Origin of the sequence: Enterobacter sp. MGH 37 (assembly GCF_000534515.1) — a bacterium.
GTDB classification, from domain to species: Bacteria; Pseudomonadota; Gammaproteobacteria; order Enterobacterales; family Enterobacteriaceae; genus Enterobacter; species Enterobacter kobei.
Genome location: NZ_KI973206.1, coordinates 1,638,812 through 1,866,495 on the forward strand (window position 1 = coordinate 1,638,812; position 227,684 = coordinate 1,866,495).

General features: G+C 55.6%; 223 protein-coding genes, 5 tRNA genes and 5 pseudogenes (1 of these 233 cut by a window edge). 112 read left to right on the plus strand and 121 right to left on the minus strand.

The window, feature by feature from the left end; translation table 11 throughout:
* Window positions 1–5 precede the first annotated feature (5 nt).
* Window positions 6–81, plus strand: a tRNA-Gly gene (locus L383_RS03555).
* Window positions 82–351: 270 nt separating this feature from the next.
* Here L383_RS03555 and queG read toward each other — a convergent pair.
* A complete protein-coding gene (gene queG / locus L383_RS03550; RefSeq protein WP_023331846.1) occupies window positions 352–1,491 on the minus strand; it encodes a tRNA epoxyqueuosine(34) reductase QueG in 1,140 nt (379 codons plus the stop codon).
* On the opposite strand from queG, the gene nnr reads away from it, so the two are divergent.
* The 14 genes from nnr (at window position 1,490) to rlmB (ending at window position 17,267) form a co-directional block, all read left to right on the plus strand.
* On the plus strand, window positions 1,490–3,013 hold the full coding sequence (gene nnr / locus L383_RS03545) for a bifunctional ADP-dependent NAD(P)H-hydrate dehydratase/NAD(P)H-hydrate epimerase (RefSeq protein WP_032629678.1): 1,524 nt from the start codon (window positions 1,490–1,492) through the stop codon (window positions 3,011–3,013). The genes queG and nnr overlap by 2 nt on opposite strands.
* On the plus strand, window positions 3,006–3,467 hold the full coding sequence (gene tsaE / locus L383_RS03540; protein ID WP_014882224.1) for a tRNA (adenosine(37)-N6)-threonylcarbamoyltransferase complex ATPase subunit type 1 TsaE: 462 nt from the start codon (window positions 3,006–3,008) through the stop codon (window positions 3,465–3,467). Before nnr ends, tsaE begins: the two co-directional genes overlap by 8 nt.
* A 16-nt stretch (window positions 3,468–3,483) precedes the next feature.
* Window positions 3,484–4,821 (plus strand): N-acetylmuramoyl-L-alanine amidase AmiB, encoded by a 1,338-nt coding sequence (amiB, locus tag L383_RS03535; protein ID WP_032629680.1) that lies wholly within the window; start codon window positions 3,484–3,486, stop codon window positions 4,819–4,821.
* Between the two features lie 9 nt (window positions 4,822–4,830).
* Complete coding sequence (gene mutL, locus L383_RS03530) at window positions 4,831–6,675, plus strand: DNA mismatch repair endonuclease MutL (protein WP_023331849.1); 1,845 nt, start codon at window positions 4,831–4,833, stop codon at window positions 6,673–6,675.
* Entirely contained in the window at window positions 6,668–7,618 is a 951-nt protein-coding gene (gene miaA / locus L383_RS03525; RefSeq protein ID WP_032629682.1) for a tRNA (adenosine(37)-N6)-dimethylallyltransferase MiaA, read from the plus strand. Before mutL ends, miaA begins: the two co-directional genes overlap by 8 nt.
* Before the next feature lie 85 nt (window positions 7,619–7,703).
* On the plus strand, window positions 7,704–8,015 hold the full coding sequence (gene hfq / locus L383_RS03520) for an RNA chaperone Hfq (protein WP_008502919.1): 312 nt from the start codon (window positions 7,704–7,706) through the stop codon (window positions 8,013–8,015).
* Window positions 8,016–8,088: 73 nt separating this feature from the next.
* On the plus strand, window positions 8,089–9,369 hold the full coding sequence (gene hflX, locus L383_RS03515) for a ribosome rescue GTPase HflX (RefSeq protein ID WP_023331851.1): 1,281 nt from the start codon (window positions 8,089–8,091) through the stop codon (window positions 9,367–9,369).
* Window positions 9,370–9,425: 56 nt separating this feature from the next.
* The gene (gene hflK, locus L383_RS03510) at window positions 9,426–10,685 is read left to right on the plus strand and encodes an FtsH protease activity modulator HflK (RefSeq protein ID WP_023331852.1); all 1,260 of its coding nucleotides are present in this window, start codon (window positions 9,426–9,428) and stop codon (window positions 10,683–10,685) included.
* 2 nt (window positions 10,686–10,687) lie between these two features.
* The gene (gene hflC / locus L383_RS03505; protein WP_013095290.1) at window positions 10,688–11,692 is read left to right on the plus strand and encodes a protease modulator HflC; all 1,005 of its coding nucleotides are present in this window, start codon (window positions 10,688–10,690) and stop codon (window positions 11,690–11,692) included.
* Window positions 11,693–11,763: 71 nt separating this feature from the next.
* Window positions 11,764–11,961: a DUF2065 domain-containing protein gene (locus L383_RS03500; protein WP_003855996.1), complete on the plus strand. Its 198-nt coding sequence runs from the start codon at window positions 11,764–11,766 to the stop codon at window positions 11,959–11,961.
* A gap of 104 nt (window positions 11,962–12,065) precedes the next feature.
* Window positions 12,066–13,364 carry an adenylosuccinate synthase gene (locus L383_RS03495; protein WP_006178975.1) on the plus strand — a complete coding sequence of 433 codons (1,299 nt, stop codon included), beginning with the start codon at window positions 12,066–12,068 and terminating at the stop codon, window positions 13,362–13,364.
* A gap of 192 nt (window positions 13,365–13,556) precedes the next feature.
* On the plus strand, window positions 13,557–13,982 hold the full coding sequence (nsrR, locus tag L383_RS03490) for a nitric oxide-sensing transcriptional repressor NsrR (protein WP_014882230.1): 426 nt from the start codon (window positions 13,557–13,559) through the stop codon (window positions 13,980–13,982).
* Window positions 13,983–14,020: 38 nt separating this feature from the next.
* A complete protein-coding gene (gene rnr, locus L383_RS03485; protein ID WP_014882231.1) occupies window positions 14,021–16,465 on the plus strand; it encodes a ribonuclease R in 2,445 nt (814 codons plus the stop codon).
* A 70-nt stretch (window positions 16,466–16,535) separates the two neighbouring features.
* A complete protein-coding gene (rlmB, locus tag L383_RS03480) occupies window positions 16,536–17,267 on the plus strand; it encodes a 23S rRNA (guanosine(2251)-2'-O)-methyltransferase RlmB (RefSeq protein WP_023331853.1) in 732 nt (243 codons plus the stop codon).
* Window positions 17,268–17,349: 82 nt separating this feature from the next.
* Here the strand turns inward: rlmB and L383_RS03475 are convergent, their stop codons facing one another.
* Window positions 17,350–18,624: an MFS transporter gene (locus L383_RS03475; protein ID WP_023331854.1), complete on the minus strand. Its 1,275-nt coding sequence runs from the start codon at window positions 18,622–18,624 to the stop codon at window positions 17,350–17,352.
* Between the two features lie 193 nt (window positions 18,625–18,817).
* Here L383_RS03475 and L383_RS03470 point away from each other — a divergent pair, with 193 nt between their 5' ends.
* A complete protein-coding gene (locus L383_RS03470; protein ID WP_023331855.1) occupies window positions 18,818–20,440 on the plus strand; it encodes an isovaleryl-CoA dehydrogenase in 1,623 nt (540 codons plus the stop codon).
* Here L383_RS03470 and L383_RS03465 read toward each other — a convergent pair.
* The 3 genes from L383_RS03465 to bsmA form a co-directional block, all read right to left on the minus strand.
* Window positions 20,437–22,368: a methyl-accepting chemotaxis protein gene (locus tag L383_RS03465; protein WP_023331856.1), complete on the minus strand. Its 1,932-nt coding sequence runs from the start codon at window positions 22,366–22,368 to the stop codon at window positions 20,437–20,439. The two genes, L383_RS03470 and L383_RS03465, sit on opposite strands and share 4 nt — an antisense overlap.
* 172 nt (window positions 22,369–22,540) lie before the next feature.
* Window positions 22,541–22,828, minus strand: a complete 288-nt coding sequence (gene yjfN, locus L383_RS03460) for a DUF1471 family protease activator YjfN (protein ID WP_023331857.1) — start codon at window positions 22,826–22,828, stop codon at window positions 22,541–22,543.
* A gap of 136 nt (window positions 22,829–22,964) precedes the next feature.
* On the minus strand, window positions 22,965–23,294 hold the full coding sequence (bsmA, locus tag L383_RS03455) for a biofilm peroxide resistance protein BsmA (protein WP_014882237.1): 330 nt from the start codon (window positions 23,292–23,294) through the stop codon (window positions 22,965–22,967).
* 137 nt (window positions 23,295–23,431) lie between these two features.
* Here bsmA and yjfP point away from each other — a divergent pair, with 137 nt between their 5' ends.
* Window positions 23,432–24,154, plus strand: coding sequence for an esterase (gene yjfP, locus L383_RS03450; protein ID WP_023331859.1), 723 nt, complete (start codon window positions 23,432–23,434; stop codon window positions 24,152–24,154).
* On the opposite strand, the gene ulaR is transcribed toward yjfP, so the two are convergent.
* Window positions 24,151–24,906, minus strand: coding sequence for an HTH-type transcriptional regulator UlaR (ulaR, locus tag L383_RS03445; protein WP_014882239.1), 756 nt, complete (start codon window positions 24,904–24,906; stop codon window positions 24,151–24,153). The two genes, yjfP and ulaR, sit on opposite strands and share 4 nt — an antisense overlap.
* A gap of 110 nt (window positions 24,907–25,016) precedes the next feature.
* Window positions 25,017–26,081 (minus strand): L-ascorbate 6-phosphate lactonase, encoded by a 1,065-nt coding sequence (gene ulaG, locus L383_RS03440; protein ID WP_010427455.1) that lies wholly within the window; start codon window positions 26,079–26,081, stop codon window positions 25,017–25,019.
* A gap of 359 nt (window positions 26,082–26,440) precedes the next feature.
* Between ulaG and ulaA the strand changes: the two genes are divergently transcribed.
* Genes ulaA through L383_RS03410 form a run of 6 tightly spaced genes read left to right on the plus strand, consistent with a single transcriptional unit; the run spans window position 26,441 to window position 30,848 of the window.
* Window positions 26,441–27,841 carry a PTS ascorbate transporter subunit IIC gene (gene ulaA, locus L383_RS03435; RefSeq protein ID WP_014882240.1) on the plus strand — a complete coding sequence of 467 codons (1,401 nt, stop codon included), beginning with the start codon at window positions 26,441–26,443 and terminating at the stop codon, window positions 27,839–27,841.
* A gap of 12 nt (window positions 27,842–27,853) precedes the next feature.
* A complete protein-coding gene (gene ulaB, locus L383_RS03430) occupies window positions 27,854–28,159 on the plus strand; it encodes a PTS ascorbate transporter subunit IIB (protein WP_003856022.1) in 306 nt (101 codons plus the stop codon).
* Between the two features lie 9 nt (window positions 28,160–28,168).
* The gene (ulaC, locus tag L383_RS03425; RefSeq protein ID WP_014882241.1) at window positions 28,169–28,636 is read left to right on the plus strand and encodes a PTS ascorbate transporter subunit IIA; all 468 of its coding nucleotides are present in this window, start codon (window positions 28,169–28,171) and stop codon (window positions 28,634–28,636) included.
* 12 nt (window positions 28,637–28,648) lie between these two features.
* Entirely contained in the window at window positions 28,649–29,299 is a 651-nt protein-coding gene (gene ulaD, locus L383_RS03420; RefSeq protein WP_014882242.1) for a 3-keto-L-gulonate-6-phosphate decarboxylase UlaD, read from the plus strand.
* A 9-nt stretch (window positions 29,300–29,308) separates the two neighbouring features.
* Window positions 29,309–30,169, plus strand: coding sequence for an L-ribulose-5-phosphate 3-epimerase (locus L383_RS03415; RefSeq protein ID WP_023331860.1), 861 nt, complete (start codon window positions 29,309–29,311; stop codon window positions 30,167–30,169).
* A complete protein-coding gene (locus tag L383_RS03410; RefSeq protein ID WP_023331861.1) occupies window positions 30,162–30,848 on the plus strand; it encodes an L-ribulose-5-phosphate 4-epimerase in 687 nt (228 codons plus the stop codon). Before L383_RS03415 ends, L383_RS03410 begins: the two co-directional genes overlap by 8 nt.
* 142 nt (window positions 30,849–30,990) lie before the next feature.
* Here L383_RS03410 and yjfY read toward each other — a convergent pair whose 3' ends face one another.
* Window positions 30,991–31,266: a DUF1471 family protein YjfY gene (gene yjfY / locus L383_RS03405; protein ID WP_023331862.1), complete on the minus strand. Its 276-nt coding sequence runs from the start codon at window positions 31,264–31,266 to the stop codon at window positions 30,991–30,993.
* A 341-nt stretch (window positions 31,267–31,607) separates the two neighbouring features.
* Between yjfY and rpsF the strand changes: the two genes are divergently transcribed.
* Genes rpsF through rplI form a run of 4 tightly spaced genes read left to right on the plus strand, consistent with a single transcriptional unit; the run spans window position 31,608 to window position 33,047 of the window.
* Window positions 31,608–32,003 (plus strand): 30S ribosomal protein S6, encoded by a 396-nt coding sequence (gene rpsF / locus L383_RS03400; protein ID WP_014068637.1) that lies wholly within the window; start codon window positions 31,608–31,610, stop codon window positions 32,001–32,003.
* Window positions 32,004–32,009: 6 nt separating this feature from the next.
* Window positions 32,010–32,324, plus strand: a complete 315-nt coding sequence (priB, locus tag L383_RS03395) for a primosomal replication protein N (protein WP_008502895.1) — start codon at window positions 32,010–32,012, stop codon at window positions 32,322–32,324.
* Between the two features lie 4 nt (window positions 32,325–32,328).
* Window positions 32,329–32,556, plus strand: coding sequence for a 30S ribosomal protein S18 (gene rpsR, locus L383_RS03390; protein ID WP_000135199.1), 228 nt, complete (start codon window positions 32,329–32,331; stop codon window positions 32,554–32,556).
* Window positions 32,557–32,597: 41 nt separating this feature from the next.
* A complete protein-coding gene (gene rplI / locus L383_RS03385) occupies window positions 32,598–33,047 on the plus strand; it encodes a 50S ribosomal protein L9 (RefSeq protein ID WP_006810372.1) in 450 nt (149 codons plus the stop codon).
* A 68-nt stretch (window positions 33,048–33,115) separates the two neighbouring features.
* Here the strand turns inward: rplI and L383_RS03380 are convergent, their stop codons facing one another.
* A complete protein-coding gene (locus L383_RS03380) occupies window positions 33,116–33,754 on the minus strand; it encodes an OapA family protein (protein ID WP_023331863.1) in 639 nt (212 codons plus the stop codon).
* A gap of 233 nt (window positions 33,755–33,987) precedes the next feature.
* Here L383_RS03380 and fklB point away from each other — a divergent pair, with 233 nt between their 5' ends.
* Both fklB and cycA read left to right on the plus strand, forming a co-directional pair.
* Window positions 33,988–34,608: an FKBP-type peptidyl-prolyl cis-trans isomerase gene (gene fklB / locus L383_RS03375; RefSeq protein ID WP_008502892.1), complete on the plus strand. Its 621-nt coding sequence runs from the start codon at window positions 33,988–33,990 to the stop codon at window positions 34,606–34,608.
* Between the two features lie 311 nt (window positions 34,609–34,919).
* Window positions 34,920–36,329: a D-serine/D-alanine/glycine transporter gene (cycA, locus tag L383_RS03370; protein WP_023331864.1), complete on the plus strand. Its 1,410-nt coding sequence runs from the start codon at window positions 34,920–34,922 to the stop codon at window positions 36,327–36,329.
* An 86-nt stretch (window positions 36,330–36,415) separates the two neighbouring features.
* On the opposite strand, the gene ytfE is transcribed toward cycA, so the two are convergent.
* Entirely contained in the window at window positions 36,416–37,078 is a 663-nt protein-coding gene (gene ytfE, locus L383_RS03365; protein ID WP_023331865.1) for an iron-sulfur cluster repair protein YtfE, read from the minus strand.
* A 244-nt stretch (window positions 37,079–37,322) separates the two neighbouring features.
* Here ytfE and L383_RS03360 point away from each other — a divergent pair, with 244 nt between their 5' ends.
* Window positions 37,323–38,972, plus strand: coding sequence for a methyl-accepting chemotaxis protein (locus L383_RS03360; RefSeq protein WP_023331866.1), 1,650 nt, complete (start codon window positions 37,323–37,325; stop codon window positions 38,970–38,972).
* A gap of 87 nt (window positions 38,973–39,059) precedes the next feature.
* Here the strand turns inward: L383_RS03360 and L383_RS03355 are convergent, their stop codons facing one another.
* The 3 genes from L383_RS03355 to L383_RS03345 all read right to left on the minus strand — a co-directional run bounded on the left by L383_RS03355 (window position 39,060) and on the right by L383_RS03345 (window position 41,854).
* Window positions 39,060–40,025 carry a DMT family transporter gene (locus L383_RS03355; protein ID WP_014882250.1) on the minus strand — a complete coding sequence of 322 codons (966 nt, stop codon included), beginning with the start codon at window positions 40,023–40,025 and terminating at the stop codon, window positions 39,060–39,062.
* A 75-nt stretch (window positions 40,026–40,100) separates the two neighbouring features.
* Window positions 40,101–40,925 carry an AraC family transcriptional regulator gene (locus tag L383_RS03350; RefSeq protein WP_023331867.1) on the minus strand — a complete coding sequence of 275 codons (825 nt, stop codon included), beginning with the start codon at window positions 40,923–40,925 and terminating at the stop codon, window positions 40,101–40,103.
* Window positions 40,926–41,005: 80 nt separating this feature from the next.
* Window positions 41,006–41,854: an SDR family oxidoreductase gene (locus L383_RS03345; protein WP_023331868.1), complete on the minus strand. Its 849-nt coding sequence runs from the start codon at window positions 41,852–41,854 to the stop codon at window positions 41,006–41,008.
* A gap of 84 nt (window positions 41,855–41,938) precedes the next feature.
* On the opposite strand from L383_RS03345, the gene L383_RS03340 reads away from it, so the two are divergent.
* Window positions 41,939–42,325, plus strand: a complete 387-nt coding sequence (locus L383_RS03340; protein ID WP_023331869.1) for a winged helix-turn-helix transcriptional regulator — start codon at window positions 41,939–41,941, stop codon at window positions 42,323–42,325.
* Window positions 42,326–42,402: 77 nt separating this feature from the next.
* Here L383_RS03340 and L383_RS03335 read toward each other — a convergent pair whose 3' ends face one another.
* On the minus strand, window positions 42,403–44,352 hold the full coding sequence (locus L383_RS03335) for a bifunctional 2',3'-cyclic-nucleotide 2'-phosphodiesterase/3'-nucleotidase (RefSeq protein ID WP_023331870.1): 1,950 nt from the start codon (window positions 44,350–44,352) through the stop codon (window positions 42,403–42,405).
* A gap of 190 nt (window positions 44,353–44,542) precedes the next feature.
* Between L383_RS03335 and cysQ the strand changes: the two genes are divergently transcribed.
* Window positions 44,543–45,283: a 3'(2'),5'-bisphosphate nucleotidase CysQ gene (gene cysQ / locus L383_RS03330; RefSeq protein ID WP_014882255.1), complete on the plus strand. Its 741-nt coding sequence runs from the start codon at window positions 44,543–44,545 to the stop codon at window positions 45,281–45,283.
* On the opposite strand, the gene L383_RS03325 is transcribed toward cysQ, so the two are convergent.
* Window positions 45,277–45,834, minus strand: a complete 558-nt coding sequence (locus tag L383_RS03325; RefSeq protein ID WP_014882256.1) for a YtfJ family protein — start codon at window positions 45,832–45,834, stop codon at window positions 45,277–45,279. The genes cysQ and L383_RS03325 overlap by 7 nt on opposite strands.
* A gap of 324 nt (window positions 45,835–46,158) precedes the next feature.
* Here L383_RS03325 and L383_RS03320 point away from each other — a divergent pair, with 324 nt between their 5' ends.
* On the plus strand, window positions 46,159–46,365 hold the full coding sequence (locus L383_RS03320) for a DUF1107 domain-containing protein (protein ID WP_003856054.1): 207 nt from the start codon (window positions 46,159–46,161) through the stop codon (window positions 46,363–46,365).
* Between the two features lie 63 nt (window positions 46,366–46,428).
* Here L383_RS03320 and L383_RS03315 read toward each other — a convergent pair whose 3' ends face one another.
* The 6 genes from L383_RS03315 to L383_RS03290 form a co-directional block, all read right to left on the minus strand.
* Window positions 46,429–47,766, minus strand: a complete 1,338-nt coding sequence (locus tag L383_RS03315) for a polyamine export protein PaeA (protein ID WP_014882257.1) — start codon at window positions 47,764–47,766, stop codon at window positions 46,429–46,431.
* 195 nt (window positions 47,767–47,961) lie between these two features.
* On the minus strand, window positions 47,962–49,509 hold the full coding sequence (locus L383_RS03310) for an MFS transporter (protein ID WP_014882258.1): 1,548 nt from the start codon (window positions 49,507–49,509) through the stop codon (window positions 47,962–47,964).
* A gap of 79 nt (window positions 49,510–49,588) precedes the next feature.
* Entirely contained in the window at window positions 49,589–50,608 is a 1,020-nt protein-coding gene (locus tag L383_RS03305) for a Gfo/Idh/MocA family protein (RefSeq protein ID WP_023331871.1), read from the minus strand.
* A gap of 12 nt (window positions 50,609–50,620) precedes the next feature.
* A complete protein-coding gene (locus L383_RS03300) occupies window positions 50,621–51,688 on the minus strand; it encodes a Gfo/Idh/MocA family protein (protein ID WP_014882260.1) in 1,068 nt (355 codons plus the stop codon).
* The gene (locus L383_RS03295) at window positions 51,685–52,869 is read right to left on the minus strand and encodes a Gfo/Idh/MocA family protein (protein ID WP_014882261.1); all 1,185 of its coding nucleotides are present in this window, start codon (window positions 52,867–52,869) and stop codon (window positions 51,685–51,687) included. Before L383_RS03295 ends, L383_RS03300 begins: the two co-directional genes overlap by 4 nt.
* Before the next feature lie 15 nt (window positions 52,870–52,884).
* Window positions 52,885–54,036, minus strand: a complete 1,152-nt coding sequence (locus L383_RS03290; RefSeq protein ID WP_023331872.1) for a Gfo/Idh/MocA family protein — start codon at window positions 54,034–54,036, stop codon at window positions 52,885–52,887.
* Window positions 54,037–54,229: 193 nt separating this feature from the next.
* On the opposite strand from L383_RS03290, the gene L383_RS03285 reads away from it, so the two are divergent.
* Window positions 54,230–55,288, plus strand: coding sequence for a LacI family DNA-binding transcriptional regulator (locus tag L383_RS03285; protein WP_023331873.1), 1,059 nt, complete (start codon window positions 54,230–54,232; stop codon window positions 55,286–55,288).
* Here L383_RS03285 and msrA read toward each other — a convergent pair whose 3' ends face one another.
* On the minus strand, window positions 55,289–55,930 hold the full coding sequence (gene msrA / locus L383_RS03280) for a peptide-methionine (S)-S-oxide reductase MsrA (protein ID WP_023331874.1): 642 nt from the start codon (window positions 55,928–55,930) through the stop codon (window positions 55,289–55,291).
* Window positions 55,931–56,154: 224 nt separating this feature from the next.
* Here msrA and tamA point away from each other — a divergent pair, with 224 nt between their 5' ends.
* The 5 genes from tamA (at window position 56,155) to L383_RS03255 (ending at window position 62,813) form a co-directional block, all read left to right on the plus strand.
* Window positions 56,155–57,888, plus strand: coding sequence for an autotransporter assembly complex protein TamA (gene tamA / locus L383_RS03275; protein ID WP_014882265.1), 1,734 nt, complete (start codon window positions 56,155–56,157; stop codon window positions 57,886–57,888).
* Entirely contained in the window at window positions 57,885–61,661 is a 3,777-nt protein-coding gene (gene tamB, locus L383_RS03270) for an autotransporter assembly complex protein TamB (RefSeq protein ID WP_023331875.1), read from the plus strand. The genes tamA and tamB overlap by 4 nt, the downstream gene beginning before the upstream one ends.
* 2 nt (window positions 61,662–61,663) lie before the next feature.
* Complete coding sequence (locus L383_RS03265; protein WP_014882267.1) at window positions 61,664–62,008, plus strand: gamma-glutamylcyclotransferase family protein; 345 nt, start codon at window positions 61,664–61,666, stop codon at window positions 62,006–62,008.
* 209 nt (window positions 62,009–62,217) lie between these two features.
* Window positions 62,218–62,469, plus strand: a complete 252-nt coding sequence (locus L383_RS03260; protein WP_023331876.1) for an AbrB/MazE/SpoVT family DNA-binding domain-containing protein — start codon at window positions 62,218–62,220, stop codon at window positions 62,467–62,469.
* On the plus strand, window positions 62,463–62,813 hold the full coding sequence (locus L383_RS03255) for a type II toxin-antitoxin system ChpB family toxin (RefSeq protein ID WP_023331877.1): 351 nt from the start codon (window positions 62,463–62,465) through the stop codon (window positions 62,811–62,813). The genes L383_RS03260 and L383_RS03255 overlap by 7 nt, the downstream gene beginning before the upstream one ends.
* A gap of 77 nt (window positions 62,814–62,890) precedes the next feature.
* Here the strand turns inward: L383_RS03255 and ppa are convergent, their stop codons facing one another.
* Window positions 62,891–63,421 carry an inorganic diphosphatase gene (gene ppa / locus L383_RS03250; protein ID WP_008501423.1) on the minus strand — a complete coding sequence of 177 codons (531 nt, stop codon included), beginning with the start codon at window positions 63,419–63,421 and terminating at the stop codon, window positions 62,891–62,893.
* A gap of 309 nt (window positions 63,422–63,730) precedes the next feature.
* Here ppa and ytfQ point away from each other — a divergent pair, with 309 nt between their 5' ends.
* From ytfQ to L383_RS03225, 5 genes are all read left to right on the plus strand, one after another.
* The gene (ytfQ, locus tag L383_RS03245; RefSeq protein WP_014882271.1) at window positions 63,731–64,687 is read left to right on the plus strand and encodes a galactofuranose ABC transporter substrate-binding protein YtfQ; all 957 of its coding nucleotides are present in this window, start codon (window positions 63,731–63,733) and stop codon (window positions 64,685–64,687) included.
* Window positions 64,688–64,818: 131 nt separating this feature from the next.
* Window positions 64,819–66,321: a galactofuranose ABC transporter, ATP-binding protein YtfR gene (gene ytfR, locus L383_RS03240; protein ID WP_023331878.1), complete on the plus strand. Its 1,503-nt coding sequence runs from the start codon at window positions 64,819–64,821 to the stop codon at window positions 66,319–66,321.
* Window positions 66,322–66,331: 10 nt separating this feature from the next.
* Complete coding sequence (gene ytfT / locus L383_RS03235; RefSeq protein ID WP_014882273.1) at window positions 66,332–67,357, plus strand: galactofuranose ABC transporter, ATP-binding protein YtfT; 1,026 nt, start codon at window positions 66,332–66,334, stop codon at window positions 67,355–67,357.
* Window positions 67,344–68,345: a galactofuranose ABC transporter, permease protein YjfF gene (gene yjfF / locus L383_RS03230; protein WP_023331880.1), complete on the plus strand. Its 1,002-nt coding sequence runs from the start codon at window positions 67,344–67,346 to the stop codon at window positions 68,343–68,345. The genes ytfT and yjfF overlap by 14 nt, the downstream gene beginning before the upstream one ends.
* 93 nt (window positions 68,346–68,438) lie before the next feature.
* Window positions 68,439–70,010, plus strand: a complete 1,572-nt coding sequence (locus tag L383_RS03225; protein ID WP_014882275.1) for a methyl-accepting chemotaxis protein — start codon at window positions 68,439–68,441, stop codon at window positions 70,008–70,010.
* On the opposite strand, the gene L383_RS03220 is transcribed toward L383_RS03225, so the two are convergent.
* Together L383_RS03220 and fbp are read right to left on the minus strand one after the other, a co-directional pair.
* Window positions 69,982–70,338, minus strand: a complete 357-nt coding sequence (locus L383_RS03220; protein ID WP_023331881.1) for a helix-turn-helix domain-containing protein — start codon at window positions 70,336–70,338, stop codon at window positions 69,982–69,984. The two genes, L383_RS03225 and L383_RS03220, sit on opposite strands and share 29 nt — an antisense overlap.
* A 150-nt stretch (window positions 70,339–70,488) precedes the next feature.
* Window positions 70,489–71,487: a class 1 fructose-bisphosphatase gene (gene fbp / locus L383_RS03215; protein ID WP_014882277.1), complete on the minus strand. Its 999-nt coding sequence runs from the start codon at window positions 71,485–71,487 to the stop codon at window positions 70,489–70,491.
* A 197-nt stretch (window positions 71,488–71,684) separates the two neighbouring features.
* Here fbp and mpl point away from each other — a divergent pair, with 197 nt between their 5' ends.
* Window positions 71,685–73,058: a UDP-N-acetylmuramate:L-alanyl-gamma-D-glutamyl-meso-diaminopimelate ligase gene (gene mpl, locus L383_RS03210; protein ID WP_023331882.1), complete on the plus strand. Its 1,374-nt coding sequence runs from the start codon at window positions 71,685–71,687 to the stop codon at window positions 73,056–73,058.
* 102 nt (window positions 73,059–73,160) lie between these two features.
* On the opposite strand, the gene yjgA is transcribed toward mpl, so the two are convergent.
* Entirely contained in the window at window positions 73,161–73,712 is a 552-nt protein-coding gene (yjgA, locus tag L383_RS03205) for a ribosome biogenesis factor YjgA (protein WP_014882279.1), read from the minus strand.
* 95 nt (window positions 73,713–73,807) lie between these two features.
* Between yjgA and pmbA the strand changes: the two genes are divergently transcribed.
* The 14 genes and pseudogenes from pmbA to L383_RS25995 form a co-directional block, all read left to right on the plus strand.
* The gene (pmbA, locus tag L383_RS03200; RefSeq protein WP_023331883.1) at window positions 73,808–75,160 is read left to right on the plus strand and encodes a metalloprotease PmbA; all 1,353 of its coding nucleotides are present in this window, start codon (window positions 73,808–73,810) and stop codon (window positions 75,158–75,160) included.
* Between the two features lie 38 nt (window positions 75,161–75,198).
* Complete coding sequence (cybC, locus tag L383_RS03195) at window positions 75,199–75,585, plus strand: cytochrome b562 (RefSeq protein ID WP_023331884.1); 387 nt, start codon at window positions 75,199–75,201, stop codon at window positions 75,583–75,585.
* Between the two features lie 316 nt (window positions 75,586–75,901).
* Complete coding sequence (locus tag L383_RS03190; RefSeq protein ID WP_086527803.1) at window positions 75,902–76,240, plus strand: glycine dehydrogenase; 339 nt, start codon at window positions 75,902–75,904, stop codon at window positions 76,238–76,240.
* Between the two features lie 10 nt (window positions 76,241–76,250).
* Entirely contained in the window at window positions 76,251–76,613 is a 363-nt protein-coding gene (locus L383_RS03185) for an SFCGS family glycine-rich protein (RefSeq protein ID WP_006179053.1), read from the plus strand.
* 2 nt (window positions 76,614–76,615) lie between these two features.
* Entirely contained in the window at window positions 76,616–76,915 is a 300-nt protein-coding gene (locus tag L383_RS03180; RefSeq protein ID WP_008501409.1) for a DUF4312 family protein, read from the plus strand.
* A gap of 22 nt (window positions 76,916–76,937) precedes the next feature.
* Window positions 76,938–77,714, plus strand: coding sequence for a DUF4311 domain-containing protein (locus tag L383_RS03175; protein WP_008501408.1), 777 nt, complete (start codon window positions 76,938–76,940; stop codon window positions 77,712–77,714).
* Window positions 77,715–77,727: 13 nt separating this feature from the next.
* Window positions 77,728–78,369, plus strand: a complete 642-nt coding sequence (locus tag L383_RS03170; RefSeq protein WP_003856081.1) for a DUF4310 family protein — start codon at window positions 77,728–77,730, stop codon at window positions 78,367–78,369.
* 42 nt (window positions 78,370–78,411) lie between these two features.
* Entirely contained in the window at window positions 78,412–79,545 is a 1,134-nt protein-coding gene (locus L383_RS03165; RefSeq protein ID WP_014882286.1) for an amidohydrolase/deacetylase family metallohydrolase, read from the plus strand.
* On the plus strand, window positions 79,529–80,647 hold the full coding sequence (locus tag L383_RS03160) for a DgaE family pyridoxal phosphate-dependent ammonia lyase (RefSeq protein ID WP_023331885.1): 1,119 nt from the start codon (window positions 79,529–79,531) through the stop codon (window positions 80,645–80,647). The genes L383_RS03165 and L383_RS03160 overlap by 17 nt, the downstream gene beginning before the upstream one ends.
* Complete coding sequence (locus L383_RS03155) at window positions 80,644–81,387, plus strand: 2-dehydro-3-deoxy-phosphogluconate aldolase (RefSeq protein ID WP_023331886.1); 744 nt, start codon at window positions 80,644–80,646, stop codon at window positions 81,385–81,387. The genes L383_RS03160 and L383_RS03155 overlap by 4 nt, the downstream gene beginning before the upstream one ends.
* A gap of 17 nt (window positions 81,388–81,404) precedes the next feature.
* Window positions 81,405–82,541 carry a lactonase family protein gene (locus tag L383_RS03150; protein WP_023331887.1) on the plus strand — a complete coding sequence of 379 codons (1,137 nt, stop codon included), beginning with the start codon at window positions 81,405–81,407 and terminating at the stop codon, window positions 82,539–82,541.
* A gap of 19 nt (window positions 82,542–82,560) precedes the next feature.
* Window positions 82,561–84,471, plus strand: coding sequence for a BglG family transcription antiterminator (locus L383_RS03145; RefSeq protein WP_023331888.1), 1,911 nt, complete (start codon window positions 82,561–82,563; stop codon window positions 84,469–84,471).
* Window positions 84,472–84,548: 77 nt separating this feature from the next.
* Window positions 84,549–84,791, plus strand: a complete 243-nt coding sequence (locus L383_RS03140) for a type II toxin-antitoxin system RelB/DinJ family antitoxin (protein ID WP_023331889.1) — start codon at window positions 84,549–84,551, stop codon at window positions 84,789–84,791.
* Window positions 84,751–84,858, plus strand: a pseudogene (locus tag L383_RS25995) (hypothetical protein); the annotation flags it as partial. The gene L383_RS03140 and the pseudogene L383_RS25995, both read left to right, overlap by 41 nt.
* Before the next feature lie 28 nt (window positions 84,859–84,886).
* Here the strand turns inward: L383_RS25995 and nrdG are convergent.
* The 5 genes from nrdG to L383_RS03115 form a co-directional block, all read right to left on the minus strand.
* Window positions 84,887–85,351 (minus strand): anaerobic ribonucleoside-triphosphate reductase-activating protein, encoded by a 465-nt coding sequence (gene nrdG / locus L383_RS03135; RefSeq protein WP_023331890.1) that lies wholly within the window; start codon window positions 85,349–85,351, stop codon window positions 84,887–84,889.
* A 141-nt stretch (window positions 85,352–85,492) separates the two neighbouring features.
* Window positions 85,493–87,631, minus strand: coding sequence for an anaerobic ribonucleoside-triphosphate reductase (gene nrdD / locus L383_RS03130; RefSeq protein ID WP_014882293.1), 2,139 nt, complete (start codon window positions 87,629–87,631; stop codon window positions 85,493–85,495).
* 369 nt (window positions 87,632–88,000) lie between these two features.
* On the minus strand, window positions 88,001–88,573 hold the full coding sequence (locus L383_RS03125; RefSeq protein ID WP_023331891.1) for a PTS sugar transporter subunit IIA: 573 nt from the start codon (window positions 88,571–88,573) through the stop codon (window positions 88,001–88,003).
* A 1-nt stretch (window position 88,574) separates the two neighbouring features.
* Window positions 88,575–91,172: a glycoside hydrolase family 38 N-terminal domain-containing protein gene (locus L383_RS03120; protein ID WP_023331892.1), complete on the minus strand. Its 2,598-nt coding sequence runs from the start codon at window positions 91,170–91,172 to the stop codon at window positions 88,575–88,577.
* A gap of 10 nt (window positions 91,173–91,182) precedes the next feature.
* Entirely contained in the window at window positions 91,183–92,586 is a 1,404-nt protein-coding gene (locus L383_RS03115; RefSeq protein WP_071847093.1) for a PTS fructose transporter subunit IIC, read from the minus strand.
* Between the two features lie 179 nt (window positions 92,587–92,765).
* Here L383_RS03115 and L383_RS03110 point away from each other — a divergent pair, with 179 nt between their 5' ends.
* Window positions 92,766–93,425, plus strand: a complete 660-nt coding sequence (locus L383_RS03110) for a MurR/RpiR family transcriptional regulator (RefSeq protein WP_014882297.1) — start codon at window positions 92,766–92,768, stop codon at window positions 93,423–93,425.
* 8 nt (window positions 93,426–93,433) lie between these two features.
* On the opposite strand, the gene L383_RS03105 is transcribed toward L383_RS03110, so the two are convergent.
* The 4 genes from L383_RS03105 to treR form a co-directional block, all read right to left on the minus strand.
* Window positions 93,434–94,180: an oligogalacturonate-specific porin KdgM family protein gene (locus L383_RS03105; protein ID WP_023331894.1), complete on the minus strand. Its 747-nt coding sequence runs from the start codon at window positions 94,178–94,180 to the stop codon at window positions 93,434–93,436.
* Window positions 94,181–94,318: 138 nt separating this feature from the next.
* Window positions 94,319–95,974, minus strand: a complete 1,656-nt coding sequence (treC, locus tag L383_RS03100; protein WP_023331895.1) for an alpha,alpha-phosphotrehalase — start codon at window positions 95,972–95,974, stop codon at window positions 94,319–94,321.
* A gap of 51 nt (window positions 95,975–96,025) precedes the next feature.
* Entirely contained in the window at window positions 96,026–97,444 is a 1,419-nt protein-coding gene (gene treB / locus L383_RS03095; RefSeq protein WP_014882300.1) for a PTS trehalose transporter subunit IIBC, read from the minus strand.
* Between the two features lie 127 nt (window positions 97,445–97,571).
* Window positions 97,572–98,519 (minus strand): trehalose operon repressor TreR, encoded by a 948-nt coding sequence (gene treR, locus L383_RS03090; RefSeq protein ID WP_023331896.1) that lies wholly within the window; start codon window positions 98,517–98,519, stop codon window positions 97,572–97,574.
* A gap of 389 nt (window positions 98,520–98,908) precedes the next feature.
* Between treR and mgtA the strand changes: the two genes are divergently transcribed.
* Together mgtA and L383_RS03080 are read left to right on the plus strand one after the other, a co-directional pair.
* Window positions 98,909–101,617, plus strand: a complete 2,709-nt coding sequence (gene mgtA / locus L383_RS03085) for a magnesium-translocating P-type ATPase (RefSeq protein WP_023331897.1) — start codon at window positions 98,909–98,911, stop codon at window positions 101,615–101,617.
* Window positions 101,618–101,816: 199 nt separating this feature from the next.
* Entirely contained in the window at window positions 101,817–104,201 is a 2,385-nt protein-coding gene (locus L383_RS03080) for a beta-N-acetylhexosaminidase (RefSeq protein ID WP_023331898.1), read from the plus strand.
* 85 nt (window positions 104,202–104,286) lie between these two features.
* Here the strand turns inward: L383_RS03080 and gbpA are convergent, their stop codons facing one another.
* From gbpA to L383_RS25405, 5 genes are all read right to left on the minus strand, one after another.
* Complete coding sequence (gene gbpA / locus L383_RS03075) at window positions 104,287–105,738, minus strand: N-acetylglucosamine-binding protein GbpA (protein ID WP_023331899.1); 1,452 nt, start codon at window positions 105,736–105,738, stop codon at window positions 104,287–104,289.
* A gap of 133 nt (window positions 105,739–105,871) precedes the next feature.
* Window positions 105,872–106,258 carry a 2-iminobutanoate/2-iminopropanoate deaminase gene (gene ridA / locus L383_RS03070; RefSeq protein WP_014882305.1) on the minus strand — a complete coding sequence of 129 codons (387 nt, stop codon included), beginning with the start codon at window positions 106,256–106,258 and terminating at the stop codon, window positions 105,872–105,874.
* A gap of 74 nt (window positions 106,259–106,332) precedes the next feature.
* Window positions 106,333–106,794 carry an aspartate carbamoyltransferase regulatory subunit gene (pyrI, locus tag L383_RS03065; RefSeq protein ID WP_014882306.1) on the minus strand — a complete coding sequence of 154 codons (462 nt, stop codon included), beginning with the start codon at window positions 106,792–106,794 and terminating at the stop codon, window positions 106,333–106,335.
* A 12-nt stretch (window positions 106,795–106,806) separates the two neighbouring features.
* A complete protein-coding gene (pyrB, locus tag L383_RS03060; RefSeq protein WP_014882307.1) occupies window positions 106,807–107,739 on the minus strand; it encodes an aspartate carbamoyltransferase in 933 nt (310 codons plus the stop codon).
* 34 nt (window positions 107,740–107,773) lie between these two features.
* Window positions 107,774–107,878 carry a pyrBI operon leader peptide gene (locus L383_RS25405; protein ID WP_022646880.1) on the minus strand — a complete coding sequence of 35 codons (105 nt, stop codon included), beginning with the start codon at window positions 107,876–107,878 and terminating at the stop codon, window positions 107,774–107,776.
* Between L383_RS25405 and L383_RS26000 the strand changes: the two are divergent.
* A pseudogene (locus tag L383_RS26000) lies at window positions 107,858–107,975 on the plus strand (hypothetical protein). The gene L383_RS25405 and the pseudogene L383_RS26000 sit on opposite strands and share 21 nt — an antisense overlap.
* A gap of 3 nt (window positions 107,976–107,978) precedes the next feature.
* Here L383_RS26000 and L383_RS03055 read toward each other — a convergent pair.
* The 5 genes from L383_RS03055 to arcA form a co-directional block, all read right to left on the minus strand.
* Window positions 107,979–108,455, minus strand: coding sequence for an arginine repressor (locus L383_RS03055; RefSeq protein ID WP_023336701.1), 477 nt, complete (start codon window positions 108,453–108,455; stop codon window positions 107,979–107,981).
* An 83-nt stretch (window positions 108,456–108,538) separates the two neighbouring features.
* Window positions 108,539–109,942, minus strand: coding sequence for a YfcC family protein (locus L383_RS03050; RefSeq protein ID WP_023331901.1), 1,404 nt, complete (start codon window positions 109,940–109,942; stop codon window positions 108,539–108,541).
* Window positions 109,943–109,989: 47 nt separating this feature from the next.
* A complete protein-coding gene (gene argF / locus L383_RS03045) occupies window positions 109,990–110,994 on the minus strand; it encodes an ornithine carbamoyltransferase (protein ID WP_023331902.1) in 1,005 nt (334 codons plus the stop codon).
* A gap of 26 nt (window positions 110,995–111,020) precedes the next feature.
* On the minus strand, window positions 111,021–111,932 hold the full coding sequence (gene arcC, locus L383_RS03040) for a carbamate kinase (protein ID WP_023331903.1): 912 nt from the start codon (window positions 111,930–111,932) through the stop codon (window positions 111,021–111,023).
* Window positions 111,933–111,942: 10 nt separating this feature from the next.
* Window positions 111,943–113,163, minus strand: coding sequence for an arginine deiminase (arcA, locus tag L383_RS03035; RefSeq protein ID WP_014882312.1), 1,221 nt, complete (start codon window positions 113,161–113,163; stop codon window positions 111,943–111,945).
* A 675-nt stretch (window positions 113,164–113,838) separates the two neighbouring features.
* Between arcA and L383_RS03030 the strand changes: the two genes are divergently transcribed.
* The 5 genes and pseudogenes from L383_RS03030 to L383_RS0124320 all read left to right on the plus strand — a co-directional run bounded on the left by L383_RS03030 (window position 113,839) and on the right by L383_RS0124320 (window position 120,632).
* On the plus strand, window positions 113,839–114,291 hold the full coding sequence (locus tag L383_RS03030) for a YhcH/YjgK/YiaL family protein (protein WP_023331904.1): 453 nt from the start codon (window positions 113,839–113,841) through the stop codon (window positions 114,289–114,291).
* A gap of 221 nt (window positions 114,292–114,512) precedes the next feature.
* Window positions 114,513–115,421: a 2-keto-3-deoxygluconate aldolase gene (gene yagE, locus L383_RS03025; protein WP_023331905.1), complete on the plus strand. Its 909-nt coding sequence runs from the start codon at window positions 114,513–114,515 to the stop codon at window positions 115,419–115,421.
* Between the two features lie 14 nt (window positions 115,422–115,435).
* Complete coding sequence (gene yagF, locus L383_RS03020; RefSeq protein ID WP_014882315.1) at window positions 115,436–117,403, plus strand: xylonate dehydratase YagF; 1,968 nt, start codon at window positions 115,436–115,438, stop codon at window positions 117,401–117,403.
* Window positions 117,404–117,627: 224 nt separating this feature from the next.
* Window positions 117,628–119,010, plus strand: coding sequence for an MFS transporter (locus tag L383_RS03015; RefSeq protein ID WP_023331906.1), 1,383 nt, complete (start codon window positions 117,628–117,630; stop codon window positions 119,008–119,010).
* 11 nt (window positions 119,011–119,021) lie between these two features.
* Window positions 119,022–120,632, plus strand: a pseudogene (locus tag L383_RS0124320) (glycoside hydrolase family 43 protein).
* A gap of 4 nt (window positions 120,633–120,636) precedes the next feature.
* Here L383_RS0124320 and xynR read toward each other — a convergent pair.
* The 3 genes from xynR to L383_RS26220 form a co-directional block, all read right to left on the minus strand.
* A complete protein-coding gene (xynR, locus tag L383_RS03010) occupies window positions 120,637–121,395 on the minus strand; it encodes a DNA-binding transcriptional repressor XynR (protein WP_023331909.1) in 759 nt (252 codons plus the stop codon).
* Window positions 121,396–121,580: 185 nt separating this feature from the next.
* Window positions 121,581–122,585 (minus strand): ornithine carbamoyltransferase, encoded by a 1,005-nt coding sequence (gene argF / locus L383_RS03005; RefSeq protein WP_023331910.1) that lies wholly within the window; start codon window positions 122,583–122,585, stop codon window positions 121,581–121,583.
* Window positions 122,555–122,650 (minus strand): putative translational regulatory protein ArgL, encoded by a 96-nt coding sequence (locus tag L383_RS26220; protein WP_213014371.1) that lies wholly within the window; start codon window positions 122,648–122,650, stop codon window positions 122,555–122,557. Before L383_RS26220 ends, argF (L383_RS03005) begins: the two co-directional genes overlap by 31 nt.
* 99 nt (window positions 122,651–122,749) lie before the next feature.
* Between L383_RS26220 and rraB the strand changes: the two genes are divergently transcribed.
* From rraB to L383_RS02985, 4 genes are all read left to right on the plus strand, one after another.
* Window positions 122,750–123,175, plus strand: coding sequence for a ribonuclease E inhibitor RraB (gene rraB, locus L383_RS03000; RefSeq protein WP_014882320.1), 426 nt, complete (start codon window positions 122,750–122,752; stop codon window positions 123,173–123,175).
* A gap of 46 nt (window positions 123,176–123,221) precedes the next feature.
* Window positions 123,222–123,980: a tRNA isopentenyl-2-thiomethyl-A-37 hydroxylase MiaE gene (gene miaE, locus L383_RS02995; RefSeq protein WP_023331911.1), complete on the plus strand. Its 759-nt coding sequence runs from the start codon at window positions 123,222–123,224 to the stop codon at window positions 123,978–123,980.
* 30 nt (window positions 123,981–124,010) lie between these two features.
* Window positions 124,011–124,733, plus strand: coding sequence for a hypothetical protein (locus L383_RS02990; protein WP_023331912.1), 723 nt, complete (start codon window positions 124,011–124,013; stop codon window positions 124,731–124,733).
* 106 nt (window positions 124,734–124,839) lie between these two features.
* Window positions 124,840–124,924: transfer RNA gene (locus L383_RS02985), tRNA-Leu, on the plus strand.
* Between the two features lie 683 nt (window positions 124,925–125,607).
* Here L383_RS02985 and L383_RS02980 read toward each other — a convergent pair.
* The 6 genes from L383_RS02980 to L383_RS02955 all read right to left on the minus strand — a co-directional run bounded on the left by L383_RS02980 (window position 125,608) and on the right by L383_RS02955 (window position 135,583).
* Window positions 125,608–127,290 carry a DNA cytosine methyltransferase gene (locus tag L383_RS02980; RefSeq protein WP_023331913.1) on the minus strand — a complete coding sequence of 561 codons (1,683 nt, stop codon included), beginning with the start codon at window positions 127,288–127,290 and terminating at the stop codon, window positions 125,608–125,610.
* Window positions 127,291–127,462: 172 nt separating this feature from the next.
* Window positions 127,463–129,289, minus strand: a complete 1,827-nt coding sequence (locus tag L383_RS02975) for an AIPR family protein (RefSeq protein WP_023331914.1) — start codon at window positions 129,287–129,289, stop codon at window positions 127,463–127,465.
* Between the two features lie 3 nt (window positions 129,290–129,292).
* Entirely contained in the window at window positions 129,293–130,234 is a 942-nt protein-coding gene (locus L383_RS02970; RefSeq protein ID WP_023331915.1) for a PD-(D/E)XK motif protein, read from the minus strand.
* A complete protein-coding gene (locus L383_RS02965) occupies window positions 130,231–132,990 on the minus strand; it encodes a Z1 domain-containing protein (RefSeq protein ID WP_023331916.1) in 2,760 nt (919 codons plus the stop codon). Before L383_RS02965 ends, L383_RS02970 begins: the two co-directional genes overlap by 4 nt.
* A 1-nt stretch (window position 132,991) precedes the next feature.
* Window positions 132,992–134,449: an ATP-binding protein gene (locus L383_RS02960; RefSeq protein ID WP_023331917.1), complete on the minus strand. Its 1,458-nt coding sequence runs from the start codon at window positions 134,447–134,449 to the stop codon at window positions 132,992–132,994.
* Between the two features lie 264 nt (window positions 134,450–134,713).
* A complete protein-coding gene (locus tag L383_RS02955) occupies window positions 134,714–135,583 on the minus strand; it encodes a phosphorothioated DNA-binding restriction endonuclease (RefSeq protein ID WP_023331918.1) in 870 nt (289 codons plus the stop codon).
* Window positions 135,584–135,884: 301 nt separating this feature from the next.
* Here L383_RS02955 and L383_RS25735 point away from each other — a divergent pair, with 301 nt between their 5' ends.
* Entirely contained in the window at window positions 135,885–136,340 is a 456-nt protein-coding gene (locus L383_RS25735) for a SymE family type I addiction module toxin (protein WP_023331919.1), read from the plus strand.
* A 43-nt stretch (window positions 136,341–136,383) separates the two neighbouring features.
* Here L383_RS25735 and trpS read toward each other — a convergent pair whose 3' ends face one another.
* On the minus strand, window positions 136,384–137,385 hold the full coding sequence (gene trpS / locus L383_RS02950; protein WP_023331920.1) for a tryptophan--tRNA ligase: 1,002 nt from the start codon (window positions 137,383–137,385) through the stop codon (window positions 136,384–136,386).
* Window positions 137,386–137,584: 199 nt separating this feature from the next.
* Here trpS and fosA point away from each other — a divergent pair, with 199 nt between their 5' ends.
* Window positions 137,585–138,010: a FosA/FosA2 family fosfomycin resistance glutathione transferase gene (gene fosA, locus L383_RS02945; protein WP_023331921.1), complete on the plus strand. Its 426-nt coding sequence runs from the start codon at window positions 137,585–137,587 to the stop codon at window positions 138,008–138,010.
* Here the strand turns inward: fosA and L383_RS02940 are convergent.
* Window positions 137,996–139,003, minus strand: coding sequence for a LacI family DNA-binding transcriptional regulator (locus tag L383_RS02940; protein ID WP_023331922.1), 1,008 nt, complete (start codon window positions 139,001–139,003; stop codon window positions 137,996–137,998). The genes fosA and L383_RS02940 overlap by 15 nt on opposite strands.
* 185 nt (window positions 139,004–139,188) lie before the next feature.
* Here L383_RS02940 and L383_RS02935 point away from each other — a divergent pair, with 185 nt between their 5' ends.
* Together L383_RS02935 and L383_RS02930 are read left to right on the plus strand one after the other, a co-directional pair.
* On the plus strand, window positions 139,189–140,277 hold the full coding sequence (locus L383_RS02935; protein WP_023331923.1) for a cellulase family glycosylhydrolase: 1,089 nt from the start codon (window positions 139,189–139,191) through the stop codon (window positions 140,275–140,277).
* 50 nt (window positions 140,278–140,327) lie between these two features.
* A complete protein-coding gene (locus tag L383_RS02930) occupies window positions 140,328–141,749 on the plus strand; it encodes an MFS transporter (protein ID WP_023331924.1) in 1,422 nt (473 codons plus the stop codon).
* On the opposite strand, the gene L383_RS02925 is transcribed toward L383_RS02930, so the two are convergent.
* The 4 genes from L383_RS02925 to L383_RS02910 are packed head-to-tail and all read right to left on the minus strand — an operon-like array spanning window position 141,712 to window position 146,458.
* Complete coding sequence (locus L383_RS02925; RefSeq protein WP_023331925.1) at window positions 141,712–142,533, minus strand: alpha/beta fold hydrolase; 822 nt, start codon at window positions 142,531–142,533, stop codon at window positions 141,712–141,714. The genes L383_RS02930 and L383_RS02925 overlap by 38 nt on opposite strands.
* Before the next feature lie 30 nt (window positions 142,534–142,563).
* Window positions 142,564–144,183: an MFS transporter gene (locus tag L383_RS02920; RefSeq protein ID WP_023331926.1), complete on the minus strand. Its 1,620-nt coding sequence runs from the start codon at window positions 144,181–144,183 to the stop codon at window positions 142,564–142,566.
* The gene (locus L383_RS02915) at window positions 144,180–144,587 is read right to left on the minus strand and encodes a DoxX family protein (RefSeq protein ID WP_014882379.1); all 408 of its coding nucleotides are present in this window, start codon (window positions 144,585–144,587) and stop codon (window positions 144,180–144,182) included. The genes L383_RS02920 and L383_RS02915 overlap by 4 nt, the downstream gene beginning before the upstream one ends.
* Window positions 144,587–146,458, minus strand: a complete 1,872-nt coding sequence (locus L383_RS02910) for an amidohydrolase (RefSeq protein WP_023331927.1) — start codon at window positions 146,456–146,458, stop codon at window positions 144,587–144,589. Before L383_RS02910 ends, L383_RS02915 begins: the two co-directional genes overlap by 1 nt.
* A 216-nt stretch (window positions 146,459–146,674) precedes the next feature.
* Here L383_RS02910 and L383_RS02905 point away from each other — a divergent pair, with 216 nt between their 5' ends.
* The 5 genes from L383_RS02905 to L383_RS02885 all read left to right on the plus strand — a co-directional run bounded on the left by L383_RS02905 (window position 146,675) and on the right by L383_RS02885 (window position 153,894).
* Window positions 146,675–147,361, plus strand: coding sequence for a hydrolase (locus L383_RS02905; protein WP_023331928.1), 687 nt, complete (start codon window positions 146,675–146,677; stop codon window positions 147,359–147,361).
* 61 nt (window positions 147,362–147,422) lie between these two features.
* A complete protein-coding gene (locus tag L383_RS02900; RefSeq protein WP_014882382.1) occupies window positions 147,423–147,638 on the plus strand; it encodes a DUF1427 family protein in 216 nt (71 codons plus the stop codon).
* A complete protein-coding gene (locus L383_RS02895; RefSeq protein WP_014882383.1) occupies window positions 147,635–147,895 on the plus strand; it encodes a XapX domain-containing protein in 261 nt (86 codons plus the stop codon). The genes L383_RS02900 and L383_RS02895 overlap by 4 nt, the downstream gene beginning before the upstream one ends.
* Window positions 147,896–147,918: 23 nt before the next feature.
* Window positions 147,919–148,299 (plus strand): response regulator transcription factor, encoded by a 381-nt coding sequence (locus L383_RS02890; protein ID WP_014882384.1) that lies wholly within the window; start codon window positions 147,919–147,921, stop codon window positions 148,297–148,299.
* A 9-nt stretch (window positions 148,300–148,308) separates the two neighbouring features.
* Window positions 148,309–153,894 (plus strand): trifunctional serine/threonine-protein kinase/ATP-binding protein/sensor histidine kinase, encoded by a 5,586-nt coding sequence (locus L383_RS02885; RefSeq protein ID WP_023331929.1) that lies wholly within the window; start codon window positions 148,309–148,311, stop codon window positions 153,892–153,894.
* Here L383_RS02885 and L383_RS02880 read toward each other — a convergent pair whose 3' ends face one another.
* Window positions 153,895–154,512: a response regulator transcription factor gene (locus tag L383_RS02880; RefSeq protein WP_014882386.1), complete on the minus strand. Its 618-nt coding sequence runs from the start codon at window positions 154,510–154,512 to the stop codon at window positions 153,895–153,897. It lies immediately after the preceding gene.
* Between the two features lie 275 nt (window positions 154,513–154,787).
* Between L383_RS02880 and L383_RS02875 the strand changes: the two genes are divergently transcribed.
* Together L383_RS02875 and L383_RS02870 are read left to right on the plus strand one after the other, a co-directional pair.
* Window positions 154,788–155,390 (plus strand): ATP-dependent Clp protease proteolytic subunit, encoded by a 603-nt coding sequence (locus tag L383_RS02875; protein WP_014882387.1) that lies wholly within the window; start codon window positions 154,788–154,790, stop codon window positions 155,388–155,390.
* Between the two features lie 134 nt (window positions 155,391–155,524).
* A complete protein-coding gene (locus tag L383_RS02870) occupies window positions 155,525–156,646 on the plus strand; it encodes a ribosomal protein uL16 3-hydroxylase (protein ID WP_023331930.1) in 1,122 nt (373 codons plus the stop codon).
* Between the two features lie 61 nt (window positions 156,647–156,707).
* Here the strand turns inward: L383_RS02870 and L383_RS02865 are convergent, their stop codons facing one another.
* On the minus strand, window positions 156,708–158,126 hold the full coding sequence (locus L383_RS02865; protein WP_014882389.1) for an aminotransferase-like domain-containing protein: 1,419 nt from the start codon (window positions 158,124–158,126) through the stop codon (window positions 156,708–156,710).
* A 176-nt stretch (window positions 158,127–158,302) separates the two neighbouring features.
* Between L383_RS02865 and L383_RS02860 the strand changes: the two genes are divergently transcribed.
* Window positions 158,303–158,464, plus strand: a complete 162-nt coding sequence (locus tag L383_RS02860) for a DUF1127 domain-containing protein (RefSeq protein ID WP_014882390.1) — start codon at window positions 158,303–158,305, stop codon at window positions 158,462–158,464.
* A gap of 40 nt (window positions 158,465–158,504) precedes the next feature.
* On the opposite strand, the gene L383_RS02855 is transcribed toward L383_RS02860, so the two are convergent.
* A complete protein-coding gene (locus tag L383_RS02855) occupies window positions 158,505–159,893 on the minus strand; it encodes a MocR-like pyridoxine biosynthesis transcription factor PdxR (RefSeq protein WP_023331931.1) in 1,389 nt (462 codons plus the stop codon).
* A gap of 103 nt (window positions 159,894–159,996) precedes the next feature.
* On the opposite strand from L383_RS02855, the gene L383_RS02850 reads away from it, so the two are divergent.
* Window positions 159,997–160,476 (plus strand): carboxymuconolactone decarboxylase family protein, encoded by a 480-nt coding sequence (locus tag L383_RS02850; protein ID WP_014882392.1) that lies wholly within the window; start codon window positions 159,997–159,999, stop codon window positions 160,474–160,476.
* Here L383_RS02850 and L383_RS02845 read toward each other — a convergent pair.
* The gene (locus L383_RS02845; protein ID WP_023331932.1) at window positions 160,463–161,365 is read right to left on the minus strand and encodes a LysR family transcriptional regulator; all 903 of its coding nucleotides are present in this window, start codon (window positions 161,363–161,365) and stop codon (window positions 160,463–160,465) included. The two genes, L383_RS02850 and L383_RS02845, sit on opposite strands and share 14 nt — an antisense overlap.
* Before the next feature lie 100 nt (window positions 161,366–161,465).
* Between L383_RS02845 and L383_RS02840 the strand changes: the two genes are divergently transcribed.
* From L383_RS02840 to L383_RS02810, 7 genes are all read left to right on the plus strand, one after another.
* Window positions 161,466–162,881 (plus strand): aldehyde dehydrogenase family protein, encoded by a 1,416-nt coding sequence (locus tag L383_RS02840; protein WP_023331933.1) that lies wholly within the window; start codon window positions 161,466–161,468, stop codon window positions 162,879–162,881.
* 153 nt (window positions 162,882–163,034) lie between these two features.
* Window positions 163,035–163,358, plus strand: coding sequence for an antibiotic biosynthesis monooxygenase family protein (locus tag L383_RS02835; protein WP_023331934.1), 324 nt, complete (start codon window positions 163,035–163,037; stop codon window positions 163,356–163,358).
* A complete protein-coding gene (locus tag L383_RS02830; protein WP_023331935.1) occupies window positions 163,351–163,746 on the plus strand; it encodes an amino acid-binding ACT protein in 396 nt (131 codons plus the stop codon). The genes L383_RS02835 and L383_RS02830 overlap by 8 nt, the downstream gene beginning before the upstream one ends.
* Window positions 163,721–164,422 (plus strand): ArsR/SmtB family transcription factor, encoded by a 702-nt coding sequence (locus tag L383_RS02825; RefSeq protein WP_023331936.1) that lies wholly within the window; start codon window positions 163,721–163,723, stop codon window positions 164,420–164,422. The genes L383_RS02830 and L383_RS02825 overlap by 26 nt, the downstream gene beginning before the upstream one ends.
* A 151-nt stretch (window positions 164,423–164,573) precedes the next feature.
* On the plus strand, window positions 164,574–165,044 hold the full coding sequence (locus tag L383_RS02820; RefSeq protein WP_014882398.1) for a MarR family winged helix-turn-helix transcriptional regulator: 471 nt from the start codon (window positions 164,574–164,576) through the stop codon (window positions 165,042–165,044).
* The gene (locus L383_RS02815) at window positions 165,041–166,108 is read left to right on the plus strand and encodes an HlyD family secretion protein (RefSeq protein WP_087529102.1); all 1,068 of its coding nucleotides are present in this window, start codon (window positions 165,041–165,043) and stop codon (window positions 166,106–166,108) included. Before L383_RS02820 ends, L383_RS02815 begins: the two co-directional genes overlap by 4 nt.
* Entirely contained in the window at window positions 166,098–167,174 is a 1,077-nt protein-coding gene (locus tag L383_RS02810) for a DUF2955 domain-containing protein (protein ID WP_014882400.1), read from the plus strand. Before L383_RS02815 ends, L383_RS02810 begins: the two co-directional genes overlap by 11 nt.
* On the opposite strand, the gene L383_RS02805 is transcribed toward L383_RS02810, so the two are convergent.
* Genes L383_RS02805 through L383_RS02795 form a run of 3 tightly spaced genes read right to left on the minus strand, consistent with a single transcriptional unit; the run spans window position 167,171 to window position 169,890 of the window.
* Window positions 167,171–168,442, minus strand: a complete 1,272-nt coding sequence (locus L383_RS02805; RefSeq protein ID WP_023331938.1) for a DUF445 domain-containing protein — start codon at window positions 168,440–168,442, stop codon at window positions 167,171–167,173. The two genes, L383_RS02810 and L383_RS02805, sit on opposite strands and share 4 nt — an antisense overlap.
* A gap of 3 nt (window positions 168,443–168,445) precedes the next feature.
* Window positions 168,446–169,099, minus strand: coding sequence for a LysE family translocator (locus L383_RS02800; protein WP_023331939.1), 654 nt, complete (start codon window positions 169,097–169,099; stop codon window positions 168,446–168,448).
* A 38-nt stretch (window positions 169,100–169,137) separates the two neighbouring features.
* The gene (locus L383_RS02795) at window positions 169,138–169,890 is read right to left on the minus strand and encodes an AraC family transcriptional regulator (RefSeq protein WP_023331940.1); all 753 of its coding nucleotides are present in this window, start codon (window positions 169,888–169,890) and stop codon (window positions 169,138–169,140) included.
* 151 nt (window positions 169,891–170,041) lie between these two features.
* Here L383_RS02795 and L383_RS02790 point away from each other — a divergent pair, with 151 nt between their 5' ends.
* Window positions 170,042–171,412, plus strand: a complete 1,371-nt coding sequence (locus L383_RS02790; protein WP_023331941.1) for an NAD-dependent succinate-semialdehyde dehydrogenase — start codon at window positions 170,042–170,044, stop codon at window positions 171,410–171,412.
* A gap of 102 nt (window positions 171,413–171,514) precedes the next feature.
* Here L383_RS02790 and L383_RS02785 read toward each other — a convergent pair whose 3' ends face one another.
* Window positions 171,515–172,060 carry a YfaZ family outer membrane protein gene (locus L383_RS02785; RefSeq protein WP_023331942.1) on the minus strand — a complete coding sequence of 182 codons (546 nt, stop codon included), beginning with the start codon at window positions 172,058–172,060 and terminating at the stop codon, window positions 171,515–171,517.
* Between the two features lie 410 nt (window positions 172,061–172,470).
* On the opposite strand from L383_RS02785, the gene L383_RS02780 reads away from it, so the two are divergent.
* Window positions 172,471–173,829 (plus strand): esterase-like activity of phytase family protein, encoded by a 1,359-nt coding sequence (locus L383_RS02780; protein WP_023331943.1) that lies wholly within the window; start codon window positions 172,471–172,473, stop codon window positions 173,827–173,829.
* A 57-nt stretch (window positions 173,830–173,886) separates the two neighbouring features.
* Here the strand turns inward: L383_RS02780 and yjiA are convergent, their stop codons facing one another.
* The 14 genes from yjiA to hpaG form a co-directional block, all read right to left on the minus strand.
* Window positions 173,887–174,840, minus strand: coding sequence for a GTPase (gene yjiA / locus L383_RS02775; RefSeq protein ID WP_023331944.1), 954 nt, complete (start codon window positions 174,838–174,840; stop codon window positions 173,887–173,889).
* A gap of 10 nt (window positions 174,841–174,850) precedes the next feature.
* Entirely contained in the window at window positions 174,851–175,054 is a 204-nt protein-coding gene (locus tag L383_RS02770; protein ID WP_003856610.1) for a YbdD/YjiX family protein, read from the minus strand.
* A 96-nt stretch (window positions 175,055–175,150) separates the two neighbouring features.
* Window positions 175,151–177,304: a carbon starvation CstA family protein gene (locus tag L383_RS02765; RefSeq protein ID WP_014882408.1), complete on the minus strand. Its 2,154-nt coding sequence runs from the start codon at window positions 177,302–177,304 to the stop codon at window positions 175,151–175,153.
* A gap of 191 nt (window positions 177,305–177,495) precedes the next feature.
* On the minus strand, window positions 177,496–178,413 hold the full coding sequence (locus L383_RS02760; RefSeq protein ID WP_023331945.1) for a helix-turn-helix transcriptional regulator: 918 nt from the start codon (window positions 178,411–178,413) through the stop codon (window positions 177,496–177,498).
* 178 nt (window positions 178,414–178,591) lie between these two features.
* Window positions 178,592–179,101: a 4-hydroxyphenylacetate 3-monooxygenase reductase subunit gene (locus tag L383_RS02755; protein ID WP_014882409.1), complete on the minus strand. Its 510-nt coding sequence runs from the start codon at window positions 179,099–179,101 to the stop codon at window positions 178,592–178,594.
* Between the two features lie 17 nt (window positions 179,102–179,118).
* Entirely contained in the window at window positions 179,119–180,681 is a 1,563-nt protein-coding gene (gene hpaB / locus L383_RS02750) for a 4-hydroxyphenylacetate 3-monooxygenase, oxygenase component (protein ID WP_023331946.1), read from the minus strand.
* A gap of 195 nt (window positions 180,682–180,876) precedes the next feature.
* Window positions 180,877–181,767: a 4-hydroxyphenylacetate catabolism regulatory protein HpaA gene (gene hpaA / locus L383_RS02745; protein ID WP_014882411.1), complete on the minus strand. Its 891-nt coding sequence runs from the start codon at window positions 181,765–181,767 to the stop codon at window positions 180,877–180,879.
* Window positions 181,739–183,091, minus strand: coding sequence for a 4-hydroxyphenylacetate permease (gene hpaX / locus L383_RS02740; RefSeq protein ID WP_023331947.1), 1,353 nt, complete (start codon window positions 183,089–183,091; stop codon window positions 181,739–181,741). The genes hpaA and hpaX overlap by 29 nt, the downstream gene beginning before the upstream one ends.
* A 21-nt stretch (window positions 183,092–183,112) precedes the next feature.
* Entirely contained in the window at window positions 183,113–183,910 is a 798-nt protein-coding gene (gene hpaI, locus L383_RS02735) for a 4-hydroxy-2-oxoheptanedioate aldolase (RefSeq protein ID WP_014882413.1), read from the minus strand.
* Between the two features lie 10 nt (window positions 183,911–183,920).
* Window positions 183,921–184,724 carry a 2-oxo-hept-4-ene-1,7-dioate hydratase gene (gene hpaH, locus L383_RS02730; RefSeq protein WP_023331948.1) on the minus strand — a complete coding sequence of 268 codons (804 nt, stop codon included), beginning with the start codon at window positions 184,722–184,724 and terminating at the stop codon, window positions 183,921–183,923.
* Window positions 184,725–184,851: 127 nt separating this feature from the next.
* On the minus strand, window positions 184,852–185,232 hold the full coding sequence (locus L383_RS02725; protein ID WP_014882415.1) for a 5-carboxymethyl-2-hydroxymuconate Delta-isomerase: 381 nt from the start codon (window positions 185,230–185,232) through the stop codon (window positions 184,852–184,854).
* A 9-nt stretch (window positions 185,233–185,241) separates the two neighbouring features.
* Window positions 185,242–186,093: a 3,4-dihydroxyphenylacetate 2,3-dioxygenase gene (gene hpaD / locus L383_RS02720; protein ID WP_014882416.1), complete on the minus strand. Its 852-nt coding sequence runs from the start codon at window positions 186,091–186,093 to the stop codon at window positions 185,242–185,244.
* Between the two features lie 2 nt (window positions 186,094–186,095).
* The gene (gene hpaE / locus L383_RS02715; protein WP_014882417.1) at window positions 186,096–187,562 is read right to left on the minus strand and encodes a 5-carboxymethyl-2-hydroxymuconate semialdehyde dehydrogenase; all 1,467 of its coding nucleotides are present in this window, start codon (window positions 187,560–187,562) and stop codon (window positions 186,096–186,098) included.
* Entirely contained in the window at window positions 187,559–188,836 is a 1,278-nt protein-coding gene (gene hpaG / locus L383_RS02710) for a 4-hydroxyphenylacetate degradation bifunctional isomerase/decarboxylase (RefSeq protein ID WP_023331949.1), read from the minus strand. The genes hpaE and hpaG overlap by 4 nt, the downstream gene beginning before the upstream one ends.
* 270 nt (window positions 188,837–189,106) lie before the next feature.
* Here hpaG and hpaR point away from each other — a divergent pair, with 270 nt between their 5' ends.
* Both hpaR and tsr read left to right on the plus strand, forming a co-directional pair.
* The gene (gene hpaR, locus L383_RS02705; protein ID WP_023331950.1) at window positions 189,107–189,547 is read left to right on the plus strand and encodes a homoprotocatechuate degradation operon regulator HpaR; all 441 of its coding nucleotides are present in this window, start codon (window positions 189,107–189,109) and stop codon (window positions 189,545–189,547) included.
* A gap of 83 nt (window positions 189,548–189,630) precedes the next feature.
* On the plus strand, window positions 189,631–191,295 hold the full coding sequence (gene tsr, locus L383_RS02700; protein ID WP_014882420.1) for a methyl-accepting chemotaxis protein: 1,665 nt from the start codon (window positions 189,631–189,633) through the stop codon (window positions 191,293–191,295).
* 92 nt (window positions 191,296–191,387) lie between these two features.
* On the opposite strand, the gene L383_RS02695 is transcribed toward tsr, so the two are convergent.
* From L383_RS02695 to L383_RS02610, 18 genes are all read right to left on the minus strand, one after another.
* Complete coding sequence (locus L383_RS02695) at window positions 191,388–191,894, minus strand: GNAT family N-acetyltransferase (protein WP_023331951.1); 507 nt, start codon at window positions 191,892–191,894, stop codon at window positions 191,388–191,390.
* A 29-nt stretch (window positions 191,895–191,923) separates the two neighbouring features.
* Window positions 191,924–192,397: a hypothetical protein gene (locus tag L383_RS02690; protein ID WP_023331952.1), complete on the minus strand. Its 474-nt coding sequence runs from the start codon at window positions 192,395–192,397 to the stop codon at window positions 191,924–191,926.
* Between the two features lies 1 nt (window position 192,398).
* Window positions 192,399–193,139, minus strand: coding sequence for a winged helix-turn-helix domain-containing protein (locus tag L383_RS02685; protein ID WP_023331953.1), 741 nt, complete (start codon window positions 193,137–193,139; stop codon window positions 192,399–192,401).
* A gap of 127 nt (window positions 193,140–193,266) precedes the next feature.
* Window positions 193,267–194,223: a Csu type fimbrial protein gene (locus L383_RS02680; RefSeq protein ID WP_023331954.1), complete on the minus strand. Its 957-nt coding sequence runs from the start codon at window positions 194,221–194,223 to the stop codon at window positions 193,267–193,269.
* Complete coding sequence (locus L383_RS02675; protein WP_226882674.1) at window positions 194,214–196,493, minus strand: fimbria/pilus outer membrane usher protein; 2,280 nt, start codon at window positions 196,491–196,493, stop codon at window positions 194,214–194,216. Before L383_RS02675 ends, L383_RS02680 begins: the two co-directional genes overlap by 10 nt.
* Window positions 196,414–197,190 (minus strand): fimbrial biogenesis chaperone, encoded by a 777-nt coding sequence (locus tag L383_RS02670; RefSeq protein WP_023331956.1) that lies wholly within the window; start codon window positions 197,188–197,190, stop codon window positions 196,414–196,416. The genes L383_RS02675 and L383_RS02670 overlap by 80 nt, the downstream gene beginning before the upstream one ends.
* 2 nt (window positions 197,191–197,192) lie before the next feature.
* Window positions 197,193–197,690, minus strand: a complete 498-nt coding sequence (locus tag L383_RS02665) for a Csu type fimbrial protein (RefSeq protein ID WP_023331957.1) — start codon at window positions 197,688–197,690, stop codon at window positions 197,193–197,195.
* Between the two features lie 32 nt (window positions 197,691–197,722).
* Window positions 197,723–198,265 carry a helix-turn-helix transcriptional regulator gene (locus tag L383_RS02660; RefSeq protein WP_023331958.1) on the minus strand — a complete coding sequence of 181 codons (543 nt, stop codon included), beginning with the start codon at window positions 198,263–198,265 and terminating at the stop codon, window positions 197,723–197,725.
* Entirely contained in the window at window positions 198,262–198,900 is a 639-nt protein-coding gene (locus tag L383_RS02655; RefSeq protein ID WP_023331959.1) for an EAL domain-containing protein, read from the minus strand. The genes L383_RS02660 and L383_RS02655 overlap by 4 nt, the downstream gene beginning before the upstream one ends.
* A 180-nt stretch (window positions 198,901–199,080) precedes the next feature.
* Window positions 199,081–201,372: a phosphatidylglycerol--membrane-oligosaccharide glycerophosphotransferase gene (gene opgB / locus L383_RS02650; RefSeq protein WP_014882430.1), complete on the minus strand. Its 2,292-nt coding sequence runs from the start codon at window positions 201,370–201,372 to the stop codon at window positions 199,081–199,083.
* A gap of 270 nt (window positions 201,373–201,642) precedes the next feature.
* Window positions 201,643–202,125, minus strand: a complete 483-nt coding sequence (locus L383_RS02645; protein ID WP_014882431.1) for a YjjA family protein — start codon at window positions 202,123–202,125, stop codon at window positions 201,643–201,645.
* 84 nt (window positions 202,126–202,209) lie between these two features.
* Window positions 202,210–202,947 carry a DNA replication protein DnaC gene (gene dnaC, locus L383_RS02640; protein WP_014882432.1) on the minus strand — a complete coding sequence of 246 codons (738 nt, stop codon included), beginning with the start codon at window positions 202,945–202,947 and terminating at the stop codon, window positions 202,210–202,212.
* Window positions 202,944–203,489: a primosomal protein DnaT gene (dnaT, locus tag L383_RS02635; RefSeq protein ID WP_023331960.1), complete on the minus strand. Its 546-nt coding sequence runs from the start codon at window positions 203,487–203,489 to the stop codon at window positions 202,944–202,946. Before dnaT ends, dnaC begins: the two co-directional genes overlap by 4 nt.
* A 148-nt stretch (window positions 203,490–203,637) precedes the next feature.
* Window positions 203,638–204,066 carry an organic hydroperoxide resistance protein gene (locus L383_RS02630; protein WP_023331961.1) on the minus strand — a complete coding sequence of 143 codons (429 nt, stop codon included), beginning with the start codon at window positions 204,064–204,066 and terminating at the stop codon, window positions 203,638–203,640.
* 84 nt (window positions 204,067–204,150) lie between these two features.
* Window positions 204,151–204,603: a MarR family winged helix-turn-helix transcriptional regulator gene (locus tag L383_RS02625; RefSeq protein WP_023331962.1), complete on the minus strand. Its 453-nt coding sequence runs from the start codon at window positions 204,601–204,603 to the stop codon at window positions 204,151–204,153.
* Between the two features lie 41 nt (window positions 204,604–204,644).
* On the minus strand, window positions 204,645–205,286 hold the full coding sequence (locus L383_RS02620) for a TetR/AcrR family transcriptional regulator (RefSeq protein ID WP_023331963.1): 642 nt from the start codon (window positions 205,284–205,286) through the stop codon (window positions 204,645–204,647).
* Between the two features lie 67 nt (window positions 205,287–205,353).
* On the minus strand, window positions 205,354–205,827 hold the full coding sequence (locus tag L383_RS02615; RefSeq protein WP_014882436.1) for a threonine/serine exporter: 474 nt from the start codon (window positions 205,825–205,827) through the stop codon (window positions 205,354–205,356).
* Window positions 205,818–206,594: a threonine/serine exporter family protein gene (locus tag L383_RS02610; RefSeq protein ID WP_023331964.1), complete on the minus strand. Its 777-nt coding sequence runs from the start codon at window positions 206,592–206,594 to the stop codon at window positions 205,818–205,820. Before L383_RS02610 ends, L383_RS02615 begins: the two co-directional genes overlap by 10 nt.
* A gap of 410 nt (window positions 206,595–207,004) precedes the next feature.
* Between L383_RS02610 and L383_RS02605 the strand changes: the two genes are divergently transcribed.
* Together L383_RS02605 and bglJ are read left to right on the plus strand one after the other, a co-directional pair.
* Entirely contained in the window at window positions 207,005–207,742 is a 738-nt protein-coding gene (locus tag L383_RS02605) for a helix-turn-helix transcriptional regulator (RefSeq protein ID WP_023331965.1), read from the plus strand.
* The gene (gene bglJ, locus L383_RS02600) at window positions 207,739–208,374 is read left to right on the plus strand and encodes a DNA-binding transcriptional activator BglJ (RefSeq protein WP_014882439.1); all 636 of its coding nucleotides are present in this window, start codon (window positions 207,739–207,741) and stop codon (window positions 208,372–208,374) included. Before L383_RS02605 ends, bglJ begins: the two co-directional genes overlap by 4 nt.
* 36 nt (window positions 208,375–208,410) lie before the next feature.
* Here bglJ and L383_RS02595 read toward each other — a convergent pair whose 3' ends face one another.
* The gene (locus L383_RS02595) at window positions 208,411–208,869 is read right to left on the minus strand and encodes a YbaK/EbsC family protein (RefSeq protein WP_023331967.1); all 459 of its coding nucleotides are present in this window, start codon (window positions 208,867–208,869) and stop codon (window positions 208,411–208,413) included.
* Window positions 208,870–209,197: 328 nt separating this feature from the next.
* On the opposite strand from L383_RS02595, the gene L383_RS02590 reads away from it, so the two are divergent.
* Window positions 209,198–210,544 (plus strand): PTS sugar transporter subunit IIC, encoded by a 1,347-nt coding sequence (locus L383_RS02590; protein ID WP_023331968.1) that lies wholly within the window; start codon window positions 209,198–209,200, stop codon window positions 210,542–210,544.
* A gap of 97 nt (window positions 210,545–210,641) precedes the next feature.
* Here L383_RS02590 and fhuF read toward each other — a convergent pair whose 3' ends face one another.
* Together fhuF and L383_RS02580 are read right to left on the minus strand one after the other, a co-directional pair.
* Window positions 210,642–211,430, minus strand: coding sequence for a siderophore-iron reductase FhuF (gene fhuF / locus L383_RS02585; RefSeq protein ID WP_023331969.1), 789 nt, complete (start codon window positions 211,428–211,430; stop codon window positions 210,642–210,644).
* A 94-nt stretch (window positions 211,431–211,524) separates the two neighbouring features.
* Window positions 211,525–212,589, minus strand: a complete 1,065-nt coding sequence (locus L383_RS02580; RefSeq protein ID WP_023331970.1) for a GGDEF domain-containing protein — start codon at window positions 212,587–212,589, stop codon at window positions 211,525–211,527.
* Between the two features lie 216 nt (window positions 212,590–212,805).
* On the opposite strand from L383_RS02580, the gene L383_RS02575 reads away from it, so the two are divergent.
* The gene (locus L383_RS02575) at window positions 212,806–213,075 is read left to right on the plus strand and encodes a DUF1435 domain-containing protein (RefSeq protein WP_032637555.1); all 270 of its coding nucleotides are present in this window, start codon (window positions 212,806–212,808) and stop codon (window positions 213,073–213,075) included.
* A gap of 42 nt (window positions 213,076–213,117) precedes the next feature.
* Here L383_RS02575 and L383_RS02570 read toward each other — a convergent pair.
* The 4 genes from L383_RS02570 to rsmC form a co-directional block, all read right to left on the minus strand.
* A tRNA-Leu gene (locus L383_RS02570) sits at window positions 213,118–213,204 on the minus strand.
* 32 nt (window positions 213,205–213,236) lie between these two features.
* Window positions 213,237–213,322 (minus strand) — tRNA-Leu (locus tag L383_RS02565).
* Between the two features lie 28 nt (window positions 213,323–213,350).
* A tRNA-Leu gene (locus L383_RS02560) sits at window positions 213,351–213,437 on the minus strand.
* A gap of 172 nt (window positions 213,438–213,609) precedes the next feature.
* Entirely contained in the window at window positions 213,610–214,638 is a 1,029-nt protein-coding gene (gene rsmC / locus L383_RS02555; protein WP_014882445.1) for a 16S rRNA (guanine(1207)-N(2))-methyltransferase RsmC, read from the minus strand.
* A 102-nt stretch (window positions 214,639–214,740) separates the two neighbouring features.
* Between rsmC and L383_RS02550 the strand changes: the two genes are divergently transcribed.
* The 5 genes and pseudogenes from L383_RS02550 (at window position 214,741) to L383_RS02535 (ending at window position 217,853) form a co-directional block, all read left to right on the plus strand.
* Window positions 214,741–215,154: a DNA polymerase III subunit psi gene (locus L383_RS02550; protein ID WP_014882446.1), complete on the plus strand. Its 414-nt coding sequence runs from the start codon at window positions 214,741–214,743 to the stop codon at window positions 215,152–215,154.
* Window positions 215,123–215,566 (plus strand): ribosomal protein S18-alanine N-acetyltransferase, encoded by a 444-nt coding sequence (rimI, locus tag L383_RS02545; RefSeq protein WP_023331971.1) that lies wholly within the window; start codon window positions 215,123–215,125, stop codon window positions 215,564–215,566. The genes L383_RS02550 and rimI overlap by 32 nt, the downstream gene beginning before the upstream one ends.
* 19 nt (window positions 215,567–215,585) lie before the next feature.
* Entirely contained in the window at window positions 215,586–216,263 is a 678-nt protein-coding gene (gene yjjG / locus L383_RS02540; protein ID WP_023331972.1) for a pyrimidine 5'-nucleotidase, read from the plus strand.
* 91 nt (window positions 216,264–216,354) lie between these two features.
* Window positions 216,355–216,420, plus strand: a pseudogene (locus L383_RS26590) (hypothetical protein); the annotation flags it as partial.
* A gap of 227 nt (window positions 216,421–216,647) precedes the next feature.
* A complete protein-coding gene (locus tag L383_RS02535) occupies window positions 216,648–217,853 on the plus strand; it encodes a tyrosine-type recombinase/integrase (RefSeq protein WP_023331973.1) in 1,206 nt (401 codons plus the stop codon).
* On the opposite strand, the gene L383_RS02530 is transcribed toward L383_RS02535, so the two are convergent.
* The 14 genes and pseudogenes from L383_RS02530 to L383_RS02485 all read right to left on the minus strand — a co-directional run bounded on the left by L383_RS02530 (window position 217,843) and on the right by L383_RS02485 (window position 222,340).
* Entirely contained in the window at window positions 217,843–218,037 is a 195-nt protein-coding gene (locus L383_RS02530; protein WP_023331974.1) for a helix-turn-helix domain-containing protein, read from the minus strand. The two genes, L383_RS02535 and L383_RS02530, sit on opposite strands and share 11 nt — an antisense overlap.
* Window positions 218,038–218,044: 7 nt before the next feature.
* Window positions 218,045–218,191, minus strand: a complete 147-nt coding sequence (locus L383_RS26140; protein WP_023331975.1) for a hypothetical protein — start codon at window positions 218,189–218,191, stop codon at window positions 218,045–218,047.
* 2 nt (window positions 218,192–218,193) lie between these two features.
* Window positions 218,194–218,460 carry a hypothetical protein gene (locus L383_RS0124330; protein WP_023331976.1) on the minus strand — a complete coding sequence of 89 codons (267 nt, stop codon included), beginning with the start codon at window positions 218,458–218,460 and terminating at the stop codon, window positions 218,194–218,196.
* Window positions 218,457–218,627, minus strand: a pseudogene (locus L383_RS26440) (ATPase); the annotation flags it as partial. The gene L383_RS0124330 and the pseudogene L383_RS26440, both read right to left, overlap by 4 nt.
* Window positions 218,628–218,917: 290 nt before the next feature.
* Entirely contained in the window at window positions 218,918–219,130 is a 213-nt protein-coding gene (locus L383_RS02520; protein WP_023331978.1) for a hypothetical protein, read from the minus strand.
* A complete protein-coding gene (locus L383_RS02515; RefSeq protein ID WP_023331979.1) occupies window positions 219,127–219,351 on the minus strand; it encodes a hypothetical protein in 225 nt (74 codons plus the stop codon). The genes L383_RS02520 and L383_RS02515 overlap by 4 nt, the downstream gene beginning before the upstream one ends.
* Window positions 219,351–219,773: a hypothetical protein gene (locus L383_RS02510; protein ID WP_023331980.1), complete on the minus strand. Its 423-nt coding sequence runs from the start codon at window positions 219,771–219,773 to the stop codon at window positions 219,351–219,353. Before L383_RS02510 ends, L383_RS02515 begins: the two co-directional genes overlap by 1 nt.
* Window positions 219,770–219,988 (minus strand): ParE family toxin-like protein, encoded by a 219-nt coding sequence (locus L383_RS26445; protein WP_252081293.1) that lies wholly within the window; start codon window positions 219,986–219,988, stop codon window positions 219,770–219,772. Before L383_RS26445 ends, L383_RS02510 begins: the two co-directional genes overlap by 4 nt.
* Window positions 219,960–220,238: a hypothetical protein gene (locus L383_RS02505; protein ID WP_023331981.1), complete on the minus strand. Its 279-nt coding sequence runs from the start codon at window positions 220,236–220,238 to the stop codon at window positions 219,960–219,962. Before L383_RS02505 ends, L383_RS26445 begins: the two co-directional genes overlap by 29 nt.
* Window positions 220,228–220,575, minus strand: a complete 348-nt coding sequence (locus L383_RS02500) for a hypothetical protein (RefSeq protein WP_023331982.1) — start codon at window positions 220,573–220,575, stop codon at window positions 220,228–220,230. Before L383_RS02500 ends, L383_RS02505 begins: the two co-directional genes overlap by 11 nt.
* Complete coding sequence (locus L383_RS02495; RefSeq protein ID WP_023331983.1) at window positions 220,559–220,759, minus strand: hypothetical protein; 201 nt, start codon at window positions 220,757–220,759, stop codon at window positions 220,559–220,561. Before L383_RS02495 ends, L383_RS02500 begins: the two co-directional genes overlap by 17 nt.
* Window positions 220,760–220,950: 191 nt before the next feature.
* The gene (locus L383_RS0124335; protein ID WP_023331985.1) at window positions 220,951–221,289 is read right to left on the minus strand and encodes a hypothetical protein; all 339 of its coding nucleotides are present in this window, start codon (window positions 221,287–221,289) and stop codon (window positions 220,951–220,953) included.
* On the minus strand, window positions 221,286–221,567 hold the full coding sequence (locus L383_RS02490; protein ID WP_023331986.1) for a hypothetical protein: 282 nt from the start codon (window positions 221,565–221,567) through the stop codon (window positions 221,286–221,288). The genes L383_RS0124335 and L383_RS02490 overlap by 4 nt, the downstream gene beginning before the upstream one ends.
* A gap of 98 nt (window positions 221,568–221,665) precedes the next feature.
* Window positions 221,666–222,340 (minus strand): LexA family protein, encoded by a 675-nt coding sequence (locus L383_RS02485; RefSeq protein WP_023331987.1) that lies wholly within the window; start codon window positions 222,338–222,340, stop codon window positions 221,666–221,668.
* Between the two features lie 89 nt (window positions 222,341–222,429).
* On the opposite strand from L383_RS02485, the gene L383_RS02480 reads away from it, so the two are divergent.
* The 7 genes from L383_RS02480 to L383_RS02445 all read left to right on the plus strand — a co-directional run.
* Window positions 222,430–222,648, plus strand: coding sequence for a YdaS family helix-turn-helix protein (locus tag L383_RS02480; RefSeq protein ID WP_023331988.1), 219 nt, complete (start codon window positions 222,430–222,432; stop codon window positions 222,646–222,648).
* Window positions 222,649–222,919: 271 nt separating this feature from the next.
* A complete protein-coding gene (locus tag L383_RS26450; protein WP_023331990.1) occupies window positions 222,920–223,216 on the plus strand; it encodes a hypothetical protein in 297 nt (98 codons plus the stop codon).
* A 324-nt stretch (window positions 223,217–223,540) separates the two neighbouring features.
* Window positions 223,541–225,163 carry a DEAD/DEAH box helicase gene (locus L383_RS02470; protein WP_023331991.1) on the plus strand — a complete coding sequence of 541 codons (1,623 nt, stop codon included), beginning with the start codon at window positions 223,541–223,543 and terminating at the stop codon, window positions 225,161–225,163.
* Window positions 225,160–226,131 carry a DUF7146 domain-containing protein gene (locus L383_RS02465; protein ID WP_023331992.1) on the plus strand — a complete coding sequence of 324 codons (972 nt, stop codon included), beginning with the start codon at window positions 225,160–225,162 and terminating at the stop codon, window positions 226,129–226,131. The genes L383_RS02470 and L383_RS02465 overlap by 4 nt, the downstream gene beginning before the upstream one ends.
* A gap of 205 nt (window positions 226,132–226,336) precedes the next feature.
* Window positions 226,337–226,750 carry an antiterminator Q family protein gene (locus L383_RS02455; RefSeq protein WP_023331994.1) on the plus strand — a complete coding sequence of 138 codons (414 nt, stop codon included), beginning with the start codon at window positions 226,337–226,339 and terminating at the stop codon, window positions 226,748–226,750.
* Between the two features lie 103 nt (window positions 226,751–226,853).
* Window positions 226,854–227,177, plus strand: a complete 324-nt coding sequence (locus L383_RS02450) for a hypothetical protein (protein ID WP_023331995.1) — start codon at window positions 226,854–226,856, stop codon at window positions 227,175–227,177.
* A gap of 7 nt (window positions 227,178–227,184) precedes the next feature.
* Window positions 227,185–227,684, plus strand: the 5' portion of a protein-coding gene (locus L383_RS02445) for a motility associated factor glycosyltransferase family protein (protein ID WP_023331996.1). It continues 52 nt past the right edge of the window; 500 of the gene's 552 nt are visible here — the first part of the coding sequence; its start codon is at window positions 227,185–227,187; its stop codon lies off the right edge, out of view.

Sequence of the window (227,684 nt, forward strand, 5' to 3'; positions counted from 1 at the left end):
CCCAAGCGGGAATAGCTCAGTTGGTAGAGCACGACCTTGCCAAGGTCGGGGTCGCGAGTTCGAGTCTCGTTTCCCGCTCCAAATTCTTCTTCATATTTAAAGTATCCACAGCGAAAAGAGTCGTTGGGGACGTTTTCTATTTCTTCTGAAATACTCTTGTGAACAGAGTTATCCACAGATTCCGTCTTTAATCCTGACTGTGCAGAAAGTTAGCAGGGTGAATAATATCCTTCCAAGTGATTGTATAAATTGAAGAAAATTTGATTTCAAAATGTTATTGAGATCACTTGACCTCTTCTCAAGCCCAGATGGCGCTTGAGTTTTTATTTTTATACACAGGCTGTGAATAGTTCACGCATCCCGCGTAAGTCCTTTTTCGATGACCCTGACCAGCCGCTGTTTTTTCGGAAGCTGCACCTCAACCACACAGGCATTACGCTTCTCAATCTGCTGCGCAATCGCCCATTCTATGTGTTCATCAAGAAGTGGGTGCTCACCTCTACGGCTTTCAAGAGCCTGAATGTTCGCTTCATCCCACGGGGCATTACCCAGCGCGACGGCGACATTACGCAGCCAGCGCAGATGACCGATACGACGAATGGCCGAGCCTTCCGTCACTTTCAGGAACCAGGCTTCGCTCCAGGCGAACAGTTCGATGAGTTGTGGCGCATGCAGCGCCTTACGCGGGCTGAAATCCTCTTCATCCGTAAGCTGCGAATAACGGTTCCACGGGCAGATCAGCTGGCAGTCATCGCAGCCGTATATGCGGTTGCCGATAAGTGGTCGAAACTCCTCCGGAATGGCCCCTTCCAGTTCGATAGTGAGATAGGAGATGCAGCGACGGGCATCAACGGTATAAGGCTCAACGATAGCCCCCGTCGGGCAGATGGTCATGCAGGCCACGCACCGGCCACAGCCTTCCTCCACCGGGCCGTCTATCGGTAACGGTAAATCAATCAGCAATTCGCCAAGGAAGAAGAACGATCCGGCGTCACGGCTAAGGATAAGTGAGTGCTTACCTGTCCAGCCAAGCCCGGCTTTTTCAGCGATCGGGCGCTCAAGAATAGGCGCGGAATCAACAAAGGGTCTAAAATTCAGCGAAACACAGTGCTGCTGAATAGTTTCCCCGAGTTTTTTTAAACGGTTACGCAGAAGCTTATGGTAATCACGCCCCAGGGCGTACCGGCTAACGTAACCCAGAGAGGGATTTTTTAGCGTGCGCGCAAAAGCCGCGTTGGCAGGCAGATAGTTCATGCGTACGCTGATGACGCGCAAGGTACCCGGTAAAAGCTCGTGTGGGCGGGCACGCATCATGCCGTGACGCGCCATCCACTCCATTTCGCCGTGGTATTGTTTGTCCAGCCAGGCCTGCAGTTTTGGCTCGCTGGCGGAGAGGTCGGTGTCGGTAATACCCACCTTCTGGAAGCCAAGCTCAGTACCCCACTGTTTTATTTTTTGCGCTAACTCATTGAGATCGAGGGGCTGTGACATGACGGACCATACAGTGAAGAAAAACCCCGCAAGTATACCACATTCCATCTGGCATGCGGATGACCTCCGGCGTGCCGAAAAAGAGGCTGCAGACAGCCTCGGGATCACCCTTAATGAACTGATGCAGCGTGCGGGAGAAGCAGCATTTACCGTTGCCCGCAGCGCCTGGCCGCAATCCACCCACTGGCTGATTTTGTGCGGACACGGCAATAACGGCGGGGACGGCTACGTCATTGCCCGTCTTGCGGTAGCTGCCGGTATTCGCGTTACGCTGCTGGCGCTGGAAAGTGATAAGCCCCTGCCAGAAGAGGCCAGCGCAGCGCGGGAGGCATGGCTGAATGCCGGCGGTGTGATTCATGCGCCTGATATCGTCTGGCCGGAGGATGTCGATCTGATTATTGATGGTCTGCTGGGTACCGGGCTGCGCAGTGCTCCCCGCGAGAATATTGCCGCGCTGATTGAACACGCCAACAGACATTGCGCCCCGGTAGTGGCGCTGGATATCCCTTCAGGCCTGAACGCGCAAACCGGCGCGACGCCTGGCGCCGTCATCCAGGCTGCGCACACCGTGACCTTCATTGCTTTGAAGCCGGGTCTGTTAACCGGTAAAGCACGGGATGTGGTCGGCGTATTACACCATAACGCGCTCGGGCTGGAGGGCTGGCTAGCCGGGCAGGAAATGCGCATCGCCCGTTTTGATGCATCGCAGCTGACTGAGTGGTTTCCGCCGCGCCGTCCGACATCCCATAAGGGCGACCACGGCAGGCTGGTGATTATTGGTGGCGATCGCGGTACGGCAGGGGCGATTCGCATGACCGGCGAGGCAGCATTACGCAGCGGTGCTGGTTTAGTGCGAATTCTCACTCGTATTGAGAACATTGCACCGATAATCACAGCCCGACCGGAGCTGATGGTGCATGAGCTTACGCCCCAGACGCTTGAGGAAAGCCTCGAATGGGCGGATGTCGTGGTCATTGGCCCAGGGCTTGGGCAACAGGGATGGGGTAAACAGGCCCTGCAAAAAGTCGAGAATTTTCGTAAACCGATGCTGTGGGATGCCGACGCGCTTAACCTTCTGGCAATAAACCCGGATAAGCGTCACAATCGCATCCTGACGCCACACCCCGGCGAAGCCGCGCGCCTGCTTAACTGCAGCGTCGCAGAAATTGAAAGCGATCGCTTACTTTCTGCTCAGCGTCTGGTAAAACGTTACGGAGGTGTTGCCGTTTTGAAAGGGGCAGGAACCGTCGTTGCCAGTGACGAGGCGCTGGGCATTATTGATGCCGGAAATGCGGGCATGGCGAGCGGCGGTATGGGCGACGTGCTTTCCGGTATCATCGGCGCATTGCTTGGACAGAAACTTCCCCTTTATGATGCAGCCTGTGCGGGCTGCGTGGCCCACGGTGTCGCGGCAGATAAACTGGCGGCGCGATATGGGACACGCGGTATGCTGGCCACCGATCTTTTTTGCACGCTACGGCGTGTTGTTAACCCGGATGTGATTGACGTAGAAAATGACTAATCGAGCGATTCCTTTACCTGATGAACAAGCCACTTTAGATCTCGGCAAGCGCGTGGCGCAGGCCTGTCAGGGGGCAACCGTCATTTATCTGTATGGTGATTTGGGGGCGGGTAAAACCACTTTCAGCCGGGGTTTTTTGCAGGCGTTAGGGCATAACGGGAATGTGAAAAGCCCAACCTACACGCTCGTCGAGCCGTACACCCTCGACAATCTCATGGTGTACCACTTTGATTTATATCGCCTTGCGGATCCTGAGGAGCTGGAATTTATGGGGATCCGTGATTATTTTGCCAATGATGCCATCTGCTTGGTGGAGTGGCCGCAACAAGGTGCGGGTGTGTTACCTGACCCGGATGTCGAAATTCACATAGATTACCAGGCACAAGGGCGTGAGGCTCGCATCAGTGCGGTTTCCTCATCAGGGTGTTCCTTACTGGCGCGTCTCGCCGGTTAAGCGTAGGGATGACGGGATGAAAAATCGCGTTAAAAGTTGGCTGTTGGCTGCTTCGGTGCTGCTGTGCGCGCAGGCCGGGGCGGCAAGCCTTTCGGATATTCAGGTGTCGAACGGCGAAAGCCAGGCCCGGATCACGTTTAGCTTTATGGGTGACCCTGAATACGCTTTTTCACAGCCAGACAGCCACAGCGTGGCGCTGGATATCAAACAGACCGGGGTGATTCAGGGGCTCCCGCTTCGGTTCAGCGGTAACAACCTGGTGAAAAGTATCCGCTCGGGTAACCCGCAGGACAGCCAGTCATTGCGCCTGGTGGTGGATCTCACCGAAAAGGGCAAAACGAAAGCGGTTAAGCAGCAAAACGGCGCGAACTATACGGTAGTTTTTACCATCAATGCCGACGTTCCGCCGCCGCCTCCGCCGCCACCGGTTGTCGCGAAACGCGTAGAGGAGCCTGTGTATACTCCGCGTCCATCGGAACCCGCGCGTAATCCGTTTAAATCGCAGAACGATCGCATTACCGCAGCAACCAGCAGCAATACGGTAACGCGTCCGGCGGCCAGTGCGCGCCGCGCGGTCAGCGGTGATAAAGTGATTATCGCCATTGATGCCGGACACGGTGGTCAGGATCCTGGTGCGATTGGCCCGGGCGGCACGCGGGAGAAAAACGTCACAATTGCCATTGCCCGCAAGCTGCGCGCGCTGCTGAATGACGATCCTATGTTTAAAGGCGTGTTGACCCGCGACGGCGACTATTTTATTTCCGTTATGGGGCGCTCGGACGTGGCGCGTAAGCAAAATGCCAATTTCCTGGTCTCTATTCATGCGGATGCTGCGCCAAACCGCAGTGCCACGGGCGCGTCTGTGTGGGTGCTGTCAAACCGCCGGGCAAACAGCGAGATGGCAAACTGGCTGGAAGAGCATGAGAAACAGTCAGAACTGCTGGGCGGTGCGGGTGATGTGCTGGCAAACAGTCAGTCAGACCCGTACCTCAGCCAGGCGGTACTGGATTTACAGTTCGGTCATTCCCAGCGCGTCGGGTATGATGTCGCCACTAACGTGTTGAATCAGCTGCAGGGCATCGGGGCATTGCACAAGCGTCGCCCGGAACATGCGAGCCTGGGCGTGCTGCGTTCGCCGGATATTCCGTCAATTCTGGTGGAGACCGGCTTTATCAGCAACAACGCCGAAGAGCGCCTGCTGGGAAGCGACAGCTATCAGCAGCAAATTGCCGAAGCGATTTATAACGGTCTGCGTAAATACTTTGACGCGCACCCGCTGCAGTCCGCGCCGTCGGGCGGAGCAGGCCTGGTGGCCAACGCTTCACTGCCGGGTGGGATGACCGCGACCAACTAAGGAGACATCATGCCGATTCAGGTTCTACCGCCGCAGCTTGCGAACCAAATCGCCGCCGGTGAGGTGGTGGAACGACCTGCATCGGTGGTGAAGGAACTGGTGGAAAACAGCCTCGATGCGGGAGCTACCCGCATTGATATTGATATCGAACGCGGCGGGGCGAAACTTATCCGCATTCGCGATAACGGCTGTGGGATAAAAAAAGACGAGCTGGCGCTGGCGCTGGCGCGTCATGCCACCAGTAAAATTGCCTCTCTGGACGATCTTGAAGCAATAATCAGCCTCGGCTTTCGCGGCGAGGCGCTCGCCAGTATTAGTTCGGTTTCCCGCCTGACGTTGACCTCTCGTACCGCTGAACAGCAGGAAGCCTGGCAGGCATACGCCGAAGGACGCGACATGGATGTGACGGTTAAACCCGCGGCGCATCCTGTCGGTACCACGCTGGAAGTGCTGGATCTGTTCTACAACACCCCCGCCCGACGCAAGTTTATGCGTACCGAAAAAACCGAATTCGGCCATATCGACGAGATCATTCGTCGTATCGCGCTGGCGCGTTTTGACGTCACCATTAATCTCAGCCATAACGGCAAGGTGATGCGCCAGTATCGCGCGGTGGCGGAAGGCGGGCAGAAAGAGCGCCGTTTAGGGGCTATCTGCGGAACGCTATTTCTGGAACAGGCGCTGGCGATAGAGTGGCAGCATGGCGATCTCGCTTTACGTGGCTGGGTGGCCGACCCGAACGCCAGCAGTGCGGCTTTCTCTGAAATTCAGTATTGCTACGTGAATGGCCGCATGATGCGCGACCGCCTCATTAACCACGCCATTCGTCAGGCCTGTGAAGACAAGCTTGGGGCCGATCAGCAACCGGCTTTTGTGCTTTATCTGGAGATCGACCCGCATCAGGTCGATGTTAACGTCCACCCCGCCAAGCATGAGGTGCGCTTCCATCAGTCACGTCTGGTGCATGATTTTATCTATCAGGGCGTGCTGAGCGTATTGCAACAGCAGGTTGAGCCTGCATTGCCGCTGGAAAAAGACGATTCCTCACCGCGTCCCATCCCGGAAAACCGTGTCGCTGCGGGCCGCAACCATTTTGCGCAGCCCGCTGTCGCGCGAGAGCCGGAAACGCCTCGATTCTCAACCGGTGCGAGCACGACGCGTCCGACGGGAGCAAACTATCCGAACGCTCAACCCGGCTATCAAAAGCAGCAGGGGGCGTTGTACCGTAAGTTGCTGGAAACGCCTGCTGTTGAGCGCAAAGATCACGTTGCAGTGGCGACACCGTCCCTTGAAGGACACAGCCAGAGTTTCGGGCGAGTGCTGACGATTATCGCACCGGATATGGCATTGCTAGAACGCGACGGCAAATTGCAGCTTCTGGCGTTACCGGTTGCCGAACGCTGGCTCAAACAGGCGCAACTGACGCCTGGGGAAAATGCGGCCTGTGCGCAGCCGTTATTGATCCCGGTTCGTCTGAAAATATCCGCTGAAGAAACACGGGTATTGCAGCGTACAGAGGCCCTACTGGCGCAAATGGGCATTGAAATGGTGCTCGAACCACAACATGTGACAATTCGCGCAGTGCCTTTACCCTTACGCCAACAAAATTTACAAAACTTGATTCCTGAACTGATAGGCTACCTGGCGCAGCAAACATCGTTTGAGGCCGCCAACACCGCGCAGTGGATCGCTCGCCATCTGGCCAGCGAACATACACCGTGGAGTATGGCGCAGGCGATTACCGTGCTGGCGGAGGTCGAACGCCTCTGCCCACAGCTGGTGAAAGCGCCGCCGGGTGGGTTATTACAACCTGTTGATTTGAAAACGGCGATGACTGCCCTCAAACATGACTGACGTAAGTAAGGCGAGCCTGCCAAAGGCAATTTTTTTAATGGGCCCAACGGCCTCCGGCAAAACGGCGTTAGCCATTGAGTTACGCAAAGTTTTGCCTGTAGAGTTGATTAGCGTTGATTCCGCCCTCATCTATCGGGGGATGGACATTGGTACGGCGAAGCCTGGCGCAGAAGAACTGCGTGCGGCACCGCACCGTTTGCTGGATATTCTCGACCCGGCAGAGGCTTACTCCGCAGCGGATTTCCGCCGGGATGCCTTAGCCGAGATGGCCGAGATTACGGCGGCGGGACGTATACCGCTGTTGGTTGGCGGCACCATGCTCTACTTTAAGGCGCTGCTGGAAGGATTATCACCTTTACCTTCCGCAGATCCTGACGTGAGAGCAAAGATTGAGCAACAGGCGGCAGAGCAGGGATGGGACGTGTTGCATAAGCAACTGGCAGAGATTGACCCGGTTGCGGCAGCGCGAATCCATCCAAATGATCCGCAAAGGCTTTCCCGGGCACTGGAAGTTTTTTTCATTTCGGGTAAAACTTTAACGGAACTGACGCAAACGTCAGGAGACGCTCTGCCGTATCAGGTGCATCAGTTCGCCATCGCCCCGGCGAGCCGTGAACTGCTCCATCAACGAATTGAGCAGCGTTTTCATCAGATGTTAGCTTCAGATTTTGAAGCAGAAGTGCGGGCGCTATTTGCCCGTGGAGATTTGCATACGGATATGCCTTCCGTTCGTTGTGTGGGATACCGCCAGATGTGGTCGTATCTTGAAGGTGAGATTTCATACGATGAAATGGTTTATCGAGGTGTTTGCGCCACGAGACAGTTAGCGAAGCGCCAGATCACCTGGTTGCGCGGTTGGGAGGGAGTTCACTGGTTAGACAGTGAAAAACCGCAACAGGCGTTAAACGAGGTGATTGAGGTTGTTGGTGATATCGCCCACTGAATGTGTACAATTGAGACGTATCGTGCGCAATTTTTCAGAATCGCAAGGTTCTAAGTACAAAACAAGCATATAAGGAAAAGATAGAATGGCTAAGGGGCAATCTTTACAAGATCCGTTCCTGAACGCATTGCGTCGGGAACGTGTTCCAGTTTCTATTTATTTGGTGAATGGTATTAAGCTGCAAGGTCAGATTGAGTCTTTCGATCAGTTTGTGATCCTGTTGAAAAACACGGTCAGTCAGATGGTCTACAAGCACGCTATCTCTACTGTTGTTCCGTCCCGTCCAGTCTCTCATCACAGCAATAACGCTGGCGGCGGCACTGGCAGTAACTACCATCATGGCAGCAACGCGCAGGGTTCTTCAACGCCAGCGCAGGACAGCGACGAAACCGAATAAGGTTTCAGCTGTTATCCACACGGGGAGCCAGGGATCCTGCGTTCCCCGCTGATCTTTTTAGAGAGGTTTACGCTTGTTTGACCGTTATGATGCCGGTGAGCAGGCGGTGCTGGTACACATCTATTTTTCGCAAGACAAAGATATGGAAGATCTCCAGGAGTTTGAATCTCTGGTCTCTTCCGCCGGTGTCGAAGCAATGCAGGTGATTACCGGTAGCCGTAAAGCGCCGCACCCAAAGTATTTTGTTGGTGAAGGTAAAGCAGTAGAAATTGCGGATGCCGTAAAAGCAACCGGCGCGTCAGTCGTGTTGTTTGATCATGCGCTGTCTCCAGCCCAGGAGCGCAACCTGGAAGCTCTCTGCGAATGCCGTGTGATCGACCGCACGGGATTGATTTTAGACATTTTTGCTCAGCGTGCACGTACCCATGAAGGGAAATTGCAGGTTGAGCTTGCACAGCTGCGCCATCTGGCGACGCGTCTGGTGCGTGGCTGGACCCACCTTGAAAGACAAAAAGGCGGGATCGGTTTGCGCGGTCCGGGTGAAACCCAGCTCGAAACCGACCGTCGTTTACTGCGTGGCCGTATTACCCAGATCCTCTCGCGTCTGGAACGTGTAGAGAAACAGCGTGAACAGGGGCGTCGGGCGCGAACCAAAGCTGACATCCCGACCGTGTCGCTGGTGGGTTATACCAACGCCGGTAAATCCACCCTGTTTAACCAGATAACCGAGGCCCAGGTTTATGCCGCAGACCAGCTGTTTGCGACCCTGGACCCTACGCTGCGTCGTATTGACGTAGCAGACGTGGGTGAAACGGTGCTGGCGGATACCGTAGGGTTTATCCGCCATTTGCCACACGATCTGGTGGCGGCGTTTAAAGCGACGTTGCAGGAGACGCGACAGGCGACCCTGCTGCTGCACGTGATTGATGCGGCTGACGTACGCGTGCAGGAGAACATCGACGCGGTGAACGTGGTGCTGGAAGAGATTGATGCCCACGAAATTCCCACGCTGTTGGTGATGAACAAGATCGATATGCTGGAGGATTTCGAACCGCGTATCGACCGAGATGAAGAGAACAAACCGATTCGGGTCTGGCTTTCTGCTCAGGCCGGTATTGGTGTGCCACTGCTTTTCCAGGCTTTGACAGAACGTCTTTCCGGTGAGGTAGCGCAGCACACGCTGCGCCTGCCGCCACAGGAAGGCAGGCTGCGCAGCCGGTTTTATCAGCTTCAGGCGATAGAAAAAGAGTGGATGGAGGATGACGGCAGCGTGGGGATGCAGGTGCGTATGCCGATCGTTGACTGGCGTCGCCTCTGTAAACAAGAACCTGCGCTGGCGGACTATATCGTCTGATCAGAAAGGGGAAGCCTGAAAAATTCGCCCTTGCATAACAAATATGGAGCATATACATGGCGTGGAATCAGCCCGGTAATAACGGACAAGACCGCGACCCGTGGGGAAGCAGCAATAATCAAGGCGGCAACTCTGGGGGAAATGGCAACAAAGGTGGTCGCGAGCAGGGGCCGCCGGATCTGGATGATATCTTCCGCAAGCTGAGCAAAAAGCTTGGTGGCCTGGGCGGAGGAAAAGGTTCTGGCTCAGGGGGTAATTCCACTCAGAGTCCGCGCCCGCCAATGGGTGGCCGCGTAGTGGGCATTGTGGCCGCTGCGGTGGTAATCATCTGGGCAGCCAGCGGGTTCTACACCATTAAAGAAGCAGAACGCGGCGTGGTCACCCGTTTCGGTAAGTTCAGCCATCTGGTTGAGCCGGGCCTGAACTGGAAGCCGACCTTCATTGACGACGTGACAGCGGTAAACGTGGAGTCCGTCCGTGAACTGGCCGCCTCTGGCGTGATGCTGACGTCTGATGAGAACGTGGTACGCGTTGAGATGAACGTCCAGTACCGCGTGACCGATCCTGAACGTTATCTGTTTAGCGTAACCAGCGCCGATGACAGCCTGCGTCAGGCGACTGACAGCGCCCTGCGTGGTGTGATTGGTAAATACACCATGGACCGCATTCTCACCGAAGGTCGTACCGTTATTCGTAGCGATACCCAGCGCGAGCTGGAGGAGACCATTCGTCCGTACAACATGGGTATCACCCTGCTGGACGTTAACTTCCAGGCTGCTCGTCCGCCGGAAGAGGTGAAGGCCGCATTTGATGATGCAATTGCTGCCCGTGAAAACGAACAGCAGTACATCCGTGAAGCGGAAGCGTACACCAACGAAGTTCAGCCACGTGCTAACGGTCAGGCGCAGCGTATTCTGGAAGAAGCACGCGCGTATAAGACGCAGACCATCCTGGAAGCACAGGGTGAAGTGGCTCGCTTCGCGAAGATTCTGCCGGAATATAAAGCAGCGCCAGAAATTACCCGTGAGCGTCTCTATATCGAGACCATGGAAAAAGTGCTGAGCCATACCCGCAAAGTGTTGGTTAACGACAGCAAAGGTGGAAACCTGATGGTGCTGCCGCTGGATCAGATGCTGAAGGGCGGTTCTGCACCGGCCGCGAAAGACACCAGCGGATCGAACAACCTGCTGCGTCTGCCGCCAGCGTCATCGGGCAGCGCCAGCGCGAACACAACGCCTTCTTCGAACGATGGTGACATTATGGACCAACGCCGTGCTAACGCGCAGCGTAACGACTACCAGCGTCAGGGGGAATAAGGATGCGTAAGTCAGTTATTGCGATCATCGTCATCGTACTGGTCGTGCTGTATACCTCGATCTTTGTGGTGAAAGAGGGCGAGCGTGGGATCAAGTTCCAGTTCAGCAGCGTCGTGCGTGACAGTGACAAACGTCCGGTGATTTACGAACCGGGCCTGCACTTCAAGGTGCCGTTCATTCAGTCAGTGAAAACACTGGATGCGCGTATCCAGACTATGGATAACCAGGCTGACCGTTTCGTGACCAAAGAGAAGAAAGACCTGATCGTTGATTCCTACATCAAATGGCGCATCAGCGATTTCAGCCGTTACTTCCTGGCAACCGGCGGTGGCGACGTTTCTCAGGCGGAAGTGCTGCTGAAACGTAAGTTCTCTGACCGTCTGCGTTCTGAAATTGGTCGTCTGGATGTGAAAGACATCGTGACCGACTCCCGCGGTCGTCTGACCCTGGAAGTGCGCGATGCGCTGAATTCCGGTACAGCGGGCACGGAAGACGAAGTGGAAACGCCAGCAGCGGATGACGCGATTGCGAAAGCAGCTGAACGAGTTCAGGCTGAAACCAACGGTAAAGTGCCGGTGATCAACCCGAACAGTATGGCTGCGCTGGGTATCGAAGTGGTTGACGTGCGTATCAAGCAGATCAACCTGCCAGCTGAAGTGTCCGAAGCGATCTACAACCGTATGCGCGCCGAGCGTGAAGCGGTAGCCCGTCGCCACCGTTCACAAGGCCAGGAAGAGGCTGAGAAGCTGCGTGCGGCAGCGGACTACGAAGTTACCAAGACGCTGGCGGAATCTGAGCGTCAGGGCCGTATTCTGCGCGGTGAAGGTGATGCGGAAGCGGCGAAGCTGTTCGCTGATGCCTTCAGCCAGGATCCCGACTTCTACGCCTTTATCCGTAGCCTGCGTGCTTACGAGAATAGCTTCCAGAGCAACCAGGATGTGATGGTGCTCAGCCCGGACAGCGATTTCTTCCGTTATATGAAGACGCCGACTAACGCAACACGATAAACTCTGGCACGTTTGAGTATTCAAACCACCGCTCCTTCCGGAGCGGTGGTTTTCTTTTATAAGGAATAAAAATGAATTCAACCATTTGGTTGGCGCTGGCCCTGGTGTTAGTGCTGGAAGGCCTGGGACCGATGCTTTATCCGCGTGCCTGGCGCCGCATGATCGCGACCATGAGCCAACTTCCGGATAATATTTTGCGCCGTTTCGGCGGTGGACTTGTGGTTGCTGGCATCGTTATCTACTACATGTTGAGGAAAACGATTGGCTGATCAAAAAGTGGTCGGATTTGGCGTATTTTGAGGTCAAAAAGTGCTGTATATCTGAAAAAGCGATGGTAGAATCCATTTTTAAGCAAACGGTGATTTTGAAAAAAATGGGTAACAACGTCGTCGTACTGGGCACCCAATGGGGTGACGAAGGTAAAGGGAAGATTGTTGATCTTCTGACTGAACGGGCTAAATATGTTGTACGCTACCAGGGCGGTCACAACGCAGGCCATACTCTCGTAATCAACGGTGAAAAAACCGTCCTCCATCTTATTCCATCAGGCATTCTTCGCGAAAACGTCACCAGCATCATCGGTAACGGCGTTGTGCTGTCTCCCGCTGCGCTGATGAAAGAGATGAAAGGTCTGGAAGACCGTGGTATCCCTGTTCGTGAGCGTCTGCTGCTCTCCGAAGCCTGCCCGCTGATCCTGGATTATCATGTGGCACTGGACGTCGCGCGTGAGAAAGCACGTGGTGCGAAAGCGATCGGTACGACCGGTCGTGGTATCGGCCCGGCTTATGAAGATAAAGTGGCACGTCGCGGTCTGCGCGTGGGCGATCTCTTCGACAAAGCCACCTTCGCTGAAAAACTGAAAGAAGTGATGGAATATCACAACTTCCAGCTGGTGAACTTCTACAAAGCTGACGCTGTTGACTACCAGAAAGTGCTGGATGACGTCATGGCGATTGCAGACATTCTGACCGGTATGGTTGTTGATGTGTCCGATCTGCTGGACCAGGCGCGCAAGCGTGGCGATTTCGTCATGTTCGAAGGTGCGCAGGGTACGCTGCTGGACATCGACCACGGTACCTATCCGTACGTAACCTCTTCTAACACCACCGCAGGTGGCGTGGCGACCGGCTCTGGCCTGGGTCCACGTTATGTGGATTACGTTCTGGGCATCATCAAAGCTTACTCCACGCGTGTGGGGGCAGGTCCATTCCCGACCGAGCTGTTCGATGAAACCGGCGAGTTCCTCTGCAAGCAGGGTAACGAGTTTGGCGCGACCACCGGTCGTCGTCGTCGTACCGGCTGGCTGGACGCGGTTGCTGTGCGTCGTGCCGTGCAGATCAACTCCCTGTCTGGCTTCTGCCTGACCAAGCTGGACGTGCTGGACGGCCTGAAAGAAGTGAAAATCTGCGTCGGCTACCGTATGCCAGACGGCCGTGAAGTGACCACAACTCCGCTGGCCGCTGACGACTGGGAAGGCATTGAGCCAATTTACGAAACCATGCCGGGCTGGTCTGAGACCACTTTCGGTGTGAAAGAGCGTAGTGGCCTGCCACAGGCGGCGCTGGATTACATCAAGCGTATTGAAGAACTGACCGAAGTGCCGATCGATATTATTTCTACCGGCCCGGATCGTACTGAAACGATGATCCTGCGCGACCCGTTCGACGCATAATCTTCGTGAATGCTGGCCTGCGGGGAAACTCGTAGGCCGGATAAGCGTAGCGCCATCCGGCGACCGCTCCTGGATCTCCGCTTTTTCGCCCCGTCTGTCAAATAAATTAGCCGCTATCTATCTGGCTGGTTTATCATCATTAATGAATATCTCTGCGGTTTGACCGCGTTTTCCCTTTTTCCTGAGGTTGATGTGCAGTTAACAAGTTTCACCGATTACGGCTTACGTGCGCTGATTTACATGGCGTCGTTACCCGATGGGAAGATGACCAGTATCTCTGAAGTGACGGAGGTATACGGCGTATCCCGTAATCATATGGTCAAAATAATCAATCAACTTAGTCGTGCCGGATACGTTGCTGCCGTCCGCGGGAAGAATGGGGGGATCCGTCTCGGTAAACCGGCGCAGAGTATTCGCATCGGGGATGTGGTACGCGAACTGGAGCCCTTGTCTCTGGTGAACTGCAGCAGTGAGTTTTGCCACATTACACCCGCTTGCCGCCTGAAACAGGCGCTTTCTAAGGCTGTGCAAAGTTTTCTCAAGGAACTGGATAACTACACGCTGGCCGATTTGGTTGAAGAGAATCAACCGCTTTATAAATTATTGCTGGTGGAATGAAGAAAATTTCCACCGGAGCTGACAACGGAGGAACCGACATGTCACAAGATCCTTTCCAGGAACGCGAAGCCGAAAAATACGCGAATCCTATCCCCAGCCGCGAGTTCATCATTGAACACTTAACAAAACGCGAAAAACCCGCCAATCGTGAAGAACTTGCCGTTGAATTAAATATTGAAGGTGAAGAGCAAATTGAAGCCCTTCGCCGTCGCCTGCGTGCCATGGAGCGCGACGGGCAACTGGTCTTTACCCGCCGCCAGTGCTACGCGCTGCCTGAACGCCTCGACTTGCTGAAAGGCACCGTGATTGGGCACCGTGATGGCTTTGGCTTCCTGCGCGTGGAAGGCCGCAAAGATGACCTGTATCTGTCATCTGAACAGATGAAAATGTGTATCCACGGCGACCAGATCCTGGCGCAGCCGCTGGGTGCTGACCGTAAAGGTCGCCGGGAAGCGCGCGTGGTGCGCGTACTGGTGCCAAAAACCAGCCAGATTGTTGGCCGTTACTTCACTGATGCGGGTGTGGGCTTTGTGGTGCCGGACGACAGCCGTCTGAGCTTTGACATCCTGATCCCGCCTGAAGAGGTGATGGGCGCACGCATGGGCTTTGTGGTTGTGGTAGAACTCACTCAGCGCCCAACGCGTCGCACCAAAGCGGTTGGTAAAATCGTGGAAGTCCTGGGCGATAACATGGGCACTGGCATGGCCGTTGATATGGCATTGCGCACCCATGAGATCCCCTACATCTGGCCGAAAGCGGTTGAAGATCAGATCGAAAGTCTTCGTGAAGAAGTGCCGGAAGAGTCCAAAGTGGGCCGCGTGGATCTGCGCTCCCTGCCGCTGGTCACCATTGATGGCGAAGATGCCCGCGACTTCGATGATGCCGTTTACTGTGAGAAAAAACGCGGTGGCGGATGGCGTCTGTGGGTGGCGATTGCGGACGTGAGCTACTATGTGCGTCCGCACACCCCGCTGGATAACGAAGCGCGCAGCCGTGGTACCTCGGTGTATTTCCCCTCTCAGGTAATACCGATGCTGCCGGAAGTGCTCTCTAACGGCCTGTGCTCCCTGAACCCGCAGGTTGATCGCCTCTGTATGGTGTGTGAGATGACCATCTCCACCAAAGGGCGCTTAACCGGCTACAAGTTCTATGAAGCGGTCATGAGTTCCCATGCGCGTCTGACCTATACCAAGGTCTGGCATATGCTGCAGGGCGACCAGGATCTGCGCGAACAATACGCGCCGCTGGTCAAACATATTGAAGAACTGCATAACCTCTACAAAACGCTGGATCAGGCACGCGAAGAGCGCGGCGGGATCTCGTTCGAGAGCGAAGAAGCGAAGTTTATCTTCAACGCAGAGCGTCGCATTGAGCGTATCGAGCAGACCCAGCGTAATGATGCGCACAAGCTGATCGAAGAGTGTATGATCCTGGCGAACATCTCGGCAGCGCGTTTCGTTGAGAAAGCCAAAGAGCCAGCGCTGTTCCGTATTCACGATAAGCCGTCAACGGAAGCCATCACCGCGTTCCGTTCAGTACTGGCGGAACTGGGTCTGGAGCTGCCTGGCGGCAACAAGCCTGAACCGCGCGATTACGCCGAGCTGCTGGAGTCCATTGGCGACCGTCCTGATGCAGAAATGCTGCAGACGATGCTGTTGCGTTCGATGAAGCAGGCGATTTACGATCCGGAAAACCGGGGACACTTCGGCCTGGCGTTGCAGTCTTACGCGCATTTCACCTCGCCGATCCGTCGCTATCCTGACCTCTCTCTGCACCGCGCGATCAAGTATCTGCTGGCGCAGGAGCAGGGCCATAAAGGGAACACTACCGAAACCGGCGGTTACCACTATTCGATGGAAGAGATGCTGCAGCTCGGTCAGCACTGTTCCATGACCGAGCGTCGTGCTGATGAAGCCACGCGCGACGTAGCGGACTGGCTGAAGTGTGACTTTATGCTGGACCAGGTGGGCAACGTCTTTAAAGGCGTGATTGCCAGCGTGACCGGCTTTGGTTTCTTCGTGCGTCTGGACGAGCTATTTATCGACGGTCTGGTGCACGTCTCCAGCCTGGATAACGACTACTACCGCTTCGACCAGGTTGGTCAGCGCCTGATTGGCGAATCGGGCGGTCAGACCTACCGTCTGGGCGACCGTGTGGAAGTGAAAGTTGAAGCCGTGAATATGGACGACCGTAAAATCGACTTCAGCCTCATCTCCAGCGAGCGTGCGCCGCGTAACGTCGGTAAAACCGAGCGTGAACGGGCGAAAAAAGGCGGAAACGGTAAACCGGGCGGCGGTAAACGTCGCCAGGCGGGTAAGAAGGTAAACTTCGAGCCAGACAGCGCGTTCCGCGGCGAGAAGAAGCAAAAGCCGAAGGCGGCAAAGAAAGACGCTCGCTCAGCGAAAAAACCTTCTGCGAAGACGCAGAAAATCGCTGCTGCCACCAAAGCAAAACGTGCAGCGAAGAAAAAACAGGCGGAGTAAGTTCCGCCCCTCACCCTGACCCTCTCCCCAGGGGGGAGAGGGGAAAGAACAGTCATAATGAGAACCATCAATGAGTGAAATGATTTACGGCATCCACGCGGTGCAGGCCCTTCTCGAGCGCGCACCGGAGCGTTTTCAGGAAGTGTTTATTCTGAAAGGGCGTGAAGACAAACGTCTGATGCCGCTGATCCACGCGCTGGAAGCGCAGGGCGTGGTGATCCAGCTGGCGAACCGTCAGTACCTGGATGAGAAAAGTGAAGGCGCGGTTCACCAGGGTATTATTGCCCGCGTGAAGCCGGGCCGTCAGTATCAGGAAAACGATCTGCCGGATCTTATTGCCGCACTGGATAACCCGTTCTTCCTGATCCTTGATGGCGTAACCGATCCACACAATCTCGGCGCATGCCTGCGTAGCGCGGATGCGGCAGGTGTGCATGCTGTGATTGTACCGAAAGATCGCTCCGCGCAGCTGAACGCGACGGCGAAGAAAGTGGCCTGCGGCGCAGCGGAAAACGTTCCGCTGATCCGCGTAACCAACCTGGCGCGTACCATGCGTCTGCTGCAGGAAGAGAATATCTGGATCGTCGGTACCGCGGGTGAGGCAGATCATACTCTGTACCAGAGCAAAATGACCGGACGTCTGGCGCTGGTGATGGGGGCGGAAGGTGAAGGTATGCGCCGTCTGACGCGCGAGCACTGCGACGAGCTGATCAGCATCCCAATGGCGGGCAGCGTGTCGTCCCTGAACGTATCTGTGGCGACGGGCATCTGCCTGTTTGAAGCGGTACGTCAGCGTAGCTGATTTTCGCCCGATGGCGCTTCGCTTACCGGGCCTGCGTTTTTGTAGGCCGGGTAAGGTGAAGCCGCCACCCGGCAAAACAACCTCACTCCTCTAACGACCGCAAATGGTCATCCTTTCGCAGCGTCATCAGCGCGAAAATACTCACCACCGCCGTTGCCATCACGTAATATGCCGGAATATCCAGGTTGCCCGTCTCTTTAATTAATCCGGTAATAATCAGTCCCGCACAGCCCGAGAAGATCGCGTTTGACAGGGAATACGCCAGCCCCAGGCCGGTATAACGCACGCGCGTCGGGAACATTTCAGACAGCATTGCCGGCCCTGGTCCTGCCAGCATCCCCACCAGACCGCCCGCAATTAACACCACCATCGCTTTAACGGCCAACGTGGCGGACTCAGCCTGCAACATTTTCAGCAGCGGCAGGGCGAGGATCAGCAGCAGGGTCGTGGCAATCATCATCACCGTGCGGCGGCCAATCTTGTCGCTCAGGATACCCGAGGGAATGATGGTCAGCGCAAAGCCGATATTCGAAATCACCGCTATCAGCAGTGCCTGATTAAACCCGGTGTGTAGCGCCGACTGGAGATAGGTCGGCATAATCACCAGGTAGGTATACCCTGCCGCCGACCAGACCATGACCCGGCAAATGCCCATCAGAATCGTTTTGAGCGTGGCGGAGGTGCTGGCCTGAGCCACAACCGGTTTTTCCTTCTGCTGCACAAAGCTCGGCGTCTCTTCCATACTCACACGCAGCCATAGCGCGACAGCCCCCATCGGCAGCGCAAGGAAGAATGGAATACGCCAGCCCCAGTCATGTAATGCCTCAGGCGTGAGAAGGGCGGAGAGCAGTGCCACAATCCCCGCGCCCGCTAGCAGCCCGAGCGCCACGGTAAAGGACTGCCACGCGCCATACAGACCGCGCTTGCCGCGTGGAGCGAACTCTGTCATCAACGAAACTGCACCACCGTACTCTCCGCCTGCGAACAATCCCTGCAAAATGCGCAGCAGCGTAACGATCAGCGGTGCGGCAATGCCTATGCTGGCGTAGACGGGCACAAGACCAATGGCTGTGGTGGCGAGCGTCATCAGTACCAGCACAATGATCAGCGTCGGTTTCCGGCCAATCCTGTCGCCGATGCGGCCAAATACCACCGCACCCAGGGGACGGAAGAAGAACGCGATAGCAAACGAGGCCCAGGTGAGGATCAGGCTGGTCAGTCCCGCTTCTCCCTCGAGCTGGAAGAAGTTCCTGGCAATCACGGTCGCCATAAAACCGTAGACCGCAAACTCATACCACTCGATGAAGTTACCAATGGAGCCTGCAATTAATGCTCGCTTGTGCGCATCCGGTTGCATAACGATCCTCACTGAAAGGGGTAAGAATAAATTATTCAACAAAAGCGAAGTGATGAAATAGTTTATTCTTATGTTCTGTGAGCTATTTCACGAATGATATCAGCGGGATCGCCAGCTTGTGACCCCCCTCCCATGCAGCGTGCACGCGGCCTGTCCATACTTATCCTCATTGCCACTGAAGGAGGGAGACAGCATGCACTGGCAGACCCATACCGTTTTCAATCAACCGGCACCGCTTTCCAACAGCAACCTTTTCCTCTCCGACTGCGCCCTGCGTGACGCGGTTTCCCGCGAGGGGGCCGAGTGGGATAGCGAGCTGCTCGCCAGTATCGGGCAGCAGTTAGGGACCGCAGAGTCGCTGGAGCTGGGCAGGCTGGCCAACGTCAACCCACCGGAGCTGTTACGCTACGACGCCACCGGAGAGCGGCTGGACGATCTTCGCTTTCACCCCGCCTGGCACCTCCTGATGCAGGGGCTCTGTGCCAACCGGGTACATAACCTGGCGTGGGAAGAGGAGGCGCGAAGAGGTTCCTTTGTGGCCAGAGCGGCACGGTTTGTTTTGCATGCGCAGGTTGAAGCCGGCACGCTTTGCCCCGTCACCATGACCTTCGCCGCCACGCCGCTGTTGCAACAGTCGCTACCTAAACCGTTTCATGCATGGTTAACGCCGCTGATGAGCGATCGCTACGATCCCCATCTCGTGCCGGGGGGGCAAAAACGCGGGCTGCTGATCGGCATGGGGATGACGGAAAAGCAGGGGGGATCCGATGTCCTGAGCAACACCACCAAAGCGGAAAAATGCAGCGACGGTAGCTACCGTCTGGTAGGCCATAAATGGTTTTTCTCCGTCCCGCAGAGTGATGCGCATCTGGTGCTGGCTCAGGCAAAAGGTGGATTATCCTGCTTTTTTGTCCCGCGCTTTTTACCTGACGGACAACGTAACGCCGTACGGCTGGAGCGCCTGAAGGACAAGCTCGGGAACCGCTCCAACGCGAGCAGCGAGGCGGAGTTTCTTGATGCCTCCGGCTGGCTGCTGGGGGAAGAAGGGGAAGGGGTACGGCAGATCCTCAAAATGGGCGGTCTGACGCGCTTCGACTGCGCGCTGGGCAGCCATGGTTTAATGCGCCGGGCACTGTCTGTGGCGTTGTACCACGCTCATCAGCGGCAAACCTTCGGTAAAAATCTCATCGATCAGCCGTTAATGCGTGAGGTCTTAAGCCGCATGGCGCTGATGCTGGAGGGGCAAACGGCACTGCTGTTCCGTCTCGCCCGCGCGTGGGATAAACGTGTGGATCCGCAAGAGGCGGCCTGGGCACGGCTGTTTACGCCGGCCGCGAAATTTAGCGTCTGCAAAGCGGGTATCCCGTTCGTGGCAGAGGCAATGGAGGTGTTGGGCGGCGTAGGGTACTGCGAGGAGAGTGAGCTTCCCCGCCTGTATCGCGAAATGCCGGTGAACAGTATCTGGGAAGGCTCAGGCAATATCATGTGCCTGGACGTGCTGCGCGTGCTGACGAAGCAGCCGGGGATCCACGACCTGCTGGCCGATGAGTTTGCGCAGGTCAAAGGGCAGGACAGACACTTTGACCGCAGCTGGCGCCAGCTTCAGCAAAAGCTGCGTAAACCACAGGAGGCGCAGGGGCGGGAGATCGCGCAGCAGCTTTTCTTGCTGGGGGCCGGGAGCCAGATGCTGCGGCACGCATCGCCGCCCGTGGCGCAGGCGTGGTGCCGCATGATGCTGGATACCCGTGGCGGTACGCTGATGAGCGAGCAGGTGCAAAGCGATTTGCTGCTGCGCGCCACGGGCAGGGTTGGCTAGCGTTTAAGCTGGAACAGACTGACCAGTTGGGTAAGATGTAAACCTTTCTCGCGCAGCGTGTGTGCGGTTTGTTCGCTGCGCGAGACGCGATCGGCGTTGATGTGTGACGCTTCACCAATGTGGGTCATGGCGAGATTCACCTGGCCAATCCCCGCGGATTGCTCGCGCGATGCATGGTTAATTTCGGTGACCAGCTGGCTGATGTTATCGATATGAACGATGATGGAATCCATAGCCAGACGCGTCTGTTCAGACAGCGCGTGACCTTCGCTCACTTTTCTCAGCGTATCGCCAATCAGCTGTTCTATCTCTTTCACCGCGTTGGCGCTCCGGCCCGCCAGCGCGCGAACTTCCTGGGCAACCACCGCAAAACCTTTTCCGTGCTCGCCTGCACGTGCCGCTTCTACCGCCGCATTCAGCGCCAGAATATTGGTCTGAAACGCGATGGACTCAATCACGCGGGTAATATCTTCGATACGTTTTGACGCTTCGCGAATGTCATCCATCGTGGCAACCGCATGGGTTACCGTTTCACCCCCCTCGTGAACCGCGCGTGAGGTTTCTCCCACCAGCTGCTGCGTTTGCTCCATGTTGGCGGCATTTTGCTGTACGGTCGCGGCCAGTTGCTCCATGCTGGCTGAGGTCTCCTCCACGCTGCTGGCCTGCTTGTTGATCTGCTCTGAGATCTCGCCGGTATCGGAGGCCAGCGCGTTAGTCCCCGTCTGGATCTCACCTGCAGCCTCGCGAACCTGCAGAACAATTTTTTGCAGCCCGCCGCCAATGCCGTTAATGGCGTCAATCAGCTGTCCGACCTCGTCCCGGCGCGTCACGGGCAGGCTGGAGCGAAGATCGCCGTCGGCATACTGCCGTGCAAGCTGGATCACATTGCGCAGCGGTTGCGTCAGCATACGGCGAATAAGGACCACGAACAGGCCTGCAAAGAGGACCGACAAGACCACACCGGCCAGCAGGAAGCGATCGCGCATGGCAGTGACGCTTGAAAGCAGCACTGACTTATCCACTTCGCCCACGATAGTCCAGTTCCAGCCGGGTAGCGGGGTATAGGCCATTTTCAGCGTCCGTCCGTCGTCACTTACGCGCTCCAGGGTGCCGGGTTTATCACCCAGAAGCTGCTGTTGTGTCGCGCTGTCCCACTTCGGCAGTTGTCCCTCTTCCGTGTTGTGGAACAGGTATTGCCCGCGTGTTTTGCCGTTGCTGCGATCCAGCACGAAGAAGTGACCGCTCTCGCCCAGGCGGCGGTTGAGGATTTTCTCGCGCATGACGTTCCAGGAGTGGCTAATGTCCACCCCGACAAAGACGATCGCAATGACCTGACCTTCGGCGTTTTTCACCGGCTGGTACTGGGTGATATAGCGTTTGCCAAACAGCAGCGCCAGGCCACGGTAGACATCACCTTTATTGGCGGCGGCAAAGGCTGGGCTGGAGGTATCCAGAACGGTCCCCATTGCCCGCTCGCCATTCTCTTTACGCAGGGAGGTGGCGACGCGAATAAAGTCGTTACCGCTGCGAACAAATAGCGTGGAGATGGCCCCCGTTCGGTTCAGGAAGTCGTCAGAAAAAGTGGTATTTTCATGGAGTTCCGTTTCCCCGCCTTTCAGCAGAGGAACATTGAGCCCGTTAATTGTCCGGGTCTGAAGCGTATCGACGCTAAATGGCTGGGGCAAAAATGTCGTAAACAGTCTGGTATAGCTTTCGACTTCTTCACTCAGGCTGGTGTTGAACATTTGCACCATATCGACCATACCGGTGGACTGGTTATGCAGGTCTTCTACCGCGAGGGCTTCAAGCTGCTGGCTGGCTTTTTGGCTGAGCAGGAAAGTGAAAAGCAGAAACAGCACGGCAACACTGACGCCCGTCAGCAGCGATAGCTTTGTCCCGAGGCCCGCACGGCGGAAAAGATTGATCATAAATTGCTCATCATTGAAAAGGTATGGTTCTTCAACGGCAGAGCGGGGATTACGTTTACTGAATTAGTGTAACAAAATGTTATTGAGTTGTTTTTATATGGTTTTGTAAAAGATAAAAAATTTGCAAAAACGAAAAGCCACTAAAAATAAGTGGCTTTTATCAGGAAGGTGCTTAGACGTAGAGAATGGCCTGTACCCGCCAGTGGTCGACATGGTTATCTTCCTGCATCTGGATGATGCGATACCATGAGGCACCCTGTTCATCGGCTTTTAATGCCACGATACGTTCAACATCTTGCGGGCTCCCCGAAATGTTATTGACGGAGATGTGGCCTATTTCATTCAGACCTGTTACGCAATCCGCGCTGGCAAATTCTGCTGACTGCGCGGTGGTGCTCACCAGGCCTGCTGAGAGCAACAGAGAGGTCAAAGCAAGAGTTCGTTTCATCGTCAGCTCCATTTCACATATCTCCGGTATCCGCCGGGCAATCCTTCGCGAATAAACTCCTTTCCATTGACGCGGGCATGGAGTTTATTGTGGACAGGAAAATGTCTATGGACGCAAAGCAGTGTAAATGTCGTTCAAAGGAAAACCATTACTGACGGTATAAAATGGCCTGTGAATACCACTGCCCCGTAATGATGGTTTCATCGACCATGATAATGACGTAATAATCTGCTTTGGCGGCGACGGCTTGTGCCTTTATTGCCTCTTCTGCGTCATCCGGAGAACCGCGAACCAGCGCGGAGACGGTGCCCATTCGTTGTAATCCTTCTGTCTGATTACGACGAATCTCCTGCGGGTGATCGGCAACCGGAGGAGCGGGTTGCGGCGTTCCCTGCAGTGCGCTACAGCCACTGAGAAGAAGCACCAGCAATAAAGCTGCAAACCTGTGCATAACCATATCTCTTTTCCTGATAGCCATAGTGTAGTTGTCTGCGAATTTCGTTTTGGGGGAATGTTCCCGAAGTGTTATCTGGGGCGTAATTTTCGAATGAAAATAGCCTGAAACCGTAACCCAGTTCTCAACATTATGAATCATTCATTCGTACGGGGTCGACAATGATTGAAATTGAAATACGCCGTCTCGGCGACCATGAAATTTTACACGCCACGCCGACGGGGAAACGTGATAAACCGCTGCCAGTTGTGGTTTTTTATCATGGATTTACCTCGTCAAAGCTGGTTTACAGTTATTTTGCGGTGGCGCTGGCGCAGGCCGGTTTTCGTGTCGTCATGCCGGATGCCCCCGATCACGGTGTGCGCTTTACGGGGGATGAACAGGCGCGGCTTGGTCAGTTCTGGCCCATTCTGCACGGCAGTCTGACCGAGTTTTCCGGGCTGCGCGATGCGCTTTATGACGCAGGGCTGGTGGCCGATAACCGGCTGGCGGTTGCCGGGGCCTCGATGGGCGGCATGACGGCGCTGGGGATTATGACGCATCATCCTGAAGTGAGATCCGTCGCCTGTCTGATGGGCTCCGGCTACTTTACGTCGTTGGCGAAGACGCTTTTTCCCCCGCAAGATTTGACGGAAATGACGGCGAGGCTGGCTGACTGGGAAGTGACTCGCGCACTGCCGCGCGTGGCCGATCGTCCGCTTCTGCTGTGGCACGGTGACGCAGATGACGTGGTACCGCCTGACGGCACCTTTCGCCTGCAGCAGGCGCTAAAGCGTGAAGGACTGGACGGCAATCTGACCTGTTTGTGGGAATCGGGCGTCCGCCACCGCATTACGCCAGCGGCGCTGGAGGCCACGGTGGCGTTTTTCCGCCAGCACCTTTAAACCCGCAGGATTTTAACGCCCTGATCTTCCAGTTTCTGGAGGATCTCGGGGTTAGCCCCTTTGCCGGTGATCACCATGTCGATCTGCTCTGCGCGGCTAAATAGCATGCCTGCGCGTTCACCGACTTTACTGCTGTCGACCAGCACGACGAGTTTGCCCACAACGTTCAGCATGTTTTGTTCGGCCATCGCAGTCAGCATATCGGTTTTATATAAACCGTCTGCAGTCAGGCCTTTGCCGCTGGTAAACATCCAGTGCCCGGCGTAAAGACTGTTTTCACTGTCCTGGGGACTAAGGGTGATGGACTGGCTCTTATTGTACTGGCCGCCCATGATCACCACGCTGTCATGCTCCTGGTCGATAAGATAGTTGGCGAGCGGTAGGTAGTTGGTGATGATCTGCACCGGCTTGCCGCACATCTCGCGGCCCAGCAAAAATGCCGTAGACCCGCAGTTGATGACGACGCTCTCACCCGGGTTCACCAGCTGTGAGGCGGCTCTGGCGATCCGCACCTTTTCATCGTGATTCTGCGCCTGATGGATATTCATTGGCGACCAGCGTGGACGCTGCTGGCTGATGGCTTCTGCACCGTTGCGGACTTTTTTCAGTTTGCCGCTCTCATCCAGCTTGTTAATGTCCCGCCGCGCGGTGGCGGGGGAGATGCCTAAACGTTCGATCACTTTCTCGACGGTGATAAACCCTGTTTGCGCCAGGAGTTCCAGTAAAATTTGATGCCGTTGCGCTTCCGTCATGAGCTATTCCGATAAGAATTGATTTGAAAAGATGATATTTGAAATAGCGTGAAATTACTAAAATAAATATGAAATCGCCAGACTCAGGGTCTGGCGATGTGGCCGGATAATCAGAGGAAGGACTTAAACGGCAGGTCTGGCTCAATAGTAAAGCAATCATCGAAACCGCGTGGGTAGTGGTACTCAAGATTGTCTTTATCCAGCGGCCAGGTGAACTTGCCGCCTACCTGCCAGATAAATGGCTTGAATCCGTACTTCAGGCGGTCTTTTTTCATCTCCCACAGCACGCGAATTTCCTGCGGATCGGCCTGGAAGTTTGACCAGATGTCGTGGTGGAACGGAATCACGACCTTAGTGTTCAGCGCCTCCGCCATACGCAGCATATCGGCGCTGGTCATCTTGTCGGTAATGCCGCGAGGGTTCTCGCCGTAGGAGCCCAGCGCCACGTCAATCTGATGCTCATTACCGTGCTTCGCGTAGTAGTTGGAGTAGTGTGAGTCGCCGCTGTGGTACAGGGAACCGCCAGGGGTTTTGAACAGGTAGTTGACGGCGCGCTCGTCCATGCCGTCCGGCAGAACGCCTGCGGCTTTCTGGTCAGCCGGCAGCGTAATCAGTGCGGTACGGTCAAAGGCATCCAGGGCGTGAATTTCAATGTCTTTGATTTTCACCACGTCGCCCGGTTTCATCACGATGCAGCGCTCTTTTGGCACGCCCCAGCCAATCCAGAGATCCACGCAGGTCTGCGGCCCGATAAACGGCACGTCGTCCGCGCAGTTTTGCATTACTGCCGCCGCCACGTTCACGTCAATATGATCGTTGTGATCGTGGGTGGAGAGCACGGCATCGATTTGGCGAATGGCAAAAGGATCGAGCACAAACGGCGTGGTACGCAGGTTCGGTTGCAGTTTTTCCACGCCGGCCATGCGCTGCATCTGGTGGCCTTTTTTCATCAACGGATTGCCGTGACTCTGTTTGCCTGTGCCGCACCAGAAATCGACGCAAATATTGGCGCCACCCTCGGATTTCAGCCAGATACCGGTGCAGCCCAGCCACCACATGGCAAAAGTACCAGGAGCAACCTGTTCCTGTTCGATCTCTTCGTTCAGCCAGCTACCCCACTCCGGGAAGGTGCTCAGAATCCATGATTCACGGGTGATGGTGTTCACTTTACTCATCGTTTTGACTCCTGGTTTTAATCAAAAGTAATCATATGGTGATTTGTTGTGATTAACTCTGGCACCATTTGACGTGCTTTGCAATGACAAAAGTGCGTAATTTTAACTGTGCGATATCACAGATACTTCGCTTTATCCTTGTTAGACTATCCGCTGTTAATGATTAATTGCATGAATTATAAAGAATAATTCATTTTGTTTGTGCGGTAGTGAAAATCATTACTAACACCATGGAAATAATTTGCGTGATGCGTCACAAATAATCAAATTCAATCTTGTGATGATTATTTGTGATTACTAGAGTGATGACACCAACCACACAGGGATTGCCCCTCGTGTTCTCATTTCTGGAGAGAGTTATGGAGATCCTCTACAACGTCTTTACCGTTTTCTTCAATCAGGTAATGACCAACGCCCCGCTGCTGCTGGGTATCGTGACGTGCCTGGGTTACATCCTGCTGCGTAAAAGCGTCAGCGTGATCATCAAAGGCACGATTAAGACCATTATCGGTTTTATGCTGTTGCAGGCGGGGTCAGGCATCCTGACCAGCACGTTTAAGCCAGTCGTCGCCAAAATGGCGGAGGTCTACGGTATAAACGGTGCAATTTCCGATACTTATGCCTCAATGATGGCCACGATTGACCGCATGGGTGACGCCTACAGCTGGGTGGGTTACGCGGTTCTGCTCGCGCTGGCGCTGAACATTATCTACGTGTTGCTGCGTCGCATTACCGGTATTCGCACCATCATGCTTACCGGTCACATCATGTTCCAGCAGGCGGGTCTGATCGCGGTTTCTCTCTATATCTTCGGTTACCCAATGTGGACCACGATTATCTGCACCGCGGTGCTGGTCTCGCTCTATTGGGGCATCACTTCCAACATGATGTACAAGCCGACCCAGGAAGTGACCGACGGCTGTGGCTTCTCCATCGGCCATCAGCAGCAGTTTGCGGCCTGGGTTGCCTATAAAGTTGCGCCATACCTGGGGAAAAAAGAGGAGAGCGTTGAAGACCTCAAGATGCCCGGTTGGCTGAATATCTTCCATGACAACATCGTCTCGACGGCGATTGTGATGACCCTTTTCTTCGGCGCCATTCTGCTCTCCTTTGGCATTGACGTTGTGCAGGCGATGGCGGGCAAAACGCACTGGACGATTTATATCCTGCAGACCGGTTTCTCCTTCGCGGTGGCCATTTTCATCATCACCCAGGGCGTGCGTATGTTCGTCGCCGAGCTCTCTGAAGCCTTCAACGGCATCTCTCAGCGCCTGATCCCGGGAGCCGTTCTGGCAATTGACTGTGCGGCCATCTATAGCTTCGCGCCAAACGCCGTCGTCTGGGGCTTTATGTGGGGCACCATCGGCCAGCTGATTGCGGTGGGTATCCTGGTGGCCTGCGGCTCCTCAATCCTGATTATTCCTGGCTTTATCCCGATGTTCTTCTCCAACGCCACCATCGGCGTTTTTGCTAACCACTTCGGCGGCTGGCGTGCAGCGCTCAAGATCTGCCTGGTGATGGGGATGGTGGAAATCTTCGGTTGCGTGTGGGCGGTCAAGCTCACCGGTATGAGCGCCTGGATGGGCATGGCGGACTGGTCAATCCTGGCGCCGCCGATGATGCAGGGCTTTGCGTCCGTCGGGCTGGTCTTTATGGCCGTCATCATCCTGATTGCACTGGCTTATATGTTCTTCGCTGGCCGTTCGCTGCGAGCAGAAGAAGATGCAGAAAAACAAACAGCAGAAGTTTCTGCTCACTAAGGAGTTTCGATTATGACCGTACGTATCCTGGCTGTGTGTGGCAATGGGCAAGGCAGCTCCATGATCATGAAGATGAAAGTGGACCAGTTTTTAACCCAGTCAAACATCGACCACACGGTAAACAGCTGCGCAGTGGGTGAATACAAAAGTGAGCTGAACGGCGCAGACATCATTATCGCGTCAACTCACATTGCCGGCGAGATTAGCGTGTCGGGCAACAAATATGTGGTGGGCGTGCGCAACATGCTGTCGCCTGCGGATTTCGGACCAAAACTGCTGGAAGTGATCAAAGAACACTTCCCACAAGACGTGAAGTAAGGACCCGACATGAAACTACGAGATTCGCTGGCAGAGAATGACTCCATCCTTTTGCAGGCTGACGCCAGCACCTGGCAGGAAGCGGTGAAGCTGAGCGTGGATCTGCTGGTTAAGGCGGACGTTGTCGAGCCGCGTTATTACCAGGCCATTCTGGATGGCGTGGCGCAGCACGGCCCCTATTTTGTGATTGCCCCGGGGCTGGCTATGCCGCACGGCCGCCCGGAAGAGGGCGTGAAGAAAACCGGCTTTGCGCTGGTCACGCTGAAAACGCCCCTGGTCTTCAACCATGAAGATAACGACCCGGTCGATATTCTGATCACCATGGCGGCCGTCGATGCCAATACCCACCAGGAGGTGGGCATCATGCAGATCGTCAATCTGTTTGATGATGAAGCCAATTTTGACCGTTTACGCGCCTGCCGTACCGCGCAGGAAGTGCTGGATTTAATTGATAACGCCACTGCGGCGGCCGTTTAAGAGGAATTGAACATGTCATTACCAATGTTGCAGGTTGCGCTGGATAACCAGACGCTGTCCGATGCTTATGAAACCACCCGCCTGATCGCCGAAGAGGTAGACATCATTGAAGTGGGTACCATTCTGTGCGTGGGCGAAGGCGTTCGCGCCGTTCGTGACCTGAAGGCGCTCTACCCGCACAAAATCGTACTGGCTGATGCCAAAATCGCTGACGCGGGCAAAATCCTCTCCCGCATGTGTTTTGAAGCCAACGCCGACTGGGTCACCGTGATCTGCTGCGCGGATATCAATACCGCCAAAGGCGCGCTGGACGTGGCAAAAGAGTTTAACGGCGACGTGCAGATTGAACTGACCGGTTTCTGGACCTGGGAGCAGGCACAGGCGTGGCGCGATGCGGGGATCCAGCAGGTGGTATACCACCGCAGCCGTGATGCGCAGGCTGCTGGCGTGGCGTGGGGCGAGGCGGACATCAGCGCGATTAAACGTCTGGCCGAAATGGGCTTCAAAGTGACCGTGACCGGTGGCCTGGCGCTGGAAGATCTGCCGCTGTTCAAGGGTATCCCGATTCACGTCTTTATTGCGGGTCGTAGCATCCGTGACGCGGCGTCTCCGGTGGAAGCAGCGCGTCAGTTCAAACGCTCAATCGCTCAGCTTTGGGGCTAAGGAGCGGGTATGTTGTCAAAACAGGTTCCGCTTGGCATCTATGAAAAGGCACTCCCTGCGGGGGAGTGCTGGCTGGCGCGGTTACAGCTGGCGAAGCAGCTGGGTTTCGATTTTGTCGAAATGTCAGTGGATGAGACGGATGAACGCCTCTCTCGCCTCGACTGGAGCCGCGAGCAGCGTCTGGCGCTGGTGAGCGCCATCGCTGAAACGGGCGTGCGCGTGCCGTCCATGTGCCTGAGCGCTCACCGTCGTTTTCCCCTCGGCAGCGAAGATGATGCCGTGCGGGCGCAGGGGCTGGAGATCATGCGCAAAGCCATTCGCTTTGCTCAGGATGTCGGTATCCGTGTGATCCAGCTGGCGGGTTATGACGTTTACTATCAGGAAGCCAACGATGAAACGCGCCGTCGTTTCCGTGACGGTCTGAAAGAGAGCGTTGAAATGGCAAGCCGCGCGCAGGTGACGCTGGCGATGGAGATCATGGACTACCCGTTAATGAACTCCATCAGCAAGGCACTGGGCTACGCGCACTATCTGAATAACCCGTGGTTCCAACTCTATCCGGATATCGGCAACCTGTCGGCATGGGATAACGACGTGCAGATGGAGCTGCAGGCGGGCATCGGGCATATCGTGGCGGTGCACGTCAAAGATACCCGTCCTGGCGTGTTTAAAAACGTACCGTTCGGCTCCGGGGTGGTGGAGTTCGAACGATGCTTCGAGACGCTCAAGCAGACAGGGTATTGCGGGCCTTACCTGATTGAGATGTGGAGCGAGACGTCTGACGACCCGGCAGCGGAAGTGGCAAACGCGCGGGACTGGGTGCGCGAGCGTATGGCGCGAGCAGGTTTGCTGGAGGTGGAACATGCTTAAGCTTAAACAGCAGGTCTTTGAAGCCAATATGGATTTGCCGCGCTATGGCCTGGTAACGTTCACCTGGGGTAACGTCAGCGCGATTGACCGAGAGCGCGGCCTCATCGTCATTAAACCCAGCGGAGTGGCGTATGAGACCATGAAGGTCGACGATATGGTTGTCGTGGACCTTGAAGGAAACGTCGTAGAGGGACAGTGGCGTCCTTCTTCGGATACCGCTACCCATCTGGCGCTTTATAGACGTTATCCCTCCCTCGGCGGGGTAGTGCATACCCACTCAACCCATGCCACCGCCTGGGCACAGGCTGGGCTTGCCATCCCGGCGCTGGGCACGACGCACGCGGATTACTTCTTCGGGGATATTCCCTGCACGCGCGCGTTAACGCAGGCCGAGGTGGAAGGCGAGTACGAGCTCAACACCGGCAAGGTGATTATCGAAACGCTGGGTGAGGCAGAACCGCTGCATACGCCGGGAATTGTGGTGTACCAGCACGGTCCGTTCTCCTGGGGTAAAGATGCTCACGACGCGGTGCATAATGCTGTGGTGATGGAAGAGGTGGCCAAAATGGCGTGGATTGCCCGCGACATTAATCCACAGCTTCAGGGGATTGATGATTACCTGATGAACAAGCATTTCATGCGCAAGCACGGCCCGAATGCCTATTACGGGCAGAAGTAAATAAGTGCTCTGGAATACCGAAAAACAGTTGTAACCGGTGGTATTTCAGAGCCATTTACAAAAAAAAAGCCCCCGGGCAGGGGGCAACGTAAACTATGGCTATGTTCTCGTTGTTGGCTTTCCTGGTGCTAGCGTTAAAGCGTTATCGGTAAATGTCTGCACTGGCGTGCATATTGCCGTTGCTGCCGGGCTCACGGATTAACATCACGTGGTAATAGGTTGCGCCCTGGGCATCGGTCTCTTCATTTAGTGCCTGATCTGCTTCGCTTTCAGTGGCGAAATTATGATTGATATAGATTACGCCTAAGCTTTGCACATCATCCATGTTCCTGGCCTGCCGGCCGTCTATTTTGATGGCTGACATCGCGTTTGCACTGAGCAAAAGCGCAGCCATAATGGCTAATGCGATTTTTTTCATGATATGCGCTCCACGACTGCGTGCTGTGAGAGAGGGGATACTCCTTCTTTAATTCAGGTGTTCTCTGATTAAAGTGTAATCATTCATACGGCGGGGATGCGTGACCATTTCTGATGCTGTTGTTCAAAAAAACAACGCTTCCTGGTGTGTTCAATTTTAAATCACCCACTTAGACCCGCTTTACGCTTTGTGCGAATTATTTGTGCAATCAGCTTGAGTTTCCAGGGGCGCGCAAGTATTATGACGCGTCAATTTTTCAGCCGACCTTTAACACGTTCCTTGCCTCCCCGGGCCTCGGCTGACCCAGACAGGAGGCTGAATAATCCGTAAGGAGCAATTCGATGCGTCATTACGAAATCGTTTTTATGGTCCATCCTGACCAGAGCGAACAGGTTCCGGGTATGATCGAGCGTTACTCTGCTGCCATCACTGGTGCAGAAGGTACGATCCACCGTCTGGAAGACTGGGGCCGCCGTCAGCTGGCTTACCCGATCAACAAACTGCACAAAGCACACTACGTTCTGATGAACGTTGAAGCGCCGCAGGAAGTGATCGATGAGCTGGAAACTACCTTCCGCTTCAACGATGCCGTTATCCGCAGCATGGTTATGCGTACCAAAAACGCAGTTACCGAAGCATCTCCGATGGTTAAAGCGAAAGACGAGCGCCGTGAGCGTCGCGATGATTTCGCAAACGAAACCGCAGATGATTCTGATGCTGGGGATTCTGAAGAGTAATTTCTGATGACCAACCGTCTGGCGTTGTCCGGCATCGTATGCAGGGCTCCCCTTCGAAAGGTCAGTCCATCAGGAATTCCGCATTGCCAGTTCGTGCTTGAGCATCGTTCTGTGCAAGAGGAAGCCGGGTTTCACCGGCAGGCGTGGTGCCAAATGCCCGTTATTATTAGCGGACACGAAAACCAGGCCATTACTCACAGTTTAACGGTCGGTAGCGCAGTAATCGTTCAGGGGTTCATCTCTTGCCACAAGGCAAAGAACGGCCTGAGCAAAATGGTTCTGCATGCCGAGCAGATTGATTTGATAGATTCTGGAGACTAGCCATATGGCACGTTATTTCCGTCGTCGCAAGTTCTGCCGTTTCACCGCGGAAGGCGTTCAAGAGATCGACTATAAAGATATCGCAACGCTGAAAAACTACATCACCGAAAGCGGTAAGATTGTCCCAAGCCGTATCACCGGTACTCGTGCAAAATATCAGCGTCAGCTGGCTCGCGCTATCAAACGCGCTCGCTACCTGTCCCTGCTGCCGTACACTGATCGTCATCAGTAATCGGGCACGGTCCATTAATACGACTTTAAGAGGATAAGGTAATGCAAGTTATTCTGCTTGATAAAGTAGCAAACCTGGGCAGCCTGGGTGATCAGGTAAACGTTAAAGCGGGTTACGCTCGTAACTTCCTGGTTCCACAGGGTAAAGCTGTTCCAGCTACTAAGAAAAACGTAGAGTTTTTCGAAGCACGTCGTGCTGAACTGGAAGCCAAACTGGCTGACGTTCTGGCGGCTGCTAACGCTCGCGCTGAAGCAATCAACGCACTGGGCACCGTTACCATCGCGTCTAAAGCTGGCGACGAAGGTAAACTGTTCGGTTCCATCGGTACCCGCGATATCGCTGATGCAGTGACTGCAGCAGGCGTTAAAGTGGCTAAGAGCGAAGTTCGCATGCCGAACGGCGTTCTGCGTACCACTGGTGAGCACGAAGTTGACTTCCAGGTTCACAGCGAAGTGTTCGCTAAACTGGTTGTTAACGTTGTAGCTGAGTAATTTTTTACTCTGCTCACGTTGAAACGCCGGCCTTGTGCCGGCGTTTTGCTTTTTAAAGAACCAGGTCTTTAACGCGCCCGGACAAAACTGCCGTCCGGCTGGCGGGTAAACAGCACCTGCTGACCATTTCCTGTATCAATCGTTAAGCCTGTCACCACACCGCTGGCATTCTGGCGAATCTGTACCATCTGACCATTCTGCAGGTTACTGAGCGGCTTACCCGCACCTTCCACTTTTGCCATGGCATACACGTCAGTCGGCGGCAGGTTGTGATCGCGGAAAAGCTGCGCCAGGGTTTTACCCGGCTCGACGCGATAGGAGCGCCACTGCTGCTCAATGCCCCTAGGCTGCTGAGCCTGCTGCTCTACCGGGGCGGAGGTTTGAGCCTGATCTTCCTGGACGGGTTCCGGTTCAACCGGCGCGACCTGACCCGGATCGTTCGAAGGGGTCACCAGCTGCGTTTGCATCGGCTGTGCATCAGGCTGCGGCCGCGTTTGCGACTGAATATCCAGTTGTGCATTGCGGGTGACAGGGGCGGTATCGACATCATCACCGCCGGAAGGAAGCAGGAAGCCTACGATCACCATCAGCGCACCAATGATAATCCCTCTGCGATGCAGGGGAGGCAGCGGGTCCATAATGCGAAAATTGTCCGGCGCCTGCCAGATTTTCGCCAGGGTAGGTTTCAGTTCAAATCGCCCGGGCATGGCTCTCCTCCTGCTCCGCGTCTTTTTTATCCTGTGCATCGAAGTATAGTTTGCTAACTGCCTGAACGGCGTAGCAAACCCGACATCCGTGACATCAGTTCGGGATTAATCCTGGTTGTCTCTATTGTTTCTGTTTCGTCGCGGTTTGTCACCTTAACTTCAGACAAAGTTTTACCCATAAGGGCATGGCTGCTATGCTGCCCGCTACTTTAAATGTGATGGAAGGAAAACCCATGACCACCCCGACTTTTGACACTATCGAAGCGCAGGCAAGTTACGGTATCGGCTTGCAGGTAGGACAGCAGCTGAGCGAATCCGGCCTGGAAGGTCTGTTACCAGAAGCGCTGGTGGCGGGTATCGCTGACGCGCTGGAAGGTAAACAGCCCGCTGTTCCGGTTGACGTTGTACACCGCGCACTGCGTGAAATTCATGAACGTGCTGACGCTGTGCGTCGCGCGCGTTTCGAAGAGATGGCGGCCGAAGGCGTGAAATATCTGGAAGAGAACCGTGAGCGTGAAGGCGTGAACAGCACCGAGTCTGGCCTGCAGTTCCGCGTGATCAACCAGGGCGACGGCGCAATCCCGGCACGTACCGACCACGTTCGCGTACATTATACCGGTAAACTGATCGACGGCACCGTGTTTGACAGCTCCGTGGCGCGTGGCGAACCGGCAGAATTCCCGGTCAACGGCGTGATCGCAGGCTGGATTGAAGCGCTGACCCTGATGCCAGTTGGCTCCAAATGGGAACTGACTATTCCGCACAACCTGGCTTACGGCGAGCGTGGTGCTGGCGCATCCATCCCGCCATTCAGCACCCTGGTATTTGAAGTCGAGCTGCTGGAAATCCTGTAATCGACTTTTCTTATTTCCTCTCTCCGTTCGGGGAGAGGAAAATAGTGATAAAACCTATAGTTACGACGTTATCAATATTTTATCTTGCAAACGAAACTTTTGCGTGTATTTTTGTGAGCTGTTTCGCGCTGTATGAGTGATATGACACTCACTTTCAACATATTATTAACATAATATCTAAATCATAGTATTCATCCCGCCGATTCTTACCTAATATCGATAAGCCCTTACAAGGGGAACGTCATCTTTTGACGTATTTAAAGGCCAGAAGAGCCTTAACAACACAGACAGGCATAAACAGGAAAAATTACATGGTAGATCAGGTCAAAGTCGCCGCTGCAGAAGAGGCGACGTCTGAACAGTCGCTACGGCGCAATCTCACAAACCGTCATATTCAGCTTATCGCCATAGGTGGGGCCATCGGGACCGGGCTGTTTATGGGGTCAGGCAAAACCATCAGTCTTGCCGGGCCGTCGATCATCTTCGTTTATATGATCATTGGTTTCATGCTGTTCTTCGTGATGCGGGCAATGGGTGAATTGCTGCTCTCGAACCTCGAATACAAATCCTTCAGCGACTTCGCGTCTGACCTGCTCGGTCCATGGGCAGGCTATTTCACCGGCTGGACCTACTGGTTCTGCTGGGTTGTTACCGGTATGGCGGACGTCGTGGCGATTACCGCCTACGCACAGTTCTGGTTCCCGGGACTGTCAGACTGGGTGGCCTCGCTGGCGGTTATCGCTTTGCTGCTGAGCCTCAACCTCGCCACCGTAAAAATGTTCGGTGAGATGGAGTTCTGGTTCGCGATGATCAAGATTGTCGCTATCGTGGGGCTGATTGTTGTGGGCCTGGTGATGGTACTGACGCACTTCCAGTCGCCAACCGGCGTACAGGCGTCATTTACCCATCTGTGGAATGACGGCGGCTGGTTCCCGAAAGGCATCAGCGGCTTCTTTGCCGGCTTCCAGATTGCGGTGTTCGCGTTTGTGGGCATTGAGCTGGTGGGAACCACGGCGGCCGAAACTAAAGATCCCGAGAAGTCTCTCCCGCGCGCCATTAACTCGATTCCGGTTCGTATCATCATGTTCTACGTCTTTGCGCTGATCATCATTATGTCCGTGACGCCGTGGAGCTCCGTGGTGCCGAGCAAGAGCCCGTTCGTTGAACTGTTTGTGCTGGTAGGGCTGCCCGCTGCGGCAAGCCTGATTAACTTCGTCGTGCTGACCTCTGCGGCGTCGTCCGCGAACAGCGGCGTGTTCTCAACCAGCCGTATGCTGTTTGGTCTGGCGCAGGAGGGCGTGGCGCCGAGCGCCTTTGCGAAACTGTCTAAGCGTGCGGTACCGGCGAAAGGGCTGACTTTCTCCTGCATGTGCCTGCTGGGCGGCGTGGTCATGCTCTACGTGAACCCAAGCGTGATTGGCGCGTTCACCATGATCACCACGGTCTCTGCAATCCTGTTTATGTTCGTCTGGACCATTATCCTCTGCTCGTACCTGGTGTACCGCAAACAGCGTCCACACCTGCATGAGAAGTCGATCTACAAGATGCCGCTGGGCAAGCTGATGTGCTGGGTGTGCATGGCGTTCTTCGTGTTCGTGCTGGTGCTGCTGACGCTGGAAGATGATACCCGTCAGGCGCTGATTGTTACGCCGCTGTGGTTTATCGCGCTGGGGCTGGGCTGGGTGTTTATCGGTAAGAAACGTATGGCTGGCATGCGTTAAGCATGTTGCCGGGTGGCGCTGACGCTTACCCGGCCTACGTTCGAGGACGTTGTAGGCCCGGTAAGCGCTAGCGCTACCGGGCTTTTTTATTTATCAGCTAATGCCCGCGGGAACAACACGTTGTTCTCAAGACTGATGTGTTCCATCAGGTCATCGATCATCTCGTTAATGCCGTTGTACATCGCTTTCCAGGTGGTGCACGCCTCTGGCGGCGGTGTGACGTTGTGGGTGGTGTGTTTGATCACTTCCAGCAGTTCGCCCGCATCATCATGCTCGCTTTCCATCACGCTAATCGGACCCATTGCCTGGCTGCCCATTCCCTGTTTAATCATCGGGAAGAGGATCTGTTCTTCTTTCATCATGTGGCTGGAAAGCTCTTCGTGCAGCATGGTCAGATATTTCGCCAGACCGCGGGGTACGGAAGGTTTGTCAGCATGTACGCGCTCGACTTTGGTCGCCTGCAGGATCAGCTCCGGCAGTTGCTCCCGGTGGCGATCGTGGTAACGCACAATAATGTGGTCGATGATTTCTGCGAGCGGGGCGGTACGCCAGTCTTTATCAACAGGCTGTTCGGCCAGTTGCGCCAGCTCTGCTTCAATCACCTCCACATCCAGCTCCTTACGTGAGGCCGCTCGCGCGAGGGTTTGCTTACCGCCGCAGCAGTAATCCATATCGTATTTACGGAACAGCGCAGAAGCGCGAGGGATGGAGAGCGCCAGCTCGCCGAGGGGTTGGTCGCGAAAGGCCATAGCAGTTACCTCGTCATCAAGAATATAAGGTGCATTTTAAATGCATCTTTATGGCGGCGCTATAACCCTTTAGAGGGAAGGGTAAAAGTGAGACGTAAGTCACAAAAAATTATCCGGGTTAACGCCCTGAATGGACTCAGGAAAGTGGTTTAGAAAGTTTTTAAAGGTGGAGAAACAGTAAACAACCCGCCTTGCCTGCCGATATATCCACGTCAGACAAACCTGCATATAACAAAGGCAACGTATGTTTAAACGTATAAAAGTTATTACTCTTCTTATTTCGGTGCTGCTTGTACTCGGCATCATGCAAGTGATTTCCGCGGGGATCTTTATCAACGCGCTGAACAACGATAAAGACAATTTCACCGTGTCGCAGCTCTCCAGCAAGAATGTGGCGGAGTTTACCGATGCGTGGATCAGCCTGAACCAGGCGCGCGTGACGCTGAACCGTGGGATGCTGCGTCTGCAAAGCAGCATGGCCTCTCAGATTAACGGCGGACAGCTGAACGAGCTGGTTAACACGGCGAAAAACCTGCTCGCAGATGCCCAGGTTCATTACGATAAATACTACGCGCTGCCAGAAACGCCGGGCCTGGATGAAAAACTGGCCGATCGGCTGGAAGAGCAGTACCGCACATACTCCGCCACGTTGACGCAAATGAACGTGCTGCTGAGCCAGGGCAATCTGGAAGACATGTTCAAGCAGAACGCTGAGCAAAAACAGACTGCGATGCAGGCGGTTTATCGCGAGTGGCGCGAAGCACAGGCAACGCTTACCGATAAAGGCATCCAGGACAATGAAAGCGACTACAAACGCATTCTGTGGATCCTCTCTGCGGTAATGCTGCTGGTCATTGTGGTGATTATTTCCAGCTGGATCGCCATGCGACGCGTGCTGCTGCTGCCTCTGGAAGAGGTGATCAACCATATTCGCGCCATTGCGGCAGGGGATTTAACCCAGCCGATTCAGGCTGACGGTAAGAACGAAATGGCGATCCTGGCGCGCAACGTGCAGGAGATGCAGACCTCGCTGGCGAACACCGTTGGCGTGGTGCGTGAAGGTGCCGACACCATCTACACCGGAGCCGGTGAAATTTCTGCCGGGAGTAACGACCTTTCTTCCCGTACTGAGCAGCAGGCGGCTTCCCTGGAAGAAACGGCAGCCAGCATGGAACAGCTGACGGCCACCGTGAAGCAGAACGCCGATAACGCCCGTCAGGCTTCCCGTCTGGCACTGGATGCCTCCTCAACGGCGAAGAAGGGCGGGAACGTGGTGGAAGGTGTCGTGCGCACGATGGACGAAATCGCCACCAGTTCCAGTAAAATTGCGCAAATTACCAACGTAATCGACGGTATTGCTTTCCAGACCAACATTCTGGCGTTGAACGCGGCGGTAGAGGCTGCGCGTGCAGGTGAACAGGGCCGTGGCTTTGCGGTGGTCGCAGGGGAAGTACGTACCCTCGCCCAGCGCAGTGCTCAGGCGGCGAAAGAGATCAAAGCGCTGATCGACGATTCCGGCGAGCGCGTGAACGCCGGCTCGCAGCTGGTTAACGAAGCCGGGGCGACGATGGCGGAGATCGTCAATGCGGTCACCCGCGTGACGGACATTATGGGCGAGATCGCCTCAGCCTCTGACGAGCAGAGCCGCGGTATCGACCAGGTGGGCCAGGCGGTGGCTGAAATGGATCGCGTGACCCAGCAGAACGCCTCGCTGGTCGAGGAATCTGCGGCCGCGGCGGCCGCGCTGGAAGATCAGGCTGCACGCCTGAATGACGCGGTGGCGGTGTTTAAAATTACCCGTAATCAGGCGGTCAAAGCCGCGCCGGTGAAAACCTACGTGCCGAAAGCGCAGCCCGCAGCGAGCGTGCCTGAAGCGAACTGGGAAACGTTTTAACCTGGTGCCGGGTGGCGCTGACGCTTACCCGGCCTACAAAATCGCTCCGTGTAGGCCGGGTAAGGCGTAGCCGCCACCCGGCAAAAATCACACTTCTGATGCTGACACAACCCTCGGTTTTTCCGGCTTCGCTCTCACCGCCATCACCACCCCAACGACCAGCAACACAATCCCACAGGCCGTTAATACAGGCGGTACGCTCTGGCGCATCAGGAAGGTATAAAGCAGCCCGGCCAGGGTTTCGAAAACAATCAGCGGCCCCAGGATCACCGTTGGCAGTTTCTGGCTGGCAATGTTCCAGCACAGCGCGCCCACCCAGGAACACAGCACTGCAATCGCCACCATCAGGGCAACAAATACCCACGGTCTGGGTCCGAAGGGTTGGGCGAAATCGGGCTGTTGATGGCCTAACCAGAGGCACGCTCCAACATATCCCAGCAGTGAAACGGGCAACGTAACCAGGGCCTGAGCCGTCGCCCACATCATCGGATGCTTGTCCGGGTTCTCACGCAGCCAGCGTGCATTGCGCAGGGCATACCATGCCCAACACGCCACGGAAACGAACGCCAGCAGAATGCCGGAGCCGTAACGCCACAGATCAAAGTCCTCCAGCCCATGACGCAGCTCGGCAATATTGACGCATATTAGCCCTACGGCGGTACACAACAGCGCAGGCACCATTTTTGGCCACGCCAGTTTGCCATCGCGGTGGCTATAGAGCAGGTTAGCAAAGATGGGGATGACAACCGGCAGTGTGCCGATAATCATGGTCGAGACCGGGGCCCCGGTGCGTTGAATGGCACTCGCCAGGCAAACGTAATAGATGAGGTTGCCCATCATGGTCAGCGCCAGCGCGGTGCGCCAGTCCTGACGGCTAAGCTGACGCAGGCGCGCGCGTCCCAGCCATGCCAGAGGTAAGGCTATCAGCCCCAGCGCCAGATAACGTCCGGTCGACTGCAGTATTGCCGGGTATTCGGGCACGATCAGCGGGCCAACAAAAATCAGCCCCCACATCATCCCTGCCAGCAGGGCATACAACACGCCACTAATCATTTTTCCATCCCTATTGCTTCACGTTGCGCTCAGTGTAGGAGGGGCAAATGCGCGCGTATTGTATGAGATTGCGCATTAGCGCCGGGTGACCTGCTTCTGGTAGCGCACGGGCGTAATGCCGTAGCGGCGGGTAAATGCCCGGGTCAAATGTGACTGGTCGGTCAGCCCGGTCGCCGCAGCGACCTCAGCTGCGGGCATGCCATGGGTGAGGAACGCTTTGGCGCGCCACAGGCGGATAGCCATCAGCATCTGGTGCGGCGTAACGTGGAAATGGGCTTTGAACTGGCGCTGAAAATGATACGGACTGAGCGAAACGACGTTGGCCAGCTCATCCAGCGTCAGGGAGTGCATATAGTTGTCATGCAGATACTCACGCACACGTTCGAAGCGGTGCGCACCTTCCTGAACCACCGGCGCGTGATGGGCCAGGGGCTGAAAGGTCTCAATCAGATCCAGCAATAATCCTTTTTGCGCCAGCGGATCGTCCGTATGCCACAGGCCATAGATGAGCCTGCCGATTTGCTGCGAGCGCTGGGGGTCAAAACGGGTCACCTCGCTGAACCACCAGTGCCGGAGGCCGGTTACCTCTTCCAGCAGGTCAGGTTCGATGTAAACCATCCGGTAGCGCCAGCCGCCTTCGGTGGCGGATTCCCCGGTGTGGATCTCGTCCGGGTTCATGGTAACGACGGATTTCTCCGGCGCGAGGTGCTGGGTACCGCGATAGCGAAAACGTTCGGCACCGGTTTCAATCGTGCCGATCCCGAAGGCTTCATGGGTGTGAGGCTCAAAGGCGTAGCGGGAAATATGCGCGTGATAGAGTTCGATGCCCGGCACCTGCGCCAGATGGCGAAAGCGCGCGCTGTCTCTCTCATCAATGAACTGTTCCGGTACGCCTTGCACGTTGAGCCTCCTCGTGGTCATCGCTTCATTATCAGAGATGACCCGAGGGGATGCCACAAAAAATAACCAATCTGTAACAATTACAGAATGGCTTTAATGCTCTCCGCCAGCGGCGTGGTCGGGCGGCCGATCAGTGTGCTCAGGGTATGGCTGTCGTCAAACAGGCCGCCTTTGGATGCACCCACGTCGGAGTCCGCGAGCATATCCGCCAGCCCCGCAGGCAGACCCACCCCCTTCAGCGCGGCGGCAAAATCGGCTTCGCTGAGATTCTGATAGGTCACCGGCTTCCCGCTCTGTTTGCTGAGTTCAGCCGCCAGCTCGCTCAGCGTCCAGCCGTGGTCGCCAGCCAGTTCATATACCTTGCCAGCATGACCCTCTTCAGCGATCACTTTGGCTGCGGCGGCGGCGTAGTCTGCACGGGTGGCAGAGGCAATTTTGCCTTCGCCTGCCGCACCTATAAACACGCCATGCTCAATCGCCGGTGGCGCGCTTGCCAGATAGTTTTCGGTATACCAGCCATTGCGCAGCAGGGCATAAGGAATGCCGGACGCCGCCAGCGCTTTCTCCGTCTCGACGTGTTCAACGTGCAGGCCCAGCGGGGAGCGATCCGCATGCAGCAGGCTGGTGTAGGCGATGAATTTCACGCCAGCGGCTTTGGCGGCGTTAATGACGTTCTGATGTTGGGTTGCACGCTGGCCGACTTCGCTGGAGGAGATCAGCAGCAGCTTATGCACGCCGCTCAGCGCGGCGGTGAAGGCGGCTTCGTTCGTGTAATCCGCCTGACGAACTACAATTCCCTGCTGGCTTAAGGCGTCGGCTTTCGCCGGGTTACGGACAATGGCGACAATCTCGTTTGCCGGAACCGTTTTCAGCAGTTCTTCAATAACGTATTGGCCAAGCTGGCCGGTAGCGCCGGTAATCGCAATCATGATGAATCTCCTTCGTGTTTGTCTGGTGTTATGGCACACTAGCACCATAGCTAACTTTTAGTAAGTACGTACAAAAAGGTAAGTATGAAAACAACGATACCGACACTCAGCGAACAAATGCGCGATGGCAACCTCTTTGCGGAACAGTGTCCTTCCCGGGAGGTGCTCAAACACGTTACCAGCCGCTGGGGCGTGCTGATTCTGCTGGCCCTGCGTCAGGGAACGCATCGCTTCAGCGATCTGCGCCGCAAAATGGGCGGGGTAAGCGAAAAGATGCTGTCCCAGTCGCTTCAGGCGCTGGAGCAGGACGGGTTTGTCGATCGCGTGTCATATCCGGTTGTGCCGCCGCACGTAGAGTATAGCCTGACGCCGATGGGGATTGAGGTCAGTGAGAAAGTGGCTGCGCTGGCGGACTGGATTGAGGTGAATACGCCGAAGGTGATGGCGAATCGGGACGATCGGGCGGCGTGACATGCCGGGTGGCGGCTTCGCCTTACCCGGCCTACCCGATCTCGTAGGTCGGGTAAGCGAAGCGCCACCCGACACAATCACCGCGACTTGCTTAGGTCAACCTGATAAATCGCGAAGCCAATATCATCGGTCGCCACCTTCTTCATCGGATACTGCGCCTTATCCTTAATGAACGCGGCGGCCTTATCGGACGGTGACGTTTCAAAGCGGATATCCAGTTTCGTATCGCTGTGGATCGGTGCCAGGCGCCAGTTGTTATCCACGGCCGGGTGAATTTCGCCCGCCTTCTTCGACTCAGCACTGATCCACGCCGCCAGTACCGAGCGGTTTTCGTCCGGTGAAGCAAAGGCGATGTGGTTATCTCCCGTACCGGCAAACTTACCGCCATAGGCGCGGTAGTTATTGGTTACCACCAGGAAGGTGGCATTCGGATCGATCGCCTTACCGTTGAAGGTCAGGTTTTTGATGCGCTCGGCCTGCGGGTTAATGGCCTGGCACTCGCCGTCATATTTCGCGGGTTGGGTAACGTCAATCTGATAATTCACGCCATCGATCACGTCAAAGTTATAGGTTCGGAAGCCATCCCAGTTAATCAGCGACTGCGGTTTACTGCTCTTCGGATCGATCTGGTTAAACTGTCCGGCAGAGCACTCCAGCCATTCCTTCACTTCTTTACCCGTCGCTTTCACCACCACCAGCGTGTTCGGATAGAGATAGAGATCGGCGGCGTTACGGAACGTCAGCTGGCCTTTCTCAACTTCGACATAGCTTGCCGGGTCGTTCTTACGCCCGCCAACTTTGAATGGCGCAGCGGCAGACAGCACCGGCAGTTTTGCCAGATCCGGATCGCCCTGAACAAAGTGTTCGGCATAGGCCTTCTGCGCCATGTTGACGACCTGAACGGTTGGGTCATCCTGCACCAGCGCCAGGAAGCTATACATATTATCGGCGGATTGGCCGATCGGCTTGCTGACGAATTCGCGGGTGGCGTCGTGATCGTGCTTCAGCACGTCGACCAGTTTTTTATCTTCAGCGGCCAGTGATTTTTTAGCCGCAGCGTCGTAAATCGGACGCGCCTCTGCTTTTGACTGAGTGACCTTCCAGCTGCCGCCGTCGTTATTGAGTACCAGATCCACCACCCCAAGGTGGTCGCCCCACATGCCCGGCATCACCGATGGCACGCCATTGAGCGTCCCTTTCTCGATGTCTGCGCCCTTAATGCTGGCAAAGTCCTTACCCGGGAAGACCGCGTGGGCGTGGCCGAACAGGATCGCATCGACGCCCGGGACTTCACTCAGATAATAAACGGAGTTTTCCGCCATGGCCTGATACGGGTCGGCGGAGAGTCCCGAGTGCGCAACCACCACCACCAGATCGGCCCCTTTTTCGCGCATTTCCGGCACGTATTTGCGCGCAGTTTCGGTAATATCGTTAACGGTCACTTTACCGTCGAGGTTGGCTTTATCCCAGGTCATGATTTGCGGCGGCACGAAGCCGATATAGCCGATTTTAAGCGTCTGTTTTTTACCGTCCCGATCGACAACCTCGGTCTCTTTAATCAGATAGGGGGTAAAGAGCGGCTTCTGCGTCTTAACGTCGATGATGTTGGCGTTAACGTAGGGGAATTTTGCGCCAGCCAGCGCATCGTGCAGGTACTTCAGGCCGTAGTTAAATTCGTGGTTGCCCAGGTTGCCGACGGCATAATCCAGCGTATTCATCGCCTTATAAACGGGATGGATCTCGCCTTTCTTTAGCCCCTTCGCGGCCATGTAATCCCCGAGTGGACTACCCTGAATAAGATCGCCGTTGTCCACCAGCACGCTATTTTTCACTTCACCGCGCGCGGCATCGATCAAACTTGCCGTGCGGACCAGACCGAATTTTTCGGTAGGGGTATCTTTGTAGTAATCGAAGTCCATTATGTTGCTGTGCAGATCGGTCGTTTCCAGAATACGCAGATCTACCGTCGCCGCCTGCACGCTCGCTGCAATCAGCGTCGCCAGAAGCGTTGCACTAAACTTAATCATCAGAGGAGTCCTTTTTTCGATCCATGCCACAAAAGAGTATGTATCTATAGCGTGTTGCTTACAGAAATGTGAATCCTGACAGAAAAAAGCGTACTGAAACCGGAATTGCTTCACAGATAGCGGAATTGTTCACATTACGATATAACTAAAACAATGAGTTAACCTCACTGCGTTAACAAAGAGGTGGAGAATGCTAGATAAAATTTGTCAACTCGCACGGGATGCGGGGGATGCCATCATGCAAGTGTATGACGGTGCAAAACCGATGGAGGTCGTCAGTAAAGCGGACGACTCCCCGGTCACGGCGGCGGATATCGCTGCGCATAAGGTCATTATGAACGGTTTACAGGCGCTGACGCCGGACATCCCCGTTCTGTCTGAAGAAGCGCCGCAGAGCTGGGATGAACGCCAGCACTGGCAGCGCTACTGGCTGGTCGATCCGCTGGACGGTACCAAAGAGTTCATCAAGCGCAACGGGGAGTTCACCGTTAATATCGCCCTGATTGAAAAGGGAAAGGCGGTGCTCGGCGTGGTTTACGCCCCGGTGATGAAGGTGATGTACAGCGCGGCGGAAGGTAAAGCCTGGAAGGAGGAGTGCGGCGTTCGTAAGCAGATCCAGGTGCGCGATGCGCGCCCACCGCTGGTGGTGATTAGCCGCTCGCACAGCGACAGTGAACTGCAGGAGTACCTGCAGCAGCTGGGGGAACACCAGACGACGTCGATTGGTTCATCGCTGAAATTCTGCCTGGTGGCGGAAGGACAGGCGCAGCTTTATCCGCGCTTTGGGCCGACTAACGTCTGGGATACGGCGGCAGGGCACGCGGTTGCTGCGGCCGCCGGGGCGCATGTTCATGACTGGCAGGGCAAGCCGCTGGACTATACCCCGCGTGAATCCTTCCTCAACCCCGGCTTCCGCGTCTCGATTTATTGAGCCAACAGCTTGTGCAGCAGGGCGACGACCTGCTGCACCTCTTCCTGGGTCAACGCGCCGTCTTTCACCCACTGGACGCGACCTTCCTTATCCAGCACGATAATCGCGGAACTCTCTTCCTCCAGCTGCCAGGCCTTACGGGTGACTCCGTTGCTGTCGACGATAAACTGCGACCACGGATAGAGCTTCTTATTACTCTCAAGGCTTGAACGCACAAACATCCCGGAGCCGGGAATCGCGTCATCGGTGTTCACAATCGTGGTGGTCTGGTAGCGATCGTGCGGGAATTTTGCGGCCTTGATCGCTTCCACCAGGTTGGCATTTTTCTCTTTTGCAGATGTACGACCGGCAATATGTTGTACAACTCTCACTTTGCCTGCGAGCTGCGCGCTATTCCAAGCTTTATAGCTAAACTTATCATTGTCGAGAATCAATTCTCCCCGGTCAGCAATGCCGACTGGCGGGACACGTTGTCCTTTTTCAATGTTGTGAGCGCAAGCCCACAGGGGCAGCAGCAGACAAGCTGCTGCAAGGATGTTACGTAGGGTCATGGCGTTTCCTTATTGTTTGCAGGTGATCCGACCACTTGGTCTTACGCTTTTAATGATAAGTGCGATCAATGTGGTTTTCCCGCAATCCCAATGCCAGTTTGCGGGTGAACGCACATATCCATGAAAAAACGACGGCTTATACTGCTCTCAGTCACGCTTTGCAAAGATTATTCTGAATAATTGTAATCAAACGGTAAATAAACTTATGCACACTGGGTAACACCGTAGTTCTGGTCTATAGTCATTGGGCATCAAAATTTGCGCTCAGGACAGTCGGGCTGATTGTGGCACCGCAAGAGCGTATGATTCGCAGGAGATACAAGAATGAAAATTTTCCAACGCTACAACCCGCTTCAAGTGGCGAAGTACGTGAAGATCCTGTTCCGTGGACGGTTGTACATCAAGGATGTTGGCGCTTTTGAATTTGATAAGGGCAAGATCCTTATCCCAAAAGTGAAGGACAAACAGCACCTGTCTGTGATGTCCGAAGTCAACCGTCAGGTTATGCGTCTGCAAACTGAGATGGCTTAACCAACGTGCTATGCAGTAGTTAAAAAGACGGCTCCCAATGGGAGCCGTTGATGTATATGGGTCTTACGCCGACACCTTATCTTCTGCGTCAGGCATCCGCGGCACCAGCACGGTCGGTTTGTTGTCGATGCGCGTCACCAGCAGCTGGTCGATGCGGTAGTTATCAATGTCCACCACCTCAAACTTGTAGCCGGAGAACTTCACCGAATCGGTACGTTTCGGGATTTTGCGCAGCATAAACATCATAAAGCCGCCGATGGTTTCGTAATTACCGGACTGCGGGAACTCGTCGATGTCCAGCACGCGCATGACGTCTTCAATCGGTGTACCGCCATCAATCAGCCACGAGTTATCGTCACGCTGAACAATCTGCTCCTCCAGCCCCTGGCCCACCAGGTCGCCCATCAGCGTGGTCATCACGTCGTTCAGCGTAATGATCCCCACCACCAGCGCGTATTCGTTCATGATGACGGCGAAGTCTTCCCCGGCGGTTTTGAAACTTTCCAGCGCTTCCGAGAGCGTCAGGGTGTCTGGCACGATCAGGGTGTTGCGGATCTGCACGCCGCTGTTGAGCGCCAGGCTCTGGTTTGCCAGCACGCGGTTGAGCAGGTCTTTGGAGTCGACGTAACCGATGATGTGGTCGATATCTTCATTACAGACCAGGAACTTAGAGTGCGGATGCTGTGCCACTTTGTTCTTCAGGCTCTGCTCATCCTCATGCAAATCGAACCAGATAATGCTTTCACGGCCCGTCATGGAAGAGGGCACGGTACGGGATTCCAGTTCGAATACGTTCTCAATGAGTTCGTGTTCCTGCTTACGCAGCACCCCGGCCAGCGCGCCAGCTTCCACCACCGCATAGATGTCGTCAGAGGTGATGTCGTCTTTACGCACCATGGGCAGCTTGAAGATGCGGAAAATCACGTTTGCCAGGCCGTTGAAGAACCATACCAGCGGACGGAACACGAACAGGCAGAAGCGCATCGGGTTGATGATACGCAAAGCCACAGCTTCTGGCGCAATCATACCGATGCGTTTCGGGGTCAGGTCAGCGAAGAGGATGAACATGCCGGTAACCAGCGTGAAGGAGAGAATAAAGCTCAACTGCTCGGCCAGTTCGGCGGACATGTACTGCACAAACAGGCTGTAAAACGCCGGCGAAAACGCTGCATCGCCCACGATACCGCCGAGAATGGCGACCGCGTTCAGGCCAATCTGCACCACGGTGAAGAAGGTGCCGGGGTTCTCCTGCATTTTGAGAATGCGGGAGGCGTTGATGTTGCCTTCATCAGCAAGCAGCTTCAGTTTGATTTTACGGGAGGCGGCCAGCGAAATCTCCGATATCGAGAAAAATGCACTGACGGCAATCAGACAAAGTATTACTAAAATACTGTTTAACATAGTTTATCCGGCTTCTCGCCAGATCCTCAGAAGGGGAATTGATACCATTTGTGTGAAAACACGTAGAACGTCAGCCCGTAGCGTTGAGCTGATTATTTCAGCGGGTAGTATAGCGTAAAGAGATGTAAATCTGCCAGAGGTCACATTTTGGCATAAAAACAGACCGGACAGTGGAGTGCTGACCGGTCTGTGCGGTTATTTCACGGGAGATAAATGGGCGCTTCCCACCGTCTGTCGTGTGGCGTCGCCTCCCCACACCTGGTCATACTCGTATCCGGTTAACTGCTTGATGATCACCCGAGTCCTGGCGTCGCAGTCGCGGTAATCTCCGCCCAGTTTCCGTCGGGCAATCTCCTTGAGGAGCAACTTATGCGTCTCGCGGGTGAGCTTAAACTTGTAGGTAGTGAAGAAACTCACCGCCAGAAGCGCCGCGGTGGCAAAAATCATCAGGCCGATAATGGCCCCCAGCGCGCTTTCCGGTTGTGCGCCACTGCCTTTCACGAAACCGGACTCCTGCAGCACCAGACCAATAATCATGATGGCAATAGCCACGGTACTTTTGCGGGTCAGGACCATCACACCGGCAAAAATCCCTTCGCGTCGCTGCTGCGTCACCATCTCGTCGATATCCGGAATGAAGCTGTAGATATTCCACGGAATGTAGTAAAGGCCGGAGCGGGCGGCACCCAGCAAGATAAAGACCGCCGAGAACAGCAGCGTCGGCACCTGCGTTTCGGTAAGGTAGACCGTAAACAGGAATACCAGCACGCAGAAAATACAGCCGTAGGAGAGGCGGAGCGCGGCGGAAGGAGTCACATTCAGCCGGTTCAGCAACAGCATAAACCCGTATGTGCCCGGCACCGAGGCGAAGGCCGCAATGCTCAGCCAGCCAGATACCGCTGCCGCATCCTGGCTCAGGCAATACACGACATAATAGGTAAAGACCGAACCGAATACGTCCATCGCCGTAAACGAAAAGATATAAATAATGATATGCAGCCGGAACGCGCGAATGCGGAATGAAGAAAAGAGATCCAGAACCAGATATTTCAGGTGATTGAGTATCCCGCTGCTGCGCTGGTTATCCACTTTAAAATCGGACTCTTGCTGCACATCTTTGGCTTCCCAGGTGGTGTACCAGGTAATAAATACCGCAATGCAAAATACGCAGGAAAATATCAGCCCGGTAAGGGTATAGGTAAACGGATTATCTTTACCCGTGAACTGCATAATGACGCCGGGGACGGAAACCGCAAGAAACCCCCCGAGCTGAGAGCAGATCATGCGCACGCCGGAAAGGCGGCTACGCTCTTCATAGCGGTTTGTCATTTCCGCTGCCAGCGTTTCCCACGGGACCAGCACCATCGCCGACAGCAGTTCAATCGAGAGATAGGTGCCCAGATAGTACCAGTAGCCCATGTCCGTCATCCACAGCAGGGCATACAAAAACATGAGCGGTGAGCTGAGTAATAAAAAGAAGCGGCGGCGGCCAAATTTACGTCCGAGCCAGGTATCACCGAAATTATCGGTGACGTATCCCATAATGGGGCTGAGGAGTGCGTCAATAACGCGGGCAATGGCGAATATTGAACCCGCTTCAATCACTGAGAGTCCGCAATAGGTGGTGTAAAAAAAGAGCAGCCAGGTGCCGATAATGGCAAAAGCGCCCCCGCCAAACAGATCGGTTACGCCGTAGCCAAGCGCTACGCCGTAACCAACTCTACGTTCAGTTGGTTTGACCATAATAATATCCAGTGTAGGGTAATGATTAACCTGTGTTTCAGGTCGTTTTTTTATTTACTGCTGGACGACACATTACGTTCTAATTATTGATATCTATCCATTTTCTTAATTGAGATGAGCGATAAAGGGCCTCCACAAGGGTGAGTGATTTCCCGGCAGCATGGATATCGGTGTAGTCCGTTTCCGGGTGATGAATGGCATGATAAAAACGGCGGATCGCCTGCTGGTGTCCCAGCCCCCAGTAGCTTTTGACCGAGCCGTCAGGAGAATCATCGGTTGCCAGCTTGCGACGTTCGCCCGGGGTAATGCGCCAGAGCACATTGTCATTGAGCAGCAGCGAACCCCGTTCGCAATGGATCTCAAGCCAGAGGGGGGAATCCGTGGTATTGCAGTTGCTGGCATAAAACAGGCCACGCGCGCCGTTAGCAAAGTGCAGCGTCGCCATTGCGCTGTCCTCCCCTTCGGTTACGTCCGCCAGCTCACCGCTCTCCACCACGCCTTTCAGGCGCGTGACCCCGCCAGCGAACCACTGCATCAGGTCGAGGGTATGGATCGCCTGGTTGATCAGCAGACTGCCGCCTTCCGTTGCCAGCCGTCCACGCCACGGACTTTCGGTGTAATAGGCGCCCGACCGCGACCACGTCAGCACCGCTTTCATGCCGAGCATCTTCCCCAGCCCGCCCTCGCTTAACTCCTGTCGGATGCGCAGGCTGGTGGGATTGAGCCGGTTCTGATAGCAAACGCCGAGCAGGCCCGGCGCCTGCTCGACTGCCTGGACGATATCGCCGAATTCACTGCTGTTCATCCCCACCGGTTTTTCGCAGAACACATGCTTCCCGGCGGCGAGCGCCGCCAGAATCATACGTTTATGCTCGAAATGCGGCGTACAGATATGGACCACGTCGATGGCATCATCCAGCAGCATTTCCTGGTAATCCTGATAAAAACGGCACTGATAGGCCATCGCCAGCGTCAGTCCTTTAACGCTGTCGATATCCACCAGCGCGCGCAGCGCGACGTTGGGGATCTGGCGTAATGCATTCACATGGCAGCGGTGAATCGCGCCGGCACCGATAACCGCTGTGTTCAGGATCGTCATCGTTGCCTCCCGTTATGCCGTCGCGTTGGCCAGCATCTGAGCCTTTACGCAAAGCTCCGCCGCCTTGAAGGCGTGCGCCTGCGTCATGGCGTTTTCGGTCCGGTGCAGGCAGTCGAGGATCAGTTCACCAAAGAACGGGAACCCGACCTGCCCGGCGACGGGATAACGGAATTCTCCCTCCTTGTTCACCAGGTAAACCACATCCTGCTCGCCGCGGGTTAAATCGACATATTTGCGGATTTCGATATAGCCTTCGGTGCCGAGCAGGGTCAGACGACCGTCGCCCCACGTTGACAGCCCGTCTGGCGTAAACCAGTCGCAGCGGAAATAGCCGCTGGCACCGTTTTCCCCTTTCAGCATCGCGTCGCCGAAATCTTCGAAGGCGGGATACTGCGGGTGTTTAACGTTGCGAACCTGGCTTGCCACCACCGAGGCGTCGCTGTTGCCGGTATAAAAAAGGAACTGCTCAATCTGATGGCTCCCGATATCGCAGAGAATGCCGCCGAAGTCGCGACGATCGTAGAACCACTCCGGACGACCGGTCCCTTCCCGGTGCGGACCGGTTCCCAGGGTTTGCACGACGCGGCCAATCGCGCCCTGCTGCACCAGTTGTCCGGCAAAGACCGCGCTCTCTACGTGCAGACGCTCGCTGTAATACACCGCGTATTTCTTCCCGGTTTGCGCCACCATTGCTTTGGCATCGGCCAGCTGTTCAAGGGTGGTGAGCGGCGCTTTATCCGTGAAATAGTCCTTACCTGCGGCCATCGCTTTCAGCCCCAGCGCACAGCGCCCGGACGGGATGGCCGCACCCGCCACCAGGCGCACCTCGTCGTCGTTGAGTATCACGTCCAGCGACGCCGCCACGTGGGCCTGCGGATATTGCTGGATGAATTTATCCACTTTCGCCGGGTCGGGGTCGTACACCCATTTCAGCGTGGCGCCGGCTTCAATCAGGCCGTTGCACATGCCGTAAATATGACCGTGGTCGAGTGCGGCAGCGGCAAAAACAAATTCACCTTCCCGGACAACCGGCTGCGGTTTACCTACCGGGGCGTAGTTCATTCCGTCTTTCTTGTTCATGATGACATTCCTCGATCCAGATCTTTTCCCAGGGGGATGGCACCGACTTCGCTGAAGTTGGCCACGCTTGCGGACTTCTCATAAAAACGGGGGGCGAGGGCGTTCGTCCCGCCGGTACGGTAAAACGGGTCATCGCGCTGAATCGGCAGCGGGACGACGGTGCGGGTAATGGCTGATTTATAAATTGCGGTAATCAGTTCGAGGGAACGCTTGCCCTGCAGGCCATCCACTAACGGTGCCGTGCCGTGCTCAATGGCATAAAGCAGGTCGTTAATCTGCCCGTTGTGTAGCGTCCATTCGAGTTTGCGGGTGTCGTGAAAAACCGCGTTGAGTTGCGCTTCTCGCGGCAGATCGTGGCTTTCCTGTGGGAAGCCGTTATCGGCGCTGACGCTGGCAAAGGCCTGCCACGGCGCGGAGATACGCGCTTTATCGCCCTGAATGATGATTTTCTGATCTTCCCCGTGGTGCACCACCGAGGCGGTAAGCTGCGTGAGCGCGCCGTTCGGGTATTTGAAGATCGCGGCGCTGAGGTCTTCCACCTCGGCATTGTCGTGCGCCACGTTGGTCATCATTGCCACGACCTCCGACGGGAAGCCGAGCATCCACTGGATGGCGTCGATATGATGTACCGCGTGGTTAAGCGTGCAGCCACCTCCCTCTTTTTCCCAGGTGCCACGCCACCATAGGTCGTAATAGCAGTGTCCGCGCCACCAGAACGAATCCACCTGCGCATGGCAGATTTTTCCCGCGAGGCCGGAATCCAGTGCGGCTTTTAAGCGCCAGAAAGCATCGGTAAAGCGGTTCTGAGCGATGATGGAGAGCGTTTTACCGCTGGCCTGCTGTGCGGCGATCATCGCGTCGCACTCTTCCAGCGAGGCGGCCATCGGTTTTTCGCACAGCACATGGCACCCCGCGCGCAGGGCATCAATGCTGATCTCCGCGTGAACATAGGGCGGCGTACAGACATCGACGATGTCCACATCGGGCTCTGACGCCAGCATCTGCTGGTGGCTTGCGTACACGCGGGCATCCGTCAGGCCGTAGCGTGCTTTTTTCTCGTGGGCTTTTTCCGGGTAGATATCGACCAGCGCGACGATCCGGCAACGCTGACCAAACTGCAAATAGCCCTGAATATGGTTATGCGAGATATTCCCTGTTCCCACGATAGCGACATTTAACATCGTGTTTCTCCGCTGTTACCAGGTGCCAGAGGCGTCCAGCGTGATGCTGGCGGTCTCTTTAGCTACTGAGGTGCTAATACGCTGCTGAAGCAGGCGCAGATACTGTTTCTCGTTGAGCGGCAGGTCGACCCAGTCGTCTGTCCAGGTGGAGAGGTGCATGGCGTTGGAAAGCGTAAGCCCGCGGATCCCTTCCAGACCCGGTGCAATCAGCGGCTCGCCGCGCAAAATGGCGGCAGAGAAATTGGCGGTAATAACGTGATGTTCGCTGCATTCCGGGGCGACGGGGATGGAGACCTCCCAGCATTCGGGTTCACCAAAACCGTTTTGCCAGCGGGCATTGAAGGCGGTTTCGGATTCACGTAACCGCCAGTAGCGCAGTTTCCCCTCTTCGACGACCACCTTGCCGCGGTCGCCAACGATTTCCAGGCGGTTGGTCCCCGGTGTTTCCGCGACGGTAGTGATAAACACGCCCGTCGCGCCATTGGCGTACTCCGCATAGGCGGTGACCTCGTCTTCCACTTCGATATCGCGATGTTTGCCGAACTGGCAAAACGCGCGCAGACGGACCGGCATTCCGACCAGCCACTGCCAGAGATCGAGCTGATGCGGATCCTGGTTGAGCAAGACGCCGCCACCTTCCCCTTTCCAGGTGGCGCGCCAGCCGCCGGAGTTGTAGTAGCTCTGCGAGCGATACCAGTTGGTGATGATCCAGTTGGAGCGGCGGATCTCGCCCAGCTCGCCGCTGTCGATAAGGTCTTTTACCTTCTGATAAAGCGGGTTCGGGCGCTGGTTGTACATGATGCCAAACACCACGTCGCACTCCCGGGCGCAGGCGTTCATCTCCTGCACCTGCGCCGTGTATACCCCCGCCGGTTTTTCACACAGGGTATGAATGCCGTTGCGCATCGCCAGCATCGACAGGCGCGGATGCTCGTAGTGCGGCGTCGCGACAATCACCGCGTCGATAAGCCCGCTCTGGATCATCTCCTGGGCGTCACTGAACACGGGGAGATTGCCGACCAGCTGGCGAATGGCCGGGTGCTTTTCCGGTGCATTATCGCAAACCGCCGCCAGGCACGCGTCGCTGACCGTACCCGCCAGTAAATAGCGCGCGTGGACCGTGCCGATATTACCTATTCCAATAATGCCAAAACGTACCTTATCCATGTCACACCTTAATTTCTGTTGAAAAGAAGTGATGACCGGAAAATAGGAAAGGCGAGCCGCAGCGACAATGTGTTTTTGTGAGAATACTCGCAAGGTGATTAAGTAATCTCCAGGCTTTCTGAAATTTGGTTTTAAAATCAAAAGGCTGTTTCTGCAAATATTTGCAAAAACTGAATGAGAGCGAGGTCACACTATGCCGGGCAGGTTAAAAATGGAGGAGATTGCGGCCCTGACGGGCTATTCCGTCAGTACGGTATCTCGGGTATTAAGCGGCAAATCGTATACCAGCGATAAAGCCCGGGAGGCGATCGTTCGTACTGCCAGAGAATTAGGCGTACTGGAGTCCATGGCGAGCGGCAGACTGTTAATTAACGGTATCGCTGTTTTTGCGCCAGAAAGAACCTTTCAGGGACGCGGCGATATTTTTTATCTGGAAGTCACAAAAGGGATTACTGAAGCCTGCGCGCGACACAATGTGTGGGTGAGCTGCTGTGGATTAGAAGAACAGCACGCCGACGTGAAATTATTTATGGAAAAGGCCAGCCAGAAGAATATTAACGCGATAATTATTATTGGGACTGATGATTCCACCATATTTAAACTGGCGAGCACGTTAAATAAGCCCTGCGTGTTAATTAATTCCGTTGACCGGGATCGGGAGCTGGATGCCGTGTCACCCGATCACCGGGCGATTGGGTTTACCGCCATGCAGTATCTTTTTGAGCAGGGACATCGGCGTGTGCTCACGCTCACCTGCCTGCGGCGAGAAACGCTTTACGCGCGTCTGGACGGCATTAAAGAGGCGTACCGCCATTTTCACGTGGGCTTTGATCCCCAGCGTGATTTGCTCGTGACGGAGTGGTTTACCGCCGAAGAGGCTGAGCGGGCTCTGGATGCGTGGCTGATGAGCCATGATAGATCGCAGTGGCCGGAGGTGATTTTCCCGAACAGCACCAGCATGGTGGAAGGGGTGGTCAGGGCGTTAACCCGACACGGGCTGCGCGTTCCGGAAGATATTTCACTGATAACGACCGATTTTGCATGGAACCTGGCGCACCGTCTGGAAAAACCGGTCACGGGCGTGACGGTGCCCTGTCGGGAGCTGGGGATTGAAGCCGTTCACCTGCTGCAAACGCGGCTTAACCGACCGCAGGCGCCGGTCTTTAACCTGCTGTTGCAGGGAAAAGTGATGGATTACGGCTCGGTCTGTAATGCAACGCGCCACGCGGCTCGCGTGGCGCTGGAACGGTGATCAGGCCAGTTGAGGCGGCAGGCAGATGCCGATGCCTCCGATACCGCAGTAGCCGTATGGGTTTTTGTGCAGGTACTGCTGATGATCGTCCTCGGCATAGTAGAACGGTTTCGCGGTGGTGATTTCGGTTGTCACGTCACGCGTATCGCCCGCTTCCCGCATGGCCTGCTGGAAACGCTCAAGGCTGGCGCGGGCGGCAGCATCCTGCTCAGGCGTGAGCGGATAAATGGCCGAGCGGTACTGTGTGCCGTGGTCGTTGCCCTGACGCATACCCTGCGCCGGATCGTGGTTTTCCCAGAAAACCTGCAGAAGCTGCTCGTAGCGAATCACCGCAGGGTCGTACACCACGCGAACCGCTTCCGCATGGCCGGTCTCGCCGGAGCAGACTTCGCGGTAGGTTGGGTTAGGCGTGTAGCCGCCGGTGTAGCCAGCAGCGGTGCTGTATACGCCGGGCAGCTGCCAGAAGAGGCGCTCAACGCCCCAGAAGCAGCCCATGGCGAACAGGGCGATCTCCATTCCATCCGGCACGTTAGTCATCGAATGGCCATTCACGGCGTGTAAAGTTGCCACTGGCATAGGGGTGTTGCGTCCCGGTAATGCATCAGCTTGTGAAACCAGATGCTTTTTGTCGAATAAACTCACGATGGGGCCTCCCGGGGTGCGATGTTTCGGTTAAGGTTGTCACGACGCGTTTAATTGAACACAATAAATGCGCTGAATGAGTCTAGATTTAATCATAAGAAATATTTGGGTGTTACACCCATTTTCAACCCGTGATGTGGGTTTTTGGCTAACAGGCCGTATTTTGCCGCGGAGCGGCACTGCATTTGCTTCCAGGGTGGAAACAGGGATATTCAGGAGAAAACGTGACAAAAATCCGCCAGTTATGTTTGGTCAGTGTGTTGCTGACAAGCGGGGTTGCCAGCGCGGCGAATGTCCGTTTGCAGGTTGAGGGGCTTTCCGGAGCGCTGGAAAAAAACGTGCGTGCGCAGCTGTCGACCATCGAGAGTGATGAGGTGACGCCGGACCGGCGTTTTCGCGCGCGCGTGGATGACGCGATCCGTGAAGGGCTGAAAGCGCTGGGTTATTACGAACCCACCATTGATTTCGATCTCCGTCCGCCGCCAAAGAAGGGGCGTCAGGTGCTTATTGCCCGCGTCTCGGCGGGGGAGCCGGTACGGATTGGCGGCACGAACGTCGTCCTGCGCGGCGGGGCGCGTACCGACCGGGATTACCTGGATCTGCTCAGCACGCGGCCGAAGATCGGCACCGTGCTTAACCATGGCGATTACGACCATTTCAAAAAAGAGCTGACGAGCGTTTCCCTGCGTAAGGGCTACTTTGACAGCCAGTTCAACAAAAGCCAGCTGGGCATCGCGCTGGCGCGACGCCAGGCCTTCTGGGACATCGACTACGACAGCGGGGAGCGCTACCGCTTTGGCGACGTGACGTTTGAAGGTTCGCAAATTCGTGAAGAGTACCTGCAAAACCTCGTGCCGTTTAAAAAAGGCGATTACTACCAGTCGAGCGACCTGGCGGAGCTAAACCGTCGTCTCTCCGCCACCGGCTGGTTTAACTCGGTGGTTGTCGCGCCGGAATTTGATAAGTCTCGCAAAACCAAGGTGTTGCCGCTGCATGGCGTTGTCTCGCCGCGCACCGAGAACACCATTGAGACCGGTGTTGGCTATTCGACCGACGTCGGCCCGCGCGTGAAGGCCACCTGGAAAAAGCCGTGGATGAACTCATACGGCCACAGCCTGACGACCAGCGCCAGTATCTCTGCACCGGAGCAGCAGCTTGATTTCAGCTATAAAATGCCGCTGCTGAAAAATCCGCTTGAGCAGTACTATCTGGTCCAGGGGGGCTTTAAGCGCACCGACCTGAACGATACAGAGTCCGATTCCACCACGCTTGCGGTATCCCGCTACTGGGATCTCTCCAGCGGCTGGCAGCGCGCCATTAACCTGCGCTGGAGCCTGGACCACTTTACCCAGGCCAACGTCACCAACACCACCATGCTGCTCTATCCTGGGGTGATGATCAGCCGCACCCGCTCGCGCGGCGGCCTGATGCCAACCTGGGGGGATTCCCAGCGTTACTCCATCGATTACTCCAACACGATGTGGGGTTCTGACGTGGATTTCTCGGTGATTCAGGCGCAAAACGTCTGGATCCGCACGCTGTATGACAAACACCGCTTTGTCATGCGCGGCAACCTCGGCTGGATTGAAACCGGCGATTTCGACAAAGTCCCGCCGGACCTGCGTTTCTTCGCCGGGGGCGACCGCAGCATCCGCGGCTACAAATACAAATCTATCGCGCCTAAAGACGATGACGGCAAGCTGATCGGGGCCTCCAAGCTGGCCACTGGCTCGCTGGAGTACCAGTACAACGTCAGCGGAAAATGGTGGGGTGCCATGTTCGTTGATGGCGGCGAGGCGGTGAGCGATATCCGCCGCAGCGACTTTAAAACTGGCGCAGGTGTAGGCGTGCGCTGGCAGTCACCGGTCGGGCCCATCAAGCTTGATTTCGCCGTTCCGGTCGGCGACAAAGAAGAACATGGATTACAGTTTTACATCGGTCTGGGGCCTGAATTATGAGTTTATGGAAGAAAATAAGCCTCGGGGTGCTGATTTTTATCGTGCTGCTGCTCGGTACGGTGGCGTTTCTGGTGGGGACGACGACCGGGCTGCATCTGCTGTTTAACGCGGCGAACCGCTGGGTGCCGGGGCTGGAGATAGGTCAGGTGACCGGCGGCTGGCGCGACCTGCGTCTGAAGAACATCCGCTATGAGCAGCCGGGCGTGGCGGTAAATGCCGGGGAATTTCACCTCGCGGTGAAGCTGGGCTGTCTGCGTGACAGCAAGCTGTGCGTTAATGATCTGTCGCTAAAAGACGTTAACGTGGCGATAGATTCGAAGAAAATGCCTCCGTCTGCGCCGGTGGAAGAAGAGGATAGCGGCCCGCTGAATCTCTCCACGCCGTACCCGATTGCGCTCTATCGGGTGGCGCTCGATAACGTCAATATTAAAATCGACGACACCACCGTTTCCGTCATGGATTTCACCTCCGGCCTGCGCTGGCAGGAGAAAAACCTGACCCTGACGCCAACCTCACTGCAGGGCTTGCTGATCGCGCTGCCGAAAGTGGCCGAGGTGGCGCAGGAAGAGATCGTCGAGCCGAAGATCCAGAATCCGCAGCCGGAAGAAAAGCCGCTGGGTGAAACGCTAAAGGATCTCTTCTCGAAGCCTGTTCTGCCGGAAATGACTGACGTTCATCTGCCGCTGAACCTCAATATTGAGGAGTTCAAAGGTGAGCAGCTACGCCTGACCGGCGATACCGACCTGACCGTCTACAACATGCTGCTGAAAGTCAGCAGCATTGACGGCAACATGAAGCTCGACGCGCTGGATATCGACACCAACCAGGGGTCGGTGAATGCGTCTGGTAACGCCCTGCTGCGCGACAACTGGCCGGTGGATATCACGCTGAACAGCGCGCTCAACATCGACCCGCTGAAGGGCGAAAAAGTGAAGGTCAAAGTGGGTGGGGCGCTGCGCGATAAGCTGGACGTCGGGGTCAATCTCTCCGGCCCGGTGGACATGGTTCTGCGCGCGCAGACTCAGCTGGCGGAAGCCGGGCTGCCGCTCAATCTTGAGGTCGTCAGCAAGCAGCTTTACTGGCCGTTTACCGGCGAAAAACAGTTCCAGGCCGATGACCTGAAGCTGAAGCTGAGCGGCAAGATGACTGACTACACGCTCTCGTTCCACACGGCGGTGAAGGGACAGGGCGTACCGCCCGCGAACATCACGCTGGATGCGAAGGGCAACGAACAGCAGGTCAACCTCGACAAGCTGACCGTCGCGGCGCTGGAAGGGAAAACGGAGCTGACCGCGCTGCTCGACTGGCAGCAGGCGATCAGCTGGCGGGGCGAACTGAAGCTGACGGGTATCAACACCGCCAAAGAGGTGCCGGACTGGCCGTCGAAGCTGGACGGGCTGATCAAAACGCGCGGTAGCCTGTACGGCGGTACGTGGCAGATGGACGTGCCGGAGATCAAGCTCACCGGTAACGTCAAGCAGAACAAGGTGAATGTTGAAGGCTCGGTGAAAGGCAACAGCTACCTGCAGTGGGTGATCCCGGGTCTGCACGTCGCGCTGGGGCGCAACACGGCGGATATCAAAGGCGAGCTGGGGGTAAAAGATCTCAATCTTGATGCCACCATCGACGCGCCGAACCTGGATAACGCCCTGCCGGGCCTGGGCGGAACGGCGAAAGGGTTAGTGAAAGTGCGCGGTACGGTCGACGCGCCACAGCTCCTTGCGGATATCACCGCCAATAATCTGCGCTGGCAGGAACTGAGCGTTGCTCGCGTCCGCGTGGAAGGAGATGTGAAATCCACCGATCAGATCGGCGGTAACCTGAACCTGCGCGTGGAGCGCATTTCTCAGCCGGACGTGAACATTAACCTGGTCACCCTGGACGCCAAAGGGAACGAAAAACAGCATGACCTCCAGCTACGCGTGCAGGGTGAGCCGGTTTCCGGGCAGCTTCACCTGACCGGCAGCTTCGACCGCAAAGCGGAGCGCTGGAAAGGGACGCTGGACAATACCCGTTTCAACACGCCGGTGGGGCCGCTGGCGTTGTCACGTTCTCTCTCGCTGGACTACCGTAATGCTGAACAAAAGATCGCTATTGGGCCGCACTGCTGGATCAACCCGAATGCAGAGCTGTGCGTGCCGCAGACCATCGATGCGGGCGCGGCAGGGCACGCGCAGGTAAACCTCAACCGCTTTGATCTGGCGATGCTGAAACCGTTTATGCCGGACACCACGCAGGCCAGCGGCGTCTTCAGCGGGAAAGCCGATGTCGCCTGGGATACGACCAAAGAGGGGCTGCCGCAGGGTAGCGTCACGCTTTCGGGCCGTAACGTGAAGGTGACGCAGGAGGTGAATGATGCGTCGCTCCCGGTGGCATTCGATACCCTCAACCTGAGCGCAGACCTGCATAACAACCGTGCTGAGCTGGGGTGGCTGATCCGTCTTACTAACAACGGTCAGCTTGACGGACAGGTACAAATTACCGATCCGCAAGGACGGCGTAATCTGGGCGGCAACGTCAATATCCGTAACTTCAACCTGGCGATGGTGAACCCGATATTCGCCCGCGGGGAGAAAGCCGAGGGTATGCTGAACGCCAACCTGCGTCTGGGCGGCAACGCGCAAAGCCCGCAGCTATTCGGTCAGATGCGCCTCAGCGGCGTGGACATCGACGGCAACTTTATGCCGTTTGATATGCAGCCCAGCCAGATTGCGATGAACTTCAACGGCATGAGCTCGACCCTGAGCGGTTCGGTGTTAACGCAGCAGGGGCAAATCAACCTGAGCGGTGACGCGGACTGGAGCCAGCTCGATAACTGGCGTGCCCGCATCGCGGCCAAAGGCAGCAAGGTGCGCATTACCGTACCGCCAATGGTGCGCCTGGATGTCTCGCCGGATGTGGTCTTTGAGGCGACGCCAAGCCTCTTCACCCTGGACGGGCGCGTCGACGTGCCGTGGGCGCGTATTGTGGTTCACGAGGTTCCGGAAAGCGCCGTCGGTGTCTCAAGTGATGAAGTTATGCTCAATGAAAATCTGAAACCTGTCGAACAGAAGAGCGCTGGCATACCGATTAATAGTAACCTTATCGTACACGTGGGGAATAACGTGCGGTTGGATGCGTTTGGGCTGAAGGCGAGGCTCACGGGCGATCTGAAAGTGGCCCAGGATAAACAAGGGCTTGGCCTGAACGGGCAGATCAATATTCCTGAAGGGCGTTTCCATGCCTATGGTCAGGATCTGATTGTGCGTAAGGGCGAGCTGCTGTTCTCCGGTCCACCGGATCAGCCTCTGTTGAACATCGAAGCGATTCGTAACCCTGAAGCGACGGAAAACGACGTCATTGCAGGCGTACGCGTCACCGGCTCTGCCGACGAACCGAAGGCGGAGATCTTCTCTGACCCGGCGATGTCGCAGCAGGAAGCCCTCTCTTACCTGCTGCGTGGACAGGGTCTGGACAGCGGTCAGAGCGACAGTGCGGCGATGACCTCAATGTTAGTCGGCCTGGGGGTTGCACAAAGTGGGCAGGTTGTGGGTAAAATCGGCGAGACGTTCGGCGTAAGCAATCTGGCGCTGGACACCCAGGGCGTGGGTGACTCCTCGCAGGTGGTGGTCAGTGGCTATGTACTGCCGGGTCTGCAGGTAAAATACGGTGTGGGGATCTTTGACTCACTGGCAACACTCACGCTACGCTATCGCCTGATGCCTAAGCTATATCTGGAAGCAGTGTCCGGCGTAGACCAGGCACTTGATCTGCTCTATCAGTTTGAGTTTTAGCAATGCGAATATTTGTCTACGGCAGTTTACGAACCAAGCAAGGCAACAGTCACTGGATGACCAATGCCCTGCTGCTGGGGAATTACAATATCGAAAATTACCAGTTGTACAGCCTGGGCCACTATCCAGGCGCGGTTCCCGGCGAAGGAACAGTACAGGGTGAAGTTTATCGTATTGATAATGCTACACTTGCCGAACTTGATGCCTTGCGCACCAGGGGCGGTGAATACGCTCGCCAGTTGATCCAGACGCCGTACGGAAGTGCGTGGATGTATGTCTACCAGCGTCCGGTCGATGGGTTAACGCGGATTGTAAGCGGTAACTGGTTAGACAGAGACCAGTACTGAAAAACGACAACGCCACCGGAAGGTGGCGTTGTTTTTTGTGCGGCGGCTCGCAGCCCACAGTGAAATTTCCTCCTGCTTTCTTTTTTCCTTCGAGCGTTATTCCTAATCCTTTCATCACTTACGTTATCCGGTGGCGTTCATTGCTGATGAAGGGTAAAACATCATCCGCACCATAATGAGTTATACTATGTATAACTCTGGAGGTGTCGATGCGTATAACCATTAAGAAATGGGGAAACAGTGCCGGTATGGTCATTCCTGGCGTAGTAATGAAAGAACTTGGCCTAAAACCAGGTCAGAGTATGGAGGCTCAGGTGACAAATAATCAGTTAGTGCTTACACCGGTGAGTAAACAGTACTCGCTTGAAGAGTTGTTGGCGCAGTGTGATATGTCAGCCCCGGAAATTAACGAACAGGACGTATGGGGCACGTCAGGTCCCATAGGTGACGAAGTATGGTGAAGCGACCTTGTTTTGAACGAGGTGATATCGTTCTCGTCGGCTTCGATCCTGCAAATGGTCATGAACAAAAGGGCGCAGGCAGGCCCGCTTTAGTGCTATCCGTTAGCGCGTTCAACCAGCTGGGAATGACGCTGGTTGCGCCTGTTACACAGGGGGGAAATTTTGCCCGCTATGCGGGTTTCAGTGTGCCGCTGTCTTGTGAAGAAGGGAATATTCTGGGCGTCATTCTGGTAAACCAAATCCGAATGATGGATTTGGGCGCGCGTCTGGCAAAACGAATAGGCGTGGCATCAGATGAAACCGTAGAAGATGCGCTTTTAAGGCTACAGGCCATCCTGAGTTAAGCCAGGGCTTATCACTCAGGTATACGGTAGATACAAAAAAGCCCCGACTCGCGGGGCCTTCATTATCAGCGTAAGAATTACTTCTTAGCCGCGCGCTCGAAAGAGGCGATGATTTCTGCTTTCGCCGCTTCTGCGTTGTCCCAGCCGTCAACTTTAACCCACTTGCCTTTTTCGAGGTCTTTGTAGTGCTCGAAGAAGTGAGTGATCTGCGCTTTCAGCAGTTCTGGCAGGTCGTTCACATCTTTAATGTGATCGTACTCTTTGCTCAGCTTGGTGTGCGGTACTGCAACCAGCTTCGCATCTTCACCGGATTCGTCGGTCATTTTCAGCACGCCAACTGGACGGCAGCGAATGACTGCGCCTGGCTGCAGCGGGTATGGCGTTGGGACCAGTACGTCAACCGGGTCACCGTCCAGAGACAGGGTGTGGTTGATGTAACCGTAGTTGCATGGATAGAACATCGCGGTAGACATGAAACGGTCTACGAACAGGGCGCCGCTCTCTTTGTCCACTTCGTATTTGATCGGATCTGCGTTTGCCGGGATTTCGATAACTACGTAGATGTCTTCTGGCAGTTCTTTACCCGCTGGGACGTTGAGTAAGCTCATGTCGGTGTCCTTTAAAATGGATGGTAAACAAGTGGCAGGTATTATAGCCAACTCACGCTGAATGTCTCCGCCTGTTTTCGCATTCTCTCCCCGCCAGCACCACTTTTCAGACCGATTCCATGACAGAAAAATCCATAAACTCAGCCGCATTTTTAATGGTGAAATGAAAGCGATTACAAACTTGTGATTAACGTTTTATTCACTTTTCCGAAGTGTGATGTAACGCAATTCGTTACATATTTCATTGGCTATAGTCATTTCGCAGAACATCTTTTAACCAACAATAAACACCCCTACGAGGACGCTCATATGTGGAAGCGCTTACTTCTTGTCACAGCAGTTTCGGCAGCCATGTCGTCTATGGCGATGGCCGCCCCTTTAACCGTAGGTTTTTCGCAAGTTGGCTCTGAATCCGGCTGGCGTGCGGCAGAAACCAACGTTGCGAAAAGCGAGGCTCAGAAACGCGGCATCACGCTGAAAATCGCCGATGGTCAGCAAAAGCAGGAAAACCAGATCAAAGCCGTGCGCTCATTTATTGCTCAGGGCGTGGATGCCATCTTTATCGCGCCAGTGGTGGCGACCGGCTGGGAACCGGTTCTGAAAGAAGCCAAAGATGCTGAGATTCCGGTCTTCCTGCTCGATCGTTCCATCGACGTTAAAGACAAATCTCTCTATATGACCACCGTGACGGCCAACAACGTGCTTGAAGGGCAATTAATTGGCGACTGGCTGGTAAAACAGGTCGACGGCAAGCCGTGTAACGTCGTTGAACTGCAGGGCACCGTGGGGGCGAGCGTGGCTATCGACCGTAAGAAGGGTTTTGCTGAGGCCATCGCGAAAGCGCCAAACATCAAGATTATCCGCTCTCAGTCCGGCGACTTTACCCGCAGTAAAGGTAAAGAGGTCATGGAGAGCTTCATTAAAGCGGAAAACAACGGCAAGAACATCTGCATGGTTTACGCCCATAACGATGACATGGTGATTGGTGCGATTCAGGCGATTAAAGAAGCGGGCCTGAAGCCGGGCAAAGATATCCTCACCGGCTCTATCGACGGTGTGCCGGATATCTACAAAGCGATGATCGACGGCGAAGCCAATGCCAGCGTAGAACTGACGCCAAATATGGCGGGTCCGGCATTTGATGCGCTGGAGAAATTCAAGAAAGACGGCACGATGCCTGAGAAGGTGACCGTCACCAAGTCCACGCTCTACCTGCCGGATACGGCGAAAGAAGAGTTAGAGAAGAAGAAAAACATGGGCTACTAAGACCCGTGCCCCTCACCCCAGCCCTCTCCCCTGAGGGGAGAGGGAGAAAGGCAGGGCGGAGCTGGATATTAACAATTGGCACGAACAATCCCCTCTCCCCTCCGGGGAGAGGGTCAGGGTGAGGGGGAACCATGACCACTGAACAGCACCAGGAAATCCTCCGCACAGAGGGCTTAAGCAAATTTTTCCCGGGTGTAAAAGCGCTGGATAACGTTGATTTCAGCCTGCGGCGCGGTGAAATTATGGCGCTGCTGGGCGAGAACGGCGCGGGAAAATCGACGCTGATTAAATCTCTGACCGGCGTTTATCACGCCGATCGCGGCACCATCTGGCTGGAAGGCAACGCCATTTCGCCAAAAAATACCGCCCATGCTCAACAGCTTGGGATTGGGACGGTCTACCAGGAAGTGAACCTGCTGCCAAATATGTCGGTGGCGGATAACCTGTTTATTGGTCGTGAACCAAGACGTTTTGGCCTGCTGCGGCGCAAAGAGATGGAAGCGCGGGCGACGAAACTGATGGAATCCTACGGCTTCTCCCTCGACGTTCGCGAGCCGCTGAACCGGTTTTCCGTCGCGATGCAGCAGATCGTCGCCATTTGCCGCGCGATCGATCTCTCCGCGAAGGTGCTGATCCTCGACGAACCTACTGCCAGCCTCGATACCCAGGAAGTCGAGATGCTCTTTACCCTGATGCGCCAGCTGCGCGATCAGGGCGTCAGCCTGATCTTCGTCACACACTTCCTCGATCAGGTGTATGAAGTGAGCGATCGCATTACCGTACTGCGTAACGGCAGCTTTGTCGGCTGCCGTGAAACCCGCGAGCTGCCGCAGATTGATCTGGTCAAAATGATGCTGGGCCGTGAGCTGGAGACCAATGCGCTCCAGCGCGCAGGGCGCACGCTGCTGAGCGAAAAACCGGTGGCCGCGTTCAGCGATTACGGCAAAAAAGGGATCATCTCACCGTTTAACCTCGAAGTGCGCCCCGGCGAAATTGTCGGGCTGGCGGGGCTGCTAGGGTCAGGCCGGACCGAAACCGCCGAGGTGATCTTCGGCATCAAGCCTGCGGACAGCGGTACCGCGTTGATCAAAGGTAAACCGCAAACCCTGCGATCGCCGCATCAGGCCTCCTGTCTGGGAGTGGGGTTCTGCCCGGAAGACAGGAAAACGGACGGCATTATTGCCGCCGCCTCGGTGCGGGAAAATATCATTCTGGCGCTACAGGCGCAGCGCGGATGGCTGCGTCCAATTCCGCGTAAAGAGCAAAACGCCATTGCCGAGCGCTTTATTCGCCAGCTGGGTATTCGTACGCCGAGCGCGGAACAGCCGATCGAATTTCTCTCCGGCGGTAACCAGCAGAAAGTGCTGCTGTCACGCTGGCTGCTGACCAAACCGCAGTTCCTGATCCTGGATGAACCCACCCGCGGCATTGACGTTGGCGCGCACGCCGAAATTATCCGGCTTATCGAAACGCTGTGTGCCGACGGGCTGGCGCTGCTGGTCATTTCGTCCGAGCTGGAAGAGCTGGTGGGGTATGCCGATCGCGTGATCATCATGCGCGATCGCAAACAGGTGGCTGAGATCCCGCTGGATAAGCTGTCCGTTCCGGCGATCATGAATGCCATCGCGGCATAAGGAGTGAATTGTGATGTCCCGTTCGCTTTCGCAAACCGGTGAGTCAAAGCGCCGCTTTAACTGGCCAACCGGCACGCCGCAAATCGCAGCGCTGCTGGTGGTGTTACTGGTGGATAGCCTTGTCGCACCGCATTTCTTCCAGATTATTGTTCAGGATGGTCGCCTGTTTGGCAGCCCGATCGATATTTTAAACCGTGCCGCGCCCGTCGCGCTGCTGGCGATTGGTATGACGCTGGTGATAGCCACCGGCGGGATTGACCTCTCCGTCGGCGCAGTGATGGCTATTGCCGGGGCTACCGCAGCCTCCATGACCGTGGCGGGCCATAGCCTGCCGGTGGTACTGCTGGCGGCATTGGGAACCGGCGTGCTGGCCGGACTGTGGAACGGCATTCTGGTGGCGGTACTAAAAATTCAGCCTTTCGTCGCCACCCTTATTTTGATGGTGGCCGGGCGCGGGGTGGCGCAGCTGATCACCTCCGGACAGATAGTCACCTTTAACTCCCCGAGTCTGGCGTGGATCGGCAGCGGCAATTTCCTGTTCTTTCCAACACCGGTGATCGTGGCTCTGGTCACATTAGTGGTGTTCTGGCTTTTCACCCGCAAAACAGCGCTCGGCATGTTTATTGAAGCGGTGGGGATCAACATTCGTGCGGCACGAAATGCCGGGGTCAATACGCGGCTGATGGTGATGCTGACCTACGTGCTGAGCGGCGTTTGCGCCGCCATTGCCGGGGTGATTGTCGCGGCCGATATCCGCGGGGCCGATGCCAACAATGCCGGGCTCTGGCTGGAGCTGGATGCCATCCTCGCGGTGGTGATTGGCGGCGGATCGTTGATGGGCGGGCGCTTTAACCTGCTGCTCTCGGTCATTGGCGCACTGATCATTCAGGGCATGAACACCGGGATCCTGCTCTCCGGTTTTCAGCCGGAACTCAACCAGGTGGTAAAAGCGGTGGTCGTACTCTGCGTGCTGATCGTCCAGTCACCGCGCTTTGTCAGCATCATTAAGGGGATCCGTGGCCATGATAAAACGTAATTTACCGTTAATGATCACGCTGGGCGTGTTTGTGCTGGGGTATCTCTACTGTCTGACCCAGTTCCCCGGTTTTGCCTCAACGCGCGTGATTTGCAACATCCTGACCGATAACGCCTTTTTAGGCATCATCGCCGTCGGGATGACCTTTGTGATCCTCTCCGGTGGGATCGATCTCTCCGTTGGCTCGGTGATCGCGTTTACCGGCGTGTTCCTCGCCAAAGCGATCGGTTTCTGGGGGATCTCCCCTCTGGTAGCGTTTCCGCTGGTGCTGGCGATGGGCTGTGCGTTTGGCGCCTTTATGGGGCTACTGATCGACGCGCTAAAAATTCCCGCTTTTATTATTACCCTCGCCGGGATGTTCTTCCTGCGCGGCGTGAGTTACCTGGTATCGGAAGAGTCCATCCCGATTAACCACCCGGTGTACGACACGCTCTCCAGCCTGGCGTGGAAAATCCCCGGCGGTGGTCGTCTGAGCGCGATGGGGTTATTGATGCTGGGCGTGGTGGTGGTGGGTATCTTCCTTGCCCACCGTACCCGGTTCGGTAATCAGGTTTACGCCATTGGCGGGAACGCCACGTCGGCAAACCTGATGGGGATCTCGACCCGCAGCACGACCATCCGCATCTATATGCTCTCAACCGGCCTGGCAACGCTGGCGGGTATTGTCTTCTCGGTGTATACCCAGGCGGGCTATGCCCTTGCAGGCGTAGGCGTGGAGCTGGACGCGATTGCCTCTGTGGTCATTGGCGGCACGCTGCTCAGCGGCGGAGTGGGGACGGTGCTGGGAACGCTGTTCGGCGTAGCGATCCAGGGGCTGATCCAGACCTATATCAACTTTGACGGCACGCTCAGTTCCTGGTGGACCAAGATCGCCATCGGCATTCTGCTGTTTATATTTATTGCCCTGCAGCGCGGTCTGACGGTGCTGTGGGAGAACCGTCAAAGCTCGCCTGTTACTCGCGTAAACACCTCGGTAACAGAGCGATAACACGCTGAATTTGCTTAAAGTCTAAACATTTTCCGGTAGCGGCCGATAACCTTTTTTTCTGTCCAGAAATATCTCGCTACCGGAAATAATATCATGCTTAAAACGCTATCGATTCGTACCGGCTTGCTCTCTTTACTGGCCGTTATGACCCTTCTGCTGCTGATTGTCAGCGGCATTGGCATTTATGCCCTCACACAGAGTTCTTCTTCACTGCAGCGCATTAATCACCTTCAGGGTGAGCAGATGGTGCAGCTAAATACCGGCTATACGCTGATTCTGCGCGCGCGCAATGAGGCGGGCCAGGCCGTCCGGATGATGGAAATCGGCATGCTCGATGATGCGGCCAAATCGGTCAAAAACATCAATCAGGAAATCGCCGTGGCTCAGAAAACGCTGAAAGGCGTGATCGACGGCGGTGTGGCTGACGAGCAGGGGCAAAAGTTGCTGGATAACGTGGCAACCAGTCTGGCGACGTATAACCAGCAGGGCATCAACCCGATGCTAAAAACCCTGAATGACCAGAGCGCGGACAGTTATTACGACCTGCTGGAGAATACGCTGATCCCCGTGGCGAAACAGTTTGATAACGATATGCAGGCGTTTCAGACATGGAGCGAAGCGCGAGGGAAGGCGGAAGTCACTGCCGTACAGGCGAGCAAAACCCGCGTGCTGATCCTGATTATTGTCGCCGCGCTGCTGACGGCTGGCATCATCGTGCTTGCCTGGCTGGTGCTGCGCCATATGCTGCTTAAGCCGCTCTCTGCTTCCATTGCTCAGCTGGAGAATGTGGCGGCGGGCGATTTAACCCACACGCTGAATGCCCCGGCGAGCCAGGAATTTAACCGCCTTAACGCGGCGATAGAGGTGATGCGTCAGTCGCTGATGCACTCGGTGATGCGGGTACGCGATGCCAGCTCGCAAATCGACACCGGCAGCCGTGAGCTGACGGCGGGCAACCGGGATCTTGCCGAGCGTACAGAATCCACCGCCACCTCGCTGGAGCAGACCGCTGCCAGTATGGAACAGATTACCGCCACGGTGAAACTCAACGCCGATAATGCCGAGCAGGCGCACCAGCTGGCGAAATCGGTTTCTGATACCGCCGATCACGGCAGCGAAATGGTCTGCTACGTGATTGAAAAAATGCGTGATATCTCCGGCAGTTCAGCGCGTATTGCTGACATCCTGAGCGTGATCGATGGCATTGCCTTCCAGACCAATATTCTGGCGCTTAACGCCTCCGTGGAAGCGGCGCGCGCCGGCGAGCAGGGGCGCGGGTTCGCCGTCGTGGCGGGTGAAGTGCGTAACCTTGCCAGCCGCAGCGCCGACGCGGCGAAAGAGATCCGATCCCTTATCAGCGATTCGCAGACCCACGTTAACGAGGGCAGCGAGCTGGCCCAGCAGGCGGGTGAAACGATGGATGAGATTGCCACCGAAGTGCTGCGCATGACCAAACTGATGCGCGAGATTGCGACCGCGTCTCAGGAGCAGAGCCGCGGCATTGAGCAGGTGAATATTGCGGTGAATCAGATGGACGAAACGGCGCAGCAGAATGCGGCGCTGGTGCAGCAATCCTCCGCCGCGACCCGCTCTCTGGAAGAGCAGTCGCGTCAGCTGATGGAGGCCATGTCATCATTTAAATTGACGGCTCAGACTGCGGCATAATATTTCCCAACCCCGGTACGTTCTGTGCCGGGGATTTATTTCGCCCTGAATTAATGGCCGCAATATTATCGTGAATATCGCCCATTAATATTTCCAGTGAGTGGGTTAACGCTAAGGCTTTTTCAGTTGGCTCAAGGTATAAACCTTTGCGGAAAAATAATGGCTCATCAAACAGTTGATTAAAACGCTTCAGGGCCAGGCTCACCGCAGGACGTGACATCTCCAGGCGCACAGAGGCCTTTGCCATGCTGCCGCAGCGGACGACTTCAATAAATACAGGAATAAGGTTTAAATCAATGCCGGTATTCGCCCGGGAATAATTTTTCATTGCGATGCTGCTCCACGAAATATCTGTCAAACTGTTATGGAAATAATGCAGGAGCAATGGCGAATATTAAAGCGTGTTTTTTATAAACACTTATACGGTAAAAGATATAAATGTGTTGGGGAGCCAGACGGGCTCCCCGGGAGTGAGAGATTACGCGTCCGGATACTCGCGGATAAAGCGCTCAACGTCTTCAACCATGTGGTTGTTGCCGACGAAGAAGGAACGACGCTGGTGGAGGCTTTCCGGCACGATGTCCAGAATACGCTCTTTACCGTCGCTCGCCTTGCCGCCCGCCTGTTCGGCCAGGAACGCCATTGGGTTGCATTCGTACAGCAGGCGCAGCTTTCCGTCAGGGTGGCTGGCGGTACTTGGGTAGAGGTAGATACCGCCTTTCAGCAGGTTACGGTGGAAATCCGCGACCAGCGAGCCAATATAGCGGGAGGTGTACGGGCGCTGAGTCGCTTTATCTTCTTCCTGACAGAATTTGATGTACTTCTTCACGCCGTTCGGGAATCGGATGTAGTTGCCTTCGTTGATGGAGTAGGTGTTGCCCTTCTCCGGGAAGCGCATACGTTCCTGGCTCAGACAGAAGACGCCCAGCGATGGATCGTAGGTAAAGGCGTGAACGCCACACCCGGTGGTGTACACCAGCATGGTGGAGGAGCCATAGACGACGTAACCGGCAGCCACCTGATTACTGCCCGGCTGCAGGAAATCCTCCTCGGTCACCGGCGTGCCAACAGGCGTGACGCGGCGGTAGATGGAGAAAATGGTACCGACAGAAACGTTAACGTCGATGTTGGAGGAACCGTCGAGCGGATCCATCAGTACAACGTATTTCGCGTGTTCACACCCTTCGAAAACAACAATTTCATCTTCTTCTTCGGAGGCGATACCCGCAACGATGTCGCGCGCGCGCAGTGCAGCTTTCAGTTTTTCATTTGCGAACAGATCGAGTTTCTGTTGAACCTCGCCCTGAACGTTCTCGGCACCGCTGGCACCCAGGATATCGACCAGACCGGCCTTGTTGATATCACGATGGATGATCTTAGCGCCCAGCTTTATTGCCGACAGCAAAGCAGTGAGTTCACCCGTAGCATGAGAGAACTCGTGCTGCTTTTCGACAATAAATTCACCTAACGTTTTCATAACACTTTCCCTGCATCTTTGTGAGTAGAGCGATTGTATGTTCACTAAAACGACTAAAGCCCAACAATCTTAACAAATATTCAAATAGTAGCGCAGAGGTGAATCGCGCCAGCAACATACGGATTTACCTGAAATGCGTTTCACAGCCGCTAACATGTGAGTAAAATGTGCGCCACATTGAAGAAGGATAGTGACGTATGCGCATTCATATATTGGGGATTTGTGGCACTTTCATGGGCGGGCTGGCAATGCTGGCGCGCTCGCTGGGCCATGAAGTGACAGGTTCGGACGCCAATGTGTATCCGCCGATGAGCACGCTTCTGGAGAAGCAGGGTATCTCTCTGATTCAGGGCTACGATGCCAGCCAGCTGGATCCCGAGCCGGATCTGGTCATTATTGGCAACGCCATGACCCGCGGCAATCCGTGCGTTGAAGCGGTGCTGGAGCGCAATATTCCGTTCATGTCCGGCCCGCAGTGGCTGCATGATTTCGTCCTGAGTGACCGCTGGGTGGTTGCCGTTGCGGGTACCCACGGCAAAACCACCACCGCCGGCATGGCGACCTGGATCCTCGAAGCCTGTGGCTACAAGCCGGGCTTTGTGATCGGCGGCGTGCCGGGTAACTTCGACGTTTCTGCGCGTCTGGGCGATAGCCCATTCTTTGTCATTGAAGCGGATGAATACGACTGCGCGTTCTTCGACAAACGCTCCAAGTTTGTCCATTACTGCCCGCGCACGCTGATCCTCAACAACCTTGAGTTCGATCACGCGGATATTTTTGACGACCTGAAAGCGATTCAGAAGCAGTTCCACCACCTGGTGCGCATCGTGCCGGGGCAGGGCCGTATCATCCTGCCGGAGAATGACATTAACCTGAAGCAGACTCTGGCGATGGGCTGCTGGAGCGAGCAGGAGCTGGTGGGCGAGCAGGGTCACTGGCAGGCGAAGAAACTCAACGCGGATGCCTCCGAGTGGGAAGTGTTGCTCGACGGCGAAAAAGTGGGTGAGGTGAAGTGGGGCCTGGTGGGCGAACACAACATGCACAACGGCCTGATGGCGATTGCAGCTGCGCGTCATGTCGGCGTTCTGCCTGCGGATGCCGCCAATGCGCTGGGCACGTTTATCAATGCCCGCCGCCGTCTGGAACTGCGCGGTGAAGCGAATGGCGTGACGGTGTATGACGATTTTGCACACCACCCAACGGCTATTCTGGCGACGCTTGCCGCGTTGCGTGGCAAGGTCGGCGGCACCGCGCGCATTCTGGCCGTGCTGGAACCGCGCTCGAACACCATGAAAATGGGCATCTGCAAAGACGATCTGGCCCCGTCGTTAGGCCGTGCCGATGAAGTCTTCCTCCTGCAGCCGCAGCATATTCCGTGGCAGGTGGCGGAAGTGGCCGATGCGTGCATTCAGCCTGCCCACTGGAGTGCGGATGTGGATGCGCTCGCGGATATGGTGGTCAAAGCCGCACAGCCTGGCGACCATATTCTGGTGATGAGCAACGGCGGGTTTGGTGGGATCCATCAGAAGCTGCTGGACGGTCTGGCGAAAAAGGCCGAGGCCGCAGAGTAAAAAAAAGCCCGGTGGCGCTAGCGCTTACCGGGCCTGGATTTTGCACGACCTTGTAGGCCGGATAAGGCGTTTACGCCGCCATCCGGCGCAAAACCGCACAGATTACCCTTCGTTCTCAGACAGCTCGCGCAGATACTGGAAAATCAGACGCGCAGACTTCGGCGGTTTATTCCCTTCTTTCTCTTTCTTCGCGTTGCGGATCAAAGAGCGCAGCTGCTGACGGTCGGCATTCGGCCACAGGTTCAGCACTTCCGGTACCGCATCATCGCCCTGTTCAATCAGACGATCGCGGATCTGCTCCAGCTTATGGAACAGCGCAACCTGCTGGTTGTGGCGGTTTTTCAGTTTATCCAGCGCCTGGCGGATCGGATCTACGTCGCGCTGACGCAGCATTTTCCCGATAAGCTGAAGCTGGCGACGACGGCCTTCTTTTTTGATTTTCTGTGCCAGTTCAATGGCATCACGCAGATCCTGGTCGAGCGGGATTTTGTCCAGCGCGTTTTTACCCAGTTCTACCATTTCTGCGCCAAGCTGTTTTAACTCTTCGGCGTCGCGTTTAATTTCACTTTTACTGACCCAGATGATCTCATCATCTTCGTCTTCGATGTCATCACCGGGAACGTCGTCGAGCCAGTCTTCGGGCTGCTTAGTCATGTCAGGCTCCTTAAAAAAAGAGGCTAATGTTACCAGTTAAGACGCGCACTGAAAAACGGTTCTCTGTTAGACTTCATTTAACTCTCTCTTACAGTATGGCATTTGCGATGAAAGTAACCTCACAAGTTGAAGCGCAGCGTAAGATTCTGGAAGAAGCCGTCTCCACCGCGCTGATGCTTGCTTCAGAAAAATCAGATGGCGCCGAAGTGGCGGTCAGCAAAACCACCGGTATCAGCGTGAGCACCCGCTATGGCGAAGTGGAGAACGTAGAATTCAATAGCGATGGCGCGCTTGGGATCACGGTGTATCACCAGAATCGCAAAGGCAGCGCGTCGTCTACCGATCTCAGCCCGGATGCCATTGCCCGCACGGTGCAGGCGGCGCTGGATATCGCCCGATACACCTCGCCGGATCCTTACGCCGGCGTGGCTGATAAAGAGCTGCTGGCCTTTGACGCGCCGGATCTTGATCTCTTCCACCCGGCAGAAGTCACCCCGGATGAAGCCATCGAGCTGGCCGCGCGTGCCGAGCAGGCTTCCCTGCAGGCCGACAAGCGCATCACCAATACCGAAGGCGGCAGCTTCAATAGCCACTACGGCATCAAAGTTTTCGGCAACAGCCACGGCATGCTGCAGGGCTACTGCTCCACCCGTCACTCGCTCTCCAGCTGCGTCATCGCCGAAGAGAACGGTGACATGGAGCGTGACTACGCCTACACCATTGGCCGCGCGCTGGGGGATTTGCAGTCGCCGGAGTGGGTGGGCAAAGAGTGTGCCGAACGCACGCTGTCTCGCCTGTCGCCGCGTAAACTCTCTACCATGAAAGCCCCGGTGATTTTTGCCAATGAAGTGGCAACCGGTCTGTTTGGTCATCTGGTGGGCGCTATCGCCGGTGGCTCCGTTTACCGTAAATCCACCTTCCTGCTCGACTCGCTGGGCAAGCAGATCCTGCCGGAATGGCTGACCATTGAAGAACACCCGCATCTGCTGAAAGGGTTGGCCTCTACGCCGTTCGACAGCGAAGGGGTGCGCACGGAACGCCGCGATATCGTTAAGGACGGCATTCTGACCCAGTGGCTGCTGACCAACTACTCCGCGCGCAAGCTGGGGCTGAAAAGTACTGGCCACGCGGGCGGCATCCATAACTGGCGTATTGCCGGGCAGGGCCTGAACTTTGAGCAGATGCTGAAAGAGATGGGCACCGGTCTGGTGGTAACTGAACTGATGGGCCAGGGCGTCAGCGGCATCACCGGAGACTATTCTCGCGGGGCGGCGGGCTTCTGGGTCGAAAACGGTGAAATTCAGTATCCGGTGGGCGAAATCACCATCGCCGGCAACCTGAAGGACATGTGGCGCAACATCGTTACGGTCGGTAACGATATTGAAACACGTAGCAATATACAGTGTGGTTCTGTACTGCTGCCCGAGATGAAAATTGCGGGTCAATAAAGATAGCGTTTTGTTAATAATAAAAAAGGAAGTGAGCAATGCGTAAACATCTGTTAGCGATCGTCGCGGCTTCAACGCTGGTTCTTGGCTCTTCTGCGTTTGCTGCCGATCTTGAAGAAGACATGGGCATCCTCGGGCAAAACCTGAAGGTGGTGCAAAAGACGGACAATGCGGCGGAAATGAAAGACGCCCTGACCAAAATGCGTGAAGCGGCGCTGGACGCCCAAAAAGCGACACCGCCGAAGCTGGAAAGCAAAGCGGCTGACAGCGCAGAGATGAAAGACTATCGCCACGGCTTTGACTTGCTGGTCGGCCAGATTGACGGCGCGCTGAAGCTGGCCAACGAAGGCAAAGTCAAAGAAGCCCAGGCGGCGGCCGAGCAGTTCGTGACGACCCGCAACACGTATCACAAGAAATACCGTTAACCGATCGCGCATCGGACCAACACCCAACGGGAGCCAGTGGCTCCCGTTTTTTTTGCGTGGTGATAAGTAAACCCTATCGCCATCACATTTTTGCATTACCACGCCTGAACGTTTTCGTTGCCTCTGTCCGCCTTTGACCGCTGGAATCAGTGATATTCATCACGTAAATGCATTGATTTGACCGCATTCACCGTATTTATGTGGCACAGATCACTGCCGCGGCTTGCCTTTCCACTTCGAAGTGGAAAACAACTCGCTACAAACCCTTCCTCCCCACCGTTAGTTTTATTCCAGAGCCATTAACGGGGTAAGACGAGTGATTAACGGAGCGGTAATGAACGACGTTGGGGAACAGGCGGTGCAAACAGAACAGCTCGCGAACACCATGCTACAGCAGGTCTATGCCCTGCTGGCCCGGCACAACATCATCCCCAACGCAGTACAGGAGCAAATGCTCACCTCCCACGTTCGCGCCATGGCGCACCGGTCCGTGACCGGCGAGCCGCTGCCGGAGGTTGAAGCAGAGCTGTTTGACGAAATTTCACCGGATTCAATGCGGCTTGCCCGTGAAGTGGTGGCGCAGTTTGGCAACCTTCCTGATGAAGAGGCCTGGCTGCTCTCCGTTCACTTTGAAGTCGCGAAAGACAACCTTTAAGGAGCAACACATGGAACAGATTACAGTCGTGATTGGCGATCGCCTGGGTAAAGGTCAGAAAGTGGCGGCCGGGGTGGAAAAAGCAGGTGGACGCGCGGTGGTTGTGCCGGGCATGGCAGCGGATATGAAGCTCGGCGACGTAATGAAAGCGGAAAACGCCACCTTCGGCATCTCCTTCTGCGGCAGCGGCGGCGCGGGCGCGATTACCGCGCAAACCAAGTATGGCTACAAAGCCAAATACGGCATGCGTTCGGTGGATGAAGGCGTCACCGCCATCAACGAAGGCTGCAACGTGCTGGGCTTTGGCTTTATGGACAAAGAAGAGCTGGGCGAGCGTCTGGTGCAGGCGTGGCAGAAGAAACACGGCGCATAAGCATGAAAGAACAGTTCACAACCACGGTGAGAGTGAAGGGGAAGGGCGACGCCAAAGCGCGCGCCTTTGCCGACGCGCTCAACCACGTTCAGGCCGCGGTGATGAAAGCCTCACCGCATATCTTACTGCGTATTGAGCCACAGGATGTGCAGGTCGTTCAGGCGCAAGAAGCGGTGCGTAAAGAAGCGTTTCTGTTCTTCTTTTTGCGCCGGGAAAGACGCACCTACAGCGTGGAGCTGGATGTGACCGTCAACGTGACCGCCATCAATCTCGATCGGGTGGACTTCGTCACGCAACGCTGATTATTCATAAAAGGGCAGACTGATGTTCTTAATTATATTAATAAAATCGCTCATTATCGGCGGCCTGGTAGGCGTCGGTGTTGGGGCCGGGGCTGCACGCATGTTTCATGCGCCTACCACTCAGGGTATGGGCGCGTTTCGTACGTTGGGGGAACTGAACTCCTGCGAAGGAGATCCCGCTTCTCACTTCTCCTTTGGGTTAGGTTTCTTCTTTAACGCCTGGGCCTCTTCCGTGGCCGCGGGTGCTTTCACACAGGACGTTGACCACCGCATCATCCCGAACTGGGGCGCGGCGGCACTGATGATCAAAAACCGTAACGTCGGCGAAACGCTGCACGATCCGCGCAAAATGGCGATTGCCTGTGGCGTGATCGGCATGATCGTCGTGACTTTCCTTAACCTGACGGCCTCCTCCGTACCGGCTGCGCTTCAGGTCACCGCCGTGAAGGTGCTGGTGCCCGCTGCGAACCTGCTGGTCAACACCGTGATGCCGGTGATCTTCTGGCTGGCGGCCATCGACGCCGGTAAAAAATCGGGCTTCTGGGCCACCATCTTTGGCGGCGCGGCACAGCTGATCATGGGTAACGCCGTACCGGGCCTGGTGCTGGGGATCCTGATCGGTAAAGGCGTTGAAGAGAGCGGCTGGAACCACGTCACCAAAGTGATGATGGCGGCGATCGTTCTGCTCTTCGTGCTGAGCGGCTTCTTCCGCGGCTTCGACATGAAGATGATCGAATCCTTCCATCTGACCGTGCCGAACTGGCTCGACATGATCCACAACTCGCTCAGCGGTAAATAACAGGAGCCTCGACATGGAACAGAATAAAGGTTTTTGGTATGCCGACTGGTCGTTCCCGATCTTCGTTGGCCTGCTCTCCTCCGGCGTGTTCGCCGGGACGCACATGTACTACCTCTACGGCATCGGCGCGTTTAACGAAGTGGCCTTCGTGGCGATGCTGAAAGCGGGGATTGATACCGGGGTCTACGGTGCGGTGGCGGCATTCGGCGCAAGCTTCCTGTTCGCCCGCATCATTGAAGGCTCACTGGTGGGTATTCTCGACATCGGCGGTGCGATTCAGACCGGCGTCGGGCTCGGCGTGCCGGCGCTGCTGTTGGGGGCGGGGATCATGTTCCCGGTGACCAACTTTATTGCCTCGCTGATTACCGGCCTGGTGATTGGCCTGGCGATTGGCTACGTCATCATCCTGGCGCGTAAGTTCACCATCAACCAGAGCAACTCCACCTACGGGGCTGACGTGATGATGGGCGCGGGTAACGCCTCAGGCCGCTTCCTCGGGCCGTTGATTATCCTCAGCGCCATGACCGCCTCTATTCCTATCGGCGTCGGTTCGCTGGTGGGCGCGCTGCTGTTCTACATCTGGCAGAAGCCGATCACCGGTGGCGCCATCCTCGGTGCAATGATTTTGGGCTGGCTGTTCCCGGTCGCCCTTTAATACCCGCGGGCGCTCAGGCGCCCGCCTTATCAGGAGAACCCCATGTTTGATTTACTCCTGCGCCGCGCGCGCCTCGCCGACGATACCCTGACCGATATCGCCATTCAGGATGGGAAAATCGCCGCGCTGGGCGACATTGACGCTCCCGCCCGTAAAACGGTTGAGCTGAACGGTGATGTGTTCGTCAGCGCAGGCTGGATTGACTCTCACGTCCACTGCTACCCGAACTCGCCGATTTATCACGACGAGCCGGACAGCGTAGGCATTGCCACGGGCGTCACCACCGTGGTGGATGCCGGCAGTACCGGGGCAGATGACGTGGATGATTTCTATGAAATTACCCGCAAAGCCGCCACCGAGGTGTTTGCCCTGCTGAACATCTCCCGCGTCGGGCTGATTGCCCAGAACGAACTGGCCAATATGGCGAATATTGATGCCGATGCCGTAAAGCAGGCAATAAAACGCCACCCTGATTTTATCGTCGGCCTGAAAGCGCGCATGAGCAGCAGCGTGGTCGGTGAAAACGGCATTACGCCACTGGAGCGCGCGAAAGCCATCCAGAGCGAGAACGGCGATCTGCCGCTGATGGTGCACATCGGCAACAACCCGCCGAACCTCGACGAGATTGCCGAACTGCTCAGTTCCGGCGACATCATCACCCACTGCTACAACGGCAAACCCAACCGTATTTTGACGCCCTCCGGCGAGCTGCGCGCCTCCATCACCTCCGCCCTGAAGCGCGGCGTGCGTCTGGACGTGGGGCACGGTACGGCGAGCTTCAGCTTTGAGGTGGCGAAACGCGCCATCGCGATGGGCATTCTGCCGCACACCATCAGCTCGGATATCTACTGCCGTAACCGGATTAACGGACCGGTCGGGTCGCTTGCAAGCGTGATGTCGAAGTTTCTCGCCATCGGCATGTCTTTGCCGCAGGTCATTGACTGCGTCACCGCCAACGCCGCGGACGGTCTGCGCCTGACGCGTAAAGGCCGCATCCAGCCCGGCCTCGACGCCGACCTGACGCTGTTCACGATTAAACGCCAGCCAACGGTGCTGACGGATGCCGAAAACGACAGCCTGCAGGCTGAACATATTCTGGTGCCGCTTGCCGCGATCCGCGCGGGCAAGGGCTACATGACCGAACAAGGGAGCACGGAACATGCCTTCGATTTATGAGAAGTACCACTTAAAGCAAGTTATCAACACCTCGGGCCGCATGACGGCGCTGGGCGTTTCCACGCCGCGCCCGGAAGTGGTGCAGGCGGCAATGGACGGCATGAATCACTATTTTGAGATGAAGGATCTGGTCAACAAAACCGGGGAATACATCGCGAAGCTTCTTGATGTGGAGGGCGCGACGGTGGTCTCCTGCGCGTCGGCGGGCATTGCCCAGTCCGTAGCGGCAGTGCTGGTCAAAGACAGCGACTGGCTGCTGGAAAACCTGCACGTGACCCCGATTGCGAACAACGAGATTGTCCTGCCGAAAGGCCACAACGTTAACTTTGGCGCGCCGGTGGGCACCATGGTCGCGCTGGGCGGCGGAAAACTGGTCGAAGCGGGCTATGCCAACGAATGTTCCGCCGATCAGCTGGCGGCGGCGATCACCCCGCGCACGGCGGCGATCCTCTATATCAAATCTCACCACTGCGTGCAGAAAAGCATGCTCAGCGTCGAGCAGGCGGCAGTAGTCGCACGTAAACACGATCTGCCGCTGATCGTCGATGCCGCAGCGGAAGAAGATCTGCATGTTTACGACCGTTCCGGCGCGGATCTGGTGATCTACAGCGGTGCGAAGGCGATCGAAGGGCCAACCAGCGGGCTGGTGATCGGCAAAACCCAGTACATTGAGTGGGTGAAACGCCAGACGGCAGGTATTGGCCGCGCGATGAAGGTGGGTAAAGAGGGCATTCTCGGCCTGACCTGCGCCATCGAACACTACCTCACGGCAACCAAAGAGAGCGGTGCCGAGATGGTGGCGAAGATGACGCCGTTTATCGACGCGCTTAACACCCTGCACGGCGTCACCGCGCGCGTAGTCTGGGACAGCGCCGGGCGCGATATTGCCCGCACCGAGATTAAATTTGACGAAGCGACCACCGGCGTGGGCACCGGTGACCTGGTGAATAAGCTCAAGCAGGGTGAATACGCCATCTATTTCCGTGGCTACAAGGCCAACGAAGGGATTATCGAAGCGGACGTGCGCAGCGTAAATGCTGACCAGCTGAACATCGTGTACCGCCGCATTAGCGAAGTGTTAGGACAGGAGAAAAAGGCATGAAACTGACCCCCAATTTTTATCGTGACCGCGTCTGCCTGAACGTGCTGGCAGGTTCGAAAGCTAATGCCAGCGCCATTTACGAGGCGGCGGAAGGCCATGTGCTGGTGGGCGTGCTCTCCAAAAATTACCCGGACGTGGCAAGCGCAGTGGCGGATATGCGCGAGTACGCGGCGCTGATTGATAACGCGCTTTCCGTGGGACTGGGCGCGGGCGACCCGAACCAGTCGGCGATGGTCAGTGAAATCTCCCGTCAGGTACAGCCGCAGCACGTCAACCAGGTCTTTACCGGCGTGGCGACCAGCCGCGCGCTGCTGGGGCAGAACGACTCTGTGGTGAACGGTCTGGTCTCACCGACCGGCACCGTCGGTATGGTGAAAATTTCCACCGGTCCGCTGAGCAGCACGGCACCGGACGGTATCGTCCCGGTGGAAACCGCGATTGCCCTGCTGAAAGATTTTGGCGGCAGCTCGATCAAATACTTCCCGATGGGCGGCCTTAAGTGCCGTGACGAATACCAGGCGGTAGCGGAAGCCTGCGCCCGTCACGACTTCTGGCTGGAACCGACCGGTGGGATCGATCTGGAAAACTTTGAGGCGATCCTGCAGATCGCCCTCGACGCGGGCGTGAGCAAGATCATCCCGCATATCTATAGCTCGATTATCGACAAGGCCAGCGGTGATACGCGTCCGGAAGATGTGCGTACGCTGCTTGAGATGACGAAGAAACTGGTTAAGTCATAACACCCAAAGGAGCCACCATGCACACCCGTAACCTGCTTGTTGCTTCACTCTCTTTGCTTGCTACCGCCGCCGTCGCGCAAACCCAGTATGCCTGGGTCGGCACCTACAACCCCAACGGCGAAGGGCTGTACCGTTTTAACGTTGACGCGCAAACCGGCGCGCTCGGCAACAAAACGCTGGTGAGCAAACTGCCGAACGCCGCGCAGTTGGCCGTCTCACACGACGGCAAAACGCTCTATCTGGCAAGCGAAGTGGAGCAGGGCGTGGTGCAGGCGCTGCGGGTGGAAGATAACGGCGAGCTGAGCGAGTTGAATCAGGTGGCCTCCGGCGGCGCGGGGCCGGTTTATCTTTCGCTGACGCCGAATGGCCAGCACCTGCTGGTGGCCAACTACGTCAGCGGATCGATTGCCGTTTTGCCGGTCAAAGCAGACGGCAGCCTGGGAGATGCCACGGATAAACATCAGGATCAGGGCGAACCGGGTGCAGCAAAACCAGAAGCCGCTGTAGAGGGCAGTTTTGCTATCAGCGATCACAACGGTCCTCATGCGCACATGATCGCCGCCGATCCGAGCGGGAAGTACGTATTTTCGACCGATCTGGGGTTAGATCGCATCTATCAGTACCGTTTTGACGATCGAAGCGGAAAGCTGACCCCCAACGATCCGCCGTTTATCAGCGCCTCCTCGAAAGGGGCTGGACCTCGCCATTTCGTCTTTACGCCGAAAGGGGATGCCCTGTGGCTGATTAACGAAGAGGCCTCAACGCTCACCCATTATACCGTGAATGCCAACGGCACCTTGAAAGCGGGTAAAACACTCTCTGCCCTGCCAAAAGGGTACAAAGGCACCAGTTTTGCTGCCGGGCTGGCGTTAAGCGCCGACGGTAAACAGCTGTATGTGGCTAACCGTTTGCATAACAGCATTGGGCACTTTACCGTAACAGCAGAAGGCACGCTGAGGCATCAGGATGACGTGTGGACGCGTGGCGACTACCCGCGCACCCTGACGCTCGATAAACAAGGACGTTGGCTGTACGTTATGAACCAGCGCAGCGATAACATTACCCGTTTTCGCGTGGCGCAGGATGGGAAGTTGAGCTTCGAGCCAGACTATACGCCGGTCGGCAGCCCATCCCAGATGGTCATTTCACCCTAAGCCGTAAGAGGACAACGACGTGCGATTTCCGAACCAACGTTTAGCGCAACTTTTCGATCTGTTGCAAAACGAGACGCTGCCGCAGGACGAGCTGGCGCAGCGGCTGTCGGTCTCCACGCGAACCGTCCGTGCTGACATCACCGCCCTGAACGCGCTGCTGGCGAGCCACGGGGCGCAGTTTATTCTGAGCCGTGGAAATGGCTATCAGCTTAAAATTGACGACGCCGCGCGTTATCAGCAGCTCCAGGCCTCCCATCCGCGCGCGCTGCGTATTCCCCGTACGGGCGCGGAGCGCGTGCATTATCTGGTGGTGCGTTTTCTGACGTCGGCGTTTTCGCTTAAGCTGGAGGACCTTGCGGACGAGTGGTTTGTCAGCCGCGCCACGCTGCAAAGCGACATGGCGGAAGTGCGCGAGTGTTTTCATCGCTATAACCTGACGCTGGAAACCCGTCCACGCCATGGCATGAAGCTGTTTGGCAGCGAAATGTCGGTTCGCGCCTGCCTGACCGATCTGCTCTGGGAGCTGGCGCAGCAGGACAGCCTGAACCCGCTGGTGACGGACGTCGCGCTCAATGCGGGCGTGGCGGAAAAGATGGTGCCAGTGCTGCACGACGCGCTGACGCGTCACCACATTCGCCTGACGGACGAAGGGGAGTTGTTCCTGCGCCTGTACTGCGCGGTATCGGTGCGACGCATCAGCGAAGGCTATCCGCTGCCGGAATTCCATGCGGAGGGTGTGGAGGAGAACGTGCGGGAAGCGGCGAAAGATATTGCCGTGGCCATTCAGGAACTGGCGGGCAAAGCGCTTGCACCCTCGGAGGAGAACTGGCTCTGCGTGCACATCGCTGCGCGGCAGATCCAGGAGATCGCCCCAAGCGCCATTAACGCCGATGACGAAGAGGCGCTGGTGAACTACATCCTGCGCTACATCAACACCCACTACAACTACAACCTGCTCAGCGACGCGCAGCTGCACGCGGATCTGCTCACGCACATCAAGACGATGATCACCCGCGTGCGGTATCAAATCATGATCCCCAATCCGCTGCTGGATAACATCAAGCAGCACTACCCGATGGCCTGGGACATGACCCTGGCGGCGGTATCGAACTGGGGCAAATACACGCCGTATGCGATCAGCGAAAACGAAATTGGTTTCCTGGTGCTGCACATTGGCGTCGGGCTGGAGCGTCACTACAACATTGGCTACCAGCGCCAGCCGCGCGTGCTGCTGGTCTGTGACGCCGGTAATGCGATGGTGCGTATGATTGAGGCGGTACTCCAGCGTAAATACCCGCAGATTGAGGTCACGCGCACGCTCACGCTGCGCGAGTACGAGCAGGTGGAATCGCTCAGCGAGGACTTTGTTATCGCCACCGCGCGCGTCAGTGAAAAAGCAAAACCGGTAGTGATGATCGCACCGTTTCCGACTGATTATCAGCTGGAGCAGATTGGCAAGCTGGTGCTGGTAGACCGCACCCGCCCGTGGATGCTGGATAAATACTTCGACGCCGCCCATTTCCGCATCATCGACGCGCCGATTGACCAGCAAACGCTGTTCCGCGAGCTGTGCGAACAGCTTGAAGGTGAGGGGTTTGTGGGGACGGCGTTTCTGGAGTCGGTGGTTGAACGTGAAGCCATCGTCAGCACCATGCTCGGTGACGGCATTGCGCTTCCGCACTCCCTCGGTCTGCTTGCCCAGAAAACCGTGGTCTACACCGTACTCGCCCCGCAGGGGATTGCGTGGGGTGACGAAACCGCGCACGTGATTTTCCTGCTCGCCATCAGCAAAAGCGAGTATGAAGAGGCGATGGCGATCTACGATATCTTTGTCACCTTCCTGCGCGAGCGCGCCATGGCGCGGCTCTGTAGCTGCGGCGATTTTGCCGAGTTTAAAACGGTGGCGATGGAGAGTTTGAGTCGGTTTTGAGAGGCGTTATCCAGAATTCGATGTAATGCGAATGTAATGCTAAACTGCATTACACATTCAATTCTACTGGAGGCATAATGGCCACGCTGAACGTCCGTCTGGATGACAAACTCAAAAATGAGGCTTATGCCGTGCTGGAAAAACTCAATATCACGCCAACGGAAGCTGTGCGTTTACTGTTTCAGTATGTCGCGGAAACGGGACGCATGCCGGTGAAAACGGTCACCATTAGCGACAGTGAAGATGAACTGATACAGACAGTCCGGGAGCGACTGGCTAATCCGCAAAAGGGAATCAAGGTCAGTCTGGATGACTTATGAACTGGTATTTGACCCGAGGGCGTTAAAGGAGTGGAGCAAGCTGGGCGATACCGTAATCAGCCGTTTATCATGACGCAAACAAACGGCTTTAGCGATTACCGCAAATGATGCACAACCTGGTTACTGCTGCCGCGCCAGATCAGCGCGGGGTCTTTTAAATCCTGAACGAACTTGCCGTCGACCAGCACGTTAATCAACTCCACCACTTCCATCTGAGCCGCATTCAGTTCATCCAGCCTGTAACCCGTCCAGACCCAGATATCCTTTCCTGCGCACTCGCGGCGAATGCGTTTTATCAGTTTCAGGATCTCCGGCACGTTTTGCGGGTGAAGAGGATCGCCGCCAGAGAGCGAAATTCCCTGTCGTTTGATGCGCGTATCGTTGAGATCGTTAATGATCCGGTCTGCCATTTCCGCGGTAAACGGCATACCGGAATTTAAGCGCCAGGTGCTTTTGTTATAGCAACCCGGGCACTCGTGGACGCAGCCTGACACGAACAGGGTGCAGCGGGTGCCGGGTCCGTTGACGATATCAACGGGGTAGTATTGATGGTAATTCATAGCGTTAACCTGATGCCCTCACCCCGGCCCTCTCCCACAGGGAGAGGGAGAAAACCGGAACCGGGCTCAACAATATGCTCGATCGGTTCCCTCTCCCTTGAGGGAGAGGGGTAGGGTGAGGGGGAGAACCCAGCGCAGAACTTACCCGATCTGCCCATTCCCCAGATGCTTCACGCGGCGTTTCACCTCTTCCTGCTTACCGGCGTTAAACGGACGCGCATCCGGGCTACCGAGATAGCCGCACACGCGGCGGGTTACCGACACGCGTGCCGCGTCGTGGTTACCGCATTTCGGGCAGGTAAAGCCTTTGCTGGTACACTCGAACTCACCGGTAAAGCCACACTCGTAGCATTCGTCGATGGGCGTGTTGGTGCCGTAATACGGCACATGCTGATAGCTGTAATCCCACACGTCTTCCAGCGCCTTCAGGTTGTGCTGAATGTTCGGGTACTCGCCGTAGCAGATGAAGCCGCCGTTGGCGATCGGCGGATACGCCGCTTCAAAGTCGATCTTGTCGTACGGGTTTACCTTCTTCTCCACGTCGAGGTGGAAGCTGTTGGTGTAGTAACCTTTATCGGTCACGCCTTCCACGATGCCGAACTCGGCGGTGTCCAGACGGCAGAAGCGGTCGCACAGGTTCTCGCTTGGGGTACTGTACAGGCTGAAACCGTAGCCGGTTTCCTCTTTCCACTGGTCCACGGCATCGCGCAGGCGCTGAACAATCGCCACGCCTTTTTCACGCAGCGCGTCGCTGTCATACATATGCGTGCCGCCAGACAGGGCATTGATGGTTTCATGGATGCCGATATAGCCCAGCGAAATCGACGCGCGGCCGTTTTTGAAGATCTCAGAGACGTCATCGTCCGCTTTCAGGCGCACGCCGCAGGCCCCTTCCATATAGAGGATAGGCGCCACGCGGGCTTTTACCCCTTCAAGGCGGGCGATACGGGTCATCAGCGCCTTGCGCGCCAGCTGCAGGCGTTCATCCAGCAGTGTCCAGAATTCAGCTTCATTGCCTTTGGCCTCCAGCGCGATGCGCGGCAGGTTCAGGCTGATGACGCCGAGGTTGTTACGCCCGTCGTGGATCTGCTCGCCGTTTTCATCTTCGTAAACGCCGAGGAAGCTGCGGCAACCCATTGGCGTTTTAAATGAACCGGTTACTTTTACGACCTGATCGTAGTTCAGAATATCCGGGTACATGCGCTTGCTCGCGCACTCCAGCGCCAGCTGTTTGATGTCGTAATTCGGATCGCCAACTTTGTGGTTCAGCCCGTCGCGGATGGCGAATACCAGTTTCGGGAACACCGCCGTTTTGCGGTTTTTGCCGAGGCCGGAGATACGGTTGCGCAGGATGGACTGCTGGATCAGACGCGATTCCCAGCTGGTGCCCAGGCCAAAACCGAAGGTCACAAACGGCGTCTGGCCGTTGGCGGTATGCAGGGTATTCACCTCATACTCCAGCGACTGGAACGCGTCATAGCACTCTTTCTCGGTGCGCGAGTGTGCATAACCGTCGGCGTCCGGGATCTGCCACTCTTCGGCCGTTTTGCGGTGCTTGTTGAAGCTTGCGGTCACAAACGGGGCCAGCACTTCGTCAATGCGGTTAATGGTGGTGCCGCCGTAAATGTGGCTGGCGACCTGGGCGATAATCTGTGCCGTGACCGCAGTGGCGGTGGAGATGGATTTTGGCGGTTCAATCTCGGCGTTACCCATTTTAAACCCGTGGGTCAGCATGCCTTTCAGGTCGATCAGCATACAGTTGAACATCGGGAAGAACGGTGAATAGTCGAGATCGTGATAGTGGATCTCACCGCGCTCGTGCGCTGAGACCACATCGCGCGGCAGCAGGTGCTGACGGGCATAGTGTTTGGCGACGATACCGGCCAGCAGATCGCGCTGGGTGGGGATCACTTTACTGTCTTTGTTGGCGTTTTCATTGAGCAGGGCAGAGTTGGTCTGCTCTACCAGGCCACGGATCTCCTGGTTCAGGCGGCCGCGCTTTTCACGCTGCACGTCACGATCGTGGCGGTACTCAATGTAGGCGCGGGCCAGCTGCTTGTAGGGGCCCGCCATCAGCTGATTTTCAACCGCGGTCTGGATCTCGTTGATATCAACCTGGCTGCGTTCATTCATCTGGCTGCTAACGACTTCTGCGACGGTGGCGCAGTAATCTGCGTCATCGACTCCCGCTGCTTTAGCTGCACGCAGAATGGCTTCCTGGATGCGCTCTGATTTAAACGGCACTTTACAGCCATCACGTTTCATCACATGCGGTGTCATGATCACTCCATTTTTAAAAACAGTTTATCCACAGAGGTGGAGAAGTATTCACCGGGCGCATTCCCCGCCAGGCCAAAGACTTCCCGCGTTCCCGGCTCGTGTTATCCACAATTCCGGCCAGCGTAAGCGCCGTCTTGTTGTTGGAATAGTAGACGATTAATACAACATGTTGGGTCGGCGTGCATTTTAAGTGCTACATATAGTGATTTGCATCAAACTTGTTTGCGATTTATTTGATGCAGAACAAAGTAAAAAGACGAGAGTACAAACGGCGGGCGCTTCAGCGATTGTAAAGACCAGAAGGAAAAATCTGATTAATTATTCAACAAAAACAAGCGCTCAGCACGGTCTGTACTGAGCGCTACGTGATTAATGGATGCCGCGCACCCAGCTTAAACCTGCCTGTAAAAAGGCGGCGATAGCGACAGTGCCCAGCACCAGTGGGATGAGAAGGGAACGCGCGGGCACCGCATCCTCAATGTGCGGTTCTTCCGTACTCAGGGCAGACAGCGCCTCTTCCCGGGTGCGTGCCGCCAGAAGCTGCTCACGCACACGGTCTTCCGTCAACAGGCTGGTTAGCGTCGTGAGCAGCTGCATATGCGTGCTGCCTGCTTCTGCAGGGGGAATGGCGAGCAGGAAGACCATTCTGACCTCTTCATCCCCCTCCAGCCCCGGCCAGCGTATCGGGTCGTCAAAGAGCGCCAGACAAAACGCCGCCTGATGCACCGTCTCGGTTTTACCGTGTGGAACGGCAAGTGCTTCGCCCAGGGCCGTGGGACCTTCACTTTCACGCTGTAAAACGCTCTGGATAAATGTCTCTTGATCGCCGATGACGTTTCGCCTGACGAGCGGTTCGGCGAGCCAGCGGATCAGCGCTTCAGGCGCACGGTGCGGCGGGTTGATAAAAACCAAATCGGGGTGCGTCAATGCAAGCAAGTTCATATTAAGCCTCTAACAAAAAATCGCAGGTCGCGGAAGGGTGGATCGCCGTGACCGGCTGCACGGGCTCTTCCAGATAGTTGATCTGAGGAAGCCCCGCGAGATCTGCTGGAACGGGAACCGGCTGCGTGCCAGCGTTAAACACGCGGATGACCGTGCCATGCGACTGTTGGGCATGGGGCAGGGCAGACAGAATAAGCGGCTCCGGTAGGGTCAACAGCGAGAAGTGTGCCGGAAGCTGGCGTTCGGGCAGGCGCAACGAAAAGCGCTCAAGGCGATGATCGAGCGTGTGCAGCGTTTGCCGTTGATAGGTAAACGGCTGCCCGGTCGCGAGATTTTCCAGCTGGCGTAGCGTCAGATGATCGGCACTGTCGGCCAGCGCGACGCTGAATGAAAAGTGCAACGGCTTCAGCAACTGGGCATCGGGGGTCTCAACCACCGTATTATTAATCCCGGATGCCCGACCCGGTCGCCAGTCAAGGTCGTTTCGTCCGAGCACACCCGTTGACTTAAACAGCGTCAGGGCAATCACTGCCGGTTCGTCCCCGAGGATCTGAAACTCCTTCATGCCGCGGCTATTCACCACCAGCGCTTTGCCTTCTTCTGCGACAGCGATAATACCCTCGCTGGTTTCGATATCCACGGGCAGCTCGCGATAGCGTTCCTGCCAGTTTTCATCGTTATACCCCGTTTCGCGTTGGATGATCGCAAAGGGCTGTGAGGCGATAGCGTGATGCGTGTGAATATCGCTGTTGATCAGCAAGCGCAGCCGGTGATCGCAGTGGCTGTTTTCCAGCGCACCGTCGACATACAGGTTCGGATCGTCATGGCGCAATTCACACGCCAGACGCAGGCATAACGGTTTTCTGACTGCATCCTGATGTCCGGCGAGATCCGGCGGCAGAAGCAGCGTCGCCTCAATAATCAGCTTTTCGACAAGAGGCGTTTTCAGGCAATCAATGAGTGTGAAATGGGAACAGCGCGTTGGCGTATCGCCTGCAAGCGGGGAGAAATCGTAGCTGTCGCCCGCATCCGCGCAGTCTTCGAGGGTAAAGAACGCGGGGATGCATCTACCCGTGTGTTTGTCCTCAAGGGTAAGCGTTCCGGCGTCCAGCATCAGCCGATAATGCGCATTTTCTATTTCGCGGCCCTTTTTCTGTTCAGGCTGTCGTAACGGCGCAGGGTTATTCTCAACGTTCACGGTGAGATAGCCAACCGACGGCAGAACCGGCGTCTGGACAGCAATGTGCCAGCGGAAATAGGGAGGAAGGGGCATTTCACACTCGCCTTCGGCAGTGAGGGAGATCGCCGTTCCGCCGGGTAAAATGTCTCTTTTCAGGACGTCGAAGCGCACGGGCTGCCCCTGATACGTCAGCGCGATATGTTCAGCCCGGCTATACAGCGTGGTTTTAACCACGCGCCGCATTGGGGTGGTCAGCGGATTGAAGATCAGCAGGTCCCCTTCCTGAGCACAGGCAGCGGCCAGCGTTTTTACCACCAGATTCCACAGGCTGTGACACAGCTGCTCGGTTTGTTCCAGCCGATGCAGAATGTCGCGATTGGTCGCATCGCTATTACAGCCGCCGATAGAGTCGTGGGCGTGGCTTCGCAAAAGCGTCTTCCAGAGGGTATCGACCACAGAGAGATTGACCGGTAGCCCCTGATGCCGCGCCATGGCAATCGTCGGCTCCAGCTGTCGCAGGATAAACTGCTCAATCTCATCATTTTTCTTTTTAATGTCGTAGCGCACGGAGCCGATCGTTTTATGGATGCGGGTGTAGCGTGGCGATTTCAGCTCGCCTTCCCAGCATTCAAACTGCTCACGCTGCGCGCGCAGGATGTCCACGTAACGCTCCAGCGAACTGATGGTGTACCAATCCTGGTTGGGAGAGTGTTTGCTGGCGACCTGCAGGATAGTCGGCAGCGCCGGGTCGATGCTGACCTGATCGCCGCCGCATGGCAGGAGCAGGTCATCGATACCGGCCCGTGAACGCAGCAAATCGACTATCGGGTAGATTTTCCCCTGCAGATGGCTGGCTTGCGAAGTGATATTTTTAGCCGCGCCATACCCGAGCGCCATCGCGCAGGCGATGACGCTCGCCCCTGACGGCGCGCGCCAGATAAACTGGCTGCGTTTGGCCTGCCGGTCGTGATCGATACCGCGCCAGAAGACGATGTTATCGATATTGCAGCCCTGCAAAATCGTCGGCATCTGCGCATTGTGGCCGAAGGTATCCGGCAGATAACCGACCTGCATCGCATGTCCCAGCGTTCGGGCGGCGAAGATGCCGTACTTCAGGTTGCGGATAATGGATTCGCCATGCACGTTGTAGGTGTCCGTCTGGGTATACCACGGCCCGACGAAAATCCTTTTTTCTCTGACCAGCTTTTCCAGCCTGGCGCGATAATCGGGATTGATCGCAAGAAAGTCCTCCACGACCGCCATCTGCCCGTCAAGGTGATAGCAGGCATAAGCCGGGTTCTGCTCCAGCGTGTTGATAACATCCGCAAAGTTGTATGACGCCAGCACCATGCTGTCCTGACGGGTGAAATACCACTCCTGATCCCAGTGCGTGTGGGCAATAACGTGGATCTGACTCATGATGTTTCCCTCACCTGACGTTCTTTGGGCTGACATAAAGCACGCCCAGGGCGCAAATCAGTGCGCCAATAAAGACGCTCGCCAGATAGCCCGCCACATTGGTCGCCAGCGGCCAGCCCCAGATGGCGGGCAAAGGCAGCGTCTGCTTCACGCCGAGTGCAATCGCCACCAGCGCACCGGCGACGGCACCGGTCATGAACACCGGGATCAGGCGTGGGTTTTTCAGGATGAACGGGATAGCGCCTTCTGAGATCCCGATTACGCCCAGCAATAACGAGGTGCTGCCAACGGTTTTTTCTTCCCGGCTGAAGACATCCGGCAGACCAAAGCGGCCGTTGAGGAATGCGGCAAAACCGACGCCAATGGAGGGGATCACGATAGAGAGTTCGCGGGCGGTTAAATCAAACGTCTCGCTCATGCCATTCAGGCCGAGCGCGACCGAGCCTGCCGCCTTATTGACCGGACCACCAAGGTCGAAAGCGGTGCCCGCGGCGATCATTGCGGAATAGAACCCGCGACCGGTGTCGCCTGCCGAGGTAAAAAAGACCACCATCAGCTGATTAAGCGAGCCAAAAATCGGGTTAATCAGATATTCCATGACCATCACCAGCGTAATGCCGGTGATCAGCGGGACGATTAGCATGGTTTTAATGGTGGTGAGCTGCTGGCGGACATGAATCGAATCGTTGAGCCAGCGCACCAGATAGCCCACAAAGAAGCCAATCCCAATCGCGCCAAAAAAGCCGGAGGGCATAAAGCCCTCGATATCAAAGAAGCGCTTGTAGACTTCGTCTGACATGATGCCGCCGATAAGCCCGGGGATCAGCGCCGGTTTTCCGGCAATGGCAAACGCCAGATACATGGCGAAGACCGGATACATGAACTTGATGGTCATAAAGCCCACTTTATCCAGCACGCTGAACGGCGAATGTTCAATGTTAATAAACTGGCCGGTAATTTTGGCCGTTGCCATCATCAGCCCACCCATGACCACGACCGGTAACATATAGCTGATGGCCGCCATGATATGGCCAATAAATATCTGGTAAGCCGAACGCCGGAGATCGTCCTCGTCTTCATCTGCCACCGCGGTCGCATTTTTTTCCATTGCCAGCGCCTGACGCAGATAGCGGTCGGTGTGCTTGATCAGCTCTTGTGTTCGTGTCTGAAGGTGAGGAATGTCATCAAAACGTTCGGCATCCTGAATGGGGACGTCGGTTGCCAGAATAATGGCGGTGGCAGAAGCAATATCCTGCTTTGTTAAGCGATTTTTAACACCGTCGCTACCCTGCGTTTCGACCTTTACCTCAATGTTATGCGCTTTAGCCCATGCGATAATTTTATTCGCGGCCATAAACGTGTGTGCAATGCCTGTCGGGCAGGCCGTTACCGCGACAACTTTTTGTTTCGTCATTGTCATAATTCCCTGGATGTGAAAACAGGGAAAGTATAAAGAGAAGCCAAAACAGTTTTTAATGTTTGCTAATACTTATTACGTATCGTCATACGCGGGCTTGCAATATGTGAAGCGCCTTCCAGAGGATATTTTTCGGCTGTGGTAAAATCATGTCAGGATTAAACAGGGTGTAATATATGAATTCATTTCAGGGAAGTGAGCGTTTGATATTTGAATACATTCAGCATCACGCTACTCATATTTCAACTATATCGGCAAAAGAGATTGCCCGTGATACTTTTACCACGACAACCTCCGTTAATCGCGTGTGTAAGAAAATGGGCTATAAGAGCTATACAGAGCTTCGGTATCGTTTTTTACGCGATCATTTTACCCCTGCGCCTGTAAACCCTGACGTGGGGCCGCAGGCGGAGGAGATTGTGGTGGAGATGTCCAGGTTGCTGACCCATTCCAGCCATATTTTTCTCTATGCACGGGGCGCATCACTCACCAGCCTCAACTACCTGTCGCGTTTTTTATCTCTGGCGAGCCTGCCGCATCTTATTCTCAACGATATGCACCAGCTGACGCGGGTATCGAAGGGAACGCTGGTGTTGATCAGTAAATCCGGAGAGACGCAGTCGTTAATTGAAATGGCGCGTAACGCGCTGCGCAAAGGATTAAAGATTATTGCGATCACGCGCGAGGGGTCTACGCTGGCCGCGCTCTCTTCCCTATGCTGGCCGTTGTTGATTGATATCAACGCGGTATCGTTATATCAGCGGGAAGGGCAGCTGGAACTGTTAAGTGCGGTAGACCGTATCGGCTGCAGGCTGCTGCAGCACGATACGGTGTAGTCAGGTCGTCAGAGCTGCTTCACTATCCCCAGACGGACGGCATAATCATTTTCATGGTTGCCGTCATCGTTGATATAGGTTTTATCCAGTGAAACCAGTTCGACGTAAGGCGTCCAGCCATCGTCGAGCTTGTAGTTGAAGGCGACGGTATGTTCCCAGTAGGTATCATCCCCGGTTCCCTGATCGACACCATCCTGCCAGCGGAAGCGTGGGTTGTAGGACATCCCGAATTTGCCAATGTTATACGCGAACCAGATGTCGAACTGGTGTGACTGGCGGCGGGTATACCCGCTGCCGTCGAGTTCTTTGTCGCTGTGCGCGTCATTGACGGTATTATAGCGATAACGGGCGGCGAGATTCAGACCGTTATCAAACGCTTTCCAGCCCTGAATGAAGGGGCGGTAATGGGTATTGCTGGCGGTGAAAACCGTCACCATGCCCGGCGCTACGGCAAAGCCGTTTCCAAGATCGAAGCGCCAGCGCGTTTCAATCTCTTGTGCCGCCTCCGTTAAGCCTTTTTCGTCTGGGTTATATCGGTCGGTATCGCCAAAAAAGGTATCATTGTGGTTTTGTGCGGCTTCAACGGAGAAGTAAAAACCATTCTCCGCCTGATGCATGACCTTAATACGGGAATCATTGACGTCTGAGTTTGTGTTGTGACCAAAACGAAGGTCGACGGATGTATTTCCGCACCATCCCTGTGTGCTTAATAATAGTGCGCTAATACACGTTGCTTTAATAATTCTCTTTTTCATAATGTCCTGCCGAGGTTATTTGATTGGCAGGGCTATTTTTATTTTCGGCACGCCACGATGTAAAAGTTATCGTCGTACATTTAGCGTATCGCTAAACATAAAAAAAAAAGAGATACAGCATGCTGTATCTCCTGATAGTTATTCCTGCACCCACCAGATAGCTTCAAACGGGCGCAAGAGCAGCGTGTCGGGACGGGTGGGGACATCATCATAGTTGCTGAGTGCGACCCGCCATGCGCCCTGTACCGGCTCCGGTTGCCACTGCTGACGCTCGCGGCTCAGGTTCGCCACCACCTTCAGCGTCTGCCCCTGCCACTGACGGCGATAACACCACAGGGAAGGATGGTCCGGGAGCAGATCCTCGTAGTCGCCCCACGTGAGCAGCGGCAGCGTTTTGCGCAGGCGAATCAGCGACTGGTAGGTGTAAAACACCGAGTCCTGGTCGTCCAGTGCCGCGCGGGCGTTCACGGTTTCGTAGTTATCGCAGACGCCAATCCACGGCTCGCCCTCGCTAAAGCCGGCATTGTGCGAGGCGTCCCACTGCATCGGCGTGCGGCCGTTATCGCGGGATTTGCTTGCCAGAATCGCCAGCAGTTCGTCAGGATCGCGACCGTTTGCCCGCATTTCGGCGAACATATTCAGGCTTTCCACGTCGCGATAATCGGTGATGCGGCTGAAGTGCGGGTTGGTCATCCCCAGCTCCTCGCCCTGATAAATGTACGGCGTGCCCTGCATACCGTGCAGCACCATGCCCAGCATTTTCGCTGCGGCCACGCGGTGTTCCCCTTCGTCGCCAAAGCGTGAAACGATGCGCGGCTGATCGTGGTTACACCAGAACAGCGCGTTCCAGGCTTTGTTGTGCATCCCCTGCTGCCAGTGGCGGAAGAGGGTTTTCAGCGCGACAAAGTCCGGTTTCGCCTTCGTCCATTTTTCACCGCCCGGGTAATCCACCTTCAGGTGATGGAAGTTAAAGGTCATCGACAGCTCGCGCCCGTCGAGCGAGGCATACTGCTGGCAATTCTCCAGCGAGGTCGAGGACATTTCGCCCACCGTCATCAGGTTGCGCGGGGTAAAGACGTCGCGGCTCATCTCCTGAAGATATTCGTGGATGCGCGGCCCGTCCGTGTAGAAGCGGCGACCGTCGCCCGTTTCGTCATTCGGGAAATCCTGATCTTTTGAAATCAGGTTAATGACGTCCAGACGTAAGCCGTCCACGCCGCGATCGGCCCAGAACTCGCATACCTTTTTCAGCTCGGCGCGCACCTCCGGGTTTTCCCAGTTGAGATCCGCCTGCTCCGGCGCGAAGAGGTGCAGGTAATACTGCTCGCTCTCGGCGTGCCAGCGCCAGGCGTTGCCGCCAAACTTGGAGCGCCAGTTGTTAGGCAGTTGCTCCGGCGTACCGTCGCGCCAGATGTAGAACTGGCGGTACGGGCTTTCCTTATTCAGTGATTCCCGGAACCAGGCGTGCTGGGTTGACGTGTGGTTGAACACCATATCCAGCACGATGCGAATACCGCGTTGATGCGCCCCGGCGACCAGTTCGTCAAAATCATCCAGCGTACCGTACGCCGGGTCGATGGCGATGTAATTCGCCACGTCATAGCCGTTATCCACCTGCGGTGAGATATAAAACGGCGTCAGCCAGATGGCGTCAATGCCGAGGGTTTTCAGGTAGTCCAGCCGCGCGGTCACGCCGCGTAAATCGCCGGTGCCACTGCCGGTCGTGTCCTGAAAACTCTTTGGATAGATCTGATAGATGACGCCGTTCTGCCACCAGTGAGGAAGGGTATTCATAATGCGTTCCTGCAAATGCGAAGGGGCGCAACTGCGCCCCGAAAGATGAAGTTAAACAATCTGCAGCGCGCCCTGACGGAACTTACGCTGATAAACCACGGTGGTGAGCGCCATTGGGACGATAATCGCAATCGCCATTGCCAGGGCAAACACCTGCCAGTAAGCGGGCTGGATGGAGAGAATGCCCGGCAGACCGCCCACGCCAATCCCGTTCGCCATCACGCCGTTCAGACCACACACCAGGCCTGCCAGACCGGAACCGATCATCGCGCAGAGCATCGGGAAGCGGTATTTCAGGTTGATACCGTACATCGCCGGTTCGGTGACGCCGAGGTAGGCGGAGATCGCGGCCGGAACGGAGATCTCGCGCTCGTTGTGCTTACGGCTGACGATGATGATGCCGGTCACCGCAGACGCCTGCGCAATGTTAGACAGGGCGATAATCGGCCAGACCGGCGTGCCGCCGAGGCTCTGGATCATCTGCATATCAATGGCCAGCGTGGTCTGGTGTACACCGGTGATCACCAGCGGGGCGTACAGGAAGCCAAACAGCGCGGCGCCAATCGGTGCGAAGCTGCCGGTCATCAGGTGGCGCACCGCGAAGGCCACGCCGTCGCCGATCATGCGGCCAAACGGACCGATAAACGCATGTGCCAGGAAGACGGCCAGAATCAGCGAGCAGACCGGAACGACCACCAGATAAAGATAATCCGGTACGATGCGCTTCAGGCGTGTCTCAATAAAGCCCAGCATCAGCCCCGCCAGCAGGGCCGGGATAACCTGCGCCTGATAGCCCACTTTGGCGATGGTGAACAGACCGAAGTTCCACACTTCAGGCACCTGCTGACCAAGTAAGTAAGCGTTCATTAACTGCGGAGAGACCAGCGTGACGCCCAGCACGATACCGAGAATTGGCGTACCGCCCATTTTGCGCACCGCGGACCAGCAAATCCCGACCGGCAGATAGAAGAAGATCGCTTCACCAATCAGCCACAGGAAGTCGTAAACGGTTTTCAGCGCCGGATACATCTGCGCCAGCGTTTTGCCGTCGCTCATCGGCACATCACCGATGACGTTACGGAAACCGAGAATTAAGCCGCCGCTGATCAGCGCCGGCAGCAGCGGGAAGAAGATCTCCGCGAAGTGGGAAATCAGCTGCTCGTGCCACTTCATATTCTGGCGTGCAGCCTTCTTGGCCTGCTCTTTATCCGCCGAGCTGTGCCCGGTGGTTGCCAGCAGAGCCTGATAGTAATCGCCCACTTCGGTACCAATGACCACCTGGAACTGCCCGGCGTTGGTGAAGCAGCCTTTAACCATTTTAAGTTCTTCAATCGCCTTCGGGTTCGCTTTGGCCGGATCGTTCAGCACGAAGCGCAGGCGGGTAATGCAATGGCTAACGGTTGCGATGTTTTCGCGGCCGCCGACCAGGACGATCAGTTGATCAATATCTGCTTGTTTGACTTTACTCATCATGAAACCTCATGACAGATGGTGAGGGGTGTAATGACCTGAGCGCAAGCCTACTCTTTCAGCGTGACGGCGAAAATGGGAACGTTCCCGAAATCGGGCGAAGATCACAATAAACGCTTCAGGGGGGCTATGAAAGATGAGCGGGAATCACGATCTGCCGCGGCTCGCTCCGCCCGTTGATCTGCTCGATCAGCTGCGCGGCGGCCTGTCTGCCGGACTCGGCATAACCCGGATCGACGGTGATGATCTCCGGGTGCAGAAACTTCATCAGCGGCGTGCTGCCGACGCTCGCCACCTGCAGGCTGTCGATGCGCTGCTCCTGAAGGTATTTGCTGGCTCCCAGCGCCAGCGTATCCGTGGCGCACACCAGCGCGGTTGTCTGCGGGGTCAGGACACTGGCAACCTGCTCGTAGCCTTGCTTCATGCCCAGACCCGGCAGGGAGGCGACGGCCGGGAGGTTGTGCTTTTTGCAAAACGCCAGATAGGCCTCATGGCGACGCTTGCCGGTGGTGACGTCGGTGTGGGGTACGCCGAGGAAGCTGATATGGCGATGGCCTTTATCGTACAAACGCTGCATCAGGGTGATAATCGCCCCCTCGTCGTCATAACAGACAGAGGCAAAACCGTGGGCGTCGCGCGCCATCATGACCAGTGAGGGCTGCCAGGGTTTTAGCATCTCGTCTTTAATGCCGCTAAAGCCGAACAGCACCACGCCGTCAATGTTGCGTCGCTGGAGCATGCCCAGATGCTCTTCAACCAGCTGCGGCGAGAACTGGCTCTCCATCATGATGGGGTCATATCCCTGCTCGTAAAAGGCGGGCAGCATGGTCTGCACGGCAAGGTTCTCCGAGAGCGAATCCAGACGAGAGACAATAATCGCGACCACTTTGTCACTCTGCCCGCGCATAGCGCGCGCGGAGCGGGAAGGGGAAAAGCCGTGCTGATTCATCACCGCCTCGACGCGCTCGCGTGTGCGTTCGCTGACACCGCTTTCGTTATTCAGCACCCGTGAGACGGTCGATTTCCCCACGCCGCTTAAACGCGCGATGTCTTTAATGGTAAGGCGGTTCTGCATGCTGTTTTCCCTGTAACAACGACAAAATGATCAATTGAGCCTAATGCTATAGCGCGATTTCGCTATGGGCAAAGTCTGGTTTACGTTCGGTTTATTTGCAGGGGGGTATAATACCGCCCGAATCGTCACAAAGGGTACGCTTAAATCCTTATACTGCGCGGCGACACCCTGTTTTTACTTACCGGAGGCTCCATGGATCCCGATCCCACACCTCTCCTGAACGGGAGAACACGTTCTTTCCGGTAAGCCAGCTTTTGCTGTCTCACCGGTGATGTGAGGCAGCAACGTCCCAAACGTTCCTGCTTGAAAAATTGAGTGCCTGACAGGTACGGCTTTGCCACGCCTGAAGGGAATGCTGCGTCCGCCGTTGCGGATGCGGAGGAATGACTATGTTTAAAAATATCACCCGGCAGCTGCAGGCCCTGCTGAGCCGCCACCTGCCACATCGTCTTATTCAGCGCGACCCGCTGCCCAATGCAAAAAACATCGCGGGTGCAGCGATTCCCGCTTCCCTGACCGAACGCTGCCTGAACGTGGCGGCAATGGATGAGAACGAAGTCTGGCGCGCCTTTGGCGGCCACCCGGAAGGGCTGAACGCGACGGAAGTGGACAAAATCCGCGCCGTGCACGGCGATAACCAAATTCCGGCGCAAAAACCGTCTCCGTGGTGGGTGCACCTGTGGCTCTGCTACCGCAACCCCTTCAACCTGCTGCTGACCGTGCTCGGCATCATCTCCTACGCGACGGAAGATCTCTTTGCCGCTGGGGTGATTGCCCTGATGGTGGGGATTTCCACGCTGCTGAACTTTATTCAGGAAGCCCGCTCCACCAAAGCGGCGGACGCCCTGAAAGCGATGGTCAGCAACACCGCGACCGTCTCGCGCGTAATTAACGACCTCGGCGAAAACGCCTGGGTGGAGCTGCCCATTGACCAGCTGGTGCCGGGTGACCTGGTTAAGCTGGCCGCGGGGGACATGATTCCTGCGGATTTACGCATCATTCAGGCGCGGGATCTGTTTGTCGCCCAGGCCTCCCTGACCGGGGAATCCCTGCCCGTTGAAAAGGTGGCGCGCAGCCGTGATCCGCAGCAGATGAACCCGCTTGAGTGCGACACCCTGTGCTTTATGGGAACCACGGTCGTCAGCGGTACGGCGCAGGCGATTGTCACCGCGACCGGGGGCAACACCTGGTTTGGTCAGCTTGCCGGACGCGTCAGCGAGCAGGAGAGCGAGCCGAATGCCTTCCAGAAAGGGATTGGCCGCGTCAGCATGCTGCTGATCCGCTTTATGATGGTGATGACGCCGATTGTGCTGTTGATCAACGGCTACACCAAGGGCGACTGGTGGGAGGCGGCGCTGTTTGCCCTCTCCGTGGCCGTTGGCTTAACGCCGGAAATGCTGCCGATGATTGTCACCTCCACGCTGGCGCGTGGGGCGGTGAAGCTCTCGAAACAGAAAGTGATCGTCAAGCACCTCGACGCTATCCAGAACTTTGGCGCGATGGACATTCTCTGCACCGACAAAACCGGCACCCTGACGCAGGATAAAATCGTGCTGGAGAACCACACCGATATCGCCGGTAAAACCAGCGAACGCGTTCTGCACAGCGCGTGGCTGAACAGCCATTACCAGACCGGGCTGAAGAACCTGCTCGACGTGGCGGTGCTGGAAGGGGTCGATGAGGAAGCCGCCCGCACGCTCTCCGGTCGCTGGCAGAAGGTGGATGAGATCCCGTTCGACTTTGAACGCCGCCGCATGTCGGTGGTGGTGAGCGAGCAGCCGGACGTGCACCAGCTGATCTGCAAAGGCGCGCTGCAGGAGATCCTGAATGTGTCGACGCAGGTGCGCCATAACGGTGAGATCGTACCGCTGGACGACACCATGCTGCGCCGCATCAGGCGCGTTACCGACAACCTGAACCGTCAGGGGCTGCGCGTGGTGGCGGTAGCCAGCAAGTTTCTGCCCGCGCGCGAGGGGGACTATCAGCGTATCGACGAATCCGATTTGATCCTCGAGGGTTACATCGCATTCCTCGATCCGCCGAAAGAGACCACCGCGCCTGCGCTCAAAGCGCTGAAGGCGAGCGGTATCACCGTTAAAATCCTCACCGGCGACAGCGAGCTGGTGGCCGCGAAAGTGTGTCACGAAGTCGGGCTGGATGCGGGCGAGGTGGTCGTGGGCAGCGACATTGAGCACCTGTCCGACGACGAGCTGGCGAAGCTGGCGCAGCACACCACGCTGTTTGCCCGCCTGACACCGATGCACAAAGAGCGCATTGTTACCCTGCTGCGTCGTGAAGGGCACGTTGTGGGCTTTATGGGTGACGGCATCAACGATGCGCCCGCCCTGCGTGCCGCGGATATTGGCATCTCCGTGGACGGCGCGGTGGATATTGCCCGCGAAGCGGCGGATATTATCCTGCTGGAAAAAAGCCTGATGGTGCTGGAGGAGGGCGTTATCGAAGGGCGTCGCACCTTCGCCAACATGCTCAAGTACATCAAAATGACTGCCAGCTCCAACTTCGGTAACGTGTTCAGCGTCCTGGTGGCCAGCGCGTTTCTGCCGTTCCTGCCGATGCTGCCGCTGCACCTGCTGATCCAGAACCTGATGTACGACGTGTCCCAGGTAGCGATCCCGTTTGATAACGTCGACGACGAGCAGATCCAGAAGCCGCAGCGCTGGAACCCGTCCGATCTGGGGCGCTTTATGCTGTTCTTTGGGCCGATCAGCTCCATCTTCGACATCCTGACCTTCTGCCTGATGTGGTTTGTGTTCCATGCCAACACGCCGGAACATCAGACGTTGTTCCAGTCCGGCTGGTTCGTGGTGGGTCTGCTGTCGCAAACGCTGATTGTGCATATGATCCGTACGCGCCGCATTCCGTTCATCCAGAGCCGTGCCGCATGGCCGCTGATTGTGATGACGGGCATTGTGATGGCGCTCGGCATCGCGCTGCCGTTCTCGCCGCTGGCAAGTTACCTGCAGCTTCAGGCGCTGCCGCTGAGCTACTTCCCGTGGCTGGTGGCGATCCTCGCGGGCTACATGGTGCTGACGCAGATGGTGAAAGGGTTTTATGCGCGTCGGTATGGGTGGCAGTGATTTTTTGCCGGGTGGCGGCTTCGCCTTACCCGGCCTACTCCCGTCACGTAGGCCCGGTAAGCGCAGCGCCACCGGGCAATAGCTTTCTTCCCAAATTCAACAACCTGTGATCGCCGTCGGCGCATTCGCTTGACGACAATTTGTACGCATGTTAACAGAATGTTTTGCCTTTATTTGGCCCGTCAGATAAGGAACATTCATGTTACGGTACAGTCTCTTAACCGCCGGGCTGCTGCTCGGCGCCTCTGCCTTTGCCGCCCCGGCAGGGGATCTCCCGTTAATGCCCTGGCCTGAGAAGGTGGAACGCCCGACCACGCAGGGTGCACTGGTGCTCACCAGCCAACTTTCCGTGACCGTCAGCGGCGACGATCTTGGCGACGCGGTCAACCGCCTGCGTCAGCGTATCGCCCTGCAAACCGGCTGGACGCTACAGCCGCAGGCTGAGCAACCGGACAAACCGACCATTCGCATCGCCATCGCCAAAAAGGTGAAGCCACAGCCGCTGCCGGACAGCGATGAAAGCTATAAGCTAACGGTGGATGCCAACGGTGTGAACATCTCCGCCAACACCCGCTTCGGCGCGCTGCGGGCGATGGAAACGCTGCTTCAGCTGGTGCAAAACGGCGCGGAAAACACGTCGCTGCCGTGGGTGACCATTGAAGACGCGCCGCGCTTCCCGTGGCGAGGGCTGCTGCTCGACTCGGCGCGCCATTTCATTCCCGTCGCGGATATCAAACGCCAGATTGACGGCATGGCGGCCGCAAAGCTTAACGTCCTGCACTGGCACTTAACCGACGATCAGGGCTGGCGCTTCAGCTCGAAGCGTTACCCGAAGCTGACGCAGCTTGCCAGCGACGGGCTGTTCTATACCCCTGAGCAGATGCGCGAGATTGTTCGCTATGCCACCGAGCGCGGCATCCGCGTGGTGCCGGAGATCGACATGCCGGGCCACGCCTCGGCGATTGCTGTGGCCTACCCAGAGCTGATGAGCGCGCCGGGGCCCTACAAAATGGAGCGCAACTGGGGCGTGCTGAAGCCGGTGCTTGATCCGACCAAAGAGGCCACATACGCCTTTGCTGACGCGATGGTCAGCGAACTGGCGGCAATCTTCCCGGATCCGTATCTGCACATCGGCGGGGATGAGGTGGACGACAGCCAGTGGAAAGCGAACGCCGCGATCCAGACGTTCATGCGCGACAACACACTGGCGGACAGCCACGCGCTGCAGGCCTATTTCAACCGCAAGCTGGAGACGATCCTCGAGAAACATCATCGGCAGATGGTCGGCTGGGATGAGATCTATCATCCTGACTTACCGAAAAGCATTCTGATCCAGTCCTGGCAGGGGCAGGACGCGCTGGGTAAGGTGGCGCAAACAGGCTACAAGGGCATTCTTTCGACCGGTTTCTACCTCGATCAACCCCAGTCCACCGCCTATCACTACCGCAATGAAATCGTTCCCCAGGGGCTGAATGGCGTGGACGTGATAGCAGACACCGACAGCGCCCAGAGCTGGGCCTTCTCCATGCCGCGTCTGAAAGGCAAGCCAGTCGAGGGGAGTTTTACCCTGGTGAAAGGGGACGCCGGCTGGCGCGGTTTTATTGATTTTGCCGGGAAATCCCGCCGTGCGGTGCAGGATATTGCGTGGCGCGACGACAATCAGGTGACGTTTACCGTTGACACCTGGATGGGCGAAACGCGCCCGGTCGTCTCCGTCGATAACGACAAGCTCACTGGTTACTTCCTGGTGGGCAATACCCGATATCCAATTAGCGGTACCCGTCTGGACGAGGTGCCGAAAGGGATCCCACCGGTAGTGCCGGACGTGGCGAATCAGGCTAATTTGCTCGGCGGAGAAGCCGCGCTGTGGGCGGAAAACGTGGTCGCACCGGTGCTGGATATCCGCCTGTGGCCGCGGACGTTTGCGGTGGCGGAGCGGTTATGGTCCGCGCAGGACGTCAATGATGTCGACAACATGTATACCCGCCTGCAGGCGATGGACAGCTGGTCGACGGTGTCGGTTGGCCTGCAGCAGCATACCCAGCAGCAGGTGCAATTCACGCGGCTCGCGAATAATGCCGACACGTTGCCGCTGCAAATCCTCGCGCAGGCGCTTGAACCGGCCCAGTATTACACCCGTCAGCACCTCAAGTTCCAGGCGGGAAACTATCACCAGTTTGAGCCGCTTAACCGCCTCGCGGATGCGCTGAATGGGGAAAGCATCACCGTGCGTCAGATGAACAAATGGGCGGACCGTCTGGTGAGCGATGCGGAAGACACGGAAAGCGCCGACGCGCTGCGCCACGTCTTTAATCGCTGGCAGAGCAACACCAGCGACGCGCTGGCGCTGAGCGAAAACAGCTATCAGCTGAAGGCGATTAAACCGGTGATCCTGGAGGTGGATAAGCTTGCCGCAATTGGCCTGAGGCTGACGGATCTGGTGGCGCGACAGGGCACGCTGGATGACAAAGAGATCGCCTCGATTCAACGCGAGCTGGATAACGCGGCGAAGGTGCAGGACGAAGTGGTGATTGCGGCGGTGTATCCGCTGGAGACGCTGCTCAGGGCGACGCGAAACCAGTAACATAAGCGCCCGGTGGCGCTACGCTTACCGGGCCTACGTGACGTGTAGGCCCGGCAAACGAAGTGCCGCCGGGCGTAAAGGCAACTCAGTTCTTCAATATCCACGCCTCTTTCCAGTCTGAACCCACGCCGGGCTCGAACTGGGTAGAGGTCGAACTGTACTGCTTGCAGTACCCGCTGTACGGGAATGGCTTGCACTCGTAGGTCTTACCGTCTTTGGGCTGCAACACCACGGTGCCCGCCTTATAAGAGGCAAGATTATCCGGGAAGATAAAATCAGATTTACCGGTATCGCCGGAGGTTGCTTCACCTTCGAGCATCATATCCAGCACGTCCTGCGCGAACAGGGTGCCGGCTTTATTGGTGGCGTAGTATTTCAGCATGTGGTGCCCTGGCGTGACGTTTGTCAGGTTCATGGTCACATCCTGGTTGCTGTTATTCATATCCTGCTTCAGATAACCTTTTTCCGCTCCGGGATGGTTCAATACGTGTGCTTCAAGGTTCACGTCACCCTGCGTATTGACGTGGAATGTCACCGTCGCTGCACCGTGAGTCACTTTGCTGTAATGCAGGTCAGTCACGGCAATGGATTCATTAACCACCGCTTTTTGCTCTTCATAAGAGATAGCCACTGACTTCAGCGTACTGCCTTCTTTTACGAAGACGCTGTTTGCGCCGTGAACCGGGCTAACGTCTCCGCTTTCATCCTTCACGCCGACGCGCACGTCGTGATGAGCGCTGTTAATTTTTTGCGCCAGATCGTAGGCCCACTGGTTGGCATCTCCCTGTTGAGCCGAGGCGATAGTCAGCTCGGTGGCCATGGAGGCGATTTCGCCGTTGGCATCGAAGAAGCGAGCAATCACTTTATCGCCCACGTTGAGGTTGTTACCTGCAACCTGGCCGCTCAGCGTTTTGCTCCAGACGGAGGCGGCGGCCGGGGTTTCATCCGGCGTGACGTTGCCGCCGTTACCGAAGTCCACGTCGATGGCCTGATAGAAACTGTTGGGCGTATCGGCAATTTCCCACACGCCGTAAATCACCTGATAACCGGTACGTTCCGGCACGTTACAGTTCATCGATTGGGTCATTGCTGGCGCCTGGCCGTTGCCGTTTACCGTACAAAACGGCGTTAAGTCGAACTGGTCGCGGGTCAGCGGCTTATTCGGGTTCCAGTTTTGTTTGGTGATGTAATAGCGCCAGTTGGTGGTTTTGTGCGGCGCGGTGTGATGCCAGACAAACTGATGTACCCCGGCGGTCATCGGCGTTTTGGTCCAGGCATTCTGGCTTTGCTTATCAAGCTGCGAGTAGTTGGCAATCCCGGCGCTGGCGAGTTCGCCATCCGGCGGCAGGCTCCCTGACGGGAAACCGGAGGCACGTTCTACGCTCTGGGGTTCATATTCCACCAGACCGCAGTCAATGTTTTGTCCCTGTTTACACATATAAGCGCGGCTGGCAGGGGATTCGATATAGCCATGTGCCAGCGCAGAAGAGGCTACCGTAAGAGTGGCCATAGCCAACGCAATTCTGGAGATTTTCATTTTTGTCCGAAGCGGGAATGTATAAAGGTGTGCGAGTGTATTTATTCCCGGACCGCGTCGTCATCGTATTACGAAGGTAAAAATAGCCAAATAAAAAAGGCAGCCGAAGCTGCCCTGGTTTGCCTGAAATTGATTAGCGGCGCACGGCGATCGCTTCGATTTCAATTTTGACGTCTTTTGGCAGACGCGCCACTTCAACGCAGGAGCGCGCCGGGAAGGTCGCGTTGTGTTCGGTAAAGAATGCTTCGTAAGTGGCGTTAACGGTCGCGAAATCGTTCAGATCTTTCACGAACACGGTCGTTTTCACGATGTCGCCCACTTTCAGACCGGCAGATTCAACGATAGCCTGCACGTTTTCCAGCGACTGACGCGCCTGTGCCGCTACGTCGGCTGGCACTTCACCGGTTTTTGGGTTCACCGGGATCTGGCCCGAGGTGATGATCATGCTGCCCAGATCAACGCCCTGAACGTACGGGCCGATAGCCGCGGGTGCATTTTCCGTCGCGAGTACTTTGGTCATGATTTCTCCAGAATAACAGCTGATTAAATGTTCCCGGCCATTATAGGGAGGCCGGGATCCTTTACCAACCTCAATTAGTTGGCCAGCACCACATAATGAGAAAACTCTTTTTCGCAGTATTTGCATTTGAGTGCGATGTCATCAGCGCGTTTTTTCACTGCAAAACTGGATGAAACCGGCTCAGCATGACTGATGCAGTTGCTGTTCGGACAGACCAGCACGCTCTCGATGCGATCCGGCAGGCCAGGATGGGATTTGCCGACCACTTCATACTCGTCGATGCGGTTGACGGTGGCATCCGGTGCGTACAGCGACAGCTGGTTGACCTGCTCGTCGGTCAGGAAGGTATTCTCGATTTTGATCAAGTCCTTGCGGCCCATCTCGCCCGACGGCAGGTTCAGGCCAATGGTGATGCGCTGATCGGTCTCGGTCAGTTTGAACAGCGTCAGCAGCTTAAAGCCCACCTGCGCAGGGATGTGGTCAATCACGGTGCCACGTTTGATGGCTTCAACCTGGAGTTTGTTATCGTGTGTCATGGTCGTCTCCCCTTACAGAGCTAAATCGCGATTCAGAACCAGTGCCAGTAACGCCTGGCGGGCGAAGATACCGTTCCCGGCCTGCTGGAAGTACCAGGCGTGCGGCGTTTTATCCACGTCTGTGGTGATCTCATCGATGCGCGGCAGCGGGTGCAGCACCTTCATGTTGTCGCGCGCGCCGTCGAGGTCGCTGGCGCGCAGCACAAACTGCGCCTTCACGTTGGCGTACTCGGAAGGATCCAGACGCTCTTTCTGCACGCGGGTCATGTAGAGAATATCCACGTGGCTCATCACCTCTTCGATGCTGGCGTGCAGGCTCCACGCAATGCCTTTTTCGTCCAGCATATCGAGAATGTATTGCGGCATCGCCAGCGCGTCTGGGGCGATGAAGAAGAAGCGGTTGCCGTTAAATTTCGCCAGCGCCTGGGTCAGGGAGTGGACGGTGCGGCCATATTTCAGGTCGCCGACCATGGCGATGTTCAGGTTCTCCAGCGTGCCCTGCGTCTCCTGAATGGTGAACAGATCCAGCAGGGTCTGCGTCGGATGCTGGTTAGCACCGTCCCCGGCGTTCAGTACCGGGATGCCGCCGGAAAACTCGGTCGCCAGGCGCGCCGCGCCCTCCTGCGGGTGGCGCATCACAATCGCGTCTACGTAGGTGCTGATCACTGAAATGGTATCCGCCAGGGTCTCGCCTTTTTTACCCAGCGACGTGTTGCTGCTGTCTGAGAAGCCCACCACGCTCGCGCCCAGGCGGTGCATGGAGGTCTCAAAGGAGAGGCGGGTGCGGGTCGAGGCTTCAAAGAAGCAGCTCGCAATCACCTTGTGCTTCAGCAGCTCCGGTTGCGGATTGGCCTTCAGTTTTGCCGCGGTTTCCAGAACCAGTTCCAGCTCTTCGCGGCTGAGGTCGTTTATGGAAATGATGTGTTTTTGATAAAGCGGATTCATGTTTATCTCCTGACGCCGGGCAAAAAAAAGCCCCTCAAATGAGGGGCTCTGGGAATAGATTAAGCAACGGGAAGAAAAACGGCAGGCCAGCGTCTGATTTCAGACGCGGTAAGACGTTATGTCGTACACGCTTGACCATGCTTCCTCCCGGCAAATTGTCGGGCATTATACGCAGCTCGCTTTGCGGATCAAGCGATTTAATGCACGCTTTACTCAATGCAAACGGTTCTTTGTGAATATTAATGCGTTCTGAGTAAATAATTAATTTGCTTATGCACCAGCGCGGTGCGCTTCACCACCCGAGGGGCGACCCAGACGATACTGCTTCCGGCCACCACGCCTAAAATTTCCGGTAACTGGTGATAATCCAGGATACGCGCCACCGCGCGGCCATATCCGGCAACGGTATGGATAAGGATAAATTCGCTATTGTGCTCAACGCTCACCACCATTTCGGACACGGTGCGCGCGGCATCAGGAGCGGGGCGCAGCTGGGGATTCAGCGAATAAATCTTTAGCCCTTTGGCATTTCGAATTTTTATGACACCGAGCAACTTGAGCAGACGTGAAACGGTGGACTGGCTGATGGTCTCAAAACCCCGCTCCTGTAAGTCGCGGCGGATCTCCTCCTGAGAGAGATAGCCCTTTTCCGCGATCAGACGCTGGCAGACCGTTAGCTGTAGTTGCTCTTTGGGAGAGTACTCTTCGTAATCCATCTTAGTTCCCATATCAGTTCCCGAAATAACCGGTGACACCGCACCGATCCACAGGCCGGATAAGCGCAGCGCCATCCGGCAAATTACAACAACGCCCCCAGACTTAACGCCACCATAATCACCACCGTTAAAATCCCCAGCAGCGGCGCGACCCATTTCAGATAGCGCACGTAAGGCACGCGGGCGATAGCCAGCCCGCCCATTACGACGGCAGAGGTGGGAGTGATCAGGTTAACGATACCGGACGCCGACTGGTAAGCCGTAACTACCAGGTCGCGGTTGACGTTAGCGAAATCGGCAAGAGGCGCCATGATCGGCATCGTCAGAACGGCCAGGCCGGACGAAGAAGGCACAAGAAACGACAGCACCACCTCCAGCCAGTACATCACGTTGATGAACGCCACCGTCGATAAGCCGGTAACCATTCCCTCGGCGCTGTGCAAAATGGTGTGGGTAATCATGCCCTTATCCATGATCACTACGATACCGCGCGCGATACCGATAATCAGCGCGACGCCCAGCAAATCTCGCGCGCCGTTGATAAAGGTGGAGGTCAGTTCCTCTTCGCTCATGCGGGCGATCAGGCCGACGATTATTGCACTGGCGAGAAACACCGCTGAGATCTCCGCCATCCACCAGCCGAGCACCGCCACGCCGTAGATCATGACCGCGAAGGCAAGGGCGAAAATCACCAGGATGATTTTGCGCACCGGGGTGAATTCCAGCGACTGTTCGCCCTTGTTGCCGAGGAAGTGGGCGAGGTTCTCCTCCTGTTTGTCCGCAACGATGGAGAGAGAGGGATCCTTGCGCACTTTGCGGGCATAGCGCATCACCCACGCCACGCAGATGATCCACCCGATGACCAGCAGCGCGACGCGCAGGGCGATACCGCTGGTGAAGGGGATCCCGGCGGCGTTGGCGGCGATCACCGTCGCGAACGGGTTAATGGTGGAGCCAAGCGTGCCGATCCCGGCGCCGAGCAGCACGGTGGAGGCGGCTACCACCGGGTCGAAACGTGCGGCCAGCATCACCGGAACCAGCAGGGTATAGAACGGCAGGGACTCTTCGGCCATGCCGTAAATGGTGCCGCCTGCGGCAAACAGCGCCATCAGGATCGGGATCATCCACTCTTCGCGACCGCGCAACCGGGTGGTGACGCGTTCGATCCCGGCGTCAATGGCCCCGGTTTTGGTGACGATCCCGAGGAATCCCCCGATGATCAGTATAAACAGCGCAACGTCGATCGCCCCGGCCTGGCCGGACTCGGGATCGTACAACCCGGCAATCGGGGCCATCAGCACGGAAACCAGTCCCTGCGGATGGGCCGCTACGTGCGCATAGGTTCCGGCAACCGGCACGTCCTTGCCGAGCGCCTCGTTCATGGCCATGTGATACTGCCCGGCCGGAACAATCCACGTCAGGACGGCAACGACGGCAATCAGAAAAAAGAGAATGGTGTATGCGGAGGGAAATTTGAACTTGCCCATGATGTTCTCCTGAAACCCGGCGCACCCCGCGGCACGCCGGGCGGTGATTAGTCGCCGAGTGTCGCCACCATGACCGCTTTAATGGTATGCATGCGGTTTTCTGCTTCATCAAAGACGATAGAGTTCGGGGATTCGAAGACCTCTTCCGTCACCTCCAGCCCTTTCAGGCCATAGGCCATTTCGATTTCGCGGCCCACTTTGGTGTGCTCGTTGTGAAACGCCGGCAGGCAGTGCATGAACTTGACGTTCGGGTTGCCGGTGGCTTTCATGACGTCCGCGTTAATTTGATACGGCTTCATCAGGCTGACGCGTTCGGCCCACGCCTCTTTCGGCTCGCCCATGGAGACCCACACGTCGGTGTAGAGGAAATCCGTCCCGCGCACGCCTTCTTCCACGTCGTCGGTCAGGGTGATGCGCGCGCCCGTTTCTTTCGCGATGGCACGGCACTGCTCAACCAGACCCGCTTCCGGCCAGAAGGATTTCGGTGCCACCAGGCGGATGTCCATCCCCATTTTGGCCGCGCCGACCATCAGGGAGTTGCCCATGTTGTTGCGTGCGTCGCCGAGATAAGCAAAGCTTAGCTCCGGCAGGGTTTTGCTCGGGGCGTGCTCCAGCATGGTCATCAGATCGGCGAGGATCTGCGTCGGATGGAATTCGTCGGTCAGGCCGTTCCACACCGGTACGCCCGCGTATTCACCCAGCTCTTCAACAATCGCCTGGCCGTAGCCGCGGTATTCGATACCGTCATACATACGCCCCAACACGCGGGCGGTGTCTTTCATCGACTCTTTATGGCCGATCTGCGATCCGCTTGGGCCGAGATAGGTCACCTGCGCACCCTGGTCAAACGCGCCCACTTCGAAGGCGCAGCGGGTGCGGGTGGAGGTTTTTTCAAAGATCAGGGCGATGTTTTTGCCGACCAGGGTTTGCTTTTCGCGTCCGGCTTTTTTGGCCGCTTTCAGCTCGATGGCGAGGTCGATCAGGTACTGGATCTCCGCCGGGGTGTAGTCCAGCAGTTTCAGGAAGTTGCGGTTTTTCAGGTTGATGGTCATATGGGAAATCCTTTTTAAATGTATGTTCAGTTACGAATCAACGTGCCTTTCTCGCCCGCCAGAATCTCTGCCCCATCGGCCAGCGCGCCGATTCCGGCAATGCCGTTGCAGGCTTCAACAAACTCGCGGCAGGCGGCCACTTTCGGCCCCATCGATCCGGCGTCAAACTGCATGCCTCTGAGCAGTTCTGGCGTCACCTGCGCCAGCGGGCGCTGGGTCGGTTTTCCCCAGTCGAGGTACACCGCGTCGGCATCGGTGAGGATCAGCAGGGCGTCGGCCTCAATCTGGCGCGCCAGCAGGGCGGCGGAGAGGTCTTTATCGATCACCGCCTCAATGCCGTGATAGCCGTTGGCGTTTTCCACCACCGGCACGCCGCCGCCGCCGTTGCAGATCACCAGGTGGTCGCGCTGGATCAGCGCCGTGATGGCGTCGCTCTCGACGATGCGTTTCGGCTGCGGTGACGGCACCACGCGACGGAAGTAGCTGCCGTCGGCCTTAAACACCCAGCCTTTTTCCGCGGCCAGCGTTTTTGCCTGGGCTTCGCTGTACACCGGGCCGATGTATTTGGTCGGGTTGCTGAACGCCGGGTCGGCGGCGTCCACTTCCACTTGCGTAAGCAGGACGCTCACCTCACGCTGCGGCAGGTTGTTTTTCAGCGCCTGCTGGAGCATGTAGCCGATCATCCCCTGGCTTTCGGCACCAAGAACGTCCAGTGGGTAAGGGGTCACTTTGTCGTAGGCGCTGTTCTGCAGCGCCAGCAGCCCGACCTGTGGACCGTTGCCGTGGACCAGCACCACGCGCCACTGCGCCGTGAGCCCGGCGATGGTGCGGGCGGCCTGCTCAATGTTCTGGCGCTGGATCTCGGCTTCCAGCGGCTCGCCGCGCTTCAGCAGCGCGTTGCCGCCAAGGGCCACAACCAGAGTGGGTTTTCGTTCCATGATGGCTCCTTTAAATTCCGTCGCGTTCCAGTGGGCAGCTCATGCAGCGTGCGCCGCCGCGGCCGCGTCCCAGCTCATCGCCCGGGATGGGCAGCACGGTGATGCCGGCTTTGTCGTACTTCTCGTTAGTCCAGACGTTGCGCTCGTAGCCAATCACCACGCCGGGACGGATGGTCAGAACGTTGTTGGCGTCGTTCCACTGTTCGCGTTCGGCTTCAAAGGCGTCGCCGCCGGTGGTGATCAGGCGCACCTGGTTAATGCCGAGCGCTTTCTCGATGGCGTGCAGCAGGTCGGTTTCCTGGGTACGTTGCAGACCGCCGCGCCCGTCCGGGGTGAGCGTCCAGCACTGGGCGTCTTTGCGCACCACTTCCGGGTAGACGGAGAAAGTGTCCACGTCGATGTGGGTCATCACGGTGTCGAGGTGCATGCAGGAGCGATGTTTTGGCAGCTCAACGGCGATCACGCGCTCGGCCTGGCGGTGTTTGAACAGGCTGTTGGCGAGGAACTCCACGCCCTGCGGCGTCGTGCGTTCGGACATGCCGATCAATACCGCCCCGCGACCAATCACTAATACGTCGCCGCCTTCCAGGGTAGCGTGGTCGTAATTAATATTTTCGTCGCCGAAATACTTAATAAAATCGCCGTCGGCAAATGCCGGATGCCAGCGATATATTGCCCGAAGGTTATTGGTTTCACGCTGACGGGCGGGTTTAGCCATCGGGTTAATGGACACGCCGTTATAAATCCAGCAGGAAGTGTCGCGGGTAAATAAATGGTTCGGCAGCGGCTTCATAATAAAGTCATTGGCCGTGTGGGTATCTACCACCATATTTTTGATGGCCGCCGGAATTTCGCCGTAGGTTAATCCGCCGCTTAATCTGCGCGCCAGTTCACGGTGCGGCATGTCCGCCAGCCAGCCGCGCACGTCGCCCGCAAAGGTAGGTCCGAGGCGATAGTCCGAGATTTGCGTCTCCAGCAGCCAGGCTTTCGCTTCAGTAATATCAAGCGTTTGTGTCAGGAGGTCGGTTAACAGCAGGACTTCCACACCCTGCTCGCGCAGCGTGTTTGCGAAGATATCATGCTCTTCACCCGCCCGTTCAACCGAGAGCACATCATCGAAAAGCAGTTCCTGACAATTCGATGGCGTTAAACGTTTCAGACTTAAATTTGGGCGGTGCAGCATAACGCTACGCAATTGACCAATTTCAGAACCGACGTAATGCTTTTCCATAATTATTCCTTTAACTGTTTTTCAGAATAAAAAGGGCATGCGCCATGTGATGTGTTTAATTTCATGGCGGCTAAGCTCAATTGATTTCGTGGTTCATACTAGGCGGTTAAATAATCATTATTGTGATGCAGTTCACGCGAAAATGGATATTAAGGTGTTTGTTTTCATTTGCATGATTCGCATCAGATAATGATTAATTTCATATTATTGATACGTGAATAGCTAAGCAGCATTCGGTGGCAATATTTGTATTTGTTATTATTTTGTAGAATTTAATGTTTCGAAATAATTAGTTATATCATTGATTTTAAAAGTTAAAATTTGGTGTCTGGAATAGCTATGCAATAATGGCAGTTAACTATTTTTGACTTAAGGAAAATCCATAAATAATTATGGGGTTATAAAGGAAATTATTAAAGTGATAAAATGTGATACGGCAGCAGGTTTTGTGATTTACGCTTTCGATTCAGGAGGTTATGTTGGCGCTATGACGCGCGCGAAATGAGGTTATGCATAACCGCTGCATAATTGCCTGTGTGTGATTAACAGTGAATTAACACCTTTCCCGATAAACATGCGCTCGCGCAAAGGTCACAGAAAAAGGACTGGTATGGCAGCGCGAACTCTCGTATAAAAGACAAAAATGAAACGTTGTTTTACATTGAGGGTTTTCTCATGATCATCGGCAACATCCACCATCTCCAGCCCTGGCTGCCTGACGAACTGCGCCAGGCCATTGACTATATAAAGCGCCACGTCACCGACGCCACGCCGCCCGGCAAGCATGATATCGATGGCAACACTCTGTTTTATCTGGTCTCGGAAGACATGACTCAGCCGTTTGCTGAACGCCGCGCCGAGTTTCATGCGCGCTATCTGGACATCCAGATCGTGATGAAGGGTCAGGAAGGGATGACCTTCAGCACCCTGCCGCACGGTACGCCGGATACCGACTGGCTGGCGGACAAAGACATCGCGTTCCTGCCGGAAGGCGAGCAGGAGAAAACCGTGGTGCTGAGCGAAGGGGATTTTGTGGTGTTCTGGCCTGGCGAAGTCCATAAGCCGCTGTGCGCGGTGGGGGCGCCTGCCAGGGTGCGAAAAGTCGTGGTGAAAATGCTGATTGAATAACTCCATTAACCCCGGTAGGGAGTAAAAGTCCCCTCTCCCTGTGGGAGAGGGTTAGGGTGAGGGCAACAGACCGCACCCTTTAATCTGTGATCCAGCTTAAATTTCCCGCACTCCCTCCTCATCTCCCATTTACCTGCGCTTTTTCTGCGTCATAGTATGATCGTTAAATTAATGAACGCTGTTCTATAATGTAGAACAAAATGATTCAGCAAGGAGATCTCATGCCGCAGCCTGTGTTGTTTACGGGAATCATTCCCCCTGTCTCCACCATTTTTACCGCCGATGGCCAGCTCGATAAGCATGGCACCGCCGCGCTGATCGACGATCTGATCGCCGCAGGCGTTGATGGCCTGTTCTTCCTTGGCAGCGGCGGCGAATTCTCCCAGCTCAACGCCGAAGAGCGTAAAACCATTGCCCGATTTGCTATCGATCATGTCGATCGTCGCGTGCCGGTTCTGATCGGCACCGGCGGCACCAACGCCCGGGAAACCATTGAACTGAGCCAGCACGCGCAGCAGGCGGGCGCGGACGGCATCGTGGTCATCAACCCCTACTACTGGAAAGTCTCGGAAGCGAACCTGATTCGCTATTTCGAACAGGTGGCCGACAGCGTCACGCTGCCGGTGATGCTCTATAACTTCCCGGCGCTGACCGGGCAGGATCTCACGCCAGCGCTGGTGAAAACCCTCGCCGACTCGCGCAGCAACATCGTAGGCATTAAAGACACCATCGACTCCGTCGCCCATCTGCGCAGCATGATCCACACCGTCAAAGCGGCCCACCCGCACTTCACCGTGCTGTGTGGCTACGACGACCATCTGTTTAATACCCTGCTGCTCGGCGGCGACGGGGCGATTTCGGCGAGCGGCAACTTTGCGCCGCAGGTGTCGGTAAATCTTCTGAAAGCCTGGCGCGATAAGGACGTGGCGAAAGCGGCTGAGTATCATCAGACCTTGCTGCAAATCCCGCAGCTGTATCAGCTGGATACGCCGTTCGTGAACGTCATTAAAGAGGCGATTGTACTTTGCGGCCGCCCGATCTCCACGCACGTGCTGCCGCCCGCTTCACCGCTGGACGAGCCGCGCAAAGCGCAGCTGAAATCCCTGCTGCAACAGCTCAAGCTCTGCTGAGCCGGAAGATAACCATGACCATCGAGAAAATTTTCACCCCACAGGACGATGCGTTTTATGCGGTGATCACCCACGCGGCGGGGCCGCAGGGCGCGCTGCCGCTGACCCCGCAAATGCTGATGGAATCCCCCAGCGGCAACCTGTTCGGCATGACGCAAAACGCCGGGATGGGCTGGGACGCCAACAGGCTGACCGGCAAAGAGGTGCTGATCATCGGTACCCAGGGCGGCATCCGCGCCGGGGACGGACGCCCGGTTGCGCTGGGCTACCACACCGGGCACTGGGAAATTGGCATGCAGATGCAGGCGGCGGCGAAGGAGATCACCCGCAACGGTGGGATCCCGTTCGCGGCCTTCGTCAGCGACCCGTGCGACGGGCGCTCTCAGGGCACGCACGGCATGTTCGACTCCCTGCCGTACCGCAACGACGCGGCGATCGTATTTCGTCGTCTGATCCGCTCCCTGCCGACGCGCCGGGCGGTGATCGGCGTGGCAACCTGCGATAAAGGGCTGCCTGCGACCATGATCGCGCTGGCCGCCATGCACGATCTGCCGACCATTCTGGTGCCGGGCGGCGCGACGCTGCCGCCGACCGTGGGTGAAGATGCGGGCAAGGTGCAGACCATTGGCGCGCGCTTTGCCAACCACGAGCTGTCGTTGCAGGAGGCCGCCGAGCTGGGCTGTCGCGCCTGCGCGTCGCCGGGCGGCGGGTGTCAGTTTCTCGGCACGGCGGGCACCTCTCAGGTGGTCGCGGAAGCGCTGGGTCTGGCACTGCCTCACTCCGCGCTGGCACCGTCCGGGCAGGCGGTGTGGCTCGAGATCGCCCGCCAGTCGGCGCGGGCGGTGAGCGAGCTGGATAACCGCGGCATCACCACGCGCGATATCCTTACCGATAAGGCCATCGAAAACGCCATGGTGCTCCACGCGGCGTTCGGCGGTTCCACCAATTTACTGCTGCACATACCGGCCATCGCCCACGCGGCGGGCTGCACCCTTCCTGACGTCGCGCACTGGACGCGCATCAACCGTAAAGTTCCGCGCCTGGTAAGCGTGCTGCCCAACGGTCCGGACTACCATCCGACCGTGCGCGCGTTCCTGGCAGGCGGCGTGCCGGAGGTGATGCTCCACCTGCGCGATCTCGGCCTGCTGCATCTGGATGCCATGACCGTGACCGGCCAGACGGTGGGCGAGAACCTCGACTGGTGGCAGGCCTCGGAACGTCGGGCGCGCTTCCGTCAGTGCCTGCGCGAGCAGGACGGCGTCGATCCGGATGACGTGATCCTGCCGCCCGAGAAGGCCAAAGCGAAAGGGCTGACCTCAACGGTCTGCTTCCCGACGGGCAACATTGCGCCGGAAGGATCGGTGATCAAGGCCACGGCGATCGACCCGTCGGTGGTCGGTGACGATGGCGTTTACCGCCACACCGGCCGGGCGCGGGTGTTTGTCTCAGAAGCGCAGGCGATTAAGGCCATCAAGCGGGAAGAGATTCAGCAGGGCGATATCATGGTGGTTATCGGCGGCGGGCCGTCCGGCACCGGCATGGAAGAGACCTACCAGCTCACCTCCGCGCTGAAGCATATCTCGTGGGGCAAAACGGTGTCGCTGATTACCGATGCGCGCTTCTCGGGCGTGTCGACGGGCGCCTGCTTCGGGCACGTGTCGCCGGAGGCGCTGGCGGGCGGGCCGATCGGCAAATTGCGCGATAACGACATCATTGAGATTGCCGTGGATCGTATGACCCTGACGGGCAGCGTGAACTTTATCGGCACGGCGGACACCCCGCTGACGCCGGAAGAGGGCGCGCGCGAGCTGGCACGGCGGCAGACGCATCCGGACCTGCACGCCCACGACTTTTTGCCGGACGATACGCGGCTATGGGCAGCATTGCAGTCGGTGAGCGGTGGCACCTGGAAAGGCTGTATTTATGACACCGATAAAATTATTGAGGTAATTAACGCCGGTAAAAAAGCGCTCGGCATTTAATTATTTCCAGGAAAAAACGTCTGCGGAAAATATTCCGCGGACGGTTTTCGCGTTTCTGTAATTTATTAATTTAAACAATCATTTGCGATATATCGTTGGCGTCACAAAAGCAAAATAACATAATTCAGAAATAAGATATGACCATTGCTGGTTAATTGAACAGCTCATTACACTCCATTAACACGATATTGTTATTCAGCACACGACATAAGGGTGTAATTCTGATGACGCAATTAACCATGAAAGACAAAATTGGCTACGGGCTGGGTGACACCGCCTGCGGCTTCGTCTGGCAGGCCACAATGTTTCTGCTGGCCTATTTCTATACCGACGTCTTCGGCCTGTCAGCGGGCATTATGGGCACGCTGTTTTTGGTCTCCCGCGTGCTCGACGCCGTCACCGACCCGCTGATGGGGCTGCTGGTTGACCGCACCCGCACGCGGCACGGCCAGTTCCGCCCGTTCCTGCTGTGGGGCGCGATTCCGTTCGGCATCGTCTGCGTACTGACCTTCTACACGCCGGACTTCTCGGCGCAGGGCAAAATCATCTACGCCTGCGTGACCTACATTCTCCTGACCCTGGTCTACACCTTCGTTAACGTGCCGTACTGCGCCATGCCGGGCGTCATCACCGCTGACCCGAAAGAGCGTCACGCCCTGCAATCCTGGCGTTTCTTCCTGGCGGCGGCGGGTTCGCTCGCCATCAGCGGCATTGCCCTGCCGCTGGTGAGCATCATCGGCAAAGGGGACGAGCAGGTGGGCTATTTCGGCGCCATGTGCGTGCTGGGGCTGAGCGGCGTGGTGCTGCTCTACGTCTGCTTCTTTACCACCAAAGAGCGTTACACCTTTGAGGTGCAGCCGGGCTCGTCGGTGGCAAAAGATCTCAGGCTGCTGTTCGGCAACGGCCAGTGGCGCATTATGTGTGCCTTTAAGATGATGGCGACCTGTTCCAACGTGGTGCGCGGCGGGGCGACCCTCTACTTCGTCAAATACGTGATGGATCACCCGGAGCTGGCGACCCAGTTTTTACTCTATGGCAGCCTCGCCACCATGTTCGGCTCGCTCTGCTCCTCCCGCCTGCTGGGCCGCTTTGACCGCGTCACCGCCTTCAAGTGGATCATCGTCGCCTACTCGCTGATCAGCCTGCTGATTTTCGTCACCCCGGCGGAGCATATCGCCCTGATTTTCGCCCTCAACATTCTGTTCCTGTTCGTCTTTAACACCACCACGCCGCTCCAGTGGCTCATGGCCTCTGACGTGGTGGATTACGAGGAGAGCCGCAACGGGCGCCGCCTCGACGGGCTGGTGTTCTCCACCTACCTGTTCAGCCTGAAGATTGGCCTGGCGATTGGCGGGGCGGTAGTGGGCTGGATCCTGGCGTACGTCAACTACTCCGCCAGCAGCAGCGTGCAGCCGGTTGAGGTGCTGACCACCATCAAAATTCTGTTCTGCGTGGTGCCGGTAGTGCTCTACGCGGGCATGTTCATCATGCTGTCGTTCTACAAACTCACCGACGCCCGCGTGGAGGCCATCAGCCAGCAGCTGATCAAGCACCGCGCGGCCCAGGGTGAAGCCGTTCCCGACGCCGCGACAGCCGCATCTCATTAACCGGAGGCACTATGGAAATCACGAACCCCATTCTGACCGGATTCAACCCGGACCCGTCCCTCTGCCGCCAGGGCGAGGACTACTACATCGCCACCTCGACCTTCGAGTGGTTTCCGGGCGTGCGTATCTACCACTCCCGCGACCTGAAAAACTGGTCGCTGGTCAGCACCCCGCTGGACCGCGTGTCGATGCTGGACATGAAGGGCAACCCGGACTCCGGCGGCATCTGGGCGCCGTGCCTGAGCTACGCCGACGGCAAATTCTGGCTGCTCTATACCGACGTGAAAATCGTCGACTCGCCGTGGAAAAACGGCCGCAATTTCCTCGTCACCGCGCCGTCCATTGAGGGGCCGTGGAGCGAGCCGATCCCGATGGGCAACGGCGGGTTCGACCCGTCCCTGTTCCACGACGACGATGGCCGCAAATATTACCTTTACCGCCCGTGGGGGCCGCGCCACCACAGCAACCCGCACAACACCATCGTGATGCAGGAGTTCGATCCGCAGACCGGCACCCTCTCGCCGGAGCGTAAGACGCTGTTTACCGGCACGCCGCTCTGCTACACCGAAGGTGCGCACCTGTATCGCCACGCAGGATGGTACTACCTGATGGTTGCCGAAGGCGGCACCAGCTACGAACACGCCGTCGTGGTGCTGCGTTCAAAAACGATCGACGGGCCGTACGAGCTGCACCCGGACGTGACGATGATGACCAGCTGGCACCTGCCGGAGAACCCGCTGCAGAAGAGCGGCCACGGTTCGCTGCTGCAGACCCACACGGGGGAATGGTATATGGCCTACCTCACCAGCCGCCCGCTGCGCCTGCCCGGCGTGCCGCTGCTGGCCTCCGGCGGGCGCGGCTACTGCCCGCTGGGGCGCGAGACCGGCATCGCCCGTATTGAGTGGCGCGACGGCTGGCCGTATGTCGAAGGTGGTAAGCACGCGTAGCTGACCGTGAAAGGTCCGCAGATTGCCGAGCAGCCCGCTGCCGTTCAGCACAGCTGGCGGGACGATTTTGACGCCAGTTCGCTTGACCCGGAGCTGCAAACCCTGCGCATTCCGTTCGACGACACCCTCGGCTCGCTCACCGCGCGCCCCGGCTATTTACGGCTCTACGGCAACGACTCGCTTAACTCGACCTTCACCCAGTCGACCGTGGCGCGCCGCTGGCAGCACTTCACCTTCCGGGCGGAGACGCGGATGCAGTTCTCGCCGGTCCACTTCCAGCAGAGCGCGGGGCTGACCTGCTACTACAACAGCAAAAACTGGAGCTACTGCTTTGTGGACTACGAGGAGGGGCAGGGGAGAACCATAAAGGTGATCCAGCTCGACCACAACGTGCCGTCATGGCCGCTGCACGAGCAGCCGATTCCGGTGCCGGAGAGTGCGCAGAGCGTCTGGCTGCGCGTCGATGTGGATACGCTGGTCTATCGCTACAGCTACTCGTTCGACGGCGAGACGTGGCACACCGTGCCGGTAACCTATGAGGCGTGGAAACTGTCGGACGACTACATCGGCGGGCGCGGCTTCTTCACCGGCGCATTCGTGGGGCTGCACTGCGAGGACATCAGCGGTGACGGCTGCCACGCGGACTTCGACTACTTTACCTACGAGCCGCTGTAGCGGCTCAGGCCGGGTAGCCCAGCGCGCGTGAGAGCTGGAGCCCGGCCTGCTGAAGCTGCTCGCGGAAATTAGCCAGCTCGGCGTCGTCCACGCGCGAGGTCAACGTCGACAGGCTCAGGGCGGCAATCACGCGTGACTCGTGGTTCCACACCGGCACCGCCACGCAGCGCACGCCCTGCTCGTTCTCTTCGCTGTCCAGGGCGTAGCCTTGTTCGCGGGTTTTTTTCAGCGCATCCACCAACGCTTCGCGGGTGGCAAGAGTAGAAGGGGTAAAGGTGGTGTACTGATAGCCCTCCAGCAGGGCGTTCAGCTCGGCCTCGCCCAGCCAGGCAATCAACACCTTGCCGATGGCGGTGGCATGAACCGGCAGGCGACGGCCAATGCGCGAATAGGCGATGGCGGCCAGCTTGCCTTCAATCTTCTCGATATAGACCCCTTCACGCCCGTCCAGGATCCCCAGATGGGTGGTCTGCCCGGTCCGCCGGGAAAGATCCATCAGCCAGCCTTTTGCCTTCTGACGAATATCCATTGAGCCCACGACGAAATGACCGCGCTCGACCAGCTTCATGCCGAGGCGATATTTACCGTTCTCCGGGTTCTGATCGATATAGCCGTGAAGCTGCAGGGTTTTCAGCAGCGAATGGAGGGTACTTTTGCTCAGCCCCATCAGTTTGCTGATGTCGGTGATCTTAAGCTCGGTGGCCTGCTCGTTGAACAGGTCGAGGATCTGCAACGCACGTTCAACAGACTGAATAATCGGCATAATGCTGGCATGTCCACGCTGGAATTAAGGCGAAAACGTACCTTTTTTGGGGTGAAAAATCAATTGAGCAGGCCTGATTTGCCCGGCGGCGCTTCGCTTGCACGGGCCTACGGGTTTTGTAGGCCGGGTAAGCGCAGCGTCACCCGGCAAGAAGAGCGCACCGAATAAAAATGTGGGAGAGAGGATCACTCCCCAAGCGTCGCCACCATCACCGCCTTAATCGTATGCATCCGGTTTTCTGCCTGGTCGAACACGATGCTCGCCGCCGACTCAAACACCTCGTCCGTCACCTCCATCCCGCCGTGCAGATCGAACTCCTTCGCCATCTGCTTGCCGAGCGTGGTCTGGTCGTCATGGAACGCCGGCAGACAGTGCAGGAACTTGACGTTCGGGTTGCCGGTCAGCGCCATCATCTGCGCGTTCACCTGATACCCGCGCAGCAGCGCAATCCGCTCCGCCCACTTCTCTTTGGCTTCGCCCATCGACACCCACACGTCGGTATAGATAAAGTCCGCGCCCTTCACGCCGGCCGCCACGTCTTCCGTCAGGGTGATTTTGCCGCCGTGCTTCTCTGCCAGCGCGCTGCACTCCGCTACCAGGCTCTCTTCCGGCCAGCAGGCTTTCGGGGCCACCAGACGCAGATCCAGCCCGGTCAGCGCCGCCGCTTCCAGCATCGAGTTGCCCATGTTGTTGCGCGCATCGCCCGCGTAGACCAGCGTCATCTCGTTAAACGCTTTGCCCGGCAGGTGCTCCTGCATGGTCAGCAGGTCCGCCAGCAGCTGCGTCGGGTGAAACTCGTTGGTCAGGCCGTTCCACACCGGCACGCCCGCATATTGTGCCAGCGTTTCGACCACGTCCTGGCCGTGGCCGCGATACTGAATGCCGTCGTACATCCGCCCGAGCACCCGTGCGGTGTCCTTAATTGACTCTTTATGCCCAATCTGGCTGCCGCTCGGCCCTAAATAAGTGACGCGTGCGCCCTGGTCAAATGCGGCAACTTCGAAAGAGCATCGTGTACGGGTCGAGTCTTTTTCGAAGATGAGCGCGATGTTTTTACCAGTAAGCTTTTGTACTTCCTTGCCCTTTTTTTTATCGGCTTTGAGCTGTGCGGCAAGAGTCAGCAGAGAAGTGAACTGTGCAGGGGTAAAGTCGAGCAATTTCAGAAAGTGTTTCTTGTACAAATCGGACATTTTATCCTCGCCTGGCGAACGCCACTTATTGAATTAAAATTCACTTTATATGTGTAATTATTCATTTGCAACCCCGTTTCACAATTCTTTCTTACAAAGGTGGAGGCAAACCCGTCCGTGTGTGAAAATAGAAGTATCTGCCGCACTTTAAAGAGGATTGAGCCATGGCAAACCCGGAACACCTGGAAGAGCAACGCGAAGAGACGCGTCTGATTATTGAAGAGCTGCTGGAAGACGGTAGCGATCCGGACGCGCTGTACACCATCGAGCACCATTTCTCTGCGGATGATTTCGACGCGCTGGAAAAAATGGCGGTGGAAGCCTTCAAGCTGGGTTACGAAGTGACCGAGCCGGAAGAGCTGGAAGTGGAAGAGGGCGACACCGTCATCTGCTGCGACATCCTGAGCGAGGGCGCGCTGAAGGCGGAGCTTATCGACGCGCAGGTGGAACAGCTGATGAACCTGGCCGAGAAGTTTGAGGTGGAGTACGACGGCTGGGGCACCTACTTCGAAGATCCGAACGGTGAAGACGGCGAAGAAGGCGACGACGAAGATTACGTCGACGAAGACGACGACGGCGTGCGTCACTAAGCGTTTCAGGCGGTGGCGCGCGCCACCGCTTTTTCAAGGCAGAACCATGGATTACCCGCAGATACTCGCCCCCGTACTCAACTTCCTTCAGTGCCCGACCCCGCAAGCATGGATTGATAAAGCCCGCGACCCGGCAAATCTGCCGCTGCTGCTCACCGACCACATGGTGTGCGAGCTCAAGGCCGCCCAGACCGCGCTATTACTGGTTCGTAAATACGTCGCCGACGAAAGCGGTGCCGACGCGCTGCTCGACTGGCTCAAACCCTACGAACTGTTCACCTTCCGCGACGGCCCGGAGCCGGACTTTATTGCCCTGCACAAGCAGATTGGCAAAAGCGTGATGCCCAAAACCGACGACCCGTGGGGCCAGGCGCTCATCGACAGCATGGTGCTGCTGATTAAAGAGGAGCTGCACCACTTCTGGCAGGTGCGCGAGGCGATGCTGGCCCGCGACATTCCGTACGTCAAAATCACCGCCAGCCGCTACGCCAAAGGGATGCTTAAAGAAGTGCGCACCCACGAACCCCTGACGCTGATCGACAAACTCATCTGCGGCGCCTACATCGAAGCCCGCTCCTGCGAACGCTTCGCCGCGCTGGCCCCGTTCCTCGAGGACGACCTGCAAAAGTTTTATCTCTCGCTGCTGCGCTCGGAAGCGCGCCACTATCAGGACTACCTGACGCTGGCCCAACAGGTGAGCGACGACGATATCTCACCGCGCATACAGCATTTTGGCGAAATTGAAGCCACACTTATCTCGACACCGGACCACGAGTTTCGCTTCCACAGCGGCGTGCCGGTGTAAACCGGCATAACGCAAGGATAAGGATGCGAGATGAATAAAACGTGGACCCGTATTGTGATTGTCGTCGTCGCGGCCGCCGCCGTGGCGTTCTGGGTGTTCTTCGACAGGCAGCGCGCGCCGGAACAGCAGATGGATGCTGCCCTTAACGCGATGCCCGCCTGGCAGGTGATTAAGGAGCAGGAGCCTGCGCTGCATCAGCGTATTCTCGACCAGATGGCCGCCCTGCAAAAAGCGGGCGAGCCGGAGCAGCAGATTATCGACACCATCCAGCCGCAGATCCTGCATCTGCAGATGTCGCGCCTGCAAAACGCCCCGGACGCCAACGTGGTGAACTACATGACCATCAACATGGAGCAGACCGCCGCCATCCAGAAGGTGAGCGACGACGCCTGCTTCCGCTTCCTCTACCCGATGGTGAAGGGCGGCGTGAACCCGATGCGCATGCTGGATAAAGACCTGATGGCGCGGCGCATGCAGGCCGACGCCGATATGATGCGCGCGGCCTACGGCAAAAACCGCCACACCGTGACCCCGGCCGAGCGCGAGGCGGCTGTCGAGGATGTGCGGCCGATTATGAAGCAACTTGCCGATAAGTACGGCGAGGACATCCAGCTGCTGCAGATGCCGGAGAAGGCGGCGGGCAAAGAAAAGCTCTCATGCGATATGGTGCAGGAGATGTGGGCGAAGGTGCTGGCGCTGCCGGAGCAGAAGGCGGCAGGGGTGATTCGGCTGGCGGTATCTGAGCTGGAGTGACCAAGGGCGCTGGTTTTTTGGGCACTTAGCGCGGGTTTCGCGCGTCGTCGCTTGCATGGCGGCGCGCGACAGGTATAATCCACAACGTTTCCGCATCCCCTTCAGTGCCGAAGTGGCGAAATCGGTAGACGCAGTTGATTCAAAATCAACCGTAGAAATACGTGCCGGTTCGAGTCCGGCCTTCGGCACCAAAAGATGCAAATCAAAGTCGCTTAAGGGCGGCTTTTTTTGTGTCTGAAACCCGTGGAACATGAGGGATGTGTAATACTAAAGGTTGATCATTAATGGCAGTGCTTTAATTTTCGTTCTAGGTACTAAAAAACAAAAAAATAAATAGTTGTGTGTTGCATATAAGAAAGTAAAAATTAAAATCTTTAAATTTAATATCTAACTATAGCTGATGATATCTATCTATGAAGCAATAGAATAGGAGGTTAGTTAACATGGCAGGATATTAATCACTTAGCGTCATAAGCCTGATTTTTAAATAATTAATGATTAATTCCAGTGCGTCATTAGGAGAAATAAACAATAATTCCAATTCCAATTCCAATTCCAATTCCAATTCCAATTCCAATTCCAATTCCAATTCCAATTCCAATTCCAATTCCAATTGCAATGAAAGCGAATATCTAACAATTTTCCGAATGGAGCTTATAGTCCATAGTTAACAGTTAATATTAAGACAATAAAAATAAGCGCACGTTTAACTGTAAAGAACATTTTTATAGATTTTGATTTTAGTTTTTATGATTTATATCTTTTTACTTTAAAAGAGAACAATAATTGATAGTGAAATAGTGAAATAGTGATATGGAAAATAAGTGTTCTGAGCCTGATATTGCTTCCATTCAGGCTCGAGTTTTTATTTTATTCAGCAATTAGTAGATAGACTAAACGTGTCAGGATGAGCGGCTATGCCATGGTCTAAAAAAGAACATAATTGTTGCGCTAAAGCCTTTGCTAAGATTGGTGGCACAGCATTGCCTATCTGCTGATATTGAGAATCCTTAACTCCATAGAATACAAAACTGTCTGGGAAAGTTTGTAAGCGAGCGGCTTCACGGATACTCAATGCTCGATCATGAATGGGATGAATCCACATTGATTTCCTAACATTAACTACTGTCCCGGAAGGCTCATTATATTTGAGTCGTAAATAGATTGTATTTTGTGTTCGTGAGCTATCAGAATAAGTAGTCTTAAGTTCTAATGGCAAATCATGGAAATTACAGCCCTGCTGAATCTTTTTAAATCGTTCTAAGGCATGTGGTGTCGTTTCGGTAGAAACATGATTATAAAGGATTTTTGAATTACGAAGCTGTTGTCCTAACTCGCTAATAGGTTCTTCAATAACTGGAAGCTCAATTCCGATACTACCATCTTTAACAGTGGTAGCAACTTTAATATTATCTATGTCCTTTATGGCATCTTTAACAGTCCTGAATTGTTTTTCAGAGAAACGACCTTCCGGTAAGCTAATGCTTTTTGCAATGCATTTTTTTATTCCCATAATAACAAAGCGCATACGCTTTTGTGGGGCGCCGAAATGAGCTGCAGACAAAACACCTTTGGTGATGTTATAACCGCTATCTACAGAACCAAGTATTGACTCAACATAATCAACAACTGCCATAGACGTCACAATAGCGGTTAAGCCATTTTTTATAGAATATTCTTTTACAACAATATTATTACAATGAATCTCCATGGCTTTAGACAACATTCTTTGGATCATAACAACTGGTTCAATTGTTGTGCATAAAAGATTTGTATGCTTAATTTCATTGGTATTATTGAAATACTGATTTATGACCATCCCTGCAAGAAAATTATAGTGAACAATAGGGTCGTGCAAACTGGTTTTTTTCTCATTTATCAGTTTTTCTGCTAGAGAAAGTAATTTTTTTTTATGTTTTTCTAAAGCTAATTTCAGCTTGTCTTGGTTTTTTCTGACTTTATAAATAACGTTAAAAGTAAAATAATCTTTTTCATTCCATAAATATTTTTCTATTTTTTCTTTGTAGCGCACTACATCTATAGCCCCGTCAAAAAGGAATGGCTTATCAAGTAATGAGATCTCAGCAGTCTCCGTCTCGATATTATATTTCTTTATGATATGTTGATCATTCTCATCAACATAAAACCGATGGACTTTCGATTGCAGAAGGCTAACGTTTTCCATAACAAAGGCTTTTGGATGTAAATTGAGAACAGCCTGAACGAATTTTTTCACAAGCGAATTATTCTGACTGATCGCATGATTTTTTTGGCGGTTTGCGCTTGAAAATCCTTGGCAAGGTGGTCCTCCGATCACAACATCGACTTGACCAAGTTCTGCTTTAATTGTATCTGAAAGAGCATATTCAACGTCGCTATACATAACCACGTTGTTACCGTGGTTATGTTGATAAGTTTGCCGCGCACTAGCATTCAACTCGAATGCTGCTTTAACCGAGAATCTCCCAGTCTGCAGAAAACCATAGCTGAGTCCGCCAGCACCAGCGAACAAATCTACTATGCTGTATTTCGATGTTGATGTAACTTGTTCGCTCATAAACGAGTCCAAATTTTCCTAATGACTTTAACTGTATGAAACATAAATAGTTGAGCATATAAAATGCGGTTACCTAATTTTCTCACCTTTGCGTCTTCTTTTCAATGAATTTATCGATGGTTAGAAATTATATTCATATTTACTGGCTGTATCGGTAATTTATTTCGAAATCTTAGTCATTCAGTTCTGTTAAGCAACTTTCCATTTCGTCAGAAAGGTCATAAGGAATGCTCAAAACACTCCTCCAGCATTCTTCCCGCTTACACCATTGAGTAACGTTTTCTACACCGCGTGATGCATCAGTGAGCTTGTAGTAAACGATTTCAGATAACTCGATTAAAGCTTTCTCAATAGGATGAGGTATGGATTGTCTTGCCCAGATAGCAATTAAATCAAGCTCATGAGTCTTGAATTTTTTTTGTATTAATTTGTGCAGGAAAGCAATTGTGTATGTAATAATATTAGCGCGGTATCCTTGTGAGTACCATCCTTGATGTGGTATCATTTTCTCCATATATTTAAACATTAGAATTAAAGCGACTGTTTCCTGGAAATATTTATTATCTAACTTTGCAACCTCCTTTTGGTTACTCCATTCCTTAGTCATTTTATCAGCGAATTTCGTAAAATTTGTTTGTGCACCACGACTGACTATATATGGAAAGCCTGCCCAGGTATTGCGCACCTTAGCAAGATCGGTTTTAGTAATTAATTGGTTTTTGGGGTTCTGTAGGAGGAATGTTTTTTTCTCCGTCCGAGTTAAACGCATTTGTTTTTGAAGATACTGCCCTCTTGCCCTTTCATAAAACCACTTTGTATCAAATTGGGCATTTTCATTTGCTCTTGCATAAAGGCGTTGTGAGCATCGCTCCATCCAAATATGAAATGGATGTGTTGAAAAGAAGTCTGCATCGCTTACCTTATTTTGACTATTGGATGAGCGAGAAATATCCTGAATAAGTTGTGTGGCTTTGTCCTCCGAAATTTGTTCAATTACCGTGAGTTTCATTTGAACAAACACTTCGCTTAAATCATGTTTGTCTTTATGTCGTGTATTTGAGAGAGATGCAGTGGTTTGCCCTCCATTGATTATTTGAAAATCATTCGCAAGTACTAGCCGTTGCCCTTCTTGAGTTTTCTCAATTAAGACATTCATTGCAGTAGCTGAAATTCCATTGTTATATGCAAAAAATCTTTCTGGAGTTTCGATTATTGTGGAACGTATTTTTTTATTAACTGCGACTTTAGTAGATAAAAATGAGCGAACGTTTCCCTCCAAAAGCAGGCTACCATACTGGTCATATACATCAGCTAAAACTTCTCCAGGTATAATACAAAGATAACTTTTGAAATCTTTTGTCGATGTCTCACTTGCATTTAGGCAGGGAATTCCATTTGGCGTATACTCTTTAAAGTTAATCTCAACTACATGCCTGCCTGAATCAGACGCACACATATTGAATAAACGTTCAATGTCCCAAATTTCACACTCAGTAGGAATTCCATTAATAGTATCAGATTCAATTTTTTTTATGTTTGTTCTTATTACTGAATTTGAAAAAATAAGTAAGCGATATTTACGTATTTCATTTTTGTTTTCTTTAATAAGATCAGCCAAGTCCCAACATGGTCTGCTCATTTCTAAGCTATGACTGAAAAAGTTATTTTGTGCTTCGTATACGAAGTTCATTATAAGATTTTGTAACTGTTTTGCTTTTTTTTTCGATAGAAGCTGTTCACTCTGAGAACCATCATAATCCGCGATTATAAGATTCATTGTTTTATCGAATTCATCATATGCATAACCATCAATACGTAGTTTCCTGTTATGCTTACCAAGACCTTCAAAATAACAGGCTGAGAAATCAGGCAAAAACTCACCCTCTTGTAAATAATTCGCGAAAGTAGACACAAAAGTAGCACATGTTCCATCCCCTGTTACAGCTGCACTGACTTTTATTTCTTCTAAAAAATCTATCCTAAATTCATTGGCGTCCATTTTTTATCCTTTTAGGAATTTGCTTAATGCTGGTAAACTTAGCTCATAACTGAGTGAAACTATTTCGTTTGGTATTGTGCTTTTTAAAATTCTAGGAAATGACTTATCAACTGTAAATCTTTCCATTTTAGAGAAGTAATATTTTGTATCTGAGTATTCTTGTATGTCTATATAGCCGTAATGGGTAAGTTTTTGGTGAAATAATTCAAATGCATCTTTGTGTGATAAGAGTTTTTCCCTTATCCGGTAAACGACGTCATTCAGTGATATCGCGTCTGCTTTATTTGAAACTACTCTATCAATTCTCATGATTACAAGTTCCCCAGTTTCAATACAATCTAATTGTTCTAAAGAAGAAATCGTAACGGTTGATGATGATATACCTGTTGCCTTTATTTCATACCATCCTTCTGCGTACATAAAATCTTGATCGCCTGCCTCGGCACCTGCCCAGCCATTAACTGCATATAGCTTAGAATCACAATTCTGCATGTAATATTCTAAGAATAATAATTCTCCTAAAAGTCCCTTGCGTATATGTTCCTCCATGAGTCCATTTTTTTGTGACTCCAGTAATCTAGTCCATTGTCGATAACGATTTATAACTAGAGCTAAAGAGTCATGTTCATTTTGTGCCGCACTTGAATATTCAATAATATCGCAACATAAAATTGCAAAAACATCTTGTTGAGCGTCATTTACTAACTCAAAGGTCAACAGCCAACGATTGTCACTCTCTCTATGACGACGACTAACAATCAATGATTTTGAAGATTCGATCGCTTCGATATCAGCATTGCATAATAATAATAAAGTTCTTTGGCTAATTGATTGATAACCAATATGCCACTCAAGAGGGTGCATTATATTAATCTGTAAAAAACCACCCTGTTTATAATCTATATCGTCCCATTGCTGTGAAAGTAATTCAGGTGTTAATTTCATTCGTCGTTTCCCTCATCTTCAATGAAATCATTATAGTCGCGCAGCTCAATTGGGTTGACCATATAATTAGCTGTTTTTTCTTTTCCATTTGCTGGGATGCCAATCCCTAAAGCAAAGAGATAGTCAGGGACTTTTATATTGCCTTCAATTTGACTTCTTGCTTTGTCAACTTCAATTACATGCAATATTAAAATAGGGTTTCGTGGTATGCATAAATATGCTTTGTCTGGGATATATTGGGCCTTAGGGTTATCGGTCCGAAATTTTATTTCGACTGATTTCTTTTGTTCTTCGGTCAAGCCAATTTTGGTTGCGCCACCGGCCCCCACACGCACTTTGGTTCCACTAATGCAGATTTGTGAGCCTGCAGCTTTAACTGTACGTGATTCTGGTTGAATCAAAATTTCTTGATTACCATAATTTAATGGATAAAAATGAGACCCACTACCTTGGGCGATGTGCACATCCCATTTTTCTAAATTTGAATCATCCCTTATGAAATCCGCAAGGGCAGCTCCTTGGAAATTAAGTTGCCAAGGATGAGTTTTAAAGTCTCGAAGTAGTTGTTCAACTTCGTCTTTATGTACATCCTTCCAGAAAAACTTCTCATCTTTCCTGGTAACCCTAACCCCATTCTCTGGCAACCTATTGATAAAATCTTTAAAAGTTTCCTCATTAATATTTAAGGACATTGTATCTGACTTCAATCGGGGAGTCTCAAGTAAACGTCCAGATACTGTTATTGGACGCTTCACGAAGGTCGCTGCTCTCATTTTGTTTTTCGCAGTAACTATAAGTGATGCAGGATCTTGACGAACTTTTAAACCAAAATCCATCGGTGTAAGATTTGCATTTTTCATACGTGCGACTTCTTGTTTTAACTCTTCGGCCGCTGCGGTTATGTATCCATACCAATCAATTGCTTCTGAGCTAATCCAAATCTTGAATAAATCATCATAATTAGGACGGTATCCAAACCATCTCCCCATTTGTAATAATGTATCATACATAATAGAACGACGATAAAAGTAACTAACGCATAATCCTTCGAGGGTTAATCCTCGAGATAAACTATTACCTCCAACCGCAATGACACGTAGCCCATCGTCTTTGTGATTAAAATAATCAAGTCCGGTTGAGCCGCTTTTTTGATTAACGGATCTTACGTCAATTGGTGCCACAGCTTTATAAAGATATTTACTTAAGAATTCATACCATGGCAGTGGATGTTTGGACGTGCCTGCTTTAAAAGCTAGCTCGTGTTTTTCCCACACTGTTTTAAGATAAGCGATGCTGGATATACCTTCGCTTTCTTCTTCAGACAAATTTGCATAGTTTTGTAAGTCAGAGCGTATCTTTATTATCCATTCCCCAGCCAAATCACGAATTTGATTTTGAATATTTGTGAAGCGACTAGTGTGAATCATCATGGAATGATGCTTGTTGGAATCTCCTCTTATATCGCGAATAGCAGTGGCTAGCAAAAAATAGGCCATTGCTTCTATCATGCTTGGCGGTAATGCTGTGACATGATGTTCTTTTTTATGATTAAAGGGAAAGAAATCATCCATTTCAGATGAATATATCGGTTCAAGAGCGGTTTTATATTTTGCAGGATACTGTTCATTCCCACCAAATATATTCTCTGCACCAATATAGTTTGTTGGAGGAGATAGCGTATAAATAAAATCACGCGGGAATAAATCATCGCCTGTCATCTCGTCAGCACTTTCAGGATCGATGAATATATTTGCATACGGTGTTGCTGTAATACCTAGGTAAGATGCCTGACGGAAAAGTTTCAACAAACTGCGTATCGCTTTATTAATTGCTGTAGGATCTTTTTCCGAATCATTTGTATTTACGGATGCATTATCAGCTTCATCATCAATCAGAAGTAATGACTTCGCAATTAAACCATTTGCATCAGCATTGTTACTTTTTAACCATCTATTTAGATTTGCAAGGATGCTTTTGTTTTTTTTGATGACAAACAAGACTGTATTATTAACACTTTGTAACGACAGGCTCATTTGACGTAATATATTTTTATCAAAATCTTTTATAACTGACGTGAATGATTCTATTCTTTTTTTATGCCCATGCTTACCGACACCAACTGGTATATTTTCAATATCCCTCTTAGGATTTAAAAGGTATTCACTTTTTCTTCCTGAGAACTCTTCATCAAGACGTTCTTGTGTTTGTTGACGAAGGTTTTCCATAGTACCCGCAAGGATAATTATTACATTATAACCCGTATCTGCAGCTTTATTACATATGGCAGTATAGTTGGCTGTTTTACCCGACTGTACATCTCCAATAACTAATCCTCTTCTTTGAAATGGCTCAGCATTTTTAGGATCACCTAGTAAATCAACAATCTCATCTGAGACACGATCAAGGCTACCTGTAACACGAGAATTCCAGCCTTTAGCCTCCTCTAGGTATGTTTTATAACGTTTCCAGAAATAGAAATCTAAACTAGCTCGCCTCGCTGGTAGCCACGATTTATGTTCTTGATTTTCATCAGTAATTGCTGTGCCTAAATCCATCTCAACAACGATTTTTTCTTCAAGTCTCCGCCTGAGCTTATCGAATTCATCATCACTAACAGGATATAAAGGTGCCATTAATTTTCTCAGTTTAGCAGCGATATCTGAAAATTGAGCTTCTGTTGGAGGGGTATTAGGGTATTCTTTGTTTGTACTGGAAGATATTATGCCTTCCAATTGTTCCATGTTACTTGCTGACATTTCAATGTTCCCCTTTATAATGTTCGATTAAATGAGGGTAGTGCATAAACGGTTCTGTAATGGTTAGCTGCTCTAACATATCATTTTTTGCTTTCCGTGTTGAAAATTGTTCAAGTAAACCTTTTATCATTAACTCAATCTCTTTGTCGATTAACTCAGATTCGTTTTTAATTTGTTTATCAGATGTTAAATCAAGATATAATTGATTGAATGGTATGCTGGATTCAATGGATTTTAGCAGCCCATCAAGATTTTTCTTTATTTTTTGTGAATCATTGAGAAATGTTTTTACTAACGGGTGGTTGCGATTTATCTTATAGAAATAACCATCGTTTTTCCCTTTGAAACGTTGCCAAATATGTACTATTGAATCGTTTGTTTCTCTTTTTCCTCGGAATTCCCATGTTCTTTTACTTTTTTCAGCAAGCCCTTGAATTATAGGCGCGAGGTTGTTACGAACGACCTCAGGTGGCATTGCTTTTGACTTTTTAATATCTAAAGTCCACATTGTGTCTAATTCGTTTGGAATATCAATTTGTACACGAGCTAATTTAGAGCATTCCCCTTGGCGCATCATCCTAAACCAAGTACCCCATATTAATAATCGTTTGTTTCTGTAAACATAAAAACCTTGGTTTTTTCTGAGACCATCTTTTCCACCAAGAGTCTCAATTTCGTTTTTGGTTAAATCTGAAATATGTGGAAGCAAATATGGACGAATAACTATTTTTGAATCTTCACATTGTAATGATTCGTCTGACATAATCTGAGTGTTTCGATGAGATAAAAATGGGTCTAAATAATTAATGGCGGTATTATTCATCCTAATGTTTATTTTTTTTAGACCCGACTCCCCGCTTAGGTAACGATGAAACACTAAGGATAGATGATTCCGAATGTCGTCCATTTTTTTGCCCATTGAACATTCAAAATTAAGCTCTCCTACATTAAGTCTATCCAGGTTTTGCCACACAACCAAGGTGCCGGACTTAATTTCTTTTAGCTTTTCAATGCGTGGAATTTTATTTATTTCATCATCGGATTCAAGAATTAAAAGAGACCAATCTTGAGTTTCAATTACATGGTCAATATCCCAGCGCCTTGCCTCTATATGTTTTCCCTGCTTCGTTGCCACTGTTAGGGTCCTGCACTGAGAAAGTGACGCTGTTTTCAAACCAAGCCCGAAACGTCCCAGATCATTTGCAGTGCGTTTGACGTTTGGATTTTGACTCCCATAACGCATAGCAGCATCTAGCTCCTGCGCATCCATTCCGCAACCATTATCCATTATAGCAATGTATGAATTTCCAGTCGGGAAGAAGAAAATATCAATCCAAGAGGCCTGTGCGGAGATACTGTTGTCAATGATATCGGCTACAGCGGCTTCTAAAGTATAGCCAATGGCTCGAGTTGATTCGATCAAAGTTGGTGCATATGGTGGCAAAGATATGCTCTTCATGTCAGACCCCAATGAAAAGATTCCAAAAAGGATTTTTTACGATAATAGGCTGATTTGCAAATATAAATTATCAATTGTTTGACCATGTTAGCACCAAACATTTTGAATGCTGATTATTCATATGTCGTAAAAGGTATTGAAGTCTTTATCCCTACAGAGAAGCTTGATGGACAGTGCTCCTCATACACTTTGCATAGAATATTAAGCTACTTGGGTCATAGAGCATTTTGCTTTGGATATATCAAAAACTAGCCCTTTTTTTACTCACCCCTTAAACACCTCTCTCCGATGCCACTCCACAAAACCCTCTCCCGGATGATTCCCTTTTACTAAAGGCAACGCAATCTGCTTCCCGACAAAATCCCAAAACAACAGCCCAACAACCCCATTCCCATTCACCGCCTCAGACACCAGCACCCGCATACTCTCATCTAGTCCAATCGATCCCTTATCAAACGCCTTATGATGAATCGCACACAGCGCCAGTCCGTTCGGGATCTCACACGGCCCGCCAAACTGCTTCCATTTAATATGCGCGGCTTCAAGTCCTACAGAGGCGTTATCATGTCGCATGTTAAACCCGCAGATTGCGCACTCGTAGTTATAAGCTCGCAGAACCTGCTGGCGGAACAGCGGATCGCGAACCTTACGGATTTGCTGAATATTAAAGCCCATCTCATCCGCGATCTCTTCCTGAATGCTCTCAGGAAAGTGCGCTTCGAGGATCTGCTGCGCGAGCGAGCCGATCAGGTTTTTGTTCTTACCCAGGAGCGCAAAGTGTTCTTCATCAAAACCTCCGGCGACCTTCTGTTCTACAAGTTCTTTAACAGGCGGTTGCTTACTGCCAGTGGTCGAACAGAACTCAGTGTTCTGAAGATCCCAAAATCCGTCCCCTTTGAGTCGCCAGAAGGGCATATTTGGGTAATGTGCCTTCCGCTGTGGGCCAAAGCGTTCTAACAGGCTAAGCAGCTGCTCGTGAACCTCGGTTCCGTAATCAAACAGTCGCGCATGTCCCTGCTGATAGTTCGCCAGCACGTACAGAAGCAATAAAGGCTTATGCGGCGCACGCTGCTCGCCTTTTCGCCAGATGGTGATGTCGGCAATTGCCTGTTCGAGAGTTTTGCTGGAAGCCATCGCGTTACGGAAGAAGGTAAATAATTGCGATGATGCTCGCAAAACCCAGACCAATCAACCCACAACCAACAAAAACATGACCTTACCGCAAAGAACTCTATTTCCTGAATCCCCCTCGCAAATTCCAAATTTACCCCACACCAAACTGCTGTATTTATATTCAGTCCTGTATAATGAGCACCAGAAATTACGCCGAACGGCAAAGGAAGTATCAAGGAATATTTAAAGAGAGAATTCGCGATATGAAGGTGCTGCAACACCCCCATACCGCTAACCACAACCAACTAGAATGGAGTTGAAAATGGCTGCGACGAATTTTAAGCCAGAGTTTACTGTTTGCAAAACAGAATCAGACGCTTTCACCGGCATGATTGAAAACCGCGAGCTGGTACGCAAAAACAGCGCCCGCCGCCTTCACGGCAACCCGCCCAACGCGGCACCCATTCATCCCCGAGCGGAAACGCCGCAGGACAGTGCCGCCTGCTGCGAACTGTATGCGCGCATAGACATGAAATACCTTCTGCTGGGCGGCGACTGGTTAACCCGTTCGGGCTTTATCAACGGTATGCCCGTAAAAATTCGCGTCATGAAAGACTGCATTGTGATCACGCCACAACATACAAGAGAATTATGGGGATGCCTGGAAGGCATGAGTGTGGTGAATATAAATAAGCAGAAAGTCGCGCAGTGGTTAAAAACGTTTCCGGGCGCGTTAAATGACACCGGCGATATTCCGGTCATTAAGCGCAACGCTTGATAAATATCCCGGCCCTGTGCCGGGATTATTATTTAAGCCGTCCTCAAAACACCGGCACCCCCAACCCAACCTTCACCTCCCTCAACGTCCCTTGCGTCACCCCCTGCGCCCGTTCGGTCCCGCGCTTCAGCATCGCCATCAGTTCCCCCTTATCTCGCATAAACATCGCCCTCCGCTCCCGCATCGGCGCAATCAGCTCCTGCAAACACCCCTCCAGCTCGTTCTTGCACGCCCGGTCACCCAGCCCGCCCGTCTGATAGTGCGCCTTCATCGCCGCCACTTTCTCCTTGTCCGGGTGAAACGCGTCGAGATACGTAAACACCACGTTCCCCTCAATCTGCCCCGGGTCGCTCACCTTCAGGTGGTTGGGGTCGGTGTACATCGCGCTGACCGCACGATGAATGGTCTCTTCGCTGGCCGAAAGGTGCAGCGTGTTGCCGAGCGATTTCGACATCTTGGCGCTGCCGTCGATGCCGGGCAGGCGGCTGGTGTCACTCAGCAACGCCTTACAGTGGCGCAGCACCGGGGCGGGAAGCAGGCTGTTCATCTTGTGCACAATCTCGTTGGTCTGCTCAATCATCGGCAGCTGGTCGTCGCCGACGGGCACGCACTCGGCCTTAAACGCCGTGATGTCCGCCGCCTGGCTGATGGGGTAGGCCATAAACCCGACCGGCAGCGAGCGGGCAAAGCCCTTCTGCGCAATCTCGTTTTTCACCGTCGGGTTACGCTCAACGCGGGCGACGGTGACGATGTTCATATACAGCATCGTCAGCTCGGCGAGGGCGGGCAGGGCGGACTGCAGGCAGATGGTAGTCAGGTTCGGGTCGATGCCCGCGGCGAGGTAGTCGGCCAGCACTTCGGGGATGTTGTCGCGGATTTTTTGCGGGTTGCTGCCGTTGTCGGTCAGCCCCTGCAGGTCGGCAATCAGCACAAACTGGCTGTGAGTCTGCTGGAGCGCCACGCGCTGGCGCAGCGATCCGACGAAGTGGCCGAGGTGCAGCGGGCCGGTTGGGCGGTCGCCGGTGAGGATGGTTGGTGCGTTCATAAAGACTCCTTAATGTGCAGTTGCCGAAAGGGGTCTTAGATGTGAGAAAGCCGCCTTTCGGCGGCTATCTGAAAATGGGGAAAACAACTCCGAGCCGCCTTTAAGAAGGCAGCCACCAGCGGTTTACGGTGAGCACGGCGTGGTTTATGTTCATCTCTTTACCGTATCACGTCCGGCGCGAAAAACAAAAGGGCTCATTATGATGCAATCATTCAATCACCTGACCCTCGCGGTCAGCGACCTGCAAAAAAGCATCACCTTCTGGCACGAGCTGCTGGGGCTGACGCTCCACGCCCGCTGGAATACCGGGGCCTATCTCACCTGCGGCGATCTGTGGGTCTGCCTGTCGTACGACGAGGCGCGCCAGTATGTGCCGCCGCAGGAGAGCGACTACACCCACTACGCGTTTACCGTGGCGGAGGCGGATTTTGAACCGTTCTCAAACAAGCTGGAGCAGGCGGGCGTCACCGTCTGGAAGCAGAACAAAAGCGAGGGGGCGTCATTCTATTTTCTCGACCCGGACGGGCACAAGCTGGAGCTGCACGTGGGCAGCCTCGCCGCGCGGCTGGCGGCGTGTCGCGAGAAGCCCTATGCGGGCATGGTGTTTACCTCAGACGAGGCTTGAGGCGCGCACCTTCAGCCTGCCCGCCAGCGTCACGTGCGTGGCGGCATCTTCCTGATTGCACAGGTACTCCACCGCCAGCCGTCCCAGCTCGCTGTAGGGCAGCTGGATACTGGTCAGCGGCGGAGTGAGCTGCTCGGAGATCTTCTGGTCGTCGTAGCCCGCCAGCAGCATGTCCTGCGGGATGCGCACGCCGTTCACCGCCAGCGCCTGATAGCAGCCAATCGCCAGCCAGTCGCTGGCGCAGAAGATGGCGTCCGGGCGCTCGGCCAGTTCCAGCAGGGACGTGGTGGCGGTAAAGGACTCGCTGAACTGCCAGTTGGTCTGGCGCACCAGGCCGTCGTCACACGCGAGTCCGGCCTGCTGTAATGCCGCCTGGTAGCCCGCGAGACGCTGGCGGGAGGCCTCCATCCAGCTCTCCCCGGTAATGTGGGCGATGCGCGTCGCCCCGCAGGCAATCAGGTGTTTAGTGACCTGAAAAGCGTTGGCGTAGTCGTCCGGAATAAACGACGGCAGCAGCGGCGAGCCGGGGTCGCGCTGGTTGAGCAGCACCAGCGGGATGCGGGTGCAGTCCTCGAAGGCCGTCATGTCCACCAGCGTGGTGACCGGAGACGCGAGAATAATCCCGATGCAGTTGCGCTTCTCCAGCTGGCGGATGATGTTCAGCGCCAACTCGATGTCGTCGCCGTAGTCGTAAACGGTGAGCAGGGTCTCGTTGCGCCACGCCGCTTCCCGCGCCTGGCTGATGGCGTCAATAAACGGGTCGAAGCTCTGCATGGAGCTGACCAGCAGGGCGATCTCTTCCTGGTTGCGCGGGGCGTGAACGGCGGGGAGGCGGTCGTAGCCGAGCTCGGTGGCGACGTTTATCACCCGCTGGCGGGTGTCGTCGCTGAGCTTGATGTTGCGGGACTGGTTAAGCACCAGCGATACCGTCGCCTGCGACACCCCTGCCGCCCGCGCAATATCGTTCATCGTCACTTTCGGTTTTCGCTTCATCCGTCCTCTCCCTTTCGCGAATTCGCATCATACCCTAACCGCGCGCTTACGCGCCGTCGATCACGTTTCTCATTTATCGAAGCGCGAACTTTGTGAAGGCCGTCGCTTTTCGGCGTGCCGTGATTTGCGCATTTAACCCGCAGCTAATATTTATTAGCTAAATATTATCAGTAAGAGGACGCGTAATGAAAGAGCAGTGGAGCAGGGAGCAGGCACAGGCGTGGTACGAACAAAAGGGCTGGCTGTGCGGGTTTAACTATTTGCCGTCGACGGCGGTGAACTGGACCGATATCTGGCAGGAAGAGACCTTCGATGCCGAGACCATCGACCGCGAACTGGGCTGGGCGGCGGAGGCGGGCTACAACACCCTGCGCATCAACCTGCCGTTTATCGTCTGGGAGCATGACCGCGACGGGCTGATGGCGCGCATCGACCGGTTTTTGACCATAGCCGACGGCCGCGGGTTCAGCACCATGCTGACCCTGATGGACGACTGTGGCTTCTCCGGCGACGAGCCGTACCTCGGCCCGCAAAAGCCGCCCGTACCGGGCAAGCACAACAGCCAGGCGGCGGCGAGCCCGGGGCGGGATAAGGTGTGCGATCCCGACTGCTGGCCGCAGGTTGAGCGCTATATCCGCGACGTTGTCCGCCAGTTCCGCGCGGACAAGCGCGTGCTGCTGTGGGATCTCTATAACGAGCCGGGTAACCGCGGCATTTTCGCGACGGGCACGCAGGAGGTGCAGTACGACGCGAAGCTGGAGATCTGCGCCCATGAACTGATGAAGCTGGCGTTCCGGTGGGTGCGTGAGGAGAACCCGACCCAGCCGCTCACCGTCTGCGCCTGGCGTCTGCCGCCGGAAGAGGAGGGCGAAACGTTCTTCCAGCATCCGCTGGACCAGACAGCGCTGGCGCTCTCGGACGTGGTGAGCTTCCACGCCTACACCCATACCGGGCGCATGACGGCGATAATCCAGCAGCTGCAAACGCTCGGTCGTCCGCTGTTCTGCACCGAATGGCTGGCGCGCCACGTGGGCAGCACCATCGAAGAGCAGCTCCCGCTGATGTATGCGGCGAAGGTCGCGCCGTACCAGTGGGGGCTGGTGCGCGGCAAAACCCAGACGTGGCTGCCGTGGCCGGTGGTGATGAAGGAGTCCACGGACTACTGCCGCCTCTGGTTCCACGACGTGTTTGAGGAAAACGGCATTCCGTTCTCACGCCGTGAAATCGCCCTGATGCAGCAGCTGCGCAAGATCGCCCCGAAGGCGCAGGACTAATAATATCGACCCGGCGGTCCACCGCCGGGCAACCAGGCAGGCATATAACAATGGCAATGACAATGAAAATACCGTCTCGCGAGTTGTGGTCTTATTTTGGTTATGGTTTAGGTCAGTGTTTTAGCTTTGGTTTAGTGGGTTCGTTTATTAACTATTTTTACACCGACGTGCTGGGCATTTCGGCGCTGGCGGCGAGTACCATTTTCCTGATTGCCCGCGCGTGGGACGCTGTTCACGATCCGCTGTTTGCCAGCATTATGGACACCATTAACAGCCGGTTCGGCAAGTTTCGCCACTTTTTGCTGATCGCCCCTTTGTTGATCACCGGCGTCACGCTGCTGTCGTTCTATAAAATTGAAGCGGACATGACCACCAAAATCCTCTACGCCGGGGTGACCTACATCCTGTGGGGGACGCTGTATGCCATCTCCGATATTCCGTTCTGGTCGATGTCGTCGGTGATGACCAACGACTCCGCCCAGCGCACCCGCGCGGTGACGGCGGCGATGCTCGGGGTGAACGCCGGGATTGCCTGCGCTAATATCTTCTTCCCGAAGCTGGCGGCGTTTTTCGCCCAGTACAGTAACGACAAAGGTTACTTTATGGCGGCGCTGGTGATGATGCTGGTGGGGCTGCCGCTGATGCTTAACGGCTTTATGCAGATCAAAGAGCGCGTGCCGCCGAGCCCGGAAAAGGTGACCATCCGCGATACCTTCCACAACCTGCGTCAGAACAAGCCGCTGTTTATCGTCCTGCTGTCGTTCTTCTTCTGCGTGTTCCATAACGTGGCGGGCGGGCTGTATATCTACTTCTTTATCAACAACCTGGGCGACGGCAGCCTGCAGATGGCGATTGGCGTGATGGGGATTGTCGCGGCAGTGCTGTGCCTGGTCGCCCCGATGCTGACGCGCCGGATGCAGAAGCGGAAGTTATTTATGATCCTCTGCGGGCTGGACGTGGCGGTGCGCGTGGTGATGTGGTTTGTCGGGTATCAGCAGGTGACGATGCTGTTTATCCTGCTCGGCCTGAGCACCCTGTTTGTGATGATGACCAACATCCTCACCTCGTCGATGATTGCCGACACCATCGAGTACGCGGAGTACCACACCCACAAGCGCTGCGCGGCGATCACCTTCTCCGGGCAGACCTTTACCGGCAAGATGTCGGTGGCGGTGGGCGGCGGGTTAATCGGCGTGTTCCTGACGATGATCGGCTACGTGCCGCAGGCGCAGATCCAGAGTGAAGGCGTGTTGTCGGGGCTGTTCTTCGGGATTTGCCTGCTGCCGGCGATAGGGTCGCTGATCCGAATGGGCTTTATGTCGCGCTTTACCTTTACCGAGGAGAAGCATGCGGAGATTTGTCGGCTGCTGGCAGAGCGGAACGCGTCTGCGAAAGCGCCGGGTGGCGGCTGCGCCTTACCCGGCCTACAGAAAATTACAGCGACTTCACAAACGCCAGCAGATCTTCGTTGAGCTGGTCCTGGTGGGTCAGCGCAAAGCCGTGCGGCGCGTTGTCGTACACCTTCAGCGTGGCGTTTTTGATCATCTCTGCCGCCAGCTTGCCGGTGCTTTCAAACGGCACGATCTGGTCGTTGCTGCCGTGAATCACCAGCGTCGGCACGTCGATTTTCGCCATATCCGGGCGGAAGTCGGTTTCGCCGAACGCGGTCACGCAGTCGATGGTGCCTTTCAGCGATGCCAGCAGGGCAATGTTCAGCGTCTGGGTCATGGCACCGGCAGAAACGGTTTGTCCGGCGTTGGTACCGTAGAACGGGGTGGCGAAGTCGCTGATGAACTGGGCGCGATCTTTACGCAGTCCGTCGCGAATGCCGTCGAATACGCTTTGATCTACACCCTGCGGGAAGGAGTCGGATTTACCGAAGATCGGCGTGACCGCGCCCAGCAGCGCCAGACCGGCGACGCGTGAGCTGCCGTAGTTATTGATGTAACGGGTCACGTCGCCGCCGCCCATGGAGAAGCCCACCAGCGTCACGTCGCGCAGATCCAGGGTGGTGATCAGGTCATTGATGTCGGACGCAAAGGTGTCGTAGTCGTAACCGTTCCACGGCTGATCCGAGCGGCCAAACCCGCGACGGTCAAAGGCGATGGCACGGAAGCCGCGCTCGGCCAGGTAGTTCAGCTGGCTGTCCCACATGTCGCCGTCCAGCGGCCAGCCGTGGCTGAAGAGAACCGGTTTACCCGCGCCACAGTCTTTGTAGTAAATCTGCGTGCCGTCTTTTGCCTTAAACGTTGCCATAGTGTGTTCCTGTACAGGTGATGGTTATGGTTATACCGGCGCGACCAGGTAGCGAATAGCCGGTGAGGTTGTGCCCTGATGAAAAGCCAGAACGCGGCTCTGCAGCAGGAGGTCATTCATGGTGTGGCGCTCCTGCTGGCGCAGATGCTCAATCCACGAGCCCATCAGGAAGGTCTCGATAAACAGACCGGGGCGCTCGATATCTTCATACACCGCCCAGCTCATCGCCCCGGCGCGGCGGCGCACCCGGCGCAGCTCGTGGACCGCCTCCAGGAAGGCTTTGGCGTGTTGCGGGTCGATGAGGTACTCGTGCGAGACCAGCACCGGGCCGCGTTCGTTCGGCAGGTCAATCTCTACGCCGTCCAGCGGCTGACCGCTCAGGTCGAGGTTCAGGTCCGGATCTTTCTCCAGCTTCCAGCGGAACACCGTCGCGCTCGCCAGCACCATCCCCAGCGTGGCGACAACCAGCGAGGTTGGGGTACCGAACCGGGAGGCGATCTGCCCCCAGAGGGCGCTGCCTGCGGTCATCGAGCCGAAGAACACCGTCAGATACACCGCCAGCGCGCGGGCCTTCACCCAGCGGGCGGCGCTGCGCTGCGCGCCGAGATTGAGGGTGGAGAGCACCGCAATCCACGCGAAGCCAGTGAAAAACTCAAACAGGTTAAGCAGCCAGACGTGGCGCACAAACGCCAGCGCCAGCATGGTGAGGGCAAAGGTCAGGCTGGCGGCCACCATCAGGCGGTCGGCATTCAGCCGCTGGCGCAGGCGCGGCAGCAGAATCGCACCGGCAATCGCCCCCAGGCCAATGCACGCCAGCATTACGCCGTAGCCCGCCGGGCCTAAGCCCAGCTCGCGGCGCGCCACCAGCGGCAGTAACGCCCAGCCTGCGCTGCCGAAAACGAAGAAGGCCACGGTGCGCACCAGCACGTTGCGCAGCACCGGCGCGGCGTGCACGTAGCGAATGCCGGATCGCACCGCCGAGAAGAAATGCTCCGGCGGCAGACGCTGCACGGTCGGGGCCTGACGCCAGCGCCACAGTACCCACGCCACGCCGACCACGGACAGCGCGTTCAGGGCAAACACCATCCACGGCCCGGCGAGCGACAGCAGAAAACCACCCAGCGCGGGGCCAATCGCCCGGCTGATGTTTACCCCGAGCGAGTTCAGCGCCACGGCGGCACCCAGCTCGGGCTTGCTCACCAGGTCCGGCACCACGGCCTGAAACGGCGGCGAGCTCATCGCCGCGCCGACGCTCAGCAGAAACGTCGCCACCAGCAGAACGGCGGGGGTGACGTGTCCGGTGAAGGAGAGCACCGTCAGCCCGGCGGCGGCGATAAACACCCACAGCTGGGAGAAGAGCAGGTATTTACGTCGGTCGACGATATCCGCCATTACCCCGGACGGCAGGGCGAAGAGGAACATCGGCAGGCTGCTGGCCGCCTGCACTAGCGCGATGTCCAGCGGATCGGCGCTCAGGGTCAGCATGCTCCAGTTGATGCCGACGTCGCTCATCCATGAGCCGACGTTAGAGACCACCGTGGCGATCCACAGCATCCTGAACACCGGCTGGCTTAGCGGCTGCCAGGGCGAAACCGTTGATGTGTGCGTCGTCTCGACGTGTGCGTCGCGAACGTCGTTAACCTGGGTCATGCGAACCTCTCCGCTGCCTTACGCTGCAATCGCCACTGGCCCGGGCCGGTGAGGGCAAGGGTGGTAAAGATAATCAGCAACAGCCAGCCAAACTGCCCTTCGGCAATCGACCAGTTCGGGTGCACCGCCAGCATCGCCACCAGCAGCACGGCGATAATCGGCAGGCACGCCAGGCGGGTATACACGCCCGCAATGATAAACAGTGGGCAAATTACCTCGGCGACGATGGCCGGGATCAGGCTGGCATAGGGCCCGAAGCCGAACGGATCTTCAATACGCGTCAGCTCTTCACTGAAGTGCAGCACCTTTGGCAGGCCGTGCACGTACAGCAGCAGCAGGCTGCCGGTCAGGCGCAGGAAGAACAGCCCCAGGTCAACCCGGGGCGGAGCAAGCGTGTTTTTCATCAGAATGCAAAGCAGCTGCAGCCCAGCGCCCCCCAGAAAGCGTTATCGTCGGACACCGGCATTTCTGACGTGCGGGCAAAATCATGCTGGTGGCTGTGGACCCCGCACGGGCCGCTGCAGTGGTGAACGGCGCTCATGCCCACGCGTGCGGCCTGCGGCGGCGCGCTGCGGTAGTGGCCCGGTACTTTCACGACCGGGGACCAGTCGGGCAGAACCGGAATGGCGGGCGGCGCGAGCGGGCCAAAGGTGCCTGCCGCGTAGACGATATCGCCGTTGACCACCGTCAGGACGGACTCGATGCCCTTGATCTCCTCTTCCGGCACGCGGAAGTAGTCTTTGCTGAGTACGGCCAGGTCGGCGAGCTGGCCGACCTTGATCTGCCCCTTCTGATTCTGCTCGCTGGAGAACCACGCGCTGCCCTGGGTCCAGAGCATCAGGGCGGTATCGCGATCCAGACGGGCGCTGTGGTCGTACATCTGCATCCCGCCGACGGTACGGCCGGAGACCAGCCAGTAGAGCGCGGTCCACGGGTTGTAGCTCGCCACGCGGGTGGCGTCGGTGCCTAAGCCCACCGGTACCCCGGTCTCCAGCATTTTCGCCACCGGCGGTGTATGGCGGGTGGCTTCGATACCGTAACGTTCGGCAAAGTACTCGCCCTGGAAGGCCATACGGTGCTGGACGGCAATGCCGCCCCCGAGCGCTTTGATGCGGTCGATGTTGGCCTGGGTGACGGTTTCCGCATGGTCAAAGAACCAGTGCAGGCCGTTGAACGGAATGTCGCGGTTCACCTTCTCGAAGACGTCCAGCATGCGGCTGATGGATTCGTTATAGGTGGCGTGCAGGCGGAACGGCCAGCGGTGCTCCACCAGATGGCGCACCACGCGCTCCAGCTCGTCCTCCATGCCCGGCGCGAGATCCGGGCGGGGTTCGAGGAAATCTTCAAAATCGGCGGCGGAGAAGACCAGCATCTCGCCCGCGCCGTTATGGCGGAAGAAGTCGCTTCCCTGGCCCGGCGTGAGCATGTCGGTCCATTTCTCAAAGTCCTCCAGCTCGTGGCCCGGACGCTGGGTAAACAGGTTGTAGGCGATGCGGATGGTCATCTGCTTTTTCTCGTGCAGCTCGGCAATCACCTCGTAATCTTCCGGGTAGTTCTGGAAGCCGCCGCCCGCGTCGATGGCGCTGGTCAGCCCCAGACGGTTCAGCTCGCGCATGAACTGACGGGTGGAGTTAACCTGCTGCTCCAGCGGCAGCTTCGGTCCTTTGGCCAGCGTGGCGTAGAGGATCATGGCGTTCGGGCGCGCAATCAGCATCCCGGTTGGGTTGCCGTTGGCGTCACGCTGGATCTCGCCGCCCGGCGGGTTCGGCGTGTCTTTGGTATAGCCGACCACCTTCAGCGCGGCGCGGTTGAGCAGGGCGCGGTCGTAGAGGTGCAGGATGAAAACCGGGGTGTCCGGGGCGGCGGCGTTGATCTCGTCCAGCGTCGGCATGCGGCGTTCGGCAAACTGGAACTCGGTCCAGCCGCCCACCACGCGTACCCACTGCGGCGACGGGGTGCGCAGGGCCTGCTCTTTCAGCATCCGCAGGGCATCTGCCAGCGACGGCACGCCTTCCCAGCGCAGCTCGAGGTTGTAGTTCAGCCCGCCGCGAATGAGGTGCAGGTGTGAATCGTTCAGCCCGGGGATGGCGGTGTGGCCTTTCAAATCGACCACTTTCGTACCGTCGCAGTGATGTTGCATCACCTCAGCGACGGTACCCACTTCCAGAAATTTTCCATCGCGCACGGCAACGGCTTCCGCGATGGGGTTCTCGCGATCGACGGTATGAAACTGGCCATTAACCAGAATGAGATCGGCTTTACCGAGGGTAACCATAACTGCTCCTGACTGAGAGGGGAATGGTCAGGATTATGGGAACCGGTTTCGGCAAAGATCCAGTTATACAATAGGATAGGTATACCAAAGTATAACTATACCTAAGGTTAACTATACGAAGAGATAATTACGCCCAGGGGCGATAAACCGCAGGATGAGCGTGACTTTATCGCCGTGCGCTCACGGCGATTTCACCCTTAACCACTGGAAAATGCTATGACCTCTTCAAAGCTCGAAGTGTTAACCCCTGCGAACTGTCAGATTATCTTTATCGATCACCAGCCTCAGATGGCGTTTGGCGTGCAGTCTATTGACCGCCAGGTGCTGAAAAATAACACCGTGGCGCTGGCGAAAGCGGCGAAAGTCTTCAATATCCCGACCATCATCACCACCGTAGAGACCGAAAGCTTCTCCGGTAACACCTATCCGGAACTGCTGGACGTGTTCCCGGGCCAGGACATTCTGGAGCGTACCTCCATGAACTCCTGGGACGACCAGAAAGTGCGTGACGCGCTGAAGGCCAACGGCAAGAAGAAAGTCGTGGTAGCAGGTCTGTGGACCGAAGTGTGCAACAACAGCTTTGCCCTGTGCGCGATGCTGGAAGGCGATTATGAAATTTATATGGTGGCGGATGCCTCCGGCGGCACGTCAAAAGAAGCCCACGACTTCGCGATGCAGCGCATGATCCAGGCGGGCGTGATCCCGGTGACCTGGCAGCAGGTCATGCTGGAGTGGCAGCGCGACTGGGCGCGTAAAGAGACCTACACCGCGGTAATGGATATCGTGCGCGAGCACTCCGGCGCGTACGGCATGGGCGTCGATTACGCATACACCATGGTGCACAAAGCGCCGTCTCGCCAGAAGAGCGAGCACCGCACCTTAGCGCCGGTCCCGGCTCGCTAAGCCCTGTCGGCGGGCTGGCCCCTCATCCGGCTCGCCGCTGCTTTTTTCTCTGGAGTTCACAATGAGTACTGGGCTGATATCCCTTGCGGCAGGCGTGTTGATTGGCCTGATGTATGCCGTGCTGAAGGTGCGCTCCCCCGCGCCGCCCGCTCTGGCGCTGATTGGCCTGCTGGGGATGCTGGCGGGTGAACAGGCGACGCGGCATCTGTTATCCCGCGACAGTGCGCCTGCACAGGTCACCGTTCCGGCAGCACCGCAGACAGGAGCATCGTCATGAAAGCATGGATCATTTCGCTGGTGTGCGGCGTGGTAGCTGGGGTAATTTACGCTCTGCTCGACGTCCATTCGCCGGCACCGCCGGTTGTCGCCCTGCTTGGCCTGTTTGGCATGCTGGTGGGGGAACAGCTCATCCCGGTGGGACGGCGCTTAATGAGTCGCGAACCGCTGACCCTCGCCTGGTTTCGTCACGAATGCGTACCGAAAATCAGCGGCACGGCGCCCCCGGCGCCCGCGAAGGACACGCGCGACGTTTAATGATTTGTGAGAGGAAAGACCGCATGACGCTGCCGTGGCGCATTGCCATCATTGATGACGAACGTTCCGTCCGCAGCGGGTTGAGTAATCTCCTGGAGTCGGAAGGGTATTCGACCGATACGTTTGATTCGGCTGAGGGGTTCCTGAGCCATCCTCTCGCGCTGTCCGGCGCGGCGCTGGTGATCACCGATATCAAGCTGCGAGGCATGAGCGGCCTTGAGCTGTTCGACAAGCTGCGGCTGCTGGCCGTACCGCCTCCTCCTGTACTCTTTATCTCCGGTCATGCTGATGAAAATATGCAGCGGTACGCCCTCAGTCTGGGCGCCGCTGCATTTTTGCGTAAGCCGATTAACATCGATATTCTGCTGGATCATATTCAGCGGGAGCTGGCCCGCCGACAATAAGGATCGCGGATGAACGAAAACGAGCAGCCTGCATTCTGGCCCGCCCAGGGAAATCTTCATCAGGGGCGGGTTTTTGTCCTTAAAGAGGATGTGATTTTTACCGTGCTGGCGCAGGAGGGCGGCATCGCCTGGATGAACGCACGTCATCCCCATTCCGGCGGCTCCTTCATCATTGCCACCGCGGTGAGTGACGAAGAGGAAGAGCGGGCCACCCGGCTGCTGAAAAACGAGTTTGCGCTGCGCGACGTGCTCCAGGACAGCTGGGCCATTCGCGCCGTCGCCTCTACCCAGTATCGGGGGCGTTTCGCGCTGGTTTACGCCCCGTTTTCGTTTGAGCTGCTGGCGCGACGCGCGGGCAGGGCGATCTCCGGGATTGCGCGCTTTATCGAGCTGGCGATCCAGATCTGCGTCCCCCTGCGCCAGATGCATCTGCAAAACCTGATCCACGGCGATATCAAACCCGGCAGTATTTTTGTTTATCACGATGCCACCTGCCGTCTGGGCAGCTTTGGTCTCTCCTGCCGTTTTTCCGATGCCTTCTCGCAGACCCGTCTTACCGTTTCAGGCGGTACCCCCGCCTGGATGTCGCCGGAACATACCACCCGCACCCGGCGCCCCGTCGACAGCCGCAGCGATCTCTACAGCCTCGGCATGGTGCTGTATGAACTTCTGACCGGACGCCTGCCGTTTGAACTGGGCGCGGACGATCAGACCAACTGGGCGCACTACCATATTGCCTCGGAGCCGCTGGCCCCGGACGTGATACGCCCGGACGTGCCGGGAATGCTCTCGACCATCCTCCTCAAGCTGCTGGAAAAGCATCCTGATAACCGTTATCAGACGGTGGACGGACTGATTGCCGACCTGCGACGCTGCCAGGCGACGTTGACCGGTGAGGGCGAGATCGCCCCCTTTACTCCCGGTCAGCAGGATCGCACCCCGGCGATCCATCTGGCGGATTCCCTGTTCGCGACGCATCCGCAGGCGAATGACGTCATTGCCGCGTTTGAGCGAGTCGGGCAGAGCCGGGTGCCAGAGCTGGTGACGATCGGCGGACCGTCAGGGATCGGGAAATCCTCGATCATCGCGACGGCGCTTAAAACGCTGCAGCAGCGTACGGTGCTGCTGGCGGTAGGCAAGGTGGACCAGTTTTCGCCGTCACTGCCTTACGGCGTGCTAAGTTCCGCGTTTCGCACCCTGACGTTGCACCTGCTGGGGCTGCCCGCAGACGACGTGGCGAAGTGGAAAATCCGCCTCTCGCGCGCGCTGGAGGGCCACGAGGCGCTCGCCGTCAGTCTTGTGCCTGAACTGGGGCTGCTGCTTGAGAGCAAACCGCGCTTCTCGCCGGATACGTTTTCCATTGATGCCCGGGCGCGCTTCAGCCATATGGTGCTGGCGCTGGTCAAAACCTTTGCCTCTCAGGGCTGCCCGCTGGTGCTGGTGCTTGACGATCTTCAGTGGAGCGACGCCGCCAGCCTGCATACGCTCAAATACCTGCTGGTGAACAGCGGGGCAATCCCGCTGCTGGTGGTTGTTGCTCACCGGGATATCTGTTCGTTATCCGATGCCACCTTACAAGCGCTGCTGACGAGTCTTCCGGAAGCGGCGCTAAACGCGAGCGAAATTGTCCCTCAGGCGCTGTCCGTGAAAGCGGTAGCGCGCTGGCTGGCGACGCTGTTTCGAACCCGCAGCACGGCGACGTCTGACCTCGCCACGCTGATCCATGAAAAAACCGGGGGCAACCCGCTCTTTGTGCATGAGTTTTTCCGCCGCATTGTCGATGACGGGCTGGTGGTGCATAACAAATATCAGGATAAGTGGCACTACGATCTGCAGGCGATCCGCGCCCGGCATTACACCGAAAACGTCGTCACCCTGGTGCTGGAGCAGCTCGAAGAGTTGCCCGACGAGACGCGTCGCCTGCTGGGGAGTTTTGCTTGCCTCGGCGGCAAGGGCGAGATGGAGATGATATGCCGCGTTGTCGGCATGTCGATGGCGGAAATGCGCTATGCGCTCCATCCGGCGGTCATGGCGCAGCTCATCGTGCTGACGGAAAAAGAGTACGCCTTCACCCACGACAGGGTGCAGGAAGCCGCCTTCGCGCTGCTGGATCCGCATGAGAAAAGCCACCTTCATCTGACCACCGCCAGCCTGCTGGCCGATGCCGCGCGGCAGGCTGCGGGAAACGAACTGCTTTTCCGCGCCGTTCACCATGTTACGGCCGCACTGGACAGCATTCAGCCCGCTCCGCAGCGGCAGATGTTCCGCGAGCTGAGCCTGCTGGCCGCGCGCCGGGCGAAACGCACGGGCGATTATCTTTCGGCACTGAGCTACATCCAGACGGCGAGAGCGCTGGGCAATGCCGGGGTGGTGTCAGACTTTGTGCTGGATATTGAAGAGGCGGGCTGCGAGTTTGCGCTCGGCCATCTGGAGCGGACCCGCGAGCTGTGCGATGCGATCCTGGGCTGCCCCGGCGGGCTGACCGAAAAAGCGCTGGCGGCCAACCTGCTGGTGGAAGTCTATATTCGCCAGTCGGATAGCCGTCTGGCGCTGGAGGCGGCGCTCTGCTGGCTGGGTATTTTTGGTATTCAGATCGGCCGCCATCCGGAAGATGCCGACTGCGATGCTGCCTGGAAAGACTTCTGTAACCGCACGGGCGACGCGCCGCAAAGCCGCTATGCCCAGCTCTCGCGGATGGAAAATCCGGAAACGGAAGCGGTAATGAACCTGCTCTACAGCGCCAGCATTTGCGCCAGCTTCATCTGTCCGCGTCTGCACTTTTTGCTGCTCTGCCGCATGATGCACCTGACCCTCGACCACGGCATCACCGGCGCCTCCACCACGGCGATGGCCTGGTTTGGCGTGTTGATCGGCCACCGCTACGCCGAGTATCGCCTCGGGTTCCAGTACGGCACGCTGGCCCGCGAGCTGGTCAATCGCCACGGCTATGATGCGTATGAAGCGAAAACCCTGCTGCCGCTCGATCAGCTCAGCGTCTGGACCCAGCCGCTGTCGTTCACCATTGAGTGCGCAAAAGCCTGCTTCACCGCGGCGGTAACCCACGGTGATATGACGATGGCCTGCTTCGCGGCCTGCCACCAGGCCATTAACTTCCTCTCTCGGGGCGATCATCTCGACGGGGTGCTGACCAGCATCGATCGCGGCCTGGCCTTTGTGCGGAAAACCCACTTCCAGGACGTTGAGACCATTTTGATGGTTCAGCGTGGCTACGTTGAGTTTTTACGCACGCCGGTGATCGGCACCTGGACCGCCTCGCAGGTGCTGCCGGAGGCGCTGCTGCCTGCTTCGCCAGAGCAGGCTCCGGAACAGACGTCGACCATGCTGTTCTGGTACTGGCTCTATCGCGGTATGGCGCACTTTACCTGCGGCGAATTTGCCGATGCGCAGGCGGATCTTGAGATGGCGGGCTGGTACGCGTGGTCTGCGCCTGGCCATATCCATCTGCTGGATTACCATCTCTACAGCGCCCTGGCGCTTTCCCGCCAGCTAACGCCGGAGACGTTCTCGGCGAATCATCGACGCAGTATTCACGCGCACTACGACAAAATTGCCCTCTGGGCGCGCATTAATCCGGGGACGTTTGCGGATAAAGAAGCGCTGATTTACGCCGAAATCGTGCGTCTGGACGGCATGAACAGCATTGCGCTTGAGCAGTATGAGAAAGCGGTCCGGCTGTCACGCGAGGGCGGCTTTAATCCGATTAACGCCCTGGCGCACGAGCTGGCGGGTCGCTTTGCGCTGTCCTGCGGTTACCCGACCGCGTCAGATGCGCATTTTCGCGGCGCCATTGCCGCCTGGGGCCGTGCCGGGGCACAGGCTAAGGTGCGCCAGCTGGAGCAGGATTTCCCACATCTGCTGGCCTCCGGACAGGCCAGCGCCTATGACACGGTGGCGTTTGCCCAGAATGAAGTGATCCGCGATCTGCAGAGCGTGATCAAAGCCTCACGCGCCCTGTCGGAAGAGATCAACCTTGAGCGGCTTATCGAAAACCTGATGACGCTGCTGCTCGAACGTGCCGGGGCGCAGCGCGGCCTGCTGCTTCGCGTGAGCGATAACCTGATTCCGGAGATCGAAGCCAGCGCGTGGACCAGCACCGAGGGCGTGCGGGTGCGGATCCTGAAGGACGTACCGGTAGCCACCGACATGCCGCTGTCGGTCCTGGCGGCGGTGATCCGCACCGGACAGGAGATCCGCACCGGTAAACCGGAGGAGTTCCATCCCTTCAGCCAGGATCCCTACCTGGTGACCTCGGGGGCGGCCGTGATGTGCGTTCCGATGTTCAAACAGGCGCGGCTGGTGGGGGTGCTCTATCTGGAAAACCGCCTGATGCCGGAGGTCTTCACCGCCGAGCACTCTCGCGTGGTGAGCCTGCTGGGGGCGCAGGCTGCGGTCTCTCTGGAGACGGCGCGGCTGTACGCGGAACTGCTGGCGGAGAACATCCAGCGCCGACGCGTGGAAAAAGAGCTGCGCGCCAGCCAGAACTCGCTGATGCTGGGTGAGCAGATCAGCCACACCGGGAGCTGGCGCTGGGAGCTGGAACAGGATCTGATGTTTATGTCCGAAGAGTACGCCCGTATTCTCGGCCTGCCCGAGCAGCAAAAGATGATCTCCATGGCGGAGTTTTTGACCTTCGTCCATGAGGATGATTACGCCCGCATCAGCGCCATCGTCACCCAGAGCGTGCGCGAGGGGCTCTCTATGCGCGCGGAATTTCGTATTAAGCGTACCGACGGTTCCACGCGCTATATCCTCGGGATTGGCGATCCGGTGGGCGTGGGCAGTGAGGTGAACGAGTATTACGGCATCATTACCGATATCACCAGTCAGCGCGCCGCGGAGGATGCCATGCGGGTGGCGCAGGCGGAACTGGCGCGGGTGTCGCGTGCCACCACGGTCGGTCAGTTAACCTCTTCCATCGCCCACGAGATCAACCAGCCGCTGATGTCGATCGTCTCTAACGCCGGGGCAAGCCTGCGCTGGCTTAACCGTGAACCCGCCCGGCTGGATAAAGTGCGGGAAGGGCTGGAGGAGATCGCCGCGGAAGGCGCCCGGGCGGGGGAGATCATCCGCAGCATTCAGTCCCTGACGCGCAAGCAGGATCCGACCTTCGCGCGTATCGATCTCCACTATCTGATCCACCACATTATTACCCTTTCCCGCAGCGAGCTGGAGCAGCGACACATTAGCGTGGATTATCTGTTAAACGCCGGTGACAGCTTTATCACCGGGGACAGCGTGCAGATCCAGCAGGTGCTGCTGAATCTGGTGATGAACGCCGTTGAGGCCATGGCGGAGGTTAACGATCGCCCCTGCATCATCACCCTCAGCACCGGCAACGCCGACGGGAACGTTATCGTCGAGATCGCCGATACCGGCAGCGGCATTGAGCCCGAGCGGCTGGAGAAGATTTTTGACTCGTTCTATTCCACCAAGGCGCAGGGAATGGGGATGGGGCTGACCATCAGCGCCAGCATCATTGAGCGACACAGAGGAAAACTGAGCGCGCGCCGCCGGGAGCCACACGGCACGGTGTTTGCGTTTGTGTTACCGCTTGCCGGGCAGACAGGGGAGTAGTTAATCCGCAGGCTGGCTGTGGGTCAGGCGCTCAACGGCCCTGACCAGCTCCGCCACGGAGCGCACCTGCATTTTTTCCATTACGCGACGGCGATGCACTTTCACCGTGATCTCACTGACGCCAAGCTCGGCGGCAATTTGCTTGTTCAGCATCCCGCTTATCGCCAGTGTTAACACCTCATGTTCCCGTGGCGTAAGGGACATGTGGCGCTGCTTCAGGGCGTAGTGCTCTTTGTTGCGCACGGCGTTGTTTTCCGCCAGCTGGAGCGCAGACTGAATGGCGTCGATCAGCGCGGTGGATTCAACGGGCTTGGTGAGAAATTCGTACGCGCCGCCTTTAATGGCGCGCACCGACATCGGGATAGTGCCGTGGCCGGTGAGAAAAATAATCGGGATGTCGCGCCCGCTGTCCTTGAGGGCGTCCGCTACGTCAAAACCTGAAATGGCGGGCATTTGCATATCGAGGATCACACACGAGGGCAGATCCTCAAAACGGTGCTGAAGAAACGCCTCTGCTGATGAAAACCCCATGGCGTCTAAATCCGCTGATTCCAGCAGGCCGAGAACGGACTGCCTGACCGCGTCATCGTCGTCAACCACATACACAATGTGTTCCATTCACTGCCCCGGTGCTGAGTTAACTGTCGAGAAAATATACACGTCCCGTCACGTAAGAGACTGTTTCTGCTGACTTTCATCTTAACACATTAAATATCATTATCATTTAACAATATGATAACCGTATGAAGAGGAAGTATAGCGAACGGTTGTCGACTGGCGTGCCGTTTGCCTGCGCACGTTTCATCATCGTTCTCGCGATCTGTCTCTGAGGACTTTACCCCGTAAAACAGGCTACACTCTGGTTTTGAGCGCGACAAGCTGAGGAAACAACAATGCTCTACACACTGAAAGAAAGCGACAAGGATAAGGCGGAAGGGTCAAACGGCGCGGGCGCTCTGCAGCAAAAACTGCTGGAATCCCGTTCGATTGTGATCTCCGGGGAGATCAACCAGGAGCTGGCGCAGAAGGTGATCACCCAGATGATCCTGCTGCAAAGCGTCAGCAACGATCCGATCAAGCTGTATATCAACAGCCAGGGCGGCCACGTGGAAGCGGGTGACACCATCCACGACTTTATCAAATTCATCCGTCCGGAAGTGCACGTCATCGGTACCGGTTGGGTGGCGAGCGCGGGGATCACCATCTTCCTGGCGGCGAAAAAAGAGCACCGTTATTCCCTGCCTAATACCCGCTTTATGATCCACCAGCCGCTGGGCGGCGTGCGCGGTCAGGCAACGGATATTGAGATCGAAGCGCGCGAGATCATCCGTATGCTGGATCGCGTGAACAAGCTGATCGCTGACGCCACCGGCCAGCCGCTGGAGAAAGTGAAAAAAGACACCGACCGTAACTTCTGGATGTCGCCGGCAGAAGCGCTGGACTACGGCATTGTGGGCAAGCTGATTACCCACTATGACGAACTGAAGCTGGACTAAGTTTTAGCGCCGTATTGCGTCGGGTGACGGCAATGCCTTACCCGACCTACGCGAGCTGGTTTGACCCATGACAAGTTCCCCCTCCACCGTCTCCCCTATAATCGCGCCTGTTTCCCCTCTCACTGGTGCTACCCATGGCGTATCAACTGAACCTGAACTGGCCGGAATTTCTCGAAAAATACTGGCAAAAACAACCCGTAGTGCTGAAAAATGCCTTCCCGAATTTTGTCGATCCGATTACCCCGGACGAGCTGGCAGGTCTGGCGATGGAGCCGGAAGTTGACAGTCGTCTGGTGAGCCACGCTAACGGCAAATGGCAGGCCAGTAATGGTCCGTTTGAACACTTTGACGATCTGGGCGAAACGGGCTGGTCGCTGCTGGCGCAGGCGGTGAACCACTGGCATATGCCCGCGGCGGAACTGGTGCGTCCGTTCCGCGTTCTGCCGGACTGGCGACTTGACGATCTGATGATCTCCTTCTCCGTGCCGGGCGGCGGCGTGGGTCCGCATATCGATCAGTACGATGTGTTTATCATTCAGGGGATGGGCAGCCGCCGCTGGCGCGTGGGTGACAAGCTGCCGATGCGTCAGTTCTGCCCACATCCGGCACTGCTGCATGTCGATCCGTTTGAGCCGATCATCGACGAAGATCTTGCGCCGGGCGATATCCTCTACATTCCACCAGGATTCCCGCACGACGGCTTCACCCACGAAACGGCGCTTAACTACTCCGTCGGTTTCCGCGGGCCGAACGGTCGCGATCTGATCAGCAGCTTCGCCGATTACGCGCTGGAAAACGATCTGGGCGGCGAGCACTATAGCGATCCGGATCTGACCTGTCGTGAACACCCGGGCCGCGTGGAGCAGTACGAGCTCGATCGCATTCGTCAGATGATGATCGAGATGATCAGCAAGCCGGATGATTTCACGAAATGGTTCGGCAGCTTTGTCTCGACGCCGCGCCACGAGCTGGATATTGCCGCCGCCGAGCCACCGTATGTGCCGGAAGAGGTGCTGGATGCGCTTCAGGGCGGCGAAACGCTGTCTCGCCTGAGCGGCCTGCGCGTGCTGAATATTAACGGCAGCTTCTTCATTAACAGCGAACAGCTTGAGACGGTCGATGCGAAGGCCGCGGATGCGCTGTGCCGCTACACCGAACTCGGCCAGGCCGAGCTGGGCGATGCGCTGAAAAACCCGGCGTTTGTTGAAGAGCTCACCGGGCTGATTAACCAGGGGTACTGGTACTTCGACGAGTAGTGCGGCACGGTTTTCTCCCTCTCCCTGTGGGAGAGGGTCGGGGTGAGGGCATCAGGCCGCACTAGCCCTCCTCCATCGCAATCACAATCGCTTCACCCATCTTCTTCAATGCCTCGCGATTTTTGTCCGTCGGCGGCAGCGCCACGTTGATGCGCAGGCAGTTGCGGTACTTCCCTGAAGCGGAAAACAGCGACCCGGCTGCGGCCTGGATCTTCAGCCGACACAGCTGCTTGCTGACGCACACCATATCCACCTTCTCCGGCAGCTCAACCCACAGCAGGAAGCTGCCCTGCGGGCGGGTCACGCAAATCCCTGCCGGAAAATACTGCCGAACCCAGCAGGTATAGGTTTCCATATTCTGCTGATAAATCTGGCGCATACGGCGGACGTGGCGATGGTAATGGCCGTCGCGAATAAACGCCGCCACCGCCATCTGCGTGCCCGGTACGTTAAACCCGCCCGCGGCGTATTTCATGTGCATCACCCGGTCGTAATAGCGTCCCGGCACAATCCAGCCCACGCGCAGACCCGGTGCCACGGTTTTGGTAAACGAGCTGCAGAGGATCACCCGGCCGTCGATATCCATCGAATGAATGGTTCGCGGACGCGGGTACTCCGCCGCCAGCTCGCCGTAGATATCATCTTCAACAATCACAATGTCGTGCCGCTGGGCGAGGGCTAAGACCTGCTTTTTCCGCGCTTCCGGCATGATAAACCCGAGCGGGTTATTGCAGTTGGGCACCAGGATCACCGCTTTGATCGGCCACTGCTCCAGCGCCAGCTCAAGCGCCTCAATGCTGATCCCGGTTTCCGGGTCGGTGGGAATTTCAATCGCCTTGATGTTAAACCCGCGCAACATCTGCATGGTGCCGTGAAACGACGGCGACTCCACCGCCACGATATCCCCCGGTTGACATACCGAGAGCAGGGCAATCGACAGCGCGCCGTGGCAGCCGTTGGTGATGACAATCTCGTTCGCTGCCACGGTGGAGCCGCCGTCCAGCATCAGGCGGGCGATCTGCTCGCGCAGCTCCAGGCGCCCGTCGAGCACGTCATAGCTCAGCATCTCACCCGGATTATGCTGCGCGATGCGGCTCATCTCGCGCCACAGGGGCTTCAGGCTCGGCTGGTTAATGTCCGGCGAACCGCCGCCAAAAGAGATCATCTCTTTGTCAGCGCGGGCGTCCAGCAGCATCATCACCTCATCCCACTGGGTGACGTCCACGGGGCGCTGCACCGGGCGCGTCATCGCCGGGACGGGAGGCTGGGCTTTACGCTGCGAAACAAAATAGCCGGAGCGCGGCTGGGGCGTAATCAGCTGGAGGTTTTCAAGGATCTGATAAGCCTGCTGTATGGTGCTGATGCTCACGCCGTGCTCCTGGCTCAGCGTGCGCACCGACGGCAGACGTTCACCGCTGCGATACAGCCCTTGTTCAATGCGTTCTGCCAGGAGATTGGCCAGATGTTGATAGCGCGTCATGCTGTATCCTTTGTTTTCACCATACAGATTGTAAAACCAGTACAGATTGCCGTAAAAAATGCCATGCAGATACCGTTTTAGCGGATCTGTATGGTAAACAAAAGGTGTTTTTGCATCTGTATTGCACAGGCGGATTTCCAGGATGATAACCCCACAGGCACAGTGAGGAGAGCATCATGGAATTTTTCGAGAACCGTTCTAAAAGACCGTTTATCGTGTTTGTCTGGATCGCGAAAACGCTGCGTAACTGGTATCGCATCAACCGTACCCGCCGCATCCTGAGCCAGATGAGCGATGAGCAGCTCAAAGACGTGGGTTTATCCCGCAATGATATTTAAACCGTAGGCCGGGTCAGGCGCAGCCGCCACCCGGCGATGTTCAACTCAACAGGGCAAGCGTCTGCCGTTTCGGCCTTTCCAGCAACGCCACCGCCTCCTGGTACGTCCGCACGTTGTTGTAGCCCATCACCAGCCCGTAGCGTTTTCCCGACCCGCGATACCATTCGGAGAGCGCGTTGACCTGCAGCTGCTGTTCCTGCCAGCAGCGCGCCACTTCCCGGTCACAACTTCCTTTGGTCAGAAACGCCACGATATGCATCCCGCCGTCGTTCTGCTCGGTGAAAAACAGATCGCCATAGACCTCGCGCAGGGCGGCAATCATCCAGTCGCGGCGGGTCTGATACAGCGCGCGCATCTTTTTCAGGTGACGGAAAAAATGGCCTTCGTTGAGAAATGCGGTGAGGATCTTTTGCGTCAGCACCGGCTGGCCGCTGGTGGTAATGTCCGCACAGTCGGTAAACGCCCCGACGGTGCTGGCGGGCATCACCACGTATCCCATGCGCAGCGACGGCATGATGGTTTTGCTGAAGGTGCCCATAAAAATTACCCGGTCGTGCTGGTCGAGGCTTTTCAGCGACGGCAACACCTTGCGGGTGTAATGAAACTCGCCATCGTAATCGTCTTCGATGATCCACGCCTCGTTCTGGCTGGCCCAGTCGAGCAGCTGCTGTTTACGCGGCAGGGAGAGCGTCACCGCCAGCGGGCTCTGGTGCGACGGGGTGACGAGGGCAAAACGGGCGTCGCGATGGTGGCGGAGGAGGTATTCCGTGTCCATGCCGCAGCGATCGACCGGCACCGTGTGCAGACGCGGCACGATCCGCTTCAGGAGCTGCTGGCCCATAAAATAACCCGGATCTTCGAACACCACCTTGTCGCTGCGGCTGGCGAGCGTGTCGAGGATCAGGCGCAGGCTGCCGCTGTAGCCGCTGGTGATGAGCACCTGCCCGGCGGTGCAGGACAAGCCACGCGAGATATTGAGATAGCTGGCGATGGCCTGGCGCAGCGGGTACCAGCCCAGAACGGGCGGGTTAAGCATCTCCTCCTGACGCATGGCGCGCGTCGCCTGGCCTGCCAGCAGCAGCCATTTTTTGTACGGAAAGCTGTCGAGGGATGGGATGCCAGGGCGCAGAAACCCTGCCCGCTCGCGCTGGCTGATAAGCGATGCCGGAAGCGTACCGGTAGGCTGTTCCGTTGGGGCAGGACGCTCCGGCAACAGTAAGTCCGGGTTGACCCGCGTGCCGCGCGCGCCCTGGCTAACCAGATACCCTTCGCCCGTCAGAATGGCATACGCCGTTTCGACCGTTTTACGCGCCACCTTCAGCTCTTCGGCCAGCACGCGGATGGCGGGCACTTTGTCGCCCGGCTTGAGCACGCCGCGCGTAATGTTGTCGCGATAGCGGGAGTAGATCTCGTGATAGCCCGGCTTCATGTCCTACCTCATTTCACGCTTTTTGTGTCTTTTTACTATGTCATGAACGGCGTAGATTTGCCTCATCGCATCACCGATGCCGCACAAAAAAAGAGGAAAGACCATGAGCACTCGCGTCAACCACCATAAAGTTACACCTGCCCTCGCTAACGCACTGTCTGCCCTGAGCATGGAGGTGGCGAAAACCTCCATCGACCCGGCGCTGAAGCACCTGATCGACATTCGTGTGTCGCAGCTGAACGGCTGTACCTTTTGTCTGGATATGCATTCGAAAGAGGCCAAAATTGCCGGCGAACGCGAGCTGCGCCTGTACCATCTGGCGGCCTGGCGTGAATCCCCGCTGTTCAGCGCCCGCGAAAAAGCCGCGCTGGCCTTTACCGAAGCGCTGACGCAGATTGGCGTGCATGGCGTGAGCGATGCCCTTTACCGCAGCGTGGCGGAGCACTTCTCGGACGTTGAGATTTCAGAGCTGAACTTCGCCATCGTGGCGATTAACGCCTGGAACCGTCTGGGAATTACCTCCCGCATGGCGCCAGGCTCGCTGGATGCGGCTTACGGGTTGAATAAAGCTAACCTGGAATAATGCCGCGCTCGCGGATCATCGCCATCAGCGCCCGTAACCCTGGCGGGACGTGGCGATGACCAGGATAGTAAAGGCGCAGCCCGGCAAACGGCTGCGTCCAGTCGTTTAGCACGCTCACCAGTTCCCCGCTCTCAAGCTCTTCCTGGATATAGAGTTCCGGCAAAAATCCCACGCCTAACCCCGCTTTTACGGCGCGGATCGAGGCGAAAAGATCGGACGTCGCAAAGCGCGGCGGCACGGCAAGCGCGTACGTTTCCCCCCGACGGGCCAGTTCCCAGCGGTAGATCCCGCCGTGAGCCATACGCATGCCGATCCCCTGATGTTGCAGCAGATCGTCCGGCGTTTGCGGAATGCCGTGACGTGCGAAGTAATCTGGCGTGGCGGTGACGAGCTGGCGGATCTCCCCTGTCAGCGGTACGGCGATCATGTCCTGCGGGATGGACTCTTCGAGGCGGATCCCCGCGTCGTAACCCTCGGCGACGATGTCGATCATGCGTGCTTCACTGACGATCTCCACGCGCATTTTCGGGTAGCGGATCATAAAGTCGATCAGCAGTTGGTCGAGAAAAAGCGAGCCGATATGGTTCGGCACGTTCAGACGCAGCGTTCCGGCAGGTTCCCCGGTGTCGCTGTGGATCTCCTCACCCGCGAGGCGGATTTCCTGCAAGGCCGGCCCCACGCGCGCCACGTAGCGCTGCCCGGCGTCCGTAAGCGCCACGCTGCGGGTGGTGCGGTTAAAGAGGCGAGTCTCAAGGCGGCTCTCCAGCCCGGCGATGGCATTGCTCACCGCCGTCGCGGACATCCCGAGCTCCTGCGCCGCGCCGCGAAAACTGCCGCGCCGCACCACGGCCATCACCACTTCCAGCTCTGTCAGACCTGAACGATGCATTGATTATCCTGAAAATCGAAACAACCCTTGCAGCATAGCGTGGATTATCGCAACGGAGAAGCCGTGCCAGACTGTGCTCACACAGCCTGAGGAGGTTTATATGCACCAGATCGAACAGATTTTTATTAACGGCGAGTTTGTTACCCCGCACGGCACCGAATGGTTTGATTTGTATAACCCGGCGACGGCGCAGGTTATTGGTCAGGTTCGTCTGGCGGATGAGGTTGACGCCGGACGCGCTATCGCGGCGGCGAAGGCGGCGTTTCCGGCGTGGTCAAAGACCACAAAGCCGGAACGCATCGCGGCGCTAAAACGCATGCACGCCGCCGTGGTCGCTCGCCACGACGATCTGCTGGAAGCGATCGTTGAAGAGTATGGTGCGCCCGCCTCGCGTTCCGCCTGGATGGCCCGCTATCCGGCGGAGGTGATTGCCCAGGCCGTTGAGGCGCTGGAGGCGTTTGAGTTCGAGACAACCGCGGGGGCCGCGACGGTACAGATGACGCCCCTTGGCGTGGCCGGGCTGATCACGCCGTGGAACAGCGACGCGGGTTTTATCTGCGGCAAGCTGGCGGTCGCGCTGGCGGCAGGCTGTACGGCAGTGATTAAGCCGAGCGAAATGAGCGCCCTGCAAACCCGGATTGTCACCGAAGCGTTGCGCGATGCTGCTTTGCCGCCGGGCGTGTTTAACATTGTCACTGGGCGCGGTGAAACCGTCGGGGACACCATCAGCCGCCATCCGGACGTGGCGAAAATCTCGTTTACCGGCTCGACGAATACCGGCAAGGCCATTCTGCGTAACGCGGCGGAAAGCTTTAAGCGCGTGACGCTGGAGCTGGGCGGTAAATCGCCGACGATCCTGCTGGATGATGTGGACTTAGCGCAGGCGATCCCGCTGGTGATTCAGGCCGGGTTTATGAACAGCGGGCAGGCGTGCGTGGCGGGAACGCGCATTCTGGTACCGCAGTCGCGTAAAGCGGAAATCGAAACCGCGCTGGCGCAGGCCGTGGCGGCGGTGAAATCCGGTGACCCGCGCGACAGTGCCACGGACGTCGGCCCGATGGTCAGCGAGAAGCAGTGGCTGCGGGTGCAGGGGTATATTCGTCAGGGGCTCGATGGGGGCGCACGGCTGCTGGCAGGAGGCGAAGGGCGACCAGCGGACATGCAGGACGGCTGGTTTGTACGCCCGACGCTGTTTGCTGACGTGAATAATGGCATGGTGATTGCCCGCGACGAGATTTTTGGCCCGGTGTTGTGCATCATTCCCTATCAGGACGAAGCGGAGGCTATCTCGATTGCCAATGACACCGAGTACGGCCTGAGCGCGATGGTGCTGGGTGGGGATGTGGACCGCGCCCGCCGCGTGGCGCAGCAGATTGTCTCCGGGCGCGTGCTGGTGAATACGCTTGCCCATGAGCCGAAAGCGCCGTTTGGCGGGTTTAAGCACTCCGGCGTGGGGCGCGAGATGGGTGAGTGGGGGATTCGGGCGTTTATGGAGCCGAGGTCGATCCTGGGCTAAAACCTGCCCGGTGGCGCTGCGCTTACCGGGCCTACAGGCGCTCGTAGGCCGGATAAGCGCAGCGCCATCCGGCAAAAACACTTCGTCAGTCGCCGAAGTATGAAGTTAATTTTCTCTGCATTCTCTCCTCACTATCACAACGGAGAGACACTTATGATCGCAGTCCTTTTCGAAGCCAAAGCGGAGCCTCATCATCAGGCCCGCTACCTGCAACTCGCCGCCGAACTCAAACATTTGCTGGCCGACATTGATGGTTTTATTGATATCGAACGCTTTCAGAGTTTGACCACCGACGGCAAAATCCTGTCCCTTTCCTGGTGGCGGGATGAAGAGGCCATCCGCAGCTGGAAGCAAAACGTCTTTCACCAGGCGGCGCAGGCCGAAGGGCGGGGATCCATTTTTGCGTACTATCGCATTCGCGTGGCACAGGTCGTGCGGGAATACAGTTCCGAAAACGGAGGGCAGGCGAATGTATGACGTTCACGTGATTTTCAGCGACATGCCCGGCGAGCTGGCGCGCTTTGGACAACTGTTAGGCCGTCACGGCGTGGGGCTGGAGGGGGGCGGCGTATTTGGTACCGATGCCCATTTCCTGGTGGAGGACGGAGAAAAAGCCTGCCGCGTGCTGATGGAGGCCGGATTTACCGTTCAGGCGGTGCGCAAGCCGGTTATCAGAAAACTCAGGCAGGAGCGGCCAGGCGAGTTAGGTGACATCGCGGCGGTGCTGGCGGCACGCGGTGTGTCTATTCTTTCCCAGTACAGCGACCATGCGAATCACCTTATTCTGCTGACGGATGATGATAAGCTGGCCGCAGAGATCACCGAACCCTGGGCGCCCCATGTTAAAAACGAACCAGCCTCCTGAGAACAGCGCGGCACTGGAACAGGCCATTGCGGCGGTGGCGGCGGCAATGGCCGATCCCTCGCGCGTGAAGATGCTCTGCGCGCTGATGGACGGGCGGGCGTGGACCGCTACCGAACTCAGCACTGCGGCAGATGTTGCGCCGTCGACCGCCAGCGGGCATCTCGCCCGGCTGGTGGAGGGAAAGTTGATTACGTGTTTATCGCAAGGGCGGCACCGCTATTATCGCCTTGCCGGGCACGACGTCGCGGCGCTGGTCGAGCAGATGATGGGGCTCTCCTGGAGCCGCATTACGCCGCCGGAAACGTCTGCGCCAAAAGCCCTGCGTGAAGCCCGCACCTGCTATAACCATCTTGCCGGAACGGTGGCGGTTCAGATCTATGATTTTATGCAGGCGGAAGGCTGGCTGGAGGATGACGGTTCCGCGCTCACCCTGTATGGCCGTGAGCAGTTTCTGAAACTCGGCATTCCATTAAATGCTCATCCCCATCGCAAGGCCTGCTGCGCCTGCCTCGACTGGAGTGAGCGACGGTTTCATCTTGGGGGAGACGCTGGCACGGCGCTGCTAACTTATCTGGAGAGTAAAGGCTGGATCCAGCGGGTGATGGGGTACAGGGAGGTGGTGGTGACGGCGTCGGGGAAAAGTGCCATTACCCGACATTTTAGCTTTAGCCGTTAAATTCCACTGCGGGCTGATGCCCTCACCGCGGCCCTCTCCCACAGGGAGAGGGAGAACGTCGTTTTCGCAATTCCTGCGCTTTCGTCCCTCGTTTCTTGATACTTACCCTGATAACTATTATCTTGACTGCGTGTGACGAGAGGGACTCCCTATGAGTGAAGAAGAACTGTTTAGCCGCAGGCCGATGGGTATGCGGATGGCGATGATCGTGCGTCAGTGGCGTGCGGTGATCGACGATGCCATTCTCGATACCGGGTTAACCCAGTCGAGCTGGACGGTGATGATGCAGCTTTTTCAACTTGGGGATAACGTCTCAATGAGTGAGCTGGCGGAGGTGCAGGGCATTGAACTGCCGCCGCTTATGCGCACGCTCACACAGCTGGAAAAACAGGGTTACCTGCTGCGCACCACATCGCCTTATGACAAGCGCATCCGGCTTCTGACGCTGACGCCTGAGGGAAAAGCCATTTTAAAAAGGCTTACTCAGGTGATTGAGACCTATCAGGCGCGGGTATCGCAAAATATCGCGCCGGAACATATCGAGATCTTCAGCGCCACCCTGAATCAAATCGCCTGTAATTTGCGGACAATCCGCGAAGAAGACAACAAGACCGAAAAATAATGACCCCTGAACAAAAGTTTGCCCGCTGGGTAAGGGTGAGTATTGCCTCTTTCCTGCTGATGTTTATCTATTTTGTCGTCGCGGATATCTGGATCCCGCTGACGCCGGACTCCACCGTGATGCGCGTGGTGACGCCGGTTTCTCCGCGTGTCTCCGGCTATGTGGCGGCCGTGCATGTGCACAACAACAGCCAGGTGAAGCGGGGCGATCTGCTGTTTGAACTCGACGACACGCCGTTTCGCAATAAAGTGGAAGCGGCGCAAATCGCGCTGGAGCAGGCTCGTCTTTCCAACCAGCAGCTGGACGCGCAGATCGCCGCCGCGCAGGCCAGCCTGAAAACCGCCGTGCTGACCGCGCGTAACGATAAAGTGACCTTCGAACGTTATCAGAAGCTGAGCACGTTACAGAACGTCTCGCAGGCGGATCTGGATAAAGTCCGGACCACCTGGCAGAGCAGCGAGCAGTCCGTCAGCACCATTCAGGCTAATATCCAGAACCTGCGTATTCAGCGCGGCGAGCGGGATGAACACCGCAACGTCACGCTGCAAAAATACCGCAACGCGCTGGATGAGGCGGAGCTGAATCTCGGCTGGACGAAGGTGTATGCTCAGGCAGACGGCACGGTCAGTAACCTGCAGTTAAGCCCCGGTTTTTATGCCTCCTCAGGCGCAGCGGCGCTAGCGCTGGTGAACAACCAGACCGATATCGTGGCCGATTTCCGCGAGAAAAGCCTGCGCCATACCCATCAGGGCACCGATGCCGCGGTGGTGTTTGACGCCTTTCCGGGACGCGTCTTCCGCGCCCACGTGACCAGCAGCGACGCGGGGATCCTCGCGGGTCAGGAGGCGGTGAACGGTCAGCTCTCCGAGCCGGAAACCTCGAACCGCTGGGTGCGTGACGCCCAACGCATGCGCATTCACGTCATGCTGGACGAGGCGCTGCCGAAGCCACTGCCGACCGGCGCGCGGGCGACTGTCCAGCTCTATAACAGTGAAGGGCCGTTTGCGCGCTTCTTCTCCGGGATGCAGATCCATCTGGTGAGCCTGCTGCATTATGTCTATTAATACGCTGGCGCGGGTGTTCACCCCGCACGGTAACATCGTCTACACGGCAAACGACTTTCGCCAGACTTTGCGCATCGTCTTTGCAGGGATGATTGCGCTGAGCATTTCCAGTTTCTACAACACCAGCTACGGCGTGTTTTTTGTGGTCTACCCGATCATGCTGCTCTCGCTGGTGCCGGTCTTCAACCGCCATGTGGCGAAGCAGTTTATCTTCAGTGCATCGCTGAACTGCGTTGAAATGGTGATTATCATCGGCTATCTGTCGCAATGGCCGGTCATCATGACGCTGGTGGTGTTTGCCCTGTACGTCATGCGTTTTCGCTTTATGAGCAAAGGGCCGCTGTTCCTGTTCGGGTCGATGGGCGTAGTGTGCCAGAGCGTGATGCTCAATTTTATGAGCTACCCCACCACCAACTGGCACACACTGCTGTTTTCCAACATCGAAGCGAGCGTGATGGCGGTGTGCCTGAGTGCGCTGATGAACTATCTCCTGCCGGACGTTGAACCCCGCAAGCCGCCGCCATTGATTGAGAAAGACGATGCCCGCGTGCGCCATGAGTCGCTGCTCTCCGGCACCGTCGCGACGCTGATTTTCGTCGTTTTTCAAATCAGTGACTTAAGCGATTCCCTCTCGGCGCTGATGGCCGGGATTTTGATCCTGTTCCCGATGCACTATCGTGGCGCGGTGATGAGCTCCATCTGGCGCGTGGTCGGCGTGGTATTGGGCTGTCTTTATATCCTGGTTGTCCAGCTCATCCTCTACGACCACAGTAGCCATATGCTGCTCATGATGCCGCTGATTGGCCTTGGGCTGGCGTTTGGCGCACGTCTGCATGTGATGGAGAAAGTAGGCGCAGGCGTAGGATTTTCCAGTATTACCACCATTGGCATTATGTTCGGGCAGAACATGCACCCTGACAGCGACCTGGTGTTCAGCGATCTTTATCGCATCACCTCCGTCACGTTTTCGCTGGTGGCGACGCTGACGATGGTCTTTCTGGTGCATTTGATCCTGAATCGCTTCGAGGCGACGCGCTATATCATCGCGCCGCCCAAAGCGGATTAATGTCCCAGCACGACAGGCAGATGCGAGAGTAAAAACAGGATCAGGCCAATCGTCCCGCCCACCAGCGTACCGTTGACGCGGATAAACTGCAGATCTTTGCCGATATTCAGCTCGATCTGGCGGGACATGTCTTTAGCATCCCAGCTTTTCACCGTGTCGCTGATGTGGCGGGTCAGGAACGCGGCGAAATCCGGCGCGACGCGGTGCGCGGCCTGCTCCAGATGCTCGTTCAGCGACGCCCGCAGGCTGGCATCGTTTGTCAGCGTTTCGCCAAACCACAGCCCGGCGTTGGCGATGCGCTGCTTCACGCGCGAGTCTTCACTTTGCATATCCGCCTTCAGCCACTGGCGCAGATCGGCCCACATTTCCCCCAGATAGCGGTTAAACGCCTCGTCATTTTTCAGGTAGTGCTTGATGTTGTCGGCTTTCGCCGCCATTTCCGGATCGTTTTTCAGGTTGTCGATAAGCTTCAGCGTGGCCCGGTCGAACGCCTGACGGATCTGGTGCGTGCGGTCGTGGCTGATATCGTCCAGCAACGTGTTCACCGCATTCGATACCATCTCTGCACTCTGATCGCCCAGCCACTCGGTGGGCAATACCATCGCTTTGCGGGGATGCTCGGTCTTCAGCCAGTGGACGATCTGGTCAGAGATAAATTCCCGCGTGCTGTCGCGCTGAATCAGGGTAATCAGGCGGTTGATGATGGCATCGAGCAGCACCTGGTGGCGGTTGTTTTTGGTCATGCTCTCCAGCATCACGGCGCTGGTTTCGGTGAAATCGACCTTATCGATGGCCTTATGCACCGCGCGTTTGAGCATCCGCTGAATGCGCCCGTCGTCGGTCAACTCAAGGAACCCGCTCATCACCTGCATCAGATGCAGCCCAACGCGCTGGGCGTTGTCAGGCTTGCTGAACCAGGCACCGATCATGTGCGCGGGTTCATAGCGGCGGATTAACGCTACCAGGGACTGGGTGTCCAGAAACTTCTCCTGCACAAACTGGCCAAGATTGTCGCCGATACGGTCTTTATTGCGCGGGATAATCGCGGTATGGCGCGCGATAAACGGAATGGGGACCCGGCGAAACAGCGCAACGACGGCGAACCAGTCCGCCAGTGCGCCGACCATCGCCGCCTCGGCAATCGCCTTTACCCCGCGCACCCAGAAAGTCTGCGGCAGGAACAGAGTGAAGATAAACGCCGCGGCGGCAATCAGCAGCAGCGACAGCGCGAGAAGCTTAGCGCGTTTGAGTTCAGCTATTTTTTCCATGGGTTAAGGATAGAGGGAGACGGGAAGAAAATGCAAAAATCGCCACAGCACCCACCCGCCAAACCCCATCAGCACCACGCCCGCCGTGCGTTCAATCCACCAGAGCGCACGGCTGAGCTTCTGTTGCACTGCTCGCAACCCCATAAGCGATACCAGCGCCAGATCCCACACCAGCACCACCATCACCATCCAGACGCCGCAGGTTGCCTGCTGAAGCAGCGTGACGTCTGGCCCCAGTAACGCCGTCATCAGCGCCAGATAGAACAGCGCGTTCTTCGGATTAAGCAGTGCCGAGCCGAGCCCCAGCAGGATTTGCTTACGCAATGCGGGAAGCCGCTGATGAGTTTCATTCAGCGCCAGCGTCTGCGGTCGGCTGCGCACCAGGTGCGAGCCAATCCACAGCAGGTACAGCGCCCCGGACAGTTCGATTAGCGTAAACAGCCACGTAAACTGGCGCAGGGCGCTCCAGCCGACAATCACCAGAACAATATAGAGCGCATTACCCGCGGCGATGCCGAGGCACAGCCCGGCGCTGCCGCGCAGTCGGTAGCGCGCAGCGTAGCCCACAAGCAAGAAGAAATCCGGACCCGGGCTTAACAGCGCAACAAAATGCGCCAGCGCCAGGGCGAGAAAAGCGGAAGGGAAGAACAGTTCCATAGTGACCTCATAGCCGTAACTGAGATCACCTTACGGTGTTACGTATCCTGATTATTGTCTGATATTGATCGTCCTGTGGCGTACTGGCGCGGCGTAGCGGCGCTATAGCGAACGAAGGTCTTATGGAAATGGCTCTGATCGGCAAACCCACTCTGGTAGCTCACGTCGGCAATATCATCCCCGGCGCGCAGCCGTGCTTTGGCGTATTCCACGCGGGAGATATTAAGGAAGCTGGCTGGCGTCAGCCCGGTGTCCTGCCGGAAGGTACGAATCAGCGTCTCCTTGCGTAGCGAGAAGCGTTGAGCCAGTTCATCAAGTGAAGGCGGTGCAGCCAGATCGGCAAGAAGTGCCTGCTGAATATGCTGGCTGGTTGAACGCAGCGCATCAGGGTTATCCGCACGGTGGGGAAGGGCAGAAAGCAGCCTGTCCACGGATGCAGGCGACATTGTCTCAACAATATCAAGGAAGTGCTTAAAGAACGTAGCTTTACGGATCACCTGGAGTGCCAGAGGACGATCGGTGTCGATATAGAGCATATGGTAGCTGCGCGCTTGCCCGGCGATGGGGTTGCAGCTGTGCGGCGCATAAGCCGGGATCACAATCAGATCCCCGGGATGAAGGATGTACTCCCTGTCATGGCACACGCAGCAGGTCTGGCCTTCCACGATCGCGCCAATAGAGAGTTGAGGATGACAATGACGTTTGTAGGCCTGCATGCTCTGCCATGTGCTGCGCAGCTCAAGGCCTGAGGCGCGGTGAAAAGTCTGGAGGATGTGTCGGGTATCGGTCATGGGAACTCCTTCTGGACGTTTTTTATACCACGTCAGGGAACCGTCTGGCAGCGCTTCATTAGGAACCGTCCGGATATACCCAACTTTACGTCCATAGCCAGTCATGTTGACTACCCTTAATACCCTAAGCGGTAAAACATGGAGATTCGATATGGCTTATCAGACAGTAAATCCTGCCACTAACCAGCTCATCAAAGAATACCCCTCACATACCGACGCGGATATTGAAGCGGCCCTGAAGGCGGCTGATGCGCTTTACCATTCTGACTGGGCGAAAGGCGACATCAACCAGCGTCTCCCGGTGTTGCATAAGCTTGCCGACCTGATCGACGAGCGCGTGGACGATCTGGCGAAAATCGCCAGTCAGGAGATGGGTAAGCTCATCGAGCAGAGCCGCGGCGAGGTGAAGCTGTGCGCACAAATCGCGCGCTACTACGCCGACAACGCGAAGCAGTTCCTGGCGCCGGTGAAGTATCCTTCTGAACTTGGGGAAGCGTGGGTGGAGCATCACCCCATCGGTGTACTGATGGCCGTTGAGCCGTGGAACTTCCCGTACTACCAACTGATGCGCGTTCTGGCGCCGAACCTGGCGGCGGGGAACCCGGTCATCGCCAAACACGCCAGCATTGTACCGCACTGCGCTGAGACCTTTGCCCATCTGGTACGCGAGGCGGGTGCGCCGGAAGGGGCGTGGACCAACCTGTTTATCTCGTCCGATCAGGTGGCGAACATCATCGCTGACGATCGCGTCCAGGGTGCCGCGCTGACCGGTTCCGAAAAAGCCGGTAGCGTCGTGGCCGCACAGGCGGCGAAGCACATCAAGAAATCCACGCTGGAATTGGGCGGTAACGACGTCTTCGTGGTGCTGGATGACGCCGACCTCGAAAAAGCGGTGAAGACGGGGGTCAGTGCGCGCCTCAACAACGCCGGGCAGGTCTGTACCGCGGCGAAGCGCTTTATCCTGCATGAAAAGATTGCGGATGCCTTCCTGACTAAATTCACCGAGGCGTTTAAGCAGGTGAAAATCGGCGATCCGCTGGACGAAAGCACCACGCTGGGACCGCTCTCGTCTAAAGATGCGCTGGAAACGCTGACCAAACAGGTTAACGAGGCGGTGAAAAACGGTGCGACGCTGCACTATGGCGGTAAACCTGTTCAGCGTGACGGCAGCTTCTTCGAGCCGACGATTCTGACGAATATCTCTCGCGACAACCCGGCGTATTTCGAGGAGTTCTTCGGTCCGGTGGCCCAGATGTATGTGGTGAAAAACGACGACGAGGCCGTCGCCCTGGCGAACGATTCACACTATGGCCTGGGTGGGGCGGTATTCAGTCAGGATATCGAGCGCGCGAAGAAAATGGCGTCGCGGATTGAGACCGGGATGGTGTACATCAACTGGCTCACCGATACCGCGCCAGAGCTGCCGTTCGGCGGCGTGAAGCGCTCCGGTTATGGACGCGAGCTGTCGGATCTGGGGATAAAAGAGTTTGTGAACCAGAAGCTGGTGGTGGTGCGTAAGTAACGTCATCGCCTTTCTTGCCGGGTGGCGCTGCGCTTACCCGGCCTACAAAACCCGTAGGCCCGTGCAAGCGTAGCGCCGCCGGGCGAAACGCGCAATACAGCCTTAGAAGGACACACCACCGCCCACGTATGCGCCGTCAATCAGCGTGTGGCCAGGGCGACCGTCTTTGCCATCAACGCTCACGTGGCGGTAACCCACTTTCAGGGTCAGCGGCGTGACAGGTGTCCAGCTTACGCCGCCGTTGGCTTCCACGTAGTTTTTCACGCTGTTGTTCAGGCCTTCAGGCGCAACGTAACCTTCGCCATAGACATGGATGCTGTCAGTCAGCGCAACGTTTACGCCGCCACCAATCGGGAACGCCACGCCGTTATCGCCTTTTTTCGGGCCGATGTAGATCGCCTTCGCGCCTGCGTTCAGCATGACCGGGCCCACTTCCAGGTTGTAGCCTGCGCCTACGCCACCGGTCTGGGTACCGTCATCGGTGTTTTTGAGCCAGTTGCTTTCGGCGTACAGGCCGGATGAGGATTTGCCCATTTCCAGATTGAGGTTAGTAAAGTTTTTACCCTGCTCAACGCTACCGCCCATGGCCAGTGCGGAACCAGAGAGGGCGGTCAGTGCAGAAAGAAGAAGGATATTCAGTTTTTTCATGTTTCGTGCCTCATCATCAAATTAATCTGGAGGCACCATAACAAGCGACGTTTATGACTGCAAATGTGATACAAGTCGCTGTTTTATGCTGGTTTTGTTAAATTTAATTTATTTAATGTTGCGTTTTTGTTTGGTTGAACGGGAGTCAACGCGTGATTTTCAGGCGTTTAGAAACCGTTTAGTTTTTTGACTAAACATAAACTGAACGAGGACGGGATAGTGACTGGAGGTGTAATAATGGAGGCTCCAGAAATTTCCAAAAATATTTCAAAAATCACATAAAACAACAAAGATTTACACTTATGGTGGTGAAAACACGTCCTCTCGCGCAGGCGCCTTTCCCTGCGATGTCATTTTTCTGACACGTTTGTTTATTACGTTGTTGGCTTCATTTACTGGATGCTAACAATATGAAAAGAAAAATCATTCCTGTGCTGGTTGGTTGTGCGCTCTCTTTCTCTGGCCTGGCGGCACAGCCCACGGCTGAACGCTATGTCGTCAGCTTTCCTGAAGGCTCACACGTCAACTACAGCGGCGCGTTCGCCAGCGCATTTCCGAACGGACTCCCGGTGGGTATTGGCTCTGGCCTGCTGTTTACGGGTAAGCAGGGCGATGCCCTGACCTTTGCAACCGTGACCGATCGCGGTCCAAACGCCGATGCGCCAAAAATGGGTAAAAATGAAGCCAAAATTTTTGTCACGCCGGATTTCGCGCCGCTGCTGATGACCATCCGCGTGCAGAACGGTAAAGCAGAAGCGACGGATGCCCGCCCGCTGCATGACGATAAAGGCGAGATTAACGGTCTGCAGCTGCAAAGCGGCGTGATTGGATCCACCAATGAGGTGGCGTTTAGCGACACTCTCAAGACGCTGAAGGGTGACAACCGCGGGCTGGATACGGAAGGCATCACGCCGGATGGCAAAGGCGGCTACTGGCTGTGCGACGAGTATGGCCCGTTTCTGATTAACGTCGACAGTAAAGGGAAAATCCTGGCGATCCACGGCCCGCAGACGGCGGAAGGGGAAAAGTCGATCGCGGGCGGTCTGCCAAACGTTATCAAATGGCGTCAACCGAACCGGGGCTTTGAAGGCCTGACCCGTATGCCGGACGGGCGCATTATCGCCGCGGTACAAAGTACGCTGGATATCGACGGTAAAAGCAAAAAGCAGGCGCTGTTTACGCGTCTCGTGAGCTTCGACCCGGCGACCGGCAAAACAGCGATGTACGGCTACCCTATCGACAGCGCGGCCTACAGCAAAAACAGTGATGCCAAAATCGGCGACATCGTGGCGCTTGATGACCAGCATATCCTGCTGATTGAGCAGGGCAGCGATAAAAATGACGGGATGCGTAACCTTATCTACAAGGTGGACCTCAGCAAGGCGAGCGACCTGAGCGCCTTTGACAAGCCGGGCGAGTACCCGGAGTTTGATGATGAGAAAACCCTGAAGCAGCGCGGCATTACCCTTGCGGCAAAAACGCAGGTCGTTGATTTGCGCGCGCTGGGCTGGCAGCAGGAGAAAGCTGAAGGGCTGGCGCTGATCGACAGCAAACGGCTTGCCGTGGCGAACGATAATGACTTTGGCGTGAAGGTGGCGATGCAAAATCCGGTCGAGGGCAAGAAGCTCAAGGATTATCGGGTGAACGCGGAAGGCAAGCTGACGCTGGATGATAAACCGGTTGAAACCACGCTTAGCGTGAAGCCGCTGAAGAAGCCTGAGTCGGATAGTGAGCTGTGGATTGTGACGCTGCCGGAGGCGTTGAAATAAGTTTAGGCACCCCTCAACCTTCCCCTCTCCCCACGGGGGAGAGGGGAAGCAGGGCGGTTATTTTTTCAGATCTGCAAACGCCGCGCGAATCTCTTCCTCCGGCAGCTGTATGCCAATAAATACCATTACGCTACGCGGCGCTTCATCGCCCCACGGGCGATCCCAGTCGGCGCTGTATAAGCGCTGCACGCCCTGGAACAGCAGGCGGTTCGGTTCGCCGTCGATCCACAGCATCCCTTTGTAGCGCAGCAGTTTGTCGGCAAATGACAGCAGCAGGTTCTCCATCACGCGGGAGACCTCGCTGATATCCACCGGGTAATCCAGCTCCACCACAATCGACGTCACGTCGTTTTGCTTGTCTCCCATAAAGTGGAAACGCGGTTTCGTGGTGACGTTCTCTTCCAGCATAAAGCCGTTGGTGTTGAACAGCTGTGAGAGGTCGATATCGCCGTGCGTCACGGTGTAAATCGGCGCGCGGGAGTTAATGCGGGTCAGACGTTCACGCAGTTTCTCGCTGTCACCCGCCACGTCGGTTTTGGTCAGCAGGATGCGGTCAGCGTAGCCCACCTGAGACTGGGCGATGGTGAACTGATTCATCTGATCGTTGGCGTGAACCGCATCGACCAGGGCGATGACGCCGTCCAGCAGGTAGCGCTGGCAAAGAATGTCATGGGAGAAAAAGGTCTGAATAATCGGGCCGGGGTCGGCCATGCCGGTGCATTCAATCACCAGACGGTCGAAGTCGATTTCACCGCGATCGCGGCTGTCGAGCAGATCCAGCAGGGCGTCTTCCAGCTCGTTTGAGCGGGTACAGCAGATGCAGCCGTTGGTCAGGGTTTTGATCTGCGTGGCGCGATCGCCAATCAATTGATCGTCCACGGAGACTTCGCCGAATTCGTTTTCGATGACGGCGATCCTGAAGCCGTGCTGCTCGTTCAGGATGTGGCGCAGCAGGGTGGTTTTACCGGCGCCGAGGAAACCGGTCAGCAGGGTGACGGCAATCGGGGTCATGTTCTCTCCTTTAGCAGCAGCGGACGCCGCCTTCTCCACTTCCACCGTAGCGTGCTTCCTGACGCTCGCGGAAGAATTCAGTGTAGGTCATGTACGGTTTATCCGGATGGTTGGTCTTCATATGCTCAACGTAGTTGTCATAGTCCGGAATACCAATCAGCATTTTTGCCGCCTGACCGAGGTATTTTTTCGCTTCGCCTAAGTTACCAAACATAATGCATCCTGATAAGACAAAGCCCGGTGGCGCTACGCTTACCGGGCCTACAGTACCGTTGTAGGGCGGGTCAGCGTAGCGCCACCCGCCATTTTTTTAATGGTGTGAAGAGGTCTTCACGCCGCCTTCCGGCACCGGCACGTACGGCGTTTCTTTATCCGTACGGCCTTCGGCGTTACGCACTTTCAGCCAGGTTTTGATACCGTAGAAAATGATGCTGTACACCACCACCAGGAACAGAATGCTCAGACCTGCGTTGGTGTAGTTGTTCACCACGATATGGTTCATGTTGGCAATCTGCTGCGCGGTCAGATCTGCGCCGCCTGCGGCAATCTTCTCTTTGTACTGGTTCGCCATGAAGAAGAAGCCTTCCAGCTGCGGGTTGGTGCTGAACAGCTTCAGGCCCAGCGCCCAGGTAGTGCAGAGCAGCAGCCACAGTGCAGGAATGACGGTCACCCAGATGTATTTGGTGCGTTTCATTTTCACCAGTACGACGGTGCCAAGTACCAGAGCCACAGCGGCCAGCATCTGGTTAGAGATACCGAACAGCGGCCACAGGCTCTTCACGCCGCCGAGTGGATCAACCACGCCCTGATACAGCAGGTAACCCCACAGGCCTACGCAACCCGCAGTGCCGAGCACACCCGCCACCAGAGAGTCGGTTTTCTTCAGGAACGGCACGAAGTTACCCAGCAGGTCCTGCAGCATGAAGCGGCCCGCACGGGTACCGGCATCCAGCGCGGTGAGGATAAACAGCGCTTCAAACAGAATACCGAAGTGGTACCAGAAGCCCATGTCTGCCCACGGCAGCACTTTATGGAACACATGTGCGATACCGACAGCCAGCGTCGGTGCGCCACCTGCGCGGTTCAGCACGGACGGTTCGCCGATGTCTTTCGCGGTCTGCATGATCTGCTCAGGGGAGATCACGAAGCCCCAGGAGCTGACGGTCGCTGCCGCGTGGGCGCTGGCATCCTTCAGTTGGGCCATGATCAGCGCGGTATTTTCGCCGCCCATCTCATGCAGGTTTGGCATGGTGATGCCCAGACCCGCAGGCGGGGTGTTCATTGCGAAGTACAGGCCCGGTTCGATGATAGACGCCGCAACCAGCGCCATGATCGCCACGAAGGATTCCATCAGCATCGCGCCGTAACCGATAAAGCGCGCGTCGGTTTCGTTGGCCATCAGCTTCGGCGTGGTGCCGGAGGAGATCAGCGCGTGGAAGCCAGACACGGCACCACAGGCGATGGTGATAAACAGGAACGGGAACAGCGCGCCTTTCCACAGTGGACCGGTGCCGTCAATGTACTGAGTCACCGCCGGCATTTTCAGCTCAGGGTTGATGATCACAATCCCGATAGCCAGCCCGACGATAACCCCGATTTTCAGGAAGGTCGCGAGGTAATCACGTGGTGCCAGAATCAGCCATACCGGCAGCAGGGCGGATACAAACGCGTAACCAATCAGCGCGAAGGTGATGGTGGTGTCCTTAAAGGTCAGCGCCGGGCCCCAGTACGGGTCATGCGCAATGACGCCGCCAAAGTAGATAGAGGCAACCAGCAGCACGATACCAATCACGGAGACTTCGCCCACGCGCCCCGGGCGCAGGAAGCGCATGTAAATGCCCATGAACAGCGCAATCGGTACGGTAGAGCAGACGGTAAACACGCCCCACGGACTTTCGGCCAGCGCTTTTACGACGATCAGCGCCAGCACCGCGAGGATAATGATCATAATCAGGAAACAACCGAACAGGGCAATGGTGCCCGGCACGCGACCCATCTCTTCTTTGATCATCTCACCCAGCGACGAACCGTTACGGCGTGAGGAGATAAACAGCACCATAAAGTCCTGCACCGCGCCCGCGAGCACCACGCCCGCCAGCAGCCAGAGCGTACCCGGCAGGTAGCCCATCTGCGCGGCCAGTACCGGGCCGACCAGCGGGCCAGCGCCTGCAATGGCGGCAAAGTGGTGACCAAACAGCACGTAGCGGTTGGTTGGCACGTAGTTCAGGCCGTCATTGTTAATGACCGCCGGCGTGGCGCGCGTTGGGTCGAGCTTCATGACCTTCTGCGCGATGTATAAGCTGTAGTAGCGATAAGCCACAAGATAGACGGAAACGGACGCGACGACGATCCACAGGGCGCTGACGTGTTCGCCCCGGCGTAATGCGACAACCGCCAGACAGAAAGCACCGAGGATCCCGAGTAAGGCCCAGGGCACGTGCTTAAGTAGTTTTTTAGTATCCATAGTAAGACCTGGTTTTTTATGTAAAGAAAAAAGGGTCAAGGTTCGTTGTGAGGAGGTATTGAGTAATGCTGGAGCGATCGTGCCAGATCCTCGCGCGTGTAAAGGTGGGTAAATGAATGAGTGGTTGAAAGTGACGGGTGAGCGGTCAAAGGAAGCGGCGAGTGGTTAAGGCTCGCCGCCGCTGGAGGAAATTATGTGATTGAGATCACGTGGTTATCCGGGCTGCGCGCCATCGCCAGATAGTTTTCCAGCGTTTTAACCAGTTTCTCCTTCAGCCAGTTCGGCTCCAGGATTTGAATATTCGGCAGCCAGTAGAACAGCAGCGGCAGGATCTGGTTCTCGTGTGCCGCCCGGCAGCGCAGCGTGATACCGCCGCGTTGTTCTTCCAGCAGCTCTTGTTCCGGCAGAAGATCCCGGCGCAGGAAGTAATGTGAAATATTATCTTTAATGAATATTTTCACTGTGAAAGTATCTTCAGACACCCACGGATCGAGGCTTTTTTCCAGGAGCGCGCGGACATTCTCTTCAGGGGTAAAAAGGGTTTTCTGAATATCAAACCAGCGAATCTGACTCAATGAAAAGGATTTAAGCCGACTATTTTCGGTAGCTTGTAAATACCATATATTTTTTTTGTTAATGAGTTTATAGGGATTAATCAGGCGGGTTTTACCCTTATAAACGATCTGGCAAACATTATGGTTCTTAATAGATTTCTCAATTTTCGCTAAATGACGGCTGATATCACGTTGTACCGTGTGCTCTGCGTCGTTACCAAGGATAAGAATATGATTTTCGTCAACGCGTGTTTCCAGCTTTTGCCAGAATTCCGTATTTCTTTCAGGGAAAAAGTTATCTGCATTCAGGAAGTTAGCCAGTGTGAGATGTAACCCTTGTCCGCCGGGAGATTGTGCGGAATGGATCAGCCGATATAGCCCGTTACCGGTATGTTCAACGATAGGAGAGAGCGCATTTAAATCCCGGTAGACGGTACGCTCGGTAATTTTAAATTTGGTCATTAGCGCACTGCGGTTTACCACACCGTTTAAATGTAGCTCAACCAGAATATCGACCAGACGTTCAGCCGAGCGGCTCCGCGTCGTTTTAGCCATAAGGTCATCCTGTATATTAGGTATGCGCTGAATGAAGCGGGAAGCACTGACCAGAGATGTCAGTATTCAGGCACAGAAAATTTATCTTATGGTTGTATAACGGCGTGATTTAGCGGAAACCTTAGGAGTTTTTGCAGAAAGTGGCGCTGGCCGAAAAAAAGGCCAGCGCGCGGGAGAATTACGCGGTGGCTTCCACCTCCATCATGACCGGGTGGAAACGGCGTTTGAAGTAGATCAGGCCGTGTCCTGCATCACTCAGAATGATATTTTTAATTTCAACAAGATACACCAGATGCGTGCCGATGGTTTGCACCTGGCTTATCTCGCCTTCAAGGCTGGCCAGCGCACCTTTCAGCATCGGCTGCGCCAGCGGACCTTTCTGCCAGCAGGAGAGGGCAAAGCGCTCCTCCATTGTCATACCGGTCATCCCGGCGAAGTGGCGAGCCATGATCTCCTGCTCGTGGTTCAGCACGTTTATGCACAGTCTGCCGTTGCCCTGGAATACCGGGTTCATGGCGCTGTTGGCGTTGATGCACACCATGACCGACGGCGGCGTGTCCGTAACCGAACAGACTGCGGTGGCGGTAATGCCGCAGCGGCCTGCTTCCCCCTCGGTGGTGACGACATTGACTGCGGCCGACAGGCTGGCCATCGCGTCGCGAAAACGCAGGCGTTCTTCTGATTGCATTGAAACCTCCCGCTGCGCTATTTCAGCAGCTTATCCAGCATGTTGATATCGCTGTTGTTGTGCAGGTGCGGCACCGTCCAGCCGTGTTGGTCGTATTCGGACATACAGCGGTCGACCATCGCCATCATTTTGTCCATGTTGCCGGAGCTCTGCGCCTGGCGCAGACACTGCAGGCGAATTTCATCCTGGCTACCGGAGTAGTTGATCTCATACAGCTCGTGACGGCCGCCAAACTCGCTGCCAATGGCATCCCACATCAGTTTCAAAATCTTGATGCGTTCGACGTGATCCATGCCGTTGGAGCCGCGCACGTATTTCGCCAGATACTGGTCAATCTGTGGGTTATTCAGGTCCCGCGCGCTGGACGGCAGATAGATCAACCCGCTGGTGACGTTACGTTCGATAATATTCTTAATCTTCGCGTAGGCCATCGGGGCCATCACGCGGTAGGTCTGTAGCGCCGCGTGGTCCGGCAGATACGCGCCATTGACCCACGGCGTGGCTTCAGAGCACATTGAGTCGCTCAGCGCCCAGAACATATTGCGCCAGGCCACCACCTCGCCGAGATCCGCCTGTACGCCGCGGAATTCAAGGGTGCCGGTACACTCCAGCGATTTTTTCAACAGGGCGGTGATGAAGTCGAGCTTCACTGCCAGGCGCACGCATGCCTGTAGCGGATACATCCGCGCAAAGCCACCTTCCATCGTCCAGCGACGACAGCGGTCGAAATCGCGGTAGATCAGCACGTTTTCCCACGGGATCAGCACATGATCCATCACCAGGATCGCGTCGTTCTCATCAAAGCGGCTGGAGAGCGGGTAGTCATACGGGGAGCCGGTTGCGCCAGCCACCATCTCGTAAGAGGCACGGGAGATGAGCTTGACGCCTTCGGCATCCATCGGTGCGACGAACATCAGCGCAAAGTCCGGGTTTTCGCCCATCACCTGCGCGGAGCCGAAGCCGATCATGTTGTAGTGGGTCAGCGCCGAGTTGGTTGCCACCACTTTCGCCCCGCTGACAACGATCCCGGCGTCGGTCTCTTTCTCCAGTTTGATGTAGACGTCTTTCACCTCATCCGCCGGTTTGTGGCGGTCGATAGGCGGGTTAACGATGGCGTGGTTGAAATACAGGCCGGTTTCCTGAATGCGGGTGTACCAGCTGCGGGCGTTCTGCTCGAACTGACCGTAGAAGGCCGGGTTGGCACCGAGTGCGCAGCCGAACGCGGCCTTATAGTCCGGCGTACGCCCCATCCAGCCGTAGCTGAGGCGTGACCATTCGGCGATAGCGTCGCGCTGCTGGCGCAGGTCGTCGGCGCTTTTCGCCACGCGGAAGAACTTGTGGGTGTAACCGCCGCTGCCGGTGTCGGTGCCCCAGCACAGCGTGTCCTGCATGTCCGGCTTGTGCAGGGCGTCGTACATCTGCGCGATGGAGGCTGCCGCATTACGAAACGCCGGATGGGTGGTGACGTCTTTGACGCGCTCGCCGTAGATATAAATCTCACGCCCGTCCTGCAGGCTTTTTAAATACTCTTCACCGGTTAACGGACGTTTGGCATCGGCGCGGAAATCTTCAGGCTTCATAGGGACCTCGTATCGGAATGGTGATGTTAAATTTATGTTTTGTTTTTGTTGTTTAATTGAAGCCTGAGAGGGGCGGAACGTGAAGGGACGATTGGGACAACGGCGGGTACTTTTCGGGGGGGATGTGGATTTGTGATCTGTGCGGCTTTTCGGCGGGTGGCGCTGCGCTTACCCGCCCTACGAACCGTGATGCGTTCAGGAAACCGGTACTTTCTGCGCCCGATATGCGCTTGGCGAGCACCCCACTAAGCGGTTAAAAAAGCGGGCGAAATAGGCCGGATCTTTAAACCCCAGCTGCCAGGCAATCTCGCTGACCGCGCTGTCGGAAAATAGCAGCAGCCGTCTGGCTTCCCGCAGCTGTCGGTCGAAGATCAACCGCTTCGGCGGGCGGTTGGCGAAGCGGCGACAGATATCGGTTAGCCGGGATTCGGTCAGGTGCAGTTCGCTGGCATATTCCGGCACTGTCCAGTGCTGGTGGTAGTGCGTGTCGATCAGTTGGGTAAAGCGCTGGAACAGCTTCAGCTCGCCGCGCATACCGCCTGAAGCGTGATCGTCGAGCTTCGCGTTGCGCAGCAGCAGAGTGAATACGGCCTGCGCCAGCAGAACCAGCGTATGCTCGCGGCCCGGCAGCTGTTCCATGGACTCCCGGGCTATCAGCTGCCAGTAGTGTTTCAGCGCCGCCAGTTCATCAGGCTTGTCGGCCAGCGACAGGCAGATCCCCGGCAGACCAAACGCTTCCCGCGTGCCGGGGTAGAGCACCTCCAGCAGCGGCCAGATTAGATCCTCGCGCACCGTCAGCACGTGCCCGTCGCTGTCGGATTCGGTAATAAACGCGTGCGGCACCGACGGCGGCGTGAGAACGAAAAGCGGGGCCTGCACCGAGTAACGGTGATCGTCGAGCTGGAGTTCAATCTGCCCGGTATCCAGAAAGTGCATCTGAAAATACTGGTCGTGACGATGCGCCTGCATGTCGCGGCCAAAAAAGGCCGCCATGCGGGCGAACGACTGATAGTGCACATCGTCGGTGCCCAGACTTTCGTCGTACTCCTTGCTGATATCAATGTTGGCGATAGGGCTCTGGCACATGATCGTTCCTCTGTTGATCCCGCTGCGTCATCGGAATGCGCGTCAGCACCAGCGCGCCGACCACCAGTAGCCCGGCCACGAACCACAGCCCGGAGCTGAAGCTGCCGGTCGCGTCGCGCAGAATGCCGATCAGCAGCGGGCTAACGGCAGAACCCACGTTGCCGATGGCGTTGATCACCGCCAGCGCCACCGCGCGGGACTGCAGGCTAATCACCCGATCTGGCGTGGTCCAGAATATCGCCATGGCGGTAAATGATCCGGTTGAGGCCATGATGATGCCAAGCAGCTGGATCAGGCTGTGATCGGTGGCGGAGGCCAGCATCCATCCCGCCGCCGCGAACAGGTACGGCAGGATGGTGTGCTTTTTTCGCTCTTTCAGCCTGTCGGATCGGCGGCTCCACCAGATCATCCCGAGGATGGTGCAAAACTGCGGGATCGCCGCCAGCAGGCCAATGACGATATTGCTGCTGCCGGTGTTAAAGCTCTGCAGGATCTGCGGCGTCCAGATGTTGATCGCGCTCAGCGTGTTGGTCAGGCAGAAGTAGGCCAGCGTATAGAGCAGCACGGCGGGCGTCAGCACTTCTCGCAGCGTCGAGCGCGGCGTGACGGCGCGGGCAATGGCGACCTCCTGCTCGCGGGCGATCATGGTTTTCAGCGCCTGCTTTTCGTCCTCATCCAGCCAGGTGGCCTGATCCGGCGTGTCGTTAAGGTAGAACCAGGTTACTACCCCGAGCACTACTGACGGCAGCCCTTCCAGCAGGAACAGCCACTGCCAGCCCTTCAGGTTCCACAGCCCGTCCATCGCCAGAATGTACCCGGAGAGGATTGAACCGAGCATCATGGTGACCGGCATGGCGATCATAAACAGCGCGTTGGCGCGGGCGCGGTGATAGGCCGGGAACCACCATGTGAGATAGACCAGGATCCCCGGCAGGAAACCGGCTTCGGCAATGCCAACCAGCATGCGCAGGACGTAAAGGGTTTCAGGGCTGGTGGCGAACATGGTGCAGGTGGAGGCGATGCCCCACACCACCATGATCCCGGCGATCCAGCGCCGCGCGCCGATCTTCGCCAGCATGATGTTGCTTGGGATCCCGCACAGCACATAGGTGACGTAAAACAGGGTTGCGGCCAGGCCAAACATGGTGGAGGTAAGGCCGAGATCTTTACCCATCGTCAGTCCGGCAAAGCCGATGTTGATGCGGTCGAGAAACGAGAAAACAAACAGGATAAAGAGAAACACGATTAAACGTCGGAACAGCTTGTTAATGGCGCGTTGTTCAACAGCTTTATTATCATGGGTTTGCAGGGTAGAGGTCGTCATGGTGCGCTCCAGATCTTACGTTTAGTAGACGGATTTATTGTTATTAACTGACGTAACCGGTTGTTCGATAAAGCGTGCAGCCAGCGCTTCCGCACCGCGGGCGAGCAGGGTGGTGTCGACGCCGACGGCGACAAATAGCGCGCCGAGGTCGAGATAGCGTTTTGCCAGCGCCTCGTTTGCCATCAGGATGCCGGGGGCTTTGCCCGCGCTCAGGATCTGCGCGATCGCCTGCTCGATAGCGGCCTGGACCTCCGGGTGCTGCGGATTACCGGCAAAGCCCATGTCGGCGCTGAGATCGGCCGGGCCGATAAACACGCCGTCGACGCCTTCCACGTCGAGGATCTGCGGCAGGTTTTTCAGCGCCTCACGGGTTTCGATTTGCACCAGTACGCACATGGCGTCGTTAGCCTGCTGCAGATAGTCCGGAATGCGGTTCCAGCGCGACGCTCTTGCCAGCGCGCTGCCGACGCCGCGAATGCCCGCCGGTGGGTAGCGGGTGGCACGTACCGCCAGCCGCGCTTCCTCGGCGTTTTGCACCATCGGCACCAGCAGAGTTTGTGCGCCGACGTCCAGCAGCTGTTTGATCTGCACCGGATCGTTCCACGACGGGCGCACCACCGGCTGGCTCGGATAAGGGGCGATGGCCTGCAATTGGGTTAAGACGGTTTGCACGCTGTTCGGGGCGTGCTCGCCGTCGATCAGCAGCCAGTCGAAGCCTGCCCCGGCCAGCAGTTCGGCGCTGTAGCTGCTGGTGAGCCCCAGCCATAAGCCGATTTGTGGACGGCCCGCTTTCAGCGCCGCTTTGAATGCATTCTGCATGATTGTCTCCTTACACAAAGCGGCAGCTGATGGAGCCCATGTTGCCGTAGTCAACGTGGAAAGTGTCGCCTCTGCTGGCGGGCACCGGGCGGGTAAACGAGCCGCCGAGGATGATCTGCCCCGGCTCAAGCTGCACGTCGTACGGCGCCAGCTTGTTCGCCAGCCACGCCACGCCGTTCGCCGGGTGGTTAAGCACGCCAGCGGCCACGCCGGTCTCTTCGATCACGCCGTTGCGGTAGAGCAGGGCGGAGATCCAGCGCAGATCCAGCGCGTCGGGCTTAATCGGGCGACCGCCGAGGATCACCCCTGCGTTGGCAGCGTTATCGGAGATGGTGTCGAACACCTTGCGCGGGCGCTGGGTTTCCGGGTCAACGTTGTGGCAGCGGGCGTCGATCAGCTCCAGCGCGGGAATGACGTAATCCGTGGCGTTGTAGACGTCGAAGATCGTGCAGTTCGGGCCGCGTAGCGGTTTTGCCAGCACGAACGCCAGCTCTACTTCGATGCGCGGGACGATAAAGCGATCGACGGGGATGTCGCTGCCGTCGTGGAAAAACATGTCGTCCAGCAGCGCGCCGTAGTCCGGCTCGCTGATCTGCGAGCTGGCCTGCATCGCTTTGGAGGTGAGGCCGATCTTGTGACCCTTCAGCACGCGGCCTTCGGCGATTTTCAGGCTTACCCATTCGCGCTGAACGGCGTAGGCGTCGTCAATGGTGATCTCCGGGTAGTCCAGCGAGATCGCGCGGATCTGCTCCCGGGTTTGTTCCGCCTGATGCAGGCGGTGGGCGATCAGGGTATGGGTGTGTTTATCGAGCATGGCGATATCCTGTTGTATTGTTTTCTCCCTCTCCCCGTGGGAGAGGGCCGGGGTGAGGGCATCAGGCCGCTGAGATTTCCCTCACCCTAACCCTCTCCCAAAGGGAGAGGGGACAGATCGAGCGGTATTACTTAAACAACGCGTGCACGTTGTTTTGTTTGTAATTGAGCGTCGGGTGCAGTTCGTCCAGCTCGAACGACAGCGCCAGATAGCGGGCAGCCATCAACGCCGCAAAGTGCGCTTTGATAAGCCCAAACAGCATTTCCCCTACGGCTTCCCGACTTTCCAGGCTGCGCCCGGAACCGATCTTCAGCGTCATATGCACAAAGGCGTAATCCTGCTTACCGTCGGCCATCTGCCAGGTATCCAGCCAGTGGGCGCGGCTGCGGATACCGCCGATCGGGAAGATGCCCGTGGCGGCCAGCGCCTCGTTCACTTTGGCGAACAACCCCGGCAGGTCTGCCTGCTCGCGGATGTTGTCGGTACATTCAGCAATAAAGTGCGGCATGGTGGCTCCTCACGCGGGCAGGGGGAAAACGGCGTTAACCTGGCCGGTGCCGGAGCTGGCGAACAACTCGGTGAGAAACTCCACCTTGCCGTCGTATTTGTCCCAGCCGAGCATGCCCAGCAGCATCACCGTGTCATGCATATTGCCTTCGCCGTAGCAGTAGTCGGCGTATTCCGGCAGCATGCTGCAGAATTCTTTGAACTGCCCCTCGCGCCACAGCTTCACCACGCGCTCGTCCATCTGGCGGTCAAACTCGCGGGTATAGCTGTTCATCCCTTCTTCCGCGCGCTGGTCGTCGATAAAGCGGTGCGACAGTGAGCCGCTGGCGAGCACCGCTACGGTGCCGTCGTATTTTTTGATGGCGCTGACGATGGCCTCACCGAGTTTGCGGCTGTCGGCGAAGTCGTGAACGGTGCAGAACGCCGAGATAGAGACCACTTTGAAGTGTTTATCCGGGTTCATGTAACGCATCGGCACCAGCGTGCCGTACTCCAGCTTCAGGCTCGGGATGTTGTGCGCCTTGGCGCGCACGCCGAGCTTCACCGCCTCGTCGGCAATCAGCTGGCCGAGCGCCGGGTTGCCGTCGTAGTCGTAAGTCATGTCGCGGATAAAGTGCGGCAGTTCGTTGCTGGTGTAGACGCCTGAAAAATGGTCCGCACAGTTGATGTGGTATGCGCTGTTCACCAGCCAGTGGGTATCGAAGACGATGATGGTGTCCACGCCCAGCTCGCGGCAGCGCTTGCCGATCTCTTTATGCCCGTCGATGGCGCCCTGACGGCAGCCGTGGTTTTTCCCCGGCAGCTCGGAGAGATACATTGACGGGACGTGGGTGATTTTTGCCGCTAACGCTAATGTACCCATGATCAGATCCCCCATTTTGGAATCGGATGGTCGCCCATGGAGATGCAGACGTTCTTCATCTCCGCAAACACCTCGAAGCTGTACTCGCCGCCTTCGCGCCCGGTGCCGGAGGCCTTCACGCCGCCAAACGGCTGGCGCAGGTCGCGCACGTTCTGGGTATTGACGAACACCATGCCCGCTTCGATATTGCGCGCCAGGCGCAGCACTTTGCTGACGTCCTGGGTCCAGATGTACGACGCCAGACCGTACTCCACGTCGTTCGCCAGGCGCAGACCTTCCGCTTCATCCTTAAACGGCAGCAGGCAGGCCACCGGCCCGAAGATCTCCTCCTGCGCCACGCGCATGCGGTTGTCGACGTCCGCCAGTACGGTCGGGCGCAGGAAGTTGCCGCCTTTCAGATGTGCAGGCAGGTCGGTCGGTTTGTCCGGGCCGCCCGCCAGCAGGGTCGCGCCCTCTTCAATGCCGAGGCGAATATAGCCAGAGACTTTCTCCCAGTGTGACTTACTGATGAGTGCCCCAATCTGGGTGGTCGGATCGGTCGGGTCGCCCACGCGCAGACGGTTGGCACGCTCCGCAAAGCGTTTGACGAACTCCGGGTAGATGCTCTGCTGGATGAAGATGCGCGAGCCCGCGGTGCAGCGCTCGCCGTTGATGGAGAAGATGGTGAACAGGGCGGCATCCAGCGCGCGCTCGATGTCCGCGTCTTCAAAAATCAGCACCGGGGATTTGCCGCCCAGCTCCATGGAATACTTCTTCAGCCCGGCGTTTTTCATAATATTGCGCCCGGTGGCCGTGCCGCCGGTAAAGGAGACGGCTCGCACGTCGTGATGACGCACCAGCGCATCGCCTGCCGTCGCGCCGTAGCCCTGCACCACGTTGAGTACACCCGCCGGAATGCCCGCCTCCAGCGCCAGCTCGCCCAGACGGTCCGCGGTCAGCGGGGAGAGTTCAGACATTTTCAGTACCGCGGTATTACCCAGCGCCAGGCACGGGGCGACCTTCCAGGTGGCGGTCATGAACGGCACGTTCCACGGTGACACCAGCGCGCAGACGCCCACCGGCTGCACCAGGGTGTAGTTGAGCATTTTGTCGTCAACCGGGTAGGTTTTGCCGTTCATCTGCTGGCACACCTCGGCGAAAAACTCGAAGTTGTGCGAGGCGCGCGGGATCAGCACGTTTTTAGTCTGGTGGATCGGCAGGCCGGTGTCGGCGGTCTCCATAGCGGCGATCTCGGGCACGTTCTGGTCGATCAGATCGCCCAGACGACGCATCAGCCGCGCGCGTTCCTTCATCGGCAGGTTGGCCCATTTTGGAAACGCCTCTTTCGCGGCGGCTACGGCCTGATGGATTTCGGCTTCACCGCCGGAAGCCACTTCGGCCAGCACCTCGCCGGAGGCCGGATTGGTGGTGTGGAAATAGTCGCTTCCCGCCACGTTTTTGCCGTTGATCCAATGGTTAATTTTTTTCATTTTGCCGTCTCCTCACTCACAATTCGGTTTACCAGGCGTCCCACGCCTTCCACTTCCACCACCACTTCATCCCCCGGCACCACGTCGGACAGCCCCTTCGGCGTGCCGGTGGCAATCATGTCGCCCGGTTGCAGGGTCATAAAATCGCTCAGGTAGGCAATCAGGAACGGGATGCTGAAAATCAGATCCGCCGTCGTGCCAAGCTGTCGCAGTTCGCCGTTAACGAAGGTGCGCAGGGCGAGGTTGTGCGGGTCGGGAATGGCTTCTTTTGGCACGATGTTTGGGGAAATGGGGGTCAGCCCGTCGCGGCTTTTCACCCGCAGGTTTGGGCGGTAGTAGTTCTCGAGATAGTCGCGGATGGCGTAGTCGTTGCAGACCGTATAGCCCGCAACAACGTCCATCGCCTCGGCTTCACTCACCTTGCGGGCGGTTTTGCCGATGACCACCACCAGCTCCGCTTCGTAGTGCATGTAGTCGATGTTGTTCGGGCGCACCGAGGTCTGGTCGTCACCGTTGAAAGTGTTCGGCGCTTTGATAAACACCAGCGGCTCGGTGGGGGGCTTGAAGTCCAGCTCGCTGGCGTGGTCGGCGTAGTTTAGGCCAAGGGCGAACAGCGTGGCGTGCGGGGGCGTGCGGTGAGCGATAGCGACGTCGCGTTCGTCCACCACCGGGTTTTCCAGCGGCGGAAAACCTTTTGCCAGAATGCGTACCCGGTCTCCAGGGCGGATCTCGACGCGGCTGTGCGGGGTGCCGAGCAATATCGCATCGCCGGGATTAAGGGTCGCGAACTCACTCAGGGCGCTCAGCAGCTGCGCGGCGTTGCGATGCAAATCGGCCGTATTCCAGTGGTCCGCCTCGCGGCCGTTAATCTCGGTGATGAGGGTCAGGTTATCCACGTTATCAACGTTGACCAGCTCGCCCAGCGGGCAGAATCCGTCCCGGCATTTCGCCTTGATCGCCGGGCGGTAGAAGCTCTCTTCCGGCAGACTCACCTCGTTGGCCAGCGCATATCCGGCAATGTACGCCGCCGCGTCTTCCTCGCGCACCTTGCTGGCCGTTTTGCCCACCACCAGCGCGACAGTCGCGCCGCTTAGCACCGTTTCACCCTGCGGGAAGGGAATGGGATCGCCTGCGCGGATCACGGTGTTATGCGGTTTGATAAACCACACTGCCGTTTTCGGCGGCGTGTTGTAGGGGGCTTTTTCAAACGCCTCAGCCCAGGCATCGCGCTGGCTTTGATGATTCAACGCGACGGCAAAAACGGTACCTTTCATTCACCTGCTCCTCACCCCGGCAGTCCGGGTTATGATTTCATTAATATGTTAATGATCTGGTTTTATGCTTTTGCTGTTTATTTCGCAATCAGAAGTGAAAAATTTGTGATATGAATAACAATAAATTTACATATTGATTTTTATTTTGATTAAAATCAGTCTGTTAACAAAATTGGCGGGTTTCTGTTAGACTTTTTGGCAGAAAACGTATTGTTTATAAAAACATCTTTTATAAATTGTTTACTTGTTAATGAAGGGCGGGGAGAGGCTATGCATGATTCATTAACCATCGCGCTGCTGCAGGCGCGGGAAGCGGCGATGTCGTACTTCCGACCCATTGTGAAGCGACATAACCTGACCGAGCAGCAGTGGCGGATTGTGCGCGTGCTGGCGGAACATCCGTCGATGGATTTTCACGATCTGGCGTTTCGCACCTGCATTTTGCGTCCCAGCCTGACCGGCATTCTGACGCGCATGGAGCGCGACGGCCTGGTGCTGCGCTTAAAGCCAGTGAACGACCAGCGCAAGCTGTACGTGTCGCTGACCAATGCTGGCAATGCGCTGTATGAGCACGCCCAGGCGCAGGTGGAAGAGGCGTACCAGCAGATTGAGGCGGAATACACGCCGGAGAAGATGAAACAGCTGACGACGCTGCTGGAAGAGTTTATTGAACTCGGAAACCGGCATAACGCAGCGCGGGAAGAAGAGTAAAAACCACAAATTCCAGGATGATTTTCGTAAAGTTTTCCCTTTCCAGGCCGAAAATTCTGTATCTGTCTGAGGAAAGAGAAAACATGTTAAACCGTATCAAGATTGTCACCAGTTTAATGCTGGTTTTAGCTATATTTGGCCTGTTACAACTCACATCCGGTGGTCTTTTCTTCAATGCCCTTAAGCATGACAAAGAGAATTTCACCGTCCTGCAAACCATTCGCCAGCAACAATCCACGCTGAATGCCAGCTGGGTGGCGTTGCTGCAAACCCGTAATACCCTGAACCGCGCGGGTATTCGCTACATGATGGATCAGAGCAATATCGGCAGCGGCGCGACCGTTAACGATCTGATGCAAATCGCGTCCACGTCGCTGAAGCAGGCGGAAAAAAACTGGGCCGCCTACGAGGCCCTGCCGCGCGATCCGCGTCAAAGCGATGCGGATGCCATGGAGATCAAGCGTAACTACGATATCTACCACGGTGCGCTGGCGGAGCTGATTCAGCTGCTGGGTGCGGGCAAAATCAACGCCTTCTTCGATCAGCCGACCCAGAGCTACCAGGATGGTTTTGAGAAGCAGTATGTCAGCTACCTGCAGCAGAACGACAAGCTGTATCAAATGGCGGTTGAAGACAGCAAGAGCTCCTTCAGCCAGGCCATCTGGGTGCTGATTAGCGTGCTGCTTGCCGTGCTGGTGGTGATCGTGGCCGTCTGGTTGGGTATCAAGCAGGCGCTGATTTCGCCGCTGACGCGCCTCATCGACAACATTCGCCATATCGCCAGCGGCGATCTGGTGAAGCGCATTGAAGTGGAGGGCTCCAACGAGATGGGCGAACTGGCCGATTCTCTGCGTCATATGCAGAGTGAGCTGGTACGGACCGTTGGCGACGTGCGTAATGGCGCGAATGCTATCTACAGCGGCGCGAGCGAAATCGCGATGGGCAATAACGACCTCTCTTCCCGTACAGAACAGCAGGCTGCGTCCCTGGAAGAGACTGCTGCCAGCATGGAGCAGCTGACGGCGACCGTGAAGCAGAACGCCGAAAACGCCCGTCAGGCGAGCCATCTGGCGCTGAGCGCGTCCGAGACCGCGCAGAAAGGCGGTAAAGTGGTGGACAACGTGGTGCAGACCATGCGCGATATCGCCGGTAGTTCGCAGAAGATCGCCGACATTATTAGCGTGATCGACGGGATTGCTTTCCAGACCAACATCCTGGCACTGAACGCGGCGGTAGAAGCGGCGCGCGCAGGCGAGCAGGGCCGTGGTTTTGCGGTGGTGGCAGGTGAAGTGCGTAACCTGGCCCAGCGCAGCGCCCAGGCAGCACGTGAAATCAAGAGCCTGATTGAAGACTCTGTGGGTCGCGTGGAAGTCGGTTCAACGCTGGTAGAAAGCGCCGGTGAAACCATGGGCGAGATCGTGAATGCGGTAACCCGCGTTACGGATATCATGGGCGAAATCGCCTCGGCTTCTGACGAGCAGAGCCGCGGTATCGACCAGGTAGGTCTGGCGGTCGCCGAGATGGATCGCGTGACCCAGCAGAACGCCTCGCTGGTGGAAGAGTCTGCCGCAGCGGCGGCGGCGCTGGAAGAGCAGGCGAGCCGCCTGACCCAGGCTGTCGCGGTGTTCCGCATTCAGCAGGAGCAGATGAAAGCGCGCGAGTTCGCTTCGGCGAAAAGCGTTGCTACCCCGGTGATGTCGCGTAAAGCGGCAACCGCTGATGCGGGGGATAACTGGGAAACGTTCTGATCGTGCATGTTGTGCCGGGTGGCGGCTTCGCCTTACCCGGCCTACGGTTCAGGGTTTTGTAGGCCCGGTCAGCGCAGCGCCACCGGGCGATATCAAAGCGGCAGACGCATAGCGCAGCGGGAGTCAAACGCTAAGCCGTGCGCTGTCTCATCTTCCCTTTTCTGACGCAGTTCAGGCGTGAGTTCAGTGACGTAGTCAAACCCCAGCCGCGCATAGAACGGCGCATTCCACGGTACGTCGCGGAATGTCGTCAACGTCAGCGACGACAGCCCCCCTTCACGGGCATGGTCAGCCACAGCGTTAATGAGCTGCCGACCAATCCCCTTTCCCTGCCAGTCCAGATGCACTGAAAGTTCGACAATAAACAGCGATGTCACGTGCGCCTCTGCGAGGATAAACCCAACGGGATGGTCGTTCGCCAGCGCCAGCCAGCTTAGCCCCCGTTCGGCATAGTTGAGATGCTCTTCAGTTGAAATCACCTCACCCCCGGCAAGCCAGGCGAGAGGGGGGATTTCACGAAAACGCTCGCCCGCCGCGCGTTCAATGGCGGGCAGGGTGGCAGCATCGCTGAAGGTGGTAGGGCGAATGCGAATGTTCATGGCGGGAAGTATAGCCTGACCCGCCGGTATTATTCTGTGCAGACCAGCACCGGCGAGTAAAAATTGCTGATAACCAGTGCATCATGCGGCGTGCGCTCTATCGCCAGGAGCCTTTTTTTCCCCTGGGTCAGGCCCGCGACGTATTTCTCAAATACGCCCGGCGGCATGGCGTCATGGCCAAAATGCTCCACTTTTTGAATAACGATCTCATACAGTTCCCCTTCCACGTGGCGCCATTTAAACATCTCCTGACGGGACACTTCCCAGTGGTTTGGGGCATTCTCCACGTTACCGTTTAGCGTGATGTACCCGGTTTTGTTGGGGTGAAACTGCATGATGACCTCCCCGTCAAACGTGAAATCGTGGCTGTCACGTTTGTCGGAGAAGGTCAGGTATCCATTGCAGGCCACCGACAGCGGTGGCGTGTAGAAATACCACGCCAGTGCAGCGCCGGTAATCATCAGATTAAGGGCCAGAATGAGCCAGATTTTTGTGTGTTTCATATCACCACTCGTAATAGTAAAGCGTACGACAGGCGCTCGCTTGCCCCTGCGTGAGCGAGCATTGGGAGAGCACCAGTCGTCCCTCGTGGCCGTAGAAAAGCGTTCGCTGAATGTGCATGTAGAAAATTGAATTTTCCAGGCACGGAAGGTGACCGTCCTGCTGAAGGCTTTGCGCCAGCGCAGCCGCCCGCTCGTGAAACACATCCGCCAGCGGCGTAAAGGTATAGACCGGACAGTTCCCGATATGGGTCAGCAGATGAATGTCCTTCTGCCGGGTTTCGGGTTTGATAGCCGTTATCCAAAGGCACAGCGCAACGACCGCCAGCGTAAGCGCCCCCCAGAGCAGCCGCTCCGGTCGGGCGGGTACTGCAGTTTTCGCCGTTTCGGCGGCCGGTGTTTCTTCCTCCAGGGCTGTTACCGTGACGTCTGCGCTGAGCATAAAGCCCGTCCTGGGGACGGTGACGATAAACAGCACGTCGGGAAGCAGGCTGGTCAGCATTTTGCGCAAGATGCTGATGTACTGGTTTAACGAATTGTTAGACCCCTGGAGCCCACGCCGATCCCAGACGTCATGCAGGAAGGTCTCCCGCTCGACCACGTTCCCATGATGCTGCACCAGCAGCTTCATAATGCTATTGGCTGTGCAGGTGAGGATCTGCGCATCCTCAGGCGGCACATTGATAAGAGAAACAGAACCGTCCTCGTCGTTGTAGACGATGGCGTCAGCAAGCAGGTATTTCATAAGTTGTTGTAAAACAGACAGAGATAACGAATAAAAAAGAAAAGGTTTACGCCTTGTATGCAGAGCAGGTGGCTATTTTAACGCCATTGTTACCGATAACATTGATCCAGACAGGATTTTGGTCTGTTTAATAAGTCAGCGTGATTATCACGTCATCAATAAATTCCCCTGTACCGCTCAGGGGCTGAGCGGGGACTTCCCCGTAAACGGTGAAGTTCTGGGTGCCGCCAGCGGGATGGGTGACATGCAGCGCATCGCCGCTGTGCAGATCGCCCCAGCTTTGCGTGGCACCCGCATCCTGCCAGAGCCTGTAGCGCAGGCACTGACCCTCATCGTTACACAGCTGCCGCTGATTCCCGATGGCATGGTTGCCGTTGCCCATGCCAAGCGTGAACGCTGTACCGGCCGGACAGCGCGTGGTAAGGGTTGCGGTGGAACGCGTCGGGCGCAGCGTGGCGGTACTGTTCAGGGTGCCGAAGTTAAGCGGGGTGACGCGTTCTATGTAGCAGCCCTGGCTGATTTCGGCCTGCGCATTGGTACCGCCCTGCACCTGCTCCCCCTCCGCAGAGCCATCCGAGCAGTTTTGCAGTGCATCCTGACGGCTAGCGCTGTGCCAGGCGATGCGCAGATTCATGTTGTAGTTGTAATAGTGGTACGCCGGAAGTTGGTTTTGCCCTGCCGGGACGGTGGCGATAAGCGGAAAGCTCCCGCTGATGTTGGCATTGCTGTCGGCGGTCAGAGTCTGCTGAATGAGTTCCCCGCTGCTGGCGGGACCGAGTTCCTGAGCGCGCGCGTCGCCGTTAAGCAGGCGGAAAAGCAGGGTGTACTGTTTACCCTCCGAATCTCCCGGTGAGACCATCTGAAAGGGCGGTGCGTCGATACTGCTCAGACAGACGTTGATATATTCCGTCGTGCCGTTGTTGTCAGCCTGACAGCTAAATTTAACTTCGGTGTTGGTCGACGCGGCATTGCCCGCCACGACATTGCCAAAGTTGATGACGGCAGGTGATGTTATCCAGCATGCGGCGGCCATCGCCTTCAAGGACACCGCAAGCAGCAGCAAGAACGGTGCTTTTAATGACACTGTTGTTCTCCAATATTCTGTATGGGTGACGCAGTACGGGGGGCCGGAAGCCTGACCCGGCACTCACCCTCACCGGTTTTTACCACCAGCTCACCTGGCAGAGGCGGGTCTTCAAGCCAGATAAAACCGTCACGCCCCACAATGGTGGCACCGCGTGGCGTTGAGACAATGCTGCCGAGCGGGAGCGGATTATGGTGGAGGTCCACCAGTCGGGCCTGAACTGTGACGGCGTGATGGACGTTAAAATCGACTTTTACCGCGCCGCCGTTGCCCGGTCTGGCCTGCATGTCGGTGACGGGGGCAATCACGTCGGCAGGCAGATCCAGCGGATTGATGCTGACTTTGCTGGCGTGGTAACGCGGCAGGTCGGTCAGCAGCAGATACCCTTTCTCGTCGGTTTCGCCTGCCGGGCGGTTTTCCAGCATCACCGGCACATGTCCGACACCGTGCGTGGAGACCAGCGCCAGGCTTTGTTGGCTGTAGCGCAGCGTGTGCAGGCTGCCATCCAGCAGCGTCAGGCTACCCTCGGCTGAGGCATAGTTAGCGCCCTGCGCCATCCCAACGTGCCACTCACCTGCGTGGCCCAGATAGCCCACGTCCGCATAGGTTTCCCGGTGCTCGCCAAAGCCTCGCCCCAGCTGCCATGACCAGCCGCCGACCTGATCGTCCGGCTGATGGCGATAATCCATGCGCGGCATATCGCGGCTGGCCTGAACGGAGAGGGTATCCTCACGCCCTAACGGGATCGAAAGCATCAGCTGAACGTGGCTCGACGCATCCGTAAACGAGCGGGTGTAGCTCAGCGTGGTGGAAATATGCGCCGGCAGCGAGGCGGACCAGGAGGCGTTGAGATAGCGTTGTTTGGTGCCCTGAATGTTTTGCTGTACCCAGCCCGCACCGAAGGTACCTGAATGGGGTATCGACTGGCTGACCCAAACGCTATCGCTGCGTCTGACGGGGAGGGTACCGCTCATGCGGGCGTTATCGGCAAATGTGGCATCGGTACGAACGGTACTGGCAGAGATCCCCGTCCCGCGACCGTTCCATTGCCAGCCAAGGCCCCACTGTTTTCCCTGACCGTAGGGGCTGTCGCTGATGGCGACATGCTGGCTGATAATCCCTGTCCCGGGCGAGATCAGCCAGTCGACCCCTGTCCCGACATTGCGCAGTTTACTCTGCTGCTCCGTGTGCAGCGCCAGCGTCAGCTGGTTATTCACCCCGTAGCGCCACCCTGCGTCGAGCATGGGCGAGGCGGCATAGTCATTGGATCGCAGGGCGTAGTTTTGTCGCATCCAGCCGATATCCAGCGAGCCGCTGCTGAGTCCTTCCGCCAGCATCCCCGGCGCACCGTAGAGATCGAGCTGTACGGTACGACGCTGACCGTTGATGTCGGTAATGACCACCTGGGCCTGCCCGCTTCCGGTAAATGAGGGCAGGGTATCCAGCAGAAAATCGCCCGGCGTGACGCGCTGGCTGCTCTGCTTAAGCCCGTCGATGTACAGATCGACCGTAGAAGGCAGAACCGCCGTGTCGCTGTAACGGCTACGCGGTTCGGTGTTGAGCTGCGGATTGAGCTCAAAATTACGCGCCCAGTGCAGCCCGCCAAAGCGTACCTGTCGGCTCCAGCGGGCGCCCGTGGTGATGTTGTCGCCCAGCGCCAGGCTCGTGAGCGAGTCCGTGTTGTCCCACTGCCAGCGGGTTTCAAGGCGTGTGTGGCGGGGCCGACCTGCGCTGTTTTCCTCACCGGCATGGCTCGAAAAGCTGCTGCTGAACGTCCCGGGAAGCGCCCCGGATGCGGTGAGCGACGTTTGCGCGTTAAGCTGGCGTTTCCCCTCTGCGCCGCTGCCATAAAGCGCATACCCCAGCGTCAACACGCTGATGGGCTGCGCCTCAGGATAGCGATACTGCGGCGTCGGCCTCCCGACAGACAGATGCTGTTGGCCCTCAAGCGCCTTTGCGTCGGCGGTAATGGAGACCTGCTGAGCATGCAAATCGAGACTGACTTTCAGACCCGGCAGGGACGTCAGCGCGACCCACTCGTTGGCGTTATCCGGGGCGCGAAGCCCCAGTTTTTTGAGGTCGCGGTGGTCCATCCACAGCGCATCTCCCACTACCCGGCAGGCCCACAGATCCCCGCGCGGGTCGTGGTTCACGGTGATTGCCAGCCATTGCAGGGTATCGGCGGCGGGTTCAGTCCGGGCTGACAGCATCAGCGGTAGCCAAAACAGGAGCGCGAGAAGCAAGCGGGCGCAGGGGTATCTGGCTGGCATGGTGGTCGTCATTGAGATAGGCGCGCAACGCGCTGAACGTGTGGCGCGAAGTGTGCTTTAGCGTTATAAGCGCGGTCTGTCCCGGCAGAACATAGCCCGCCAGCCCTTTCAACGACCCGACGACCTGACCGGTGGCCGTCAGAACCTGCAGGTGGCTCAGGCGGATATGGCTGTTTCCGGCGTTATAGCAGCGGATCGTTCCCGGGGTGTCCGCCTGTTCGCAGCTCAGGGCATCGCGGCTGACGGGCATATTCTGGTTTCCGGCAATGAAGACAGGAATAGAGTAGCGAAGCAGAAAGTGTATCGCGTTGGGATTGGCCGCACGGGACGTTGCATCCGGTAGCTCATCAATGACCAGCCGGTAACTTTGCTCCTGTTCACGGATCCCTGGCTGCATCACGATTATGCGCACCAGCTGCTGCTGGCCCGGCGCCAGTGAGGTCATCGCCGGGCTGCTGACCACCTCGTCGGTGGCCGTTAATACATCTTTACCGTTTTGCTGGGTCCATTCGTAAACCCGTATCTGCGCATGGATGGCCGCTTTACCGCTGTTAGTGAGGTAGACCGCCGAGGCGCTTTGCCCGCTCTGGAGGTCGAGCGTCACTGGGGCCACCTGAAGCGTGGCGGCCATCGCGTAGCGAGACAGCAGCGCCAGCATCATGAACCACAGAATGAAGCAGGGGAGAAAACGACGCATGATCAATACACCAGATTCAACGTGACATCATCGCTATAGGCGCCAGCCTGCGCGGTCATCAGGGCACCTGCGTCAATCACGCCATACAGCGTCTCTTGCTGTTCCATGCCGTTGCCGGTGTCGGTGAGTCCATCGGTGCTGGTAATTTGCGTCTGTTTGCCCTCATCGGCAAAAAGTTTCCAGGCAATCTTCTGTGCGCCCGTTTCACCGTTTTCTGGCTTCAGCCAGAAGGTGCCGTTGTCACTGCTATCGTTGCTGGTAGCAGAGAGCGTGAACGGCGTCCCGTTGGTACAGACGATATCGACCTGCGTTTTGGCTTGAATTTCGCTTGATTCGTCCGAGCCGTGGCGCGAGAAATTGAGGTCGTTGGCTTTGAGCGTGCAGGACTTCACCACCTCAAGTGAAACGTGCATCGTCGCGCTTGTGGTGCTGTCTGCGGCGATTGCAGCAGCAGGAAGCAGGAGAACGGAACAACATACAACAACAGGGATAATTCTCATGATCGTATTTCCTGACGTGAATAACAGTGCAATTACAAAGAAGAGGGGAGCGCGTCCAGCAGGCAGAGTTTTTGATGGAATTCCGCCAGGTTCTGGCAGCAAAATTTGTTCATCGCGTTACGTTTGTGGGTGTAGATCGTTTTAGGTGACTTATTAAGGATTTGCGCAATACGTATCGGGCTGAATCCTTTATGGAACAGCATGCAAACCCGCATCTCCTGACAGGTGAGCGTGGCGGTATTCTCGAAAGAGAAGCTTGTGTCGCTAAAACAGAGGCTTAGCTGCGCGAGAGACACATTGTCCGCAACCACTCTGACCCGCGCGTTGTGTAGCCAGGCGTTAATGTCGTTGACCCGGGCCGCGTCCGTCAATAACAGCCAGTTTCCCCCGACGTGCGTATTGAGCAGCAGTGTCTGCAGACGCATAAGCCCTTGTGGATTAACGTTGTTAATCCAGTAAACCTCAGGACGGGGTGATACGGCTGTCGACAGGATCGAATTCAGGCCAAGCCATAAAAAAGCGTTGCTGCTCAGAACGATAACCTGATAGCCGGCATTTGCGATGAAAGGCGTCATTTTAGACCCCACAGATAACCCTGGCCGTAATCGGCCGCGCTCGCCCGGGCCAGTGCGAAATCGCCCGCCGTTTCGATGCCTTCAATAAGGACTTTACTGGCGACACGCTTGCATTGACGGGTGAGATGCAGAAACTTCGCCTGCTCTGTGCGCCCGCTCCAGAAAGTATGTTTGTCAATTTTGACGCCACAGAAGCGGATCTGGCTGGCAAGCAGTTCGGGAAGAATGGCTTCACAGACATCATCAGCCCACACTTCAATTCCCCAAAGATGAAGTGTCGCAATGCAGTTTCGCAGGACCCGGCTTTGCGTATCATCGAGTTGTACCATCGTATGGAGATCGGTCACTTCGATAGCAAGCCTCTCCGGACAGGGTGTTGCTTCTTTTAGCCTGTCGAGGAAGTCCGTTTCCAGCAGCAAATCTGATGTCGCGTTGAGATAATATTTGTCGCCCTCTTCGCAAAACATGGCATGGCGAAGCTGCGCAAAGAAAAGTTGTTTACGCTGCGTCGAAGGCATGGCGTCAAAATAGTCTTCGAGATTGACGTGGGGCTTTGCCGTGGACAATACCTCCCAGGCAATCACATGTTCACTGCGCAGTGCCCGGATGGATTCGAACTTATAGCCGGTTAGCATGATAAAAGTGTGTCACTCTCCGTCGTTACTTTAGGAGTTACACATTTTATAGAATGGTGTTTTTGCGGGATATTTATAAATAAAAATGACTTATATATGGTGTTTTTATCTTATTTATAATCAATTTATAGATTTATTTATTTTTATAAGCACCCGGCAGGGACGCCGGGTGCTCAGGCATTAACCTTGTCTGCTGACAATTTTGATTTCGACCATGCCAATCCCGAGCTCGCGCGGTGAGTGGCCAAGAATATTTCCTTCATTGGTGGACTGCGGGTCTGGCGGCACAATCACCAGGGTATTGCTGCGCGATGGGTTGGCAAAATGCAGAGTGTGCGTGCTGACATCATTCCCAAGCGTCAGCGTCTGCTCCTCATCGCCCACGCGCACCGGCACTGGCTTATTCGCGTTAGGTCCATACGCTCTGGCTGTGATCACCAGGTCAAATTGCTCCGGCAGGGGATGGGTGTACTCAATTTTCACTTCGTTACCCAACTGCGCGTTTGACCAGCGTCCCCACGACTCCGGACGAGAGATGCCGCTAAACTGCTTCACTTCTTCAGGCGCGCCGGCCACGTTGAAGATGAAGCTGTCTGCTTTATAGCGAATGTCGTTGTCGACGATTTTCAGCATGTCGATGTTGTGCTGATAGCGTGTGGTATCAATCACCGTATCTTTAAAGGCGGTTTTGCCTTTCCACTGGGCTTTGTCCACATGCTGCACGGTTTGCTCCCCGCCAAGCTGCCCCTGAGAGACGCACCAGTCGGTCGACAGCGCCAGCGGCTGTGACCAGAGCTGACCCATTTTGTAACACCTGTCGATCCAGACAAAGTTATCGCGTGGGGCGAAATCGGCCAGCTGGAAACGCAGCGGTGCGGAATATTCACTTTCCGGTAGCGGTTCAACGCGACTGTCCGACACCCGTACCAGCAGCGGCAGACGGAAGTTACTGCCAGAGAAGGCAATCGTGTTTTTCTCCCGATCGATGGTGAAGTCTTTCATCTCTTTCGGGAAGTTCCACAGCCGGATGATGTCGGGCTTCCAGGCGAGGATTTTCTCCTTCATGTTGAGGAACACTTCCGACAGGGATTGCCCGGACAGCGTGCTGCGACCCAGGCCAATAAAGTTGTCGCCACCCAGAATGTCCAGCACGGTTGCGCCGTTATCCATGGAGTTGCGTTTGGTGGCGATCACCTCTTGTTGCGGCTGGTCGCCGCGCAGAACGAAGAACAGGTTGCTGCGATCCTGCTTGTTGAGCTGATCCCAGGCGCTGTTTTTCATCGCCAGATGGTCAGACGAGACGACGATGACGGTGTTTTTAAAATACGGCGAGGCTTTGATTTTCTCGACCAGCGCGGCGATATGCTCCTGGCTACAGGTCACGGCGCTGAAGGAGGCGTTGCTTTTGCCGTCCACGTCATAGCGTTTGCGTTTACAGGTGCGCGAGACGAAACCATCCGGATGGTGCGTATCTACCGTCAGCGCGAAGAGGGAAAAACGCTTCCCGGCGCGGGAAAGCGCCTCGAATTTCTTCCAGGTTTCGTCCAGTACGGTATCGTCATAGAAACCCCAGTCGTTGCGGTAGGTCGGGTCGGCAACCGTCGTCTTTAACTCTTCTGAGCCGTACAGGTGATCAAAACCGTGGGATTTCAGGAACACATCTTTTCCGGCAAAGCGCAGGTTTGCACCCTGCACGAAGTAGTTTTCGTAACCGGAGTTTTTCAGTATATCGCCCAGGCAAATATTCTGCGGGAAGAACGTCGACATCGAGGCTGAAGCGTTACCTTCAAAAGGTGCGAACAGCGGGATACCGCACTGGGAAGCCACCATCCCGGCGATAGTGTAATCCGTGCCGGGCAACTGCATGGTGTGGCTGAAATCGAGACCTTCATCTTTCAGCGCCCCCAGATCCGGGGTCAGGTTCGGGAACGCAGTGTTGTCGAAGTAGGTGCGCTCAAGGCTTTCACCGTAGATATAGACCAGGTTGAGTTTCGGGTTGGCGATCGTTTTCGATGGCTCTTTGTAGTACGCCACAAAGTCTGGATCGCCGTCACGCGACTGAGATTTCACCAGTTCGGTGATCTGATGAAACGCCGGGCTGGCGTCGACGGAGGCTAACGCCAGGAAAAGCGCCAGCAGGCTGTAACCATGATGGTGAGGAAGATGACGACGGCGACGCAGCACCCAGGCGAGTGCGCCAAAAATGGTTACCAGCGCCACAACCAGGCCCAGCCCCGGAAGAATGTACTTGCCCACTCCCGCGCCCGTCAGGCTGTTCGTCAGGGTATAAAGTACCGCATCGTTGATCCCGTCACCGGTGAAGTAATCGCTGGCGTATAAGGTAATGTTTAAAATAATAAAAAAGCCGAGTACGACCAGTGTGGCGATAAACCACCAGGTGTTACGGCCGGCTTTCCAGGCATAAACGCCCACAGAAGCCAGAAAAAGGACAAGAGACATGAATTCTGACAACAGCATATCCTCATGACGCCAGGTGCTTCGCTGGCTAACTGTTTATTTTTTGGGTTATACAATGTAATGGCGATGTCGTTTAGCTGCAATTTTAGTGTCACGAAAGTGTGCTGTTGTTAGGATTTGGTTTAGAAAATCGTTTTTATGAAGAAGGTCGCATCCTGACAAACGGACGCTGAGACGGTGGCAGGTTGGAAAAACGCTCGTTTCACGCCGCGATGCAAGACTATCGCATTAAACGCGGCGTGTTGTGGCAGAAAATGGGGGAAATCAGGAGATGAAATTAACGCCTTGTTTCAACACCAGATCGCAGGCTTTGGTTTTCACCTGTTTCGCCAGAGAAGAGTTGCCGAGGGTGCTCAGGTTAAGTTGCTGACCGTTTTGTGCGTTAAGCAGACCCTGAATGCCATCCATATAGCTGGTATCCGCTTTTTGCTCCTGAGTATCGAGACCCAGTTTACCCAGCACCTGGTTTTTCACGTTTTGCGCGTCGGTCACCGAGGCCAGTTTTTGCTTCGCGCAATATTCCAGAATCCCCGCCGCGTTGTTCATCGTGCCCGCGCTCAGGCTTTGGGAGCTGTTGCTTAGCAGGCTGGTGAGGGAAGAGGCGGAGAGCCCACCCTGAGTGCTGCTGCTCTCTTTGGTCAGCTCGTTTGCTGCGCTTGAGAGGGACTCCTGCCAGGACGCCGCTTGCGCTGCGCCGGTAACCAGCAGCGCGCCTAAAAAGGTGCTGATAAGGATCTGTTTTTTCATAATGGCTTTCTCAAAAAGGTCCGTTTTGGGCCGGAAGGGGTTCCAGTATATACCTGTGTCCCGCTGGCGATTCCTGGAACTGTCTTAATACTCTTTGCCGGTAACGCGGCTGCGGTAACTGTCCCAGTCGAAGATGACATACAGACTGTTACCCAGCTTCATACGGTCCATGACGCGTTCGCCCAGTAAGCGGGTCATCTCGTCGATGTTGTGGTTTGTGAGCATGCCGGTGGGGCGTTTGGAGGAAGAACGACGATCGACAATCTGATTGATGATGACCTTTTCATAACGGGATTCCGTCTGAACGCCAATCTCGTCGATGACCAGTAAATCGACATTACTCAGATCGTTAAGCAGCTGTTCTTCGCTGGTTTCGCGGTTGCTAAAGGTGTCTTTCATGGCGGACATGATATCGGCCACGGTGATAATGAGCACCGATTTACCGCGCAGAAGCAGTTCGTTACAGATGGCCGCGGCAAGATGGTTCTTCCCGGTGCCCGGTTTACCGCTAAAAATGAAGCTGGCGATATTACCGTCAAATTCATCCACGTACTGACGTGCGGCGGCGAGCGCGTTCATCTGCCCGCTGGTTTCAACTTTATAGTTATCAAACGAGCAGTTCTGATGCAGAGGGCGAATACCTGAGCGGTTAAACGTGCGCTGCATTTTCATCGCCCGGTTTTCGCGGGCGAGCGCGGCGGCACGGATTTTTCCTTGCTCTTTTTGCCACGCCAGCAGTTCTTCCCCCGTCGTGAAAGCGGGCTTCACGTTGGCTGGCATCATTTTTTGCAGACGTTTCATCAGGTCACCGACGTTCTTCATTTCGCACCTCTGAATCCACTGGGGATCTGTTTATCCGGTTCTGAAAACGCGTTGATATCGCGTTTTGGCTGGCCGTTATTGCTGGCGCGGGTAATCTGCAGATGACGCGCGAGCTTTTGCTGCCACTGAATATGGGTGAAAACTTTACCCTCTGCCTGCCACCAGGCCGTAAAGGCGGCGAGCTCTTCCGCGGTGGCCGGTTGGGTTAACGCAATGCCCCACAGCGCGGCCTGCCGTTGAAAATCGGCGTCGGGCTGCCAGCCCGCATAAAGGGCAAATTTGCCCATCGGAACGGTCACCAGGGCGTTAACCGGTTCATCAAACAACTGGTTATCCAGCGTGACATCGCTCGCCGGGCGGGATAATTGCGCTTCAGTCTCCAGAAGCTGTGCCAGACGTTCCGGCGTGATTGCGTAAAACGCCGGCGCGTTATCGGCAAAAACCGCAACCGTGCCGCCTTCGGCGTGAGTCAACACACCGCGTGGGTCGCGCATAAAGGCATCAATGCCAGCAATGCTGGTGGTCAGAATTCTGGAGGACATAACGCTTACTCTACTGATAACGACGGGCGTGATAAGGGCTTATGGTAGCACAGAGAGGGGGAAGGGAAGGAGGGGATTTCCCCGGTGGCGCTGCGCGTACCGGGGCTACAGTCATAGACCTGATAAGCACAGCGCCATCAGGCATTTATCACGCGATGATATTCAGAGTCACATCGATGTTGCCGCGGGTCGCGTTAGAGTAAGGGCAAACAATGTGCGCCGCATCGACCAGTTTTTTGGCTTCCGCCTGATCCATCCCTTCAACGTGGATGTTCAGTTTTGCTTCGATACCAAAACCGGTTGGCAACGGACCAATACCCACTTCACCTTCAATAAAGGCTTCTTTAGGCAGGGCAAATTTGTCGCGAGCCGCGACAAACTTCATTGCGCCCAGGAAGCAGGCGGAGTAGCCAGCAGCAAACAGCTGCTCAGGGTTAGTCACTTCACCCCCCATGCCGCCCATCTCTTTTGGCACGCCCAGTTTGACATCCAGAACGCCATCGGAAGAGGTCGCGCGGCCGTCACGGCCCCCGGTGGCTTTTGCTTTGGCGGTATAAACAACTTTTTCTAAAGACATGGCAGGTTCCTCATCTTACTTTTATGTGTGCTATTAAATAGCGTGCGATATACATGGGTAAATAAATACGCGTAAAGTATAGCGTCACGCGCGTTGAATCTGTTGTCGCAAAACTTCCAGCTGCTGCTTGAGTGACAGCATGGTCTCGGTATCACACTGTGCCGCGCATCCCACCGCATGAGGGATCCCTGCGGCCTGCTGCTGTAGGTGACGTCCTGCATCAGTCAGGGTGACAGCGACCTGACGTTCGTCTTTACGCGAGCGGTGACGGTTGATGAGACCGGCGCTTTCCAGACGCTTCAGCAGCGGCGTCAGCGTTGCGGAATCAAGGAACAGCCGTTCACCGATGTCTGATACCGTCACGTCATCCTGCTCCCACAGCACCAGCATCACCAGATATTGCGGGTAAGTCAGGTTTAGCGGTGCCAGCAACTGCCGGTACAGCTTGTTAAGCGCCAGATTTGCCGAATAGAGGGCAAAGCAGAGCTGGTTATCCAGCAGGAGCGCAGAGGTTGTGTCGTTCGTTTTCGCGTTCATGAGATGAATATAGATAGTGTGCGATTTAATTGCAAGCAATTTTATGGGCAGGTATACCGCAGCGCCACCTGAACGGCCATTTTACGGTAGTGCTGGCGCTGAGCCCGCTCGTCGGCACCCTCTTCAAACAGCAGAGTGAAGGTGTAGCTGTTGGCGACGTAGTGAAAGCTGAAGCTGCTTATCAGGCGGTGGAGATCGCGGGCGTCAACCGTCTGGCTGAACAGCAGTTTCTCTTTGCCGCGACGCAGGATCTCTTCCAGCAGGTCGAGCGCGCTGCGGTTAACCTGGCGCAGATAATTCGACTGCTGCATAAAGCGGCCACGCTGCATGTTTTCCATGCAGATGATACGGATGTAATCCGGATGGTCAGCATGATAGTCAAAGGTGGTTTCAACCAGGTGGACCAGCGCTTCGACGGGGGGCATATCCGCCAGGCTAAGCGCTTTTTCGCTGGCGCGAATTTCGGTGTAAACGTGTTCCAGCACCAGCAGATAAAGATTTTCTTTATTCTTAAAATGGTAAACCACCATGCGTTTGGTGGTGCCCGCTTTCTCCGCGATCTGCTCCATGCGGGCGCCGTTCAGTCCGTATTCGGCAAACAGCGCAATAGCGCTCTGAAAAATTTTCTCTTTCAGGCTGGACTCTTCGTTGTGCTCGGGGTGTTCGCTGCCAGGGTTAGCCACATCCTTTCCTTATTTTCACCAAACGGACCAGAAAGATTATCTCCACGGCAGCGAAATAACACAAATATCAAACGCGCGGGCGTTTGCGGTACAGCCACAATCCGGGGATCGACAGCCCGATAGAGAGCGCACCGACAATGGACGACGCTTTAAGAAAGTTGCTCAGAAGAAGGATCATCTGCGGCTCGGTGTAGCCAAAATGGCTGATTTTCACCGCTGAAATCATTGCCGTATACGCCGATATGCCAGGAAACATCGGGATCACGGCGGCGACGGTGAAGACTTTAGGATGCGCCAGATACCAGCGCGACCATTGAATGCCGATGCTACCGACCAGCATAGAGGCCATAAATGTCGACCATTCGATATTAAAACCCGCCGCCATCATGGCCATCCGCGAGCCGTGACCAATCGCCCCCAACAGCGCACACCACGGCAGAGCACGTTGCGGAACGTTAAAGACCATCGCAAAGCCGACGGCAGGAATGGCGGCCAGGATCATATCCTGTGCCAGTGCCAGCAGAAAATCTATCACGCCCATCCGCGTAACCCCCAGAGAGTCATAGCCATGACCACGCCGATACAGGTTGCCAGCGTCAGCAGGCTGGCGATGGCCCAGCGTGCCAGACCGGTATTAATGTGCCCTTTAAACATATCGGCAACGGCGTTGATTAACGGAAAGCCCGGCACCAGCAAAAGCACGCTGGCCGCCATGGCAATCGTCGGGGTGTTGGCGAACTGCGGCAGGCGCAGCAGCAGGCCTGAAACGGTAGTGGCGACAAACGCGGTAATGCAAAAGTTAATTTGCGGGTGCAACTGCCGATGGGTCAGCAACTGGCGTACATACATGGCGATACTACTGGCGAAAAAGGTGACCAGTGCGCCATCCCAGCCGCCTTTATTGAGCTTACAGAAACAGGCGCATGAGAGCCCGACCATCAGCACGACAAGCCAGCGCGGATAACGTAACGGTTTGATTTGGTTGAACCGTTTTTCAATCTCTTTGAGATCGAGAAGCTTATGCTCCGCAAGGATGACGATATGCTGCACTTCGGTCACAACGTGCATGTTAATGCCACGGTCCTGGTTTTTACGGGTGGAGGTCAGGCACTGACCGTCCTTGATCGTGGTTAGCACAATGGCGTTGGAAGAGATGGCGCTTTCCACGCTGTCCATCCCCAGCGCCAGCCCCAGCCGGGTTGAAAGTTCCTCAACCAGCGCGCTTTCCGCGCCGTGCTGGAGCAGAAAAAGACCGCACTGAATACAGAGCCGCGTGATAGCACGCTGCGTTGACCGTTCTGCCTGCATGTCGTGTCCTGAAGAGAAGGTGAAGAGTAGCCGCGTGGCCCGTTGTGCCTACTTTTAGCACAAAATGCAGTGGCAGTTGCTGTGGGTCAGATCAAGGTTTATGCAAACAGTTGCAGCCTGGCTGACGAAAGACGTTGGGATCAATTTATCAATTCGGTGAATTATTGGTTTGGAAATATAGAATATTTGTATTTAGTTATTCTAATTTTATATTGTCGATATTTTAATGATTGTCGAATTAAATTTATTGTCGCTTTGTGAGATATTAGTGCAGTTTTAGGCATTTCTTAAACTTAAAACATTTCTCATCTTCTGCTTGTATTAATCAGTTTTACACTCAGGGACGAAAATACGTATAACTTGATGCGTTTTAACGTTACTTATCAAATGAAAATGGACACGGAGGGTCTATGTTGTCATTGCACGGTAAGCATGGCGTTGTCATTAGCCGGATACCCGTAATGCAAAATGGGTTAGGGGATGTGGTGACACGTCATTTTCCCGATTTTGAATTGACCTATTGCCGCTCACTGCAGGAGTTGACCCTGCTTCAGTTACGCCGCGCAGATGTGATTATTGCCGATGTTTCAGGCGAATACAGGAACCCGCGGGGTGCGCTCGAAGAGTATTACCGCTTATTGAATCAGTACAGGGATATCCACTGGATCTTTTTGGTTTCCCGGCCATTTTATCCTATTGCTGTTGAGCTGCTTATGCGCCCGGAAACCACGTTGCTTTCTGATATGGAACCTATCGAAGGTGTCGTGAACGCTATCCGGGCAGGAAGTGAACGCGCAGAGCGGATTAGCCAGACGTTATTAACTCCCGAATCTCAGGAAGGCGAAGAGGAAGACGAACACGTCATTGCGCTTACAAATTCTGAGCGCAAGGTACTTCGTCTGTTAGGTAAAGGGTGGGGGATTAACCAAATCGCTACGTTGCTTAAGAAGAGCAATAAAACGATCAGTGCGCAGAAAAACAGTGCGATGCGAAGGCTGTCATTACGGAGTAATGCCGATATGTACGCCTGGATCAACAGTACACAGGGAATGAGAGAGCTGAATCTCATGTCAGCCTATGGAGAGTTCGAGGAATGGAAAAAACCGATTCAACACGACATATCGCCATCATCGAAAATTGCACGATGAGTGCCATTGGGCTGCAGCATCTTTTTGCGCAGTCCGAACTCAGTCAATATCAGCTGCACCTGTTCAATGATTTCGATGGCTTTAAGAAGGCGCTTTATCACGTTAATTTTTTCTCGCTGATCTATTCCCTTTCCGATGCGCGAGAAGCGCGTCGTAACTGCCTGGCGCACCTGAGGGATCTCGCGTTTACGCATAGCCATATTCAGCGCATTATACTGGTATCTGATGAGATGGAGGCGCGGCTGATTAGCCATCTTTCCCCTTCTCGTCTTCACGGTGTGGTCAGTAAATCAGTGACGCTTGAACACCTGCGGAAAGAATTCATGGTGCTATTGAGCGAAACGCTGCGCATAAACGACAATATGCTTAATCACTGGTACTGCAGCCAGAACCGGATGTTAAGCCCGACGGAGAGGGCAATATTGCGTTATATGTCGTGCGGCTATTCCATCCCAGAAATCGCGGCGCAGCTTAAGCGCAATATCAAGACTATCCGCGCACATAAGTTTAATGCGATGGTGAAGCTGGGGGTGAATTCTGACGTCGGGTTGCTCGATGCCGCGGATATTCTTACGCATTTGCCGGTAAGAGAAACGCGTAGTGTGGGGTTAAACAAACCGACATTTTTGTAACCTGTCTTTTGCGCCAGAGATCTTCTGGCGCATCAATCAGATGCACACATCGACCCACTTTGCGGATGTCAGCTCTGCCATTCTGTCCGGAGAAATACGCACAGCACTATGGATTGCGCCAGCGGCAGGAAGCACTTCCGCGTACTGTTTTAGAGAGATATCACAGTAAACCGCGAGCGGGTTTTCCAGCCCGAACGGGCAGACGCCGCCAACGGGATGGCCCGTCACGGTGACCACTTCATCACTGCTGAGCATGCGCGCTTTTGCGCCAAAGGTGTCTTTCAGTTTTTTGTTATCCAGACGCGCATCACCCTTCGCAACGACCAGTATCACCTCATTTTTAACCTTCAAAGATAAGGTTTTGGCGATTTGTCCCGGTTCCACACGATGGGCGGCAGCAGCCAGCGCAACGGTAGCCGTACTCTGGCTAAGTTCTATAACTTCTATCTCCGGCGCGTTGTCGGCAAAAAACTGCTGTACGGACTGCAAACTCATTATTTCCTCCTGACAAATAACCTGCGTAATCTGTCATAAGAATTTATGCTCTGTAAATATCTCTTAAGTAACAAATATCCCGGATGGCTGATTTCTGGATCCCCTTCACAATCACAGAAACCGGTTACAGTAACCGGTTGCAGAGCGTGATGCGTAGATTAATACTGAGTATGTAACGTCCCCTGTATCCAATAATAAGAGCCAATTATGAAACCATTTCGTCTGAGCAGTACCGCGGGTACACAAGCCAGCAAGGTTGTGAAGCTGAGTTATGGAACAACGTGCGGCGCGAGCGCGTCCGTTATAAACGTCTGACAGGAGAGCTGCCATGTCTGCCAACCATGCTGCGTTTAATCTGATATTCCGTTTCGTTGAAAATTACGTTAGCCCGATTGCCGGGCGCATCTCTTCTCAACGTCATGTGATGGCTATCCGTGATGGCTTCATCTCCGCGATGCCGTTTATGATTGTGGGTTCATTTTTATTAGTGTTCGCTTACCCGCCGTTTTCGCCTGATACCACCTGGGGTTTCGCACGCACCTGGCTGGATATGGCGAAACAATTTGAAGGCCAGATCCTCACGCCGTTTGATATGACGATGGGGATTATGTCCATTTATATCTGTGCGGCCATTGCCTATAACCTGGGCAAACACTATGTCAAAACGCACCAGCTCGATCCGTTTATGTGTGCCATGCTGTCGCTCATGGCATTTTTGCTGGTCGCGGCACCGAAAACCAAAGGCACACTTCCTGTCGATAGCCTCGGTGGAACCGGTATTTTCACCGCCATTCTGGTCGCGATTTACTGCGTTGAGATGATGCGTTTCCTCAAGGCGCATAACATCGGTATTCGCCTGCCAGACCAGGTACCTCCGATGATCAAAAACTCCTTTGACCTGCTGATCCCGGTGCTGGTGGTGGTGTTAACGCTCTATCCGCTGAGCCTGGTGATTCAGTCTCAGTTTGACATGCTGATCCCGCAGGCGATTATGTCGATCTTTAAACCCCTGGTTTCCGCGGCAGACTCACTGCCTGCGATTCTGCTGGCGGTACTGATTGGGCATTTGCTGTGGTTCGCCGGGATCCACGGCGCGGCCATTGTCTCCGGGATGCTGCAGATGTTCTGGCTGACAAACCTTGGGGCCAACCAGACCGCACTGGCCGCCGGTCAGCCTTTGCCACATATTTTTATGGAAGCCTTCTGGACGTTCTTCATCGTGATCGGTGGGTCGGGCGCGACGATGGGGCTGGTGATTTGCTATCTGCGTAGCCGCTCGGCGCATTTACGTTCTATCGGGCGTTTGAGCGTGGTACCCAGCTTCTTTAACATCAACGAACCCGTTATCTTCGGCACGCCGATTGTGATGAATCCGGTGTTCTTTATACCGTTCCTGCTGGCCCCCATGGTTAACGCCGTCCTGGCCTGGGCCGCGATGACCTTTGATTTGATAGGCCGCGTCATTTCCGTCGTACCCTGGACAGCACCGGCGCCGATAGGCGCAGCATGGGCCCTGGGCTGGGATTTCCGTGCAGCTATTCTGGTTGTCGTTCTGGCCTGCGTATCGGCCATCATCTACTACCCGTTCTTTAAAGTTTACGAGAAACAACTGCTGGAGCAGGAAGCTGAAGAAGCGCAGCGTAATACGGAAGAGGATAATCAGCAGGTGGCCTAGGTAAAAGCAAAACGGCAACTTTCAGGTTGCCGTTTTTAGTGTTTGTTCCCTCTCCCCGTGGGAGAGGGGCAGGGTGAGGGCATCAGGCCGCACCCAATTACTTCAGCGTACAATCCCCGCACTGCTTAACGTCCGGCAGGCGATAGCGCTGGCAGCAGGTGCGGCGCACCAGGAGTCCGTCACGGAGTACAACGGTACGAAAGAGCGGGTTATCGCGGCCGTCTGAAAGCTGTTTTGCAAAGAAACAGGACTGACGCAGTGCATCAACGTTCTCATCACCAAGCAGCGGTTTCATTTCCGTTAAATACCAGTGGATTAAATATCCGGTATTACTCCAGATAAGCTTTCCGTTGATCTCCCTCGTCGCTTCAAGCGCATCCACCACCGGGATCAAGGCCTGAATGACAAGTTGCTCCAGTCGTTCCTGGGCAGAGAGGTGTGCCGCGTTCAGGTCCTCGTGCAGATCGATCCAGAAACAGGCCGCTCGACCGGTTTCGTGGAACTCGACATGGAAATGTTCCGGGGAGAGCGCCAGCATGCTTTTCTGGGTTAACACCGCCAGCATGAGCGGAGGTACCATCAGCCCGATATACCATTGCGCCCACAGGGAAAGCAAAGGCTTATTTTCTCGCGTCAGGGTCGGCTGATTGCGATAGATATGGTCGGAATAGGTGGCAAGGAGTGACTGCAGCGTAGAGGGTTGTCGCCACTCCGCGAGGGTCATGGCGTGGTGCGGGGGCGCTTCATCAAGCCGGATAAAGTCCAGCAGGTGAGCGCGTGTTTCCGCAATCTTATCCCGTATGGCATCCGCAAGCGACGCATTCCCGTTGGTGAGGGGCGCTCGCCAGAGAAGGGGTTCAACAATGTGTGCGGTATGCGTAGCCATAGTTGAGATAGGAATCTAAATGATAATGATTGCCAATCCTAACTATTGCTTATACCAATGGCAAGACTTTTGTCCTGATTCAACGCCGACCCGTCTACGCGGTTTGCAGCTCTTCGCTCAGAAGAATGTTGTTACGTCCAAGATGCTTTGCTTCATAGAGCGCTCTGTCTGCTCTCTCCAGCGCGCCTTCGACATCTTCATTTTCAAAAATGGCAATACCGATGCTGATGGTAACATTGGTGGCGACGCTTTCGTTGAAGAGATGCGGAATTTTCAAATCGTAGACTTTCTGCCGGATCCGCTCTGCCGTATGACGGGCGTGTTCAAGTGAAATATTCGTCAGCAGCACCATAAACTCTTCCCCGCCGAAACGCGCCACAATGTCACGCGAACGCACGGCGTCGCGGATTGCTGCAGAAACACGTTTCAGGGCCTGGTCACCCATCATATGGCCGTAGTGGTCGTTATAGGCTTTGAAGTGGTCGATATCCATCAGCAGAACAAAGTGTTCACCGTTTTCCACCGCTGGCAGGTTCTCCAGGCGGCTCTGAAGGCCGCGCCGATTATAGAGGCCGGTAAGCGGATCCATCATACTGAGATCGGTAAGGGTTTCCCGTTCTTCCAGCAGCCGGGAAAGCAGTTCCTGCGCAAAGCGATCGTTGCGTTTTTGCAAAATGTTATGAATAGCGATGGCCACCACAGGAAGTGCGAAAGAATAGGTCATTCTCAGCCACATCTCTGGATTGCTTAACCACAGACAGACAATAAACGCGGGGAGTGAATGCAGAGTAAATGCTTTGATATTACTGGCGAATGCCAGCGTTCCGATAAAAAGCACCGTTAATAGGGCGATTAACAAATACGTCGCCTGGTTATGGGTAATTAGCGAAAATTTCGAATCAATTTGCCATGCCCACAAAATACCGAAGATCCCTGAAACAAAAGGAATATTTATCTTTCGCGCACACTTTTTCCAGTGCCAGACGAACAGGCCGGTGCTGATGGAAAAAATAGCAATCAGCGGGGCGGAAAACACGCGCACGGAATAGAGCGGATTTGTTACCGAGAACACCGCTGAGGTTGCATTCAGAAATAAAAATAAACGTAACGATAATTGATATTTTCGTTGAACCAAAGACCGCCAGGATTGTGATGTCATAGTCGTGCGTTTTTATTAAAATTTAATTAAAACAGATAAATAGGCGTTGTTTCGCAATAAAATATGCAAAAAACTCAAAGAGTAATTATAAGAAAAACTTTATGTGTAGTTAACAGGTGAGCAATTTATCACCTTAGGCTATTCCTGTCATTCTACATAGCGGTAAAGGTCGAACTTTTTTGATTGTCTGCGCTGACAAATGATAATCTTTATCATATGATATTGTTTATCATTATCGTTATGAAAGGGCGATGCATGTTGAACAGGGTGCTGGGAAGTGCATGGGGGGTACTGCTGCCGGGCGTCGTGCTTGGCGGTTTGATGTTCGCCGATCTCTCCATTGATGTCTGGAAGACCATTCTTGTGTCGGGATTGCTGGTGACTTCATGCATGATCTGGCATAAGCAACTACGTCACTTTGTTTTACTGCCATCCGGTATGGCACTGATCGGTGGAATTCTGGTAATACTGATGAGTTTGAAATAACAGGGAAAAATAAGAGGTACAACAGAAGGGATGCAAGATAATTGGTGCGAGGGGGGGGACTCGAACCCCCACATCCGTAAGGACACTAACACCTGAAGCTAGCGCGTCTACCAATTCCGCCACCTTCGCACAGTTATCTTACTGGTTTGATATCGCCTCGTTGGTGCGAGGGGGGGGACTCGAACCCCCACATCCTAAGGACACTAACACCTGAAGCTAGCGCGTCTACCAATTCCGCCACCTTCGCCCAGTGCGAGCAATATCAACGTGATTTATGGTGCGAGGGGGGGGACTCGAACCCCCACATCCGTAAGGACACTAACACCTGAAGCTAGCGCGTCTACCAATTCCGCCACCTTCGCATACCATCGATACTGTAAAAGTATCGTAACCACGGAGGCGCATTCTAGATGTTTTCAGCTTTACGTCAACAGAAAAGTGCGCACGATTTATTGATCGCTGCAAAAATGGTCGGGAGCGAGGTGCCTGTTTGCCGGATAGCGCATGCGCTTATCTGGCAAACAGAACGGGAGATTACTTTTTGGCCTGACGCGTCATCACGGTGCGATACACCTTAAAACGGCCGGTCTGGGCGATCACTTCGTGGAAGCCAAAGGTTTCATCCAGCACTTTCGGATACGCCAGGAAGGCGTTCGCGACGATACGCAGTTCACCGCCGCTGTTGAGGTGACGGGTCGCACCACGAATCAGCGCTTGCGCCGCTTCGAGGCTGGTCTCCATACCGTCGTGGAACGGCGGGTTAGAGATGATCATGTCAAAGCGGCCGGTCACGTCAGAGAAGACGTTGCTGGCAATAACATCGCCTTCAATGCCGTTTGCGGCAAGCGTTGCACGGCTGGCTTCTACCGCCGGGGCGCTCACATCACACAGGGTTAAACGGACTTTAGGCGAATGGCTGGCAAGCACCGTTGAAAGTACGCCCGCGCCGCAGCCCACGTCCAGCACTTTGCCTTTGGTGTGTGGTGTCAGGGTAGAAAGCAGCAGCTTACTGCCGGTATCCAGCGCATCACGGCTGAACACGCCCGGCAGGGTTTTGATGGTCAGGCCGTCAAGCTGATACTCGTCCCAGTAGGTGTTAGCATCGAATTCTGTCTGTTTTTCCAGACGACCATGGTACAGACCGCAGCGACGCGCACTGTCGACTTTATTCAGTGGCGCATAGCCTTCCAGCATCTGTTCAGCACTGCGCACGCCGCTGCGGTTCTCACCGACAACGAAAATGTCGCAACCCACCGGCAGCAGGGAGAGCAGGTTCATCAGCTGAAACTGGGCTTCCGGCTTGTTCTTCGGCCAGTAGTAGATCAGCGTATCGCAGTCAGCAATATCGCGCTGCTCCGCCACCAGGCTAAAGCGCGCGCGCTCGCCCATCTGACGGCTCAGCACCTGCCAGTGGTGGTAGTATTGGGTATGGGCACGGCTTTCAGCACAGTCGAAACGCGCAGGCAGATCATCCTGCATATCTCCGGCAAACAGAATACGGCTTTCTTCGAAATCATCACTGTGACGCAGCAAGACTTCACTTGCCGGGGTAAATGCAGACATGAATTGTTCCTCAATAAACTCAGGCGGGGATTATAGTAGGTAGATGGCGCACTTTCGACACATTTGCTATATTTGCGCGCCTGAGAGACAGGAGTTTTCGCTATGACATCCCGACGAGACTGGCAGTTGCAGCAGCTGGGCATCACCCAGTGGGCCTTGCGTCGCCCGACGGCGTTGCAGGGCGAAATCGCTATCTCCATCCCGGCGCACGTCAGGCTGGTGATGGTGGCGGAAGAACTGCCTGCCCTGAATGAACCCCTGATTGGTGATGTCCTTCGCAGCCTGAAGCTGACTTCCGACCAGGTTTTACAGCTGACGCCGGAACGGGTGGCAATGCTTCCTCCTGAGAGTCGGTGTAACAGCTGGCGCATCGGAGAGACGACCGACATCTCTCTTCAGGGGAGTCAGATCTGCTCGCCAGCGCTGGACGAACTGAAAGCCAACCCAAAAGCGCGCAGCGCGCTATGGCAACAAATCTGCGAATATGAACACGATTTCTTCCCTCACGACGCCTGACCTGACCACCGCGTTCGCGATTGAAACACGCGCCCACGCGTTTCCGTGGAGCGAAAAAACGTTCGCCAGCAACCAGGGCGATCGGTACCTCAACTACCGGCTGGACGTTGACGGCACTATGGCGGCGTTTGCCATAACGCAGGTCGTCCTTGATGAGGCGACGCTGTTTAACATCGCGGTTGACCCTGCGTTTCAGCGCCGGGGACTGGGAAGAGAACTGCTTGAGCATCTCATTCGTGAGCTCGAAACCCGTGACGTTTTTACCCTCTGGCTGGAGGTGCGCGCGTCGAATGTCGCCGCCATCGCGCTCTATGAAGGCTTAGGCTTTAACGAGGCGACAATCCGCCGTAACTACTACCCCACCGCAGAGGGACGTGAAGACGCCATTATTATGGCTCTGCCAATTGGATAACAAAGATAAGGTTGTAACGATGAAATGGGACTGGATTTTCTTTGATGCCGACGAAACGCTGTTTACCTTTGACGCGTTCGGCGGCCTACAGCGGATGTTTCTCGACTATAGCGTGACCTTCACCGCTGAAGATTTTCAGGACTATCAGGCGGTGAACAAGCCGCTGTGGGTGGATTATCAGAACGGCGCCATCACCGCGTTACAACTCCAGCACCAGCGTTTTGACGCGTGGGCGGAACGCTTAAACGTCAGTCCGGGCTCGCTGAACGAAGCTTTTCTCAATGCGATGGCAGAGATTTGCTCCCCACTGCCGGGCGCGGTTTCCCTGCTGGATTCTCTCAAAGGTAAAGCGAAGCTTGGGATCATCACCAACGGCTTTACCGCGCTGCAGCAGATCCGCCTTGAACGCACCGGCCTGCGCGATCATTTTGACGCGCTGGTGATCTCCGAAGAGGTGGGTGTGCCGAAGCCGGATCCGCGAATTTTTGATTATGCCCTGGCGCAAGCCGGAAATCCTGACCGCGACCGCGTGCTGATGGTAGGGGATACCGCAGAGTCTGATATTCTGGGGGGTATGAACTCCGGTCTGTCGACTGTCTGGCTGAATGCGCATGGCCGCGTGAAGCCTGAAGGCATTGAGCCGACCTGGACCGTCACGTCGTTGAACGAACTGGAGCACCTCCTGTGTAAACAATGATTGCCTGCCCCCCATTGATGGGTAAAATAGCCGCAATTTTGTATTCCATGACGCGTGGCGTGCTGCCGCGCTTATAAAAGAAGATTTAATTATGACGTTGTCTCCTTATCTGCAAGAGGTGGCCAAGCGCCGTACTTTTGCCATTATCTCTCACCCCCACGAATCACCCCTCATTAAGTAAAATAAAAACCTGTCAGATTTTTCAAATTCCTTTCACAAATCACCTGCCATTCCTGCCGTATCAACGATTCATTACTTTATTTCGCTTTAATTCCTTTCAATTGATCACGCTTTAATGCGATTGCTTTTAGCAAAATTCTGTACATGTGCTTGTACATAATGTACAAACCGAAGATGATTTTTTAAGTTTGTACAAGGTGGTTTATGGCGCTGTCTGATACATGGTTGCGTTCGGTCGCAGGGAAGGAACGCGAAAAAGTAATGGTAAAATCCGATCGTGATGGCCTGTCTGTCAGAGTGTCACCGAAAGGACGTGTTGTGTTTCAATATCGTTATCAGTGGGCCGGGAAAGGCGAGCGTATCGATATTGGCTCTTATCCTGCTACCGGGCTCAAAGAGGCTCGCGATGAAGTGATCCGGTTGCGTGGTGAGCTGGAAGCTAACCGAAATCCCAAGTTAGTCAGGATGGCTGAAAAACGGCGTGCTACAGGCGCGTTAACCGTTGAATCGGTGATCAGGGCTTGGTATGACACCTACTGTCTGAAAAATAAGAAGGGTGCGGAACAAATTCTCAGGTCCTTCGAAATTCACCTATTCCCCAAAATTGGCAATTTGCCGCATGATATTGCCAGCCTTCACGACTGGCTGGAGGTTCTGGAGCCAATCAGCGATCGATTGCCTGGAATAGCTGACAGGCTACTGGTGAATGCAAAGCAGGCTCACGTATGGGCTTTCAAAAGAAAGCTGGTGGAGAATCGGCCTTTATCCGATATAACCAGCAAAGATATGGACATCAAAAAAGGTCAGGGTGAAAGATTCCTGAGCCATGAAGAAATCAAGATCCTATACGGTGCCGTTGATGGCTCCCGCTTAGTTCCCAAATACAGAGTCTTTATTAAGCTGCTGCTGCACTTTGGTTGTCGGCCTGCTGAGCTGATTGGAGCCAGAGTGAGTGATTTCGATCTAATCAGCAAGGTATGGACGGTTCCAGCTGAGCGGCATAAAACAGGAGCGGTAACTGGGAAGCCACTCAAGCGCCCAATTATCGGGCCAGTCGAAGAGTTAGTGAAGTATGCCATTTCCATGAATAATGGCTCAGTTATGGTATTCACGAAAGAGAATAGCCGGGAGCCGGTTGGCAGATCGTCATTGCAGTCATTGCCATATAACCTGACGAAATATGCTTGGCGGCGGCTGGGGTATCAGTTCCCACATTGGTCTCTGTACGATTTGAGAAGAACGGCTAGAACAAATTTTTCTGATCTGACAGAGCCACACGTTGCTGAAATAATGCTCGGCCATAAACTGCCAGGTGTCTGGCAAGTTTATGACAAGAGCGATTATATGGAAGAACAACGCAAAGCCTATCAGGCGTGGTGGGATCGGGTGGAATCTCTCGTTACTGGATAACTCCGGCGAACCTGTGAATTTTATGTGCCGCCCATTTGTTTGGGCAGGATTTTATATCCGGGTCCGGGAACTCGGGGCGGTACTTCTGGCCGGTTTTACCGTTGATGCTGTTCCAGCGCAGCACCGTTGACACCGAAACTCCGCAGTAATCGGCCACCTGTTTTGTTGTCATTAAATCGCTCATATGTACCTCACACCATACTCAAGCCACGGCAGTGACACCATACTTCAAACATGCGCTTAACCACTTCCCGGCAGTAAAGCCCCTGAATATCCCTCGGCAGGTCGTAGCGGCTTCCGTGTCGCTGGCGGACCCACATTTCAAAAATTTCGTGCATCTTTATGTTCTCCCGAACCTTTTGTCACCCAGGCCTCGTCCATTCACTCTTTTCACATGACCATTACCCCAGACATTCGGAGCGTTAATTCTTGATGGTGTTTTGGAATAATTCTCCTGCAGGACTGCTGTTACCATCCACCCGATTGCATCCTCACTTCGTGATTTGCTGGCCGAAACACCACGCTTTCTGTAGCTTTCCATTAAGAAATCAGCCTCATCAGAGGTAAGATGTTCATGTTTGAATTCACTAAAAATCTCGGCCATCATTTCACCTCCACACCGATCCCGGCGGTCACACAAGCCCGTTCAATCGCGTCTTTGACCCAGCGACGGTATGTTTCTGGGTGGAACACCTGGCTTTTACCCGTACCACTCCAGAATGCTTTTGAGCTGGTATCTGGCAGGGTGATGGTCAACTGTTTACCAATGGTGACATCGCTACCCACCCGCACCCATTTTCCATAAGTCTGTGACTCAAGACGTTGCAATAATTCCCCTATGCTCAGTGGCGCGATAAGCTGCTGGCGCAATCGCTCGATCTCCGCCGCCATGTAGTAGCCTGTTTTGCTCCAGTTATTCATAATGTCGTCTGTATAACCGGCACCTAATACGGCCATATATTCCGCATCGCGAAAATCTGTGCTGCCGTTAGTGATCGCTATGTGGCAAGCACTTTCCGGGGTTTCATGCCAATGAAGCAGTACCACGGGGTTGGTAATTTTGTTCATTGTGCAGTCTCCTTTTCGGCCTCAATAATGCTGTCGGCCATCATCATTAGTGAGCCGGCCAAGTCGTCGTAATCGGTCCATGCGCTACTTTCAAAGAACTGCGCAGCGAGTACCGGAGCGAGCTGGCAGACCAAATGCTGACGGTAGGTCATACCGAAGGGTGTTGCGTTACTGGGGCATGGGTATGCAGGTTGTTGGCCTTTACTCATCGTTTCGCCTCCCGCTGCACTGTCTTGTAGGCCCGCAGCGCATCACGGGTTTTCCCTGAGATATGCGTTTTCATGAAGAAGCTACCGCGCCGTTCGCTGACTACACCAGGTACCAGAAACAGGGTGGTATCGACCAGCCTGTTATGTTTCCGGAACTCAAAAATAGTGCTGGTAATTATCACTGCTGCCAATGCGCCGTAATCGTTAAACTCGATTTTCATTAGCGTACTCCGATCGGTTTTTCTGCTTGCAATTCTTCGCGTTCTTTAACGTAGCGGTCATGCATGGCATCCCATTTCTTGCACCACCTTTCCATTTCACGTTTACGTGCCAGAATGCGGCGTAGGCGACGGATGCAACGCTGGTGGGCCATGAAATACTCATGGGTTACGCCACCGCGTTGCCAGCAATTCAGTTCCGGATTCAGTGGATGGACGGCCAGCACATCAGGATGCCTGCATTGAAAACCTGAGGCTTCAAACGCCCAGGTCGTCATAAAAAACGCCAGATAGCGGATCGCAGTGTCACGGCTAAAGCACTTCTTGATACGTCCATGGCGTTGAGCCACGAACAACGGACCAACGGGCGTGTCGTGTTTCTTTAAGGCCAGGTCAATCACGCTGGCGGTGCGGTTGTCGATCATCTGCTTATTTCTCCCGAATAACGTTCATGACTCATTACTTCCCAGCTCCGGCCATCGTCTTTCGATAACAGCCTCCAGCGTGGGTTAACTTTCAGGCTGAGGTAGCCAGTACGACGCATGCGTCGTGCATATATGCGCTTACGCCGATATCGCTGCAGAACCTGCATCGCCTGCAGGTGTACCCGCTCAGGAATTCGGATTGCTGTCAGTGCCACTGGCTCCGCCCTCCGTTATGCCTTCAGGCGGAATAACCATCCAGCCAGTCTGTCGGGCCAGCGCCAGAAATCCTGATAAAGTGTTGATATGCTCGGCTTCACGCAGTGGGTAATCGCAAATCTGGCGACCTTCTTTGATGTGAACCACCACTCGCCCGGTAAATTCCGGGGAGACATGCAGATCTACATTCAGCAATGGAAGTGGAATTAGCTTTCCGCGATGTAATATTGACTGCTGGTTAGCTTGCATTTTGTGCTCTCCGTTTTTTCATTGCTTCTTCCGCCAGTGTTTCAATCAGTGCATCCATGAAATACACGGCATCAAGCGTTAATTTGCTTTTCCCGAGGCAATCAGCGTAATGACCGGAAATAATTGATTCTGCTTCGGTACGTTTATGAGTGTCGTAAATCATTTCTTCGAAAAGCTTTATCAGTGCCTTCGTCAATAATTCTTCGGTTAACTCGACCGGAAACAGCGTGCCGTTATCAAGCTTCGCCATCTGGATGTTTCCACCCGTCCTACGCATAACAGAATCAAGCTTTGCCTGAACAAGATGACGGCGGCGAATTTCAATTAGTTTTTTCACGTCGTTCAAACTCCGAATCCATCCATGTAGAAACCTGAGCCGATAAATCGAGGCAGAGGCCTGATAGGGAAATTATTTGCTCAATATCCATATCAATAATGTTTGAGTTGATTAGTTCCATTAAGTGATAAAGGTTATCGGCTGTATTTTTAGCGGTTTCGATTGAACTATCTTTGTTAAGCATAATCAGACTCCGTAAGCTTTACGCATGAAAAGGTCAGATATATGGCGGTACTCCTCGCCATAGTCCATAAAGAAAAGACATGCCGTTTTGTATGCCGCTTTATCTTTGATGAATGTCATTTTTAAAATCATCCTGTTTTCAGGTTGCAGGAAGCCACACCAGTTAAGGCGTAATTAAATTTATTGTGTTATTTAATTAAGTTTTTCTTGGATGCTTTTTAATTCATTGCAAGATTTAGACTCGTAGTCACGAATCGTATCGGCCAAATATGTTTCTTGTCGTTCATTATCTTCATCAGTGAAATATTGCTCACAATAAACGGCAGTAAGTGCCTCTAACTTTCTTGCCGTAATAGCAACATCAAAGAAAAGATCGTCAATGTCGCCTATCGTTGAGCGGGCATCAGCTAGCAGTGTCATAACACGATAAAGACCTTCGCCAGTCTGTTTATCATGCTCGCCATTTTCGAAAATATCAGTGATGATTTTCTCTGCTTGGTCGATTGCGTTGTTTGTTGAGATATTAATCATTTGCTTTCCCTCATTCCGCTGTGATAGTGAGATTCATTTGAAATCTTATTAGTCACCATGGCTAAGTCAGCTAATTCAGCAATGACACCCGACAAGGAATTAATTTTGTCATTACTTTCTTTTGAGCCTTCGCTCATTTCCATAATTTTTAAGCTAATAAAATTTATTGCTTCAAGTAATGAAGTCGTTTTGTTTTCTGCCTCACTGGCGAGTTCAGTTACATTAATGTCTCTGGTTAAGTCAATTTCGATTAACTGGATAATGCTATTCACGCTCATAATGTACCTCATTGATCGCTCTGATAGGTACATTATGTACCTTAAAGGTACACTGTCAAGCATAAAAAAACCTGCAATTGCAGGTTTCTTAATTTATTTTATGGTTTGTTTCTGTATCTTCTTGGTTTTCCTGAAAATATAACAGTTCCAATGATTGAACAGTTTCCATCAATTTTTATATATGGCTCAGGCCAATTTTGATTGAGTGCCTTGAGGTACCTACTGCCACCATCTTCTATAAGTCTTTTGAAAGTCGTTTCACCGCTATCATGCATCAAGGCAACTACATCATCACCATGAACAGAAGGTACCTCAGGATCAACAAATATCATATCTCCCGGGCGGTATTCCTCAATCATAGAATCACCTATAACCCTGAGGATATAAGTCATCGGCCCACATGGCACAGGGCATGGATAGGTTTCAGTGCTGTACAAATCAACCTCTTGTTCATCCACCTTTGTCCACGCGCCAGCTTGTACCCACGAGATGACGGGGACCATCCGAATATTTCTATTAGTATCTGAAACATCTGGATTTTTTGCAACATTCGTTGTTTGGTGCTCTTGATCTAGCCATCCAAGAGGCAAGTCGAAACATTTTTCAATGTGTCTTGCCATAGCATCACCAATGTTTTTGGTTGCACCATCGCTCATAAACCGACTGGTTTGAGTAGGCTCACGATCGATCATGTTGGCAAAAAATGAGTTTCCACCAACACCATCTCGTAATTTTCTGGCGTTTAGACGCCTGATTTCATGAACAGTTTTCATACGGTTATTCTCTCAGGTTGTATCCGTGCGGTACAAGTTCCTTTACGGTTCATTATTTTGATGTAATATGTACCACGGAGGTACATCGAATGAAAGCGTACTGGAACTCATTAACCAAAGAGCAGCAGACCCATCTAGCTGAAAGTGTTGGCTCCACGCGGGACTATTTACGCTTAGTTTTTAACGGGCATAAAAACGCAGGATTCAACCTCGCAATACGGCTTGAGCAAGAGACTGCTGGGGTGATTACAAGATCAGAACTGCGCCCAGATATTTATCAATCCTCCGCGAACAAGTTTGGAGCGTGACATGTCACCGGAAGAATTTATCAAAAAGCACATCACGGATGCGCTGGTAGGTGAAGGCTTTCCGGCGGAGATCGCCAGGGGGGGGGGCTGAATATGGCGCTGATTATTATCGGCGCTGTTCTCAGGCCAGCCGGAAGGGAAGCATGTTCGCTGATTGTCTTTTCCGTGCCCGGCAGTGGGCCCTTGGACAGACAACACTGGCTGAACGTAGCGCAGGAAAGAAGCGCGTCTCCCGTAAGGGACAGAACAGTCTGTTTTAACCGGAGGCGATATGTACACGGATTATGTGCAGGTTGAAATGCCATCGCGTTACAGCCAGGCAGACGCAGCATGGATACAACAGCAACTACTGGGTTTACCTCCATCCCTGAGGCGAAAAGTCTCGCTGAAGTATGCAGAGGTTTACGAAATCACGTTTGACGCTGAACCCGTGTCATACCGCAAGGAGAACCGGGCAAGGCATGAAGCCAATGTGAGGCTTCGCCGGTTCGTTGAAACACACGGCCGTGCAATTCAGGGGTATACGGCTCTGCCACCCCTGGTTGGAACGCAACACCGCACCAAATGATGCCGGGCTTAAAGGTGTCCGGTTGCAGTCTGACTTAAAGGTGTCAGCTGCTGGTGGGATGGTAGCTCCCGATTGCCTTTTACTGTCTCATTGTACTCTTTTGCTAGTACATGAATAAGGGAGAGGTAAGAGGGGGGTAAGGGGGGAGATCGGAGAGGGATGGGAATAGGCCTTTTCCAGAAGGCAGCTCCATTGGTTAGGTAGGTGCAGATCTCAGAGACAGAGCCCAAAAATGCCGCTGTACTAGCAATGTAGTACGCATCTGGTCGGGTATGAAATCGGGAAAGGTTTTTCCTGGAAGAGTGAAATGTAGAGGGGTTGATAATGTTGAACATCACACCGAATTTTGCACAGGAACGCGCACTCAATATGCTGCGCCGTGACTGGAAGGCATACGAATCTTTCATGATGTATATGCCGACCGGCAGCGGCAAAACTGGTCTGGCTGCTTTCGTTGCTGCTGGTCTGGTAAGTCGTGGTATGCGCGTTCTGTTTGTCGCCCCTTATACCATCCTGATTAACCAGACGGCGCAGCGCTTTGCTCAGTATGGCCTACCGGAAGACCAGATCAGCTTTATCTGGCGTGACCATCCGAACTATGACCCGAGCCTGCAGATTCAGATCGCCAGCGCTGACACGCTGATCCGCCGCGAATTTCCTCAGGATATCGATCTGCTGATTGTTGATGAAGCCCACCTGCGCAAGCGTCGCATTCTGAAAGAGATTGAACGGATAACCACAAAAACCAAAGCGAAGGTTATTGGCCTGTCCGGAACCCCGTTTTCACCCTTCCTGGGGAATTACTACCAGCGTCTGATTAAACCGACCACCATCGGAGAACTTATCCAGCGCGGCGATCTGAGTAATTACGAATTTTTCGCGCCAACTAAACCGGATCTGAAAGGCGTTAAGACAAAAGCCTCGATGGAGTATGGCAGCGACTACGACGAAGCACAGCTGGCGGAGATTATGTGCGGCTCCGATCTGGTGGGTGATATTGTCGATAACTGGCTGCGTAATGGCCGTGACCTGCCGACGGTGGCGTTCTGCGTCAATAAGGCCCACGCCAATTACGTCACTATGCAGTTCAACAAAGCCGGTGTTAACGCCGAAGTCATGGTCGCTGAAACGCCGCACGAAGAACGACAGCTGGTGATCCACCGTTTTGAGACGGGCGCTACAAAAATCATCGTCAGCGTCGGCGTACTGGTGGCGGGCTTCGACAGTGACGTTCGTTGCATCATTTACGCCCGACCTACAAAAAGCGAAATTCGCTGGCTTCAGGCGCTGGGCCGTGGTCTGCGAACTGCCCCGGGGAAAGATGCCTGCCTTATCTTCGATCACAGCGGTACCGTGCATCGCCTGGGATTTCCTGACGCCATCGAGTACAACGATCTTCCCTCCAAAAACGACGGGATGAAAGAAGCCGCAGCTCGCAAATCCGAAGAACGGGAGGAAAAACTCCCGAAGGAATGCCCGGAGTGTCATTTCATGAAGCCTGCAGGTGTCTACGTCTGCCCGAAATGCGGATTTAAACCGCTGGTCGGCGAGGATGTGGAAACCGATACGCAACGCAATATCAAAAAGCTCAGCAAGGGCGAAAAGGTTTACACCAAATCGGACAAACAGTCCTGGTGGAGCCAGATCAAATTCTATCAGCGCCAGCGCACTTCGATGGGGAAACCCATCAGCGATGGCTGGTGTGCGCATACATTCCGCGAAAAGTTCAATGAATGGCCCAACGGGCTGAGCGATTTTCCGATGGAGATTACCCCGGAGGTAAATAACTACATCAGGCACAAACTCATCAAATTTGCGAAGGGGCGGGAGAAGGCCGATAGCAAGGCGGGTGAGCCCGCCGACAGTCCGGCCACCACAAGCCGGATTATCAGCGCAAAACAAAAGGTTGAAAACATTCGTAGTATGCTGGGGAGAAGAACAGCGTGAAGACAGCAGAAGCGGCAAAAGGCCGCTGGACGGAAATTCTTGAACATTACGGCTTGCCGCCGATAACAGGGAAAAATCACTACAAGGGAGAATGTCCGGTATGCGGCGCACGCAGCAAGTTTCGCATTGACGACCGCGACGGCGCCGGGACGTGGATCTGCGTATGTGGCAGCGGCGACGGCATGAAACTACTCTCCCTCACGCAAACCGGGAAGACTTTCTCAGCACTCTGCGCGGAGGTGGATCAGCTCATTGGCAATGACTACCGCCGGGAGAAAATCCCGGCCAACAGCTCGGCGGCGAAGATACGCCAGCGCGCCATCAGTAAATTCGCGAAGCTGCTGCCCTTGCGCGGTACCAACGGGGAAGGTTATTTGCGCCAGCGCGGGATCAACAAATTACCCTCTGAGGCGATCCGGTTCTGCGAAAAGCAGCGCCATGCAGGCAGGATTTATCATGCTCTCTATGCTCTTGCCACCGATGATAAAGGTGAGCTGTGCTATCTCCACCGGACCTTGCTCGAAGGGGATCGGAAAGCGCCGCTGGGCGAAAGCGCCAAACGGCAAAAATCCCTGCAGGAAGACAACTACCTCGAATACGCCCGCTCGGTTGCCATTCGCATGTTTCCCGTGTCCTCAACGCTGGGGATCGCAGAGGGGATCGAAACTGCGCTCTCCTGCTATCAGATTTATGGCGTGAATACCTGGGCGGTCATGAACAGCAATTTCATGAAAAAATTCCGGGTGCCGGCAGGGGTAAAACATCTGATCGTTTTCGCTGACATGGACAAGCATTCTGCCACTGGTCAGGCGGCGGCGTTTGAGTGCGCCCACGCCAATCTGCTGGCGAAAAATGACCTTGTGAAAGTCAGCGTACGCTGGCCGGACAACGGTGACTTTAACGATATGCTCATGAATGGCGATGAGGTTCGTGAGCTGGTCTTCTACAAGAAAAAGGTGGCCGCATGATTAATTTGACGAGAGAAGACGAGCAAACAATCTGTGAATATATTCGTGCCGCCCACAGTGGTTATACCGGCCCTGTTTTCATTGACATCAACAGGCTGTCTCAATTGCACATGTCCCGTAGCCGATTGATTGTTGCAGCGTGCATTTACCGCCAGAGTGGCAGTTGGAGTTTTTTGGGTAGTGTGGATTCTGAGGGGAAAGAATAATGCGTGATATTCAGATGGTACTTGAGCGTTGGGGGGCGTGGGCGGCCAGCGGTGGCACCAATATCGGCTACCCTCGCATAGCCGCAGGTTTATCCCGGTTGCTGCCCGCCAGCAGAGCAGGCAGGCCATCGTGCTGTGATGATGACGGAATGTACATCAATGAGGCCATGATCCGTCTCAGAAAACACGATGAGTACCTTTGTTCACTTCTGGAATGGCATTACATCGACAGCATGACGTTACGTGCCATGGCAACGAAACTTGGCATTTCCCACAACCATGTATCGGTTCGACTTCAGGCTGCCGAGAGCTTTATTCAGGGCTCTCTTTGCACCCTCGACATTAAGCTAGAAATGGACAGGGAGTGCCAAAAGGAATATATCCTGCCGCCGAAACTGAAAGGGGTTGTGTAATTACAAAAACCGCTTTAATCTGTTAAGAGTGGTCACTTCGACACAACGCTTAATAATCGAGCCCTGCCAGAAATGGTGGGGCTTTGTCGTTTCTGGAGCCTGCATGTCTCAACAAATTACTGAGCAATTGGTTTTTCGTCCTGCCAGTGAAAAATTGACGCAGGAGCTCGACGGTAAATGGGTTCTTCTGCTTAACCCCTGCGATGGCTGGCATATTGCCCACGTACTGGCATTCGAAGAAGATGGTGAAGTTTACCATGTCGGTGCGTACGAGTTTGCTGGTGGCGAGTTCGAGCCGCATGAGTTCTATGTTGCCTGGGCGTTGCTTCCAGATTCAATAAATCTGTCTAATCATTTTGAAGACCAGCGGTTGCCCCCTGAAATACGAGAGGCGCGCTGGCGCGAATGGGTAGATAAAATTAAGTAGCGCATGCATGAATACATTCATCATTTGTGCATCCGGCCCGTCTCTCAATAAATCAGATTGCGAACTGATCTCCGGATCGGGGCTGCCGGTTATTGCTGTTAACTCCACCTGGCGAGCCGTGCCTGATTGTGAATACATTTACGCGGGTGATCTGCGCTGGTGGGATGCAAACATCGATGTTCTGCCGTCCTCCGCCTCTCGCTGGACCTGTAATTACCGGGCTCATAAACGCTATGGGCTAAATCTGTTTGATACAGATACCCGGTGGGCCTTCAACTCCGGGCAGCGCTCAATTCTGTTTGCTGCCAGCCTGGGGGCGAAAAACATCATCCTGTTAGGGTTTGACTGCTCCATTAATGGCGGCAGTCACTGGCATGGTGATCACGTCGGGCTGGATAACCCTACAGCAGAGAGCGTTACACGATGGCGCGGGGAGTTTGCCAGTACCGCCAGAGCGCTGACCGGTAAGGTGAATATCATCAACAGTAGCCGCCAGACAGCGCTTAA

Bases quoted from the DNA above. Each gene is read 5' to 3' on its own strand.
- hpaD (WP_014882416.1), bottom strand. From the start codon at position 186,093: ATGGGTACATTAGCGTTAGCGGCAAAAATCACCCACGTCCCGTCAATG.
- L383_RS03285 (WP_023331873.1), top strand. From the start codon at position 54,230: ATGCCGGGCAGGTTAAAAATGGAGGAGATTGCGGCCCTGACGGGCTAT.
- L383_RS0124335 (WP_023331985.1), bottom strand. From the start codon at position 221,289: ATGATTAATATCTCAACAAACAACGCAATCGACCAAGCAGAGAAAATC.
- L383_RS26450 (WP_023331990.1), top strand. From the start codon at position 222,920: ATGTACACGGATTATGTGCAGGTTGAAATGCCATCGCGTTACAGCCAG.
- L383_RS02940 (WP_023331922.1), bottom strand. From the start codon at position 139,003: ATGAAGCGAAAACCGAAAGTGACGATGAACGATATTGCGCGGGCGGCA.
- L383_RS02485 (WP_023331987.1), bottom strand. From the start codon at position 222,340: ATGAAAACTGTTCATGAAATCAGGCGTCTAAACGCCAGAAAATTACGA.
- trpS (WP_023331920.1), bottom strand. From the start codon at position 137,385: ATGAACGCACCAACCATCCTCACCGGCGACCGCCCAACCGGCCCGCTG.
- L383_RS02880 (WP_014882386.1), bottom strand. From the start codon at position 154,512: ATGGAACACATTGTGTATGTGGTTGACGACGATGACGCGGTCAGGCAG.
- L383_RS03225 (WP_014882275.1), top strand. From the start codon at position 68,439: ATGCTTAAAACGCTATCGATTCGTACCGGCTTGCTCTCTTTACTGGCC.
- L383_RS03410 (WP_023331861.1), top strand. From the start codon at position 30,162: ATGCTTAAGCTTAAACAGCAGGTCTTTGAAGCCAATATGGATTTGCCG.
- rpsF (WP_014068637.1), top strand. From the start codon at position 31,608: ATGCGTCATTACGAAATCGTTTTTATGGTCCATCCTGACCAGAGCGAA.
- L383_RS02830 (WP_023331935.1), top strand. From the start codon at position 163,351: ATGTATGACGTTCACGTGATTTTCAGCGACATGCCCGGCGAGCTGGCG.
- L383_RS02580 (WP_023331970.1), bottom strand. From the start codon at position 212,589: ATGACATCACAATCCTGGCGGTCTTTGGTTCAACGAAAATATCAATTA.
- L383_RS02890 (WP_014882384.1), top strand. From the start codon at position 147,919: ATGACGCTGCCGTGGCGCATTGCCATCATTGATGACGAACGTTCCGTC.
- L383_RS02590 (WP_023331968.1), top strand. From the start codon at position 209,198: ATGTCTGCCAACCATGCTGCGTTTAATCTGATATTCCGTTTCGTTGAA.
- L383_RS03180 (WP_008501409.1), top strand. From the start codon at position 76,616: ATGAAAGAACAGTTCACAACCACGGTGAGAGTGAAGGGGAAGGGCGAC.
- L383_RS02575 (WP_032637555.1), top strand. From the start codon at position 212,806: ATGATATTGTTTATCATTATCGTTATGAAAGGGCGATGCATGTTGAAC.
- L383_RS02885 (WP_023331929.1), top strand. From the start codon at position 148,309: ATGAACGAAAACGAGCAGCCTGCATTCTGGCCCGCCCAGGGAAATCTT.
- queG (WP_023331846.1), bottom strand. From the start codon at position 1,491: ATGTCACAGCCCCTCGATCTCAATGAGTTAGCGCAAAAAATAAAACAG.
- L383_RS02615 (WP_014882436.1), bottom strand. From the start codon at position 205,827: ATGGGCGTGATAGATTTTCTGCTGGCACTGGCACAGGATATGATCCTG.
- L383_RS02675 (WP_226882674.1), bottom strand. From the start codon at position 196,493: ATGCCAGCCAGATACCCCTGCGCCCGCTTGCTTCTCGCGCTCCTGTTT.
- L383_RS02610 (WP_023331964.1), bottom strand. From the start codon at position 206,594: ATGCAGGCAGAACGGTCAACGCAGCGTGCTATCACGCGGCTCTGTATT.
- rnr (WP_014882231.1), top strand. From the start codon at position 14,021: ATGTCACAAGATCCTTTCCAGGAACGCGAAGCCGAAAAATACGCGAAT.
- L383_RS02470 (WP_023331991.1), top strand. From the start codon at position 223,541: ATGTTGAACATCACACCGAATTTTGCACAGGAACGCGCACTCAATATG.
- L383_RS02455 (WP_023331994.1), top strand. From the start codon at position 226,337: ATGCGTGATATTCAGATGGTACTTGAGCGTTGGGGGGCGTGGGCGGCC.
- L383_RS03295 (WP_014882261.1), bottom strand. From the start codon at position 52,869: ATGTTAAATGTCGCTATCGTGGGAACAGGGAATATCTCGCATAACCAT.
- yagE (WP_023331905.1), top strand. From the start codon at position 114,513: ATGCCGCAGCCTGTGTTGTTTACGGGAATCATTCCCCCTGTCTCCACC.
- L383_RS03255 (WP_023331877.1), top strand. From the start codon at position 62,463: ATGGTGAAGCGACCTTGTTTTGAACGAGGTGATATCGTTCTCGTCGGC.
- L383_RS25405 (WP_022646880.1), bottom strand. From the start codon at position 107,878: ATGGTCAAGCGTGTACGACATAACGTCTTACCGCGTCTGAAATCAGAC.
- L383_RS02670 (WP_023331956.1), bottom strand. From the start codon at position 197,190: ATGCGTCGTTTTCTCCCCTGCTTCATTCTGTGGTTCATGATGCTGGCG.
- hpaE (WP_014882417.1), bottom strand. From the start codon at position 187,562: ATGAAAAAAATTAACCATTGGATCAACGGCAAAAACGTGGCGGGAAGC.
- L383_RS03265 (WP_014882267.1), top strand. From the start codon at position 61,664: ATGCGAATATTTGTCTACGGCAGTTTACGAACCAAGCAAGGCAACAGT.
- L383_RS02840 (WP_023331933.1), top strand. From the start codon at position 161,466: ATGCACCAGATCGAACAGATTTTTATTAACGGCGAGTTTGTTACCCCG.
- ulaA (WP_014882240.1), top strand. From the start codon at position 26,441: ATGGAGATCCTCTACAACGTCTTTACCGTTTTCTTCAATCAGGTAATG.
- L383_RS02855 (WP_023331931.1), bottom strand. From the start codon at position 159,893: ATGAAGCCGGGCTATCACGAGATCTACTCCCGCTATCGCGACAACATT.
- L383_RS02875 (WP_014882387.1), top strand. From the start codon at position 154,788: ATGCTCTACACACTGAAAGAAAGCGACAAGGATAAGGCGGAAGGGTCA.
- L383_RS03015 (WP_023331906.1), top strand. From the start codon at position 117,628: ATGACGCAATTAACCATGAAAGACAAAATTGGCTACGGGCTGGGTGAC.
- L383_RS02535 (WP_023331973.1), top strand. From the start codon at position 216,648: ATGGCGCTGTCTGATACATGGTTGCGTTCGGTCGCAGGGAAGGAACGC.
- tsr (WP_014882420.1), top strand. From the start codon at position 189,631: ATGTTAAACCGTATCAAGATTGTCACCAGTTTAATGCTGGTTTTAGCT.
- L383_RS02770 (WP_003856610.1), bottom strand. From the start codon at position 175,054: ATGTTTGGTAACTTAGGCGAAGCGAAAAAATACCTCGGTCAGGCGGCA.
- L383_RS02755 (WP_014882409.1), bottom strand. From the start codon at position 179,101: ATGCAATCAGAAGAACGCCTGCGTTTTCGCGACGCGATGGCCAGCCTG.
- L383_RS03355 (WP_014882250.1), bottom strand. From the start codon at position 40,025: ATGATTAGTGGCGTGTTGTATGCCCTGCTGGCAGGGATGATGTGGGGG.
- L383_RS02915 (WP_014882379.1), bottom strand. From the start codon at position 144,587: ATGAAAAACACGCTTGCTCCGCCCCGGGTTGACCTGGGGCTGTTCTTC.
- L383_RS02595 (WP_023331967.1), bottom strand. From the start codon at position 208,869: ATGAGTTTGCAGTCCGTACAGCAGTTTTTTGCCGACAACGCGCCGGAG.
- yjfF (WP_023331880.1), top strand. From the start codon at position 67,344: ATGATAAAACGTAATTTACCGTTAATGATCACGCTGGGCGTGTTTGTG.
- L383_RS02870 (WP_023331930.1), top strand. From the start codon at position 155,525: ATGGCGTATCAACTGAACCTGAACTGGCCGGAATTTCTCGAAAAATAC.
- L383_RS03185 (WP_006179053.1), top strand. From the start codon at position 76,251: ATGGAACAGATTACAGTCGTGATTGGCGATCGCCTGGGTAAAGGTCAG.
- L383_RS02820 (WP_014882398.1), top strand. From the start codon at position 164,574: ATGAGTGAAGAAGAACTGTTTAGCCGCAGGCCGATGGGTATGCGGATG.
- nrdD (WP_014882293.1), bottom strand. From the start codon at position 87,631: ATGACACCGCATGTGATGAAACGTGATGGCTGTAAAGTGCCGTTTAAA.
- L383_RS03175 (WP_008501408.1), top strand. From the start codon at position 76,938: ATGTTCTTAATTATATTAATAAAATCGCTCATTATCGGCGGCCTGGTA.
- L383_RS03140 (WP_023331889.1), top strand. From the start codon at position 84,549: ATGGCCACGCTGAACGTCCGTCTGGATGACAAACTCAAAAATGAGGCT.
- treC (WP_023331895.1), bottom strand. From the start codon at position 95,974: ATGAATACCCTTCCTCACTGGTGGCAGAACGGCGTCATCTATCAGATC.
- L383_RS02760 (WP_023331945.1), bottom strand. From the start codon at position 178,413: ATGGCTAAAACGACGCGGAGCCGCTCGGCTGAACGTCTGGTCGATATT.
- L383_RS02845 (WP_023331932.1), bottom strand. From the start codon at position 161,365: ATGCATCGTTCAGGTCTGACAGAGCTGGAAGTGGTGATGGCCGTGGTG.
- L383_RS03115 (WP_071847093.1), bottom strand. From the start codon at position 92,586: ATGACGAAACAAAAAGTTGTCGCGGTAACGGCCTGCCCGACAGGCATT.
- L383_RS03220 (WP_023331881.1), bottom strand. From the start codon at position 70,338: ATGAAAAATTATTCCCGGGCGAATACCGGCATTGATTTAAACCTTATT.
- cybC (WP_023331884.1), top strand. From the start codon at position 75,199: ATGCGTAAACATCTGTTAGCGATCGTCGCGGCTTCAACGCTGGTTCTT.
- L383_RS03325 (WP_014882256.1), bottom strand. From the start codon at position 45,834: ATGACCCTACGTAACATCCTTGCAGCAGCTTGTCTGCTGCTGCCCCTG.
- dnaC (WP_014882432.1), bottom strand. From the start codon at position 202,947: ATGAAGAACGTCGGTGACCTGATGAAACGTCTGCAAAAAATGATGCCA.
- L383_RS03260 (WP_023331876.1), top strand. From the start codon at position 62,218: ATGCGTATAACCATTAAGAAATGGGGAAACAGTGCCGGTATGGTCATT.
- rraB (WP_014882320.1), top strand. From the start codon at position 122,750: ATGGCAAACCCGGAACACCTGGAAGAGCAACGCGAAGAGACGCGTCTG.
- L383_RS03305 (WP_023331871.1), bottom strand. From the start codon at position 50,608: ATGACGATCCTGAACACAGCGGTTATCGGTGCCGGCGCGATTCACCGC.
- L383_RS02975 (WP_023331914.1), bottom strand. From the start codon at position 129,289: ATGGACGCCAATGAATTTAGGATAGATTTTTTAGAAGAAATAAAAGTC.
- rpsR (WP_000135199.1), top strand. From the start codon at position 32,329: ATGGCACGTTATTTCCGTCGTCGCAAGTTCTGCCGTTTCACCGCGGAA.
- L383_RS26140 (WP_023331975.1), bottom strand. From the start codon at position 218,191: ATGCACGAAATTTTTGAAATGTGGGTCCGCCAGCGACACGGAAGCCGC.
- L383_RS02790 (WP_023331941.1), top strand. From the start codon at position 170,042: ATGGCTTATCAGACAGTAAATCCTGCCACTAACCAGCTCATCAAAGAA.
- L383_RS03080 (WP_023331898.1), top strand. From the start codon at position 101,817: ATGTTACGGTACAGTCTCTTAACCGCCGGGCTGCTGCTCGGCGCCTCT.
- L383_RS03110 (WP_014882297.1), top strand. From the start codon at position 92,766: ATGAATTCATTTCAGGGAAGTGAGCGTTTGATATTTGAATACATTCAG.
- L383_RS02925 (WP_023331925.1), bottom strand. From the start codon at position 142,533: ATGGCAACGTTTAAGGCAAAAGACGGCACGCAGATTTACTACAAAGAC.
- rlmB (WP_023331853.1), top strand. From the start codon at position 16,536: ATGAGTGAAATGATTTACGGCATCCACGCGGTGCAGGCCCTTCTCGAG.
- L383_RS02660 (WP_023331958.1), bottom strand. From the start codon at position 198,265: ATGACGCCTTTCATCGCAAATGCCGGCTATCAGGTTATCGTTCTGAGC.
- L383_RS02920 (WP_023331926.1), bottom strand. From the start codon at position 144,183: ATGACCCAGGTTAACGACGTTCGCGACGCACACGTCGAGACGACGCAC.
- L383_RS02860 (WP_014882390.1), top strand. From the start codon at position 158,303: ATGGAATTTTTCGAGAACCGTTCTAAAAGACCGTTTATCGTGTTTGTC.
- rsmC (WP_014882445.1), bottom strand. From the start codon at position 214,638: ATGTCTGCATTTACCCCGGCAAGTGAAGTCTTGCTGCGTCACAGTGAT.
- L383_RS03465 (WP_023331856.1), bottom strand. From the start codon at position 22,368: ATGATCAATCTTTTCCGCCGTGCGGGCCTCGGGACAAAGCTATCGCTG.
- L383_RS02495 (WP_023331983.1), bottom strand. From the start codon at position 220,759: ATGCTTAACAAAGATAGTTCAATCGAAACCGCTAAAAATACAGCCGAT.
- L383_RS02955 (WP_023331918.1), bottom strand. From the start codon at position 135,583: ATGGCTTCCAGCAAAACTCTCGAACAGGCAATTGCCGACATCACCATC.
- L383_RS03335 (WP_023331870.1), bottom strand. From the start codon at position 44,352: ATGATTAAGTTTAGTGCAACGCTTCTGGCGACGCTGATTGCAGCGAGC.
- L383_RS02865 (WP_014882389.1), bottom strand. From the start codon at position 158,126: ATGACGCGCTATCAACATCTGGCCAATCTCCTGGCAGAACGCATTGAA.
- L383_RS02850 (WP_014882392.1), top strand. From the start codon at position 159,997: ATGAGCACTCGCGTCAACCACCATAAAGTTACACCTGCCCTCGCTAAC.
- L383_RS03300 (WP_014882260.1), bottom strand. From the start codon at position 51,688: ATGAACAAGAAAGACGGAATGAACTACGCCCCGGTAGGTAAACCGCAG.
- hfq (WP_008502919.1), top strand. From the start codon at position 7,704: ATGGCTAAGGGGCAATCTTTACAAGATCCGTTCCTGAACGCATTGCGT.
- arcC (WP_023331903.1), bottom strand. From the start codon at position 111,932: ATGGAACGAAAACCCACTCTGGTTGTGGCCCTTGGCGGCAACGCGCTG.
- hflC (WP_013095290.1), top strand. From the start codon at position 10,688: ATGCGTAAGTCAGTTATTGCGATCATCGTCATCGTACTGGTCGTGCTG.
- L383_RS03165 (WP_014882286.1), top strand. From the start codon at position 78,412: ATGTTTGATTTACTCCTGCGCCGCGCGCGCCTCGCCGACGATACCCTG.
- nrdG (WP_023331890.1), bottom strand. From the start codon at position 85,351: ATGAATTACCATCAATACTACCCCGTTGATATCGTCAACGGACCCGGC.
- priB (WP_008502895.1), top strand. From the start codon at position 32,010: ATGACCAACCGTCTGGCGTTGTCCGGCATCGTATGCAGGGCTCCCCTT.
- L383_RS02645 (WP_014882431.1), bottom strand. From the start codon at position 202,125: ATGAAAAAACAGATCCTTATCAGCACCTTTTTAGGCGCGCTGCTGGTT.
- cysQ (WP_014882255.1), top strand. From the start codon at position 44,543: ATGCTAGATAAAATTTGTCAACTCGCACGGGATGCGGGGGATGCCATC.
- miaA (WP_032629682.1), top strand. From the start codon at position 6,668: ATGACTGACGTAAGTAAGGCGAGCCTGCCAAAGGCAATTTTTTTAATG.
- L383_RS02665 (WP_023331957.1), bottom strand. From the start codon at position 197,690: ATGAGAATTATCCCTGTTGTTGTATGTTGTTCCGTTCTCCTGCTTCCT.
- L383_RS02900 (WP_014882382.1), top strand. From the start codon at position 147,423: ATGAGTACTGGGCTGATATCCCTTGCGGCAGGCGTGTTGATTGGCCTG.
- L383_RS02510 (WP_023331980.1), bottom strand. From the start codon at position 219,773: ATGATCGACAACCGCACCGCCAGCGTGATTGACCTGGCCTTAAAGAAA.
- L383_RS02805 (WP_023331938.1), bottom strand. From the start codon at position 168,442: ATGGAAAAAATAGCTGAACTCAAACGCGCTAAGCTTCTCGCGCTGTCG.
- L383_RS02530 (WP_023331974.1), bottom strand. From the start codon at position 218,037: ATGAGCGATTTAATGACAACAAAACAGGTGGCCGATTACTGCGGAGTT.
- L383_RS03310 (WP_014882258.1), bottom strand. From the start codon at position 49,509: ATGGTCAAACCAACTGAACGTAGAGTTGGTTACGGCGTAGCGCTTGGC.
- L383_RS02895 (WP_014882383.1), top strand. From the start codon at position 147,635: ATGAAAGCATGGATCATTTCGCTGGTGTGCGGCGTGGTAGCTGGGGTA.
- L383_RS03340 (WP_023331869.1), top strand. From the start codon at position 41,939: ATGAAAACAACGATACCGACACTCAGCGAACAAATGCGCGATGGCAAC.
- L383_RS02965 (WP_023331916.1), bottom strand. From the start codon at position 132,990: ATGTCAGCAAGTAACATGGAACAATTGGAAGGCATAATATCTTCCAGT.
- mpl (WP_023331882.1), top strand. From the start codon at position 71,685: ATGCGCATTCATATATTGGGGATTTGTGGCACTTTCATGGGCGGGCTG.
- gbpA (WP_023331899.1), bottom strand. From the start codon at position 105,738: ATGAAAATCTCCAGAATTGCGTTGGCTATGGCCACTCTTACGGTAGCC.
- L383_RS03345 (WP_023331868.1), bottom strand. From the start codon at position 41,854: ATGATTGCGATTACCGGCGCTACCGGCCAGCTTGGCCAATACGTTATT.
- L383_RS02960 (WP_023331917.1), bottom strand. From the start codon at position 134,449: ATGAAGAGCATATCTTTGCCACCATATGCACCAACTTTGATCGAATCA.
- dnaT (WP_023331960.1), bottom strand. From the start codon at position 203,489: ATGTCCTCCAGAATTCTGACCACCAGCATTGCTGGCATTGATGCCTTT.
- L383_RS02505 (WP_023331981.1), bottom strand. From the start codon at position 220,238: ATGCAAGCTAACCAGCAGTCAATATTACATCGCGGAAAGCTAATTCCA.
- L383_RS02835 (WP_023331934.1), top strand. From the start codon at position 163,035: ATGATCGCAGTCCTTTTCGAAGCCAAAGCGGAGCCTCATCATCAGGCC.
- hpaH (WP_023331948.1), bottom strand. From the start codon at position 184,724: ATGCTCGATAAACACACCCATACCCTGATCGCCCACCGCCTGCATCAG.
- xynR (WP_023331909.1), bottom strand. From the start codon at position 121,395: ATGCCGATTATTCAGTCTGTTGAACGTGCGTTGCAGATCCTCGACCTG.
- L383_RS03360 (WP_023331866.1), top strand. From the start codon at position 37,323: ATGTTTAAACGTATAAAAGTTATTACTCTTCTTATTTCGGTGCTGCTT.
- yjiA (WP_023331944.1), bottom strand. From the start codon at position 174,840: ATGACCCCGATTGCCGTCACCCTGCTGACCGGTTTCCTCGGCGCCGGT.
- arcA (WP_014882312.1), bottom strand. From the start codon at position 113,163: ATGGAAAAGCATTACGTCGGTTCTGAAATTGGTCAATTGCGTAGCGTT.
- ulaG (WP_010427455.1), bottom strand. From the start codon at position 26,081: ATGAGTAAAGTGAACACCATCACCCGTGAATCATGGATTCTGAGCACC.
- L383_RS02800 (WP_023331939.1), bottom strand. From the start codon at position 169,099: ATGGAACTGTTCTTCCCTTCCGCTTTTCTCGCCCTGGCGCTGGCGCAT.
- L383_RS03415 (WP_023331860.1), top strand. From the start codon at position 29,309: ATGTTGTCAAAACAGGTTCCGCTTGGCATCTATGAAAAGGCACTCCCT.
- L383_RS02490 (WP_023331986.1), bottom strand. From the start codon at position 221,567: ATGAGCGTGAATAGCATTATCCAGTTAATCGAAATTGACTTAACCAGA.
- hpaG (WP_023331949.1), bottom strand. From the start codon at position 188,836: ATGAAAGGTACCGTTTTTGCCGTCGCGTTGAATCATCAAAGCCAGCGC.
- hpaI (WP_014882413.1), bottom strand. From the start codon at position 183,910: ATGCAGAATGCATTCAAAGCGGCGCTGAAAGCGGGCCGTCCACAAATC.
- argF (WP_023331910.1), bottom strand. From the start codon at position 122,585: ATGTCCGATTTGTACAAGAAACACTTTCTGAAATTGCTCGACTTTACC.
- L383_RS02450 (WP_023331995.1), top strand. From the start codon at position 226,854: ATGTCTCAACAAATTACTGAGCAATTGGTTTTTCGTCCTGCCAGTGAA.
- mutL (WP_023331849.1), top strand. From the start codon at position 4,831: ATGCCGATTCAGGTTCTACCGCCGCAGCTTGCGAACCAAATCGCCGCC.
- L383_RS02630 (WP_023331961.1), bottom strand. From the start codon at position 204,066: ATGTCTTTAGAAAAAGTTGTTTATACCGCCAAAGCAAAAGCCACCGGG.
- yagF (WP_014882315.1), top strand. From the start codon at position 115,436: ATGACCATCGAGAAAATTTTCACCCCACAGGACGATGCGTTTTATGCG.
- tamB (WP_023331875.1), top strand. From the start codon at position 57,885: ATGAGTTTATGGAAGAAAATAAGCCTCGGGGTGCTGATTTTTATCGTG.
- L383_RS02550 (WP_014882446.1), top strand. From the start codon at position 214,741: ATGACATCCCGACGAGACTGGCAGTTGCAGCAGCTGGGCATCACCCAG.
- nnr (WP_032629678.1), top strand. From the start codon at position 1,490: ATGACGGACCATACAGTGAAGAAAAACCCCGCAAGTATACCACATTCC.
- L383_RS02910 (WP_023331927.1), bottom strand. From the start codon at position 146,458: ATGGTTACCCTCGGTAAAGCCGATCTCATTCTGGTTAATGGCCAGTTT.
- treR (WP_023331896.1), bottom strand. From the start codon at position 98,519: ATGCAGAACCGCCTTACCATTAAAGACATCGCGCGTTTAAGCGGCGTG.
- ytfR (WP_023331878.1), top strand. From the start codon at position 64,819: ATGACCACTGAACAGCACCAGGAAATCCTCCGCACAGAGGGCTTAAGC.
- L383_RS02520 (WP_023331978.1), bottom strand. From the start codon at position 219,130: ATGAGTAAAGGCCAACAACCTGCATACCCATGCCCCAGTAACGCAACA.
- L383_RS02780 (WP_023331943.1), top strand. From the start codon at position 172,471: ATGAAAAGAAAAATCATTCCTGTGCTGGTTGGTTGTGCGCTCTCTTTC.
- L383_RS02810 (WP_014882400.1), top strand. From the start codon at position 166,098: ATGTCTATTAATACGCTGGCGCGGGTGTTCACCCCGCACGGTAACATC.
- L383_RS02980 (WP_023331913.1), bottom strand. From the start codon at position 127,290: ATGAGCGAACAAGTTACATCAACATCGAAATACAGCATAGTAGATTTG.
- yjfN (WP_023331857.1), bottom strand. From the start codon at position 22,828: ATGGAGCTGACGATGAAACGAACTCTTGCTTTGACCTCTCTGTTGCTC.
- L383_RS03155 (WP_023331886.1), top strand. From the start codon at position 80,644: ATGAAACTGACCCCCAATTTTTATCGTGACCGCGTCTGCCTGAACGTG.
- L383_RS03160 (WP_023331885.1), top strand. From the start codon at position 79,529: ATGCCTTCGATTTATGAGAAGTACCACTTAAAGCAAGTTATCAACACC.
- L383_RS02695 (WP_023331951.1), bottom strand. From the start codon at position 191,894: ATGAACATTCGCATTCGCCCTACCACCTTCAGCGATGCTGCCACCCTG.
- L383_RS03170 (WP_003856081.1), top strand. From the start codon at position 77,728: ATGGAACAGAATAAAGGTTTTTGGTATGCCGACTGGTCGTTCCCGATC.
- L383_RS03120 (WP_023331892.1), bottom strand. From the start codon at position 91,172: ATGAGTCAGATCCACGTTATTGCCCACACGCACTGGGATCAGGAGTGG.
- L383_RS03150 (WP_023331887.1), top strand. From the start codon at position 81,405: ATGCACACCCGTAACCTGCTTGTTGCTTCACTCTCTTTGCTTGCTACC.
- L383_RS02935 (WP_023331923.1), top strand. From the start codon at position 139,189: ATGAAAGAGCAGTGGAGCAGGGAGCAGGCACAGGCGTGGTACGAACAA.
- fbp (WP_014882277.1), bottom strand. From the start codon at position 71,487: ATGAAAACGTTAGGTGAATTTATTGTCGAAAAGCAGCACGAGTTCTCT.
- L383_RS02655 (WP_023331959.1), bottom strand. From the start codon at position 198,900: ATGCTAACCGGCTATAAGTTCGAATCCATCCGGGCACTGCGCAGTGAA.
- L383_RS03055 (WP_023336701.1), bottom strand. From the start codon at position 108,455: ATGGATTACGAAGAGTACTCTCCCAAAGAGCAACTACAGCTAACGGTC.
- treB (WP_014882300.1), bottom strand. From the start codon at position 97,444: ATGAGTAAAGTCAAACAAGCAGATATTGATCAACTGATCGTCCTGGTC.
- ulaD (WP_014882242.1), top strand. From the start codon at position 28,649: ATGTCATTACCAATGTTGCAGGTTGCGCTGGATAACCAGACGCTGTCC.
- mgtA (WP_023331897.1), top strand. From the start codon at position 98,909: ATGTTTAAAAATATCACCCGGCAGCTGCAGGCCCTGCTGAGCCGCCAC.
- fosA (WP_023331921.1), top strand. From the start codon at position 137,585: ATGATGCAATCATTCAATCACCTGACCCTCGCGGTCAGCGACCTGCAA.
- L383_RS02480 (WP_023331988.1), top strand. From the start codon at position 222,430: ATGAAAGCGTACTGGAACTCATTAACCAAAGAGCAGCAGACCCATCTA.
- L383_RS03475 (WP_023331854.1), bottom strand. From the start codon at position 18,624: ATGCAACCGGATGCGCACAAGCGAGCATTAATTGCAGGCTCCATTGGT.
- bsmA (WP_014882237.1), bottom strand. From the start codon at position 23,294: ATGGCTATCAGGAAAAGAGATATGGTTATGCACAGGTTTGCAGCTTTA.
- L383_RS03470 (WP_023331855.1), top strand. From the start codon at position 18,818: ATGCACTGGCAGACCCATACCGTTTTCAATCAACCGGCACCGCTTTCC.
- pmbA (WP_023331883.1), top strand. From the start codon at position 73,808: ATGGCATTTGCGATGAAAGTAACCTCACAAGTTGAAGCGCAGCGTAAG.
- hpaA (WP_014882411.1), bottom strand. From the start codon at position 181,767: ATGTGCCAGAGCCCTATCGCCAACATTGATATCAGCAAGGAGTACGAC.
- tsaE (WP_014882224.1), top strand. From the start codon at position 3,006: ATGACTAATCGAGCGATTCCTTTACCTGATGAACAAGCCACTTTAGAT.
- ppa (WP_008501423.1), bottom strand. From the start codon at position 63,421: ATGAGCTTACTCAACGTCCCAGCGGGTAAAGAACTGCCAGAAGACATC.
- L383_RS03500 (WP_003855996.1), top strand. From the start codon at position 11,764: ATGAATTCAACCATTTGGTTGGCGCTGGCCCTGGTGTTAGTGCTGGAA.
- miaE (WP_023331911.1), top strand. From the start codon at position 123,222: ATGGATTACCCGCAGATACTCGCCCCCGTACTCAACTTCCTTCAGTGC.
- bglJ (WP_014882439.1), top strand. From the start codon at position 207,739: ATGAGTGCCATTGGGCTGCAGCATCTTTTTGCGCAGTCCGAACTCAGT.
- yjgA (WP_014882279.1), bottom strand. From the start codon at position 73,712: ATGACTAAGCAGCCCGAAGACTGGCTCGACGACGTTCCCGGTGATGAC.
- argF (WP_023331902.1), bottom strand. From the start codon at position 110,994: ATGACCATCAACCTGAAAAACCGCAACTTCCTGAAACTGCTGGACTAC.
- fhuF (WP_023331969.1), bottom strand. From the start codon at position 211,430: ATGGCTACGCATACCGCACACATTGTTGAACCCCTTCTCTGGCGAGCG.
- pyrI (WP_014882306.1), bottom strand. From the start codon at position 106,794: ATGACACACGATAACAAACTCCAGGTTGAAGCCATCAAACGTGGCACC.
- ulaR (WP_014882239.1), bottom strand. From the start codon at position 24,906: ATGACGGAAGCGCAACGGCATCAAATTTTACTGGAACTCCTGGCGCAA.
- L383_RS02625 (WP_023331962.1), bottom strand. From the start codon at position 204,603: ATGAACGCGAAAACGAACGACACAACCTCTGCGCTCCTGCTGGATAAC.
- L383_RS03290 (WP_023331872.1), bottom strand. From the start codon at position 54,036: ATGGATAAGGTACGTTTTGGCATTATTGGAATAGGTAATATCGGCACG.
- hpaX (WP_023331947.1), bottom strand. From the start codon at position 183,091: ATGACGACCTCTACCCTGCAAACCCATGATAATAAAGCTGTTGAACAA.
- L383_RS02905 (WP_023331928.1), top strand. From the start codon at position 146,675: ATGACCTCTTCAAAGCTCGAAGTGTTAACCCCTGCGAACTGTCAGATT.
- L383_RS02795 (WP_023331940.1), bottom strand. From the start codon at position 169,890: ATGACCGATACCCGACACATCCTCCAGACTTTTCACCGCGCCTCAGGC.
- cycA (WP_023331864.1), top strand. From the start codon at position 34,920: ATGGTAGATCAGGTCAAAGTCGCCGCTGCAGAAGAGGCGACGTCTGAA.
- ytfQ (WP_014882271.1), top strand. From the start codon at position 63,731: ATGTGGAAGCGCTTACTTCTTGTCACAGCAGTTTCGGCAGCCATGTCG.
- L383_RS02685 (WP_023331953.1), bottom strand. From the start codon at position 193,139: ATGAAATACCTGCTTGCTGACGCCATCGTCTACAACGACGAGGACGGT.
- pyrB (WP_014882307.1), bottom strand. From the start codon at position 107,739: ATGAATCCGCTTTATCAAAAACACATCATTTCCATAAACGACCTCAGC.
- L383_RS02605 (WP_023331965.1), top strand. From the start codon at position 207,005: ATGTTGTCATTGCACGGTAAGCATGGCGTTGTCATTAGCCGGATACCC.
- L383_RS02930 (WP_023331924.1), top strand. From the start codon at position 140,328: ATGGCAATGACAATGAAAATACCGTCTCGCGAGTTGTGGTCTTATTTT.
- ulaC (WP_014882241.1), top strand. From the start codon at position 28,169: ATGAAACTACGAGATTCGCTGGCAGAGAATGACTCCATCCTTTTGCAG.
- L383_RS03030 (WP_023331904.1), top strand. From the start codon at position 113,839: ATGATCATCGGCAACATCCACCATCTCCAGCCCTGGCTGCCTGACGAA.
- L383_RS03495 (WP_006178975.1), top strand. From the start codon at position 12,066: ATGGGTAACAACGTCGTCGTACTGGGCACCCAATGGGGTGACGAAGGT.
- yjfY (WP_023331862.1), bottom strand. From the start codon at position 31,266: ATGAAAAAAATCGCATTAGCCATTATGGCTGCGCTTTTGCTCAGTGCA.
- L383_RS03125 (WP_023331891.1), bottom strand. From the start codon at position 88,573: ATGAACTTGCTTGCATTGACGCACCCCGATTTGGTTTTTATCAACCCG.
- L383_RS26220 (WP_213014371.1), bottom strand. From the start codon at position 122,650: ATGAATAATTACACATATAAAGTGAATTTTAATTCAATAAGTGGCGTT.
- ridA (WP_014882305.1), bottom strand. From the start codon at position 106,258: ATGACCAAAGTACTCGCGACGGAAAATGCACCCGCGGCTATCGGCCCG.
- hpaB (WP_023331946.1), bottom strand. From the start codon at position 180,681: ATGAAGCCTGAAGATTTCCGCGCCGATGCCAAACGTCCGTTAACCGGT.
- L383_RS02725 (WP_014882415.1), bottom strand. From the start codon at position 185,232: ATGCCGCACTTTATTGCTGAATGTACCGACAACATCCGCGAGCAGGCA.
- ytfE (WP_023331865.1), bottom strand. From the start codon at position 37,078: ATGGCCTTTCGCGACCAACCCCTCGGCGAGCTGGCGCTCTCCATCCCT.
- L383_RS03105 (WP_023331894.1), bottom strand. From the start codon at position 94,180: ATGAAAAAGAGAATTATTAAAGCAACGTGTATTAGCGCACTATTATTA.
- L383_RS03320 (WP_003856054.1), top strand. From the start codon at position 46,159: ATGAAAATTTTCCAACGCTACAACCCGCTTCAAGTGGCGAAGTACGTG.
- ulaB (WP_003856022.1), top strand. From the start codon at position 27,854: ATGACCGTACGTATCCTGGCTGTGTGTGGCAATGGGCAAGGCAGCTCC.
- yjjG (WP_023331972.1), top strand. From the start codon at position 215,586: ATGAAATGGGACTGGATTTTCTTTGATGCCGACGAAACGCTGTTTACC.
- yjfP (WP_023331859.1), top strand. From the start codon at position 23,432: ATGATTGAAATTGAAATACGCCGTCTCGGCGACCATGAAATTTTACAC.
- hpaR (WP_023331950.1), top strand. From the start codon at position 189,107: ATGCATGATTCATTAACCATCGCGCTGCTGCAGGCGCGGGAAGCGGCG.
- L383_RS02765 (WP_014882408.1), bottom strand. From the start codon at position 177,304: ATGGATACTAAAAAACTACTTAAGCACGTGCCCTGGGCCTTACTCGGG.
- L383_RS02785 (WP_023331942.1), bottom strand. From the start codon at position 172,060: ATGAAAAAACTGAATATCCTTCTTCTTTCTGCACTGACCGCCCTCTCT.
- L383_RS02690 (WP_023331952.1), bottom strand. From the start codon at position 192,397: ATGAAACACACAAAAATCTGGCTCATTCTGGCCCTTAATCTGATGATT.
- L383_RS02970 (WP_023331915.1), bottom strand. From the start codon at position 130,234: ATGAAATTAACACCTGAATTACTTTCACAGCAATGGGACGATATAGAT.
- L383_RS02825 (WP_023331936.1), top strand. From the start codon at position 163,721: ATGTTAAAAACGAACCAGCCTCCTGAGAACAGCGCGGCACTGGAACAG.
- fklB (WP_008502892.1), top strand. From the start codon at position 33,988: ATGACCACCCCGACTTTTGACACTATCGAAGCGCAGGCAAGTTACGGT.
- L383_RS03050 (WP_023331901.1), bottom strand. From the start codon at position 109,942: ATGGGCAAGTTCAAATTTCCCTCCGCATACACCATTCTCTTTTTTCTG.
- L383_RS02990 (WP_023331912.1), top strand. From the start codon at position 124,011: ATGAATAAAACGTGGACCCGTATTGTGATTGTCGTCGTCGCGGCCGCC.
- amiB (WP_032629680.1), top strand. From the start codon at position 3,484: ATGAAAAATCGCGTTAAAAGTTGGCTGTTGGCTGCTTCGGTGCTGCTG.
- rimI (WP_023331971.1), top strand. From the start codon at position 215,123: ATGAACACGATTTCTTCCCTCACGACGCCTGACCTGACCACCGCGTTC.
- L383_RS0124330 (WP_023331976.1), bottom strand. From the start codon at position 218,460: ATGATGGCCGAGATTTTTAGTGAATTCAAACATGAACATCTTACCTCT.
- hflK (WP_023331852.1), top strand. From the start codon at position 9,426: ATGGCGTGGAATCAGCCCGGTAATAACGGACAAGACCGCGACCCGTGG.
- L383_RS25735 (WP_023331919.1), top strand. From the start codon at position 135,885: ATGGCTGCGACGAATTTTAAGCCAGAGTTTACTGTTTGCAAAACAGAA.
- rplI (WP_006810372.1), top strand. From the start codon at position 32,598: ATGCAAGTTATTCTGCTTGATAAAGTAGCAAACCTGGGCAGCCTGGGT.
- L383_RS02515 (WP_023331979.1), bottom strand. From the start codon at position 219,351: ATGAAAATCGAGTTTAACGATTACGGCGCATTGGCAGCAGTGATAATT.
- L383_RS03380 (WP_023331863.1), bottom strand. From the start codon at position 33,754: ATGCCCGGGCGATTTGAACTGAAACCTACCCTGGCGAAAATCTGGCAG.
- L383_RS03315 (WP_014882257.1), bottom strand. From the start codon at position 47,766: ATGTTAAACAGTATTTTAGTAATACTTTGTCTGATTGCCGTCAGTGCA.